The organism is Pseudomonas helvetica (assembly GCF_039908645.1).
In the GTDB taxonomy this organism is placed as follows: domain Bacteria; phylum Pseudomonadota; class Gammaproteobacteria; order Pseudomonadales; family Pseudomonadaceae; genus Aquipseudomonas; species Aquipseudomonas helvetica.
Window position 1 is genome coordinate 4,047,768 of record NZ_CP150917.1, and the last position, 229,651, is coordinate 4,277,418.

Annotated in this window: 206 protein-coding genes, 7 tRNA genes, 3 rRNA genes and 1 pseudogene (2 of these 217 only partly in view); 111 read left to right on the plus strand and 106 right to left on the minus strand. The window is 58.6% G+C overall.

The features are described 5' to 3' along the window. Positions 1-103, plus strand: partial view of a type II toxin-antitoxin system RelB/DinJ family antitoxin gene (locus tag AABM55_RS18795; RefSeq protein WP_054598088.1) — the final stretch only. 188 nt of this gene lie to the left of the window's left edge; 103 of the gene's 291 nt are visible here — the last part of the coding sequence; its start codon lies beyond the left edge, outside the window; the stop codon is at positions 101-103. Next, the gene (locus AABM55_RS18800; RefSeq protein ID WP_347927291.1) at positions 69-383 is read left to right on the plus strand and encodes a type II toxin-antitoxin system YafQ family toxin; all 315 of its coding nucleotides are present in this window, start codon (positions 69-71) and stop codon (positions 381-383) included. The genes AABM55_RS18795 and AABM55_RS18800 overlap by 35 nt, the downstream gene beginning before the upstream one ends. A gap of 92 nt (positions 384-475) precedes the next feature. Here the strand turns inward: AABM55_RS18800 and AABM55_RS18805 are convergent, their stop codons facing one another. Together AABM55_RS18805 and AABM55_RS18810 are read right to left on the minus strand one after the other, a co-directional pair. After that, positions 476-1,156, minus strand: coding sequence for a GNAT family N-acetyltransferase (locus tag AABM55_RS18805; RefSeq protein ID WP_347927292.1), 681 nt, complete (start codon positions 1,154-1,156; stop codon positions 476-478). A 5-nt stretch (positions 1,157-1,161) separates the two neighbouring features. Further along, positions 1,162-1,689, minus strand: coding sequence for a DUF3087 domain-containing protein (locus AABM55_RS18810; protein ID WP_347927293.1), 528 nt, complete (start codon positions 1,687-1,689; stop codon positions 1,162-1,164). A 517-nt stretch (positions 1,690-2,206) separates the two neighbouring features. Here AABM55_RS18810 and AABM55_RS18815 point away from each other — a divergent pair. The 4 genes from AABM55_RS18815 to argE all read left to right on the plus strand — a co-directional run bounded on the left by AABM55_RS18815 (position 2,207) and on the right by argE (position 5,977). Beyond that, positions 2,207-3,517 carry an NAD(P)/FAD-dependent oxidoreductase gene (locus AABM55_RS18815; RefSeq protein ID WP_347927294.1) on the plus strand — a complete coding sequence of 437 codons (1,311 nt, stop codon included), beginning with the start codon at positions 2,207-2,209 and terminating at the stop codon, positions 3,515-3,517. A 55-nt stretch (positions 3,518-3,572) separates the two neighbouring features. Continuing rightward, positions 3,573-3,989, plus strand: a complete 417-nt coding sequence (locus tag AABM55_RS18820) for a RidA family protein (RefSeq protein ID WP_046027689.1) — start codon at positions 3,573-3,575, stop codon at positions 3,987-3,989. Positions 3,990-4,154: 165 nt separating this feature from the next. Next, the gene (locus tag AABM55_RS18825; protein ID WP_347927295.1) at positions 4,155-4,832 is read left to right on the plus strand and encodes a DUF1028 domain-containing protein; all 678 of its coding nucleotides are present in this window, start codon (positions 4,155-4,157) and stop codon (positions 4,830-4,832) included. Then, on the plus strand, positions 4,829-5,977 hold the full coding sequence (gene argE / locus AABM55_RS18830) for an acetylornithine deacetylase (RefSeq protein ID WP_347927296.1): 1,149 nt from the start codon (positions 4,829-4,831) through the stop codon (positions 5,975-5,977). Before AABM55_RS18825 ends, argE begins: the two co-directional genes overlap by 4 nt. 22 nt (positions 5,978-5,999) lie before the next feature. Here the strand turns inward: argE and AABM55_RS18835 are convergent, their stop codons facing one another. The 3 genes from AABM55_RS18835 to AABM55_RS18845 all read right to left on the minus strand — a co-directional run bounded on the left by AABM55_RS18835 (position 6,000) and on the right by AABM55_RS18845 (position 9,621). Continuing rightward, entirely contained in the window at positions 6,000-6,911 is a 912-nt protein-coding gene (locus AABM55_RS18835; RefSeq protein ID WP_347927297.1) for a LysR family transcriptional regulator, read from the minus strand. A 533-nt stretch (positions 6,912-7,444) separates the two neighbouring features. Continuing rightward, positions 7,445-8,341: an EamA family transporter gene (locus AABM55_RS18840; RefSeq protein ID WP_347927298.1), complete on the minus strand. Its 897-nt coding sequence runs from the start codon at positions 8,339-8,341 to the stop codon at positions 7,445-7,447. Then, a complete protein-coding gene (locus AABM55_RS18845) occupies positions 8,338-9,621 on the minus strand; it encodes an MFS transporter (protein WP_347927299.1) in 1,284 nt (427 codons plus the stop codon). The genes AABM55_RS18840 and AABM55_RS18845 overlap by 4 nt, the downstream gene beginning before the upstream one ends. A 137-nt stretch (positions 9,622-9,758) precedes the next feature. Here AABM55_RS18845 and AABM55_RS18850 point away from each other — a divergent pair, with 137 nt between their 5' ends. The 3 genes from AABM55_RS18850 to AABM55_RS18860 all read left to right on the plus strand — a co-directional run bounded on the left by AABM55_RS18850 (position 9,759) and on the right by AABM55_RS18860 (position 12,592). Then, positions 9,759-10,217 carry a helix-turn-helix domain-containing protein gene (locus AABM55_RS18850; protein ID WP_054598387.1) on the plus strand — a complete coding sequence of 153 codons (459 nt, stop codon included), beginning with the start codon at positions 9,759-9,761 and terminating at the stop codon, positions 10,215-10,217. Between the two features lie 182 nt (positions 10,218-10,399). Then, the gene (locus AABM55_RS18855; RefSeq protein ID WP_347927300.1) at positions 10,400-12,106 is read left to right on the plus strand and encodes an amidase; all 1,707 of its coding nucleotides are present in this window, start codon (positions 10,400-10,402) and stop codon (positions 12,104-12,106) included. Positions 12,107-12,199: 93 nt separating this feature from the next. Then, positions 12,200-12,592, plus strand: coding sequence for a VOC family protein (locus AABM55_RS18860; protein ID WP_347927301.1), 393 nt, complete (start codon positions 12,200-12,202; stop codon positions 12,590-12,592). Between the two features lie 34 nt (positions 12,593-12,626). Here the strand turns inward: AABM55_RS18860 and AABM55_RS18865 are convergent, their stop codons facing one another. Next, positions 12,627-13,049 carry an HD domain-containing protein gene (locus tag AABM55_RS18865; protein ID WP_347927302.1) on the minus strand — a complete coding sequence of 141 codons (423 nt, stop codon included), beginning with the start codon at positions 13,047-13,049 and terminating at the stop codon, positions 12,627-12,629. Between the two features lie 497 nt (positions 13,050-13,546). On the opposite strand from AABM55_RS18865, the gene AABM55_RS18870 reads away from it, so the two are divergent. From AABM55_RS18870 to AABM55_RS18885, 4 genes are all read left to right on the plus strand, one after another. Continuing rightward, entirely contained in the window at positions 13,547-13,840 is a 294-nt protein-coding gene (locus tag AABM55_RS18870) for a fructose-bisphosphate aldolase (protein WP_347927303.1), read from the plus strand. Between the two features lie 216 nt (positions 13,841-14,056). Continuing rightward, positions 14,057-14,485 (plus strand): hypothetical protein, encoded by a 429-nt coding sequence (locus AABM55_RS18875; protein ID WP_347927304.1) that lies wholly within the window; start codon positions 14,057-14,059, stop codon positions 14,483-14,485. Positions 14,486-14,558: 73 nt separating this feature from the next. After that, the gene (locus tag AABM55_RS18880; RefSeq protein WP_347927305.1) at positions 14,559-16,355 is read left to right on the plus strand and encodes an AAA family ATPase; all 1,797 of its coding nucleotides are present in this window, start codon (positions 14,559-14,561) and stop codon (positions 16,353-16,355) included. A 111-nt stretch (positions 16,356-16,466) separates the two neighbouring features. Further along, a complete protein-coding gene (locus tag AABM55_RS18885) occupies positions 16,467-18,017 on the plus strand; it encodes a hypothetical protein (RefSeq protein WP_347927306.1) in 1,551 nt (516 codons plus the stop codon). Positions 18,018-18,105: 88 nt separating this feature from the next. Here AABM55_RS18885 and AABM55_RS18890 read toward each other — a convergent pair. Next, positions 18,106-18,604 (minus strand): annotated as a pseudogene (locus AABM55_RS18890) (cupin domain-containing protein). A gap of 199 nt (positions 18,605-18,803) precedes the next feature. On the opposite strand from AABM55_RS18890, the gene AABM55_RS18895 reads away from it, so the two are divergent. Then, on the plus strand, positions 18,804-19,712 hold the full coding sequence (locus AABM55_RS18895; RefSeq protein ID WP_347927307.1) for an alpha/beta hydrolase: 909 nt from the start codon (positions 18,804-18,806) through the stop codon (positions 19,710-19,712). 164 nt (positions 19,713-19,876) lie between these two features. On the opposite strand, the gene AABM55_RS18900 is transcribed toward AABM55_RS18895, so the two are convergent. Then, the gene (locus AABM55_RS18900) at positions 19,877-20,458 is read right to left on the minus strand and encodes a TetR/AcrR family transcriptional regulator (protein ID WP_103316056.1); all 582 of its coding nucleotides are present in this window, start codon (positions 20,456-20,458) and stop codon (positions 19,877-19,879) included. 134 nt (positions 20,459-20,592) lie between these two features. Between AABM55_RS18900 and AABM55_RS18905 the strand changes: the two genes are divergently transcribed. The 4 genes from AABM55_RS18905 (at position 20,593) to AABM55_RS18920 (ending at position 24,211) form a co-directional block, all read left to right on the plus strand. Further along, positions 20,593-21,801: an MFS transporter gene (locus AABM55_RS18905; protein WP_347927308.1), complete on the plus strand. Its 1,209-nt coding sequence runs from the start codon at positions 20,593-20,595 to the stop codon at positions 21,799-21,801. Positions 21,802-22,064: 263 nt separating this feature from the next. Next, on the plus strand, positions 22,065-22,883 hold the full coding sequence (dapF, locus tag AABM55_RS18910; RefSeq protein WP_347927309.1) for a diaminopimelate epimerase: 819 nt from the start codon (positions 22,065-22,067) through the stop codon (positions 22,881-22,883). 100 nt (positions 22,884-22,983) lie between these two features. After that, entirely contained in the window at positions 22,984-23,427 is a 444-nt protein-coding gene (locus AABM55_RS18915) for a hypothetical protein (protein WP_103316059.1), read from the plus strand. A gap of 217 nt (positions 23,428-23,644) precedes the next feature. Then, on the plus strand, positions 23,645-24,211 hold the full coding sequence (locus tag AABM55_RS18920; RefSeq protein WP_347927310.1) for a hypothetical protein: 567 nt from the start codon (positions 23,645-23,647) through the stop codon (positions 24,209-24,211). Positions 24,212-24,787: 576 nt separating this feature from the next. Here AABM55_RS18920 and AABM55_RS18925 read toward each other — a convergent pair. From AABM55_RS18925 to AABM55_RS18940, 4 genes are all read right to left on the minus strand, one after another. Next, positions 24,788-26,548 carry an L-tyrosine/L-tryptophan isonitrile synthase family protein gene (locus tag AABM55_RS18925; RefSeq protein WP_347927311.1) on the minus strand — a complete coding sequence of 587 codons (1,761 nt, stop codon included), beginning with the start codon at positions 26,546-26,548 and terminating at the stop codon, positions 24,788-24,790. 29 nt (positions 26,549-26,577) lie between these two features. Next, positions 26,578-27,297: an HAD-IA family hydrolase gene (locus AABM55_RS18930; protein WP_347927312.1), complete on the minus strand. Its 720-nt coding sequence runs from the start codon at positions 27,295-27,297 to the stop codon at positions 26,578-26,580. Next, positions 27,294-28,289 (minus strand): isocyanide synthase family protein, encoded by a 996-nt coding sequence (locus AABM55_RS18935; RefSeq protein WP_347927313.1) that lies wholly within the window; start codon positions 28,287-28,289, stop codon positions 27,294-27,296. Before AABM55_RS18935 ends, AABM55_RS18930 begins: the two co-directional genes overlap by 4 nt. Positions 28,290-28,571: 282 nt before the next feature. Further along, positions 28,572-29,414, minus strand: a complete 843-nt coding sequence (locus AABM55_RS18940) for a helix-turn-helix transcriptional regulator (RefSeq protein WP_347927314.1) — start codon at positions 29,412-29,414, stop codon at positions 28,572-28,574. A gap of 129 nt (positions 29,415-29,543) precedes the next feature. On the opposite strand from AABM55_RS18940, the gene AABM55_RS18945 reads away from it, so the two are divergent. From AABM55_RS18945 to AABM55_RS18955, 3 genes are all read left to right on the plus strand, one after another. Then, on the plus strand, positions 29,544-30,758 hold the full coding sequence (locus AABM55_RS18945) for an MFS transporter (RefSeq protein WP_054598113.1): 1,215 nt from the start codon (positions 29,544-29,546) through the stop codon (positions 30,756-30,758). 157 nt (positions 30,759-30,915) lie between these two features. Then, the gene (locus tag AABM55_RS18950; protein ID WP_347927315.1) at positions 30,916-31,446 is read left to right on the plus strand and encodes a nuclear transport factor 2 family protein; all 531 of its coding nucleotides are present in this window, start codon (positions 30,916-30,918) and stop codon (positions 31,444-31,446) included. Between the two features lie 305 nt (positions 31,447-31,751). Continuing rightward, complete coding sequence (locus AABM55_RS18955; RefSeq protein WP_347927316.1) at positions 31,752-32,084, plus strand: hypothetical protein; 333 nt, start codon at positions 31,752-31,754, stop codon at positions 32,082-32,084. A gap of 31 nt (positions 32,085-32,115) precedes the next feature. On the opposite strand, the gene AABM55_RS18960 is transcribed toward AABM55_RS18955, so the two are convergent. Next, the gene (locus AABM55_RS18960) at positions 32,116-32,583 is read right to left on the minus strand and encodes a GNAT family N-acetyltransferase (protein WP_347927317.1); all 468 of its coding nucleotides are present in this window, start codon (positions 32,581-32,583) and stop codon (positions 32,116-32,118) included. 492 nt (positions 32,584-33,075) lie between these two features. Between AABM55_RS18960 and AABM55_RS18965 the strand changes: the two genes are divergently transcribed. Together AABM55_RS18965 and AABM55_RS18970 are read left to right on the plus strand one after the other, a co-directional pair. Continuing rightward, on the plus strand, positions 33,076-33,576 hold the full coding sequence (locus AABM55_RS18965) for an Hcp family type VI secretion system effector (RefSeq protein ID WP_054598118.1): 501 nt from the start codon (positions 33,076-33,078) through the stop codon (positions 33,574-33,576). Then, a complete protein-coding gene (locus tag AABM55_RS18970) occupies positions 33,569-34,258 on the plus strand; it encodes a DUF4225 domain-containing protein (protein ID WP_347927318.1) in 690 nt (229 codons plus the stop codon). Before AABM55_RS18965 ends, AABM55_RS18970 begins: the two co-directional genes overlap by 8 nt. 31 nt (positions 34,259-34,289) lie before the next feature. Here AABM55_RS18970 and AABM55_RS18975 read toward each other — a convergent pair whose 3' ends face one another. From AABM55_RS18975 to AABM55_RS18995, 5 genes are all read right to left on the minus strand, one after another. Next, a complete protein-coding gene (locus AABM55_RS18975; RefSeq protein WP_347927319.1) occupies positions 34,290-34,769 on the minus strand; it encodes a hypothetical protein in 480 nt (159 codons plus the stop codon). A gap of 37 nt (positions 34,770-34,806) precedes the next feature. After that, the gene (locus AABM55_RS18980) at positions 34,807-35,355 is read right to left on the minus strand and encodes a cupin domain-containing protein (protein ID WP_054598121.1); all 549 of its coding nucleotides are present in this window, start codon (positions 35,353-35,355) and stop codon (positions 34,807-34,809) included. 205 nt (positions 35,356-35,560) lie between these two features. Beyond that, entirely contained in the window at positions 35,561-36,844 is a 1,284-nt protein-coding gene (locus tag AABM55_RS18985; protein ID WP_054598389.1) for an FAD-binding oxidoreductase, read from the minus strand. 52 nt (positions 36,845-36,896) lie between these two features. Beyond that, the gene (locus tag AABM55_RS18990; protein ID WP_347927320.1) at positions 36,897-38,387 is read right to left on the minus strand and encodes an aldehyde dehydrogenase; all 1,491 of its coding nucleotides are present in this window, start codon (positions 38,385-38,387) and stop codon (positions 36,897-36,899) included. A 206-nt stretch (positions 38,388-38,593) separates the two neighbouring features. Then, positions 38,594-39,970: a glutamine synthetase family protein gene (locus AABM55_RS18995; protein WP_054598123.1), complete on the minus strand. Its 1,377-nt coding sequence runs from the start codon at positions 39,968-39,970 to the stop codon at positions 38,594-38,596. Positions 39,971-40,251: 281 nt separating this feature from the next. On the opposite strand from AABM55_RS18995, the gene AABM55_RS19000 reads away from it, so the two are divergent. From AABM55_RS19000 to AABM55_RS19015, 4 genes are all read left to right on the plus strand, one after another. Beyond that, positions 40,252-41,013, plus strand: coding sequence for a gamma-glutamyl-gamma-aminobutyrate hydrolase family protein (locus AABM55_RS19000; RefSeq protein WP_347927321.1), 762 nt, complete (start codon positions 40,252-40,254; stop codon positions 41,011-41,013). Between the two features lie 334 nt (positions 41,014-41,347). Then, on the plus strand, positions 41,348-42,490 hold the full coding sequence (locus tag AABM55_RS19005; RefSeq protein WP_054598125.1) for an ABC transporter ATP-binding protein: 1,143 nt from the start codon (positions 41,348-41,350) through the stop codon (positions 42,488-42,490). 29 nt (positions 42,491-42,519) lie between these two features. Next, positions 42,520-43,401 (plus strand): ABC transporter permease subunit, encoded by an 882-nt coding sequence (locus AABM55_RS19010; RefSeq protein WP_162174759.1) that lies wholly within the window; start codon positions 42,520-42,522, stop codon positions 43,399-43,401. Then, on the plus strand, positions 43,398-44,297 hold the full coding sequence (locus AABM55_RS19015; RefSeq protein ID WP_103320239.1) for an ABC transporter permease subunit: 900 nt from the start codon (positions 43,398-43,400) through the stop codon (positions 44,295-44,297). The genes AABM55_RS19010 and AABM55_RS19015 overlap by 4 nt, the downstream gene beginning before the upstream one ends. Before the next feature lie 192 nt (positions 44,298-44,489). Here AABM55_RS19015 and AABM55_RS19020 read toward each other — a convergent pair whose 3' ends face one another. Further along, positions 44,490-45,878: a PLP-dependent aminotransferase family protein gene (locus AABM55_RS19020; RefSeq protein WP_054598127.1), complete on the minus strand. Its 1,389-nt coding sequence runs from the start codon at positions 45,876-45,878 to the stop codon at positions 44,490-44,492. Between the two features lie 352 nt (positions 45,879-46,230). Here AABM55_RS19020 and AABM55_RS19025 point away from each other — a divergent pair, with 352 nt between their 5' ends. Genes AABM55_RS19025 through glyA form a run of 3 tightly spaced genes read left to right on the plus strand, consistent with a single transcriptional unit; the run spans position 46,231 to position 48,853 of the window. Further along, complete coding sequence (locus AABM55_RS19025; RefSeq protein ID WP_054598128.1) at positions 46,231-47,436, plus strand: benzoate/H(+) symporter BenE family transporter; 1,206 nt, start codon at positions 46,231-46,233, stop codon at positions 47,434-47,436. Positions 47,437-47,456: 20 nt separating this feature from the next. Then, positions 47,457-47,603 (plus strand): hypothetical protein, encoded by a 147-nt coding sequence (locus AABM55_RS19030; protein ID WP_158246537.1) that lies wholly within the window; start codon positions 47,457-47,459, stop codon positions 47,601-47,603. 11 nt (positions 47,604-47,614) lie between these two features. Continuing rightward, positions 47,615-48,853 carry a serine hydroxymethyltransferase gene (gene glyA, locus AABM55_RS19035; protein ID WP_054598129.1) on the plus strand — a complete coding sequence of 413 codons (1,239 nt, stop codon included), beginning with the start codon at positions 47,615-47,617 and terminating at the stop codon, positions 48,851-48,853. A gap of 257 nt (positions 48,854-49,110) precedes the next feature. Here the strand turns inward: glyA and AABM55_RS19040 are convergent, their stop codons facing one another. Next, the gene (locus AABM55_RS19040; RefSeq protein WP_054598130.1) at positions 49,111-49,326 is read right to left on the minus strand and encodes a molybdopterin-binding protein; all 216 of its coding nucleotides are present in this window, start codon (positions 49,324-49,326) and stop codon (positions 49,111-49,113) included. A 205-nt stretch (positions 49,327-49,531) separates the two neighbouring features. On the opposite strand from AABM55_RS19040, the gene AABM55_RS19045 reads away from it, so the two are divergent. After that, positions 49,532-50,353 (plus strand): aldo/keto reductase, encoded by an 822-nt coding sequence (locus AABM55_RS19045; RefSeq protein ID WP_347927322.1) that lies wholly within the window; start codon positions 49,532-49,534, stop codon positions 50,351-50,353. A gap of 3 nt (positions 50,354-50,356) precedes the next feature. Here the strand turns inward: AABM55_RS19045 and AABM55_RS19050 are convergent, their stop codons facing one another. Continuing rightward, positions 50,357-52,720: a DNA polymerase II gene (locus AABM55_RS19050; RefSeq protein WP_347927323.1), complete on the minus strand. Its 2,364-nt coding sequence runs from the start codon at positions 52,718-52,720 to the stop codon at positions 50,357-50,359. Positions 52,721-53,323: 603 nt separating this feature from the next. Between AABM55_RS19050 and AABM55_RS19055 the strand changes: the two genes are divergently transcribed. From AABM55_RS19055 to AABM55_RS19080, 6 genes are all read left to right on the plus strand, one after another. Beyond that, entirely contained in the window at positions 53,324-53,653 is a 330-nt protein-coding gene (locus tag AABM55_RS19055) for a hypothetical protein (RefSeq protein ID WP_054598133.1), read from the plus strand. A gap of 213 nt (positions 53,654-53,866) precedes the next feature. Beyond that, positions 53,867-54,307, plus strand: coding sequence for a CBS domain-containing protein (locus tag AABM55_RS19060; RefSeq protein WP_054598134.1), 441 nt, complete (start codon positions 53,867-53,869; stop codon positions 54,305-54,307). Positions 54,308-54,509: 202 nt separating this feature from the next. Then, positions 54,510-55,106 (plus strand): paraquat-inducible protein A, encoded by a 597-nt coding sequence (locus AABM55_RS19065; RefSeq protein ID WP_103320248.1) that lies wholly within the window; start codon positions 54,510-54,512, stop codon positions 55,104-55,106. Then, positions 55,103-55,747 carry a paraquat-inducible protein A gene (locus tag AABM55_RS19070; RefSeq protein WP_347927324.1) on the plus strand — a complete coding sequence of 215 codons (645 nt, stop codon included), beginning with the start codon at positions 55,103-55,105 and terminating at the stop codon, positions 55,745-55,747. The genes AABM55_RS19065 and AABM55_RS19070 overlap by 4 nt, the downstream gene beginning before the upstream one ends. Next, the gene (locus AABM55_RS19075) at positions 55,728-57,383 is read left to right on the plus strand and encodes an intermembrane transport protein PqiB (protein WP_054598137.1); all 1,656 of its coding nucleotides are present in this window, start codon (positions 55,728-55,730) and stop codon (positions 57,381-57,383) included. The genes AABM55_RS19070 and AABM55_RS19075 overlap by 20 nt, the downstream gene beginning before the upstream one ends. Before the next feature lie 15 nt (positions 57,384-57,398). Next, on the plus strand, positions 57,399-57,959 hold the full coding sequence (locus AABM55_RS19080; protein WP_054598138.1) for a membrane integrity-associated transporter subunit PqiC: 561 nt from the start codon (positions 57,399-57,401) through the stop codon (positions 57,957-57,959). A gap of 18 nt (positions 57,960-57,977) precedes the next feature. On the opposite strand, the gene AABM55_RS19085 is transcribed toward AABM55_RS19080, so the two are convergent. Next, the gene (locus tag AABM55_RS19085; protein ID WP_054598139.1) at positions 57,978-59,027 is read right to left on the minus strand and encodes a hypothetical protein; all 1,050 of its coding nucleotides are present in this window, start codon (positions 59,025-59,027) and stop codon (positions 57,978-57,980) included. Positions 59,028-59,244: 217 nt separating this feature from the next. Between AABM55_RS19085 and AABM55_RS19090 the strand changes: the two genes are divergently transcribed. Next, the gene (locus tag AABM55_RS19090; protein ID WP_347927325.1) at positions 59,245-59,619 is read left to right on the plus strand and encodes a DUF2784 domain-containing protein; all 375 of its coding nucleotides are present in this window, start codon (positions 59,245-59,247) and stop codon (positions 59,617-59,619) included. A gap of 75 nt (positions 59,620-59,694) precedes the next feature. Here AABM55_RS19090 and rrf read toward each other — a convergent pair. From rrf to AABM55_RS19115, 5 genes are all read right to left on the minus strand, one after another. Next, positions 59,695-59,810: ribosomal RNA gene (rrf, locus tag AABM55_RS19095) — 5S ribosomal RNA — on the minus strand. 160 nt (positions 59,811-59,970) lie between these two features. Continuing rightward, positions 59,971-62,862: ribosomal RNA gene (locus tag AABM55_RS19100) — 23S ribosomal RNA — on the minus strand. A gap of 234 nt (positions 62,863-63,096) precedes the next feature. Beyond that, positions 63,097-63,172: transfer RNA gene (locus tag AABM55_RS19105), tRNA-Ala, on the minus strand. Between the two features lie 34 nt (positions 63,173-63,206). Further along, positions 63,207-63,283: transfer RNA gene (locus AABM55_RS19110), tRNA-Ile, on the minus strand. Positions 63,284-63,365: 82 nt separating this feature from the next. After that, positions 63,366-64,902 (minus strand): 16S ribosomal RNA (locus tag AABM55_RS19115). The 16S, 23S and 5S rRNA genes sit together here with 2 tRNA genes alongside, the layout of an rRNA operon. 645 nt (positions 64,903-65,547) lie before the next feature. Here AABM55_RS19115 and AABM55_RS19120 point away from each other — a divergent pair. Next, positions 65,548-66,207: an isoprenylcysteine carboxylmethyltransferase family protein gene (locus tag AABM55_RS19120; protein ID WP_347927326.1), complete on the plus strand. Its 660-nt coding sequence runs from the start codon at positions 65,548-65,550 to the stop codon at positions 66,205-66,207. A 37-nt stretch (positions 66,208-66,244) separates the two neighbouring features. Here AABM55_RS19120 and AABM55_RS19125 read toward each other — a convergent pair whose 3' ends face one another. Beyond that, a complete protein-coding gene (locus tag AABM55_RS19125) occupies positions 66,245-67,342 on the minus strand; it encodes a DUF1615 domain-containing protein (RefSeq protein ID WP_347927327.1) in 1,098 nt (365 codons plus the stop codon). 145 nt (positions 67,343-67,487) lie between these two features. Between AABM55_RS19125 and AABM55_RS19130 the strand changes: the two genes are divergently transcribed. Then, positions 67,488-69,017: an FAD-dependent oxidoreductase gene (locus tag AABM55_RS19130; protein WP_347927328.1), complete on the plus strand. Its 1,530-nt coding sequence runs from the start codon at positions 67,488-67,490 to the stop codon at positions 69,015-69,017. Positions 69,018-69,036: 19 nt separating this feature from the next. Here AABM55_RS19130 and hemB read toward each other — a convergent pair whose 3' ends face one another. The 3 genes from hemB to AABM55_RS19145 all read right to left on the minus strand — a co-directional run bounded on the left by hemB (position 69,037) and on the right by AABM55_RS19145 (position 71,763). Next, positions 69,037-70,011, minus strand: coding sequence for a porphobilinogen synthase (gene hemB, locus AABM55_RS19135; RefSeq protein WP_019689616.1), 975 nt, complete (start codon positions 70,009-70,011; stop codon positions 69,037-69,039). Between the two features lie 163 nt (positions 70,012-70,174). After that, positions 70,175-71,017 (minus strand): PhzF family phenazine biosynthesis protein, encoded by an 843-nt coding sequence (locus AABM55_RS19140; protein ID WP_347927329.1) that lies wholly within the window; start codon positions 71,015-71,017, stop codon positions 70,175-70,177. Positions 71,018-71,064: 47 nt separating this feature from the next. Beyond that, a complete protein-coding gene (locus AABM55_RS19145; protein ID WP_054593103.1) occupies positions 71,065-71,763 on the minus strand; it encodes a glutathione binding-like protein in 699 nt (232 codons plus the stop codon). A gap of 329 nt (positions 71,764-72,092) precedes the next feature. On the opposite strand from AABM55_RS19145, the gene AABM55_RS19150 reads away from it, so the two are divergent. Next, positions 72,093-72,767 carry a hypothetical protein gene (locus AABM55_RS19150; RefSeq protein WP_054593104.1) on the plus strand — a complete coding sequence of 225 codons (675 nt, stop codon included), beginning with the start codon at positions 72,093-72,095 and terminating at the stop codon, positions 72,765-72,767. Positions 72,768-72,858: 91 nt separating this feature from the next. Continuing rightward, a complete protein-coding gene (locus tag AABM55_RS19155) occupies positions 72,859-73,914 on the plus strand; it encodes a permease (RefSeq protein WP_347927330.1) in 1,056 nt (351 codons plus the stop codon). Positions 73,915-73,960: 46 nt separating this feature from the next. On the opposite strand, the gene mnmH is transcribed toward AABM55_RS19155, so the two are convergent. Both mnmH and selD read right to left on the minus strand, forming a co-directional pair. Further along, positions 73,961-75,058, minus strand: coding sequence for a tRNA 2-selenouridine(34) synthase MnmH (gene mnmH, locus AABM55_RS19160; RefSeq protein ID WP_347927331.1), 1,098 nt, complete (start codon positions 75,056-75,058; stop codon positions 73,961-73,963). Beyond that, positions 75,058-76,092, minus strand: a complete 1,035-nt coding sequence (gene selD / locus AABM55_RS19165; RefSeq protein WP_054593107.1) for a selenide, water dikinase SelD — start codon at positions 76,090-76,092, stop codon at positions 75,058-75,060. Before selD ends, mnmH begins: the two co-directional genes overlap by 1 nt. Positions 76,093-76,359: 267 nt before the next feature. Between selD and AABM55_RS19170 the strand changes: the two genes are divergently transcribed. Further along, positions 76,360-77,316, plus strand: coding sequence for a nucleoside-specific channel-forming protein Tsx (locus tag AABM55_RS19170; RefSeq protein ID WP_054593108.1), 957 nt, complete (start codon positions 76,360-76,362; stop codon positions 77,314-77,316). A gap of 42 nt (positions 77,317-77,358) precedes the next feature. Next, positions 77,359-78,393 (plus strand): purine nucleoside permease, encoded by a 1,035-nt coding sequence (locus AABM55_RS19175; RefSeq protein WP_347927332.1) that lies wholly within the window; start codon positions 77,359-77,361, stop codon positions 78,391-78,393. A 174-nt stretch (positions 78,394-78,567) separates the two neighbouring features. Here the strand turns inward: AABM55_RS19175 and AABM55_RS19180 are convergent, their stop codons facing one another. From AABM55_RS19180 to AABM55_RS19195, 4 genes are all read right to left on the minus strand, one after another. Next, positions 78,568-79,524 (minus strand): zinc-binding alcohol dehydrogenase family protein, encoded by a 957-nt coding sequence (locus AABM55_RS19180; protein ID WP_347927333.1) that lies wholly within the window; start codon positions 79,522-79,524, stop codon positions 78,568-78,570. Positions 79,525-79,554: 30 nt separating this feature from the next. After that, positions 79,555-79,728 carry a DUF1427 family protein gene (locus AABM55_RS19185; RefSeq protein WP_081013678.1) on the minus strand — a complete coding sequence of 58 codons (174 nt, stop codon included), beginning with the start codon at positions 79,726-79,728 and terminating at the stop codon, positions 79,555-79,557. A 93-nt stretch (positions 79,729-79,821) separates the two neighbouring features. Next, a complete protein-coding gene (locus AABM55_RS19190; RefSeq protein ID WP_103320336.1) occupies positions 79,822-80,610 on the minus strand; it encodes a helix-turn-helix domain-containing protein in 789 nt (262 codons plus the stop codon). 116 nt (positions 80,611-80,726) lie between these two features. Then, positions 80,727-80,894: a metallothionein gene (locus AABM55_RS19195; RefSeq protein WP_019689605.1), complete on the minus strand. Its 168-nt coding sequence runs from the start codon at positions 80,892-80,894 to the stop codon at positions 80,727-80,729. 237 nt (positions 80,895-81,131) lie between these two features. Here AABM55_RS19195 and AABM55_RS19200 point away from each other — a divergent pair, with 237 nt between their 5' ends. Further along, positions 81,132-81,944 (plus strand): hypothetical protein, encoded by an 813-nt coding sequence (locus AABM55_RS19200; RefSeq protein WP_347927334.1) that lies wholly within the window; start codon positions 81,132-81,134, stop codon positions 81,942-81,944. A gap of 166 nt (positions 81,945-82,110) precedes the next feature. Further along, positions 82,111-82,689 carry a hypothetical protein gene (locus AABM55_RS19205; protein WP_347927335.1) on the plus strand — a complete coding sequence of 193 codons (579 nt, stop codon included), beginning with the start codon at positions 82,111-82,113 and terminating at the stop codon, positions 82,687-82,689. 8 nt (positions 82,690-82,697) lie between these two features. Here the strand turns inward: AABM55_RS19205 and AABM55_RS19210 are convergent, their stop codons facing one another. Continuing rightward, a complete protein-coding gene (locus AABM55_RS19210; protein ID WP_347927336.1) occupies positions 82,698-83,408 on the minus strand; it encodes a dienelactone hydrolase family protein in 711 nt (236 codons plus the stop codon). A 695-nt stretch (positions 83,409-84,103) separates the two neighbouring features. Further along, the gene (locus AABM55_RS19215) at positions 84,104-85,216 is read right to left on the minus strand and encodes a succinylglutamate desuccinylase/aspartoacylase family protein (protein ID WP_347927337.1); all 1,113 of its coding nucleotides are present in this window, start codon (positions 85,214-85,216) and stop codon (positions 84,104-84,106) included. Positions 85,217-85,371: 155 nt separating this feature from the next. On the opposite strand from AABM55_RS19215, the gene AABM55_RS19220 reads away from it, so the two are divergent. After that, positions 85,372-86,025, plus strand: a complete 654-nt coding sequence (locus AABM55_RS19220; protein ID WP_347927338.1) for a type 1 glutamine amidotransferase — start codon at positions 85,372-85,374, stop codon at positions 86,023-86,025. Between the two features lie 168 nt (positions 86,026-86,193). Here the strand turns inward: AABM55_RS19220 and AABM55_RS19225 are convergent, their stop codons facing one another. Continuing rightward, positions 86,194-86,628, minus strand: a complete 435-nt coding sequence (locus AABM55_RS19225) for a rhodanese-like domain-containing protein (protein WP_347927339.1) — start codon at positions 86,626-86,628, stop codon at positions 86,194-86,196. A 100-nt stretch (positions 86,629-86,728) separates the two neighbouring features. Here AABM55_RS19225 and ftrA point away from each other — a divergent pair, with 100 nt between their 5' ends. After that, a complete protein-coding gene (gene ftrA / locus AABM55_RS19230) occupies positions 86,729-87,706 on the plus strand; it encodes a transcriptional regulator FtrA (protein ID WP_347927340.1) in 978 nt (325 codons plus the stop codon). Between the two features lie 72 nt (positions 87,707-87,778). Here the strand turns inward: ftrA and AABM55_RS19235 are convergent, their stop codons facing one another. After that, positions 87,779-89,008 carry an acyl-CoA dehydrogenase gene (locus tag AABM55_RS19235; protein ID WP_347927341.1) on the minus strand — a complete coding sequence of 410 codons (1,230 nt, stop codon included), beginning with the start codon at positions 89,006-89,008 and terminating at the stop codon, positions 87,779-87,781. 176 nt (positions 89,009-89,184) lie between these two features. On the opposite strand from AABM55_RS19235, the gene AABM55_RS19240 reads away from it, so the two are divergent. The 3 genes from AABM55_RS19240 (at position 89,185) to AABM55_RS19250 (ending at position 91,633) form a co-directional block, all read left to right on the plus strand. Next, complete coding sequence (locus AABM55_RS19240) at positions 89,185-90,114, plus strand: LysR family transcriptional regulator (protein ID WP_054596575.1); 930 nt, start codon at positions 89,185-89,187, stop codon at positions 90,112-90,114. A gap of 183 nt (positions 90,115-90,297) precedes the next feature. Further along, on the plus strand, positions 90,298-90,696 hold the full coding sequence (locus tag AABM55_RS19245; protein WP_054596574.1) for a MerR family DNA-binding transcriptional regulator: 399 nt from the start codon (positions 90,298-90,300) through the stop codon (positions 90,694-90,696). Between the two features lie 37 nt (positions 90,697-90,733). Next, positions 90,734-91,633 carry a hydroxymethylglutaryl-CoA lyase gene (locus AABM55_RS19250; protein WP_347927342.1) on the plus strand — a complete coding sequence of 300 codons (900 nt, stop codon included), beginning with the start codon at positions 90,734-90,736 and terminating at the stop codon, positions 91,631-91,633. A gap of 590 nt (positions 91,634-92,223) precedes the next feature. On the opposite strand, the gene AABM55_RS19255 is transcribed toward AABM55_RS19250, so the two are convergent. Beyond that, positions 92,224-93,921 (minus strand): AMP-binding protein, encoded by a 1,698-nt coding sequence (locus AABM55_RS19255; protein ID WP_347927343.1) that lies wholly within the window; start codon positions 93,919-93,921, stop codon positions 92,224-92,226. Positions 93,922-94,172: 251 nt separating this feature from the next. On the opposite strand from AABM55_RS19255, the gene AABM55_RS19260 reads away from it, so the two are divergent. The 4 genes from AABM55_RS19260 to AABM55_RS19275 are packed head-to-tail and all read left to right on the plus strand — an operon-like array spanning position 94,173 to position 99,733. Further along, positions 94,173-95,336, plus strand: coding sequence for an isovaleryl-CoA dehydrogenase (locus tag AABM55_RS19260; RefSeq protein ID WP_054596570.1), 1,164 nt, complete (start codon positions 94,173-94,175; stop codon positions 95,334-95,336). Between the two features lie 11 nt (positions 95,337-95,347). Further along, entirely contained in the window at positions 95,348-96,955 is a 1,608-nt protein-coding gene (locus AABM55_RS19265) for a carboxyl transferase domain-containing protein (protein ID WP_103316176.1), read from the plus strand. 13 nt (positions 96,956-96,968) lie between these two features. Further along, positions 96,969-97,784: a gamma-carboxygeranoyl-CoA hydratase gene (locus tag AABM55_RS19270; RefSeq protein ID WP_347927344.1), complete on the plus strand. Its 816-nt coding sequence runs from the start codon at positions 96,969-96,971 to the stop codon at positions 97,782-97,784. Next, positions 97,784-99,733, plus strand: coding sequence for an acetyl/propionyl/methylcrotonyl-CoA carboxylase subunit alpha (locus AABM55_RS19275; RefSeq protein ID WP_347927345.1), 1,950 nt, complete (start codon positions 97,784-97,786; stop codon positions 99,731-99,733). The genes AABM55_RS19270 and AABM55_RS19275 overlap by 1 nt, the downstream gene beginning before the upstream one ends. A gap of 42 nt (positions 99,734-99,775) precedes the next feature. Here the strand turns inward: AABM55_RS19275 and AABM55_RS19280 are convergent, their stop codons facing one another. Then, positions 99,776-100,441, minus strand: coding sequence for a LexA family transcriptional regulator (locus AABM55_RS19280; RefSeq protein ID WP_054596566.1), 666 nt, complete (start codon positions 100,439-100,441; stop codon positions 99,776-99,778). Between the two features lie 129 nt (positions 100,442-100,570). Here AABM55_RS19280 and AABM55_RS19285 point away from each other — a divergent pair, with 129 nt between their 5' ends. From AABM55_RS19285 to AABM55_RS19295, 3 genes are all read left to right on the plus strand, one after another. After that, a complete protein-coding gene (locus AABM55_RS19285; RefSeq protein ID WP_054596565.1) occupies positions 100,571-100,912 on the plus strand; it encodes a DUF3077 domain-containing protein in 342 nt (113 codons plus the stop codon). Between the two features lie 523 nt (positions 100,913-101,435). Next, positions 101,436-102,587 (plus strand): M14-type cytosolic carboxypeptidase, encoded by a 1,152-nt coding sequence (locus AABM55_RS19290; protein ID WP_347927346.1) that lies wholly within the window; start codon positions 101,436-101,438, stop codon positions 102,585-102,587. A gap of 9 nt (positions 102,588-102,596) precedes the next feature. After that, the gene (locus AABM55_RS19295; protein WP_347927347.1) at positions 102,597-102,746 is read left to right on the plus strand and encodes a hypothetical protein; all 150 of its coding nucleotides are present in this window, start codon (positions 102,597-102,599) and stop codon (positions 102,744-102,746) included. Here the strand turns inward: AABM55_RS19295 and AABM55_RS19300 are convergent. Together AABM55_RS19300 and AABM55_RS19305 are read right to left on the minus strand one after the other, a co-directional pair. Beyond that, entirely contained in the window at positions 102,740-103,282 is a 543-nt protein-coding gene (locus AABM55_RS19300) for a cytochrome b (protein WP_347927348.1), read from the minus strand. The two genes, AABM55_RS19295 and AABM55_RS19300, sit on opposite strands and share 7 nt — an antisense overlap. After that, complete coding sequence (locus AABM55_RS19305) at positions 103,279-104,370, minus strand: catalase family peroxidase (RefSeq protein WP_347927349.1); 1,092 nt, start codon at positions 104,368-104,370, stop codon at positions 103,279-103,281. Before AABM55_RS19305 ends, AABM55_RS19300 begins: the two co-directional genes overlap by 4 nt. A 160-nt stretch (positions 104,371-104,530) precedes the next feature. On the opposite strand from AABM55_RS19305, the gene AABM55_RS19310 reads away from it, so the two are divergent. From AABM55_RS19310 to AABM55_RS19325, 4 genes are all read left to right on the plus strand, one after another. Next, complete coding sequence (locus AABM55_RS19310) at positions 104,531-105,037, plus strand: sigma-70 family RNA polymerase sigma factor (RefSeq protein WP_347927350.1); 507 nt, start codon at positions 104,531-104,533, stop codon at positions 105,035-105,037. After that, positions 105,034-105,786, plus strand: coding sequence for an anti-sigma factor (locus AABM55_RS19315; RefSeq protein ID WP_347927351.1), 753 nt, complete (start codon positions 105,034-105,036; stop codon positions 105,784-105,786). The genes AABM55_RS19310 and AABM55_RS19315 overlap by 4 nt, the downstream gene beginning before the upstream one ends. Positions 105,787-105,970: 184 nt before the next feature. Further along, positions 105,971-107,104 (plus strand): cell division protein ZapE, encoded by a 1,134-nt coding sequence (gene zapE, locus AABM55_RS19320; protein ID WP_347927352.1) that lies wholly within the window; start codon positions 105,971-105,973, stop codon positions 107,102-107,104. A gap of 88 nt (positions 107,105-107,192) precedes the next feature. Further along, positions 107,193-108,518 (plus strand): leucine-rich repeat-containing protein kinase family protein, encoded by a 1,326-nt coding sequence (locus AABM55_RS19325; protein ID WP_347930060.1) that lies wholly within the window; start codon positions 107,193-107,195, stop codon positions 108,516-108,518. 135 nt (positions 108,519-108,653) lie between these two features. On the opposite strand, the gene AABM55_RS19330 is transcribed toward AABM55_RS19325, so the two are convergent. Next, positions 108,654-109,358 carry a YebC/PmpR family DNA-binding transcriptional regulator gene (locus AABM55_RS19330; protein WP_347927353.1) on the minus strand — a complete coding sequence of 235 codons (705 nt, stop codon included), beginning with the start codon at positions 109,356-109,358 and terminating at the stop codon, positions 108,654-108,656. A gap of 219 nt (positions 109,359-109,577) precedes the next feature. Between AABM55_RS19330 and AABM55_RS19335 the strand changes: the two genes are divergently transcribed. Then, a complete protein-coding gene (locus AABM55_RS19335) occupies positions 109,578-111,371 on the plus strand; it encodes a type VI secretion system tip protein TssI/VgrG (protein WP_347927354.1) in 1,794 nt (597 codons plus the stop codon). 156 nt (positions 111,372-111,527) lie between these two features. Here the strand turns inward: AABM55_RS19335 and AABM55_RS19340 are convergent, their stop codons facing one another. Beyond that, positions 111,528-112,394 (minus strand): LysR substrate-binding domain-containing protein, encoded by an 867-nt coding sequence (locus AABM55_RS19340; RefSeq protein ID WP_347927355.1) that lies wholly within the window; start codon positions 112,392-112,394, stop codon positions 111,528-111,530. A gap of 111 nt (positions 112,395-112,505) precedes the next feature. Here AABM55_RS19340 and AABM55_RS19345 point away from each other — a divergent pair, with 111 nt between their 5' ends. The 3 genes from AABM55_RS19345 (at position 112,506) to AABM55_RS19355 (ending at position 115,325) form a co-directional block, all read left to right on the plus strand. After that, positions 112,506-113,615: a 2-aminoethylphosphonate--pyruvate transaminase gene (locus AABM55_RS19345; protein WP_347927356.1), complete on the plus strand. Its 1,110-nt coding sequence runs from the start codon at positions 112,506-112,508 to the stop codon at positions 113,613-113,615. Positions 113,616-113,738: 123 nt separating this feature from the next. Further along, on the plus strand, positions 113,739-114,566 hold the full coding sequence (phnX, locus tag AABM55_RS19350) for a phosphonoacetaldehyde hydrolase (protein WP_347927357.1): 828 nt from the start codon (positions 113,739-113,741) through the stop codon (positions 114,564-114,566). A gap of 201 nt (positions 114,567-114,767) precedes the next feature. Beyond that, the gene (locus tag AABM55_RS19355) at positions 114,768-115,325 is read left to right on the plus strand and encodes a cytochrome b (protein ID WP_054596549.1); all 558 of its coding nucleotides are present in this window, start codon (positions 114,768-114,770) and stop codon (positions 115,323-115,325) included. Here AABM55_RS19355 and AABM55_RS19360 read toward each other — a convergent pair. Together AABM55_RS19360 and AABM55_RS19365 are read right to left on the minus strand one after the other, a co-directional pair. After that, positions 115,312-116,244, minus strand: coding sequence for a 1-aminocyclopropane-1-carboxylate deaminase/D-cysteine desulfhydrase (locus AABM55_RS19360; RefSeq protein ID WP_054596548.1), 933 nt, complete (start codon positions 116,242-116,244; stop codon positions 115,312-115,314). The two genes, AABM55_RS19355 and AABM55_RS19360, sit on opposite strands and share 14 nt — an antisense overlap. Before the next feature lie 155 nt (positions 116,245-116,399). Continuing rightward, complete coding sequence (locus AABM55_RS19365; protein WP_347927358.1) at positions 116,400-118,439, minus strand: NADPH-dependent 2,4-dienoyl-CoA reductase; 2,040 nt, start codon at positions 118,437-118,439, stop codon at positions 116,400-116,402. A 210-nt stretch (positions 118,440-118,649) separates the two neighbouring features. On the opposite strand from AABM55_RS19365, the gene AABM55_RS19370 reads away from it, so the two are divergent. Together AABM55_RS19370 and AABM55_RS19375 are read left to right on the plus strand one after the other, a co-directional pair. Beyond that, on the plus strand, positions 118,650-119,780 hold the full coding sequence (locus tag AABM55_RS19370) for a nitrilase-related carbon-nitrogen hydrolase (RefSeq protein WP_347927359.1): 1,131 nt from the start codon (positions 118,650-118,652) through the stop codon (positions 119,778-119,780). A gap of 3 nt (positions 119,781-119,783) precedes the next feature. Beyond that, positions 119,784-120,824: an AraC family transcriptional regulator gene (locus AABM55_RS19375; protein WP_123582910.1), complete on the plus strand. Its 1,041-nt coding sequence runs from the start codon at positions 119,784-119,786 to the stop codon at positions 120,822-120,824. 353 nt (positions 120,825-121,177) lie between these two features. Here the strand turns inward: AABM55_RS19375 and AABM55_RS19380 are convergent, their stop codons facing one another. Then, positions 121,178-122,029 carry a DUF2242 domain-containing protein gene (locus AABM55_RS19380; protein WP_347927360.1) on the minus strand — a complete coding sequence of 284 codons (852 nt, stop codon included), beginning with the start codon at positions 122,027-122,029 and terminating at the stop codon, positions 121,178-121,180. 91 nt (positions 122,030-122,120) lie between these two features. Continuing rightward, positions 122,121-123,020: a LysR family transcriptional regulator gene (locus AABM55_RS19385; protein ID WP_347927361.1), complete on the minus strand. Its 900-nt coding sequence runs from the start codon at positions 123,018-123,020 to the stop codon at positions 122,121-122,123. A gap of 124 nt (positions 123,021-123,144) precedes the next feature. On the opposite strand from AABM55_RS19385, the gene AABM55_RS19390 reads away from it, so the two are divergent. Continuing rightward, positions 123,145-124,350 (plus strand): MFS transporter, encoded by a 1,206-nt coding sequence (locus AABM55_RS19390; protein WP_347927362.1) that lies wholly within the window; start codon positions 123,145-123,147, stop codon positions 124,348-124,350. Positions 124,351-124,420: 70 nt separating this feature from the next. Here AABM55_RS19390 and AABM55_RS19395 read toward each other — a convergent pair whose 3' ends face one another. The 11 genes from AABM55_RS19395 to AABM55_RS19445 all read right to left on the minus strand — a co-directional run bounded on the left by AABM55_RS19395 (position 124,421) and on the right by AABM55_RS19445 (position 133,842). Continuing rightward, positions 124,421-126,280: a SurA N-terminal domain-containing protein gene (locus AABM55_RS19395; RefSeq protein WP_054596543.1), complete on the minus strand. Its 1,860-nt coding sequence runs from the start codon at positions 126,278-126,280 to the stop codon at positions 124,421-124,423. Positions 126,281-126,381: 101 nt separating this feature from the next. Beyond that, positions 126,382-126,458: transfer RNA gene (locus tag AABM55_RS19400), tRNA-Asp, on the minus strand. Between the two features lie 53 nt (positions 126,459-126,511). Next, positions 126,512-126,784 (minus strand): HU family DNA-binding protein, encoded by a 273-nt coding sequence (locus tag AABM55_RS19405; protein WP_002552737.1) that lies wholly within the window; start codon positions 126,782-126,784, stop codon positions 126,512-126,514. 147 nt (positions 126,785-126,931) lie between these two features. After that, positions 126,932-129,328, minus strand: a complete 2,397-nt coding sequence (gene lon / locus AABM55_RS19410) for an endopeptidase La (protein WP_054596542.1) — start codon at positions 129,326-129,328, stop codon at positions 126,932-126,934. Positions 129,329-129,526: 198 nt separating this feature from the next. Further along, a complete protein-coding gene (clpX, locus tag AABM55_RS19415; protein WP_347927363.1) occupies positions 129,527-130,810 on the minus strand; it encodes an ATP-dependent Clp protease ATP-binding subunit ClpX in 1,284 nt (427 codons plus the stop codon). A gap of 106 nt (positions 130,811-130,916) precedes the next feature. Beyond that, positions 130,917-131,558, minus strand: a complete 642-nt coding sequence (gene clpP / locus AABM55_RS19420; protein WP_054596540.1) for an ATP-dependent Clp endopeptidase proteolytic subunit ClpP — start codon at positions 131,556-131,558, stop codon at positions 130,917-130,919. A 92-nt stretch (positions 131,559-131,650) separates the two neighbouring features. After that, positions 131,651-132,961, minus strand: a complete 1,311-nt coding sequence (gene tig / locus AABM55_RS19425) for a trigger factor (RefSeq protein WP_347927364.1) — start codon at positions 132,959-132,961, stop codon at positions 131,651-131,653. 400 nt (positions 132,962-133,361) lie between these two features. Further along, a tRNA-His gene (locus tag AABM55_RS19430) sits at positions 133,362-133,437 on the minus strand. Between the two features lie 77 nt (positions 133,438-133,514). Next, positions 133,515-133,599: transfer RNA gene (locus AABM55_RS19435), tRNA-Leu, on the minus strand. Between the two features lie 58 nt (positions 133,600-133,657). Then, positions 133,658-133,733, minus strand: a tRNA-His gene (locus AABM55_RS19440). A 32-nt stretch (positions 133,734-133,765) separates the two neighbouring features. Further along, positions 133,766-133,842, minus strand: a tRNA-Arg gene (locus AABM55_RS19445). Between the two features lie 275 nt (positions 133,843-134,117). Here AABM55_RS19445 and folD point away from each other — a divergent pair. After that, on the plus strand, positions 134,118-134,972 hold the full coding sequence (gene folD / locus AABM55_RS19450; RefSeq protein ID WP_347927365.1) for a bifunctional methylenetetrahydrofolate dehydrogenase/methenyltetrahydrofolate cyclohydrolase FolD: 855 nt from the start codon (positions 134,118-134,120) through the stop codon (positions 134,970-134,972). A gap of 127 nt (positions 134,973-135,099) precedes the next feature. On the opposite strand, the gene AABM55_RS19455 is transcribed toward folD, so the two are convergent. Further along, the gene (locus tag AABM55_RS19455; RefSeq protein WP_054596537.1) at positions 135,100-135,492 is read right to left on the minus strand and encodes a hypothetical protein; all 393 of its coding nucleotides are present in this window, start codon (positions 135,490-135,492) and stop codon (positions 135,100-135,102) included. 747 nt (positions 135,493-136,239) lie between these two features. After that, positions 136,240-136,380, minus strand: coding sequence for a hypothetical protein (locus AABM55_RS19460; protein ID WP_347927366.1), 141 nt, complete (start codon positions 136,378-136,380; stop codon positions 136,240-136,242). A 20-nt stretch (positions 136,381-136,400) separates the two neighbouring features. Between AABM55_RS19460 and pbpG the strand changes: the two genes are divergently transcribed. Next, a complete protein-coding gene (gene pbpG, locus AABM55_RS19465; RefSeq protein WP_054596536.1) occupies positions 136,401-137,342 on the plus strand; it encodes a D-alanyl-D-alanine endopeptidase in 942 nt (313 codons plus the stop codon). An 81-nt stretch (positions 137,343-137,423) separates the two neighbouring features. Here the strand turns inward: pbpG and AABM55_RS19470 are convergent, their stop codons facing one another. Then, a complete protein-coding gene (locus AABM55_RS19470; protein ID WP_347930061.1) occupies positions 137,424-138,098 on the minus strand; it encodes a peptidase C39 family protein in 675 nt (224 codons plus the stop codon). Positions 138,099-138,311: 213 nt separating this feature from the next. Here AABM55_RS19470 and AABM55_RS19475 point away from each other — a divergent pair, with 213 nt between their 5' ends. Next, positions 138,312-138,482: a hypothetical protein gene (locus tag AABM55_RS19475; RefSeq protein WP_173860006.1), complete on the plus strand. Its 171-nt coding sequence runs from the start codon at positions 138,312-138,314 to the stop codon at positions 138,480-138,482. An 86-nt stretch (positions 138,483-138,568) separates the two neighbouring features. On the opposite strand, the gene AABM55_RS19480 is transcribed toward AABM55_RS19475, so the two are convergent. Then, positions 138,569-139,318: a TerC family protein gene (locus tag AABM55_RS19480; protein WP_054596534.1), complete on the minus strand. Its 750-nt coding sequence runs from the start codon at positions 139,316-139,318 to the stop codon at positions 138,569-138,571. 29 nt (positions 139,319-139,347) lie between these two features. Further along, positions 139,348-139,599, minus strand: coding sequence for a hypothetical protein (locus AABM55_RS19485; protein WP_054596533.1), 252 nt, complete (start codon positions 139,597-139,599; stop codon positions 139,348-139,350). A gap of 135 nt (positions 139,600-139,734) precedes the next feature. On the opposite strand from AABM55_RS19485, the gene nhaR reads away from it, so the two are divergent. Then, entirely contained in the window at positions 139,735-140,634 is a 900-nt protein-coding gene (nhaR, locus tag AABM55_RS19490; RefSeq protein ID WP_347927367.1) for a transcriptional activator NhaR, read from the plus strand. Between the two features lie 4 nt (positions 140,635-140,638). Here the strand turns inward: nhaR and AABM55_RS19495 are convergent, their stop codons facing one another. Further along, positions 140,639-141,793: an MFS transporter gene (locus tag AABM55_RS19495; RefSeq protein WP_054596531.1), complete on the minus strand. Its 1,155-nt coding sequence runs from the start codon at positions 141,791-141,793 to the stop codon at positions 140,639-140,641. Positions 141,794-142,118: 325 nt separating this feature from the next. Between AABM55_RS19495 and sstT the strand changes: the two genes are divergently transcribed. Further along, the gene (sstT, locus tag AABM55_RS19500) at positions 142,119-143,351 is read left to right on the plus strand and encodes a serine/threonine transporter SstT (RefSeq protein WP_347927368.1); all 1,233 of its coding nucleotides are present in this window, start codon (positions 142,119-142,121) and stop codon (positions 143,349-143,351) included. Between the two features lie 66 nt (positions 143,352-143,417). On the opposite strand, the gene AABM55_RS19505 is transcribed toward sstT, so the two are convergent. The 3 genes from AABM55_RS19505 to AABM55_RS19515 all read right to left on the minus strand — a co-directional run bounded on the left by AABM55_RS19505 (position 143,418) and on the right by AABM55_RS19515 (position 146,037). Next, entirely contained in the window at positions 143,418-143,927 is a 510-nt protein-coding gene (locus AABM55_RS19505) for a DUF1993 family protein (RefSeq protein ID WP_054596529.1), read from the minus strand. A gap of 122 nt (positions 143,928-144,049) precedes the next feature. After that, positions 144,050-145,381 carry a HAMP domain-containing sensor histidine kinase gene (locus AABM55_RS19510; RefSeq protein ID WP_054596528.1) on the minus strand — a complete coding sequence of 444 codons (1,332 nt, stop codon included), beginning with the start codon at positions 145,379-145,381 and terminating at the stop codon, positions 144,050-144,052. Then, positions 145,378-146,037, minus strand: coding sequence for a response regulator transcription factor (locus AABM55_RS19515; RefSeq protein WP_054596527.1), 660 nt, complete (start codon positions 146,035-146,037; stop codon positions 145,378-145,380). Before AABM55_RS19515 ends, AABM55_RS19510 begins: the two co-directional genes overlap by 4 nt. A 133-nt stretch (positions 146,038-146,170) precedes the next feature. Here AABM55_RS19515 and AABM55_RS19520 point away from each other — a divergent pair, with 133 nt between their 5' ends. The 10 genes from AABM55_RS19520 (at position 146,171) to AABM55_RS19565 (ending at position 156,784) form a co-directional block, all read left to right on the plus strand. Beyond that, positions 146,171-146,641, plus strand: a complete 471-nt coding sequence (locus AABM55_RS19520) for a DUF2271 domain-containing protein (RefSeq protein ID WP_347927369.1) — start codon at positions 146,171-146,173, stop codon at positions 146,639-146,641. Positions 146,642-146,666: 25 nt separating this feature from the next. Beyond that, positions 146,667-148,889: a PepSY domain-containing protein gene (locus tag AABM55_RS19525; RefSeq protein ID WP_347927370.1), complete on the plus strand. Its 2,223-nt coding sequence runs from the start codon at positions 146,667-146,669 to the stop codon at positions 148,887-148,889. Next, positions 148,879-149,844: an FAD:protein FMN transferase gene (locus AABM55_RS19530; RefSeq protein ID WP_347930062.1), complete on the plus strand. Its 966-nt coding sequence runs from the start codon at positions 148,879-148,881 to the stop codon at positions 149,842-149,844. The genes AABM55_RS19525 and AABM55_RS19530 overlap by 11 nt, the downstream gene beginning before the upstream one ends. 79 nt (positions 149,845-149,923) lie before the next feature. Next, complete coding sequence (locus AABM55_RS19535) at positions 149,924-150,625, plus strand: VIT family protein (protein ID WP_347927371.1); 702 nt, start codon at positions 149,924-149,926, stop codon at positions 150,623-150,625. Positions 150,626-150,873: 248 nt separating this feature from the next. After that, a complete protein-coding gene (locus tag AABM55_RS19540; protein ID WP_347930063.1) occupies positions 150,874-151,284 on the plus strand; it encodes a hypothetical protein in 411 nt (136 codons plus the stop codon). 104 nt (positions 151,285-151,388) lie between these two features. Beyond that, positions 151,389-151,643, plus strand: a complete 255-nt coding sequence (locus AABM55_RS19545; protein ID WP_347927372.1) for a DUF2933 domain-containing protein — start codon at positions 151,389-151,391, stop codon at positions 151,641-151,643. 57 nt (positions 151,644-151,700) lie between these two features. Further along, positions 151,701-153,827, plus strand: coding sequence for a copper-translocating P-type ATPase (locus AABM55_RS19550; protein ID WP_347930064.1), 2,127 nt, complete (start codon positions 151,701-151,703; stop codon positions 153,825-153,827). A gap of 243 nt (positions 153,828-154,070) precedes the next feature. Further along, positions 154,071-155,564 carry an arginine-ornithine antiporter gene (arcD, locus tag AABM55_RS19555; protein ID WP_347927373.1) on the plus strand — a complete coding sequence of 498 codons (1,494 nt, stop codon included), beginning with the start codon at positions 154,071-154,073 and terminating at the stop codon, positions 155,562-155,564. Between the two features lie 98 nt (positions 155,565-155,662). After that, the gene (locus AABM55_RS19560; protein WP_103316140.1) at positions 155,663-156,208 is read left to right on the plus strand and encodes an Hsp20/alpha crystallin family protein; all 546 of its coding nucleotides are present in this window, start codon (positions 155,663-155,665) and stop codon (positions 156,206-156,208) included. Positions 156,209-156,397: 189 nt separating this feature from the next. After that, complete coding sequence (locus tag AABM55_RS19565; protein ID WP_347927374.1) at positions 156,398-156,784, plus strand: hypothetical protein; 387 nt, start codon at positions 156,398-156,400, stop codon at positions 156,782-156,784. Positions 156,785-156,868: 84 nt separating this feature from the next. Here the strand turns inward: AABM55_RS19565 and polX are convergent, their stop codons facing one another. From polX to AABM55_RS19580, 3 genes are all read right to left on the minus strand, one after another. Beyond that, on the minus strand, positions 156,869-158,671 hold the full coding sequence (gene polX, locus AABM55_RS19570; RefSeq protein ID WP_347927375.1) for a DNA polymerase/3'-5' exonuclease PolX: 1,803 nt from the start codon (positions 158,669-158,671) through the stop codon (positions 156,869-156,871). A gap of 139 nt (positions 158,672-158,810) precedes the next feature. After that, complete coding sequence (locus AABM55_RS19575) at positions 158,811-159,455, minus strand: c-type cytochrome (RefSeq protein WP_347927376.1); 645 nt, start codon at positions 159,453-159,455, stop codon at positions 158,811-158,813. A 40-nt stretch (positions 159,456-159,495) separates the two neighbouring features. Then, positions 159,496-160,914, minus strand: coding sequence for a cytochrome C (locus AABM55_RS19580; RefSeq protein ID WP_347927377.1), 1,419 nt, complete (start codon positions 160,912-160,914; stop codon positions 159,496-159,498). A gap of 305 nt (positions 160,915-161,219) precedes the next feature. Between AABM55_RS19580 and AABM55_RS19585 the strand changes: the two genes are divergently transcribed. Beyond that, the gene (locus AABM55_RS19585; protein ID WP_054596514.1) at positions 161,220-162,587 is read left to right on the plus strand and encodes an erythromycin esterase family protein; all 1,368 of its coding nucleotides are present in this window, start codon (positions 161,220-161,222) and stop codon (positions 162,585-162,587) included. A 6-nt stretch (positions 162,588-162,593) separates the two neighbouring features. Here the strand turns inward: AABM55_RS19585 and AABM55_RS19590 are convergent, their stop codons facing one another. Continuing rightward, positions 162,594-163,271: a dienelactone hydrolase family protein gene (locus tag AABM55_RS19590; protein WP_103316135.1), complete on the minus strand. Its 678-nt coding sequence runs from the start codon at positions 163,269-163,271 to the stop codon at positions 162,594-162,596. After that, on the minus strand, positions 163,264-163,971 hold the full coding sequence (locus AABM55_RS19595) for a phosphoribosyltransferase (RefSeq protein ID WP_347927378.1): 708 nt from the start codon (positions 163,969-163,971) through the stop codon (positions 163,264-163,266). The genes AABM55_RS19590 and AABM55_RS19595 overlap by 8 nt, the downstream gene beginning before the upstream one ends. A 287-nt stretch (positions 163,972-164,258) precedes the next feature. On the opposite strand from AABM55_RS19595, the gene AABM55_RS19600 reads away from it, so the two are divergent. Both AABM55_RS19600 and AABM55_RS19605 read left to right on the plus strand, forming a co-directional pair. Further along, positions 164,259-164,825, plus strand: coding sequence for a phosphoribosyltransferase family protein (locus tag AABM55_RS19600; protein ID WP_347927379.1), 567 nt, complete (start codon positions 164,259-164,261; stop codon positions 164,823-164,825). A gap of 26 nt (positions 164,826-164,851) precedes the next feature. Next, on the plus strand, positions 164,852-165,817 hold the full coding sequence (locus tag AABM55_RS19605) for a ribose-phosphate diphosphokinase (RefSeq protein ID WP_347927380.1): 966 nt from the start codon (positions 164,852-164,854) through the stop codon (positions 165,815-165,817). 18 nt (positions 165,818-165,835) lie between these two features. Here the strand turns inward: AABM55_RS19605 and AABM55_RS19610 are convergent, their stop codons facing one another. After that, a complete protein-coding gene (locus AABM55_RS19610; protein WP_347927381.1) occupies positions 165,836-166,396 on the minus strand; it encodes a nitroreductase family protein in 561 nt (186 codons plus the stop codon). Between the two features lie 106 nt (positions 166,397-166,502). Between AABM55_RS19610 and AABM55_RS19615 the strand changes: the two genes are divergently transcribed. Genes AABM55_RS19615 through AABM55_RS19625 form a run of 3 tightly spaced genes read left to right on the plus strand, consistent with a single transcriptional unit; the run spans position 166,503 to position 170,931 of the window. Beyond that, positions 166,503-167,321 carry a polysaccharide deacetylase family protein gene (locus tag AABM55_RS19615; RefSeq protein WP_347927382.1) on the plus strand — a complete coding sequence of 273 codons (819 nt, stop codon included), beginning with the start codon at positions 166,503-166,505 and terminating at the stop codon, positions 167,319-167,321. Further along, complete coding sequence (locus AABM55_RS19620) at positions 167,318-168,592, plus strand: putative glycoside hydrolase (protein ID WP_347927384.1); 1,275 nt, start codon at positions 167,318-167,320, stop codon at positions 168,590-168,592. The genes AABM55_RS19615 and AABM55_RS19620 overlap by 4 nt, the downstream gene beginning before the upstream one ends. Then, on the plus strand, positions 168,544-170,931 hold the full coding sequence (locus AABM55_RS19625; RefSeq protein ID WP_347927385.1) for a serine hydrolase: 2,388 nt from the start codon (positions 168,544-168,546) through the stop codon (positions 170,929-170,931). The genes AABM55_RS19620 and AABM55_RS19625 overlap by 49 nt, the downstream gene beginning before the upstream one ends. Positions 170,932-170,955: 24 nt before the next feature. On the opposite strand, the gene AABM55_RS19630 is transcribed toward AABM55_RS19625, so the two are convergent. Next, entirely contained in the window at positions 170,956-171,846 is an 891-nt protein-coding gene (locus tag AABM55_RS19630) for a universal stress protein (RefSeq protein ID WP_347927387.1), read from the minus strand. Positions 171,847-172,019: 173 nt separating this feature from the next. Then, positions 172,020-173,636, minus strand: a complete 1,617-nt coding sequence (groL, locus tag AABM55_RS19635) for a chaperonin GroEL (RefSeq protein WP_347927389.1) — start codon at positions 173,634-173,636, stop codon at positions 172,020-172,022. A gap of 331 nt (positions 173,637-173,967) precedes the next feature. On the opposite strand from groL, the gene AABM55_RS19640 reads away from it, so the two are divergent. After that, positions 173,968-174,465: a BCAM0308 family protein gene (locus AABM55_RS19640; RefSeq protein ID WP_347930065.1), complete on the plus strand. Its 498-nt coding sequence runs from the start codon at positions 173,968-173,970 to the stop codon at positions 174,463-174,465. Positions 174,466-174,605: 140 nt separating this feature from the next. Here AABM55_RS19640 and AABM55_RS19645 read toward each other — a convergent pair whose 3' ends face one another. The 6 genes from AABM55_RS19645 to AABM55_RS19670 all read right to left on the minus strand — a co-directional run bounded on the left by AABM55_RS19645 (position 174,606) and on the right by AABM55_RS19670 (position 181,310). Beyond that, on the minus strand, positions 174,606-175,982 hold the full coding sequence (locus tag AABM55_RS19645; protein ID WP_347927391.1) for an MBL fold metallo-hydrolase: 1,377 nt from the start codon (positions 175,980-175,982) through the stop codon (positions 174,606-174,608). Between the two features lie 106 nt (positions 175,983-176,088). Next, positions 176,089-177,231: an ABC transporter permease gene (locus tag AABM55_RS19650; protein WP_347927393.1), complete on the minus strand. Its 1,143-nt coding sequence runs from the start codon at positions 177,229-177,231 to the stop codon at positions 176,089-176,091. Then, positions 177,228-178,667 (minus strand): efflux transporter outer membrane subunit, encoded by a 1,440-nt coding sequence (locus tag AABM55_RS19655; protein WP_347927395.1) that lies wholly within the window; start codon positions 178,665-178,667, stop codon positions 177,228-177,230. Before AABM55_RS19655 ends, AABM55_RS19650 begins: the two co-directional genes overlap by 4 nt. A gap of 53 nt (positions 178,668-178,720) precedes the next feature. Further along, positions 178,721-179,608 carry a biotin/lipoyl-binding protein gene (locus AABM55_RS19660; protein WP_347927397.1) on the minus strand — a complete coding sequence of 296 codons (888 nt, stop codon included), beginning with the start codon at positions 179,606-179,608 and terminating at the stop codon, positions 178,721-178,723. Beyond that, the gene (locus AABM55_RS19665; RefSeq protein ID WP_347927399.1) at positions 179,605-180,324 is read right to left on the minus strand and encodes an ABC transporter ATP-binding protein; all 720 of its coding nucleotides are present in this window, start codon (positions 180,322-180,324) and stop codon (positions 179,605-179,607) included. Before AABM55_RS19665 ends, AABM55_RS19660 begins: the two co-directional genes overlap by 4 nt. Positions 180,325-180,398: 74 nt before the next feature. Beyond that, positions 180,399-181,310, minus strand: a complete 912-nt coding sequence (locus tag AABM55_RS19670; protein WP_347927401.1) for a universal stress protein — start codon at positions 181,308-181,310, stop codon at positions 180,399-180,401. Positions 181,311-181,612: 302 nt separating this feature from the next. Here AABM55_RS19670 and AABM55_RS19675 point away from each other — a divergent pair, with 302 nt between their 5' ends. From AABM55_RS19675 to AABM55_RS19685, 3 genes are all read left to right on the plus strand, one after another. Next, complete coding sequence (locus tag AABM55_RS19675) at positions 181,613-182,260, plus strand: BON domain-containing protein (RefSeq protein WP_347927402.1); 648 nt, start codon at positions 181,613-181,615, stop codon at positions 182,258-182,260. A 163-nt stretch (positions 182,261-182,423) separates the two neighbouring features. Continuing rightward, on the plus strand, positions 182,424-184,247 hold the full coding sequence (gene ftsH / locus AABM55_RS19680) for an ATP-dependent zinc metalloprotease FtsH (RefSeq protein WP_347927404.1): 1,824 nt from the start codon (positions 182,424-182,426) through the stop codon (positions 184,245-184,247). Next, the gene (locus tag AABM55_RS19685; protein WP_019692802.1) at positions 184,244-184,669 is read left to right on the plus strand and encodes a potassium channel family protein; all 426 of its coding nucleotides are present in this window, start codon (positions 184,244-184,246) and stop codon (positions 184,667-184,669) included. Before ftsH ends, AABM55_RS19685 begins: the two co-directional genes overlap by 4 nt. A gap of 32 nt (positions 184,670-184,701) precedes the next feature. On the opposite strand, the gene AABM55_RS19690 is transcribed toward AABM55_RS19685, so the two are convergent. Together AABM55_RS19690 and AABM55_RS19695 are read right to left on the minus strand one after the other, a co-directional pair. Beyond that, entirely contained in the window at positions 184,702-185,583 is an 882-nt protein-coding gene (locus AABM55_RS19690) for a universal stress protein (protein ID WP_347927406.1), read from the minus strand. 89 nt (positions 185,584-185,672) lie between these two features. After that, entirely contained in the window at positions 185,673-188,048 is a 2,376-nt protein-coding gene (locus tag AABM55_RS19695) for a phosphoketolase family protein (protein ID WP_347927408.1), read from the minus strand. A gap of 286 nt (positions 188,049-188,334) precedes the next feature. On the opposite strand from AABM55_RS19695, the gene fnr reads away from it, so the two are divergent. Next, positions 188,335-189,087, plus strand: coding sequence for a fumarate/nitrate reduction transcriptional regulator Fnr (gene fnr, locus AABM55_RS19700; protein ID WP_347927409.1), 753 nt, complete (start codon positions 188,335-188,337; stop codon positions 189,085-189,087). A gap of 33 nt (positions 189,088-189,120) precedes the next feature. Continuing rightward, complete coding sequence (locus AABM55_RS19705) at positions 189,121-190,104, plus strand: zinc-dependent alcohol dehydrogenase family protein (RefSeq protein WP_347927411.1); 984 nt, start codon at positions 189,121-189,123, stop codon at positions 190,102-190,104. On the opposite strand, the gene AABM55_RS19710 is transcribed toward AABM55_RS19705, so the two are convergent. Next, entirely contained in the window at positions 190,094-191,014 is a 921-nt protein-coding gene (locus AABM55_RS19710) for a universal stress protein (protein WP_054596486.1), read from the minus strand. The genes AABM55_RS19705 and AABM55_RS19710 overlap by 11 nt on opposite strands. A 224-nt stretch (positions 191,015-191,238) precedes the next feature. On the opposite strand from AABM55_RS19710, the gene AABM55_RS19715 reads away from it, so the two are divergent. Further along, positions 191,239-191,802, plus strand: a complete 564-nt coding sequence (locus AABM55_RS19715) for a GNAT family N-acetyltransferase (RefSeq protein ID WP_347927413.1) — start codon at positions 191,239-191,241, stop codon at positions 191,800-191,802. Positions 191,803-191,855: 53 nt separating this feature from the next. Here AABM55_RS19715 and AABM55_RS19720 read toward each other — a convergent pair whose 3' ends face one another. The 3 genes from AABM55_RS19720 to AABM55_RS19730 all read right to left on the minus strand — a co-directional run bounded on the left by AABM55_RS19720 (position 191,856) and on the right by AABM55_RS19730 (position 194,434). After that, on the minus strand, positions 191,856-192,776 hold the full coding sequence (locus AABM55_RS19720; RefSeq protein ID WP_347927415.1) for a universal stress protein: 921 nt from the start codon (positions 192,774-192,776) through the stop codon (positions 191,856-191,858). A gap of 138 nt (positions 192,777-192,914) precedes the next feature. Beyond that, positions 192,915-194,153, minus strand: coding sequence for an MgtC/SapB family protein (locus tag AABM55_RS19725; RefSeq protein WP_347927416.1), 1,239 nt, complete (start codon positions 194,151-194,153; stop codon positions 192,915-192,917). Positions 194,154-194,191: 38 nt separating this feature from the next. Next, the gene (locus tag AABM55_RS19730) at positions 194,192-194,434 is read right to left on the minus strand and encodes a hypothetical protein (RefSeq protein WP_054596482.1); all 243 of its coding nucleotides are present in this window, start codon (positions 194,432-194,434) and stop codon (positions 194,192-194,194) included. Between the two features lie 391 nt (positions 194,435-194,825). On the opposite strand from AABM55_RS19730, the gene AABM55_RS19735 reads away from it, so the two are divergent. Together AABM55_RS19735 and AABM55_RS19740 are read left to right on the plus strand one after the other, a co-directional pair. Then, positions 194,826-195,752 (plus strand): universal stress protein, encoded by a 927-nt coding sequence (locus AABM55_RS19735; protein ID WP_347927418.1) that lies wholly within the window; start codon positions 194,826-194,828, stop codon positions 195,750-195,752. A 225-nt stretch (positions 195,753-195,977) separates the two neighbouring features. Continuing rightward, positions 195,978-196,625 carry a YceH family protein gene (locus AABM55_RS19740; protein ID WP_054598279.1) on the plus strand — a complete coding sequence of 216 codons (648 nt, stop codon included), beginning with the start codon at positions 195,978-195,980 and terminating at the stop codon, positions 196,623-196,625. A gap of 27 nt (positions 196,626-196,652) precedes the next feature. Here AABM55_RS19740 and AABM55_RS19745 read toward each other — a convergent pair whose 3' ends face one another. Then, entirely contained in the window at positions 196,653-197,471 is an 819-nt protein-coding gene (locus tag AABM55_RS19745) for a shikimate 5-dehydrogenase (RefSeq protein ID WP_347927420.1), read from the minus strand. Between the two features lie 247 nt (positions 197,472-197,718). Between AABM55_RS19745 and AABM55_RS19750 the strand changes: the two genes are divergently transcribed. The 3 genes from AABM55_RS19750 to AABM55_RS19760 all read left to right on the plus strand — a co-directional run bounded on the left by AABM55_RS19750 (position 197,719) and on the right by AABM55_RS19760 (position 198,780). Then, complete coding sequence (locus AABM55_RS19750) at positions 197,719-198,036, plus strand: hypothetical protein (RefSeq protein WP_019692815.1); 318 nt, start codon at positions 197,719-197,721, stop codon at positions 198,034-198,036. 260 nt (positions 198,037-198,296) lie between these two features. Then, on the plus strand, positions 198,297-198,491 hold the full coding sequence (locus tag AABM55_RS19755; protein WP_054596479.1) for a hypothetical protein: 195 nt from the start codon (positions 198,297-198,299) through the stop codon (positions 198,489-198,491). Between the two features lie 106 nt (positions 198,492-198,597). Further along, positions 198,598-198,780 (plus strand): hypothetical protein, encoded by a 183-nt coding sequence (locus tag AABM55_RS19760; RefSeq protein ID WP_019692817.1) that lies wholly within the window; start codon positions 198,598-198,600, stop codon positions 198,778-198,780. Here the strand turns inward: AABM55_RS19760 and AABM55_RS19765 are convergent. Further along, positions 198,777-199,838 (minus strand): AI-2E family transporter, encoded by a 1,062-nt coding sequence (locus AABM55_RS19765; protein WP_347927422.1) that lies wholly within the window; start codon positions 199,836-199,838, stop codon positions 198,777-198,779. The genes AABM55_RS19760 and AABM55_RS19765 overlap by 4 nt on opposite strands. 162 nt (positions 199,839-200,000) lie before the next feature. Between AABM55_RS19765 and yegQ the strand changes: the two genes are divergently transcribed. Next, the gene (gene yegQ / locus AABM55_RS19770) at positions 200,001-201,326 is read left to right on the plus strand and encodes a tRNA 5-hydroxyuridine modification protein YegQ (RefSeq protein WP_054596477.1); all 1,326 of its coding nucleotides are present in this window, start codon (positions 200,001-200,003) and stop codon (positions 201,324-201,326) included. A gap of 110 nt (positions 201,327-201,436) precedes the next feature. Here yegQ and AABM55_RS19775 read toward each other — a convergent pair whose 3' ends face one another. The 3 genes from AABM55_RS19775 to AABM55_RS19785 form a co-directional block, all read right to left on the minus strand. Further along, positions 201,437-203,119 (minus strand): methyl-accepting chemotaxis protein, encoded by a 1,683-nt coding sequence (locus AABM55_RS19775; protein ID WP_347927424.1) that lies wholly within the window; start codon positions 203,117-203,119, stop codon positions 201,437-201,439. Between the two features lie 154 nt (positions 203,120-203,273). Beyond that, the gene (locus AABM55_RS19780) at positions 203,274-204,590 is read right to left on the minus strand and encodes a Na+/H+ antiporter NhaC family protein (RefSeq protein WP_347930066.1); all 1,317 of its coding nucleotides are present in this window, start codon (positions 204,588-204,590) and stop codon (positions 203,274-203,276) included. Between the two features lie 10 nt (positions 204,591-204,600). Then, on the minus strand, positions 204,601-204,903 hold the full coding sequence (locus AABM55_RS19785) for a hypothetical protein (protein ID WP_347927425.1): 303 nt from the start codon (positions 204,901-204,903) through the stop codon (positions 204,601-204,603). On the opposite strand from AABM55_RS19785, the gene AABM55_RS19790 reads away from it, so the two are divergent. Beyond that, positions 204,902-207,049 (plus strand): methyl-accepting chemotaxis protein, encoded by a 2,148-nt coding sequence (locus AABM55_RS19790; RefSeq protein ID WP_347927427.1) that lies wholly within the window; start codon positions 204,902-204,904, stop codon positions 207,047-207,049. The genes AABM55_RS19785 and AABM55_RS19790 overlap by 2 nt on opposite strands. Positions 207,050-207,180: 131 nt before the next feature. On the opposite strand, the gene AABM55_RS19795 is transcribed toward AABM55_RS19790, so the two are convergent. The 4 genes from AABM55_RS19795 to AABM55_RS19810 all read right to left on the minus strand — a co-directional run bounded on the left by AABM55_RS19795 (position 207,181) and on the right by AABM55_RS19810 (position 210,862). Then, positions 207,181-208,431, minus strand: a complete 1,251-nt coding sequence (locus AABM55_RS19795; RefSeq protein WP_347927428.1) for an IS256 family transposase — start codon at positions 208,429-208,431, stop codon at positions 207,181-207,183. Between the two features lie 138 nt (positions 208,432-208,569). Then, complete coding sequence (locus tag AABM55_RS19800) at positions 208,570-209,883, minus strand: sensor histidine kinase (RefSeq protein ID WP_054596473.1); 1,314 nt, start codon at positions 209,881-209,883, stop codon at positions 208,570-208,572. Further along, positions 209,880-210,548 (minus strand): response regulator transcription factor, encoded by a 669-nt coding sequence (locus AABM55_RS19805; RefSeq protein ID WP_054596472.1) that lies wholly within the window; start codon positions 210,546-210,548, stop codon positions 209,880-209,882. The genes AABM55_RS19800 and AABM55_RS19805 overlap by 4 nt, the downstream gene beginning before the upstream one ends. Then, entirely contained in the window at positions 210,548-210,862 is a 315-nt protein-coding gene (locus AABM55_RS19810; protein WP_054596471.1) for a PepSY domain-containing protein, read from the minus strand. Before AABM55_RS19810 ends, AABM55_RS19805 begins: the two co-directional genes overlap by 1 nt. A gap of 153 nt (positions 210,863-211,015) precedes the next feature. Here AABM55_RS19810 and AABM55_RS19815 point away from each other — a divergent pair, with 153 nt between their 5' ends. From AABM55_RS19815 to codA, 3 genes are all read left to right on the plus strand, one after another. Then, entirely contained in the window at positions 211,016-212,095 is a 1,080-nt protein-coding gene (locus AABM55_RS19815; protein WP_347927430.1) for a patatin-like phospholipase family protein, read from the plus strand. Positions 212,096-212,189: 94 nt separating this feature from the next. Further along, on the plus strand, positions 212,190-212,546 hold the full coding sequence (queD, locus tag AABM55_RS19820; RefSeq protein WP_019692825.1) for a 6-carboxytetrahydropterin synthase QueD: 357 nt from the start codon (positions 212,190-212,192) through the stop codon (positions 212,544-212,546). Positions 212,547-212,643: 97 nt separating this feature from the next. Further along, positions 212,644-213,882: a cytosine deaminase gene (codA, locus tag AABM55_RS19825; protein ID WP_347927432.1), complete on the plus strand. Its 1,239-nt coding sequence runs from the start codon at positions 212,644-212,646 to the stop codon at positions 213,880-213,882. 102 nt (positions 213,883-213,984) lie between these two features. On the opposite strand, the gene AABM55_RS19830 is transcribed toward codA, so the two are convergent. Beyond that, positions 213,985-214,983: a diaminopimelate epimerase gene (locus tag AABM55_RS19830; RefSeq protein WP_347927434.1), complete on the minus strand. Its 999-nt coding sequence runs from the start codon at positions 214,981-214,983 to the stop codon at positions 213,985-213,987. A gap of 151 nt (positions 214,984-215,134) precedes the next feature. Between AABM55_RS19830 and AABM55_RS19835 the strand changes: the two genes are divergently transcribed. Beyond that, on the plus strand, positions 215,135-216,286 hold the full coding sequence (locus AABM55_RS19835) for an MFS transporter (protein ID WP_347927435.1): 1,152 nt from the start codon (positions 215,135-215,137) through the stop codon (positions 216,284-216,286). A gap of 92 nt (positions 216,287-216,378) precedes the next feature. On the opposite strand, the gene AABM55_RS19840 is transcribed toward AABM55_RS19835, so the two are convergent. The 4 genes from AABM55_RS19840 to AABM55_RS19855 form a co-directional block, all read right to left on the minus strand. Continuing rightward, positions 216,379-217,086 carry a transporter gene (locus tag AABM55_RS19840; protein ID WP_081013871.1) on the minus strand — a complete coding sequence of 236 codons (708 nt, stop codon included), beginning with the start codon at positions 217,084-217,086 and terminating at the stop codon, positions 216,379-216,381. Between the two features lie 773 nt (positions 217,087-217,859). Further along, positions 217,860-222,638, minus strand: a complete 4,779-nt coding sequence (locus AABM55_RS19845; protein ID WP_347927437.1) for a hemagglutinin repeat-containing protein — start codon at positions 222,636-222,638, stop codon at positions 217,860-217,862. A gap of 107 nt (positions 222,639-222,745) precedes the next feature. Next, positions 222,746-224,416 (minus strand): ShlB/FhaC/HecB family hemolysin secretion/activation protein, encoded by a 1,671-nt coding sequence (locus AABM55_RS19850; RefSeq protein ID WP_347930067.1) that lies wholly within the window; start codon positions 224,414-224,416, stop codon positions 222,746-222,748. A gap of 166 nt (positions 224,417-224,582) precedes the next feature. Then, entirely contained in the window at positions 224,583-225,740 is a 1,158-nt protein-coding gene (locus AABM55_RS19855; protein ID WP_347927439.1) for an MFS transporter, read from the minus strand. Positions 225,741-225,840: 100 nt separating this feature from the next. On the opposite strand from AABM55_RS19855, the gene AABM55_RS19860 reads away from it, so the two are divergent. From AABM55_RS19860 to AABM55_RS19870, 3 genes are all read left to right on the plus strand, one after another. Continuing rightward, positions 225,841-226,605, plus strand: a complete 765-nt coding sequence (locus AABM55_RS19860; protein ID WP_347927441.1) for a helix-turn-helix transcriptional regulator — start codon at positions 225,841-225,843, stop codon at positions 226,603-226,605. Between the two features lie 102 nt (positions 226,606-226,707). Then, positions 226,708-227,835 carry an HlyD family secretion protein gene (locus AABM55_RS19865; RefSeq protein ID WP_103316094.1) on the plus strand — a complete coding sequence of 376 codons (1,128 nt, stop codon included), beginning with the start codon at positions 226,708-226,710 and terminating at the stop codon, positions 227,833-227,835. Beyond that, positions 227,832-229,421 (plus strand): DHA2 family efflux MFS transporter permease subunit, encoded by a 1,590-nt coding sequence (locus AABM55_RS19870; protein ID WP_347927443.1) that lies wholly within the window; start codon positions 227,832-227,834, stop codon positions 229,419-229,421. Before AABM55_RS19865 ends, AABM55_RS19870 begins: the two co-directional genes overlap by 4 nt. Positions 229,422-229,427: 6 nt before the next feature. On the opposite strand, the gene AABM55_RS19875 is transcribed toward AABM55_RS19870, so the two are convergent. Further along, on the minus strand, positions 229,428-229,651 hold the end of the coding sequence (locus tag AABM55_RS19875; RefSeq protein WP_347927445.1) for a hypothetical protein. It continues 1,843 nt past the right edge of the window; only the last 224 of its 2,067 coding nucleotides appear in the window; its start codon lies off the right edge, out of view; its stop codon occupies positions 229,428-229,430.

The following is a 229,651-nucleotide window of genomic DNA, read 5'->3' on the forward strand; positions in this document are numbered from 1 at the left end:
CGCCATGATGGAAGCGCGAGGCATTCGCCAACAGTTCGACTCGATAGACGACATGCTGAGGGACACTGATGGCGAAACCGGAGAAAAAGCAAAAGCGCGCTGAACTGCCAAAGCAGTGTGCTCAAACATCGGAATTCAAGAAGTCCTGGGAGCGTTACAAGCGAGCCGGACGCCGTGATATGAATGAAGTCCGGCAGGTGATGGTCATGTTATTTCTGGGGGAGCAACTGCCGGTCGAGTACCTGGATCATGCTTTGACGGGTGATTGGAGTGGTTTTCGGGAGTGTCATATTGGGGGGGACTTCTTGATGATCTACGAGCACTCACATTCTGACTTGATTACATTTGTCGATCTCGGAAGTCATTGGGAACTCTTCAAGTAGGGTTCCGAACGCTAAATTCCAGCGTCCGAGCCTCTTACATCCGACTGTATACGACAGTACCCGTAAGAACTCGAAGTAGCGTGAACTGCCGCCTACCCAAGCCGCTCCTGCACAAAAGCCTTGGCTTTGGCCGTCATCTGGTCGAGATGCCGGTCGCGCTGTTTTTCGGCATCGAGCATCGCCCGCTTCCCGTGTCGTTGCAGCAGATACGTATGGATCTGCCGCACTTCTGTCGAGCGGTAGATCGGCGCTGTATCCAGCACCCCCATCAAACCGCCCGTGCTGTGATCACGGGTATTCATCAGCACCTGCGGCCCGCGCGCGCCCAGCACCTGAAAGCCCATCGCTTCGAAACAGGCAACCTTGCCGACCGCACACGCCAGCTCGGCATGCGGATAGCGGCTGAGCATTTCCTGGACCATCGCCCGTGCGACGCCCTGGTGTCGATGACTGGCTTGCACCGCCATATAGGCCACGCCGCACGCCTCGGGATCGTCCTTGACCGGCAGATACAGCAAAAAGCCGATGACCTTCGAAGGATCTTTATCATCCATCGCGACGATCAATTCGACAGCGATCCCTTTAGACCCGTCGAGCGCTTGCAGATAGAGATGAACCTCGTAGCCGATCGCATATTGATAGACGTTGAACAGGAGGTTGCTCGGCGCAATCGCCACCGTGCTGATATCGGTCAGATAGTCGACGACCATCTGCAGAATCTGGTCATTGATAGGCTCGGAGCACGGGGTTTCGAAGTGGGTGATCGTGAACATCGAACTCATGCCTCCTTCGCCTTTACTGCCGCCAGCCACTCAGGGTTCAACTGATTCTGCTCAGTGTCGATACCCAGCGCTTCCATGCTCGCCTTGTGCTGGTCGATCTCGCGAGTCATCTGGCTGAGGCTGCTGGTGTTGCCGTCCAGTTGGTGCATTTGCGTCAGCCCCAGGTGATAAAAGCGCAGCAGCTTGATTGCGCTCGGGTTACCGGCCTGCACCGCATCGGTGACCTTATGCATGACATTGGTGACGCTCATCAGGCTACGTTTGAGTTGCCACCCATACACCGCCGCCGCCATCCACGGCTGCGACCAGCCTTTGGTTTTCATCAGCGCCGCGCTAACGATGACAGCGGCAATGACGCCGCCCAGGTTGAAACGGAAGTTGTCGCCGCCGGGTTCGCCGAATAGCATGACGGCCAAGCCGGACAGCGTCATCGCCAGCAGAATGAAGGTCACGGCGATGATCACGGTACTGCGGCGCGTCTGCTGTCGATAGGTTTCGGGGTTCCACGGTTTGATCTCGAACATCACGGCAGGACTCTTTTGCTAAGTTGAAGACAGGATGCGCGGCATTATCGCCCGTAGAGCCCGATACAGACACGCTTAATCACCAGAAACACAACATCAGCCGTAACGCCCCCCCCCGTAGCAGCTGCCGAGCCTGCGAGGCTGCGTTCGGCTGCGAAGCAGTCGTAAAACCTGCGAGCACGGTCTTCCTGAAACACCGCGCCGCCTGACTCTACGACTGCTGCGCAGCCGAACGCCGGCTGCGCCAGCTGCTACGAAAAGCATGCGTCGCGGCAGAATTCTGTTAACGGGATAAAGGCGACAGATCTATTCAGGAAAGTACATGGGTTCGAAAAACCGACGATCTATAAAACAATGAGTGAGCCGCAACGTAGACGGGTTTAAAGGCTCTGCATCAGATATTTGTATTCAAATGCCAGCTTAATAATATTTTACCGATACCGGGGTGATCCCTAGTCTTGAGCCCAAGAAATGGCAGGTCGTAACCGACCCTAATCCAACTTCGAAGGGCATAGAGATGACCATTGAAATAATAAAAACAGACACGCTGATTGTCGGCGCGGGTCAGGCGGGTGTGGCCATGAGTGAGCACCTGAGCAAACTCGGCGTGCCGCACCTGGTGCTGGAGCGCAATCGTATCGCCGAGCGCTGGCGCACCGGGCGCTGGGATTCGCTGGTGGCCAATGGTCCGGTCTGGCACGACCGTTTTCCCGGACTTGAATTCGACGATCTCAGCCCGGATGGCTTTGCCCCGAAAGAGCGGGTAGCCGATTACTTCGAAGCCTATGCCAGGAAATTCAACGCGCCCATCCGCACCGGTGTCGAGGTGAAGAAGGTTGAACGCAATGTCGGTCGACCGGGTTTCACCATTGAAACCTCTGAAGGGGTGATCGAGGCCAACCGTGTGGTGGCCGCCACCGGGCCGTTCCAGCGTCCAGTCATCCCGCCGATCGCGCCGCAAGATCAGCCGTTCCTGCAGATCCACTCGGCCGACTACCGCAATCCAGCGCAACTGCCCGAGGGCGCTGTTCTGGTCGTCGGTGCCGGGTCGTCGGGGGTGCAGATCGCCGATGAATTGCAGCGCGCCGGCAAGCAGGTGTACCTCTCGGTCGGCGCGCACGACCGCCCTCCTCGCGCCTATCGCAACCGGGATTTCTGCTGGTGGCTGGGCGTGCTCGGCGAATGGGATCAAGCGGCCATGAAGCCCGGTCGCGAACACGTCACCATCGCCGTAAGCGGTGCGCATGGCGGCCGTACGGTGGACTTCCGCGGGCTGGCCCATCGCGGCATGACGCTCGTCGGCCTGACCCAATCGTTCAATGGCGCCGTGGCGACCTTCCAGCCCAATCTTGCCGACAACCTGGCCCGCGGCGACGAGAACTATCTGGCGCTGCTCAATGCCGCTGACGCGTACATCGAGCGCAATGGCCTGGACCTGCCGGAAGAACCTGAAGCCCGCACTACCTTCGCGGATCCTGCGTGCGTGACCCATCCGATTCTCGAGCTCGACCTGGCCAAGGCCGGCGTGACCTCGATCATCTGGGCCACCGGGTTTGCCACGGACTACAGCTGGTTGAAGGTCGACGCCTTCGACGACAACGGCAAACCGCAGCATCAGCGTGGCGTGTCGAGCGAGCCGGGTGTGTATTTCCTCGGTCTGCCGTGGCAGTCGCGTCGCGGCTCGTCGTTCATCTGGGGTGTTTGGCACGACGCCAAGTACGTGGCGGATCACATCGCCATTCAGCGTTCGTACCTCGACTACCGCGATGCCGGGCAGCGTCAGGCTGAAGCCGCCCCGGCCGTCCATAAAACACCTGTCAGTGCTTGATATCCGCGCCGGCGCTTGAACAGCGCCGGGCCGAATTTTTCTTGAGGAGCTTCCGATGTCCACGCCAACCCATACCCGCATTCGCATGTTCAACACCAAGGAAACCTACCCGAACCAGAGCCTGGACAATGACCTGTGCCAGGCGGTCCGGGCCGGCAACACCGTATATGTTCGCGGCCAGGTCGGTACCGATTTTGAAGGCAACCTCGTCGGTCTTGGTGACCCGCGTGCGCAAGCCGAACAAGCCATGCGCAACGTCAAGCAATTGCTGGAAGAAGCCGGCAGCGACCTCAGCCACATCGTCAAAACCACCACCTACCTGATCGATCCGCGTTACCGCGAGCCGGTCTATCAGGAAGTTGGCAAGTGGCTCAAAGGGGTGTTTCCGATTTCGACCGGGTTGGTGGTTTCGGCACTGGGGCAGCCGCAGTGGCTGATGGAGATTGATGTGATTGCGGTGATTCCTGAGTAAGCAGGTTTACCGAGGCGCGGCCTTCGCGAGCAAGCTTTGCTCCTACAGTGGATCTTCAGTTGCCACACATTTGTGCACGACGACCATCCCCTGTAGGAGCAAAGCTTGCTCGCGATGAGGCCCGCACAGACGACACTTTCGCCAAGGCTAACCAAGGAGCAAACCATGACCTTTTCCATCGCCGCACGTTGCCCCGAAACCGGTCAATTGGGCATCGCGATCAGTTCCTCGAGCATCGCTGTCGGCGCACGCTGCCCTTGGCTGCTGCCAGGTGTGGGCGCGGTCTCCACGCAAAACATCACTTTGCCGTCACTCGGCCCGGAAGTCCTCACCGTCATGGAACAAGGCCTTGCGCCCTCGGCTGCATTCGACAAGGTGTTGACCCGCAACGGCTACAGCCAATATCGGCAAATTACCGCGATTGACCACCTCGGCCAGACCGCACACTTCAGCGGCGCGCAAACCCTGGGCACCCACAACGCGGTGTCGGGCGAACAATGCGTGGCTGCCGGCAACATGCTGGCGGACCGTGGGGTGATCGAGGCCATGGTCAAGGCCTTCGAGCACGGCGAAGGTCAACTGGCCGACCGCTTGCTGGCGGCGCTGAAAGCCGCTGTGGCGGCGGGTGGCGAAGCCGGGCCCGTGCATTCGGCGGCGGTCGTCGTGGTCGGCGAGCTGACCTGGCCGATTATCAACCTGCGGGTCGATTGGGCTGATCACGACCCGATAGGCGAACTGGAGAAATTGTGGGACGCCTATCGGCCACAGGTTCAGGATTACATCGACCGCGCCCTGGCCCCCGACAAGTCGCCTGGTTACGGCGTGGCGGGAGACGACCGATGAGCAACAGTGTCGATTTGCTCAAGCAACTGGTGGCCTTCGACACCACGAGCCGCGAATCAAACCTGCACCTCATCGACTTTGTCCGCGACTACCTCGAACGCTTCGACGTGCCTTGCGAACGGGTCTACAACGAGCAGCGCAGCAAGGCCAATCTGTTCGCAACCATCGGCCCGGCAGATCGGCCGGGCATCGTGCTGTCGGGGCACACCGATGTGGTGCCCGTCGACGGCCAGCCGTGGACCGTTGCGCCGTTCCAGCTCAGCGAGCGCGACGGCAAGTTGTACGGTCGCGGCACCGCCGACATGAAAGGCTACATCGCCTGTATTCTCGCCCTGGTCCCGTCCTTGGTGAACGCCCCGCTACGGCGGCCGGTGCATATCGCGCTGTCGTACGATGAAGAAGTCGGCTGCCTTGGGGTCCGCTCGCTGCTCAAAGCCCTCGAACAGCGCCCGGTCAAACCGATGCTCTGCATCATTGGCGAGCCGACCGAACTCAAACCGGTGCTGGGTCACAAGGGCAAACTGGCGATGCGTTGCGACATTCATGGTGAGGCCTGCCATTCGGCGTACGCCCCGCTCGGGGTCAACGCGATTGAATACGCCGCCGAACTGATCGGTGAACTGGGGCGGATCGGCCACCGGCTCAAAGCGCCAGAGCATCACGATACCCGTTTCGACCCGCCGTTCAGCACGGTGCAAACCGGCGTGATTTCCGGCGGCAAAGCCTTGAACATCGTCCCGGCGGATTGCCGCTTCGATTTTGAAATCCGCGCCCTGCCCTCACAAGACCCCAGCGTGGTGGCGCAGGAACTGCAGACCTACGCTGAACAACAGGTATTACCGCGCATGCGCGCGGTGAGCGATCAGAGCGACATCCGCTTCAGTGAGTTGTCGGCGTACCCCGGTTTGGCGACTGATGCGCACAGCGAAGCGGCTGAGTTGATCGCTGCATTTTCCGGCTCGCGGGAGTTCGGGACGGTAGCGTTCGGCACCGAGGGCGGGCTGTTTGACGCAGCGGGGATTCCAACGGTGGTCTGCGGTCCTGGCAGCATGGATCAGGGCCACAAACCGGACGAGTTTGTCAGCCTCGATCAATTGAAGGGCTGCGACGCCATGCTGCAACGGATGCTGTCATCGATCTGCTGAGTCGCAATGATTGGCCCGACGCTCAGCTACAAAGTCGGGCCAGTTCTTCCTGGCAATAATCCACGAACAGCTGCACCGGTTTGGTCAGTTGCGTGCGACGCAACCACGCCGCCGATAAACCCGAGCCGGTGACCGTTTCAGCCAGCGGGACACACACGACTTTTTGCCCGTCATAGGTGTAGTCCGAAAACGGCTTGGTCACCAGAATCGAAAAGCCGAAACCGCGCCCCACCATTCCGCGCACCATCTCGATCGACGGCGAGCTGAAGACAATGTGCGGCCTCAACCCGAGCTCTTCAAAAACGCTCACGAAGTAGGTCCGGCTCGGCACCACGTCGAGCAAAATCATCGGCTCCAGTACCAGCTCATGCAGCGAGACTTTCGCCTGTTGCGCAAACCGGTGATCGGCCGGCAGCAAGGCATAGGGTTGCTGCGGCGGCATCAGCGGCACGGTCTCAATCGTGCTGTCCAGATCGTGTTCGAAGAGCATCGCCAGATCAATGCTGCCGGCGGTCAGTGCCTGCACCAACTCCTGCTGCTCGCCATCGCGAATACGGATCTCCACACCCGGCCAGCGCTCTTTGAAGCCGGCGATCAAGCGTGGCAGGTACAGCGGCGCCACCGTTTCAAAACAGCCAATATCGATCTGCCCCGCCACCATGTCATTGTCCGCCAGCGCGTTCTGTTCGAACTCGTGAGCCACCCGCAGCAGCTCAACCGCTTTGCGGTAAAAACGCGAGCCACTCGGCGTCAGCGAAACACCCTGCGCGTGATGCCGGATAAACAGCTGAACACCAAAGCTGTCTTCCAGGTGCTTGATGGCGGTCGACACCGACGGTTGGGCGATATAGAGCTTGCGAGAGGCTTCAGCCACGCTGCCGCAATCGGCGGTGGTGACGAAATACCTGAGCTGGCGCAGGTTGTAAGCAGCCATGCGGACCTCCAGAAAATAGCAATGCGTAGCGCTTTTGTGGCGAGGGAGCTTGCTCCCGCCCGACCGGGCTGGCGCACCAGGGCGCAGCACTCGCAAATCAGCAGTTTTTGACGAAGTTTTGGGGCCGCTACGCAGCCCAGCGGGAGCAAGCTCCCTCGCCACAGCAGCGTTCGATCTGGTGATTCTTTGGATGCACGATCACGCTTGAACATACCGGAGGCGGAAAAACCGCGGGCACTATTTTTTAAGGTTTGGAGCAACAAACTTAATCATTTATCTATCCCGATGCATTGCACATGATCACTCCAACAAGAAAAGCGTCGCTTGCGCGGCGCTCACTGAAGTACGTCCACGTACTCACTTTGCCTTGGAGTCCGTCATGGTCACCGGCACCCTGGGTGTGCAACTGTTTCACCTGAACCTCCCAGCACCGGACTCGCCGTTCCCTGCCCGGTGTGCACTTCAATTTCGTTTGACCAGGTCGAGTTCGTCGACGAAGACGTAGTCGTCGAGGCTTTCGCGAAGCAGTTACATCACGATGGGCATCGGTCAGAACGCTTGAGCACCGCACTGAGGACGCGCTGTCCGTATAAGCCGACGCCAAGACCCGACACGATGAGAACGACTGCAACGACTTTGTTGACTGACAGGCTCTCATTGAAAATTGTGACTGAGCCGAGCAGTCCGAATACCGGCACCAATAACGACAATGGAGCGACTGTAGACACGGGATATCGTTTCAGAAGTGAATTCCACACCCAGTAGCCGAATAGTGTATTGGGGTAGACCTGGAACAGGATCGACAGGACAGCGCGGTAGTCGAGTTGACTCACCAATGCGCTGTAACCCGTTGAGCCGTTGACAGCGTAATCCAGCGAGAAAAGAGGGATGGGCGAAAACGCGCTGGACCACACCAGGAAAGCGAAGACCTGGGTGGTCTTCGCTTTTTTGTTGATCACGTTGGCGACACTCCAGGCGACCGCTCCCAGCAGCACCAACAGCAGCCCGGCCGTCGTGACTGTCCCATCAACAATCGAGATGATGCTCAACAAGCCACAGGAGGCGATACCTATACCCGCCAGTTGGTAGCGGGAAATCGCTTCCTTGAATATCCATGAACCCAGCAGGAGGGTGAAAAATGCGCTGAACTGAAGCACCAGCGAAGCGATGCCTGCTGAAAGACCAGACTGGATGCCAAGGTTAACGACGCCCCAAAGTCCGATACCGAAGACCAGACCGTAACCCATGATGTAGCGCCACTGCACATCAGGTTTCGGAATGAAAAAGATCGCTGGAAGTGCGCAAAGCGTGAAGCGAATGCCAGCAAGGATCAGCGGGTCAACGCTGGTGAGGCCCAGTTTGATAACCGAGAAATTCACGCCCCATATGGCCGTAATCGAAATGGCGAGTAGCAGGTGCCTGGCTTTCATGCTGATCGTCCTTGATGGGTCGTTGAAGAATTAAACGTGAGAATCCACAGCAGCAAGGCAGCAGCGCTGATCAAGGCGCCCAGCAGGCTTACTGCCATCCAGCCCCAGAGCGCATAAACCTGGGTCGCGGCTACCGCTCCCAGCGCGCTACCGACCGAGTAGAAGCACATGTATGCGCCGACCATGCGACTGTGGGCGTCGGGTCGTGCAGCAAAAATGAGGCTCTGGTTGGTGACGTGTACCGCTTGCACCGCGAAGTCGAGCAGGACTACGCCGCAGACCAGCGCGATCAGGGACGTCTCGGCAAACGTGATGGGTAACCAGGACAGCGTCAGGAGCCCCAGCGAAATGCCGGTCACTCGTTGCCCCAGGCCTTGATCGGCCCAGCGACCAGCTCTACTGGCAGCAAGGGCACCGGCGACGCCGGCCAAGCCAAACAGGCCGATGGCAGTGTGTGAAAGCGACAGCGGCGGAGCGCTCAACGGCAGCACCATGGATGTCCACAGCACAGAAAAAGCGGCAAAGATCAGTAAGGCCAGAAGGCCCCTGGCGCGTAAAGTGCGTTCGGTAATGAACAGTTTGAAGAGTGAATTTATGAGCGCCAGGTAGGAGTCTTGATGCCTTGGCGGCGCCGTGGCAGGAACCACTTTCCACAGCACCGCCGCGATGGTCAGCATCAATCCTGAAGACACGAAGTAAACGGCGCGCCAGCCGGCGAAGTCCGCAATCAGGCCAGAGGTAAACCGTGCCAGAAGAATGCCCAGGACAATTCCACTGGTTACCGTCCCCACTGCCTGCCCGCGTTGTGATGGCGTTGCCAACACGGCGGCGTATGCCACCAGTACTTGAACAACCACTGCCAGTAAGCCCATCACGATCATGGCGCTCAACAGGGCCAGCCATTGCTGTGCTGCGCCGACCGCCGCGAGTGCAACCGCAGACAGCAGGACCTGAGTCAGAATCAGCCGCTTACGGTTGACCCTATCGCCCAGTGGGACGATGAACAGCAACCCCAACGCGTAACCCACCTGAGTGGCCGTCACCACGACCCCGATCAATCCTGAGGTGACGCCCAGGCTCTCAGCCATTGAGGCGAGCAAAGGTTGGGCGAAGTAAACATTGGCGACTGCAAGTGCGCAGGTGACGGAAAACAATAAGGTGAGCGACGGGGAAAGCCCTGGAGACCGGTCGGTCCTGCTGCGTTCTCCGGTATCCGAATGCAGTAATCCCGAAGGCTGTCTGGAGAACCGTTTGGTGGCTGAGTCGGCATCTGCTGTCATGTACACCTCCATGGCGTTAAACTGGTTTCAATTCAGAACTAGATTCCATTGTTGCTGTATCAGGTTTTAAATTGCAACCACATTGCGCCAGGCTGGTGGACAGACTTGGCCACTCCACATTCCGCAAGGTCAAAAAAATGCTCGAAGATGCCTCACCACACAGCAGCGAATGCCCGGTCGCAAGAACACTGGAGGCCATCGGGGATCGTTGGTCGCTCATGATCATCCGCGACGCGTTTGACGACATTCGCCGATTCAGCGAATTTCAAAAGAGCTTGGGCGTGGCCAAGAATATTCTCGCATCGCGACTGAAGACGCTGGTTGAGGTCGGGGTTTTCGACGTTCGACCGGCGTCAGATGGCAGCGCCTACAAGGAGTACGTCCTTACGGAAAAAGGACGGGAGATCTTTCCAGTTGTGGTCAGCATGAGGCAGTGGGGCGAACGTTTCCTGTTCAAGCCGCAGGAGACGCGTTCTGTGCTGATAGACAACGAGTCCGGCGAGCCTCTGATGCCGATTGAAGTTCGCTCATCACGCGGTCAAAAGCTTGGACCGTCTGACTGCCACAGAGTGAGATTTGTTGGCGGCGAGTCGTGAATCGACAACAGACTTGCCTCGCCCCGGAATCTCCTGACTGACTGGCCTTACACGGTGCTGCGGTTTTTTTTCTGCTCTTTTTTGCCGGGCGTTTAATAGAATGCTCAGATTGAACGCCAAGACACCGGCGCGTACTACAGTGCCACGCCCCCCCCTATGAACACCCATTTTGAGAGAGCAGCATGATCGAGGTCACCGAGGTTCCCATTGCCCAACTGCGGGCGGCGCTCGAATCGGGCCAGACCACCGCGGTTGAACTGGTGCAGGCCTATCTCGCCCGAATCGATGCCTACGACGGCCCCGACACGCCCACCGCCCTTAACGCGGTGGTGGTGCGCAACCCCGAGGCGCTGAACGAGGCGCAGGCCTCCGATGCCCGCCGCGCCAAAGGCCAGACGCTGGGCCCACTCGATGGCATTCCCTACACGGCCAAGGACAGTTATCTGGTCAAGGGGCTGACCGCCGCGTCCGGAAGCCCGGCCTTCGCCAACCTGATTGCCTATCGCGATGCGTTCACCATCGAACGGCTGCGCGCGGCCGGCGCCATCTGCCTGGGCAAGACCAACATGCCGCCCATGGCCAACGGCGGCATGCAGCGCGGGGTCTACGGCCGGGCAGAAAGCCCGTACAACGCTGACTACCTCACCGCCCCTTTCGCCTCTGGCTCATCGAACGGCGCCGGTACTGCCACCGCCGCCAGTTTCGCGGCCTTCGGCCTCGCGGAAGAAACCTGGTCGAGCGGACGCGGCCCCGCCTCGAACAATGGCCTGTGCGCCTACACGCCGTCACGCGGGGTGATCTCGGTGCGCGGCAACTGGCCGTTGACGCCGACGATGGACGTGGTCGTGCCATTTGCCAGAACCATGGCCGACCTCCTCGAAGTGCTCGACGTGGTCGTGGCAGAAGACCCCGACACACGCGGCGACCTGTGGCGGATGCAACCCTGGGTGCCGATCCCGAGCGTCGCCTCGGTGCGCCCCATCTCCTATGTGGCGCTTGCCGCCAATCCCGATGCCCTCGCCGGAAAACGCTTCGGCATTCCGCGGATGTACATCAACGCCGATCCCGAAGCCGGCACCTCTGAAACGCCGGGAATCGGTGGCCCGACCGGGCAACGAATCAACACCCGCGCCTCGGTGATCGGGCTCTGGGAACAGGCTCGCCAGGCACTCGAAGCGGCTGGCGCCGAAGTGATCGACGTCGACTTCCCGCTGGTCTCCAATTGCGAAGGCGACCGCCCCGGTGCGCCGACCGTGTTCAATCGCGGCATCGTCTCCAAGGAGTTCCTCCACCATGAACTGTGGGACCTGACCGCGTGGGCGTTCGATGACTTCCTGCAGGCCAACGGCGATCCGACATTGAATCGCCTGGTCGACGTCAACGGACCGCTGATCTTCCCCCACGACCCCGGCACCCTGCCCAACCGCGAAGGCGACCTCGCCGCCGGCATGGACGAATACGTGCGAATGGCCGAGCGCGGCCTGACGCCGTGGGACCAGATCACCACCGTACCCGACGGCCTGCGAGGCCTTGAACAGACCCGTAAAATCGACCTCGAAGACTGGATGGACAAACTCGGCCTCGATGCCGTGCTGTTCCCGACCGTCGCCGACGTCGGCCCGGCGAATGCCGATGTCGACCCGACGTCGGCGGACATCGCCTGGAGCAACGGCATCTGGGTCGCCAACGGCAACCTCGCCATCCGCCACCTCGGCGTGCCCACGGTCACCGTACCGATGGGCGTCATGCCGGACATCGGCATGCCGGTCGGGCTGACCTTTGCCGGTCGTGCGTATGACGATTCGACGTTGTTGCGCTTAGCTTCGGCGTTCGAGGCGACGGGGACGAAGCGGCTGATTCCGCCAAGGACTCCGGTGTTGCGCAAGTAAATGGCTCTGTAGCGGAATGACAGGCGGATGCGATGTTGCGTCCGCCTTCTGCTGGATTTACCACCCCAATGTCACAACAAGGAATGTTTGCACATGAAATTCGGCTACATGATCATCTACGTCCCGGACGTTGCAGCCTCACTCCAGTTCTTCTCATCCGCCTTCGGGATTGCCACCCGCTTCCTCCACGAATCCGCCACCTACGGCGAACTCGACACCGGCGAAACCACCCTGGCATTCGCCGCCGACGAACTCGCGGCGATGAACTTCAGCACCGGCCACCTCTCGGCCCACGCCTCCCCCAAACCACTGGGCATCGAAGTGGGCCTGGTGACCGACGACGTCCCCGCCGCCCATGCCAAAGCGCTACACGCCGGCGCCACTGAAATAGCCGCCCCCCTCATCAAACCCTGGGGGCAAACCGTCTCCTACGTTCGCTGCCCGGACGGGACATTGGTGGAGCTTTGCACGCCTGTGCAGGCGTGAGCGATAGCTGGGGTCTAAATGCCGAGTTGGCAGGCTACGAACGCAGCCTGCCAATCGCCCGCCGATACTTTTCAATTCGCTCCAGATCTTCCCAGGACGGCTGTGCGATTCGGGACACGTCGCTGTTCTCTTCAAGGTCAGCCAGCTTGACCACACGGCCTATCGGGTTCTGCGCCGCTCGTTCGACGAACAGCTCGTAGGACTCTCCCGGCAGCTTGGTGACAGACTCAATGGCCGCCAATACCGTTTCGCTGAAGCCTTCTTGACGCAGATCATCAAGGCTGATGCCAGAGTCCTCGACCACGTCATGCAGAACCGCCACGATCCGCTCTTCCAGGGTGTCGACCCTCAGCATCACTTTCAGCGGGTGCAGGATGTACGGCGCACCGCCCTTGTCGACCTGCCCTTCGTGAGCGGCAGCAGCAATGGCGATGGCACGTTCCAGTGTTTGAGTCATCTCGATTTTCCTTGGCTACAAAGCCGTAGCGGTTGCTCACGTTGATGCCGAGCTTGAGCCAACCCGCGACGGACTTCCACTCCCCCACACCCGGCGCTGCCGAAGGCTCGGGCCGCGTTCGGACAATCTTTTGATTTTCAGCTCCGAAACTCTTGTAGGAATCCACCCACCGTGGCGAGGGAGCTTGCTCCCGCTGGGTTGCGAAGCAGCCCCAAGCCCTACCTCCCAATTTCCTCAGACACCCCGCAACGCCCGGTTTACAGCAAATACACCGCCGAACATGGACAAAACACATCGCTACAATGGCCGCGCAGCGTCCTAAACCCCGGTTGCAACGCCAAAAACTGACGCCTATATTCGAACCGTCGCTGACAACTGTTAGCGACAGGGTTTCGCAGCCCTAAGAAGATGACACCAGTACCGTCAGACACGACACAGCGGGTTCCGCCTGTGAATTGGTTATGACGATTTTGATTTATCTTTTTAGGATTAAGGCAATGACAACTCAACACCCGCCCCACCGCTTCACCCCCATGTCCCAATTCGCCAGCGACTGCCCAGTCCTGCACATCGACAGCGACGTCCCGCTACGCGAACTCCACAACTGCGTCAGCGAACGCCTCAACGCCGTCCTCAAATACCTGAACCTCATGGCCTGCACCAGCCTCCCCGACTACGCCGAGAATGACATCAACACCGTCACCAACATCGCCCGGATCATGGTCCAGGATGTGGCTGATGTGTTTGGGGTGATTGAGCAGCGTGGGTTTGATATGTCTAAGGGGCAGTGACCCGCATTCAGCCGAAAAAAACCGCATTGCTGCGGTTTTTTAATGCCTGCCCTGAAACTGAAAAAAACAGCCCGCCGTTTCAATCCAACGACACAAGACCATGTAAACGCACGGCTACGATCAGGCGAATTGGCCATTGATCGACTTTGGTCTCAACCTCTTCCACTGACATTAACTTACTGGCACTCTGCTACCCAACGGTCAGGCTGTTGAGCCATGAGCACGCCGCTCATCCCACCTCAACGTCTGCAACAGCGGATCAAAGTAGGAAAGGATACCTCAATGAAAAAGTGGCTTCTGGCACTCATTTTCTTCAACTCGGTCGTGTGCTCAGCCGCGACGATCCTCAACCCAATGGATTTTGACGGTTCCGAGGCTCAGAAAAAGCAAGTGATTGAGTCCATCACCGCAACGGTGAAAAAGGACTACTGCGAAAAAATCGACATGTGCCAGGAAAGCACCTTGCGCATGATGGAAAAGCAAAATCTTGACGCCTTCAAAGAAGCGACCAAAGCCTCAAACCGTAAGATCATGAATGCTGTAATCCATGATTACTGCGAAAAAATTGATATGTGTAACTACGGCACGATATGGATGATGTACAAGCAAAATTTTGAGGCAAGCCATAAAACACTTGCCTGGTAGGGTACTTTAATCTCACAGATCCGCCCCCTTGCCCCACAAAATTTCAAAACAATTAAATCTCAAGGAAAAGCTGATGCGTTTGATTAGCAAAGTGGAAGTGGCCTACTTCCGATCAATATACAAGGATCAAATTGAAGACTGCTCGGATACGAATGTTATTTTTGGTCGAAACGATTCTGGAAAAAGCAACTTACTAAGAGCACTCAATCTTTTTTTCAACAATCAAACCAACCCCGACCAACCATTTATTTTTGAAAGAGATTTTAATCACTCGCGTCGCGCTGAAGCGGAAGACGCGGAGGGGATTCGTAAATTCGTATACATAAAGGTCTGGTTTACAACTCCAGCAAACTGGAGAGCCTCACTAGGCAATACTTTCTGGGTAAAAAAACAATGGAGCATTACAACTCAGCTAGACCCCCAACTTACATCATCCATACAAGAGCAGCGACTCCAACAATATCTAACAAGATTCCTTAACAAAGTTCGCTTTCACTATATCCCAGCAATCAAAGATAGAAAAATTTTTGAAAATCTGCAAACGCAAATCTATAAAGTGGTGTCTGCTCATGAAGAGTTCTCAGGTTCTTTAACAGAATTCGCAAATGCTCTGCGCCACAGAACAATAGAACTAAGCTCAGGCTTGCTTGATCGACTCGGAATAAGTAGTGTTATTTCCACCCCTCAGGATTTAACTGATCTTTTCCGCTCACTAGATTTTGAAACCCGCACTGAAATTGGAGATTCGTACAGCCTAACTCTTCAAAGAGGCGACGGAATTCAAGTGCGGCATATCCCTCCCATTTTGGCTTTTCTATCTGACAAAAGCTCGGAAGACTATCATATATGGGGCTTCGAAGAGCCAGAAAACTCTCTTGAACTCGCCAATGCGATTCAGGAGGCAGAGACATTTCGTTCGTTTGGATTGCAAAACAATAAACAGATATTTCTTACAAGCCACAGCCCGGCATTTTTCTCATTAAAGAATGATGATGTCAGCCGTTATTTTGTCTCTCGGAGGGATTTAAAACTTGACAGACTGAATTCAAAAATCTCCAAAATCGACAACTCTTCCGAAGTTTTTCCTGGCGAGTTAATGGGAGAGACACCACATTTGCCCGTGATTAGTGAGTACTTGCGAGAGTCGCACGAAAAAATAAAAAGGCATCAGCTTGAAAGTTCTCAATTAACCCAAGAAATAGCAGAGCACAATCAATCTATTGTATTTGTGGAAGGCGAATCAGATGTCATCATCTTTACAAAAGCATGGGAAATACTAATGGGAGTAGCCCCGCCATTCAGATTTGAATCAGCGGGGGGTACTACGAAAATGGAAAGTCTCGGGCGAGACGGCAAGGTGCTGAACCACCTCGCCCCAGGAAGAGCCGTTTTGGCACTGGTGGATAACGACTTAGAAGGCAGAGCGCTATTCAAAAGCAGTCGCCTAGACCCTGGGGGACGCTGGATTAAACACAATTCAAACGGCGTTCATTGGTGTCGACTACCATTCAATCGTGATTTCGCAATATTAATGAGGAAGTTGAATATTAATACTGCCTATTGGCCGGGCAGCCTAGAAAATCTTTTTTCACCCGAGCTAAGGAACAGAGCAGAACAAGCTGGGGTTCTTCGAATGACAACTACCCCACACTCTGAGTTACTAGACTCTCAATGGTATCCATCTATCACACAGCACCTACAACCACGCGCTGACTTAGAGCATTTTTTTATACTTTCGGTTGATGCTGATACCAAGCTCCAATTTGCAAATTGGATTGTAGATATTTCTGACGCGGAACCAGAAATTTTTGAGCCTTTAAGAGAGCTGTTTGAGCGATTAAATCAAATAATCGTTGCCACAGAAGAATAAAACTATTTAACAAAGGGTGACGGAATTATTTTTAGGCTAGGAGCCTGCTCCAGACACGTCAAAGCGGCAAATAAATCCGCCTTTTTTTATCTATAACATCAAGGATAAAAAGTGCAAAAAGAACACGACCTAATATCACTCTACCTTGAGGCAGAAACTTCAAAAATTCGCGCAGAACTACTGAAGGAAAACCACACCCTCCGCCTGGAACTTGAAGCACTAAAGACAACTAGCACCATACTACTGAACGACGTACAAGGCAAAATAGAAAACGCAGAAGACAAGATAACAGAAAAATCCATAAATAAAACACTAGCTATCATACAACAGATAAAGAATTGGATAGGTATAGCCGCTTTAGTATTTTCGGCCATCTTTGGTATTAGCGCCTGGCTTGGATATAAGAGCCTAACCGAAAGCTTGACGACCTCCTTCAAAGACAAAGTTACTCACTGGATGCGCTTTGATGATGAAGAGAGCGGAGGCAGAAAGGCCTTAGATGAACTGCGCACCGAAGCAATACTCAATGCTTATATGATTCGACTGACGAGAGACTACTCCAGAGCAAACGAATCGTTATTCCCAGTCAATGGCCCCGAAGAAAAGCGTTTACTGGAAGTTCTCCAAACTCCAGATACTACCTATGCTAACTTTTCAGACGCGCTAACTATTATCATAAAAAATCGCGGCCCTTTTCGCGGATCTACTCCTGATGACCTCATAGGAAAGCAGATAGCTTTACTGATGAAAACCAATGGAATTTCCCCACATAAAAGAGGACTTATATTGGAGCGCTTGAAAGGCGACGAGGCTCTACTTCCTTACTCGGCGGAAATTCTGAACAATGTTGATTACAATGTATATACACGCATAATCGCATTCGAAAATATCAAACGATTTGATCCGAAAGCCGCCTTGATATTTGCATCTCAGAAACTAGAAAACGTGGAACCACGAATGAGGGAGGAGCTAATATTTTTTCTTGCGGAACAATCACGCCAATATGATCCGATATTAAGTTACGCCGATGAATTAATAGAGAAAAAACCTGAATACTGGGAATCAAGAACAATAGAATTAGCCTCCCGACTCGGAGAGATAATAACTACGACCGTTAATGCTCAACCAGGAAAAATGGCCGAGCTCTACAGCAAAATAATAGATCAAGGCGCCCGCATCGTTATTAGCGACGACAGATTCGGCCCTAAACATATCGCCATTGAACTCGACGGAGCGATTACCCTATTGAGAAAACCAGCTACACTTCTAAAGAGTAACACTCTGATCAAGGCGACCATAGCCAGCAGACCCATGACTATCGAGTGGCTAGTAAAAGCAATCGACTTTTTCCAAGTTAGCGACGAAGGCAATCCTCTCTCTACGTTGATACTCACGCCCACACCTAATGCATTGATACAAACAAAAAGCCACAAAACTCTATCTCAAAAAAGCATCGTGGGTGATATCTGGTTACGTACCGAAGAGTTGCCAGACGGCAAAGATCTTACGGGAACTTGGCGAGATAGCGAAACTGGTGTTGTACACACTGAACAGATAGTTAGCATAAGCGGCTTAGCCGACTGCGACTACCGCCTATCGTTCGACGCGAATTTGCTAAAGTCCCTTTCATATGAGTATCGCTCTCCGATCGACTCGTTGTAACCCTCAATCCCGAACCACGGCTGGTCGTTTACGGCAATCTAGCTATATTTACATAGGTTGAAAAGCAGCCCCTAGGCTGCTTTAACCATCAGAAGATAGCCGGAGTATTCGCACTAATAATCTCAGCCTCATCCGCCCCAATATTCCGCAACCGATGCGACAACGTCGTCGGAAAGTAATACTCGTCGCCAGCATTCAGCACACCGATCTGCCCATCCACGGTCAGCTCAACCTTCCCACGCGTAACCAGTCCACACGCCTCCCCTTCCGCATGCACAATCGGCTCTTCGCCAGAGCTTGCCCCGGCGAGTATCGCTCGCGCAAAAGCCGCATCTTCCGACTCGGCACAGAATCCCCAATCAGCAACAACCGCAGCCCATGACGGCCGAGATCCAGCTGTTCATTGGCAGAAACACGTATTGGTGCTCGCAAGTCGGTTGATCAAAGGTAAAAAAGTCCACTAGAGACATAGGAATGCCTTTAAGCAATTTCTTGCGGGAACTAACGAAAGGACTGACGCGATTCTGTTCAATCAGGGAGAGCGTCAAATTGGTGCCCCCGCTACGCCGGGTCAGGACGACGACCATCAATCACAGCCAAACGGTCTAAGCTCATCCGATCGGGACCTTATCGTGCCCCAGAAGACTCGCCATTCTGATCGTATCGGCTTGCTACTGAATGGCACATGTCGATTCTGTGCATCACGTTATGCGGTCAACTCTTCCGCCCAAGCGACACGCACATTGACTCAGGGCCCCCTCCACGCCTACGTCTGGAGACACCACCATGATCCGCGCCCTGTTGACCACTTTCATGCTGCTTGCTCTAAGCCTCCCGGCACATGCTCAGGTGACGCCATTTCCTGCCTCCTTTCGTACTCAGAAAATCCCTGTAGAAGGCGTCACACTGCATGTGCGTGTCGGCGGCAAGGGGCCGGCCGTGGTGCTGCTGCATGGCTTTGGCGATACCGGCGATATGTGGGCGCCACTGGCTGCCGATCTGGCCCGGGATCACACGGTCGTGGTGCCGGACCTTCGCGGCATGGGCTTGTCGTCGATCCCGGACAGCGGCTACGACAAGAAGACCCAGGCGGGCGACATCCGTGCGGTGTTGGCCGCGCTGGGTATCGAACACTCGGTGGTCATCGGCCACGACATCGGCACCATGGTCGCCTACGCCTACGCCGCGCGTTATCCGCAGCGTACCGATCGCCTGGTGGTGATGGATGCGCCCGTGCCGGGCATTCCGCCCTGGAACGAGATTGTCCGCTCACCGATGCTTTGGCACTTCGACTTCGGCGGGCCGGATGCTGAACGCCTGGTGGCCGGCCGTGAGCGCATCTACCTGGACCGGTTCTGGAACGAGTTCGCGGGCAATCCCACCAAGGTGGATGAAGCAACCCGTCAGCATTACGCCAAGCTCTACGCCCGCCCCGGCGCCATGCACGCAGCCTTCGCCCAGTTCCGCAGCATTCGTCAGGATGAGGTGGACAACAAAGCGTCGATGGCGACGCGACTGACCATGCCGGTGCTGGCCATTGGGGGTGAAAAATCTTTTGGAAGTAATGAGGCGATCGTGATGCGCAACGCGGCGGACAAGGTCACGGAAGTGGTGGTGCCGGGGGCAGGACATTGGCTGATGGAAGAGGCGCCGACGCAGACTATTCAGGCGGTTCGCGACTTTATTGCGCAGTGACGGGTCGAGGTATCGGAGTTTTTTTGGAGGCCACTGCACTCAGGGCCTGCCCTGAAGTTATTTAAGGGGCTAGACACTGCACGACAACACACTAATAACGATGCTTGCCCTCCCCCGTAAGCAGATATTGCCGACACTGGACTCCGCCCCCTATGTTCCTGATTTCAGCTACGGACGCCCTTGAGCAGAAGCTCCAGTGCCCCGAGCGCTTGCGACAGCCTGTTCGAACCAGGCTCTGCTTCTGCGATCCAAAAGGCTGCTTCGCACAAGCTTCCATAGATCAGCATCGCCAGTGCTTCGGGATCGGACTGCACAACCCCCTCCTGGAGCATCAGTTGCTCAAGCATTTTCTGTAGAGAGGCAACACAATGACGGTGCGCCTCCGGCGGAGAGCTACCCAGTACAGCCCGGGCATCACGCAACACGATGCGTTGGATTTCAGGCTCCTGCGCCATTTCCAGGTAAGCACGGCAGCGGTTTCTGAAGGCCTCCCACGCGTTTTCGGTGCTGTCCGAAATCGCTTGTAACCGCGCATCCATCTCAGCATCAATCTGTGCGACCACAGCGGTGAGCAAGCCTTTCTTGTCTCCAAAATGATGATAAAGCGCGCCCCTGGTCAGGTTAGCCAGTGCTGTCAAATCATCCATGGACGTCTCTGCATAGCCGCGTTCGCTGAAAATCTGGCGTGCAGTCTTGAGCAGTGTGGCGCGGGTTTCTTCCATGTCAGCGCGAGTACGTCGAGCCATGATTTCTCCTGGGTTGATAAGCCGTTTACATTCACCTCGTATGATTATAGGATTTTAATCATACGCGATGAATGTATTTTTTCAGTTCAGCGACGCCCAAGCAAGCTGCGCTAATTCGATAAGGAGAATCGAGCATGGCCAATCCGTACCGAGTACTGTTCCAAGCCCCCGGCACCAAGGGTTTTTCCTTGGCCGGCCTCCTCGCCCGTTTACCGCTACCTATGACGGGTATCGGCATCATTACAATGCTGTCACAGCTGCGGGGCAGCTACGCGCTGGCCGGCGCGGTCTCAGCTACCTTTGTCCTGACGTACGCATTGATGTCGCCGCAAGTTTCGCGCTTGGTGGATCGATACGGTCAGCGCCGGGTACTGCCGGTGTCTACCGGCATCAGCGCTCTGGGCATTCTTCTGCTACTAGCTTGCACCTACTGGCATACACCCGACTGGACTCTGTTCGTGGCAGCCGCGCTGGCGGGTTTCATGCCGAGCATGTCAGCGATGGTCCGCGCCCGCTGGACGGCTATCTACAGGGGCGAGCCGCACCTGCAAACGGCTTATTCACTGGAAACAGTGCTAGACGAAGTTACCTTCATCGCAGGCCCTCCCATTTCCGTTGGCTTGAGCGTGGCCGTCTTCCCACAGGCTGGGCCGTTAGCGGCGGTAGCACTGCTGGTGATCGGCGCACTTGCTTTGGCTGCGCAAGTCGCTACCGCCCCCCCCGTGGAATCCGCTGAAGAAATAAGCACACGCACAGCCTCGGTCTTTCGCCTGTCGGATGTCCGGTTGTTAACATTGTTGATGGTCGCGATGGGCGTCATCGTCGGGACGGTCGATATCGTGAGCGTCGCGTTCGCCGAACAAATGGGCAGTCCTGCGGCGGCCAGTATCGTGCTGTCGTGTTACGCCATCGGTTCGTGCGCAGCCGGCCTGCTGTTTGGTGCGCTCAAACTGAAAACGCCGTTACACAAACTCTTGCTGATGGGTGGTCTGGCCACCGCAGCGACGACACTACCCTTGTTAATGGCTGGCAACATTGCCGGGCTCGCCGGCGCGGTCCTGGTAGCAGGCCTGTTCTTTGCGCCAACAATGATTGTGGCGATGTCACTGGTAGAGAGAATCGTGCCGGAAAGACAATTGACTGAAGGGATGACCTGGTTGCTGGCCGGCTTGAATGTTGGAGTAGCTCTGGGGGCTGCAGCGTCCGGCCAGTTGGTGGATATGGAAGGTGCACGCTATGGATTCAACGTAGCGTTAGCGGCAGGGGCAGCGGTGCTCCTCGTAGCCATTTGGGGATACCGACGTATGCGAGAACACGCGCTGGCGGCAGCGTACTCAGTGTAAGAGGAAGAGCTGGTGCTAAAGCTTTGCTAGACGGCTAAAAGCTGAAGGTCAATAGCGCCAGCTGCTACCGACCAAAAGAGACCACTCAAGCGCGTCTGCGTAACCGTCCGGGCAACTCACCCTTTGATGCCGTCGTCTAAGGTATGCATCTATGAAACACATCTGTCTCTAGAACTTTCACACCGCTTGAAAAAATCATACGAACAAGGCTAGATCGCCTTTAAACGTCAACTCACCATATGCCTCGTCGCCAGAGTCGATCAATGCCGCTGAGCTTTCATAAAATGCACGCCAACGGCGATGACTTCGTTATCGTGGACTCGCGAAACGCGTCCAATCCAATGACAAGTAACATGGCTCGGCGGATGGGGGATCGGAACCAAGGAGTCGGATTCAATCAACTCGCAGTGGTGCTCGATTGCGATGATGCAGATGCGCGCTTGATGTTTTGGAATGCAGATGGCTCCACGCTGGACGTTTGTGGCAGCGCAACGCGGGGTGCTGCGGATATGCTGATGCGCGAATCCAATATTACTTCTGTAGCGCTCCAAACCAACCGTGGTCTCCTGACTTGCGAACGAACCTCAACTGGCGCCATTTCGGTCGACATGGGAGAGCCGCTTTTCGGCTGGTCGGACATTCCTCTGGCTCTGGAAATGGACTCTGCTGTTTTGCCACTTGCTGGTGACCCAGCAGCTTGCAGCATGGGAAATCCGCACTGCACCTATTTTGTGGATGATCTAACGGCTGTTGATATCGCAACAATTGGACCGACAATTGAAACCAACCCCCTATTTCCCCTCAGAACGAACGTACATTTCGTCCAGATCATTAACCGAAAGCACATTCGATTGCGCATTTGGGAGCGCAGGGGAGGTATTCCGCTTGGTTCAGGTTCCTGCTCTTGTGGCGCCGCTGTTAACGGAATTCGTCGTGGTGTGTTAGACAATTCCGTTGAGGTTGAATGTGATGGCGGGACTGTAACGGTTCAATGGGATGGCGTGGGACCTGTCTTTCTGACCGGACCGGTCGAGACGATTTTTTCGGGAATAATCACGGACAGCCTGTTGCAAGTTTTGTAGTTTCTAGAAAACAAAAAGGTGACAGATCTATTTACTCAAATAGATCTGTCACCTTTTCCCTACTCCGCGCCCCTCCCCTAAACCAAACATTAGGCTTTGTATGCATCCAGTAGCGAAAAAATATTCTGAGTTAAATCCAGAGAAACAAAAAAAGGTCCAGATTGATCTTTGCAAAAAGGCTTATAAGCTTTGGCTTAACTACACCAGCAACAACGGAATCACTGAATACCGTGAAACCATTGCAGGAACAGTGCAAAAAATTGACTTTTCTTTACCCTACGATGCAATAGAAGCAGTCATCCACGGCAAAGACGAATTAAATATTAATGAGCGATACTTAGAACCTGCTGCGGCCCTACAAGACGAAGATCTAAAATTTAGCGCCGACATGGAAATGGCATATTATTCAATTTACAATCTTTACCAGTACCACATAACAGGGAAGCTAGGTGATAGCTGGGTTATAGTTAATCAGGCTCTATCGGCACTCGGAGAGTACGATACGATTAAACATTTAGAAGCTGCAATTAACAGTGCAGCCTAACCCTATACAAAGGTGACAGATCCATTTACTCAAATAGATCTGTCACCTTTTTCCCAAGCAGATTTCCGGCCCGCAGATTAACCAAACGCTGGCAGATTTTACGTAGCAACGCAGACTTCAAAACGGCGCATGCGTTTTCACCCAGCCTAGGGCGAAAGTGGACGCTCGCATCACCTGTGCTAACGTACAGCGAAATTTTCAGGCTCGTTCGACCGATATGAATACTTCATACCTCGATCCACTGCGTCAGACTATCGGCCAGCTTCCCATCTCCCCACCACCGTCCCCTTGGGAGATCGCCGCTCAGTTTGCCGTGGGAAGCCTTCTGGAAGTTGGTTTCGACCGCGACTCCGAACTGTTGCTGGTGACCTCCAGCTCAGGACGTAGCGTTATCGATTGCCTGACAGGTCAGAAGATCGCAAGAGACTATACGGAGGATGTCGAAAGTAATCAGTACCTGGAGGCTGAAGGTATCGGTCCACTGACAGGCAAGACTATCCCCATGGCCGGTATCAATGGAGGCAGCCTGCCTGTGGGTGCTTTCGACGGTTGGGTGATCGAGAACGTTCCCTTGAATTGGCCGTGCCATCATTTACTCCTGGTCGAGCCGGGTTCGTGGCTGTATGGCGCCCGGTATAAACAGGCCTGTGCCTTTCACAAACTGGCGATCGAGATCGGGCTGAGAGCTTTCGGGTTCTCCTATACTGGCCAAACCTTAATTATCGCTACATCGAACAGCCTGATCGTTTACAGGCGTGGCACAACACCAAACGCAGCTCTGTGAGTTCAATGTCTGTCTATAGAGAACAAAGGGGCCACAGATTTATTTTTGGGCCAAGATTTGTGCCTGGGAGCGGAACCCGCCAAGGCAGTAAATAAATCCACCCCTTCCTGTTTTTGTATAAAAGGTAGAAATCACTGTGGAGAGATTCTCAATTTATAGCGGAGATGTTTTGGTAGGGCACTCGACACTCGAACAAGGGGATCCACCCATGGGCGTAGTTTATGGTCAGTTCGAACCTGCCGATGGGTATGCTGTAATCCAGAATGAGTGTTGCACAAACCATCACGATCAGTCCGCACTAAATATTTCTGTTCAGACTGAAGCAGGCATGGTTATTCCATGCGCTGGCGTGAGCATCCTGGATTATTCGAAAGAGCTTTCGCCTCCTTGCATTGAGATAAATATACTCGGCGTTCCATATCACTTATATGAGAAATTATTTACTCAACACGTTGCTTCGTACGAATACCAGTTTAGCTAAACGAATGTGAAGGCAGCCCGAATGACGTCAAACGGACTACCTATAAGGGAATTTCTTGCAAGGCCCTGTCTCCAGGGCCTGCCAGACAATAGCGGTTAGTAAACCTGTACCCGCCACAGCTCCCGCGAGGAGGAAGCCGGCGACATCGGCAGTCGGCCGTGCAGTGTCCGATAGTTGTCGATCAGCACCAGATCACCTTCGCTCCATTGATGGGCGATCAGGCAATCCGGGTCATAAACCAGCGCGTTGACCTGTTCAAGCAGCGCCTGCTGGGCCTGCTCATCATGGTCCTGCACAGACTGGCTCAGGGTCTGCAATGTCGAGTCGGTGCCCTCTTGGTAACGCAGGATGAGTTCACCACTACGGGGGTGATGATCCACCAGGCTGTACATGCGCGGCGAACCGCCGAAGTAAGTCATCTTGGTGTAGTAGGTGATGTTCACTGCCTGCCATTGTCGGGCGACGTGCTGCCCGACTTTTCGCAGCACGTTTCGGCTGTCGACGATGGTGGTCTGACCCTCGCCCGGCTGCGGCGCGGTCTTGCAATACAGCATGAATTTGCTGGCGCAGAATTTCGGATTGCGCTGAACCTGTGGGTCGCTGTCGGGCAGCATGTTCAGGTCCCAGTGCAACGGCGTTTTCTCCAGCGAGTGCACAACGCCTTGGGGTTTGTCCGCGGGCTTGACCACATGCACGGCACCGAAGGCCCACTCGTACAGCGTGCCAAAGCGTTCGCAGCTGCGAGCAAAACTGTCCTGGTCGTCGAAGCGACAGCCCTTGAGGCAGACGAAACCAAAGGTTTCCACCAGTGCCTCCAGCAGGCTGGTGGACAGTCGCTCGAACCCCAGCCCCAGCGGGTCTCGCACCACCAGGCCAAACAGCGGCAGCTTTTGCAGTTCGTATTCGAAGCCTTGGGCCTGCGGGTTTTCTGTTTGGTGGTAGAGCCATGGCCGCCCCTGCCAGGTGACCAGCACATGGTGGTCGAGGTCGACCTGGGCCCGTGCGCGAAGACGCTGGCTTCCATCGATGTTGCACACCGGCACGGCATGCCAGGGGCTGTCGACACGGGTCAGCCCTTCAGCCAACCCAACGGTGAATTTGGGTCCGGCATTGTTGTACTGATGGACCGACAATCGAATGTCGTCGCCGAAGAAACGATCCACTGCCGCATTCAAGGCCTGCCCGCGAAACATCATCTGGTAGGCTTTGAAGTTGATTTGCTGCAGGTACTCGTCCTCGCTCTGCCCGTCCTCACGGCACAGGCGCAGGTCGTTGTACAAATGACTGCAGAGGTTGTCATGGGCCTGGCTGAGGGATTCATCGTGCCGGCTCTGCTCGATCAGTTCTCCAAGGTTTTTCCAGGGTAGACGGGCCTGCTTGACCAGGCTGGCGCGGACCGACTCGGCACTTTGGGCCTGCGGGAACAGGTCTTCCATGCTGACCCACTGAATCGTATGGGTGGTGCACAGTTCACGCAAAGCCCGGTTGTAGGCTGCGCGAACGTCATCGGCCACACCAACGATGTCATTGAACGTCGTCCCGTCGCTGAGGATCGACACCACACAGCCCGGTGTGTGCAATGCGGCGATGGCTTGGCCGAGCTGGTCGAGGCGCTCGATAGCCATCACCTCACCATAATCCGGCAGCACGCCGAAGGTCTGGTCACTGGCATTGGGCGACTTGCAGGGAAAACCTGGCAGTACCAGACGTACTGGCAGGTTTTGATCAAAGTACTGCCCCAGGCTGCGCGCCAGATGCGCCCGGCCTTGTGTTTCGAAACAATCATCCGTGCCTTTGAGCAGATAACCAGCCAGCAAATCGCTGACGGCAGCGATCCAGGCGTCTCTATGTTCCATAGAACAACTTCCTTGAGGGTTTGTGTGTATCAATAGGATTTGACGGTATCGCCATGCTCGGTGAGCGCATGCGCTGTCCCGCAGACTTGCTGCAGAATGCGCAACAACCCGGCCGGTTGCTCACAGCAGAAGTCCGGAGCTAGGGCCTGCAACGTCTGAGTCAGGCCGTACCCCCAGGTGACCGCTGCCGAGTACATACCTGCGGCACGGGCAGTTTTCAGGTCGATCTCTGTGTCACCGACGAACAAACAGCGTTGCGGATCAACCGACAACCGCCGGGCGGCTTCCCACGCCACATCCGGCTGAGGTTTGAGTGACCGGCCCGTGCGATGCCCCAGAATCGGCCCGAAAACATTCTGCGGCAGCAATGTTCTGGAAACCTGCAAGGCCATTTCCTCGGCCTTGTTGGTCACGATAGCCAGCGGCAGCTGTAACTGGCGGCAGCCTTCGAGCAATTCCAGTACACCGCTGAATGGCCGGGAAAATTGAACCAGGTTGTGCTGATACAGCGTCACGTAGCGCTGGTGCAGGGCGATCGCATCAGCGATACCAAACTGCGCGGCAACCCGCTCAATCATCGCCGTGGTCCCGCCGCCGATATAGCCCCGCACCGTTTGCGCGGTCAGCGCCGGGCAACCGTGTTCGAGTAACACCTGGTTCAGACACCAGGTGATGTCCGGCAAGGTGTCGACCAAGGTTCCATCCAAATCGAAGAGTACGGCTTCGACCCGCAACCGGGACGCCATCATTGAGCACTGGCGTAGTGACAAGGACGCCCCTTGCGGAACACCAGACGGTGGTAGCGCTCATCGACATTACTGCGTTTTTCGAGGGTGACCACACCCCGTCGCTTGATGGCTACCGAATGCCAGGGAGTGCGCCACAGGTCACTGGTGGGCACCAGCCGGATACCGATCTTCGTCGACACCGCCAATTGCGGGTGAATCGACAGGCGCAGGCAATGCGGGTAGCGCGCCAGTAACAGGGCGCTCCAGGCTTCACTGCGCTGAATCACCCGCTGGGAGGCCGGCTTGGCGACCTTCTTCACCGCATTCAGGCTCATGCCGGCGAATACCTTGAGCCCCGAATAATCCTCGGACAGAAAGCGATGGATACCGCAGTACATCAACATCATGTGCGGTTCATCCTTGAAGCGCTGTTGCAACAGGATCAATGACTGACCGTGCTCGATCATCATCTCCTCACGCATGGCGTCCAGACAATCAAGCTGAGGATAGGCATCCCTGAGGTCGAAATGGGCGAACGTACCGGGATAGTGCTGATCGGCGTAGTCCTGGATAGCGTCGGTGTAAGCCTTGACGTCAGAATCGGGAACATGCACCAGGTCAGAGAACACATAACCATCGGAGCAGATATGAATCAGCGCACCCGGCGCATAGATCTCCTGGATCTCCTCACACAGGCGGTGTAACTCGTCGATTGCATGGTGTTCAGCAAGATCAGGGAGATGGCTCAGGGTTTTCTTGCGGCTGGGCGACTTGCCGGGAAAAGCTGGCAAGACCATTTCGACTTTGCGACCGCTCTCGACCGCCTGCATTACCTTCGCCAGATGGGGTTCCAGCACCTGCAACGAAAGCTCATGATCCTGTTCCGGGGCAAGACTGCGACGCCGAAACAGACATTCGAGAATTTGCTGGGCAATGTTCATGTGGGGGGTGTTCTGATGCGCATGCACCAGCTGACCGTCCGCCGGTTGGGCAACGGTATTTGAACCTTGCATAGACAATCCTTTGTGTGGTGAAAAACGGCTATTTTTTGGCCGTCAGCAGATATGCCTTACCTGCGGGCGGCTAAATTCCTACAAGTCGTAAGAGTTTGTCAATCGTGGCCATCTGGAATATTACGTCTTGCACGAGCCCCCGCCCCTCGGGGGTCTGCCGCCAGTTAAGCAACTAACCCCTGCCTGACCTGCAAAGCCCCTTCACCATAGGAACACAAGCCAACTGAAGCCCGGAGGGCGAATAGTCAATAGTGGATAAGGAGCGCATGATCGGCTTGCAAACTAGCTATATCTGCCCTGAAGCCATCCCTCAAACTTACTCTGAGCAGCGCCTTCCAAACTGGGCGCGTAATAAACCAAGTGCAAGTGCCTGTCGGCGTCAATTATCAGGGTTGCATGCTCAAACGAGATATTTCCGAATGACGGAATTTCAAAATTTCTGAGGCCTTGGCAAGGGCCGTGAATATCCTGCCTGTTCCACCAATACTTGAACTCTGCACTGACTTTCTCGAGGCTGCGCACCAGCTCAGCAACATCGCTTTGCGCCGAAGCATGAACAAAATCCCTGCGAAAGCTAGAGAGCATTTGTATCGCCTGCTCCTCCCAGGGGCACAACAGCGAACGCATTTTCTCATCAGTAAACAGCATCCACAGGAGGTTGCGCTGCTCTGGAGGCTTGTCTGCAAAGTTGAATACTTTATCGCCGGCCGGATTCCATGCGAGAACGTCCCAACGCAAACTCAGGACATAGGCGGGGCGCAGCGGCATGTCTGCCATCAAACGATGGATGATCGTTGGAACGACGCACCAAGTCTGTGCCTGTTCTGCTGGAGCACGTTGGTAGGTCAGCAAGTAAAGGTGCCTGCGTTCCATGGCGTCAAGTTTCAATACTCGACATAGACTGTCGAGGAAAGCCGGTGAAACCCCAATATCGCGGCCTTGCTCAAGCCATGTATACCAAGTCAAGCCGACGCCTGCCAACGCGGCGACCTCCTCACGACGCAGCCCCGGCGTCCTTCTTCGCCCAGTCGTTGGTAATCCTGCTTGCTCGGGTGAAATGCGCTCTCGGCGACTGCGCAAAAATGCCGCCAACTCGTCTCGGGTGCGTTCGAGTGTTCTTCCCATTACACAGTTGCTCCCTGTAACAGCATAAAGTGTAGATATTGTAACAATGATTAGCTTGCTAAAGAATTTGCCGCGCCGGGGATGACGCGTAATTGTTGCGCCGCCCTAATTTCGCAAAGGGAGATTCTTATGTTCAGGACAACACCCTCTTCGGTCTATTGGATTGCTGTCGGCGCCTTCGCGCTGGGCATGGCGTCCTATGTAATGGCAGGCCTCGTGCCTATGATTGAACAGGCCTTTAATGTGCAGGTAGCGGTGGCTGCTCAATTGGTGGCTGTGTTCTCTTTGGCTTATGGCATCGGATCGCCTATTTTCGTGGCCCTCTTACCCCCACAACGACAGAGGCTCGGGTTGTTGTCCGCCTTGGCGATCTTCGTCTTGGCCAATATGGCCAGCGCTGTCGTTGATGATTTCGCTGCGCTGTTAGTGTGTCGTGCAATTGCCGGGCTCGGGGCCGGAGTTTATCTGGCAACCGGAATCACTGCTTGTGTTGCAGTATCTGAACCTAACGGGCGCGGTCGAGCGATCGCCATCATCATGGCTGGAATGGCCAGTGGAACCGTGCTGGGTGTCCCTTTCAGTCTGCTGCTTGCCGAGCTGTCAGGGTGGCAGGCCGCTCTGTGGCTGATTGCTCTGCTTGGTGCTGCCTCATGGCTGGGGTTGGTAGTCAACCTTCCAGCGCTCCCTGCCGGACCGCAGATGACAATCCGTAGCAAACTCTTATTGCTAGAGAACCGGAATGTAGTAAGCACCCTGCTGGTCTCGCTGCTAGCCGCAGTGTCCAGCTTGGGGATGTACACTTTCATCGCCCCGCTCATGACGGATCCCGCCTACGGAGGAATCGATAGCGTGACGCCATATCTCTGGGTTTGGGGCCTTGGTGGGGTAGCAGGAAGTTTCTTGATTACCCCGCTGGTTGAACGTATTGAAGGACCCGTGCTGATATTTATCATAATGCTGGTGTTGACTGCGTCACTATTGGCGCTGCCGCTGGCCGCGGCCATATCGCCTTGGTTAGCCATGATTCCTATCGCTATATGGGGATGCGTGGGGTGGGCCTTACAGGTTCCGCAAAATAACGAGTTGATCTCAGAGCGGGAGCGAAATGGCGATGGTAATTTAGCAGTCGCCTTGAACGAGTCAGCACTTTACCTGGGGAGCGCATTAGGTGCTGGCGCAGGAGGTTTCCTATTGCTGTTGGAAATGCCAAGTTGGACGCTAGCGATCGGTGCCGGTGCAGTGGCGTTTTTTGGCGCCGCATTGCAGCTTCTGAAGCTGCGCACACATCGATCTCGCCCATTCGGTAAAGTATTTCGAGCATCGGTCGCTGACCGCTTTAAATAAACAGCCGACCTCTGTTTCACCGCTCGAACTCGTTGTCGAACACGTTAAGTTTTCTTCAAGTTTCGCCTTTCACGTTCATCGACTTTAGAACGTGAAGGCGTGACCCCGGAAAGCAATTACCCACATTAACTTCATCGACTTTCAGGACGTCTCCAAGATGCCGACCACCGCTCGTTCGATTGAGAAATACATCCTTGCCAAGGACGGAAACCGACCAGACCTCCTGCGGCAATGCTTCACTCCCGACGCAACCCTTGAGATGGTTGTGCGTACAGGCGTCATTTCATTTCCCCCCCATGTCAACGGCCGGGCAGGCATCGCGGACATATTAGTGCGCCGCTTTGGCCAGTGTTATGAGAACGTTTATACTTTCTGCCTCGGCGAGCCACCAAAGACAGAGGCCACCGTACATACCTGCAAATGGTTGGTGGGGATGTCGGTTAAAGAAACTGGCGAACTGCGCATAGGCTGCGGAGAATATCACTGGCGGTTCCTGCAAACATCAGGGCTTGCATCGCATCTACGCATCACGATCGAACACATGCAAGCCTGCACAGCACAGGACTTGGAGTCAGTAATGAATTGGCTGCAGAGCCTCAATTATCCGTGGTGTCTCTCCAGCGATATGATTGATACAGCGCCGCATATCAGCAACATTGATCAAATCGTTGAATACCTTAAAACCTGAATATTGAGACATCCAGCCAGCACAACTAACGTGATTAGATGGAGGCCCGCCGATGCGGCAGCAGCTCAGTGCCTCTGGATGAACACCTCGGTTTTCCAGCGCAGCTTTCAGGCGGCCCGCACGATCCCTCGCCGCATCGTGCGTAGTTGCCTTATCGGCATACCCGACCTCACATCAGGTCGAACGTAACGACTCCGGCCTGTGACGACCGGCAACAGTCAACCCGATATGGCGGTCCACAATGCCTCACCAATTGGGCCGCTGAGAGGCCGCTCTTAATGTGGGTGTACAGTTAAAGACACCCGTTGGTGACGCCTGGTCGGAAACTGTTCTCGGTCAGTGGAGAGACATCGAAACCCGAAGGCTTCCGCACCATTGAGGCGGCCAAACCGATCCACTTAGTGCTGCAGGGCTGGGCCAGCGGCAACCGCACCTGCAAGATCGATTTCGTCAGTGAGTTCATCCCAGGTGCCCGCTATGTGATCAAGGTCGGCATCGCCGACGGCCCTAATGATTTCGGCACCTGCCAAGTCAGCATCTTTGATTTGGATTCCGGGGCCCGACGCCTTCAGGCCAGGCAGTCATCGCCAAAGGCCAACGGCTGTACTCTGGATCAATTGCAGTTGCCGACGCATTGAGTCACGACTAATGGGAACCCCCTTTTGTTCTCTACAAAAGCCCCTTCACCATAGGAACACAAGCTAACTGAAGCCCAGAGGGCGAATAGTAAATAGCAGGTTCGTCACCCACAAAACCGCAGCGCCGGTAAAAATCAGCCGCGTTCAACGTAGCGTCCAGATTGACTTCTTTCAGCCCCAGATCCCGTGCCAAGCATTCCAGGTGGTTCAGGACTTTCATGCCGATGCCTTGCTGCATAAAACCCGGAAGCACAAAGATCGCGCCAATTTCGCCGCTCTCCAGATCAAGCATTCCCGTCGCCACCGGTTCTCCTTGAACACAGCCCAGATAAAAGTGTTTTTCCATCAGGTCGCTGTACCCGTCCTCGGCTGATCCTGCCGTCCAGGCCAGCATTTGCTCCGCGGTATAGGCGCCGATGCACTGGTGCCGTATCGCTTGAAGGCGAATGTCGAAGGCTGTTTGGGAATCGCTTGGCGTAGCGCGTCTGATCTCGAACATTTCATTCTCCGTTAGCCATCGGTGGACGGAGAACTAAAAAGCCCCGTCCATTTCTGGCGGGGCCTTGGGTAATTACGTCAAATCCTACGAACGCATGACCTCACGGCCCGCCAAAGGCGGTCATGGAGGAGCACATCATGTTCATGCGGCGTGTGTAAGTCATGGGTTGATAGTGTTTGGGGTGATCCGGCTTGTCAATCTCGGAGCGGAGTTACGAAACTTCCGCGTCCGGCTCAGGTGGTTTGAAAACGTTCGGGTAAGAAAGCAGCCACTGTCACCTGTCCCTTTAACTTGCTGAAGAACACATGACTAAACAAGTACACCCCCTATGTGCATGTAGGCATCTTCATCTCCAGATTTCTCGTTTTGCTGTACGAAAATTCTGAATCTTCTCAGCCCACCTAGCCACAACAACAAGAACCAAAACTTCCCCGATAGAGCAACTGTTACGCTCGGAACAGAGTGTTCAGCTGACTAAAAGGAGTGACACCTATGGCCAATCACGGTTACATGAGCATTACCGGCAAACGCCAAGGTTTGATTTCCGCCGGGTGTTCCGGTCTAAGCTCCATCGGTAATAAATGTCAAACTGATCATGAAGACGAAATCATGATTTTGGCTTACTCGCACAACATGATTACGGGTAATGACGGTGGAGGTTCAGGCGGTCGCGGCAAGCACCTGCCTATCATGATTACCAAGAACATTGATAAATCATCGCCACTGTTGGCCAGTGCGCTTCATGAGCGAGAAGAGGTGGAGTGCACTATCCATTTTTATCGAACATCACCCGCGGGCGGCCAGGATAAATATTACTCAATACGACTCACGGGGGCGAAAATTGCCCACATCACCCTTCAAGTACCTCACTCCACATATAGGAGCGATGCCCAACCGCAAGAATTAGTATCCATTCGTTATCGCGATATCAGTTGGACGCACATTCAGGCGGGCACGTGTGCTTATAGTACTTGGGGAAACGAGGATGAGTGATGACATCTGTGACATTCACGACGTGACCAAAGCTGCGTCCGATCTTGTTGCGTTCGGGTGTTCTATCGGTGCTACGCAGCTGTACGATAGTTTTTTTCAGCTTCAATTTAGCTCGATTGTTTCTTCTTATGCTGATGAAATTATCCAAGCGGTTGATGAAGGTATCATCAGCGCACGGGAGGGATTACAAGAAATCAGAGAGGAGTATGCCGAGTTATCGTCCAAGGTGCTTTTTTATGCTCAAAACGGCGCGGGGATGGTGGCGGGAGCCATGCAGATGGAGGCTGGCGCCAGCATTTTAGGGAGCACAAGAGGTTTGGCCGTAGTACCCGGAATACCTTTAATCGCGCATGGATTCAATAACATCTATGAAGGCGCAGGCAATATCTACAATGGCCCTGGCGCACCCGGGGTGGTAGGGCCTGTTCGAGAGTTTTATCAGGACCGGCTTGGAAGCATTTACGAGGGTAATATGGCCTACTACTCCATGGACGTGTACTTATCTATAAACGGCTTATCAAAGCTTGTTCGAAAGCCCGGCTCGATGCAGTTATTCAACCACGACCCTATCAACTATGAAATGGCCTACAAACAAATGGGGAGGCTCGCTTTGGCTTTCGAAGCGTTAGTCGACGCCATGACAATCAAAAACAATGATAAACGAGAGCAACGTAACAACTGAAAATAAGCAACCATGAGTGCGAAAAACTCAATCATCGCCTACGCCGCGACCGCCCAGCATAAAAACTCAAGAAGACCAAGGTCAACATAAAAACAAGGAACACAACTGCTGCAACCAGCAAATAAGGCGAACCCTCTAAAAACTCAATTTTTTTCACCTGTGGCATAAAAATCATGGTCCCAGTTATGGCTCCAATGACCATGCCAATCCAAGAACCACGCAAACTAATATACTTCTCATCCATCATCCCGCCAAGCCACACATTACGCAGTCTAGGAATATAAAAACGCAAGCCAAAAAAGCTAATAACTACATATGTAGCAATGTAGGTTCCGCGCAAATAGACACCCTCCAAAGGCACCACTTGCTTTACCCCACCAACAATTATTAGCGTATACAGCCCTGCCGAGCCGAAGATAAGCGAGCCTATCCAAATATAATAGCGAGCTTTGCTAAAATTCATAAATACATGATCCATCACGGCTACAATATTTGAAAACATTATAGCCATGCATCAGATCATTGAAAGCGCTGAATCATCTGCTTAATTAAAAATTCGCCGGCGTATTCGCACTAATGATCTCCGCCTCATCCGCCCCAATATTCCGAAACCGGTGCGGTAGTGTGGTCGGAAAGTAGTACCCATCCCCGGCATTCAACACACTGATCTGCCCATCCACGGTCAGCTCAACCGTGCCACGGGTAACGAGCCCACACTCCTCCCCTTCCACATGCACAATCGGCTCTTCGCCAGAACTGGCACCCGGTGCGTATTGCTCGCGCAACAGACGCATCTGGCGACTCGGCACCGACGCGCCGATCAGCAAAAGACGCAGGCCATCACGGCCCAGGTCGGGCTGCTCGTTGGCGCGGAAGACGTATTTGTGCTCTTGGGGCGGTTGATCGAAGGTGAAGAAGTCCGCCAAAGACATGGGGATGCTTTCGAGGAGCTTTTTCAGGGAGCTGACAGAAGGACTGACTCGATTCTGTTCGATCAGGGAGATGGTGGCATTGGTGACGCCGCTACGCCGGGCCAGCTCGCGCTGGGACAGTTTGTAGCTTTCGCGTACTAATTTGAGTCGAGAACCCGTATCCATGACAGCCTTATGTGAGAACGACTTAAGGGTAATGGGGGTGGGTGACGGGTGGGCGCGGTGGCCGCGTATCACGCCGTTCCCCTGTCCCGGAACCGTGAAAGGCGGCTATTAAATCACGTTTGCTGATGTTGCTCAGCAGGTTCGATAAACGGCTGATAAAAAAGCCGGCGGCCCCATTTTGCGGTGGCCGCCGGCGAGGTGCAACCTAGATACCGAAACGGTCACGCAGTGCGTAGTACGCGGCGCCCATGGCGGTGAGCGGGGCCTGGAAGGTGCGGCCGCCGAACATGGGCATGTGCGGCAGGGAGGCGAACGCGTCGAAGCGTTCGGCGTCGCCGCGGATCATTTCCGAGATCAGTTTGCCAGCCAGGTGCGAGCAGGTGACGCCGTGGCCGCTGTAGCCCTGCATGTAGTAGGCGTTTTTCTCGATGCGACCGAATTGCGGCATGCGTGACATGGTCAGCAGGAAGTTGCCGGTCCAGCGGTAGTCGATCTTCACGTCCTTCAATTGCGGGAAGGTCTTGAGGATTTTCGGGCGGATCAGTTGCTCGATGTCGTCCGGTTCGCGGGCGCCGTAGACCACGCCGCCACCGTACAGCAGACGGTTGTCGGCGGTCAGGCGGTAGTAATCAAGCAGGTAGTTGCAGTCTTCGACGCAGTAGTTGTTGCTGATCAGGCTCTTGGCGACTTTGGCCGACAAGGGCTCGGTGACGACGATTTGCGAACCGCAAGGCATGCTCTTGCGGGTGACGCGGTTGTCGAGGTCCTGAGGCAAGTAGGCGTTACCGGCGATCAGCAGGTATTTGGCCCGCACCACGCCTTTGGCAGTGCGCACTGTGATCGGCTCGCCGTAGGTGATTTCCACCGCTGCTGATTGCTCGTAGATCTTGCCGCCCAGGCCGATGATGGCCGCGGCTTCACCGAGGGCCAGGTTCAGCGGGTGGATGTGGCCGCCCTGCATGTCCAGCAGGCCGCCGACGTAGTTGTCGCAACCGACTTCGCGCTTGATCTCGGCCGCGTCGAGCATCCTCAGGTTCTTGTTGCCGTAGCGCTCCCAGCTGCTTTTCTGCTCGGCCAGGCCTTTGAGCTGCTTCTTGTTCAGCGCTGCGAAAATGCCGCCGGGCTTGTAGTCGCACTTGATGTCGTACTGCTTGATGCGCGAACGGATGATGTCCGCGCCCTCAAAGATCATGCTGCCCAGTACTTCGGCAGTCTTGTCGCCGTAACGCTCTTCGATGACATCGACGTCGCGGCTGTAGGAGTTGACCAGTTGACCGCCGTTGCGACCGCTGGCGCCGTAGCCGACCTTGGCGGCTTCGAGCACGGTGACGCTGTAGCCCGCTTCACTGAGGAACAGGGCCGACGACAAACCAGTGTAGCCCGCGCCGATGACGCAGACATCGCACTCGACCAGCTCTTCGAGCACCGGAAAATCGATGGTCTCGTTGCGGGTTGCGGCGTAGTAGCTGTTTACATGTTTTTGCATGATTGAGTTCCCGAACGGCCGCAGGCACTTGCCTGCGACCGCCGCTGTAGAAGTGTTAGAGCTTGATCCAGGTCGCTTTGAGTTCGGTGTATTTATCGAACGCATGCAGCGATTTGTCCCGACCGTTACCCGACTGCTTGAACCCGCCGAACGGCGCGGTCATGTCGCCGCCGTCGTACTGGTTGACCCAGACGCTGCCGGCGCGCAAGCCGCGAGCGAAGGTGTGCGCCTTGCTCAGGTTGCTGGTCCAGACCCCGGCGGCCAGACCGAAGATGCTGTCGTTGGCAATCGCCAATGCTTCTTCAGCGGTGTCGAAGGTGATCAGCGACAGCACCGGGCCGAAGATCTCTTCCCGGGCGATGGTCATGGCGTTGGTCACGCCGTCGAAAATCGCCGGTTCCACGTACAGGCCGCCGGTGTCTTCAAGGGTGCGCTTGCCGCCCGCGATCAGTTGGGCGCCCTGCTCTTTGCCGATGCTGATGTAGCGCAGCACGTTGTCCAGTTGGCGTTGATCGACGACCGCACCGACGGTGGTTTCCGGATCGAGGGCATGCCCCGGTTTCCAGGCTTGCAGTGCTTCCACCAGCAGCGGGATGAACTGCTCGCGAATCGAACGTTCCACCAGCAAACGCGAACCGGCGGTGCAGACTTCACCCTGGTTGAAGGCAATCGCACTGGCCGCAGCTGTAGCTGCCGCGCGCAGATCCGGGGCGTCGGCAAACACCACGTTCGGGCTTTTGCCGCCGGCTTCCAGCCAGACGCGTTTCATGTTGCTTTGCCCGGCGTATATCAGCAGTTGCTTGGCAATCGCCGTCGAGCCGGTGAAGGCCAGCACGTCGACGTCCATGTGCAGCGCCAGCGCCTTGCCGACGGTGTGACCGAAGCCCGGCAGCACGTTGAACACGCCTTTCGGGATGCCCGCGTCGAGCGCCAGTTGAGCGATGCGGATTGCCGTCAGTGGCGACTTTTCCGAAGGCTTGAGGATGAACGAGTTACCCGCCGCGAGGGCCGGTGCGAACTTCCAGCTGGCCATGATCAACGGGAAGTTCCACGGCACGATGGCCGCGACTACGCCCGACGGTTCACGAGTGACCAAGCCCAACTGATCGTGCGGCGTCGCTGCAACTTCGTCGTAGATCTTGTCGATCGCCTCGGCGCTCCAGCGGATCGCGTTGGCGGTCGCTGGAATGTCGATGGCCATGGAGTCGCTGATCGGCTTGCCCATGTCGAGGGTTTCCAGCAGCGCCAGTTCTTCCTGGTTCGCCAGAATCAGATCGGCGAAACGAATCAGGATGCGCTTGCGTTCTGCCGGGGCCAGCTTGGCCCAGACACCGGAGTCGAACGCCCGGCGTGCGACCTGCACCGCCACATTCGCGTCGGCTTCGTCGGTACTGGCGACGTTCGCCAGGAAGCGGCCGTCCACCGGGCTCACGCATTCAAAGGTGTCGCGACTGAGTGCCGAGCAGTAGTGGCCGTCAATGAATGCCCGACCTTCGATTGTTAAGGACTGGAAGCGTTGCTCCCAGCCGCTGCGAGTAATTGCCATTGAAGTGACTCAACGCGGAGGAATAGGTGATCGTCGGACCGATTGCCTTGTAGGAGCAAAGCTTGCTCGCGATGAGGCCATCACATTCAATATTGATGGCGACTGATCCACCGCTATCGCGAGCAAGCTCAGCTCCTACAGGGGATTCGCGGTGCACACATGTTTTGTGTACACCCCCTCATCCTTAGCCGACGGGTGTTTGGCCGTCAGACCGTGTGCAGATACCAGTTGTACTCAAGGTCCGAGATGGAGTTCTCGAACTCGGCCAGCTCGCTTTCCTTGCACGCCACAAACACGTCGATGTACAGCGGGTCGATGTACCTGGCCATGACTTCGCTGTCGTCCAGTTCGCGAAGTGCATCGCGCAGGTTGTTCGGCAGGCTCTGTTCGTTCTGCTCGTAGCTGTTGCCTTCGACCGGTGGGCCCGGCTCGATTTCGTTGGTCAGGCCATGGTGAATACCGGCCAGCACCGAGGCCATCAGCAGGTACGGGTTGGCGTCAGCGCCGGCCACCCGGTGCTCGATCCGCACGGCGTCTGCAGAACCGGTGGGTACACGGACCGCAACGGTGCGGTTGTCGATGCCCCAGCTTGGCGAGTTCGGCACGTAGAACTGGGCGCCGAAACGACGGTACGAGTTGACGTTCGGGCAGAGAAAGGCCATCTGCGCCGGCAGGGTCTCGAGCACACCGCCGATTGCGTGACGTAGTGCGGCGTTCTGCTCGGGATCCTCGCTGGCAAAGATGTTGTTGCCTTCTTTGTCGAGAATCGAAATGTGCACGTGCAGACCGTTGCCCGCCTGGCCTGGATACGGCTTGGCCATGAAGGTGGTGTCCATTTCATGGTCGTAGGCGATGTTCTTCACCAGACGCTTGAGCAACACCGCGTAATCGCAAGCCTTGATCGGGTCGGAGACGTGGTGCAGGTTCACTTCGAACTGCGCCGGGGCGCTTTCCTTGACGATGGCGTCAGCCGGGATGCCCTGCTCTTTCGCGCCTTCAAGGATGTCTTGCAGGCAGTCGACGTATTCGTCGAGGTCGTCGATCAGGTACACCTGGGTCGACATCGGACGCTTGCCGGAAACCGGTGAGCGTGGCGACTGCGGACGTCCGTTCACGTTGTCCTGGTCGATCAGGTAGAACTCGAGTTCGAACGCGGCGCAGATGGTCAGGCCCATCTCGTCGAACTTGCGCACCACATTGGCCAGCACTTCACGCGGGTCGGCAAAGAACGGCTCGCCTTCGAGTTCGTGCATGGTCATCAACAGTTGCGCGGTGGGGCGCTTCTGCCAAGGCTCGATGCTCAGGGTGCCGGGAATCGGGTAGCAGATTCGGTCGGAGTCGCCGATGTCCAGGCCCAGGCCGGTGCTTTCCACCGTGGAACCATTGATGTCCAGAGCGAACAGTGACGCCGGCAGATTGATGCCTTTTTCGTAAACCTTATGAAGACTGGTGCGCTCGATGCGCTTGCCGCGCACCACACCGTTCATATCCGCAATCAGAAGGTCGACGTACAAAACCTCAGGATATTTCTTAAGGAATGCGTTTGCTTCGTTGAGTTGAACGGCACGCAGAGGGACCGACATGATGCACCTATTAGCTGTTAATTATTATGTTCACCGCACTTTCACGAGCCCAGTCAATCCGAAAGGCAAAGTGAAGTCAATAGCGAACGAAGCGCCTTTAACGTTGAATTTATTGGCCGACTCAGCCACTCATCGGCCTCTTTAGCGCCTAAAACCCGCGCCAGCCCGGATTCCCGACCGTTTTTGCGTTTAGAATTTTTTACATGAGAGTTGTTAATTAAAATCAACGAGGCTAAGCTCCGGAAAAGCTCGTTCAAGTGTGAAACTTCGAGGTGATAAAAATGGCACTCAAGCCATTGATCGGCGTTACTGCGTGCGTCAAACAGATTGGCCTGCACCCCTACCACGTCAGCGGTGACAAGTACTTGCGTGCTGTCAGCGTCGCGGCTCTGGGGCTGCCGGTGGTCATTCCTTCCTTAGGCGAACTAACCGAGATTGATGAGCTGCTCGCGCATCTCGACGGCTTGTTGCTGACCGGTTCGCCGTCGAATGTGGAGCCCTTCCACTATCAAGGCCCCGCCAGCGCACCCGGCACGGATCACGATCCTGCCCGGGACAGCACCACCCTTCCCTTATTGCGCGCAGCGATTGCCGCCGGTGTTCCGGTACTCGGTATTTGTCGCGGCTTTCAGGAAATGAACGTGGCGTTCGGTGGCAGCTTGCATCAGAAGGTCCACGAATTGCCCGGCATGCTTGATCACCGGGAAGCGGATCATCCGGACCTGGCGGTGCAGTACGCACCGGCTCATGCGGTCAGCGTGCAACCGGGCGGTGTGTTCCAAGCGCTGGAATTGCCGCCGGTGTTCCAGGTCAATTCGATTCACAGCCAAGGCATCGACCGACTTGCTCCCGGCCTGCGCGCCGAAGCCATCGCTCCCGATGGCCTGATCGAAGCGATCTCCGTAGAGCACAGCAAGGCCTTCGCCCTCGGCGTGCAATGGCACCCGGAATGGCAGGTCCTGGCCAACCCTCCCTACTTGAGTATTTTCCAGGCGTTTGGCGACGCATGTCGGCAACGGACGGCGCTGCGTAATACGCGCTGACTGAACACTCGATTAATCCATTTACTGCCCACGTGAGTCGGGCGGGCGCGCCCTTGCGCATCCGTGACTCACGAAAACGACACACCGCAATAACAACAAGTACGACCAGGCAGCCAGGACGGCGGCGCCGAATTAGCCCGACCGACACGGGTAACCCTTGTAGGAGCCGAGCTTGCTCGCGATGAGGCCCTGACAGTCGACATCAACGCTGACTGGCAGGCCGCCATCGCGAGCAAGCTCGGCTCCTACAAGGGCCGTACCCGGTGCGGGTTCGCAATCAACTATTAAGTCAGGCCGTATTGGCCCGACGACTGACACCTGTTGGGAGTTTCACATGGCAAACGCCTCCAGCATTTACAGGAAGGCTCTAGAAGGTAATCAGCAACCGAAAAAGGTTCTGGTGAGAGTCGACCGCGTAACCAAGAAATTTGACGAAACCATTGCCGTAGACGATGTGTCCCTGGACATCCACCAAGGCGAAATCTTCGCCATGCTGGGCGGTTCGGGTTCCGGCAAATCGACACTCCTGCGCATGCTGGCAGGCTTTGAGCGACCGACCGAAGGGCGGATCTACCTCGATGGCGTGGACATCACCGATATGCCGCCGTACGAGCGGCCAATCAACATGATGTTCCAGTCCTACGCGCTGTTCCCGCACATGACCGTGGCGCAGAACATTGCCTTCGGTCTGAAGCAGGACCGTCTGCCCGCCAGTGAAATCGAAGCCCGCGTCGAAGAAATGCTCAAGCTGGTGCACATGACCCAGTACGCCAAGCGCAAGCCGCATCAACTCTCCGGTGGTCAGCGTCAACGTGTGGCACTGGCTCGTTCGCTGGCCAAGCGCCCGAAACTGCTACTGCTCGATGAGCCGATGGGCGCGCTGGACAAAAAGCTGCGTTCGCAGATGCAACTCGAACTGGTGGAAATCATCGAACGCGTCGGCGTGACCTGCGTGATGGTGACTCACGACCAGGAAGAGGCCATGACCATGGCCCAACGCATCGCGATCATGCACCTGGGCTGGATCGCGCAGATCGGTAGTCCGGTCGATATCTATGAAGCGCCAGTCAGTCGCATGGTCTGCGAATTCATCGGCAACGTGAACGCCTTCGACGGCACCGTTGTAGAAGATCTGGAAGGTCACGCGATCATTCACAGCCCGGACCTGGAACAGAAGATCTACGTCGGCCACGGCGTGAGTACCTCGGTACAGGACAAGTCGATTACCTACGCCATCCGCCCGGAAAAAATGCTGGTCAGCACCCTCAAACCCGATACCCGTTACAACTGGTCCCAGGGCAAGGTGCATGACATTGCTTACCTCGGCGGACACTCGGTGTTTTACGTCGAGCTGCCTGGCGGCAAGATCGTGCAGTCGTTCATGGCCAACGCCGAACGCCGTGGCACACGCCCGACATGGGACGATCAGGTCTACGTCTGGTGGGAAGACGACAGCGGCGTGGTACTGCGCGCATGAACACTCTCACTCAGCAGTTTCAGCGGTTTTTGCCGAGCGGCCGTAAAGTCGTGATCGGTATTCCATTCCTGTGGCTGTGCCTGTTCTTCATGCTGCCGTTTTTCCTGGTGATGAAGATCAGTTTTTCCGAAGCAGCCCTGGCCATTCCACCCTACTCCGAGATCTACAGCTTCGCCGAACAGAAATTCCAGCTGCTGTTGAACCTCGGCAACTACGCCATGCTGGGCGACGATGAGCTGTACATCTCGGCTTATCTGGGCTCCTTGAAAATGGCCGCCCTCAGCACGGCGATGTGCCTGGTGATCGGTTTCCCGATGGCCTACGCCATTTCCAAGGCCAGCAAGGAAGCGCAGAACGTCTTGCTGCTGCTGATCATGATGCCGACCTGGACCGCCATCCTGATCCGCGTGTATGCGTGGATGGGCATCCTCAGCAACAACGGTTTGCTCAATGCCTTCTTGCTCTGGACCGGGCTGATTTCAGAGCCGATCGAAATCCTCAACACCAACACCGCGGTCTATATCGGCGTGGTGTATGCGTACCTGCCGTTCATGGTGCTGCCGCTGTACGCCAACCTCGTCAAGCATGACGGCAGTCTGCTGGAAGCCGCATCGGACCTGGGTTCAAGCAACTTCAACAACTTCTGGAAAATCACCGTCCCGCTGGCCAGGAACGGCATCATCGCAGGCTGCATGCTGGTGTTCATTCCGGTGGTCGGTGAGTTCGTGATTCCGGAACTGCTCGGCGGCCCGGAAACCCTGATGATTGGTCGCGTGCTGTGGCAGGAGTTCTTCAACAACCGTGACTGGCCGGTGGCGTCCGCGTTGGCGGTGGTGATGCTGGCGATCCTGATTGTGCCGATCATCCTGTTCAACCGTAGCCAAGCCAAAGAGATGGAGGGACGGGCATGAACCGTTTCGGATTTTCAAGAATGATGCTGGTGCTCGGCCTGCTGTTCATCTATATGCCGATGCTGATCCTGGTGATCTACTCGTTCAACGCCTCGAAACTGGTGACCGTCTGGGGCGGCTGGTCGGTGAAGTGGTACGTCGGCCTGCTGGACAACACTCAACTGATGGGCTCGGTGGTTCGTTCGCTGGAAATTGCCTGCTACACCTCGATTGCGGCGGTCGCGCTGGGGACGCTGGCGGCTTTCGTACTGACCCGAGTCACCCGCTTCAAGGGCCGCACGTTGTTCGGCGGCCTGGTCACCGCGCCGCTGGTGATGCCGGAAGTGATCACCGGTCTGTCGTTGTTGCTGCTGTTCGTGGCGATGGCACAGATGATCGGCTGGCCGCAGGAACGCGGCATCGTCACCATCTGGATCGCCCACACCACGTTCTGCGCCGCGTATGTGGCGGTGGTCGTATCGGCGCGCTTGCGTGAGCTGGACCTGTCCATCGAAGAGGCGGCCATGGACCTCGGTGCCCGGCCATTGAAGGTGTTCTTCCTGATCACCATTCCGATGATCGCGCCGTCGCTGGCCGCCGGCGGCATGATGTCGTTTGCCCTGTCGCTGGACGATCTGGTGCTGGCGAGCTTCGTCTCCGGGCCGGGTTCCACGACCTTGCCGATGGAAGTGTTCTCGGCTGTGCGTCTGGGCGTGAAACCCGAGATCAACGCCGTGGCCAGCCTGATTCTGCTGGCGGTATCGATCGTGACCTTCATGGTCTGGTACTTCAGCCGCAAGGCCGAAGCCACTCGCAAGCGTGCGATCCAGGAAGCCATGGATCAGACCGCCAGCGAATCCTGGAAGCAACCGGCTTCACAACGACCTGCTACCCAACAGATCGGTGCGACGGCTTAACGCCGTCGCGTTTCACCGCGACAGCACTGAATAGATAACGGTGCGCCTTCGGGCGTGTCACGCAATTCCGTTCACGCAGCGCCTTACCACCGCCGCAGTTACACGAACGGCCTCACCTGGCTCCTCGGTTAAGGTGATTTTGGGCGCCCTCGGGCGCCCTTTTTGCTTCCAGGCCAGGCCGCCCTCGTGATCTCAGTAGTAACGTCGCGGGTCGGAATCGATCAGGCTGGTCAGCTTGGTCAGGGCGAAGCGCAATTCGTCCTGGCTGGTGGGCGACATCAGCACCACCCGCACGCAGCGGGTAATCCCGGAACGTTCGGCCTGAAATTGCGTGCCACTGAGCACCAGCACTCCGTGAGTCCGAGCCAGCATGGCGAACTCGTCGCTGGTCCATGGCTCAGGCAGCGTCAACCAGACGTGGTAGGAATACGGCTGGGTCTTGAGCTCGAAATTGGCAAATATTTCCTGGGCAATCGCTTGCCGCCCGGCGGCTTCGTTGCGCTGGATGCGGATCAGGTTTTTGTCGAGGCCTTCGGTAATCACATTGCTGGCCAATTGCGCGGTCAGCGGCGACGGCATCCAGACGCTGCTGCGCACCATCGAGGTCAGGCGCGACAGCAATTTGGGCGGGCTATAGAGATAGCCGATGCGTAGCGCCGGCATCACCGATTTCGACAGGCTGGTCAGGTACACCGAACGATCCGGCGCAAACGCCGACAACGGCTTGATCGACGGATCGGTGGCGAGGAAGCCGTAGATGTCATCGTCCAGGATGATGAAGTCGAACTCTTCGGCCAGTGCCGCAATTTGTGCTCGGCGTTTTTGCGACATGATCGCCGCCGTCGGGTTCTGGCAGGTCGCGACGCAAACCAGCATCGCTGGCCTCTCGCGCAGGCACAGTTCGCGCAGCGCTTCGGGAATGATCCCTTCATCGTCCATCGGCACGCCACGCAGGCGGCGCTCAAGACCATGAGCCAGGGAAATGATGCCGGGGTAGCAAAGTTCTTCGCAGAGCACCAGGTCACCGGCGTTGGTCAGGGCGCTCATCGCGACCATCAAGCCATGCTGGGCACCGGCGGTGATCACCACTTGCTGCCATTGCGCATCGGGCAACGAATGGCGCAACCACTGCGCACCCGCTTCGCGATGAGCCGGGTGACCGCCGTCCGGCGCGTAATCCAGGGTACGGGCGAAGTCGGTGCTCTTGGCCATGCCCACCAACGCACCGCGCAACCAGTATTCCAGGGTTTCGCTGCTGGGCTTGATGATCGACAGATCGAGTAATTCGGATTGCCCCAGGTTCAGCGACGCGGCGCTGTTGCCGGCTGGCAGTTCCAGTTGCTTTTGATTGAGCACATACGTGCCCCGCCCCACTTCCCCCTGCACCAGACGACGTCGATGGGCTTCGCTGTAGGCCCGACTGATGGTGCCCGGCGTGACATTCAAGGTGGTGGCCAGCTCCCGCAGGGTCGGCAGACGATCACCTTCGCTCAGCACGCCGCTGCTGATATCGCGCGCCAACGCATCGGCAATCGACAAATACATCGGCTGGCTGAACTCGCTTAGCTGGGGAACCCACATGAATGTTCACTGCCCATCGTAGAAATGATGAATATCCGAGCATATCACATGGAGGTTAGGCAACTAATCAATCGACTCAATCAGTAAATTGAGTCGATTGACTCAACAATTGAATCGGTATGCATCGCAACCTGAAGATATTTTTTAGAGTATTAATATCCTTATAAATCAATCAATTAAATAACATTCGACCAAAAAACAGGCACTGATAGCAAGAAAACATCTCATAACAGTCTCACCACCCATTGAATCAACTCAATTTAATCAAATACACTCATCTATAATCGAATCAATCGACTCAATCCTCCCCACCTGATCACTGCGCGACTCTGCCGCGCCAAATCGAGACATCATGGACACACTCAAAAAGGATCTATCCCTGTCAGCGGTCATTGCGGGCTTCATCGCGGTGATCATTTCCTATGCCGGCCCTTTGATCATCGTGTTTCAGGCAGCCAAGGAAGCCCATCTGCCCAACGACGTGGTGTCTTCGTGGATCTGGGCCATTTCCATCGGCAGCGGCATTACCGGCCTGTTCCTGAGCTGGCGCCTGCGGATTCCGGTAATCACCGCGTGGTCGACGCCGGGTGCGGCATTGCTGGTATCGATGTTGCCCACCGTTACCCTGCCCCAGGCCATCGGTGCCTATGTCGTGGCGTCGGTAATCATCGCCGTGGTCGGTTTGTCCGGTGCGTTCGACAAACTGATGAGTCGCCTGCCCAAAGCCATCGCTGCCGCCATGCTCGCGGGTATTCTGTTTCGCTTCGGCGCAGAGCTGTTCACCTCGATCAAGCTGCAACCGGCGTTGGTGCTGTCGATGATCGCGACCTATCTGATCTTCAAACGCTTTTCGCCGCGCTACGCGATTCTCTCGGTGCTGATTATCGGTTGCGCCGTGGCCGCCTCGTTCGGTGAACTCAACAGCAGCTCGATCACCATCGCCGTGGCCCACCCGGTCTTCATCGCCCCCGAGTGGAGCTGGCACGCAATCATCAACATCGGTCTGCCACTGGCTCTGGTGACCCTGACCGGCCAGCATGTCCCCGGCATGGCGGTGTTGCGCACTTCGGGCTACAACACCCCGGCGCGCTCGATCATTTCGGTCACCGCGATTGGCTCGATTCTGATGGCCCCGTTCGGCTCCCATGGTTTTAACCTGGCAGCGATTACGGCGGCGATCTGCACCGGCCGCGAAGCCCACGAAGACCGTGACAAACGCTACGTCGCCGGGATTGCCTGCGGGGTGTTCTACATTCTGATGGGCACCTTTGGCGCGACCCTGGCCTCGGTGTTTTCCGCCCTGCCTAAAGAGTTGATTGCCTCCCTCGCCGGCCTGGCCTTGTTCGGTGCAATCAGCGCCGGGTTGACCGGCGCCATGGCGGACGAGAAGCAACGTGAAGCGGCGCTGATCACCTTCCTGGTCACCGCCTCGGGCATGAGTTTCCTCGGTTTGGCCGCCGCTTTCTGGGGTTTGATCTTCGGTCTCGCGGCGCACTTCGTACTGACTTACACCCGGGAAAGCAAAGCCGCCGTCATCGCCGAGGGCAGCCGACCATAACCGCTCGCTACGACTTCATTGTGGTCGGTGGTGGCATCGCCAGCGTGATCCTGATCACCGGCAGCGGCCTGAAAGACACCTCCATTTTTCTATCTGACTCGACCAAAGGCCAATCACGGATGCAGCCGCATCACGCGCTGGCACCGCTGGCCGAAGCGCTTACCTAAGGAATCACACCATGAGCCTGCAGAATTTCGACCCCACCATTGCCCGCTTGATCGACCGCGAACGCAACCGCCAGGAAACCCACCTGGAGCTGATCGCCTCAGAAAACTATGTCAGCGAAGAAGTGCTCCAGGCACAGGGTTCGGTGCTCACCAACAAATATGCCGAAGGCTATCCGGGTAAGCGCTACTACGGCGGCTGCAAGGTCGTCGACGAGATTGAAAACCTGGCCATCGAGCGCGCCCGCAAACTGTTCAATTGTGAATACGTCAACGTCCAACCGCATTCCGGGTCCCAAGCCAACCAAGCAGTGTTTCTGGCAGTGCTCGAACCCGGCGACACGATTTTGGGGATGTCCCTGGCTCATGGCGGGCACTTGACCCATGGCGCGTCAGTGAATTTTTCCGGCAAGTTCTACAAGGCATTTTCCTATGGACTGGAGAAGGAAACGGAGACCCTCGACTACGCCGCAATGGAAGCGCTGGCCCGGGAGCACCGGCCGAAGATGATCATTGCCGGGGCCTCGGCGTATTCCCGAACCATTGATTTCCAGCGCTTTCGCAATATCTGCGATGAAATCGGCGCTTACCTGATGGTCGACATGGCGCACTACGCGGGGCTGATTGCGGCGGACGTATACCCGTCACCGGTCGGCATCGCCGACTTCATCACATCCACCACGCACAAAACCTTGCGTGGCCCGCGCGGCGGTCTGATCCTGGCCAAAGCGCAATACGCTGCGCTGCTGGACAAGACGATTTTCCCGGTTTACCAAGGTGGGCCGCTGATGCACGTCATCGCGGCCAAGGCAGTGGCGTTCAACGAAGCCCTTGGCGATGGGTTCAAGCATTACCAGCAACGGGTGATCAACAACGCCCGGACCATGGCCGACATCCTGACCCGTCGTGGTTTGCGCGTGGTGTCCGGTGGCACCGACTGCCACATGTTCCTGCTCGATCTGCGCTCGATGAACATCACCGGCAAAGATGCCGAAGCGCTGCTGGAAAGCGCCCACATCACGCTAAACAAAAACGCGATTCCCGACGACCCGCAGAAACCGGCAATCACCAGCGGCATCCGCATTGGCACGCCAGCACTGACGACCCGGGGCTTTGGCGAGGCTGAGTGCGCTGAAGTGGCGAACCTGATCGCCGACCTGCTGGAACAACCGAACAACGCGGCGCTGCTGGATAACATCCGGCGCAGGGTGATGCACTTGTGTGAGTGTTTTCCGGTGTATCTGCTGAGTTGATTGCTGGAGGAGTAGACCGAATAGGGAGACTCTAAAAACCGAATGGCGAATTTGGCGCTCCAATGAGGGCAATGACGTCCGCTTAGAAATAAGTGGACGTCATTGCCTTTATCGCTATTGGCGTTTGGTGCAGGTAGATGACTTGGCCGGATGCTTACAATAGTTTCACGAGTATCTGAGTACAGAGAGCAAATGTGGGGGCTTTTGAGAGTTCTGTGGGGGAGCGTGACGCTGAACTCGAAGCTGCCGCCCCCGCGTCAGAGCTTGGCGATCGAGACCTCGGTGGATTTGACGAACGCGATGACCTCGCTGCCCACCACCAACTCGAGATCGCGAATCGAACGTGTGGTAATCACCGAAGTGACAATCCCGGAAGCGGTTTGTACATCGACTTCAGAGACCACCGGCCCTTCCAGGATTTCCTTGACGATGCCTTTGAACTGATTGCGGACGTTGATTGCTTTGATGGTCATGGCTAGGCTTCCTGTCGAAATGGCTACATGAGCACGGCTGTGCATGGCCTTAAAATGCACTTGATTGAACAAAGAACAAAGGAATAAATAACTAGATATTTATTCCTTTTAAATATATGCAATGGAAGGCGTCGAGTGTGCGATAGAACCTCTTGGCTTCGCTGCGGCCCAATTTCTATTCATCAAGTCTCGTCTGGAGGTTGTGATGCGTACACTTGAACTGGCTGGGGTGCCCGTCCCTGTCATTGGTCAGGGCACTTGGCGCATGGGTGAAGATCCGCAACAACGAACCCGTGAAATCGCTGCATTGCGCACCGGCATCGAGCTGGGAATGACCTTGATCGACACCGCAGAAATGTATGCCGAGGGCGGCGCAGAGGAAGTGGTTGGCAAAGCCATTACCGGTGTTCGCGATCAGGTGTTTCTGGTCAGCAAGGTCTACCCGCACAACGCCAGCCAACGCGGTATTCCTCTGGCCTGCGAACGCAGCTTGCGCCGTTTGGGAACCGACTACATCGATCTGTATTTGCTGCACTGGCGCGGCCAGTTCCCGCTCGCAGAGACCGTCGATGCGTTCGAACGCCTGCGCGACGACGGCAAGATTGGCCGTTGGGGCGTGTCCAATTTCGATCTGGCGGACTTGCATGAACTGGGCTCGGACGCCTGCGCGACCAATCAGGTGCTCTACAACCTTGAGGAGCGCGGCATCGAATTCGACCTGCTGCCCTGGTGCCAGCAACAGCGCATGCCGTTAATGGCTTATTGTCCGCTTGCCCAGGCCGGGGGGCTTCTGGTCGAGCCAACACTGAAGCAGATCGCTGCACGCCATAACGTCACTGCGGCCCAGGTGTCACTGGCCTGGATTCTGCGTCAGAACGGCATGATTGCCATCCCCAAAGCGGTACACCCAGAACACGTGCGGTTGAACGCTGCCGCCGGCGAACTGAAGCTCGATGATGAAGATCTTCAGGCATTGGATCGAGCGTTTGGCGCGCCCACTCGCAAACATCGGCTGGCGATGGTCTGAGGCTTAGAACAAGCCCAATTGCCCGCCAATCAGCGTGCTGAAATCATCATCGACAAACGGCAGTATCGCGTCGGCCACCGGCTGCAGCTGGCGGCTGACGTAATGGTCGTAGTCAATCGGCGCGCTGCGGGTTTCCAGCGGTTCGGGTCCCGCCACCGTGATCATGTAACTGATCCAGCCGCCGCGCTGATACTGCAGTGGCCGGCCCAGTCGATCGTTGTATTCGTCGGCCAGGCGTGCGGCCCGCACATGGGGCGGTACGTTGCGTTGATAGTCGTCCAATGGCCGGCGCAGACGCTTGCGGTAGATCAGCAAGTCATCATGCTCACCGGCCAGCGTCGCCCGGACAAACTCGCGAACGTAATCCTGATAAGGCCGACGGTGAAAGATCCGCAGGTAGAGTTCCTGCTGAAATTGCCGGGCCAGCGGCGACCAGTCGGTGCGCACGGTTTCCAGGCCTTTGTAGACCATTTCGTCAGTGCCGTCGGCGCGTGTCACCAGCCCGGCATAGCGCTTCTTGCTGCCCTCTTCTGCGCCGCGAATGGTCGGCATCAGAAACCGTCGAAAGTGCGTTTCGAATTGCAATTCGAGCACGCTATGCAAACCGAACTCCTGCAGCAAATGCTCGCGCCACCATTGGTTGACGTATTCGACCAGAGACCGGCCGATCTGCGCCGCCTCTTCCTGACCATGAGCACGCCGCAGCCAGACGAAAGTCGAGTCGGTGTCGCCATAAATCACCACGTGCCCTTGCGCCTCGATCAGCTGACGAGTCCTGAGCATGATCTCGTGCCCGCGCAAGGTGATCGATGACGCCAGGCGCGTATCGAAAAACCGGCAGCCACTGGAGCCGAGCACGCCATAGAAGGCGTTCATGATGATTTTCAGCGCCTGGGAAAGCGGTGCATTGTGCTCGCGCTTGGCAACTTCCCGGCCTTGCGATACACGGGCGACAATCGCTGGCAGGCAGTGCCGCGTCCGCGAGAAACGTGCACCACGGAAACCCGGCACCGACTCGCTGTCGTCGGGGTGGCGCAAGCCCTCCACCAGCCCCACCGGGTCGATCAAAAAGGTCCGGATGATCGACGGGTACAGGCTCTTGTAGTCGAGCACCAACACCGATTCGTACAACCCCGGTTGCGAGTCCATGACAAACCCGCCGGGACTGGCCTGCGGAGGACGCTCGCCGAGGTTCGGCGCGACAAAGCCCTGACGGTGCATCAACGGCATGTAGAGGTGAGTGAACGCGGCAACCGAACCGCCGCTGCGATCGGCCGGTAAACCGGTGACGCTGGCGCGCTCGAGCAAGAAGGTCAGCAGTTCGGTCTTGTGGAAGATCCGCGTGACCAGCTCGCAATCCTTGAGGTTGTAGCGCGCCAGCGCGGGCTTGTCCTCGGCGAACATGCGGTTGATTTCGTCCATGCGCTGGTACGGATTGTCGATCGACTTACCTTCGCCGAGCAGCGTCTGCGCGACGTTCTCCAGACTGAACGAGGGGAAACTCCAGGTCGCCGAGCGCAGTGACTCGATGCCATCGATGATCAGTCGGCCTGCCGCTGCGGCAAAGAAGTGATTGTTGCCCGAACCGTGTTCGCGCCACTGCATCTCCTCGCCACCGCGCCCCAGGCGCAACGGTACGGCCAGCCGCCGGGCATGCTCGTGCAGCACGCGCAGGTCGAATTGCACCAGGTTCCAGCCGATGATTGCATCGGGGTCGTGGAGCGCAAACCACTCGTTGAGTTTTTTCAGCAACAGGGTTCGTGAGTCGCAGTACTCAAGCGCAAAGTCCACCAACGAGTCATCGCCATTTGGCGCCCCGAGCATGTAGACCTGACGCTGACCACAGCCTTCCAGTGCAATCGAATACAGCTCGCCCTGCTCGGTGGTTTCGATGTCCAGCGAAACCAGCTTCAGCCGTGGGCGATAGCCAGGCGCAGGCTTGAGATGAGCGTCGAACAGTGTGCCGGAGTCGTCCGCCGTTCCCGTGAACGATACCGGCGCGGTGATGAAGCGCTCCATCAGGTAGCGTTCCGGCGGACGAATATCCGCCTCAAACACATCGACACCGGCCCTGCGCAACAGCGTATCGAGGTGCATCAACTGGCGGTGCTGCTGGCAATACAGCCCGAACACCGGCCGATGCTGAAAATCCTGCAACCCCAGCGGGCGAAGCTCGACACCCTGCTCGCCGCGCAACAGCAACTCGGCCTGCTCGCGCTGCTGCTCGGGAATGAACGCCACCGACGGCTGAACCGGCAGCCGGACAAGCCTTGGGCCTTGATCGGTCGCCAACCAGAACTCGACTTGCGTGCCGGCCGGGGTATCGCGCCAATGCCGGGTCAAGACGAAGCCCTGCTGTAAATCCACCACTGCAACCTCGAAGACTATTTCACAGGGTGATTCTACGCGTCATCGGTGCTCACGGCTGCCTTTGCGTTTGCCGCGCAAGTGATTGTAGGACAAGGCTCTAGGCCGACCCTGCGGGCGCCATAGCGTTTTATGTAGTGATTTAAAATATTCACTACAAAACCGTTGACGAGTTGTTTTTCCCCTTGCATGATGCGGACGTCTCCCCGATCGGGAGCATTGGCAAAAGTGTTGTGAAAAAGCTCGACTGACCGCCGAGCTGCTCCCGGATGTGTACTGCCCACAAGGCAGATTGATGAAACTGACCCAGCATGAGCGTCCAGTACAAGGACGAGAAACGCTGGCGATCAATCCTCAAGATGCTTGTGGCCGAGCTGAATAATGTCGGTAACAACGTCCAGGTAATCGCTGTTTCTCCCCGCTGTGCCGTACGTGCGTAGCAGTTTCTCGGCAAGACTACATGCATCCTGCTCAAGGCCCTGCCGATATTCGGCAGACACCCACTGTCGCCCTGGTTTCGGTACCAGATATCAACTTACCGATGCAGAGAAGTGAATTAGCGAACCAACTAGACAGATCAAACACTGGTCAAGGGGCTTACAAATGAATCTGAACAATCAACCGACTATTGATGAACTGGCTCGGATGTTCGCAGCACACAAAGACAGCCATGACAGCCATATCCTGTGGATTGCCGAGTCTGGCCAGGTGCATATCGACTGCCTGTCGCCTCACGCCCATGAAGATGAGTTCGAAAAGAACAAGCATGACTTGCGTGCCCGATTGAAGATGTACCGTCGCGGCCAGGGTTATGTTGGCAAGAAAGCTGCCGCCGACAAAGACTTTGTCGCGCGTGTTCTTGAGACGCTGAATCAGGCGTGGAAGAGTGCACAGGGTCAGTCCGGTGTGTGCGTGATCGATCGCTACTGCTAAGCGAGCGCGCCACGACGCTGATAGCCCGTCCGGGCTATCAGCGACTGCCAAGAGCGAAACCGCACTGCTGATAGCGCAAACTCCCTTCGATGACGCTTTTAGAACCCCTGAATGCCGCTTTGCCCTCTTGCTCTGTTGGCCTGCGTCTATGATTCTGTATAAGCGTCAACGCGCTTGGCGACGCCTGATAAATACAACACCGGAGAGGCCCTCATGAAGACCGTCGCGCAACTGCTCAAGTTAAAGGCCGAACAGAACCAGCAGGTTCATACCATCAACTCGCATCAGATGGTGCTCGAAGCCCTGATGGTCATGGCCGCAAAAAACGTCGGCGCATTGCCGGTACTCAAAGACGGTCGAATAGTTGGCGTGATCAGTGAGCGCGACTATGCGCGCAAACTGGTGCTCAAAGGTCGCTCTTCGGTCGGCACGCCCGTCAGCGACATTATGAACTCGCCAGTGATCACGGTGGACTCCCATCAATCCGTGCAAACCTGCATGAATATCATGACCGACAAGCACCTGCGTCATTTGCCGGTGGTGGAAAACGGTCAACTGCTGGGTTTGCTGTCCATCGGCGACCTCGTCAAGGAAGCCATTGCCGAGCAGGCCGAGCTGATCCAGCAACTGGAGCAGTACATCCGCGGCGAATAACTTCTCTCGCCCATCAACCCAAACCACTGACTGCGCGCTCTCGGTCTTCAAGAACTCGCAGTTGTTGGTTGTGACAGCCGCAAGCTACCAGCGCTTGCCACCCCGTCTTGCCTCAGTCTCGTACATTGGATTTGCTCTATCGCGAGGGGCTTCTATATTCATTTAACGGCCTGTAGCTTCCGACTTCCCCTGAGCGCGAACCATGACCAGGACTGATCATTTGATCATCTGTGAACATTGCGATTGCGTGTATGAAAAAGTGGCGCTCGCCAAACATCAAACTGCCCTGTGCACGCGTTGTGGCGGGGTACTTCAGCGCTACAACGGATTGTCAGTGGAGCAACGCCTGGCCTTGAGCCTGACGGCCGCCGTGCTGTGGATTTTTGCCAACTTCTATCCGGTGATGAGCATCAGCCTCAAAGGCCTGAAAAATAGCGCCACTTTATGGGACTCGGTGCTGGCGCTCAGCCAGGGGCCGATCACCTTCATGGCCATGGTCGCGGCCATCGCCATGATCATCGCACCCATCATTCAACTGCTGTTGCTGGTCTGGGTGTTGAGTTTTGCCCTGGCGGCCAGGCGCTCACCGGCATTCAGGCTGTGCATGCGCTGGCTGGAAACGCTAAGGCCCTGGAGCATGCTTGAGGTTTGCCTACTGGGGGCGCTGGTCTCGGTGTTCAAACTTGCAGGTCTGCTTGATGTGCTACCGGGCATCGGCCTGTTTGCCCTCTCGGTGCTGAGCTTACTGCTGATCCGGATTGCCGGCCGCGATGTTCGCGACCTGTGGGACACCCTATGAACACAGCACCTGAAGCCCGCGATCTCAACCTTTGCCTGTGCCACAGCTGCGGCAATGCCTGTGACATGACCGACCACCCACACGAGTGCGAGCGCTGTGGTGCCCCCTTGCATGCCCGCAAAGCCAACTCATTGACCCGAACCTGGGCCTACCTGCTGGCCTCAATGGTGTTTTACATCCCGGCCAATCTGTTGCCGGTGATGAGCACCAGCATGTTGGGCAGCGACTCTGAAAGCACCATCATCGGCGGCGTGCTGGAGTTCTGGGAGCATGGTGCCTGGGACATTGCGCTGATCATTTTCATCGCCAGTATTGCGGTGCCGGGCATCAAGTTCGTGGCCCTCTCGCTGCTGCTGATCACGGTACAACGCGGCAGCCTCTGGGCTCGCAAAGAGCGTTCAAAACTCTACCGTTTTGTCGAGCTGATCGGCTACTGGTCGATGCTCGATGTGATTGTCGTCGCACTGGTAGCGGCGCTGGTGAAGTTCCAGGCGCTGGGCGATATCGAACCCCGCCAGGGGATACTGTTCTTTGGTCTGGTGGTGGTGTTCACCATGCTCTCGGCAATGAGTTTTGACCCGCGCCTGATTTGGGAAAACCGAAAATCCAAGGAGGTCATGGATGGAGTCGCAAGCCGCTGAGGGACAGCCAGTCCCCGGCCATGCCAACATCAAGACCCGTCGCTGGAGTATTTCGCTGGTATGGATCGTGCCGATCGTCGCAGTGCTGGTCGGGGTGTCCCTGGTGGTGCACAACATACTGCAACAAGGTCCAACCATCATTCTCAACTTCAAGACTGGCGAAGGTCTCATCGCCAACAAGACCGAGGTCAAATACCGCAACGTGGTGATCGGCCATGTCTCCGAGGTCGAATTGAGCGATGACCAGAAGAGCGTCAACGCCACGGTGAAACTCGTCAAACAGGCGGAATCCTTCACCCGCGAAGACTCGAAGTTCTGGGTCGTGCGGCCACGCATTGGTGCCGGCGGCGTGTCTGGATTTGACACGTTGCTCTCGGGCGCCTTTGTCGGTGCCGACGCCGGTCGCGCCGATGCCCGCGCCAAAACCTTCATAGGTCTTGAAGCCCCGCTCCCCCTAACCTTTGGTGAACCGGGCAAGCATTTCATGTTGCACACCCAGGATCTCGGTTCACTGGAAATTGGCTCTCCTGTTTACTTCCGCAAGATCCCGGTGGGGCAAGTGGTCGCCTATACCCTGGATTCGGAGGGCAAGGGGGTGGATATCCAGGTCTTCGTCAAGGCGCCGAACGATGTCTACGTCACTGAAAACACTCGTTTCTGGAACGTCAGCGGTATCGCCATCGATGTGGGCGCCAATGGCTTTGCGTTCAAAACCGAGTCACTGTCAGCCTTGCTGGTGGGCGGAATTACCTTTCGTGCTCCAGACTACAGTCCCAACGACCAACCGGCGGCCGAAAACAGGAGCTTCGAGCTGTTCGACAATCAACAGACCGCCCTTGCCCCACCCAACGGCAAGGCGCAATTCCTGTCGCTGCGTTTCAATCAGGCGTTGCGCGGTTTGAAGGTGGATGCCCCCGTGGAATTCCAGGGACTGGATATCGGCAAGGTGGTCGCGATCAATCTGGACTACGATGAGAAGGCCCACAGTTTCCCCATCAACGTGGGCATCGTGATCTATCCGCAACGTCTGGGCCAGGCCCATATCAAGATGCTGAAGGCCCTGAACTACAACCCCGACGACGAACAGGCGGTTAATCGACTCATGGGCAGCTTTGTCGAAAACGGCCTGCGCGCCCAGGCCCGCAGTGGCAATTTGTTGACCGGACAGCTGTACATTGCACTGGATTTCTTCCCTAAAGCCGAAAAAGTTGCCTTCGACCCCAACGCCCGGCCAATGCGGATACCCACTGTTCCTGCGAGCCTCGAGCAGTTGCAAGAGCAGTTTCAGGCAGTGATCGAAAAGATCAACAAACTGCCGATCGAGCGCATCGCCAACAACCTTGATGACAACCTGACAGAACTGCGTAAAAGCCTCAAACAAGTCAACAGCACGACACTGCCAAGTGTACAGAACACCTTGCAGGACTTGAGTAAAACCCTGCAATCGGCCAGCTCGACCCTCGCCGAAGGCTCGCCACAACGTGAGCAATTGAGTGGAACCCTGGACGAACTCGGGCGCGCATCACGCTCGCTGCGTGAATTGTCAGACTACCTGACTCGTCATCCAGAATCCCTGTTGCGCGGGCGCCCCAAAGGTGCCCCTACACAAGACCTGCAGCCGTCTTCGAGCAACTGACCCAGGAGCAAGCCCATGGCTATTTCGCTGAAAGTTTCGTTGCTCAGCCTGGTGGTGTTGCTCGTCGCATGCCGCAGTGATCCGATTCATTACCATACCCTGATCCCGGCCCAGTTGGCCGCAGGCGCGCGTGGCAGCGCAGATATCCAGATTGAGCGGGTCACCGTGCCGCCTCAGGTCGACCGCCCGCAAATCGTCATTCGTCAGGGCAACAGCGGCCTGGCAATTCTGGAAACCGAATGGTGGGGGGCCAGCCTGTCCGACGAGTTGAAAAGTGCCTTGCTCAATCAACTGTCTGGCACGACATCTCAGCGCGATGTCTCGCTGCGGGTCGATGTGCAGCGTTTTGATTCTGTCCCCGGTCAGTACGCACTCGTCGATGTGAAATGGCGCCTGAGGACTTCGGGAGCCGATGCAAACAGCGCACCGCTGACCTGCCGCACAACGTTGCAAACACCGACGGGATCGACCGTTGATGATCTGGTGGTGGCTCATCAAAACAACGTAAAACGACTGGCCGGCCTGATCAGCAAAATGGCCAGCGCGCCCCTCAATGGATGTCCACCTGTTGAGTAGCAGAGGTAGGCTATTCTCCTACTGAAGAGCCTGACCGCCTTGCAGAGGAGACTCCAGCGGTGCAGGTTCGGGCACGAGCGGCAGGTTTTTGGCGAGACTGCCTTCTATCTGCCCCGAAATGTAGTAGACCCCCGCCATTACCCCATTGGCCTCGTTTTCTATCAACCCAAGCCACGCTTTGTCGAACGCGTCGCCCAGGCTTTTGCGTAGCTGCGCTTCCGTCTCCGGCCGATCATGCTCGTTCGAGACAGCACCAACACTCGCCGACACCACAGAAATTACTGCCCCCGCTACTCGGCCAACTGCCGCGGCAACAGCACCGGCGGCACTGCGCGTGGCAATCTCGGCTTCGAGTTTTTCGCCGGCTCGCTTGGCCACCGACGATATACCGGCGTCCGATAACCCGGCTCCCGCGCCGCTGTTAGCGCTGCGAACCCGTTCGATCAAGGCCTGATAGGCTGGCAGTTTGGTAACCGGTTCAGCATGAGCAATTTGATAGAGCGAAGCGTTGCGTGCGGGCGGAGGTGCCAGCGCAATTGCCGGAATGTCGTTGAGTCGACGGTCGAATTGATCTTGAGGTGCGCTGTAGTGCTGCTGGATCTCCACGAGATGCGCGTCGAGGGTCTGTAAATACAGAGCAATTGCGTCAACCATGATCGCGTTGGGATCGGTGACCTTGGCGACGGGGTCCAGCACGCGTTCATGGTATTGCTCCTGTAGATAGACCGTTAGCCGGTTTACCACTGGATCGACCTCTCCTCCGCTGCTCATCTTGTACCAGCCCACCTTCGCAGACAGCCATTGCTGGGTCCAATAGTTGGTAAACCATGGGATGAAGTCTGTTTCAGTACGCTGGTAGACCAGCTCTCTCCAGCGCTCCATGGCGCTGCGTGTGTAACGCTTGACTACGCCTTTGGAGGCCAACGATGCGGTGTCTATGTCTTGATCAATCTGCTGCCAGGTCGCTTCCGAGATTACAACCGGCGCAGTCGGCTCGGAGGCACGATGTACTGTGGCACATCCTGCCAACACCACTAACAAGACAACGTGCAGGAAACGCAGATTCAAGATCGCAGTCCCCTAGAAATGACACGGCAGCGCTAACCTTTACGCTGTCCGAACGGAACGAGCAGCATTTCCAGCCATGGTATTTTGAGTATAGGTGGCGAGAGACAGGACAAAAAATCACCGCGTGAACGTGTGGTTTTGCTGAAGGCGAGCAGCCTTACTTCAACAAAACCGCATATTCGGCGGCTATGGAAAATAATCAGAGGACGGAGTCGTCATGCTTTACCGAATAGCCGCCGACGGGCTGGTACTGTTTCATCTAGTGTTCATTCTGTTCGTGCTTTTCGGAGGCTTGTTGACGCTCAAATGGCGGCACTTGATCTGGTGGCACGTGCCGGCAGCCGTGTGGGGCGTGGTCGTCGAAGTCTTTCAATTGACCTGCCCACTGACCCGTTGGGAAAACCTCTGGCGCCAATCTGCCGGACAGGACGGTTACAGTGACAGTTTCATCGAGCACTATGTGTGGCCGTTGATATACCCGGCCGGACTGACACCGGCGATACAGCTAGGGCTGGGCTGCATGGTGCTTCTCATCAACGTGATTGTCTATGTGCATCTGGCCAGGCAGTGGAAGCTGGCGCGGGCAACCTAGTCAGGTTGTCCGGGCACTTTCTCGCAGGCAAAACAAAACCCCAACTGCTTTCGCAATTGGGGTTTCGGAATTTAATCTTGACGATGACCTACTCTCACATGGGGAAACCCCACACTACCATCGGCGATGCATCGTTTCACTGCTGAGTTCGGGATGGGATCAGGTGGTTCCAATGCTCTATGGTCGTCAAGAAATTCGGGTACTGACTCGTGACCTGTTGGTCTCGCTTCAGCAAATTGGGTATGTGATAGATCTCGGTGTTTGTGAGCAGCTCGAACTTTCGGTTCGTTTCGTCTTCACACACCGCAATCTGGTTCTTCTCTCGAAGCATGCAGATTGCTTGGGTGTTATATGGTCAAGCCTCACGGGCAATTAGTATTGGTTAGCTCAACGCCTCACAGCGCTTACACACCCAACCTATCAACGTCGTAGTCTTCGACGGCCCTTCAGGGGACTCAAGGTCCCAGTGAGATCTCATCTTGAGGCTAGTTTCCCGCTTAGATGCTTTCAGCGGTTATCTATTCCGAACATAGCTACCCGGCAATGCCACTGGCGTGACAACCGGAACACCAGAGGTTCGTCCACTCCGGTCCTCTCGTACTAGGAGCAGCCCCTCTCAAATCTCAAACGTCCACGGCAGATAGGGACCGAACTGTCTCACGACGTTCTAAACCCAGCTCGCGTACCACTTTAAATGGCGAACAGCCATACCCTTGGGACCGGCTTCAGCCCCAGGATGTGATGAGCCGACATCGAGGTGCCAAACACCGCCGTCGATATGAACTCTTGGGCGGTATCAGCCTGTTATCCCCGGAGTACCTTTTATCCGTTGAGCGATGGCCCTTCCATACAGAACCACCGGATCACTAAGACCTACTTTCGTACCTGCTCGACGTGTCTGTCTCGCAGTCAAGCGCGCTTTTGCCTTTATACTCTACGACCGATTTCCGACCGGTCTGAGCGCACCTTCGTACTCCTCCGTTACTCTTTAGGAGGAGACCGCCCCAGTCAAACTACCCACCATACACTGTCCTCGATCCGGATAACGGACCTGAGTTAGAACCTCAAAGTTGCCAGGGTGGTATTTCAAGGTTGGCTCCACGCGAACTGGCGTCCACGCTTCAAAGCCTCCCACCTATCCTACACAAGCAAATTCAAAGTCCAGTGCAAAGCTATAGTAAAGGTTCACGGGGTCTTTCCGTCTAGCCGCGGATACACTGCATCTTCACAGCGATTTCAATTTCACTGAGTCTCGGGTGGAGACAGCGCCGCCATCGTTACGCCATTCGTGCAGGTCGGAACTTACCCGACAAGGAATTTCGCTACCTTAGGACCGTTATAGTTACGGCCGCCGTTTACCGGGGCTTCGATCAAGAGCTTCGCGTTAGCTAACCCCATCAATTAACCTTCCGGCACCGGGCAGGCGTCACACCCTATACGTCCACTTTCGTGTTTGCAGAGTGCTGTGTTTTTAATAAACAGTCGCAGCGGCCTGGTATCTTCGACCGGCATGGGCTTACGGAGCAAGTCCTTCACCCTCACCGGCGCACCTTCTCCCGAAGTTACGGTGCCATTTTGCCTAGTTCCTTCACCCGAGTTCTCTCAAGCGCCTTGGTATTCTCTACCCAACCACCTGTGTCGGTTTGGGGTACGGTTCCTGGTTACCTGAAGCTTAGAAGCTTTTCTTGGAAGCATGGCATCAACCACTTCGTGTTCTAAAAGAACACTCGTCATCAGCTCTCGGCCTTAGAATCCCGGATTTACCTAAGATTCCAGCCTACCACCTTAAACTTGGACAACCAACGCCAAGCTGGCCTAGCCTTCTCCGTCCCTCCATCGCAATAACCAGAAGTACAGGAATATTAACCTGTTTTCCATCGACTACGCTTTTCAGCCTCGCCTTAGGGACCGACTAACCCTGCGTCGATTAACGTTGCGCAGGAAACCTTGGTCTTTCGGCGTGGGTGTTTTTCACACCCATTGTCGTTACTCATGTCAGCATTCGCACTTCTGATACCTCCAGCAAGCTTCTCAACTCACCTTCACAGGCTTACAGAACGCTCCTCTACCGCATCACCTAAGTGATACCCGTAGCTTCGGTGTATGGTTTGAGCCCCGTTACATCTTCCGCGCAGGCCGACTCGACTAGTGAGCTATTACGCTTTCTTTAAAGGGTGGCTGCTTCTAAGCCAACCTCCTAGCTGTCTAAGCCTTCCCACATCGTTTCCCACTTAACCATAACTTTGGGACCTTAGCTGACGGTCTGGGTTGTTTCCCTTTTCACGACGGACGTTAGCACCCGCCGTGTGTCTCCCATGCTCGGCACTTGTAGGTATTCGGAGTTTGCATCGGTTTGGTAAGTCGGGATGACCCCCTAGCCGAAACAGTGCTCTACCCCCTACAGTGATACATGAGGCGCTACCTAAATAGCTTTCGAGGAGAACCAGCTATCTCCGAGCTTGATTAGCCTTTCACTCCGATCCACAGGTCATCCGCTAACTTTTCAACGGTAGTCGGTTCGGTCCTCCAGTTAGTGTTACCCAACCTTCAACCTGCCCATGGATAGATCGCCCGGTTTCGGGTCTATTCCCAGCGACTAGACGCCCTATTAAGACTCGCTTTCGCTACGCCTCCCCTATTCGGTTAAGCTCGCCACTGAAAATAAGTCGCTGACCCATTATACAAAAGGTACGCAGTCACCCAACAAAGTGGGCTCCCACTGCTTGTACGCATACGGTTTCAGGATCTATTTCACTCCCCTCTCCGGGGTTCTTTTCGCCTTTCCCTCACGGTACTAGTTCACTATCGGTCAGTCAGTAGTATTTAGCCTTGGAGGATGGTCCCCCCATATTCAGACAAAGTTTCTCGTGCTCCGTCCTACTCGATTTCATGACTAAGAGATTTTCGCGTACAGGGCTATCACCCACTATGGCCGCACTTTCCAGAGCGTTCCGCTAATCTCAAAGCCACTTAAGGGCTAGTCCCCGTTCGCTCGCCACTACTAAGGGAATCTCGGTTGATTTCTTTTCCTCAGGGTACTTAGATGTTTCAGTTCCCCTGGTTCGCTTCTTAAGCCTATGTATTCAGCTTAAGATACCTAACTTATGTTAGGTGGGTTCCCCCATTCAGACATCTCCGGATCAAAGTCTGTTTGCCGACTCCCCGAAGCTTTTCGCAGGCTACCACGTCTTTCATCGCCTCTGACTGCCAAGGCATCCACCGTATGCGCTTCTTCACTTGACCATATAACCCCAAGCAATCTGGTTATACTGTGAAGACGACATTCGCCGAAAATTCGCAATTACTCACAAATTTTACCTTAGCCTGATCCGTTACCAGTGAAAGTAACGTTCAGTCTATCTTTCTATCACATACCCAAATTTTTAAAGAACGATCTAATCAAAGACTAGAAATCAACATTCACCATCGAACCGATGGAATGCTCATTTCTAAGCTTTCATGCAACAGAAGCAGTAGTGGTGGAGCCAAACGGGATCGAACCGTTGACCTCCTGCGTGCAAGGCAGGCGCTCTCCCAGCTGAGCTATGGCCCCGTATTTCTACAGGCGTTTCCCACACAAGCAAAATTGGTGGGTCTGGGCAGATTCGAACTGCCGACCTCACCCTTATCAGGGGTGCGCTCTAACCAACTGAGCTACAGACCCAATTTCGGGCTGCTTCTAATCGTCTTCTTCAATGAATCAAGCAATTCGTGTGGGAGCTTATGCAGCAGCTGATGTCGTCGATTAAGGAGGTGATCCAGCCGCAGGTTCCCCTACGGCTACCTTGTTACGACTTCACCCCAGTCATGAATCACACCGTGGTAACCGTCCTCCCGAAGGTTAGACTAGCTACTTCTGGTGCAACCCACTCCCATGGTGTGACGGGCGGTGTGTACAAGGCCCGGGAACGTATTCACCGCGACATTCTGATTCGCGATTACTAGCGATTCCGACTTCACGCAGTCGAGTTGCAGACTGCGATCCGGACTACGATCGGTTTTATGGGATTAGCTCCACCTCGCGGCTTGGCAACCCTCTGTACCGACCATTGTAGCACGTGTGTAGCCCAGGCCGTAAGGGCCATGATGACTTGACGTCATCCCCACCTTCCTCCGGTTTGTCACCGGCAGTCTCCTTAGAGTGCCCACCATAACGTGCTGGTAACTAAGGACAAGGGTTGCGCTCGTTACGGGACTTAACCCAACATCTCACGACACGAGCTGACGACAGCCATGCAGCACCTGTCTCAATGTTCCCGAAGGCACCAATCCATCTCTGGAAAGTTCATTGGATGTCAAGGCCTGGTAAGGTTCTTCGCGTTGCTTCGAATTAAACCACATGCTCCACCGCTTGTGCGGGCCCCCGTCAATTCATTTGAGTTTTAACCTTGCGGCCGTACTCCCCAGGCGGTCAACTTAATGCGTTAGCTGCGCCACTAAGAGCTCAAGGCTCCCAACGGCTAGTTGACATCGTTTACGGCGTGGACTACCAGGGTATCTAATCCTGTTTGCTCCCCACGCTTTCGCACCTCAGTGTCAGTATCAGTCCAGGTGGTCGCCTTCGCCACTGGTGTTCCTTCCTATATCTACGCATTTCACCGCTACACAGGAAATTCCACCACCCTCTACCATACTCTAGCTCGACAGTTTTGAATGCAGTTCCCAGGTTGAGCCCGGGGATTTCACATCCAACTTAACGAACCACCTACGCGCGCTTTACGCCCAGTAATTCCGATTAACGCTTGCACCCTCTGTATTACCGCGGCTGCTGGCACAGAGTTAGCCGGTGCTTATTCTGTCGGTAACGTCAAAACCATCACGTATTAGGTAATGGCCCTTCCTCCCAACTTAAAGTGCTTTACAATCCGAAGACCTTCTTCACACACGCGGCATGGCTGGATCAGGCTTTCGCCCATTGTCCAATATTCCCCACTGCTGCCTCCCGTAGGAGTCTGGACCGTGTCTCAGTTCCAGTGTGACTGATCATCCTCTCAGACCAGTTACGGATCGTCGCCTTGGTGAGCCATTACCCCACCAACTAGCTAATCCGACCTAGGCTCATCTGATAGCGCAAGGCCCGAAGGTCCCCTGCTTTCTCCCGTAGGACGTATGCGGTATTAGCGTTCGTTTCCGAACGTTATCCCCCACTACCAGGCAGATTCCTAGGCATTACTCACCCGTCCGCCGCTCTCAAGAGAAGCAAGCTTCTCTCTACCGCTCGACTTGCATGTGTTAGGCCTGCCGCCAGCGTTCAATCTGAGCCATGATCAAACTCTTCAGTTCAAACATCTTTGGGTTTTTAAGAAACCCTAAACTTGGCTCAGCAATCGTTGGTTACATCTTTGATTTCTCGCGGAGTAACTTGTGATGCTGATAATCTTGTTGACTATCAGTCTGACTGCACAAGCACCCACACGAATTGCTTGATTCAGTTATTAAAGAGCGGTTGGTTAAGATCTTTCGTCTCAACCGAGGCGCGCATTCTACAGCAGCCTCCGTTGCTGTCAAGCGGTTATTTTCAGAAGTTTTCAAAGTTTCCTTTGCAACTTCAACCACTTGCGCTTCCGATCTCTCGTTAGCGGGAGGCGAATTCTACAGCGTTACTCGCCGCTGTCAACACCTCTTTTTCTCCGCTTTCGACCGAGAGGATCGAACCGTTAAAAGAGCCAAACAACACCGCTCTTTCAACTCCTTCGAGCTTCGATGAACTGAAGCGTAACCGCTGTCGAAAACTGCGTAACTCTTTGTTTACCAAGGAGTTTTCCGTTTCGACTGCGCCGGAAGTGGGGCGAATTATAGACGTCCAGAATCTGCCGTCAACACTTAATTTAGTTTTTCTATCCTGGCTGGTGAAAGCGGCCGATCAGGCACCGTAATCAGCCTGCCCCACTACGCTTATATAGAGATGATCCAACGAGCACCCCCGCCATGAAGATCTCCCTGAAGCTGGCCGTGTTCAGCATTGCAGCAGTTCTGGTCTATCTCGGGCTCGCCATTCTGGGACTGGGTGGTTTTGCTGCGTTTTTCTCGCATCCAGCCCTGGTGGTCATTGCCCTTGCGACGCTGGTGATGGTGGGAGTTTCGTTGCTCACCGAAGCCAACTTGAACTCCGGGGTGCGTGAAGACCGGGGCAACCGTTGGGTGCTACCGGTATTTGGGGTGATCGGCGTGTTGTCCGCATTTATTCCGGCCTATACCGACCGAATGGACTTCTGGACCTTCGGTGGCGAAGGCATACGCTGGGTTGGCGCAATTCTATTCATTGCGGGCGGCGCGTTGCGGATCTGGCCCGTGTTCGTACTTGGCAAACGCTTCAGCGGCCTGGTCGCCATTCAACCTGGGCATACGCTGGTGACTGACGGTATCTACCGAAGGCTGCGTAATCCGAGTTATCTCGGTTTATTGATCAACGCGCTGGGTTGGGCGCTGGCCTTTCGCTCCAGTGTCGGGATCGTGCTCGTCCTCCTGCTGCTCCCTGCCCTCATTGCTCGCATAAACGCCGAAGAAGACCTGTTGCGCAGTGAGTTTGGTGCCGAGTATGACGCTTACTGTGCCAAGACCTGGCGGCTCATCCCCGGGCTCTACTGAGATCAGCGCCCGGTACTTGCACAGCCAACGCTTACCTCTACTCCGCCAAAGCACGCGCCATGCAGCGCTGATAACGCTCATCGACACGCTTGGCGAACCAGGCCGTGGTGAGATTTCGAGTGATTTTCGGGCTTTGCAACTGGATACCCGGCAGGATTGCCCTGGGCAGCGGCTTGCCTTCAGCCGTTTCCGCCAGTTCGAACACCTTCTTATATAGCTTGCTGTCTTCAAATTCCAGGCGGTTACCCAGCTCCAGCTGGTCCCTGATCGTCGTATTGCGCATGTCCAGCCGTTTACCCAACGCGCGAACCGCCAATTCCGTCGTGCCGGGCATGATCGAGTCGTAGCGGATCAGATCACCATCCAGTGCCAAACTGCTTCCCGAAGCGTGATTGAGCGCACTCTGAAACGCGGCGTTGCGGCTGGCGTACCAACCGGCATTGAAATCGGCGAAGCGGTACAACGCTTGGTGGTAACTCACTGGGTAGCCAAGCAAATGTGTAATGCCGAAGTACATGCCGCCACGGCGACTGAACACCTCATGACGAATCGAGCTGTCTACCGGATAGGGATAGTGCTGTGCGTGCTGCTCGGCAAACGCGACACTGACCTGCATCGGGCCTGCGGTATGCACCGGATTGAAACCACTAAACAGTGTTTTGCCCATCGGCACCCGGCCGATGAAATCGTCGAATATCGCGCTGAGTTCCTTCTCGCTGCGCGCCGCATTCAAGCGCTCGCTGTAACTTTTGCCGTTGGTTGAGCTGACCTGCAAGGCTCCGCGCACCAACAGATCGGGAATGTGTGCCCTGGCAGCACGTCGATCGATTTCATCTCGGGCGATCTTTCCCAGGCCCGGCACTGTCGGGTCTGTTTGAAAGGTCGACTCCTGCTCGGTTACCGCCAGCACCGAACACAGGTTCTGCGTGGTGGGCGGGATCGTTTGTGCCGCAAACGCTGCATAAATGTCGGCGGCCCAACCTTCACGGTCTGCGGTGCTGCTCGGCAACAAACGGGCAATCTGCGCTTTCACCTGTACGGGCGTCGGTTGAGCCGCTTGCCGAGCAGCCTGATTCGCGCAGCCGGCCAATAGCAGCAACGTAACTACACTCATGATCAATCGATGGGATCGCATTTTTTACATGGGTCCTTTTAAGCGCTCTGACCGCCGAGGATATCGCTTCTTGAACCATTGCATCGGAGGATGCAAGCACCTCGGTCAATCGGATCTAAACTGGATACACCCCTGTTCAGCGGGACTCTCGACCGAGGGCAACGACATGAACCGCAGCGATGTACTGATCGTTGGCGCCGGCCCCACAGGACTGGTCCTGGCGCTGTGGCTCAGCAAGCTTGGAGTCCGGGTGCGCATACTCGACAAGACCAGCGCACCCGGCACCACTTCTCGCGCCCTGGCGGTTCAGGCACGGACGCTGGAGTTGTACCGCCAGCTCGACCTCAGCCACGCCGTGGTGCAGAACGGCCACAAAGTACCGGCAGTCAATCTGTGGGTCAAAGGCGAACCGGTGGCGCGGTTACCGTTCGAGGACATCGGTAAGGACCTGACCCCTTACTCGTTTCTGGAAATGTTCCCGCAGGACCAGCACGAGCGACTGTTGATCGAACGCCTGGAGCAGTTCGGCGTGGTGGTCGAGCGCGACACCGAGCTGATCGGTTTCAGCGAACATGGCGGCAGCATTACCGCGCAGTTGCTCCTGCCCGACGGCCAGGAACATACCTGTCAGACCTGCTACCTGGCCGGTTGTGACGGTGCTCGTTCTACCGTGCGCAAGGCACTCGACATCGGCTTTCCCGGCGGCACCTACCAGCAAGTGTTTTATGTCGCCGACGTCGAAGCCTCAGGTCTGGCGCTCAATGGTGAACTGCATGTGGATCTGGATGAAGCCGACTTTCTGGCGGTTTTTCCGCTGGCCGGCGAAGGCCGTGCACGGTTGATCGGAACAGTGCGCGATGAACGCGCGGAACAGGCTGAAACCCTCAAGTTTGAAGACGTCAGTAGCCGGGCCATCGAACACCTGAAAGTTCAGGTCAACAAGGTCAACTGGTTTTCGACCTATCGGGTCCATCACCGGGTAGCGGACACCTTCCGCTTCGGGCGCGCCTTTTTGCTCGGTGACGCTGCCCATGTGCACAGCCCCGCCGGCGGCCAGGGCATGAACACCGGTATTGGCGACGCGATCAACCTCGCCTGGAAACTCGCTGCCGTTCTCAATGGAGCAGCCAACGACAAACTGCTCGACAGTTATGAAGTCGAACGCATGGCCTTTGCCCGGCGACTGGTGGCAACCACCGACAGAGTGTTCAATTTCGTCTCCGCCGAAGGCGCAATGGCCGACGTGATACGCACCCGCATTGCACCGTTCCTGCTACCCAAAATGGTCTCATTTGAATTGGCGCGCGAGTATCTGTTTCGTACGGTGTCGCAAATCACCCTGAATTATCGCGGGATGCCTCTGAGCGAAGGCCACGCCGGCCATGTTTTTGGCGGTGATCGCCTGCCTTGGGCGCATGACAGCGAGACCGATAATTTCGACAGCCTGACAAGCCTCAACTGGCAGGTTCACGTATACGGCGACACCAGCGAAGAAATGCTCGCCTGGTGCGCCGAGCATCACTTGGCACTGCACGTTTTCGACTGGCATCCGACCCACGAAGCCGCCGGGCTGGCGCGCAATGGCTTCTATCTATTAAGGCCCGACAGTTATGTGGCCGTCGCCGACCTGTCCGCCGACCCGAAAGTCATCGAGCGTTACTTCCGGGACCACGGGATCAAACCGTTCCTCTGGTAACAATGGAACGCCCGGCGGCTTAGATGCCGCTCAACGCCAGGTCCATCGCAAAGTAGGTGAAGATCAGGTCCGCGCCCGCCCGCTTGATCGCCCCCAGACTCTCGCGCACCACACGGTCCTCATCGATCGCACCGGCGGCGGCACCGAACTTGATCATCGCGTATTCGCCACTCACCTGATAGGCCGCCAACGGCAAACGCGACGCTTCGCGGATATCACGGATGATGTCCAGATACGCACCAGCTGGCTTGACCATCAGCGCATCGGCGCCTTCCTGCTCATCGAGCAACGATTCGCGCACTGCTTCACGGCGGTTCATCGGGTTCATCTGGTAACTTTTACGATCGCCTTTGAGCGCACTGCCACCGGCTTCGCGGAACGGACCATAGAGCGCCGAGGCAAATTTGGTCGAATAGGCCATGATCGAAGTCTGGCTGAAGCCGGCTTCGTCGAGCGCCCGGCGAATCGCCTGGACCTGCCCGTCCATTGCCGCTGAAGGCGCAATCACGTCGGCCCCAGCCCGTGCAGCGGCGACAGCTTGCTTGCCGAGATTGATCAGGGTCTTGTCGTTATCGACTTCCCCCGCATGCATGACCCCACAGTGACCATGATCGGTGTACTCGCAAAAACAGGTGTCGGACATCACGATCATCTCTGGCACCGCGTCCTTGCAGATCCGTGCCATACGCGACACCAGACCGTTTTCATTCCAGGTGTCGCTGCCGCTGCCATCCAGGTGATGGGAGACCCCGAAAGTCATTACCGACTTGATGCCCGCCCGCGCATAGCGTTCGATTTCGCCTGCCAGTTTCGACTCCGGAATCCGCCGCACGCCGGGCATGCTGGTAATCGGCACGAAATCGTCGATTTCTTCTTCGACAAAGATCGGCAGCACCAGGTCATTGAGGGTGAACTCGGTTTCCTGGAACAGACTGCGCAACTGCGGATTGCGACGCAAACGACGTGGACGAGCTTCGGGGAACTGGCTGGACATGGGTTTTCCTGGCAGGAGGCCAACGGCCTGGACAAGACGAAAGTCATAAAGGAAGGGAGCTTATGCCCCTCTCCCCCGCCGACACAAACGTAAGTTAAGGAACAGTTTATTTCCGATTCGGTAACAGTTTGGCGGCGAGCAACGGTTAAGAAGCTCGCCAGCGTTACAGGTTCAAGCTACCGTCGATACAGGTCACGACCGAGCCGCCGATCCAGATGTCAGCGCCAATCCGCTCGACCTGAATTCTCCCGGCGCGGCCCATGGTCAGGCCCTGGCTGACCACGTAAACCTCCGGCGCCAGCCCCTCGGCCAACAACCATTGGGCAACGCCGGCATTCAAGCTGCCGGTGGCCGGATCTTCGGGCATGCCGTCCCCGGAAATGAACGCGCGCACCTCAAACTGGGCCTCGTCGCCATCACGTTCGGGGTGCCACGGCGCAATGACACCGATCGCCAGCCCGAGCAGCTGTGAATGATCGGGTTGCAGCGCCAGCACTTGCTCACGCTCGGCGAGCATCACGGCCAACCAGCCAGCACCGTTATCAACCCATTGCGCCCGAATAATCGCACCGGCTTCCAGCCCGAGCCCAAGGCGCACCCGCTCCACCAGTGCCACATCCAGCGGGCCGGACTTGAGCAACGGTGGTGCGAGGAACGCCAGGTCGGCGCCACGGCGGCGGATTCGCACCAGGCCAACGCCACACTCCTGAATGATCTCCTCACCCTTGGGAATGCCACCGGCCTCCAGCCAGGCATGACAACTGCCCAGGGTCGGATGACCGGCAAACGGCAACTCCTGCAAGGTGGTGAAGATTCGGACTCGATAATCGGCCCGCGAATCGCCGGGCTCCAGCAAGAAGGTGGTTTCGCTGAGGTTGGTCCAGGTCGCAAACGCCGCCATGCGTTCGTCACTCAGTTCGTCAGCCCCCAAGACCACGGCCAACGGGTTGCCCTTCAGTGCAACACGGCTGAAGACGTCCACCTGTTTGAAGTCGTATCGAGGCATTGCTCTTCCTTAAGCCGGGCTAAATCATGGAGTCGTGACGCTTGCCGTCACTTGGGAATTTCCAGCCCGCGAATCACTGCCGGCCGTGCCAGGAAGCGCTCCAGCACGCGCAATACGTTCGGGAAGTTGTTGATCCCGACCAGATCCCCCGCCTCATAGAAACCGATCAGGTTTCGCACCCACGGGAACGTCGCGATATCGGCAATGGTGTAACGCTCACCCATGATCCAGTCGCGGCCTTCCAGGCGACCGTCGAGCACTTTAAGCAAACGCTTGCTCTCTTCGACGTAGCGGTCACGCGGGCGCTTGTCCTCGTAGTCCTTGCCGGCAAATCTATGGAAAAAGCCCAACTGACCAAACATCGGTCCGATGCCACCCATCTGGAACATCAACCACTGAATCGTCTCGTAACGTGCGGCCGATTCCTGCGCCAGCAGTTGCCCGCTTTTGTCGGCGAGGTAGATCAGAATCGCTCCGGACTCGAACAATGCCAGTGGCTGATCACCCGGCCCGTGGGGGTCCAGGATCGCCGGAATCTTGTTGTTGGGGTTCAGTGACAAGAATGCTGGAGAGAACTGATCATTGGTATCGAAACCCACCCGGTGCGGCTCGTAAGGCAAGCCGGTTTCTTCGAGCATGATCGAGACTTTGACGCCGTTGGGTGTCGGCAAGGAATAGAGCTGTATCCACTCGGGAAACTGCGCAGGCCATTTCTCAGTAATCGGGAATGCAGACAAATCGGTCATGGTGAACATCCAGTGACAGTTGAATGGCGATGATGGGGGCTGGTCGCGGCAGATGCCCGGCCTTCAAGGCGGTTAGATTATAAGCACGACGCTGATGGGGCCAGGTTAATTCAGAAACATTCTGTCGATAACCTTCCGGTCAGCCAACCCGCTCCGCAGATAAAGTAATGCGCGCCGATTCGAATCGAACCAAAGGGCGCACGTGGACTCCAAGGCTGCCCTTGCGTTAGACGAATCGACCCCACGACATGAAAAGCACTTTGAAGCCGCGAGCTCCCGGTGTGATGTTTTGTCAGCCTTAAACGAATGCGCTGAAGAATAATAACTCAATGAAAAAGCACCTGAACTTCGTTAAAACCCTGAAGCCGCGCCCCCTGGTGTTTTGTGCGGCCTTGCTCATGACCTGCGTCCTGTTCCTGGCGCTGGAAGCCAGTGAGACCCGCGCCCAACCGGCTGACGGCACCCAGACCCTGGTGTTCTTGCGCCATGCAGAAAAGCCCGCCGGAGGTCTCGGCCAGCTGAACTGCCAGGGCCTGAACCGCGCGATCAAACTGGCAGAGCTACTGCCAGAAAAGTTCGGCAAAGCCAATTACGTGTTTGCCGCCAATCCGACACGCAACGTCGAGGAAGGCGAGTTCAACAACTCCTACAGCTACCTCCGCCCCCTGCTGACCATCAGCCCCACCGCAATCAAACTCGGGCTGCCGGTGAACATCGAATTTTCGGCCAACGACATCAGCGAACTGGCCGACGAGCTACTTCACGCCAAGTACCGCAACTCGATCATCTACACGGCCTGGTCCCACGGCTATCTGCCGGAGTTGATCAACAAGGTGGCGGAAGAGGCCACCGGTGAAAAACGCGCCCTTCTCGACGACTGGCCATCCAACGATTTCGACTCGCTGTATGTGCTGACTCTGACCTGGCACAACGGCAAGGCCACCTTGCTCAGTCATCGTTACAAGCAAGAGCTGAACAACGGCCCGCAGACGTGTCCCACATAACGGGTCGGCGTGTGCCCACCGTTTCCAGGCCTCTGGACTAAACTGCACTGGAGTATGATGCCCCACTGTCCTAATTGTCCGGAGCCTCTGTATGTCCAACTCCTTAGCGGTCCCCAACCGGGGCCTGGCGCTCTGGTGGAAACCCGCCCTGTTCCTGCTGGTTGCCTGTATCGGCCTCTACTACGTCAAGTGGTCGCCCTACTACCTCAAGGCATTCGTGGCTGCCGACAGCCACAGCATCGGCGCCTCCATCCTCAACGATGAACAAACCTCACCGCTCGCCGCTGCACTGGTGTACGCCAAGGTGTACTTCCTGGCGATCTGGAAAGCGGCCGTACTGGCGGTGATCCTGGGTTCGCTGTTGCAGGTATTGATTCCGCGAGACTGGCTGCTGCGCTTGTTCGGCCGTGCCGGTTTTGCTTCGACCTTGCGCGGTGGCTTGTTCGCCTTGCCAGGCATGATGTGCACCTGCTGCGCCGCGCCCGTGGTGTCCGGCATGCGCCGTCAGAACGTCTCGGTGGGGGCGGCATTGGCATTCTGGATTGCCAACCCGGTACTCAACCCGGCAACGCTGGTGTTCATGGGCTTCGTACTCGGCTGGGGCTTTACCGCACTGCGGCTGGTGGCGGGAATTGTGCTGGTGCTGGGTGTTTCGTTGGTCGCCCAACGCATCTCGCGACCCGATTACATGCCGGAGGCGGCGCTGGAAGCAGTGGCCGAAGCGACCCGCACAACCGACGCACAACCCTTTCTGAGCCGCTGGGCGCGGACCTTGTGGCAATTGTTCTGGACCACTATTCCGATCTACGTGCTGGCAGTCCTGGTTCTGGGCGCTGCCCGGGTCTGGCTGTTCCCGCATGTGGACGGCGCAATGGCCAATAGCTTGCTATGGCTGATACCGCTGGCCATCGTCGGCACGCTGTTCATGATTCCCACCGCCGCGGAAATCCCCATTGTGCAAACCATGATGACCCTGGGTTTGGGCACCGCACCGGCCGTGGCGCTACTCATGACCTTGCCGAGCATCAGCCTGCCGTCGCTGTTGATGCTGCGCAAGGATTTCGATACCCGGGTGCTGGTGACCGTAGCTGTGCTGACCATGCTGGTTGGCGTGATCTGCGGCCTGATCGGCGCGATGGTGCTTTAAACGGGGATTGCAGGCGCTGGTGTTAACCAGCGCTTGCGTCTCGATCTTAACGATTACCGCGCTCACGCAAATACTCAAGCACCGCAGCCTCCTCCCCCACAAACTCGATTCGGTCGCCTTTCTTCTCGCGCTGGAAGGCGTACATCGGGTCGTAATACTCGTTCAGCAAACCTTCGATCCAGCCACGGTGCAAGTCCACTGCACCGCTGCGTGCCTGCTCGGCCAACGCGGCCTCCATCAAATCGAACATGCGCTGATGACGCTCGCCACCCAGGCGTTTGCTGATGTTGTTGAGGCTTGCCAGCATACGTTCGGAGAACTGTGCAAACCCCTCGTCGCCAAACACAGCGACGAATTCGGCGCAGAGATTCACCACGTAATCGCGCAGGATCCGCTCGACCCGGTCTTGCAGGCTGTCTTCGAGCCAGACCATCGGAAAACGTTGCATGCCCTGATACAGCGGCAGCGGTAAGGCACAACTGCCGACCATACGGCTTTCATCTTCGAGCACGAACTGTTCAATGCCACGGGCACGCTTTTTCAGCACGTCCACCGCCAGGCGGTTCTCGAAGTCGATGTTGCCGGGTTGACCGGTCGCGCGCTTGCCGAAGCTGGAACCGCGATGATTGGCGTAACCTTCAAGGTCCAGACCATTGCTCAATTGGGTGAGGACATCGGTTTTGCCGGTGCCGGTCATGCCGCCGAGCAACACGAAATCGCACTGTTCGACGGCCTGATCGACCGTTTCCAGCAGGAAAGTCCGCATCGCCTTGTAGCCGCCACCAACCCGAGGGTAGTCGATGCCCGCCTCGTCCTTGAGCCATTGCTGGACGATCTGCGAACGTAAACCGCCGCGAAAGCAATACAGGTAACCGTCGGGATTGGCCCGGGCAAAATCAGCCCAGGCCTGGATGCGCGCCGCCTTGATCTCACCCGAGACCAACTGATGCCCGAGCACAATGGCGGCCTGCTGACCGTGCTGTTTGTAGCAAGTGCCGACCCGCTGGCGCTCATTGTCCGTCATCAGCGGCAGGTTGATCACCCCAGGGAACGCCCCCTTGGTGAACTCGACTGGCGCGCGGACATCCATCATCGGCCGGTCGTTGAGGAAGATGTCGCGGTAATCAGTGAAATCGATAAGCATCAAATCACCTCTACCGCGTTGCTCTGTCGCTCAACCAGTTCACCGATCGGCGCCAGGTTCAGGCCCAATTCGGCAGCAACGGCAAGAAACTGCTCGTTGCCCTCGGGCGTCACGGCAACCAGCAAACCACCGCTGGTCTGCGGATCGCACAGTACGCGCTTGTGCAACTCCTGTATGCGTCCGACCTTGTTGGCGTAGCTGTCGAAATTACGCAGGGTACCGCCCGGCACGCAGCCTTGATCGAGGTAGTACTCGACACCCGGCAAACGTGGCACGCGGTCGTAATCAATACGCGCGGTCACGCCGCTGCCATCGGCCATCTCCACCAGATGCCCCAGCAACCCGAAACCGGTGACGTCGGTCATGGCGGTCACGCCGTCGAGTTTGCCGAAACGGCTACCGGGTTTGTTCAGTGTGCACATCCAGTCACGGGCCAGGCCGACGTCGCTGGCGCGCAGCTTGCCCTTCTTCTCGGCGGTGGTGAGGATGCCGATGCCCAGCGGTTTGGTGAGGTACAGCAAGCAACCGGCGGTGGCCGTGTCGTTGCGCTTCATGTGGCGCTTTTGCACCAGCCCGGTGACCGCCAGGCCGAAGATCGGCTCCGGCGCATCGATCGAGTGCCCGCCGGCCAATGGGATACCCGCCTCATCGCAGATCGAACGGCCGCCGCGAATCACTTCCCGGGCAATCTCCGGCGCCAGCACGTTGACCGGCCAGCCAAGGATCGCAATCGCCATCAACGGATCGCCGCCCATCGCGTAGATATCGCTGATGGCATTGGTGGCGGCAATGCGGCCGAAATCGAACGGATCATCGACAATCGGCATAAAGAAGTCGGTGGTCGACACCACGCCACGCTCGTCGTCGATGGCATACACCGCCGCATCGTCGCGCGATGCATTACCCACCCAGAGCTTAGGGTCGAGATTCTGCGCGCCGCTGCCGGCCAGAATCACCTCCAGCACCTGAGGTGAAATCTTGCAGCCACAACCTGCGCCGTGGCTGTATTGGGTCAGGCGAATCGGCTCGCTCATGGGGGCACCTCTGGAATTCAAGTTCAACAATTCTAACAGAGCACGGCGCAAGCGCTGGCAGAGCCTGCCCCGCTTTCGAGCAGACACGCTCGCCAAGGGAGCAAATTGCTAACCAAAACGTCAGCTAATTCACAAAATCTCCCTTTATTTCAATCGCCTGTTCCAAGTTGGTCCGCAACATGCAAACGTTTGCGTCAGTCACGTGAACGCCCGATCACTACATGAGCGCTCACGTTCGGCCAACCACTGCACGAACAGGGATTTTCAATGCACGCCACTTCCAGACGCACCGCGTCCTGCCCCACTGTTGCTGTTTCCTTGCTACTAAGCGCCGTTACGGGACTACTCAGCTGCGCTGCCCTGGCTCAAGAAAAAACCGTTGATGAATCCGCCCAAGGCGAGACGCTCAGCGCTGAAGCCAGCCCACCAAAGAAAGGCGCGTACCTGTCGGACTGGTTCAATCAGGATCTGACGCTGATCGGCAGCAAGGACATTAGCTTCGGCCCGCAACCGGCCGACGACGTTTACCTGGAATACGAGTACTTCGGGCGCAAGGGGCCATTCGAACTGTATGGCTATATTGACGCCCCGAAGATCCTCGGCATCGGCAACAGCCACGACAAAGGTGCCTGGGACCACGGTTCGCCGTTGTTCATGGAGCACGAGCCACGTATTTCCATCGACTACCTGGCCGGTCGCAGCCTGGCGGTCGGGCCGTTCAAGGAATGGTATGTCGCGTTCGACTGGATCTACGACCACGGCAGCAGCACCGCCAATCGCGCCAACACGCTTTACAGCGGCCTGGGCACCGACATCGACACCCATTCGCGGGTCAACCTGTCGGCCAACTTCTATGGGCGCTATCAGTGGGAAAACTACGGCGCCAGCAACGAGTACTCGTGGGACGGGTATCGTGCCCAGTTGAAGTACATCGTGCCCATCGACCGCTTCAGCAATGGCGCGTCACTGACTTACATTGGCTTCACCAACTTCGACTTTGGTTCGGACCTGCATAAAGACAATCCGGCACGCACGGCCAACGCCACCGTGGCCACCAACGTATTGCTCTATTCATTCACGCACCTGCGCTTCACCCTGGTCGGGCGTTATTTCCATAACGGCGGTAACTGGGAGGATGGCAGCGAGTTGAATTTCGGTGAAGGCAACTTCCGCGCTCGTTCCGATGGTTGGGGTTACTACGCAGGTGTCGGGTATCAGTTTTGAGTGACAAGCTGCTTCGCTATCAACATCTACCAAGGAGGTTCCATGCACACCGTCACACGCCTTTCTCTGTCCGCCGGCCTGGCCTTCAGCGCCCTGCTCTCTTCCAGTGTCTGGGCAGCCGAGGCCCCGATCACGCCGAAAGTCATGCTGATCAGCATGTTCGCCCCGGAAGCGCAAACCTGGATTGATCGCCTGGAGCTCAAGCAGGAGATCCGCGTACCGGGGCTTTCCGCCGAGTACCCGAACATTCGCTGCAATACACAGCAGGTGTGCCTGATGGTCACCGGCATGGGCCAGACCAACGCCGCGGCATCCACGCTGGCATTGGCCCTGTCGCCGAAATTCGACCTGCGCAAAAGCTATTTCCTGATCGCCGGAATTGCCGGCATCAACCCGCACCACGGCACTATCGGCACTGCAGCGTGGGCGCATTATCTGGTGGAGTTCGGCACGCAATGGGAACTGGATTCGCGGGACGCTCCCAAAGAGTGGCCGACCGGTTACATCGGCATCAACACCAAAGGTCCTAACGAAAAACCGCCGCTGGACTACAAGACCGAAGTCTTCGAACTCAACCCGAAGCTGCAAGCCAAAGCCTTCGCCCTGAGCGCAAACGTTGCACTGAGCGAAAGCAAAGAGTCCGCTGCATGGCGGATGAAATATCCCTACGCGCCGGCCAATCAACCGCCGGTGGTCACTCAATGCGACACCCTGGCCGGCAATACCTGGTTTTCCGGAACACGCTTGAGCGAACGTGCCGAAGTCTGGACCCGCTTGCTGACGGACAACCAAGGCGTTTACTGCACGACTCAGCAGGAAGACAACTCGACGTATGAAGCACTGCTGCGCGCCAGCCGTGAAGGCCTGGTGGATATCCAGCGCCTGGCAGTGGTGCGCGCCGGTTCCGACTTCGACCGTCCGTATCCGGGTTACAGCGAAGTCGACAACCTGCTCAAGTACGCCGATCAGGGTGGTTTTATGCCGGCCCTGGAAAACCTCTTCCGCACCGGCAACCCGCTGGTGCAGGAGATTCTGAAGAACTGGTCGGCGTGGGAGAACGGTGTGCCTGAGGCATAACCTGTGGCGAGGGAGCTTGCTCCCGCTCGACTGCGAAGCAGTCGTAATGCAGACGACGCGTTCCGACATTTGGAACGCGACTATCGTTACTGGGCCGGCTGCGCCGTCCAGCGGGAGCAAGCTCCCTCGCCACCGTCATCACCCGTCGATGGAACACCTCGAACCCGACAGCCATCACGGCAACAAAATCACCTTGTCGCCACCGCCCTGATTCACCTCGGCATAACGCTCAAGCCCCTCGGCAAGTGGCGACTCCAGCAGCCCATCCGGCAACGGCAACAACCCGTCATCGAAAAACCGGCCAAACTGCTCAAGCATCGCCGCGCAGGCTTCGACGCCGTACAGCAACGAGTTGATCCCGACCACCGAACCACCCCGGCGATACAGCGCCAACGCGGGCAGTTGCACCTGCCCGTCGACGGGTGCGGCGATGATTGCGATGCGGCCGAAGGTGGCCAACGCCGCTACCGACGCCGGCAGCCAAAAACCGGTGGTATCGAAAATCACGTCGGCACCACCGGTGAAAATCGCATTGACCTGAGCGCCCAGCGCTTCCGGTGTTTCCAGTTGAATCGTGTTAAAGCCCTGGGCCTGCAAGGCCTTGACCTGCTCGGGACGTCGCGCTGCCGCCAACACCTCGGCACCGCGAATTTTTCCCAGCGCCAGCGCCGCGCTACCCACTGCGCCACCACCGATCACCAGTAAACGGGTTTGCGCGCTCACCAGACTACGTTCCAGCGCATCCCACGCCGTGGTGTAGGGCACGCCAAGGCTGGCAGCCTGGGCAAAGCTCAAATGCGTTGGCTTGAGGGCGACGCCCTTGGCCGGCAGCTTCACGTATTGCGCATGCGAGCCATCGGCGAAAAAACCCAACTCGCGGCCCGTGCCCCAGACTTCCTGACCGATCAGCGCCTGCGGGCCTTCAATCACCACGCCGGCGAAGTCGCGACCGGGAATCCGTGGCAGCGTGGTGTAGGGAAAACGTCCAAGCACGTTCTTCACGTCGCTGGGATTCAGGCCCGCAGCCTTGATCTGCACCAACACCTCGTTGGCGCCCGGAACCGGGGTGGGTACCTCAACGTAACGCAGGGCCGCCAGATCACCGATTTTATCGAATTGCAGTGCTTTCATGGGAATGTCCATCTGACAAATGAAGGGATTTCAGGAGATCCAGCCAGCGACCAGTTGCCGCCCCATCGGCCACAGCTGCTCACCGGCCAACATGCCCAGCAACCCCACCAATGCAATGGCCGGTGGCGCGGGCGAACGAAAATCCAGCGCGCCGTAGAGCAGGCCGACGCCAAGACCAATAGCCACTGAAATGAGGTAGTTCATGCTGAGCTCCGTGTAATCGGGGATACACAGAGTCTAGAGAATGGTCGCCAAAGCGATCGGCCAAGTACTTCAGGATTTCGGCCAAATGCCCTGCTACGGCGCGGAGCTGAAATCGCCTTCGCGGGCGAACTGCGAGGGTGCAACACCCAGCTCGCGGCGAAACATGTCGCTGAAGCTGCTCGGCGAATAGCCCAGTTCACGGGCGATTGTGCTGACCGGCACGCCCTGGATCAGCTCGGCGACTGCAATCGCCAATTGCACCTGACGCCGCCATTCGGCAAAACCCATGCCCAACCCATCCTTGAACAACCGCGCCAGGGTGCGCACGCTGGCGCCGGCATTTTCGGCATGCTGTTCGAAGGGGATATCCAGAGACGGTGCAGCCATGACCGCCTGACAGAGATTGACCAGCCGCCGCTCGGCGTTGTCCGGCATGGGAATCTTCAACAGCGAACGTTTCGCCCGTTTCAGCTCCAGCAACGCCAGCCCCACCAGCGCCTCATAATAGTCCGTCGGCCCACTGTCGCCCTGCTCGACCAACCCGAGAATCAACTCGCGCAGCAAACCGCCGACCTCGATCACCTGAACGCTGCTGTCCAACGTCGCAGCCAACGCGGGGCGCAGGTAGATATTGCGCATCTGCAGGTCCGAGACCACCCGAATCCCGTGCACCACCCCCGGTGGCAACCAGACCGCCCGTTGCGGCGGCACGACCAATGCTTCGTCGGGTGTCTCGACCCACATCACCCCGCTCATCGCATACAACAACTGGCCCCAGACATGTTCGTGCGGCTCGATGTACAGGCCGCGCGGATAGGTGCGCGCCAATGGCTGCACCGGCACATCGGTGTCGCTGAGATCAGGCGGAGCGGCAAGGGCCATGGGCAAGAATCGTGATGTAAGGGAGAAGGCCCCATGGTAACGAGGCGCCACGACTGCCGCCAGTTGACACCCGCTCAACGTGGAGCACAAACGGCTCCACGTTCAGGCGGATGTTTTCAGCCGTGAGCCCCCTTGGCGCATTGGCAACCCGCCGAGGTGCAGGCTTCGCCATGCTCGTGATGCTTGGCGCAACCCTCGCAGCAATAGTGTTTACCGTGGCGGACGATAGAGTGCTCACCCAGTTTACAGTTGCAGTTGGGGCAGGCGCAGGTCGTTGCTTTCATCTAACTGACTCCATGTGTGTGGTGGTCCAGAGGCGGCACCAATGCCGCACCTGAAGCAATGACCGCACATTGAAAACCGGTTCCGATGACGTGACAGGCGGCCTTCGCTCATCTCTTAGGGTAGTCGATGCACTCGCAACCATGACCTGCGATTGCAATCTGCGTACCCAAGCCGGAAATGGCATGACGAAGCCGGGTATGCTGTGACAACAATGACAATTGACCAAGGACTTGGCCGTGCTGCTTTTGAAACTGTCGCTAATCCCCGGATTTCTCTTACTGATATCCCTCGCCGGCAAACGCTGGGGACCGAGCGTAGCCGGTTGGCTGTCCGGATTGCCGGTGGTGGTGGGGCCGATTCTGTTTTTTCTGGCCGTCGAACAAGGCCCGGTCTTTGCGACGCAAGCAGCCACCGCGGCGTTGTCAGCGATGTTTGCGATGATTGCCTTCTGCGTGGTTTACGCCCAGGCGGCGCAAAAATTCAACTGGCCTGCAGCGTTGTCGATCGCCCTGCTGAGCTGGGCCACGGCGGCCGTGGTGTTGTCGCTGATTCCAGCGTCACTGGTGTTTTCGACCCTCGCGGCGATCACTGCGTTGCTCGCGGCACCTTATCTGTTCCCGCATGTTCAGCCCTTGGTTTCAGGCCCTGCGCCGAAATCCGACAAACTCTTGCTGCGCATGCTGGCCGGGGCGCTGTTGACCCTGGCGGTGACCTTGCTCGCCAGCACCGTCGGCGAGCGTTGGAGCGGCTTGCTCGCGGTGTTCCCGGTGCTCGGCAGTGTCATGGCGGTGTTCTCTCAACAAACCCGGGGGCCCGCATTCACCGCCGCGTTACTGCGGGCCACGGCCACCGGCATGTATTCGTTCGCGGCGTTCTGCCTGACGCTGGCTTTGGCACTGCCTCGTTGGGGGTGGAGCGCATTCGTCCTCGGCGTGGCAGTGTCCCTTGGCATGTTGCTGATCACCAAGCGGCTGGCCGCACCATCGCGTGGTAATGCCCGGCGAATGCCTGAAGTGACGATCGAGCCAAGCGACCCGCAACCACGGTAGCCAGCGAACGCCCAGCCGATTGTGCCGAGTAAGGATCCGAACCCACGCCGTGCGCGTCAAATGACCTCACGTCGCCTCTGGCACCTTGATTCAAGATCGCGCTGGAGTGATCAAGGTTGGCCGTGGGATGATCGCCGCCACTGCGCGATTACCCCGGAGAGTTTGCATGTCGTTGAGTAAAAAAGCCGTTGTCCTGTTGCTGACAGCGGTCACCAGCTTCGCTGCCGTGAGCGTTTACGCCGCCAAGCAACCGGCCGCGAAAACCGCACCTGCGCAAAAAATCTCGGCGCTGGGCGGGAAATTCGCTTTCACCTTGCCTCAGGGCTTTATCGCCAACCCACTGCCTGGTGGTGATGCCGCCAAGGGCACCGCTGGTGCAACGGGCACCATGTACACCAATCAGGCGAGCAAAACCGTACTGATCATTGCTGAAAATACCTTGCCCAATAGTCTGAATGTCAAAGACAACGACACTGCTTTTCTGGACGAGTCAGTGTCCGGTTTCGCCACTCAGCAACGCGAAGCCTTGCCTGACTTCAACAAGCAAAGCGAGAAAAGCCTGACCATCAAAGGCCTGGGCCTGCGCCAGATCGACAGCACCGCCACCCAGGGCGGCGGTCTGACGCTCGACACCAGCCTGTTGGCCGGCTCCGGTACCCGCATGATGCTGATCCAGATCATCTCCCGCGCCGACGACAAGGCCGGGCATGCGGCATTGGTCAAACAGATCCTTGGCGATAAATAAGCCTTCGGCTACTGATTGATCCGCAGCAACCAGGCGTTCAAATCCTGCATTTCGGCCGCACTGATGGTGTGGCCGACGCCTGGATAGGCATGAAACTCAGGCGTGAGCGCAATGCCCTGCAACAGGCTGTTGGCCTCGCTGCCATCGCTGTAGGGCAGTTTCAGGTCGGCCGTCCCGTGACCGATGAAAATCGCCAACGGCTCAAGCGCCTTGTCGGCCTTGAGCTGCGACCTCAACACTGGCAAAACCTTGCCGCTCAACGCCGCAATACCGCGTACCGTCTCGGGATGACGCAAGGCAACTTCATACGACATGATCGCGCCCTGGCTGAACCCCACCAAAAACACCTTGTCGGCCTCCGTGTGATACTTCTTCGCCGCCTGCGCCACGAAATCGACAATCAGCGCGCTGCTGCTATTCAGGTCATCGGTATCGCCGTCATAGGCGCCTTCACCCTTCTTGCGAAACCACTGATAACTGTCCGCCTCCACCGCCTGCGGCGCCCGCACCGACAGATATGTGTACTGCGCCGGCAACTCGTCCTTGATGTCGAACAGGTCCTCTTCGTTACTGCCCGAACCGTGGAGAAAAATCACCAACGGCTGATTGCGTGAATCAGGATTGGACTGCTCAAGGTACGGCAACGGCAAATCATCGTTGAGCGCCGCATGGGCAACGGAAGACACCATCAACATCAACACAGCTAGAAAACGGAACATGGACCTTCCTTAAAAATACGGCGAGCTCGCCCCAGAGCCTAACACCACAAGAAGCGCTCCCGAAAACCGCCTCAACCACTCAACAGGCCGAGCGTTAGCTCGCCTGCCGCTGTTGATCTTGATCCACCCGCCCCTTCGGAAGGCCGAGCGCAGGTGTTCATCAGGGGGGTGGGCGCGCAGCGCCGTACGGCGCAGCCGGACACATCGAGAGGAGGTCGTCGCGAAGCAGACCGTAGGCGATGCCCCCTGATGGACACCGGAGTGAGGGTACGCCGAGCCTAGGCGAGGTGCCGTACGCTTGGGGCGAAGACCTTTGCTTCCTTTGGGGCGTCTGCCAAAGGGAGTCGCCGTCAGGGCGAAACCCCAAGTGGCCGTTACCGCAGCAATGGATATGTACACCTGCAAGAGGTTGATCGGCTGTCAGGCCGTCATCGCGAGCAAGCTCAGCTCCCACAGTAGATCTATGTACATCTGCAAGAGATGGGTCGGCTGTCCGGCCGCCATCGCGGGTAAGCCCAGCTCCCACAGTAGATCTATGTACATCTGCGGGAGATTGGCCGGCTGTCAGGCCGCTATCGCGAGCAAGCTCAGCTCCCACAGTAGATCTGTGTACATCTGCGGGAGATGGGCCGGCTGTCAGGCCGTCATCGCGAGCAAGCTCGGCTCCCACAGGAGATGGGGCAGCCAGACCAGACTCAATCGTTGACCAGTTTCCCAACCCGAATCGCTTCCCGCCCCGCCACCTTCGCCTGCCAGATCCCCGGCTGCGTATACCGCCCGCGATCCAGCGCAAACAACACCCCGCTGGTCCCGGCACACACCACCGTCACCCGATCACTCAACGGATCGACCACCTCAAACAACGCATCGCCCTTCTCGACCCACTCCCCCGCCTCACGCAGAAAACTCACCACCCCGTGATGCGGTGCAAACAGATACTCGGTCCCCTCGAACGGCATCCCCTCACAGCACTCATCCGGCGCTTGCGGCCACTGCCCGGCAATAAAACCCTGCTCTGCCAGAAACCCGAGGATCGCCTCGCAATTGGCCTGAGCCTGATCAACCCGCGTGTCACCCATGCTCCCCAATTCCAGCGTCGTCGCCAGGTTGGCCGGTGGAATCGACGCCTCTGGAAACGCCTTGGCCAGCCGCAACCACGGCGACGAACAGGACTCATCGAACGAACTGCCACCGGAGTCTTCGCACAACAACGCCACACCGGCCTTCAACCGCGCCGCCAGAGACTGCCACCGCGGCCAGTGTTGCGGCAGCGCATAAAGATGAATGACCGCCTCGAAATCGCAATGCAGATCCAGGGTGATCTCAGCCTCACAGGCATGCCGCAACAGCAAACGATGCAGGGCTTCCAGCTGTGAAGCCGGAGCCGGTAACCGGTCGAGAACCTGACCCATGGTCTGACGGATCAACGCGATGTTGGCCTCGGCGTCGTTGCCCAACTGCGAACCGATCAACTCCCCCACCGGCCCGCTGAGTTCGTAGAACGCCCGGTTGAAATTCTTCCCGCTGCCCAGCTCGAAACGGCCCATGTGGGCGCTTTGCAGATGCTGGTCCAGGCCAATCGGGTTGGCCACCGGCACCAGTTCGATAACGCCGTTGAGCTGGCCCTGGGCTTCAAGTTCGGTGAGACGCTTCTTCAGCTCCCAGGCCGTGCGCATGCCCGGCAGCTCATCGGCATGCAGGCTGGCCTGAATGTAGACCTTGCGCGGACCCGCGCCAAAACGAAACACACTGAGGCTGCGCTCGGTGCCGAGGTGGCTCCAGGGCAATTGATGGTCGATACGTTGCATGGCGGGCTCCTGTGTTGAACTCTGCCTGGTGACCTTTGCGTTTGCCTTCAGACGTCTGTAACCGGCCTTCAGAAACGCCTCGTTTTCAGTCAAGATGCCACAGGTTCCGACGGAAAAGCCGACCGTACAACCCTTCGCCACCAGAGAGCCGCGCCATGCCCGAGCAATCGACCTCGCTGAACCTGATCCAGCACCACCCCGCCGAAGGTCCGGGCGCTATCGACGACTGGGCCGAGTCCCGAGGGCTGACGCTGAAGGTGTTTCGCGCGGACCTTGGTCAGCTTCCACCCGCAGGCGCTGCGCCAGTGATCATTCTGGGCGGGCCTTATGAGGCCAACGCAGGTCCGCAGTGGCTGGCAGAAGAGCGCAAGTGGCTGGCCGCAAGAATCGCACAGGGCGCGCCAGTGTTCGCCATTTGCCTGGGTGCGCAATTGCTGGCCCTGAGTCTGGGCGGGAATGTGCGGCGAATGACCCGGACCGAAACCGGCTGGACCACGGTTACCTTCGCCGATGGGCGCGCATTGAACGTGCTTGAATGGCATGAGGACGCGATCGATCTGCCACCCGACGCCCGATTGCTGGCCAGCAGCGCCCAGTGTGAGCAGCAGATGTACGCCGTCGGCTCGACCCGCGTGGGATTGCAGTTTCATCCGGAATGGAACGCCGAGTCGGTAGCGCTACTCAATGCCCACTTCGGCAATGAGTCCCCCCTGCCCCGCGATCAGGACGACAGCACCGCTTACCGCCTAGTGTTCGACTGGTTGCAGGCGACGCTGGATGAGTGGCATGCAACCGCGTCCAGGACCTAGCAATGCCCCCTTGTGGCGAGGGAGCTTGCTCCCGCTCGAGCGCGAAGCGGTCGCAATAAAGCTGATGCGTTTATCCTGAGAGAACGCACTGGCAAGTTTACGACTGCTTCGCAGCCGAGCGGGAGCAAGCTCCCTCGCCACAAGAGCTGACTCGACGGCGTGTCGTGATCAGCACTCGCATCCGATTGCCGCACTGGTTGGGCGTTCAACCGGGTGGCTAAGTTCAAAGCCTTCATCCAGCCAGCCGGTCACTCCGCCGATCATTTCCTTGACCGGGTATTCCAGCGCCGCGAGCTTCACCGCAGCCTTGTTCGCGCCGTTGCAGTGCGGACCGGCGCAATACACCACGAACAGCGTGGTTTTCGGGTAAGCCGCCAGTACTTCAGCACTGATCAAGCGTCCAGGAATATTGATCGCACCCGGCACATGTCCGCGCTCGAACGCCAGTGGACCCCGCACATCCACCAGAACGAAGTCCACATCACCGGCCTGCTGGCTGCCAAAGACGTCGGAACAGTCGGTTTCAAAGGTCAGGCGGTTGCTGAAATGCATCAGGGCAACGGCGGATGGGGCGGCAGGAATTTCGCGAACCAGGCTGGTCATGGGTGCTCTCCAAAGCGTGTGTGGGCGTGAGAGGACTGTATCCAACTCGCCGATACCGCTAGAGTGGCGCACAAGACACTCACTGGGAATTTTCCGCCAAATGCACACTGAACCCGGATTAGTCGCGATTCTGGCCTACGACGGTCTCTGCACCTTCGAGTTCGGGATTGCCGTGGAGATCTTCGGGCTGGCACGGCCAGAGTTCGACTTTCCTTGGTACGAACACCGGATCGTCGCTGTCGATCAGGGGCCGATGCGCGCCATGGGCGGCATTCAGGTATTGGCGGACGGCGGCATGGAGCTGCTGGACATCGCGCGGACCATCATCATTCCCGGTTGGCGCAGCCGCACTGAACCAGTGCCTGAAGCCCTACTTTCGGCCCTGCGCCAAGCGCATGCCCGAGGCGCGCGGCTGCTGTCGATCTGCTCCGGGGTGTTTGTACTCGCAGCCACTGGGTTGCTCGACGGGCTGAGCGCAACAACTCACTGGCGTTATACCGAGGAACTGTCCGAACGCTTCCCGAACATTCTGGTCGACCCCGACGTGCTGTATGTCGATGCGGGGCAGTTGATCACGTCCGCCGGCAGCGCCGCCGGCATTGACGCGTGCCTGCACCTGGTGGCACGGGACTTTGGCACCCAGGTCGCCAACTCGGTGGCACGCCGGTTGGTGATGTCGCCGCAACGCACTGGCGGCCAGGCACAGTTCATTCCCGCCCCCGTCAGCCGCACTCCCCGCAGCGATCTGTCGCGCGTCATGCAATGGGCCCGCGAACGCCTGCATGAACCGTTGGGTGTGCGCGAACTGGCGAGTCAGGCAGCGATGAGCGAGCGAACTTTTTTACGACGGTTCAGCGAAGCCACCGGTGCCTCGCCCAAATCCTGGCTGCAACAACAACGGCTGGCACGCGCCCGGGAACTGCTGGAAAGCAGCGCGCACAACACCGAGTCCATCGCGCTGCAATGTGGTTACCGTTCGGTGGAGAGTTTTCGGGTGGCGTTTCGCAGCGTGGTCGGGCTGCCGCCGTCGGTGTATCGGGAGCGGTTTGGCCGCGAAGTGAAAGCGCTGTCGATGTGAGGGGTGATTGCCAATCCACTCACCCGCAAACACAGCAATACTGCGTTTGCGGGTGATGTACAGCGCCGCGGCTTAGTGCCCGCTGCGCAGCATTTCATTCGGCACATATTTGCCGATTTCAAACTTGCCGATCGCTGCGCGGTGCACTTCGTCCGGGCCATCGGCCAGACGCAGCGTACGTTGCATGGCGTACATGTAGGCCAGCGGAAAATCGTTGGAGACACCCGCACCACCGTGGATCTGAATCGCCCGGTCGATCACCTTCAAGGCCACATTCGGCGCCACCACCTTGATCTGGGCGATTTCGCTTTTCGCCACTTTGTTGCCCACGGTGTCCATCATGTAGGCGGCTTTGAGGGTCAGCAGCCGCGCCATGTCGATCTCCATCCGCGAGTCGGCGATCTTGTCGATATTGCCGCCCAAGCGTGCCAGCGGTTTACCGAAGGCGGTGCGGTTGATCGAGCGCTTACACATCAACTCCAGTGCGCGCTCCGCCATGCCGATCGAGCGCATGCAGTGGTGAATCCGGCCTGGGCCAAGGCGCCCCTGGGCGATTTCGAAGCCACGGCCCTCACCCAGCAACACGTTCTCATGAGGCACACGGACGTTCTCGAACAGCACTTCGGCGTGACCGTGAGGTGCGTCGTCGTAACCGAACACCGGCAGCGGACGAACGATCTTCACGCCAGGCGTATCCACCGGCACCAGGATCATCGAATGCTGCTGGTGACGCGGTGCGTCGGGGTTGCTCAGGCCCATGAAAATCAGGATTTTGCAGCGTGGATCGCATGCGCCGGAGGTCCACCACTTCTTGCCGTTGATCACCCATTCGTCACCATCGCGCACTGCACGAGCGGCCATGTTGGTGGCGTCGGAGGACGCCACGTCCGGTTCAGTCATGGCGAACGCCGAGCGGATCTCGCCGCGCAGCAGCGGCTCCAGCCAGCGCTGCTTCTGTTCTTCATTGGCGTAGCGCACCAACACTTCCATGTTGCCGGTATCCGGCGCCGAACAGTTGAACGGCTCAGGCCCGAGCAAGGAGCGGCCCATGATTTCCGCCAATGGCGCGTATTCCAGGTTGGTCAGGCCGGCGCCCAGTTCGGATTCCGGCAAAAACAGGTTCCACAAGCCTTCAGCCTTGGCCTTGTTTTTCAGCTCTTCCATGATCGCCGTCGGCTGCCAGCGATCGCCTTCAGCGACCTGACATTCGAACACCGCTTCGGCTGGATAAACGTAAGCATCCATGAACGCAGTCACGCGTTCACGCAGTTCCTGGACCTTGGGGGAATAGGCGAAATCCATGGGCAGCTACCTTTTTTGACGAGGTGTTGAAGACGTTGTTGAGGTCATGAATCGATGCTAGATCAGCGTTGATAATTTACCTAGCCTATTCTCGGCGTGTATTAACATTCATCACCGATATATGATCGACTGATCGAGCCCCCTGCTCCAATAACAAAAGCCAAGAGCGAAACGCCATGAACCTAAGCAAGGTTGACCTCAATCTTTTCATCGTCTTTGACGCGATCTACACCGAAGCCAACCTGACCCGCGCCGGGCAAATTGTCGGCATTACCCAGCCTGCGGTGTCGAACGCTCTGGCCCGCCTGCGCGAGACCTTCAACGACCCATTGTTCGTGCGTACCGCCCAGGGCATGGTGCCCACGCCCATGGCGCAAAACATCATCGGTCCGGTGCGCAACGCGCTGTCGCTGCTGCGGGTATCGGTGCAGGAAAGCCGGATTTTCAACCCGTTGCAGGCGGTCAAGACCTATCGCATCAGCATGACCGACCTCACCGAGGCGGTGATCCTGCCGCCGCTGTTCCAGCGCCTGCGACGCCTGGCGCCGACGGTGATCATCGAGAGTTTTCTGTCGAAACGCCGCGAGACCACCAAGGAACTCGCCGCTGGCCGCCTGGACTTTGCCGTCGATGCACCGCTCAACACCGATCCGCAAGTGCGTCACGTCAAGTTGATGGAAGATCGCTACGTGTGTGCCATGCGCAAGGGCCATCCGATGGCGAGCAAGGAAAAGTTCAGCCTCGACGACTACCTGTCACTGACCCATGTGCACATTTCCAGCCGCCGCAGTGGTCTCGGTTATGTCGACCTGGCCTTGGGCAAAATGGGCATCCAGCGCAAGATCGCCCTGCGCTCGCAGCACTACCTGATGGCCTCCCAGGTGTTGCAGCAAACCGACATGGTAATGACCGTGCCCGAGCGTTTTGCCCGGCGTCATGACCTGCATGCCTTCTATCTGCCGGTCAATGATGTGCCGCCGGTGGAGACCCACCTCTACTGGCACGAAAGCACCGACCAGGACCCGGCCAACCGCTGGATGCGTGAGCAGATGATCGAGTTGTGCCAGCAAGTGACGGCGCATGAGAAGAAGCTCGACAAAATGTAGGAGCGGGGGGACGCCTAGTTCTTGCCTGCGATGGGGTCGCTGCGGTGCACCTGATCGCCCGTGTAATCGTTCATCGCGGGCAAGAACTAGGCGTCCCCCCGCTCCTACAGGTGCTCGATCTGCTTGACGTTTACGTCAAGCTGGAATTAGCTTAGCGCCATGACCTCTTTTTCGAGCGCGCCCATGAGCAGCCAGACCTATAGTATTTCCGACCTCGCCCGCGAGCTCGACATCACCACTCGCGCCATTCGCTTTTACGAAGAGCAAGGCCTGCTGAGCCCCGAGCGTCGCGGCCAGGAACGTATCTACTCGCCACGTGACAAGGTCAGCCTGAAGCTGATCCTGCGTGGCAAGCGCATCGGTTTTTCCCTGGCCGAGTGCCGCGAACTGATCGAGCTTTACGATCCCTCCAGCGGCAATCAGAAACAGCTGCACAGCATGCTGGCGAAAATCACCGAACGCCGTGAACAGCTTGAACAGCAATTGCTGGACATCGAGCAGATGAAACTGGAACTCGACACCGCCGAAGAACGCTGTGTCCAGGCGCTGGAACAGACGATCAAGAGCCAGCAGGCTATCTGATCGTTCCCACGCTCTCAAAACAACAGGTGAATTCCTTATGCCCCTCCCCACCCATGTACGCCTGATCGAAGTCGGTCCACGCGATGGTCTGCAGAACGAAGCCCAGCCCATCAGCGTTGCAGACAAGGTGCAGTTGGTCGATGCACTCAGCGCCGCTGGCCTTGGCTATATAGAAGTCGGTAGTTTCGTTTCGCCGAAATGGGTACCGCAAATGGCCGGCTCGGCCGAGGTTTTCGCGCAGATCCAGCGCAAGCCCGGGGTGACCTACGGTGCACTGGCGCCGAACCTGCGCGGGTTCGAAGACGCGGTGGCTGCCGGGGTTAAGGAAGTCGCGGTATTCGCCGCCGCGTCCGAATCCTTCTCGCAACGCAACATCAATTGCTCGATCAGCGAAAGCCTGGCGCGCTTCGTGCCGATCATGGAGGCCGCCCGGCAACACGGGGTCAGTGTGCGCGGTTACGTGTCCTGTGTGCTCGGCTGCCCTTACGAGGGTGACGTGGCGCCCGAGCAAGTTGCCCTGGTTGCACGCGAGCTGTATGCGATGGGCTGCTACGAGGTCTCTCTTGGCGACACCATCGGTACCGGCACCGCCGGCGCAACGCGCAAGATGTTCGAGGTGGTTTCAGCCGACGTGCCACGGGACAAACTGGCCGGGCATTTCCACGACACCTACGGTCAGGCCATGGCCAACATCTATGCCAGCCTGCTGGAAGGGATTGCGGTATTCGACAGTTCTATCGCCGGCCTCGGCGGCTGCCCGTATGCCAAAGGCGCCAGCGGTAACGTTGCCACCGAAGACGTGCTGTACCTGCTCAACGGCCTGGGTATCGAGACCGGCGTCGACATGGACAAACTGATTCTGGCCGGCCAGCAGATCTGCAACGTCCTGGGCCGTCCTACCGGTTCACGCGTGGCCAAGGCCCGTAGCGCCCAGTGATGTGTCGGGGGTGTTACCGCACCCGCAACAAAACGAGTAACACGGAAACAACCTGACCGAATTTTTATGAACGATTTGTCCTACAAAATGTTAATTGCTTGATTTTAAAGGACTTTAAAAAGTTGGCATGGCTTCTGCTATCTCTATGGCATAACAAGAATAAAAAGCAGCAAACCTAATAAAAATAAGACGTAACGACTCTGACATAACAAAAACAACACGGCAGAGACGCAGCTAACAGATTTTTTTGGAGAAGGTGTGCTTTTCAGGGTGCTGCTTGCAGTAACCCGCAACCGGGCAGAGAACAATAAAACTACCTTCAGGTAGCTCCCGAACTGGTTGGATCGCTTGGCGAAAAAGCAGATCAGCGCTCAAAAAAATACGTTTGCTCTTGACCCCGGATGGGGGTCGCCCGAAACAGCGGTAAAGGGTCACGGTTGCCAAAAACAACAACAGACCGCCCCTTAATAATAAAAAAAGAGCAGGCAACGACAAATTAAAGGGGAGCTTCGGCTCCCCTTTGTGCTGTCTGGCGTTCAGGTTTTGGCCGCGTATCCTGTGGGAGCAAGCTCGCTCCCACAGGATTGTCGTTAGCCTTTATTGGCTTTCAGCTCTTCGATACTGATCTCGCGCATCCGGAACTTCTGGATCTTGCCGGTCACGGTCATCGGAAACTCCTCGACGAACTTGAAGTAGCGCGGCGTCTTGAAGTGCGCGATGCGCTCCTTGCACCAGGTTTGCAGCTCTTGCTCAGTGGCGCTGTGGCCCGGGTGAAACTTGATCCAGGCAACGATCTCCTCGCCGTACTTCTCGCATGGAATACCGACGATCTGCACATCCGCCACCGCTGGATGGGTGAAGAAGAACTCTTCCAGCTCCCGCGGGTAAATATTCTCGCCACCACGAATGATCATGTCCTTGTTACGTCCGGCGATGCAGACGTAACCCTCTTCGTTCATGGTCGCCAGATCGCCAGTGTGCATCCAGCCAGCCTGATCGATCGCCTCGGCCGTGCCTTGCGGGTTGTTCCAATAACCGAGCATCACACTGTAACCGCGAGTGCACAGTTCACCGATGGTTCCACGGGGCACCAGATTGCCCGCCTCATCAATGATTTTGCTTTCCAACTGCGGCTGGGTGCGGCCGACCGTGGTGACGCGCAGTTCCAAATCGTCTGACGGACCGGTCTGTAACGACACCGGACTGGTTTCCGTCATGCCGTAGGCAATCTGCACTTCGCTCATGTGCATCTCGCTGATAACCCGACGCATGACTTCAATCGGGCACGTTGCCCCGGCCATGATCCCGGTACGCAACGTCGACAGGTCAAACTCTGCACGGCGCGGTTGATCGAGCATGGCGATGAACATGGTCGGCACACCGTACAACGCGGTGGCTTTCTCTTGCGCAACAGTGGTCAACGTCAGCAACGGGTCGAAGGCGTCGTTGGGGTAAATCATGGTGCTGCCATGGGTGATGCAACCCAAGTTGCCCATGACCATGCCGAAGCAGTGATACAGCGGCACCGGGATCACCAGGCGATCATCGGCGGTCAGCCCGAGGCTTTCGCCAACCATGTAACCGTTGTTGAGGATGTTGTAGTGACTGAGGGTCGCGCCCTTGGGAAATCCGGTGGTGCCGGAGGTGTATTGAATGTTCACCGCCTGGTCGAAATGCAGGCTGTTTTGCCGTGCCTTGAGCTGTTCAACCGGCACCCCGGCACCGAGATCCGCCAATTGCGACCACGGCAAAAAGCCTGATGGCGGCTGCGCGTCGAGGCTGATCACGCCGCGTAAATCCGGCAAACGCTCAGAGTGCAGGTGGCCAATGGATTGCTCGGCCAGTTCCGGTGCCAGGCCTTGCAGCATGGCGTGGTAATCGGACGTCTTGAACGAGCCGGCACACACCAGCCATTGGCAACCGGACTGCTTCAGCACGTACTCGAGTTCGGAACTGCGATAAGCCGGATTGATGTTGACCAGAATCACCCCGATCTTCGCGCTGGCAAACTGGCTGATGCACCACTGCGCGCAGTTTGGCGCCCAGATGCCGAGACGGTCCCCCGCCTGCAAACCCAGCGCCAATAGCGCTCTGGCATGCAAATCGACCGCTTCGGCCAATTGCGCCCAGTTGTAGCGAAGTTGCTGATGACGCACCACCAATGCATCACCGTGAGGATACTTCGCGACGGTGTTATCGAACGCTTGGCCAATGGTCATCGCCAGCAAGGCTTTGTCCTGTGAACCACGGCTGTAGCTGTGCTGTGGGGGAGCACTGTGTTGATCCATGACGACCCCTATTGTCTTTATTTTAGGAGCGAGGCTTGCCTGTAACAGGGCTGCCCCGGCGTTACTGAAAGTCCGCGCTATCGTTCATCGCGAGCAAGCTCGGCGCCTACAGAGTCGCTCAAGTTGACGTTAACGTAAAGGGTGATTGACAGCCATTCGTCACAGGCTTACGTTAACGTAAAGGTGACAGTCGATTCGGCGCGCTATGCAGGCCGATTCTCCATTTATAAAAACAAGTTTGAAGGTGCCCCATGAGCTATCCGACCCTGAACTTTGCCCTCGGCGAAACCATCGACATGCTGCGTGACCAGGTCCGCGCCTTCGTCAGCAAAGAGATCGCCCCGCGCGCAGCACAGATCGATATCGATAACCTGTTCCCGGCTGACTTGTGGCGTAAATTCGGTGACATGGGGTTGCTGGGGATTACCGTTCCAGAAGAATACGGCGGCGCCGGCCTAGGCTATCTGGCGCACGTGGTGGCCATGGAAGAAATCAGCCGTGGCTCGGCCTCGGTCGCCCTGTCCTACGGCGCGCATTCCAACCTCTGCGTCAATCAGATCAACCGCAACGGCACCCACGAACAGAAAGCCAAATACCTGCCGAAGCTCATCAGCGGCGAGCACATCGGCGCCCTCGCCATGAGCGAGCCGAACGCCGGCTCCGACGTGGTTTCGATGAAACTGCGCGCCGACAAACGTGGCGACCACTATGTGCTCAACGGCAGCAAGACCTGGATCACCAACGGCCCGGACGCCAACACTTACGTGATCTACGCCAAGACCGACCTGGAAAAGGGCCCGCACGGGATCACAGCATTTATCGTCGAACGCGACTGGAAAGGTTTCAGCCGCAGCAACAAATTCGACAAGCTCGGCATGCGCGGCTCGAACACCTGCGAGCTGTTCTTCGATGATGTTGAAGTCCCGGAAGAAAACATCCTGGGCGTGCTCAACGGTGGCGTGAAAGTGCTGATGAGCGGCCTCGATTATGAGCGCGTGGTGCTCTCCGGCGGGCCAACCGGGATCATGCAGGCCTGCATGGACCTCATCGTTCCGTACATCCACGACCGCAAACAGTTCGGCCAAAGCATCGGCGAATTCCAGCTGATCCAGGGCAAGGTCGCCGACATGTACACCCAGCTCAACGCCAGCCGCGCCTACCTGTACGCAGTGGCTCAAGCCTGCGAGCGTGGCGAAACCACCCGCAAGGACGCTGCCGGCGTAATCCTTTACAGCGCTGAACGCGCCACGCAAATGGCCCTCGATGCGATCCAGATTCTGGGTGGCAACGGCTACATCAACGAATTCCCAGCCGGCCGTCTGCTGCGTGACGCCAAGCTGTATGAAATCGGTGCGGGCACCAGTGAGATCCGTCGCATGCTGATCGGTCGTGAACTCTTCAACGAAACCCGCTAACGGAGCTGTCCATGGCAATCCTGCACACCCAGCTCAACCCCCGTTCGGCGGAGTTCGCGGCCAACAGCGCGGCGATGCTTGCCCAGGTCGACGCCTTGCACACCCTGCTCGCTCAGGTCCGGCAAGGCGGCGGCGCCAAGGCCCAGGAACGGCATACCTCACGCGGCAAACTGCTGCCTCGTGAGCGGATCAATCGCCTGCTCGACCCCGGTTCGCCCTTTCTGGAAATCAGCCAACTGGCCGCTTACGAGGTCTACGGCGAAGATGTCCCCGCCGCCGGAGTGATCGCCGGCATCGGCCGGGTCGAAGGCGTCGAATGCATGATCGTCGCCAACGACGCGACCGTGAAAGGCGGTTCGTACTACCCGCTGACGGTAAAAAAACACCTGCGCGCCCAGACCATCGCCCAACAGAATCGCCTGCCGTGCATCTACCTGGTCGACTCCGGCGGCGCCAACCTGCCACGTCAGGATGAAGTGTTCCCGGACCGTGAGCACTTCGGGCGGATCTTCTTCAACCAGGCCAACATGAGCGCCATGGGCATCCCGCAGATCGCTGTGGTCATGGGCTCCTGCACTGCCGGTGGCGCCTATGTGCCGGCCATGGCCGATGAAGCGATCATGGTCCGTCAGCAGGCGACGATTTTCCTTGCCGGCCCGCCACTGGTGAAAGCCGCGACCGGTGAAGTGGTCAGCGCCGAAGACCTGGGCGGTGCCGATGTGCACTGCAAGATTTCCGGTGTAGCCGACCACTATGCCGACAGCGACGAACACGCGTTGGCCCTGGCTCGGCGCAGCGTTGCCAACCTCAACTGGCGCAAACTCGGTGAACTGCAACAACTTACGCCAATCGCACCGCTCTACAGCAGCGACGAGTTGTACGGCGTGGTGTCGGCCGATGCCAAGCAACCGTTCGACGTGCGTGAAGTGATTGCGCGACTGGTGGACGGCTCAGTGTTCGACGAATTCAAGGCGCTGTTCGGTACGACGCTGGTCTGTGGTTTCGCACACCTGCACGGCTACCCGATCGCGATTCTCGCCAACAACGGCATCCTCTTCGCCGAAGCTGCGCAGAAAGGTGCGCACTTCATCGAACTGGCCTGCCAGCGCGGGATTCCATTGCTGTTCCTGCAGAACATCACCGGCTTCATGGTCGGCCAGAAGTATGAAGCTGGCGGCATTGCCAAGCACGGCGCAAAACTGGTCACCGCCGTGGCCTGCGCCAAGGTGCCGAAATTCACTGTGATCATCGGCGGCAGCTTCGGCGCCGGTAACTACGGCATGTGTGGACGGGCCTACGATCCGCGGTTCCTGTGGATGTGGCCGAACGCGCGAATCGGCGTGATGGGCGCCGAGCAAGCCGCGGGCGTGCTGGTTCAGGTCAAGCGCGAACAGGCTGAACGCAGCGGTCATCCGTTCTCCGACGCCCAGGAAGCCGAGATCAAGCAACCGATCCTCGATCAGTACGAAGAACAGGGCCACCCCTACTATTCCAGCGCCCGGTTGTGGGACGACGGCGTCATTGACCCGGCGCAAACCCGCGACGTGCTGGCCCTGGCCTTGTCTGCATCGCTGAATGCACCTATCGAACCGAGCCGCTTCGGCGTGTTCCGGATGTGATCTGGAGAAAACCATGAGCGACTTCAATACCCTCGAACTGCTGACCGACCAGCGTGGTTTCGCCACGCTGTGGTTGAGTCGCGAGGCGAAAAACAACGCCTTCAACGCCGAAATGATCCGCGAACTGATCCTCGCGCTGGACAAGGTCCAGAGCAACCCGAGCCTGCGTTTTCTGCTGGTGCGCGGACGTGGCAAGCATTTCAGCGCTGGCGCTGACCTGGCCTGGATGCAGCAATCGGCCGAACTCGATTACCACACCAACCTTGACGACGCTCGCGAGCTGGCTGAGTTGATGTACAACCTGGCCAAGCTGAAAATCCCGACGCTGGCGGTTGTCCAGGGCGCGGCCTATGGCGGCGCTTTGGGCTTGATCAGTTGCTGCGACATGGCGATTGGTGCCGATGACGCGCAATTCTGCCTGTCGGAAGTGCGCATCGGCCTGGCGCCGGCGGTGATCAGCCCTTTCGTTGTGCAAGCCATCGGCGAACGGGCCGCGCGCCGTTATGCACTGACAGCTGAACGCTTCAGTGGCCAACGTGCTCAGGAAATCGGCCTGCTCAGCGAAAGCTATCCGGCCAGCGAACTGGAGTCGCAGGTCGAACAGTGGATCAACAATCTGTTGCTCAATAGCCCACACGCCATGCGCTCAAGCAAGGAGCTGCTGCGTGAAGTCGGCAACGGTTCCTTGAACCCGGCGTTGCGCCGCTACTGTGAAAACGCAATCGCCCGAATTCGTGTCAGCCCTGAAGGTCAGGAAGGCTTGCGGGCGTTCCTGCAAAAACGTCCGCCAAGCTGGCAGTCCGAATCCACCACCAAGGAGCTGCGTTGATGAGCGCGCCTGTTCTCACCACCTTGCTGGTGGCCAACCGTGGTGAAATTGCCTGCCGAGTGATGCGCACCGCCAAGGCGCTGGGCCTGACCACCGTGGCCGTGCACAGCGCTACCGATCGCGATGCGCGGCACAGTCGCGAGGCAGACATCCGCGTCGACCTGGGTGGCAGCAAAGCCGCTGACAGCTACCTGCAAATCGACAAACTGCTCGCTGCCGCCAAGGCCAGCGGCGCTCAGGCGATTCACCCGGGTTATGGTTTTCTCTCGGAGAACGCCGGATTTGCGCGCGCCATTGAAGCCGCCGGTTTGATTTTCCTCGGCCCACCCGCTTCGGCCATTGACGCCATGGGCAGCAAATCCGCCGCCAAAGCCTTGATGGAAACTGCGGGTGTGCCGCTGGTACCGGGTTATCACGGCGAAGCTCAGGACCTGGAAACCTTCCGCGATGCCGCCGAGCGCATCGGCTATCCGGTGCTGCTCAAGGCGACTGCCGGTGGCGGTGGAAAAGGCATGAAAGTGGTCGAGGATATCAGCCAATTGGCTGAAGCACTGGCCTCGGCGCAGCGTGAAGCGCAATCTTCGTTCGGCGATTCGCGGATGCTGGTGGAAAAGTACCTGCTCAAACCACGGCATGTGGAAATCCAGGTCTTCGCTGATCAGCACGGTAACTGCCTGTACCTCAACGAACGTGATTGCTCGATTCAACGTCGTCACCAGAAAGTCGTCGAAGAGGCGCCGGCCCCCGGCCTGAGCGCGCAACTGCGCAAAGCCATGGGTGAAGCGGCAGTCCGCGCGGCGCAAGCGATCGGTTATGTCGGCGCAGGCACCGTGGAATTTCTGCTGGATTCGCGCGGTGAGTTCTTCTTCATGGAGATGAACACGCGCCTGCAGGTCGAACACCCGGTCACCGAAGCCATCACCGGTCTCGACCTGGTGGCGTGGCAGATTCGCGTCGCCCAAGGCGAGCCGCTGCCCATGACTCAGGCGCAGGTGCCATTGCTCGGCCATGCGATTGAAGTGCGTTTGTACGCCGAAGACCCGAGCAATGACTTCTTGCCGGCCACCGGACACCTGGCGCTGTACCGCGAGTCGGCCGCGGGCCCGGGTCGGCGCGTCGATAGCGGTGTCGAGGAAGGCGACAGCATTTCGCCCTTCTACGATCCGATGCTTGGCAAGCTCATCGCCTGGGGCGAGGACCGCGAACAGGCACGTTTGCGGCTGCTGAGCATGCTGGATGAGTTCGCCATTGGCGGGCTGAAGACCAACATCAACTTCCTGCGCCGAATCATCGGACACCCGGCCTTCGCTGCGGCTGAGCTGGATACAGGATTCATCCCACGTTATCAGGACCAATTGCTGCCAGCGCCAAACGAACTCAGCGATGCGTTCTGGCAAGCCGCTGCCCAAGCCTTTGCGCAAAGCCAGGCACACCACGTACGCGCCGATGACCCGGGTTCACCATGGGCCGTTGGCAGCGGTTTCCGTGCCGGGTTGCCGGCAGAAACCACGCTGCACTTAAGCTGCGAAGACCAGGACCGGGCCATCACCCTGGCACCGGCCGACACTCGTAACGCCGAGCTCAACGGTGAGCAATTGCTGGTCGAGCATCACGGCTTGCGCCGTCAGCATCGCGCCATCCGTCAGGCTGAAACCCTGTACCTGCAATGGGAGGGTGAGCTGCGCTGCATCAAGCTTTACGACCCTATCGCCGCGGTCGAAGCCAGCCATAGTCATCAGGGCGGTCTGACCGCGCCAATGAATGGCAGCATCGTCCGTGTATTGGTAACGCCAGGGCAAACGGTCGAAACCGGTGCGCAACTGGTGGTACTGGAAGCCATGAAAATGGAGCACAGCATTCGTGCGCCCCATGCAGGCGTGGTCAAAGCCTTGTATTGCCAGGAGGGCGAGATGGTCAACGAAGGCACTGCGCTGGTGGAGCTGGAATAATCGCGGCCTGATGACAGGTCCTACGCCGTAGGACCTGCCTGACTAGAACTTGGCAGTTGCCTGCACCACGACTCCGATAATTCGGCACTCGTCGGTAAACAGGGCTTTCGGGTAAGTCGGATTCAGCGGCACGAGATACCGTTGACCGCCCTCTTCGATCAATTTGCGGAACGTCGCTTCGGCGCTGTCTGGCCACTGCGCGATCACCAGTTTACCGGGCACGGCTTCAACCGCCGGGTCGACCAGAATCAACATGTCTTGCGCAATACTGATACCGCTCGGTGCGGTCATTGCATCGCCGACCACGACCAGCCAGAACGCCGGGCCTTGGGCGTGATAATCCGATAACTCGTGACGCCCCTTGGCATAAGCAGCCGGCGCAGCCTCGCGCACCTCACTGATACCCTGCCAGTCACTGACCGGGTAACGGAAGTACGGGTTGTACTTTTGCGCCAGCGACACCTCGTAATCGCCCTCTTGCGGCTCGTCACTCGCAAGCTCGGGTTCCCTGATCACCAGGGCGACTTCGAGAAACCCCAGCCCCAACTCCCGAAGCACCCGGTTCATATCCTCGAGGCTGGGCTGGCGACGCTTGTTCAGCCAATGGCCGATGCCGCCCTGAGACATTGCGAGACGCTCTGCGAGCTTTTCCTGAGTGATTTTGAGCTCACTCATCTTGGCCTTGACCAACTCAATCCATTTATCCATGGGCGGAACAATACTTCGCGTAGTCGGACCCTCAACACACACATTGTAGTATTTAATTTTTCGTCATGAATACAGTTTGTACTAGGATTCGAATTACCCAATCGCCCCACCCACGGAGCATTACCCACCATGGACATCACCCGCAAAGACACGGCCGAACAAGAAATCGACGCGAACTTCACCTCGCTCAAGGGCTGTGCAGCAGCCCAACGCGCCCTGGACTATTACTTGAAACCAACTGTTTCAGAATTCGAAGTCGCGGAGCGATTCTTCGATGTAAACCGTAACATCAGCAGCGAAGAAGCTCTGGTCCATGCATCGGATTTGCTGCGCTGTGCGGCCGCGACTGCTTATGAGTCGGCAGACAACCTGCATGGCGCAAGCCGCGATCTGGCATTTTCAGTCGTACACATGATCGACATGGCCAAGGCCATGGTGGACAGGTCCCTGGACGGTGACCAGAAAGGATGAACAGGAAAACACGATTAGAAAACGCTGCGATCTGACTCACGCCACAGACGTTTTGGGCAGCCACAGGAAAAATTCTTCCTATAAGGCAGGTGAAAACATTTGACTTGCAAATGATAATGATTATTATTGCATGCAGCTGGTCGCGAGATCAGTCGATAGACCAAGAGACCTTAGGTCGGACTCCTGGAATATCTCCTCATCAGGCTAATCACGGTTTTTGACCCGGCTTTTTGCCGGGTCTTTTTTTTTGCCAGTTATTCTGGCTATGGCTTCAGGCTAATGAAGTCGGGTGCTGCTGAATTCGATGGCGCGGATGATATCAAAAGAGCATCTTTTTGCAACAGACCGCTCAAGCACGGGCTTTAGGGCGCCAAAAATAGCACTTGAGAATCAATCGCATAAACACTAAGCTGCGGCTGCGTCAAGGACGACGCCCCCATTTTATCCCCGCGCAAATTGCCCTCGGCTTTCCCACCCTTGCGTGTAAAGTAACAGCCATAAAAATCATACTCAGGAATAGATTATGACCGTGGCCCACCGCTCCTTTGAGATCACCGCCAACTTCGACAGCGGCAACATCGAGGTGCTGGACATCAGCAATCCGCTACAGGCCTTGCTGGCCATCAAACCCGATACCCGCAGTCAGCATTTCCAGTGGTTTCACTTCAAGGCCAGTGGTCTGCACGTCGGCCAGGAACATTGGTTTCGACTGAACAACGCCAGTAAATCCTCCTATCACAAGGCATGGGACGGTTACCAGGCGGTGGCCTCGTATGACCACGTCAACTGGTTCCGTGTGCCGACGATCTTTGAAGGCGACTGCCTGCGCTTCAGCCTCGAAGCCACCGAGACTCACGCCTGGTTCGCCTACTTTGAACCCTACAGCCGCGGACGCCACGATTGGCTGATCGACCAGGCGTTGAGCAAGGCTGGCACCGAACTGCTGGCCACCGGCAAAAGCGTCGAAGGTCGGGATATTCAATTGTTGCGCAAAGGCAGCGGCGCCGAGGGCCAGCGCAAGATCTGGATCATTGCCCAGCAGCATCCTGGCGAACACATGGCCGAGTGGTTCATGGAAGGTGTCATCGAACGTCTGCAACAGCACAATGATCCTGAGTTGAACAAACTGCTGGCCAGTGCCGATTTGTATCTGGTACCAAACATGAACCCGGACGGCGCTTTCCATGGTCACCTGCGGACCAACGCCATGGGCAAGGACCTCAACCGCGCATGGCAGAGCGCGAGCCAGGACGCCAGCCCGGAAGTACTCTTCGTTCAACAGCAGATGGAGAAGTACGGTGTCGACCTGTTCCTCGATATCCACGGTGATGAAGAAATCCCCTACGTGTTCACTGCTGGCTGCGAAGGCAACCCAGGCTACACGCCGCGCATTGCAAAACTCGAAGAGCACTTTCGCAGTCATTTGAAACACCTGACCCGCGACTTCCAGACCACTCATGGCTACACCCGCGACCTCCCGGGCAAAGCCAATATGACCCTGGCCTGCAACAGCGTCGGTGAGAAGTTCGATTGCCTGTCGTTGACGCTGGAGATGCCATTCAAGGACAACAACGACGCACCGAATGCCCGCACCGGCTGGTCGGGCAAGCGTTCGATGCAGTTGGGCAAGGATGTGTTGTCGACGATTGCGGAGATGGTCGGCACCCTGCGTTGATGCCTCTCAATGGCTGCCTGCCGGTACGGCGTGCAGCCATTTTTTCACTCGGCGGCGGCGCTGTTGGGCGCGGGGATCAACGCTGTGGCGCTGGTCTATTGGCTGCTGACGCTGAAAAGCGGCGCACCTGAGCGATGCGCCGTGCCAGCCAATCAGTGATCCTTGCTGTGCAACATGCTTTGCAACACCCCGTCACGACGCACCCAGCCATGGAACAACGCCGCTGCCAGGTGCGACAGAACGGTCAGAAACAGCAGGTACGCCAGATAACCGTGGGCCCTGCGTAGAAAGGCAAACAGCAACGCATTCGCCGGCACAATCGCGGGCAATTGCCACGAACTGCCGAGCATCACCGGGTCCCCTGCCGCCGAGATCATCGCCCAACCCAGCAACGGCAAAATCAGCATCAACGCGTAAAGCAGCCCATGCGATGCCTTGGCTGCCAGTACTTGCCAGCCCGGCAAGTCTGCCGGCAACGGCGGCTGGCGAGTCGAGAAGCGTACAAACAGACGCACGATCACCAGCAACAAAATGGCGATACCCAATGGTTTGTGCAGGTGGATCAGCCATTCATGGCGTTCGGAGACTGACGCGACCATGCCGGCACCGATAAACAGCATGGCGATGATCATCACCGCCATCAGCCAATGCAGCAGCCGCGCCAGCGGAGTGAAATGATGAGGGTGCGCGCTCATTGTGGCGACTCCTGTTTGGCGGTGGGTAACTGGTCGACTTGAGCGGTTCGACGCAGGTAAGAACGGGCATAAGCTGCCGAACGTGCGGCCAGCAACGGGTCATCGGAACCCTCGATACCGCTCGGCAAGACCAGCGGGTCGTAATTGATGTCGCGGCATTCGCCATCGTTTTGCGCCTGGGCGCTTTCCAGCACCAGCGTCCCGGCGTTCAGGATCTTGCGCTCACCCAGCCAGGCCTTGCTGGCGTCGTTGGTCGGGTCGGCAGCCGTGGCCAGCGTCATATTCAGCTGCCAACGCAACGGCCCGCTCTTCAAGCGCTGGAGCAAATCCTTTTCAAGAAAGTCCGCACCTTCAGGGGCACTGGCGCCGACCGCATCACGCGCCACGGGAACCACGCTCCAGCGCACTGCCTGACGCTGACCCGCGGCGTTGACCAGATAGAAAGCGTTGATGCCGTTGTAGGTCTCGGTCACGTAACTGGCCGACGGCTTGGCGCTCTTGACCCATTGCAGGAAAGGCGCGGTTTCCGGGTGTGTGGCAAAAAACGCCGGGACGCTCGCAGGATTGGGTTTGCCGGTGGCCGGATCGGGTGTCTGGGCCTGTTGTAGCTGATAGAAGGCTTCAGGCGTGCCCACCGGGAACACCGGCATGCTGTTCATTCCCGTGCGCCATTGTTGACCATTGGCCTGCTTGAAGCGCAACGCCAGGCTGCGGATCGGTACGCTGCTGTCCGGTGCATAAGGATTGCCGCTGGGCAACGCAAAACGCCCGACAACCGGCGTTCGCGCCGCGCTGAAGACCTGGGCGGTTGAATACGGGCGCGCCTCGCTGGTGCTTTCAAAATACCCGGCCACGCACACGCCCTTGGCGTGATTGCGCCGAAAGCCCGGGTGTACACCATTGTTTTTCTCCAGCACGTCGACCAGCGCTTTTGGTGTCAGACGCTGTGGGTCAAACGTGCCATTGACGTAGGCAAAAGCCCCGGCCAGGGCAGCGACTACTGCGCCGATACCGGCCAGGCGCAAAGCCAGGCTCATGCGGCTCAAGGGGATTTTGTCTGGCCGTGGCGGCGGTGAACGATCAACCATGTGAACATCTCCAGGGCCGTGGGCCACCGGTGGAAAGGATCAATCAGACGAAGCCCGCAGAGGTTTATTCCCTGACCCGGTGTTTATTTTTCCACTGCTGGAATAACCTCCACTGCCGGACGTCTTCCTGATCCAAAGCGTAATGACTAGCCAGCATTCCATGAACGATCTCGACGAACCGTTACGTGAACTCATCCCCAGGCTGCGGCGTTTTGCCGTGTCGCTGACGCGCAACCCCAGCAACGCTGACGATCTGGTGCAGTCGTGCCTGGAGCGGGCGCTGTCGGGATGGGGCGACAAACGCCCGGACGGCGATTTGCGCGCCTGGCTGTTTTCGATTCTGTATCGACAGTTTCTCGACGCCCATCGACGCTCAAGGCGCTACGCGCGAATGCTTGAGTTCTTCACCGGTCGCGACGATGCCCAGCCCTCGGTCGAGCGCACGGTGTTGGCGCAATCGACGCTGCAAGCCTTCGACAAACTGGCCACCGAGCAACGCGCGCTGTTGCTCTGGGTCTCGGTGGAAGGCTTGAGTTACAAGGAGGTCGCCGAGATTCTCGACGTTCCTACCGGCACGGTGATGTCTCGTCTGTCCCGCGCTCGCCAGGCCTTGCGCCAACTCAGCGATGGCGAAATCACCAGCCCCTCTTTGCGGATACTCAAATGATCAGCATGCCCCCAAGCGTCAATGACCTGCACGCCTACGTCGACCATCAACTCGACGACGCGGACCGGCGACTGGTGGAAACGTACCTGGCGGCCAATCCGCACGTTGCCGAGCAGGTTCAGGCTTGGCAACAGGACGCCCAGCAACTGCGCGCTGCCTTGAGTGGCGCCTTGCAGCAACCGCCCAACCCGAACCTCAACCCCAGCGTGATTCGCCAGCGTCTGAAACGACAGTCCCGCCGCCACTTGGCCAGCGCCGCCGTGTTGCTGATCGTGGTCAGCGTCGGTGGCCTGGGCGGCTGGCAAGCACGGGAAATGACCATGGTTGGCGCAGCACTGCCGATGACCGATGCGATGCAGGCGTACCGGATGTTCGCCCAGCAAGGCATCCTGCCGGCTGATTACACCGTCACCGATGACGGTGATATGCAGGGCTGGCTCGACCGTTATTTTTCCCGGGCCGATCGCCTGCCGAACCTCGCCAACTCGGGGTTCAAACCGGTCAGCGGACGGTTGCTGAGCACCGAGCAAGGTCCCGCAGCGATGGTGATGTACGAGGACCAGAGCGGCCGCAAGATCAGTTTCTACGTCCGTCCGCCAGGCCCGAAAAACTACCTGCTGCCACGCGGCAGTCGCAGCGACGGCGAGTTGCAGGCCGAGTACTGGTCTGGGCCCGGGTACAACTACGCGATGGTCAGCGAGGCCCGGGATCCGGCGACGCAGATGCTCAAGCAAGAGCTGAAGTTCTAATGCTCACATCGAATCAGGCCGACTGCACAGTGATTTCCAAAGGCAAAAAGCGGTACCAGCCGCCTGTTTTTGTCGAACCACTCTGACTTTCATCGACACAGCTGGAAGGAAAACTTACCGCCTGGTTAAAATCGCATCGCCGTCGCTCAAGGGAAGCAGGCATAAAGACCACGGGGGACAACACTTGGCTATCCCGCCAAACCGCTCACGACTCAAACCACATTGGCCGGCCCTGCGCAGGTTTCTTGGCAAGTCCCCCATCGCTCCTGAAAACAATGGCGAAAGCGCTCAAATCATCCACGACTACTTTCGCCACAAGGCTCATGCTCAGGGCTACACCCTCAGCCACAGCCAGCAACGGGTTATCGACTGCATGGCGCAACTGGCGAGCGCACTGCCCGGCAGTCGCGCGCCTGTGCAGGCACCTCGAAGCCTTTATCTGCATGGCGCGGTCGGCCGTGGCAAGAGCTGGCTGCTCGATGGTTTTTTCCAGGCCTTGCCGGTGGCCGAAAAACAACGCCTGCACTTCCATGACTTTTTTGTGCAATTGCATCAGGGCATGTTTCGCCATCGAGCACACACCGATGCGCTGGCAAGCACCATGGATGAACTGCTCAAGGACTGTCGGGTGCTGTGTTTCGACGAGTTTCATGTACATGACATCGGCGACGCGATGCTCATCGCACGCTTGTTCAAAGCGCTATTCCAGCGCGGTGTCCTGCTATTGGTCACGTCCAACTACCCGCCTCAGGGCTTGTTACCAAATCCGCTCTACCATGCACGCTTCAAACCGGTCATCGACTTGATCCATGCGCATATGCAGGTCATGGAAGTCGGCGGCCCTCATGATTATCGCAGTCAGGTACAACCTCATTCGCAGCAGGTATTCACCCAAGGTGAATACCTGTGGCCAACCACGACCTTGCAACGTCAGGCCTTGAAGCTGCCGCAACCGGACACTTCGGCCATCATCCTGCCGGTCGGTACTCGCCAGCTACAGGCTCTGCATTGCGAGGGTCGAACCATTGCCTTCACCTTCAACGACCTGTGCGAACAACCCACGGCCGTGATGGATTACCTGGAACTGTGCCGACGCTTCGACACCTGGATCATCGAGGCACTGCCCGATCTGGCGGACTGCTCGATTGCGACCCAACAGCGCTTCATCAACCTGATCGACGTGCTCTACGACCAGGACAAGCGCCTGATCCTGCTCGGCGAACGGCCGCTGCGTGAGCACTTGGGCGGTGACGCCATCGACCTGGCGCGCACCCGCAGTCGCCTGGGGCAGTTGGTGGACGTCGGGCCAGCGCTATAAAGCGTCCAGTGCAGCGGATTTTGCCGTTATCATGGCGGCGTTTTTTGTGGGCGACTTGCCGTTCTCTTCTCATTGGTTGGATGTGTTCATGCATACCCTTGCACAACTGCGGGCCGGCGCGCTTGCAGGGCTCAAACGTCTGGATCTGTCGTGCGGCCTGACCGACTTCCCCCGGGAAATCTTCGACCTGGCAGACACCCTGGAGGTGCTCAACCTCAGCGGTAATGCCTTGAGCAGCTTGCCGGATGACCTGCATCGCCTGACGCATCTGCGCGTGCTGTTCTGCTCGGACAATCAGTTCCGCGAGTTGCCGACCTGCCTCGGTCAATGCGCGCAACTGACGATGATCGGTTTCAAGACCAATCGCCTTGAGCGAGTCCCGGCCGCCGCGCTGCCACCGCTGCTGCGCTGGTTGATCCTGACCGACAACTGCATCAGCGAATTGCCAAGCGAATTGGGCGAACGGTCGCACCTGCAAAAATTGATGCTGGCCGGCAACCATCTGCAAAGCCTGCCTGCAAGCTTGAGCCAGTGCCATCAGCTGGAGCTGATCCGCATCGCCGCCAACCGCATGACCGAACTGCCGCAGTGGTTGCTGACATTGCCCGGGCTGGCTTGGTTGGCGTACGCCGGCAACCCGCTGGAAACCGAGGCCGATGCCGCCGCGCTCGAAGCCACGCCGAACATTCCCTGGTCGCAACTGAACCTGCAGCAACAATTGGGCGAAGGCGCTTCCGGGGTGATTCACCAGGCCGTGTGGGAGCAACCGTCGCAGCCAGCGCGCAAGGTCGCAGTGAAACTCTACAAGGGGCACATGACCAGCGACGGCTCACCGCTGCATGAAATGAATGCCTGCATCACCGCAGGTATTCATCCCAACCTGATCAAGGTCGAGGGGCGGATCGTCGGGCATCCGCAGGCTCAGGCCGGGTTGGTCATGCACTTGATCGAGCCGAGCTATCGTAACCTGGCGGCGTTACCGAGCCTGGCCTCCTGCAGCCGTGATGTGTACGCAGAGGACACCCGTTTCAGTGCAGCGGTGGCGCTGCGGATCGCCAGCGGCATTGCCTCGGCGGCTGCGCACCTGCACCAGCAGGGCATCACTCACGGCGACCTGTACGGCCACAATACGTTGTGGAATGAGCACGGCGATTGCCTGTTGGGCGACTTCGGCGCGGCGTCCTTCCATGCCACGTCTGACACCCTTGAAACGCGCGCGCTGCAACGCATCGAAGTGCGGGCCTTCGGGATTCTGTTGGGTGAGTTGCTGGAGCGGATCGACTCAGGCTTGAGCATTGAACGCCGTGAGCGCTTGATGGATTTGCAGAGCCGCTGCTGTCAGCCAGACGTGCTGGCGCGCCCGGGATTCAGCGAGATCGTGCAGGAGTTGGCTGCCTGTAACTCAAATCACTAACGGCACATACAAAACCCGTGGCGAGGGAGCTTGCTCCCGCTCGGCGGCGTAGCAGCCGTCGTTGTTGGGACGGCTTTGCCGTCCAGCGGGAGCAAGCTCCCTCGCCACAGGTCAGGTCAAAATCGACAGTGCGGTTTAACCCGCCAACCCGACAAACATGTCCTGCACGTCGTCATGGTTATCGAGGCCTTCGAGGAAAGCTTCGACTTCTTCCATTTGTGCGTCGGTCAGGCCGCTGACCGGGTTCTTCGGCTTGTAGCCGAGCTTCGCCGACAGCACCGTGAAACCCTGCTCAGGCAAGGCTTTCTGAACGGAGTCCAGGTCGGTGGCTTCGGTGATGAACAGGGTCGCGCCGTCTTCGCCCGGCTCGAAATCCTGTGCACCGGCCTCGATAGCGGCCATTTCCGGATCGGCATCCGGGGTGTCCGGGGACGCCTCGATCATGCCCACGTGGTCAAAGTCCCAGGCCACGGAACCGGAAGCACCCAGTTGGCCTTTACGGAACGCCACGCGGATTTCTGCCACGGTACGGTTGATGTTGTCAGTCACGCATTCAACGATCAGCGGCACCTGATGCGGGGCGAAGCCTTCGTAGGTCACGCGGTGGTACTGCACGGTTTCGCCGAGCTGGCCCGAGCCTTTCTTGATTGCACGCTCCAGGGTTTCACGCGGCATCGAGGCTTTTTTCGCCTGTTCGACCACCAGGCGCAGGTGCGCGTTGGTGCTGACATCAGCGCCGTTACGTGCAGCAATGGTGATTTCCTTCACCAGTTTGCCGAAGATCTTGCCCTTGGCGTTGGCTGCCGCTTCTTTGTGTTTAACCTTCCACTGTGCGCCCATTACTCACTCTCTTGATCTGTGGCGCCGAGACATCTATTGGCCGACGCTTTGTGCAAGTTTATACGGCAAAAAGTTGGCAATCGACCAAAAAGTGTTGTGAGTGATCGACATCTTCACAACCTGTTGTAGGGCTTTTCTGAAAAGCAGGTTTACGGTGACTATTGAGCGCCAGTGTTTCGTAACCTCTGTGCCCCGTACTTCATGGCAGAAGAGTGTTTGATGCACAACGACATGGAAAGTCCCTTCATCCTCACGCTCACCGAGCTCGCCTTGAGTTTTCAGGTCCGACAGTTCAGCGGCCGCGAAGCCCTCAACCAGGTCTATCGATTCGACATCGAAATGCGCGGCCCGCAGCCCGCAATGAATCTGGACCTACTGCTGCATCAACCGGCATTCCTCAGCCTGAGCCCCACCACCGGCATCCACGGCGTCATCCACAGTGCCGGTTTGCAGTACTGCGGCGCGCAGCAGATCGGCTACAGCCTGAACCTCGCACCCCGTCTGCTTACACTTGAGCAAAAGCACCGTCGAAGGGTATTCCAGCACCTGAGCGTGCCAGAAATCTTGCGCCAGTTGCTGGCCGAGCATCGACTGCCACCCGACAGCTACCGTTTCGAGTTACCAAACGGTGAATACCCGCCGCGCCCGTTTTGCATCCAGTACGACGAAACCGACCTGAACCTGCTGCAACGATTGTGTGAAGAGGAAGGCATCCACTATCACTTCGAACATCAACACGACCGGCACGTGTTGGTGTTCGCCGATGACAGCGACAGCTTTGCGCAGCGACCGGTCGAGAGTGCTTTTCACCCCACAGCACGGGATGCCGGACACCCGCGGATCAGCCGGCTCTTCCAATGCCATAGCCGGCCGACCACAGGGCCGCAAACCACCTTTGCGCAGCACGCCAACGCTGCCCCCGCATCCACCGCACCTGACGCCTGCGCCAACCAGACCTACCTCGCCAGCCTGCACCCAACGGGTCGAATCGACCCGGTGCAAACCCGTCGCAACCAGCTCGGTCGTCGCGAACTCGAACGTCTGCGCAGCCTGCATCGTCTGGTTCAGGGCCACAGTACACTGCCCGAACTGCTCAGCGGGCGGCTGCTGCAAGTCACCGGGCATCCGGTCCCGGCGTTCAACGATCAATGGTTATTAAGCGAAGTGCTGCACCAAGGCGAAACGCCTGGCGTGGACAAGGTGTTGTCCGAGGCAACGGGTTATCGCAATCAATTCAAGGCAATTCCCTGGTCAACCGCGTTCCGCCCGGCCCTCAAACATTCCCGCCCGAGTATCTGCGGTTACCAGACCGCTGAGGTCATCGGCCCGGCAGGAAAGCCGCCGCACCTCGACGAACACGGGCTTATCAACATCTGCCTGTGGCCTGACGCGCAATCCGACAGCCAAGGTTCCTCAGGCATCTGGTTGCCAATTGCCCATACGGGGACGGGACGTCCAACCTTGCCACTGGCCGGCAGCGAGGTACTCGTGAGTTTCCTCGACGGTGATCCTGATCGACCAGTGCTTTGCACGGGTTTCGCTGATGCACAAGCACGCGAACCGCAGCCGGTGGTGGCGGCTGAACCGAAGGCGCCGCCGACAGGCTGGAGCGGCGAGATCTACTTGTTCGAGCGCCCCCCCGCCACCACCGAACGACTGACCGACACCACGTGGTACATCGTGCGCATGCCGCGTCCCGGGCTCAAGGATCTGGGGAGCCTCAACCGTGACGATGTGCTGATGACCGGTAAAAGCCAGGCACTGGGCAACCTGTCGCTGACGGTAGAACAGAAACAGCGTCTGGCCAGCGAGTTCGCCCGTACTCCCGAACAACTCTGCCTGCTGTATCCGGGGCAATGCGTGGCGCTGGCCGATTATTTCCAGCAATACTGGAACAGCGAACAACGCCTGGGCTTCATCGAAAGCGCCAACCCCGCCAGCGCTCAGCGCCAACCGCGAGAAGCGCGTCTGCTGTTCAACTGGCTGGTGAACGGCCCGGACGCTACGCCCTAGATCGCCGCCCCTGAGATGTTCACCCCCGCGTAGCAGCTGCCGAAGGCTGCGTTCGGCTGCGCAGCAGTCGTAAATCCTGTAACCGCAGTTGGCCTGAAGCACCGCGCTGTCCGATTTTACGACTGCTGCGCAGCCGAACGCAGGCTACGCCAGCTGCTACGAGGTACCCCGTGCCAAGCCGAAAAACGCCTGTATCAAGCGCAAATCCCGCCGCCGCTCCATGCAACCGATCATGTGCCGGTTGACCAGTCCCTCGCCAATTATCGGCACCGCCCGCACGCGCGGGTCGGGGCTGACTTCCACCGAAGACACAACGCCCACTCCCAGCTCGGCCGCCACCGCCTCGGTGACAGCTTCACGGCTGTCCAGCTCCAGCAGCACCCGAGGATTGACCCTGGCCTGAGCGCAAGCTTCATCGAACGTACGACGGGTGATCGAGCTTGGCTCACGCAACACCATGATCACCTGATCCAGTTGCTTGAGCGCGACACCTTCGCGCAGCGTCGACCATGGGTGCCCCTCCGGCACCAGCGCGCAGATCCGCGACTCGCTCAAGGCTTGCAGGTGCAAACCTTTGCGCGGCTCGACCTCGGTCAGCACCGCCACGTCGGCGTGCTCGGACAACAACGCCGCGAGGGTTTCCTGGGCATTGCCCAGCCGCAAATTCACGGTGATCCCCGGATACCGCGCTCGCAGGCTGGCGAGCATCGGCATGACCAGGTGCGGACCGTCCGCCGCCACTTCCAAACGACCGGTCAACAGTTGCCGGTTGGCCTCAAGCATCACTTGCGCCTCTTCGGCCAGGCCGAACATCGCCCGGGTAATCGCCGCCAGCCGGGTGCCCTCCTCCGTCAATTCGACCCGCCGCGCGGTGCGCCGCAACAGGGTGACCTGATAGTGCTCCTCCAGCGCCTTGATATGCCCGGTGACCGCCGGCTGGCTGATGAACAAACGGGCAGCAGCCCGGGTAAAGCTGCCTTCGCGGGCCACGGCATCAAATGCGCGGAGTTGGAACAGGTTCATAGCTATCGGCCTGACTGATGACTGGCATAACAACAAACAATTTGATTGATGGAGCGGCAAATTGCAATTTATCTCCCGCAGCTTCATCCCACCGATTGCGAGAACACCCGAATGAGTACTGCCGAACCCATCCTGCTCACTCCCGGCCCATTGACCACCTCGCAGCGTACCCGTCAGGCGATGATGGTGGACTGGGGTTCATGGGATGACCGCTTCAACCAATTGACCGCCAGCCTCTGCGAACAACTGCTGGCGATCATCAACGGTGCCGACAGCCACCACTGCGTGCCGTTGCAGGGCAGCGGCACCTTCGCAGTCGAAGCGGCCATCGGCACTCTGGTACCCCGCGACGGCAAGGTGCTGGTGTTGATCAACGGCGCTTACGGCAAACGCCTGGCGAAAATCTGCGAAGTGCTCGGTCGTTCCTTCAGTACGTTCGAAACCGCTGAAGACGAACCGACCACCGCCGTCGATGTCGACCGCCTGCTGCTAGCCGACAGCAGCATCACCCACGTGGCGCTGATCCACTGTGAAACCAGCACCGGGATTCTTAACCCGTTGCCGGAAATTGCCCAGGTCATCGCCCGGCACGACAAACGCCTGATCATTGATGCCATGAGTTCTTTCGGCGCACTGCCGATTGACGCCCGGCAAGTACCGTTCGAAGCGCTGATCGCCGCCTCGGGTAAATGCCTGGAAGGCGTACCGGGGATGGGGTTTGTCTTTGCCAGCAAAGCCGCCCTGGCAAATGCTGTCGACAATTCCCACTCGCTGGCGATGGACCTGTTCGACCAATACACCTACATGGCCAAGACCGGCCAATGGCGCTTCACCCCGCCGACCCACGTGGTCGCGGCGCTGCACGAAGCGTTGCTGCAATACAACGAAGAAGGCGGCCTACCGGCGCGGCATCAGCGTTATGCGAACAACTGTCAGGTGCTGCTCGATGAAATGGCCAAACTCGGCTTGCGCAGCTTCCTGCCCGCCGCGATCCAGGCGCCGATCATCGTCACCTTCCATGCGCCGAAAGATCCGCATTACCAATTCAGAGCCTTCTACGAACGCGTGAAGGCCAAGGGTTTCATCCTCTACCCGGGCAAGTTGACCCAGGTCGAAACCTTCCGCGTCGGCTGCATTGGCCACGTTAATCAGGCCGAGATGCGTGCGGCAGTGGCGGCGATCGGCGAGGTGCTGCGCGAAATGGAAGTCCTCGATACCTGACTTTTCACCGCCCGTAGCTGCCGAGCCCGCGAGGCTGCGCTGCCGAACGCAGCCTCGCGGGCTCGGCAGCTACGGGCGAGTCATGGCTTTGCTTGCCACTCCCCCAATTACAGGATTTGAGACATGAACTACAACAACCCGACTCAGCTGCAAGCCGCCATCCTCGACTGGGCGGGCACCGTGGTCGACTTCGGCTCTTTCGCGCCGACCCGGATCTTCGTCGAAGCCTTTGCCGAATTCGACGTCCAGGTATCCATCGAAGAAGCCCGCGGGCCGATGGGCATGGGCAAGTGGGACCACATTCGCACGCTCTGCGATCAGCCCGAAGTGGCCGAGCGCTATCGCCAGGCCTTCGGTCGCACGCCGACCGACGATGACGTAACCGCCATCTACAAACGCTTCATGCCGCTGCAAATCGAAAAAATCGCCGAGCACTCGGCACTGATCCCGGGCGCCCTGGAGGCCATCGCCAACCTGCGCCAGCAAGGGATCAAAATCGGCTCGTGCTCCGGTTATCCGAAGCAAGTCATGGACAAAGTTGTCGAACTGGCCGCCTCCAACGGCTATGTCGCCGACCACGTGGTCGCCACCGACGAAGTGCCGAATGGCCGCCCATGGCCGGCTCAGGCCCTAGCCAACGTGATCGCCCTGGGTATTGACGACGTCGCCGCCTGCGTAAAGATCGACGACACCGTGCCGGGTATTCTCGAAGGTCGCCGTGCCGGCATGTGGACTGTCGCGCTGATTTGCTCGGGTAACGCGCTAGGCCTGACCTACGACGGCTATCGCGCGCTGAGCAGCGACAAACTGGCCAGCGAACGCAAGCGTATTCATGCCCTGTTCGAAAGTTCGCGTCCGCACTACATGATCGACACCATCACCGACCTGCCGGAAGTGATCGCCGACATCAATCAGCGCCTGGCCAACGGTGAGATGCCGCAAAGCAGCTGATTACCGCCTCAAGTGCCAAAAAAAGCGTCAGTCCCTGAACCGGGACTGGCGCTTTTTTCTAGCCAATAGGCTGTCGCAGAGCGCTCGATAAGGTACGAAGCCTGATCTGACTCAGGCAAATCCTCGCAAACAGGATTACAGTTAACCCACTCCGTCATACAAGAACGGGGGCTTCAGACCTGATAAGCGAGGAAAAACCGTATGCCCTGGAAGAATTCCGAATCACGCTACAGCACCGTATCAATCATGCTGCACTGGTTGATGCTGGTACTGTTGGCGCTGGTTTACGCCAGTATCGAACTGCGGGGGATGTTTCCCAGGGGCAGTGGCGGCCGAGCCCTGATCACGGAAACGCACTACATGCTCGGCCTGACCGTGTTCACACTGGTCTGGTTACGGCTGTTCGCCCGCAGCCTGGGACGCGCTCCGCAAATCTTCCCGGCATCGCCCCAGTGGCAAACCGTGCTTGCCCGGCTGATGCACTGGGCGTTGTATATATTCATGATCGCCACACCGATTCTCGGTTGGCTGGTCACCAGCGCCAACGGTCATCAGGTGATGTTCTACGGCATCGACCTGCCGTTGCTGATCAGCGAGGACAAACCGCTGGCCAAGCAGATCAAGGGCTGGCACGAACTGGCCGGCACCCTCGGCTATTGGCTGATCGGCCTGCATGCCGTGGCCGGGCTGTATCACCATTACGTGGTTCGCGATAACACCCTGCTGCGGATGATGCCCAAGCGCGTCAGCCCTGACTGAGTGACGCAAAACCCCGACGCCCCTGCAAGCCGCCGGTGTGCACGAAGATCAAGCGTGTGCCGGCGGCAAAAAATCCGGCATCAACCTGTTGCTTGAGTGCCCATAGCGCTTTACCGGTGTACAGCGGCTCCAACGGGATACCGCTGGCCCGCTCACAGTGTTCGATAAACGCCAGCAACGGCGGGGCGACTTTGGCAAAACCGCCGCAACTGCCGTCGAACAGCTCATATCCCCCGTCCGGCAAGCCGCATTCGCCGAGAATCGCCTCGACCTGCTGCGCCACGCCATGATCATCGGGCACCGCCAGCACGCCATACACCGGATGCCTCCCCGCCTCGGCCTGCACCAACCCGGCCAGCGTGGTGCCGGTTCCGCAGGCCAGCCACCAGCCGTCATGGTCATTCCAGCCCAACTGGTTCAACTGATTGCCGACCTGAGTCAGTAACTGCCCGCAACCACGCGCACCGAGCAGACCGCCCCCGCCTTCGGGGACCGGATGCAGGTGCGGGTATTGCGCTTGCCATGGCTGCCAGAAACCCGGCTCGTGGCGCGCACGATAACCACCGTAACCCAACCAGTGCAGTTGCATGCCAAAGGCCTGTAAATCCTCCACGGTCGGGGTGTCTTGCGGATGCCCGCGCAGCAGGCCGACGGTAGGAAAACCAAAGCGTTTACCGGCTGCCGCCAACGCATGCAGATGATTGGACCAGGCACCGCCCAGGCTGATCACACCTTCGGCACCGGCCTCGCGGGCCACCCTTAGATGCTCAATGAGCTTGAACCACTTGTTGCCGGAGATCAGCGGGTCGATCCGGTCCAGGCGCAGGATCGCCACCTCGATCCCGGCGCTGGTGAGCCAGTCGAGATGAAGACGTTCAAGCGGGGCATGGGGCAGCCAGTCGCTGGGAGGAGAAAGCATTGATGCCGGCTCTTTGGGAAAGAGCCGGCATCTTAGCAGCAGACAGAACGCCATCGCAGGCAAGCCTTGCTCCTACGGGTCATGTGTCGACACATAATCCGTAGGAGCAAGGCTTGCCCGCGATAGCCATTGGCACGCTTGACCTGCGTAGCTGATTACAACTCAGCCGCCAGTCGCGACCCCTGGTTGATCGCACGCTTGGCATCCAGCTCGGCCGCTACATCCGCGCCACCGATCAAATGCACGTTCTGCCCGGCAGCTACCAGGCCGTCGTGCAATTCGCGCAACGGGTCCTGCCCGGCGCAGATCACGATGTTGTCCACCGGCAGTACTTGCGGCTCACCGGTTTCACCGATGCGGATGTGCAGGCCTTCGTCATCGATCTTCAGGTATTCGACGCTGTTGAGCATCTGTACGTGCTTGTTCTTCAGCCCGGTGCGGTGAATCCAGCCGGTGGTCTTGCCCAAACCGTCGCCGACCTTGGATTTCTTGCGCTGCAACAGGAACACCTGGCGTGCTGGCGCGTGAGGCTCGGCCTTGATCCCGGCGACACCGCCACGGGCCTCAAGGTGAGTATCGATGCCCCACTCTTTCCAGAACGCTTCACGGTCCTGGCTGGTGGCGACGCCTTGATGCACGAGGAATTCCGAGACGTCAAAACCGATACCGCCGGCGCCAATCACCGCGACGTTCTTGCCGACCGGTTTGCGCTCGAGGATCACGTCCAGATAGCTCAAGACCTTGGCATGCTCGACGCCCGGAATCGCCGGCACACGCGGCGCAATACCGGTGGCCAGAATCACCTCGTCATAACCGCCCTCCACCAGTTGCGCGACATCGACCCGCGTGTTCAGGCAGACCTCGACATTCGTGGTCTGCAACTTGCGCTTGAAATAGCGCAGGGTTTCGAAGAACTCTTCCTTGCCCGGCACACGCTTGGCGACGTTGAACTGGCCGCCAATTTCGCTGGCGGAATCGAACAGCGTCACTTGATGACCACGCTCGGCGGCCACGGTGGCCGCGGACAATCCCGCAGGGCCAGCACCGACCACGGCAATTTTCTTGATCTGCTGCACCGGCAAGTAATTGAGCTCGGTTTCATGGCACGCCCGCGGGTTGACCAGGCACGAGGTCAATTTGCCGCCGAAGGTGTGGTCCAGGCAGGCCTGGTTGCAACCGATGCAGGTATTGATTTCATCACTGCGACCGGCGGCGGCCTTGTTGACGAACTCCGGGTCGGCGAGGAACGGCCGAGCCATCGACACCATGTCGGCATCGCCTTCGGCGAGTATCTGCTCGGCGACTTCCGGGGTGTTGATGCGGTTGGTGGTAATCAGCGGAATGCCTACCTCCCCACGCAACTTGGCCGTGACTTTGCTGAAGGCTGCACGTGGAACCTTGGTGGCGATGGTCGGAATCCGCGCTTCGTGCCAGCCGATCCCGGTGTTGATAATGGTCGCACCTGCTTGCTCGATGGCCTTGGCCAACTGAACGATTTCTTCCCAGGTGCTGCCGCCTTCCACCAGGTCGAGCATCGATAGTCGGAAGATGATGATGAAATTCGGGCCTACCGCCTCGCGAACGCGACGAACGATTTCCACCGGCAGGCGCATACGGTTTTCATAGCTGCCGCCCCAGCGATCGGTGCGGTGGTTGGTATGGGCTGCGAGGAACTGGTTAATGAAATAACCTTCCGAGCCCATGATCTCGACACCGTCGTACTCGGCTTTTTGCGCCAGGGTCGAACAGGTGACGAAGTCGCTGATCTGCTTCTCGATGCCTTCCTCGTCCAGCTCTTTGGGCTTGAACGGGTTGATCGGTGCCTGGATCGCACTCGGCGCGACCTGTTTCGGGCTGTAGGCATAACGCCCGGCGTGCAGAATCTGCATGCAAATCTTGCCACCCGCCTCGTGCACGGCACGGGTGACGACCTGGTGCTTGAGCGCCTCATCGAGAGTGGTCAGCTTGGCAGCGCCGGAGTACACCCCTCCCTCATCGTTCGGACCAATACCGCCGGTGACCATCAGGCCAACACCACCGCGAGCACGTTCGGCGAAGTACGCCGCCATGCGCTCGAACCCGCCAGGCTTCTCCTCAAGGCCGGTGTGCATCGAGCCCATCAGGGTGCGGTTGCGCAGCGTGGTAAAACCCAGGTCCAGCGGGGCCAGCAGGTGCGGGTAATGAGCGGCGGTCATCGGTAGCTCCACAACGAACAATCACGAAAATAGTGCGGGTGCTCTTTGGCACCCATCGGTTATGTGCCACAGACTAAGAGTAGGCCTGTCATCGCTCAATGACCGTAACTGACAACTTATTGATCCAAACGCGCAGCACCTCTTGGCATTCCTCGGCATGGGGCCTACCCTAGTCGGCGAATCCTGCACAAGGCCGCTGACTGTTTCCCCATGCGCAAACTTCTTTATCTGACCGTCACCATGGCATTTGTCGCCCTCATCGCCGCGTACGCAATGTGGACCGCCGATCGCCCGGTTGGCCATTACCTCTCGGACCTGCGCATCAACCTCGCCGTTAACCAGGGCGTTCCTGCCGATCGCGGCAACTTGCTGGGCATCCAGCCCGAATTGTTCCCCACCGATTATCAAAGCCCCGAACACCTGCACCGCAAGCTCGCGGCCTATCTGCAGCGGGCTCGCGAACAAGGCCTGCTGAACGAAAAGACCATCGTTGTGCTGCCGGAACACATCGGTACCTGGCTGATGGTCAGCGGCGAGAAAGACGAGCTGTATCAAGCCAGCACGCTGGACGAAGCCATGAATTGGCTGGCGGTGAGCAATCCCCTGAGCTTTTTGCGCGCGTTGATCAGCGCCAAGGGCGACAACCGCCTGGATGACGCGCACCTGCGCATGAAAGCCAAAAGCATGGCCAGGCAGTACCAGGCGCTGTTCGGTGGGCTGGCCAACGAGTTCGGCATCACCCTGGTGGCCGGCAGCATCGTGTTGCCCGAGCCCAGTGTCAGCGACGGCACACTGAAAATCGGCCGTGGTGCGTTGTACAACAGCAGCCTGGTGTTCGGTCGCGATGGCTTGCCGATCGGCCAACCGCAGCGCCAGCTGAACCCGACCTTCGATCAACGGGGCTATATCCAGCCGAGCACCGATCAAGTGATCAATGTCATCGACACCCCGGCCGGACGTCTTGGCGTATTGATCGGCAACGACAGCTGGTACCCGGACAACTATCGCAAACTCAACGATCAGGGCGCTCAGTTGATCGCCGTGCCGGCCTTTGTCATCGGCCGAAATGCCTGGGACAAACCCTGGCGCGGTGACAAAGGGCCATCGACCCCGAGCAAAATCGGCCTCGAACCCGGCGCGCTCAGCGAGGGCGAGGCCTGGCATCGCCTGACGTTGACCAGTCAGCACCCGGCCAGTCAGGCCAGCGCTGGTGTCAGCGCGTTCCTGCGTGGACAATTCTGGGATCAGGGCAGCGCCGGCCAGAGCTTTCTCAGCAGCAACGGCCAACACTTCGCCGACCGCGAGGCCCGCGGCGCACGTTTGCTCAATATCTGGTTGTAAGTGATGAAACCACAGCCGATGCGCCTCGGGGATCTGTCGGTCGGCTTCGTCCATAGCCTGGCTGACGCAGTGTCCAGCCACGGTCTGGACCCGCAGCCGCTGCTGGAACAATACGGGCTCGACTCGGCGCGGTTAGCCGAAGCCGGTGCGCGGCTGTCGATCCCGCGCTACATGCGCCTGGGCCACGCGGCCATTCAACTGACTGGCGACCCGGCGCTGGGTCTGCGTATGGGCCAACTGAGCCGCCTCAGCCAGGTCGGGCTGGCCGGCGTGACTGCCGCTCAGGCGCCAACCGTGCGCGAAGCGGCGCGTTGCCTGATTCGCTTCGAGGCCTTGTACGGCTCCAATTACCGCGGCCAGTCGAGTTTTCATGAAGATGCCCAGGGCGCATGGCTACGGTTCTATTCCATCAGCCCGTACAACGCCTATAACCGCTTTGTGGTGGATTCGATCATCGCCAGCTGGTTGCAGCAGTTATCCAGCGTGAGCCGCCAGCCGCTGCACGCCGAACGCATCGACATCGAGTTCGCCGAGCCGGATTACCGCGAGCGCTACGCACTGCTGGGTGATTGTCCGATCCAGTTTGGTGCCGAGCACAACCAACTAAGGCTGAGTCAGGCCAGCTTGGCACTGCGCAACCCCGAGCACTGCCCGAGTACCTGGCGTCTACTGCTCAAGCTGTGTGAACGGGAACTGGAGCAATTGACCCGCACCCGCAGCCTGCGTGAACGCATCACTCAGTTGCTGGGGCCGTTGCTCAATGGAGGTCGCGAACCCGACCTGGAAGAAGTGGCGGCACGCCTGAAGCTGCCGACCTGGACCTTGCGTCGCAAGCTCGCCGAAGAGGGTACGCAGTTTCGCGCGATTCTCAACGACACTCGCCGCGATCTGGCCATGACCTACATCCGCGACACGGAACTGGCCTTTGGCGAAATCGCCTACCTGCTGGGGTTTGCCTCGGCCGAAGCCTTTCAGCGCGCCTTCAAACGCTGGAACAACCAGACACCTGGCGAGTTCCGTCGCAGTCACAGGCAATCAGCCTGACGGCTAGCCTGCAGCTGCTTTTTTACAACTCGGTAGCGTCTTCGGCGGGCTCCAGAGGGTCCAGTTCAAACGCCTGGTATTCAAGCAGCTCTTCTTGATAATCGTCCATAGGGATGTCCTTTTGAGTCGAGTTAAACCGTTATACCAATGACCTTCGCCCTCAGCATAAAGTGCCCGTATGAAAGAAAAATGACGCGGGCACAGCGGTACGTTCCTGCTAGTAAAACGTAGCAGGCACTCAAGAATTTATCACGGTGGACTTTGAATAAAAGCTGAAGAAAATCAGCCTCTGGTGGTGCAGATGACTCTGAACAAACGCTACGGGGGTTGCCCCCGTAGCGCTCGCCTTCAGATTACTTGCCGGACGATGGCAGTGCCGGAATTGGCTCGGTCGGTGCCGGCAACGAACTCGGATTCGCCGGTGGCGTGATGACTTCAGACACCGGTGTCGGCTCGGTATTGCTCGCAGGTGCAACCGACGCCGCTGCAGGTGCCGATACGGCGGATATAGGCTCTATCGGCGCACTCACTGCTGGCGCTGGCGCAGTCGTCGCCGGCTCAGCAGGCGCTGGAGTTGGCGCTGGCGTCACTGCGGGCGTGGATGTTGGCGCTGCAGGGGCTGCCGTGGGTTCAGGCACACCCAGATCGGCCTTTGGCTTCTCGACGATATGCGCCTCTTTCTTCACCTCAGGCGGCAGGAACAGCTCGACCAGGGTGAAAAACCGCTCGTAGAACTTCCCGGAGGACACGGTTTCACTGGCGACCTTGACCATCGAATCATCGGAAGAACCAATCGGCATCGACACCGAGCCCAACACACCGACGCCGAGGCTGGCGGAGTTGTTGGTTTTCTTCAGCGCGTAACGGTCCTGCAAGGCATTGGCGAACATCGTCGCGTGATGCTTGCTGTCTTCGGCGCAGACCACGTTGAAGCTGATCTCCATATGCGTGTCGCCGGTCTGCTGAAAGCTCTTGTGACCGCTGACCAGTTTCGGATCAGTGCTGGTGATTATGTAGCCCTGGCTCAACAACGCCCGACGAGCGGCCTCGCAGGAAGCAACATCGGTAACCGGGTATTTGCGCGAAAACGTCCCGGAATCATCGAAATTTTCATGCTCATAGATGGCCTGGTCCTTGGTACAACCGGCTGCTGCAGCCAGTACCAACGCCAGCCCGGCGGCACGCACATGGAATGATTTGAACATTGAACATCCTGAAGAAAACGATCCGGGGCCTATTGTGCAACAGATCACCCCGTAACGGCGCATGGATTAGTGTCTTGTAAACGATACAAGTTTACTGACCTTCGTTTACCGGAAAAAGTCGCTGGCACAAATGATCGATGAACACCCGTAATTTGGCCGCGGCATGGCGACTGGATGGCCAAAGCATCCAGAACGTGCCGCTGAACTCAAGGTATTCATCCAGCACTCGCTGCAAACGCCCCTGCTCCACTGCCTCACGGACCATAAAATCCGGCAGGCAGGCAATTCCCAGTCCTTGTAGTAGTACATGGTGCACAGCTTCGATGGAGGTCGTGACAAACCGCGTCGGTAACAGCGGTTCGCTACCATCCGCCAGCCGCTGCAACGGCCAGGGCTCCAGCTTGCCGGTGGCGTGGAGGGTATGGCGCAGGCAGGCATGCCCTGCGAGATCCTCCAGGGTGCGCGGCACACCCTGCGCGGCGAAGTAGCCAGGTGTCGCCACCAACACCAACCGAAAGCGCCCCAATTGTCGTGCCATCAAGCGCGAGTCCTTCGGGTTTCCTGTGCGCACCACTGCATCAAACCCCTCTTCGACCACATCCACCATGCGATCCGACAAGTCGACGTCCAGTTCGATGTCTGGATAAAGTCGCATGAACTCGGTGAGTACCGGCATCACCAACCCGTGAACCTGCGGCACACTGATGCGCAGTTTCCCCCGAGGCGCGCTGGCCGCACTGCACAACTCGAACTCGGCGGCTTCGACTTCGGCGAGAATCCTGCGGCAGCGTTCAAGATACAGCGCACCTTCAGCGGTCAGGGTGATGCTACGCGTACTGCGATGGAACAGACGCACCGCCAACCGCTCTTCTAGTCGCGCAACACTTTTGCCGACCGCCGACGAAGAAACGCCCAGCAAACGCCCGGCCTCGGTAAAACTGCGGGTGTCCGCGACCTGCACAAACACCGAAATACTGCCCAGGCTATCCATCGCATACTCCCGAAATTGCGGACATTCTCGTCCTGTAAGTTCGGAACCTTAGCCTGTTTTTCCGCAAGGTGCAGCGCCCTACCCTTGGCTCCGTAGTCATAACCTCTGATACGGACCTGAGCAAATGAATGAATCTGAACTGACCGCATCGCTATCGGCGGCTGACCGGCATCGCGCCGAACGACTTCCAATCGGCGGACTCCTGGCACTGGCCTCTGCCGGTTTCATCACTATCATGACCGAAGCCTTACCCGCCGGCCTGCTGCCGCAAATGAGCGAAAGCCTGGGCGTCTCGCAAGCACTGATCGGTCAACTGGTCACGTTGTATGCAATCGGCTCGCTGCTGGCGGCAATTCCCCTGACCATCGCCACCCGGAGCTGGCGTCGACGCCCCTTGCTACTGATTGCAATGGGTGGCTTCGCCCTCGTCAACAGCGTCACCGCGCTGTCCGACAACTATTGGCTGACATTGCTGGCACGTTTGTTTGCCGGGATCTTCGCCGGATTGCTCTGGGCGCTGCTGGCCGGCTATGCCAGCCGAATGGTTGCGCCACACCTGCAGGGCCGAGCGATCGCCGTGGCGATGCTTGGAGCGCCGCTGGCGCTATCCCTGGGCGTTCCCGCCGGGACTTTTCTAGGATCGGTCGCGGGTTGGCGAGCAAGCTTTGCCGTCATGACCGGACTGACGGTGTTGCTGGTCGCCTGGGTTCGCTGGCAAATCCCGGACTTTGCCGGCCAAAGTGCCGAAAAACGCTTACCGGTGCGGCAGGTCATCACCTTGCCAGGTTTAAAAGCCGTATTGCTGGTGACGTTCGCCTATGTGTTGGCCCATAACATTCTCTACACCTACATTGCGCCTTTCCTGCAACCTGCTGGCCTCACCGGACAAACCGATCAGGTGCTGCTGGTGTTTGGTCTGGCTGCTCTGTTGAGTATCTGGATCGTCGGCTTGCTGATTGATCGCTGGTTACGCGAACTGGTGCTGATCAGTTGCGGGCTATTTACCTTGTCTGCGCTGATCCTGGCCTTTCGCAGCGGCTCACCTGCGGTGATCTACGTATCGATCGCGATCTGGGGGCTGGCCTTTGGCGGACTGGCGACATTGCTGCAAACCGCCCTGGCGAAAACCGCAGGCGACTCGTCGGACACCGCGCAGTCGATGCTGGTGACGATGTGGAATCTGGGAATTGCCGGCGGTGGCCTGGCGGGCGGCATGCTGCTGGAAAATCTCGGGGTGATGTCATTTCCATGGGTCATCGGCAGCTTACTGATACTAAGCCTGCTGGTAGCATTGAACGCCCGGCGCCATGGTTTCCCAGCCACGCTTTGAACCGCACAAAACAAAAGACCCCGGCCTTTCGGCCAGGGTCTTTGTTTACCACTAACGGGTCAGTCAGGCATCAGTAACGCTTGATGTCCGCCTGGCTCTCCAGTTGCTTGCGATAGGCCGCGAAGTCTTGCTGGCCAACGCGCGACGCGAGGAAGCGACGATACTGAGCCTTCTCTTCTTCAGAAGGCGCTGCGGCTTCGCTCACACCGTTCAGACGCACGATCACCAGACTACCGTCAGTCAGGGTCACGCTGCTGAAAGTCGGCTTGTCCTTGGCTGCAGGCTTCGGCATGCGGAACAACGCTTGCAGCACGGTTGGATCAACACCTTCCTGAGCACGAGTTGCCGCATTGGTGACTTTCCAGCCCTGGCTGGCGAGCGGCGTCTTGCCATCACGCAGACTGGCGATCAGCTCATCAGCCTTGGTCTTGGCAGCAGCACTGGCGTGCTCCTTGGTCAATTGCACGCGGATGCTCGCAGCGACGCTTTCCAGTGGCAGCTGTTCAGGCTTGCGATGCTCTTTGGCACGCAGCACCACTACCGTTTCCGGATCCAGCTCGATGCCGGTGCTGTTGGCACCTTCATCCAGTACTTCCGGGCTGAACGCAGCAGTGACCACGGCACGGTTGGCCGCGATACCTTCGCCACCTTCACGGCCAAACGGTGCGGACGTGTGGACGGTCAGTTTCAGGTCCGCAGCTGGTTGAGCCAGGTCGGAAGCTTCGAACGCGGCATCTTCCAACTGTTTGGTCGCATCCACAAAACGCTGCTCGACCTGTTGGGTTTTCAGTTCCTTGGTCAGCTTGTCTTTCAGGCTGGCGAAGCTTGGCACTTGCGGTGCTTCAACGCCCAACAGCTTGATCAAGTGGAAACCGAATTCAGTGCGCACCGGCGCCGACACCTGGTCTTTGCCCAGCGCATACAGCGCTTTCTCAAAGGTTGGGTCGTAAACGCCCGGGCCAGCGTAACCGAGGTCACCGCCGTTGGCAGCCGAACCTGGATCCTGCGAGAACTCCTTGGCCAGGGCCTCGAAGCTTTCACCTTTGGCCAGACGCGCCTGAATCTCTTCGATCTTCGCCTTGGCTTGCGCCTCGTTCACCTTGTCATTCACTTCGATCAGAATGTGCGCAGCCCGGCGCTGTTCGGCCAGGTTCGCGGTTTCTTTCTGATACAGCGCTTGCAGGTCTTCGTCCTTGACGGCGACCTGATCAAAGAAAGAAGCCTTCTTCAACTCGAGGTAATCGATGACCACCTGATCAGGCGTCATGAACTCTTTGGCGTGTTCGTCGTAGTAAGCCTTGACCTCTTCATCAGTCAGCTTCACCGCGGCTGGATCTGCCTTGACGTTCAGGGTCGCGAAATCGCGGGTCTGTTTTTCCAGACGAGCGAAAGCCTGCACCTGTGCATCGGTGACGAAACCACTACCTGCCAGACCGGCGCGCAACTGGCCGATCAGCATTTCCTGAGCCAGCATCTGGCGGAACTGCATACGGCTGTAGCCCAGCTGACGGATCACCTGGTCGAAACGCTCAGGACTGAACTTGCCGTCGACCTGGAATTCAGGTGTTTGCAGGATCACTTGGTCCAGTGCAGCTTCGGAGAAAGCGAATTTCGATTTTTCTGCGCCTTGCAGCAACAGTTTGCGGTCGATCAGCCCTTTCAAAGCAGCATCGCGCAGCATTTTTTCATCAAGCAAGGATGCATCGAAATCCTTGCCCAGCTGTTGCATGAGTTGACGGCGTTGCATATCAACCGCCTGACTCAGCTCGTTCTGGCTGATTTCTTCACCATTCACCTTGGCCGCATCATTACGGTGGGTAGTGGCCTTGAAGATGGCGTCGAAACCGGTCAAAGCCATCAGTGCAACGATGACCCCGATAATGGTCTTGGCAATCCAGCCTTGTGAATTGTCCCTGATATTCTGCAGCATGCGTCCCCCAGAAACGGTTGAACTTCAAATTAGGCAACCGTGGAGCGTGGGTAGAATCCGGATAGAAGAAAGGCGCATCCGAGGATGCGCCTTCTCGTAACTGGCGGAGCGGACGGGACTCGAACCCGCGACCCCCGGCGTGACAGGCCGGTATTCTAACCGACTGAACTACCGCTCCGCTGCCAAGTCAGGGATGACCCCGACCCGGATAGGCAAAAAACCGAGTGAGGCTTAGTTAACAGCTTCTTTCAGTGCTTTACCGGCTTTGAAACCTGGTTTTTTGGCTGCTGCGATTTCCAGCGTCTTACCGGTCTGTGGGTTACGACCAATGCGAGCTGGACGATCAGTCACGGAGAAAGTACCGAAACCAACCAGAACAACAGAGTCGCCAGCCTTGAGAGCGCCAGTGACGGATTCGATTACAGCGTCCAGCGCGCGGCCAGCAGCAGCTTTCGGGATATCAGCGGATGCAGCGATAGCATCAATCAGTTCCGACTTGTTCACTCTAAGTCCCCTTATATCTATTTGAGATGATTCTAAGTTTTTTGGTGAAAGCAAAAACGAGTGCTGAATGGCCTACAGACACTTAAGAGCCGCTTTATAACAAGGGCTCTAAAAAGCTGTCAAGAAAGCCCCCCAGGCTAATACGTACTAGTGCGTGCTAATTCTTTCCTTAGAGTCAGACTCGCGTTTCTCATCCTTTGCAACTATCTCGGGAGCCACATCCGGCAAGGGCTCCGGCGCGTATTGCAGCGCAATTTGCAGGACCTCGTCAATCCATTTAACCGGTTTGATCTGAAGATCTTGCTTGATATTGTCAGGAATTTCCTTCAAATCGCGAACATTCTCTTCAGGAATGATCACTGTCTTGATCCCGCCACGGTGTGCCGCCAGCAGTTTTTCCTTAAGTCCACCGATCGCCAGAACCTGGCCGCGCAAGGTAATTTCGCCGGTCATGGCAACATCAGCGCGTACAGGAATCCCGGTCAATGCCGACACCAGTGCCGTACACATGCCTACACCCGCACTAGGACCGTCTTTGGGCGTCGCCCCTTCCGGCATGTGGATATGGGTGTCGCGCTTCTCATGGAAGTCCAGCGGGATCCCCAGGCTTTTCGCGCGGCTGCGAACGACCGTCAACGCAGCAGTGATCGATTCGACCATCACATCGCCCAGCGAACCGGTCTTGATCAGTTGCCCTTTACCCGGCACCACTGCAGCTTCGATGGTCAGCAACTCGCCGCCCACCTGAGTCCAGGCCAGGCCAGTCACCTGCCCCACCTGATCCTGCTGCTCGGCCAGGCCGTAGCGGAATTTGCGCACGCCAAGGAAGTGCTCCAGCATCTCGGCCGTGACTTTCACCGAGAAGCGTTTTTCCATTGCATGCTCTTTGACCGTCTTGCGGCAAACCTTGGCAATCTGGCGCTCGAGCCCACGCACACCGGCTTCACGGGTGTAGTAACGAATGATGTCGCGGATCGCCTCGGTGTCGAATTCCAGCTCGCCTTTTTTCAGGCCATTAGCCTGAATTTGCTTGGGCGAAAGGTATTTGACAGCGATGTTGATCTTCTCGTCTTCGGTGTAGCCCGGCAGACGAATCACTTCCATCCGGTCGAGCAGCGCCGGCGGAATGTTCATCGAGTTCGAGGTGCAAAGGAACATCACATCGGACAGGTCGTAGTCGACTTCCAGATAGTGATCGTTGAAATTGTGGTTTTGCTCGGGATCGAGCACTTCCAGCAAAGCCGATGCCGGATCGCCACGCATGTCGCTGCCCATCTTGTCGATTTCATCGAGCAGGAATAGCGGGTTGCGCACGCCCACCTTTGTCATCTTTTGTATCAATCTTCCTGGCATCGAACCGATATAAGTCCGGCGATGACCACGAATTTCCGCCTCATCGCGCACGCCGCCGAGGGCCATGCGTACAAATTTGCGGTTTGTCGCGTGAGCAATCGACTCCGCCAGAGAGGTTTTACCCACCCCAGGAGGACCGACCAGGCACAACACCGGACCGCGGATTTTCTTCACGCGTTTTTGTACGGCGAGGTATTCGAGAATCCGCTCTTTGACTTCTTCCAGACCATAATGGTCGGCATCAAGAATGTCTTCTGCGCGCGCAAGATCCAGACGAACTTTGCTTTGTGCCTTCCACGGCACCTGAACCAGCCAGTCAAGGTAGGAGCGCACCACGGTCGCTTCAGCAGACATCGGTGACATTTGCTTGAGCTTGTTCAGCTCAGCCTGGGCCTTGATCAGCGCGTCTTTTGGCAAGCCTGCGGCATCGATGCGCTTTTTCAGCTCTTCGACTTCGTTATGACCTTCTTCGCTATCGCCGAGTTCTTTCTGAATGGCCTTCATCTGCTCATTCAGGTAGTACTCGCGCTGGCTGCGCTCCATTTGCTTTTTGACGCGGCCACGAATGCGTTTTTCGACTTGCAGCAAATCGATCTCGGCGTCCAGCAATGCCAGAACGTGCTCGACCCGGGCCGACAAATCGATAATCTCGAGGATTTCCTGCTTCTGCTCGATCTTCAGCGCCATGTGCGCGGCCATGGTATCGACCAGGCGGCTTGGCTCATCGATGCTATTGAGCGATGACAGGACTTCAGCCGGAACCTTCTTGCCCAGTTGAACGTACTGTTCAAATTGAGACAGCAAGCTGCGAACAAACACTTCCGATTCACGCTCGGGAGCGTCGACTTCGTCAATCAGCGAAACCTCGGCACGGCAATGGCCGTCGACTTCGCTGAAACGCTCGACCGCGCCACGCTGCTCGCCCTCAACCAGCACTTTGACCGTGCCGTCAGGCAGCTTGAGCAGCTGCAGAACCGTTGCGATCGTACCGACACGATAAAGTGCGTCTTCACCGGGATCGTCGTCGGCAGGGTTTCTCTGGGCCAGCAGAAGGATCTGCTTGTCGCCCGTCATCGCCGCCTCGAGGGCTTCGATAGATTTCTCGCGCCCCACAAACAGCGGGATAACCATGTGCGGATAAACCACAACATCACGCAATGGCAGGAGAGGCAATTCGATGGTTGTCTTCATGATTTCGCCTCTACGGCGGCCATAAGGCCGGAAACAGATGGAAGTAAGCTTGAAACCAAGATGGGGGCTGCTTTCGAAAAAAACAAGCTGATTAAAAGACCGCGGTAAAGATCGTCCAAACGCGGCCCAAACCTTCGGCAGCTCCTGCAAAAGCAAAGGGGCCCGAAGGCCCCTTCTTTTAATCCGGCAGTGCGACGCTTACGCGTCTGGCGCTGCCTTGGCAGCCGGCTCACTGTTTTCGTAGATATACAGTGGCTTGGACTTGCCTTCTATAACGCTTTCATCGATCACTACTTTACTCACCTCGGATTGCGAGGGGATTTCATACATAGTGTCGAGCAGCACACCTTCGAGAATCGAACGCAATCCACGAGCACCGGTTTTGCGTTCCAGTGCGCGCCTGGCGACCGATTTCAGTGCATCGGCCCGGAACTCCAGGTCTACGCCTTCCATCTCGAACAGCTTGGCATACTGTTTGGTCAGAGCATTTTTCGGCTCGGTGAGGATCTGCATCAGCGCAGCCTCGTCGAGCTCGTCCAGCGTTGCAAGAACCGGCAGACGACCGACGAATTCCGGGATCAGACCGAACTTGACCAGATCGTCAGGTTCGACTTCACGCAGGGACTCACCCACCTTCTTGCCTTCTTCCTTGCTGCGAACTTCTGCATTGAAACCAATGCCGCCACGGGTGGAACGGTTTTGAATAACCTTTTCCAGACCGGAGAACGCACCGCCGCAGATGAACAGGATGTTACGGGTGTCGACCTGAAGGAATTCCTGCTGCGGGTGCTTGCGACCACCTTGAGGCGGAACGGAAGCGACCGTACCTTCGATCAGCTTGAGCAGGGCCTGCTGCACGCCTTCACCGGAAACGTCCCGGGTGATGGACGGGTTGTCGGACTTGCGCGAAATCTTGTCGATTTCATCGATGTAGACAATGCCCATTTGAGCTTTTTCTACGTCGTAATCGCACTTCTGCAACAGTTTCTGAATGATGTTTTCAACGTCTTCACCCACGTAACCCGCCTCGGTGAGGGTGGTTGCGTCAGCGATAGTGAAAGGCACATTCAGCAAACGGGCCAGTGTTTCAGCAAGCAGGGTTTTACCCGAGCCTGTAGGGCCGATCAGCAAGATGTTGCTTTTGCCGAGTTCGACATCGTCATTCTTTTTGTCACGCTGGTTGAGGCGTTTGTAGTGGTTGTACACCGCTACAGCCAAAACCTTTTTCGCACGTTCCTGACCAATCACGTACTGATCAAGGATGCCGCTGATTTCTTTAGGCGAAGGCAATTTATGCGCGCTGCTTTCGGCCTGTGCTTCCTGCACCTCCTCGCGGATGATGTCGTTGCACAGGTCGACGCACTCGTCGCAGATAAAGACCGAGGGGCCGGCAATCAATTTGCGCACTTCATGCTGGCTTTTGCCACAGAAGGAGCAATAGAGCAGCTTGCCGTTGTCCTCGCCGTTGCGGGTGTCAGTCATTCGATCGATCCAAATCCGATAGGCTTGCAACACAAGATGAAGGCAATTGCGGGCTTTTTCAAGCCCGCTGGTGGCCAGTTAAACCAACCACCTGCATTTGAGCTGCTTAGGCGGGCATTTTACGCTTGTCGATCACCGAGTCGATCAGGCCGTATTCAGCCGCACGCTCTGCGCTCATGAAATTGTCACGCTCGGTGTCGCGCTCAATGGTTTCGAGGCTTTGACCGGTGTGATAAGCCAACAACGAGTTCAGACGCGAACGGATATGGAGGATTTCCTTGGCATGGATGTCGATGTCCGACGCCTGACCCTGGAAACCGCCCAATGGCTGGTGAATCATCATGCGCGAGTTCGGCAGGCAGTAACGCTTGCCCGCAGCACCACCGGCAAGCAGGAAAGCACCCATGCTGCAGGCCTGACCGATACAGGTAGTGGAAACGTCAGGCTTGATGAACTGCATGGTGTCGTAGATCGACATGCCCGCAGTCACCGAACCGCCTGGTGAGTTGATGTAAAGATGGATGTCCTTGTCCGGGTTTTCCGCTTCAAGGAACAGCAGTTGCGCGGCGACCAGGTTGGCCATGTAGTCTTCTACCGGGCCGACCAGGAAGATCACTCGTTCCTTGAGGAGGCGCGAGTAGATGTCATAGGCACGTTCGCCACGGGCGGACTGCTCGATAACCATCGGGACCAGACCACCTGCGGCCTGGATGTCAGAGCTCTGCTGATAATAAGAATTGCGGGACATGTCTCGCAGTCACTCCCAAATAGTTATGTCTTGAATACGCATAAGCCAGCTCGAAAGCTGGCTTATGGTGTGTGCTTCTAACGCAAAAACAATCAGTCGGCTTGTGGAGCTTCTACCGGCTTGACCGCTTCTTCGTAAGAGACCGATTTGTCGGTCACGCTAGCTTTCTGAAGAACAGTATCCACAACTTGCTCTTCCAGCACAACCGAACGGACTTCGTTCAGTTGCTGGTCGTTCTTGTAGTACCAGGACACGACTTGCTCAGGCTCCTGATAAGCCGAAGCCATTTCCTGAATCAGCTCGCGAACGCGGGTTTCGTCAGGCTTGAGGTCGTATTGCTTGACCACTTCAGCCACCACCAGACCCAGCACAACGCGACGCTTGGCTTGCTCTTCGAACAGCTCGGCTGGCAGTTGGTCAGGCTTGATGTTGCCACCGAACTGCTGAACCGCCTGAACGCGCAGACGATCAACTTCGTTGGACAGCAGGGCCTTTGGCACCTCGATCGGGTTGGCGGCCAGCAGACCGTCCATTACCTGATTCTTGACCTTGGATTTGATCGCCTGACGCAGCTCGCGCTCCATGTTCTTACGAACTTCAGTGCGGAAACCGTCGATACCAGACTCTTTGATACCGAACTGAGCGAAGAATTCTTCGGTCAATTCAGGCAGTTTCGGCTCGGAAACAGTGTTCACGGTGACGGTGAACTCGGCTGACTTGTTAGCCAGGTCGAGGTTCTGATAGTTCTCAGGGAAGGTCAGGTTCAGAACGCGCTCTTCGCCCGCTTTAGCGCCAACCAGGCCTTCTTCGAAGCCAGGGATCATGCGGCCGGAACCCAGAACCAGCTGAGTACCCTTGGCGGAACCACCGGCGAACACTTCACCATCAACCTTGCCAACGAAATCGATGTTCAGTTGGTCTTCGTTCTGAGCTGCACGATCGGCAATTTCAAAACGAACGTTCTGCTTGCGCAGGATTTCCAGCATTTTGTCCAGATCGGCGTCCGCCACGTCAGCGCTCAGGCGCTCGACAGCGATGGATTCGAAACCGGCAACGGTGAACTCGGGGAACACTTCGAACGTTGCAACGAATTCCAGATCCTTGCCCTTCTCCAGGACTTTAGGCTCTACCGAAGGAGCGCCGGCCGGGTTCAGCTTTTGCTCGACAATCGCTTCGTAGAAAGAAGCCTGGATCACGTCGCCTACAGCTTCCTGACGCGCATCAGCTTCATAACGCTGACGAATCACGCTCATTGGCACTTTGCCAGGACGGAAGCCTGCAATCTTGGCCTTTTGGGCAGTCTGTTGCAGACGCTTGTTGACTTGAGTCTCAATGCGCTCAGCTGGCACGGTGATGCTCATGCGGCGCTCTAGAGCAGAAGTATTTTCAACAGAAACTTGCATGGATATTCCTCGTTGCACAGACGTTAGCCGGCCGTTTCCGACCACAGAATCAAGGGCATGCATTCTAGTGGGTCAAACTCAAGAAGTCACCCTACTGAAAACGGGTAAAAACGCAGCAGGCAATTTATCGGTGTGGATGCACGAATACACCTCACCCCGGAGGCAAATACAGTCAATCACGCCAGGTCTCTGCGCCAACCCTCCTATATATAGAAGGAGAGCCAATCAGCTCCCTGGCAGCCGACCTTGCGAGCAAGCCCGGCGGGCAATGCGGCATCATCGAGCAACATGAATACGACGAAACGCCCTGCCCTTGCGACCCGGAACCTGCAGTCGCTGAACATACAAATACTGAAACAAAAAAGGCGCCAGACTGTTAAATCTGGCGCCTTTCAAAATATGGGGTGGACGATGGGGATCGAACCCACGACAACGGGAGTCACAATCCCGTGCTCTACCAACTGAGCTACGCCCACCATATTGCGTAACAAAGAAGCCAAAAAACTTCTTCGCTGAGCTCCAACCCGGCCAACGGCCTGACTGAAGCTTTAATTGGTGCGGATGAAGAGACTCGAACTCTTACGCCTCGCGGCGCTGGAACCTAAATCCAGTGTGTCTACCAATTCCACCACATCCGCGGTTCACAACTGTTAAAGCAAAGGCGCCAGACGGTTAAATCTGGCGCCTTTCGAAATATGGGGTGGACGATGGGGATCGAACCCACGACAACGGGAGTCACAATCCCGTGCTCTACCAACTGAGCTACGCCCACCATATCGCGCTACTTGTGCCAAAGCTGCCTAATGGCGCACCCGGCAGGACTCGAACCTGCGACCATCCGCTTAGAAGGCGGATGCTCTATCCAGCTGAGCTACGGGCGCCTTATTAGCTGTACCCTTGAAGGACTACAAACTAAGTGCTTTTCAGCCTTGCAGAACCGTAATTCCGCCTGACCTTCTTAACCAGTGCTAGGCTGTGCCCGACAAGTGCGACGAATAGTATAGGCACCCCTGGAGACCGTCAAATCCTTTTTGAAAAAAATTCATTTAATTAAAGGGCTTAGGGGAATTTGCAGACCAAGCGCCTTTGCCCTCACGTTCTGACATGCGAGAATGCGTTCTCTTTTCTTCCCCCTCTCGATGGTTAATCACGCGCAATGACTGCACAACTAATCGACGGCAAATCGATCGCCGCCAGCCTGCGCCAGCAGATCGCCAAACGTGTTGCCGAGCGTCGCCAGCAAGGTCTGCGCACGCCCGGCCTCGCGGTGATCCTGGTCGGCAGCGATCCCGCCTCTCAGGTTTATGTCTCGCACAAGCGTAAAGACTGTGAAGAGGTCGGCTTCCTCTCCCAAGCCTATGACCTGCCCTCCGACACCACCCAGCAGGCCCTGACCGAACTGATCGACCGTCTTAATGACGACCCGAACATTGACGGCGTGCTGCTGCAACTGCCTCTGCCAGAACACCTGGACGCCTCCAAACTGCTGGAACGCATTCGTCCGGACAAAGACGTGGATGGTTTCCATCCTTATAACGTCGGCCGCCTGGCACAACGCATCCCTCTGCTGCGCCCCTGCACCCCTAAAGGCATCATGACCTTGCTGGAAAGCACAGGTGCAAATCTTTACGGGATGGATGCAGTAATTGTCGGCGCTTCCAATATCGTCGGTCGCCCAATGGCGATGGAATTGCTGCTGGCCGGTTGCACCGTAACCGTGACCCACCGTTTCACCAAGGATCTGGCCGGCCACGTCGGTCGCGCCGACCTGGTTGTAGTCGCCGCCGGCAAACCTGGCCTGGTCAAAGGTGAGTGGATCAAGGAAGGCGCCATCGTCATCGACGTTGGCATCAACCGCCAGGAAGACGGCAAGCTGGTAGGCGATGTGGTTTATGAAACCGCCCTGCCCCGCGCTGGCTGGATCACACCAGTACCCGGCGGGGTCGGACCGATGACTCGCGCCTGCCTGCTGGAAAACACGCTGTACGCAGCGGAAACCCTGCACGGCTGATTCAAGGCTCGCCCTGACGCACAAACAAGGAACCCCGCCAATTGGCGGGGTTCCTTGTTTTATATCACCCTGAAATAAAGAAGTTGACACTAACAACTTCATCTAGATCAAAGCACCTCTTCACACACTACTGAATTTTCAGGAACGGATCAAAGGTCATCTGCTTCCCATCCATTGAAAGCACTACCGAATACTGCACGTTCCCTTTATAACCCTGCGCCTCGACCTGCCCCTTCCAGTAATTACCTGATGGATCGGGCACTGACTTAGGAAGGCAAATCCTATCATTAACCATCTGACCAGTAAAACCAACTATCTGCACATCATTGGAAGGAGAGAGAGGCGCTACAGCCCAATTAATGTATTGCCCTTCAACACATGCCGTATAGAGCTCTGCCTGACCCTCACTACTTGAACCGCAGTGTTTGTTACTGTCTATCAGGTACACATTACCCTGGAGATCACCTGATGCCAGCGCGTTCTCAACATCGACAACAATCAAAACATTTACTGATTTCATCACACTATTCCTTTTGTGTAAGTTGTCTTTAGCGTTGTCAAGTCACTTGAACCATCAGCACCTGGGCGTGCTCGCTTAGGGGAAGCATGAGGTGTCCGGACAGCGTACATTCACGCCCTTCCATAGGCTTTGGCACGAGGCATTCAATGCCCGATTACAACTGTCCCAGCCATACAACTGGATCAAAAAACCAACTCGCAACATTTCACCGAGTCGACAGCATTAGTGACAATCAGCCGCATATCGTCTTTCCGTGAGCGGGCCTGATGACGCTGTATAACTTGTCGCTCAATGCGAAGGTGAGATTAGCACCACTCATTTAAAAGTAAAGGCGCAAGCTTCTATCTCTACAAATAAAAAACCACATAACCGCCATATTTTTGGCGAGCGTTTTTTCCTAACAACAACAAACACCTTACATTCAGGACTCAACAGTCACCCTATTACGTGACAACATTTTGAACCGCCTCCCACCACTCACCACTCGCCGTGACCACTGACTACTAGTGTTAACCCCTAAACTTAAACCCACCCACAACCACTTTAAGGGTTACCACTGTTTAATAGAGCGTTTCTCTATATCAATTTTAACGTTAAATTCGCTATTAACAGATCTGAAACCACAACCGTTCGAAATAACCTGCCCGCATGACCAGTCCCACCCTACCTGACCACACGAAGCCTTTTATTGTCTTACACCAAAGCAATCACATCCTGTGCTTCCCGAGCATCGACGACGCCTGTGAATCAGACCGTTACAGAGCCGATACAGCCTAAAATATTTTTCATCTGAAGCACCTCTGCAGCAGGCGTATAGCGCTTTCCTAGCACATACTCATAAAATGTTACGTTTTTCCCAGAAAGCCCGTTGCAGAACGGCATATTCATTTCTTACCGAGTCCGCCCGCGTGAAAATCCGTCTATCCATCCTGAGCCTATTTTTTGTACTTACAGGCCCTCTTGTCACCTCAAACGTCTACGCACGTGACACCACCGCGGCACCTCGAGACACCTCACAACTGCGCATCGCCTCCGGCAGTGCGATGGTGATCGATCTGCAAACCGACAAAGTCATCTACGCCAGCAACCCGGACGTGATCGTGCCGATCGCCTCGGTGACCAAATTGATGACCGGGCTGATCGTGCTGGACGCCAAGCAGAACATGGACGAATACATTTCCGTTACGATCAGCGAAACCCCGGAAATGAAAGGTGTGTTCTCCAGGGTCAAACTCAATAGCGAGCTGTCGCGCAGGGAAATGCTGCAGATTGCACTCATGTCCTCGGAAAATCGCGCGGCCGCGAGCCTGGCCCATCACTACCCTGGCGGTTACGCTGCTTTTATCGCCGCAATGAACGCCAAAGCCAGGGCGCTGGGCATGACCAGCACCCATTACGTCGAACCGACCGGCCTGTCAGAGCACAACGTTTCCACGGCCCGCGACCTGAGCAAACTGCTCCAGGCTGCACGCAAATACCCGATGCTGAGTGAACTGAGCACGACCAAGGAAAAAACCGTGACGTTCCGCAGACCCAGCTACTCCTTGGGTTTTCACAACACCGACCACCTGATCAACAAGGCCGACTGGGACATCAAGCTGACCAAGACCGGCTTTACCAATCAGGCCGGCCACTGCCTGGTGTTGGTGACGAACATGGGTAATCGCCCTGTTTCGCTGGTGATTCTCGATGCCTTCGGCAAGTACACCCACTTTGCGGATGCCGGACGGATTCGTCAGTGGGTTGAAACCGGCAGGAGCACCTCTGTGCCGAGTGTTGCCCTGCAATACAAAGCCGAGAAAAATCTGCAACATCGTCAAGGTAGCGGCATGGCGCAGACCGGCAAATAAGCGCACGAAAAAAGGCCCGCGACGCGAGTCGGGGCCTTTATCGATAACGGCGCCTCAAGGCGCCGTTTTTATTCGGTTCGATTAATGGGCAGCCAGTGCTTTGGTCGCCTTGGTTGCTGCCTGCTCCTGTCCAGTCCGAGCCAGATCGTCAGCGGCCTTGAGCCAGCGCTGCGAGTCAACCTTGGCCGGAATCTGGGTCGGCCCCTGAATCAACACTGCCCAACCGCCAGCATTTTCGAACGCGGACTCGAACGACGTGAAGCTCATCAGCAACCGGCGGTCCATTCCTGAACGCAGCAGCACCGTCTGCTTGTGACGGTTGTAGCCGGCGAGAATCGCGTACCTCGGCTCTTTCCAGAATGCCGAACCTTCGCTGAAGCGCAGCAACACCGGGTAACCCGCCGCGACCTGGGCCAACAGCGCCGGCAGATTGCTGTCCAGCGGATACACGACCATCCCGTATTCACGCGCCAGGTTCTGCATGTTCTGCTGCAACTGCGCCTCGGCGCCCGGCAAATGCAGCGGCTTGTCGAGCAGCCCCGGGGTAATCACGATGCCTTGCTGGGAAAGCATGCTGGCCAGTGATTGCGGCCCGCTTTGATAGGCTTCGCCACGGTAAAACGGCATGCCACTGAGCTCGACGCGCTCAGGCAGACGCTGGATTTCAGGTTGCACACTCCCGGCACAACCGGCCAGGCTCAAGACGCAGGCCGCGGCCAGCAGGGCGCAGCGGAATCGGGAAAGTACCGGCAACATCATCACTCACTTGTTCAGGCGCCAGGCAAACGGTCTCCCGGCTTCGCTGATGATCATAGCAGTGGTATAGCCTTTAACGGCAGTCGCATGCAGTTGATAGAGCGAACGGGTTGGAGACTCATCACACTTGGTCAATTGCCTGCAACACATCAGCGACTAGACTGACGCTTGTACAGAGTGTGTGCCCGAAGCAGGGCAAAGAGGAGGCACTGAATGAGCCTGACGATGATAATCCTGATGCTGATCGGTGGCTGGCTGGCCGTTGCCGCCGCGATGCTGTGGGGCGTATTGCGCATTACCCGCAGACACCAGCACGCCTATATTCCACCTGCGGCACCCGGCAAAGTCGAGAAACCTGCCCGGCACCACGTCACAGCACACTGATCGATTCGGTTCAAATCCCCCACAAATCAAAACGGCCACCTGCACGTTGTCGAGTGCAGATGACCGTTGGTGATTTACCTTAACGCTTACGCCTCAGCAGCGACCCGCTTCTCCCGGGCCCGACGCGACAGCATGTTCAGACCTTCAATCGTTGCCGAGAATGCCATGGCCGCATAGATGTAGCCTTTCGGTACGTGGGCGCCGAAACCTTCGGCGATCAGGGTCATGCCGATCATGATCAGGAAGCCCAGGGCCAGCATCACCACTGTCGGGTTGTCATTGATGAATTTGGCCAGAGGCTCGGCCGCCAGCAACATCACCATCACCGACACCAGCACCGCAATGATCATGATCGGCAAATGCTCGGTCATGCCGACAGCGGTAATGATGCTGTCGATGGAGAACACCAGGTCGAGCATCAGAATCTGACCGATTGCCGCGGCAAAACCCAATGTCACGCCGGACGTTTTCGACGTCGGATCCTCGGCTGGCGGATCCATGCTGTGATGGATTTCAGTGGTCGCCTTCCACAACAGGAACAGGCCACCGGCGATCAGGATCATGTCTTTCCACGAGAACGCGTGGTTGAACAGTTCAATCACTGGCTCCGTCAGCTGCACGATGAACGCGATGGTGCTCAGCAAGCCCAGACGCAGGACCAAGGCCATGCTGATACCGATGCGGCGTGCCTTCGCACGGTGCTGCACGGGCAGCTTGTTGGTCAGGATCGAGATGAAGATCAGGTTGTCGATGCCGAGCACGATTTCCATCACGATCAACGTAGCCAGGGCGACCCAGGCTGTAGGGCTTGCTGCGAGTTGTAAAAGATAGTCCATGGATCAGTCCTGACTCGGTGTTGAACGGGTTAGATTTCCTGCGATGTGCCAGGTTTTTTCTCGCTATCGTCAGCAGGTTTTTCCTTGTTGCCGACGATGTTCGAAGTGGCGTCGCTCAGCGCTTGCTCCGCCGCCTTATGCGTATCGTCGATCGCCTGCTTGGCGGTTTCGGCCGCTTTACCCATCAATTGCTGGGCACTTTTCTCGGCCTGGTCACAGCCTGTCAGCAGCAGTGCAGAAAGGGCCAGCAACGAAGCGGCGGCCAGGGAGTTGAGTTTCATCATGCTTTCCTCGATAGAGCGAACTTGACCAAGGGAGTGGCCCGTCGATAGCGAGGCATTCTAAGGAGGCAAACACTTCAGGAAAATTCGTATTTTTAGCAGCTATACTTCGGTTTTTCCGAATCGGCAAAGCACATGCTCAATTATCGGCAATTGCATTACTTCTGGGTCGTGGCCAAAACCGGCAGCATCGTGCGTGCCTGCGAGCAATTGAACCTGACTCCGCAAACCATCAGCGGGCAGATCAGTCTGCTCGAACAAACCTATGGGATAGAGCTGTTTCAACGGGTTGGCCGGCAACTGGAACTGACCGAGGCCGGACGGCAGACACTGCCGTACGCCGAGCAGATGTTTAAACTGGGTGGCGAGCTGGAGGCCATGCTTCGGGCGCAGCCCAATGAACAGCAGATTCTGTTCCGGGTGGGCGTCGCCGACGTGGTGCCCAAATCCATCGTCTATCGCCTGATTGCACCGACCATGGAGCTGACTGAGCCGCTACGCATCACCTGTCGCGAGGACAAACTGGAGCGCTTGCTGGCTGATCTGGCCATTCAGCGGCTGGACCTGGTGATCTCCGACAGTCCAATGCCGTCGCACCTGGACATCAAGGGTTACAGCCAGAAACTCGGCGAATGCGGCATCAGTTTTTTCGCCACCACCGAATTGGCACAACGCTATGGCAAAGACTTCCCGCGCGGCCTGCACGGTGCGCCCCTGTTGATTCCAGGGCAGGAAACCGTGGTACGCAGCCGCTTGCAGCGCTGGTTCGCCGAACAGCAGATTCAGCCACGCATTGTCGGTGAGTTTGATGACAGTGCCTTGATGCAGGCGTTCGGCCAATCCGGCAGCGGGATTTTCATCGGTCCGAGCGTGATTGCCGACGAGGTGAGACGCCAATGCGGCGTCGAGTTGATCGGGCAGACCGATGCGGTGACCGAGTCGTTTTACGCGATCTCGGTCGAGCGCAAGGTCAAGCACCCCGGCATTGTCGCAATTACCGAAGGTGCCCGCCGCGAGCTGTTTACCGCGCTTTGAAGCCTCAGGCGCAGACGGCTGGGGCTTTGACCTTCATCAGCAACAAGGCCAATACAATCGACACCAGGATAAAACCGGCCGCCGCAAACCCCAGGCTGCCCAGGCCCAAGGTGTCGATCACGTGCCCACCGACCATCGCCCCCAAGCCGATCCCCAGATTGGCTCCGGCGATGTTCAGCGACGCAGCAAAGGCTGGTGCCTGCGGTGCGGCTTTCATCAAGCGCACGTGACTGACCAGGAACAGCGCAGCCTGGGTCACGCCCCAGACGCCCATCGCCGCCGCCAGTCCCAGCGTTGAATGAATACTCGGTACCAGCGCCACCATGCCGCCGATCATGAAGCCACAGAACACCATCGACGCGATCAATGGATGGCGATCGACCATGCGCCCGCCCAGCGAGTTGCCGATCAGCCCGACCGCACCAAAGCCCATCAGACACCAGCCGACCACAGTGCCGTTGAAACCGGCCAACCGCTCAAGGATGTCGGCCAGGTAGGTGTAAGCGGTAAACATCCCGCTGAAGACCAGAATCGACAACAGCACGTGCCCTTGCATCAGCGGGCTGCGCAGAATCTTGAACTGTGAACGCAAGCTCACCTGCTGGTTGTGCAGGTTGGTTTTCGGCAAATAGATAAACAGCAGCAGCGCCTTGGCCAAGGCAATGACCGCGAGAATGCCGAACGCCGTGCGCCAGCCGAACGCATCGGAAATCAACGTGCCGACGGGGATTCCGAACACGGTCGCGCAGACAATCCCGAAACCGATCTTGGCAATCGCCCGCCCCGCATAGTCCGGCCCGACGATGTCCACCGCCGTTTCACTGGCCAGCGCCCAGAACACCGGCAAACCCAGCGCCGGTATCAGCCGCGCGACGGCCATCACGCCAATGTTCGGCGCCATGGCCGCCAGGGTGTTCGCCAGCCCGAACATGATCAGCACGCTGATAAACAGACGCCGACGTTCAAAACGCGCGAAATACGCGGTCAGGAAGGGTCCGAAGGCGGCGACGGTAAACGCGAACAAGGTCACCAGCAGTCCAGCCTGGGAAACGCTGACATCGAGGTCGCGAGCGATCGACGGTAACAGACCGACAATGATGAATTCTGTGGTCAGCACGGTGAAACCGGCGGCTGACAACAACAGGATGGGCAACAGCATGGGTAACTCCAGAAAACGACAACGCCAGCGACAGCCCAAGGGCTCACTGAGGGGAGATGAAAAAGTGGATGGCGAAGCTTAACAGAGTGTGTCCGACAGCGCTGGCGCAAACCTGACACATCCTCTTAAACACTCGGGTGGCAGATCGTCACAGGTCTGAAGGATCGCGACTACGCTGTGATAAAGTCCGCGCCCGCAAAAAAATTCAACCTTGCTCACCCGCCAACGCAGATGACGCAATGTGCGCTTGCCCGGTCAGCCTGCCCGTTTGTTGCTGACCGGGTTTCTCGATTCACGGCACCTTAAAAAAATCAGAGATACCGCTATGACTGCTGCTCCGCCTACTCTTTTGCACAGACTCAAACACACCAGCCTGGTCACGCAAATCGTCATTGGCCTGATCCTCGGCATTGCCTTGGCGCTGTTTGCGCCTGAGGTGGCGAAATCCACCGCATTCATCGGCAAAGTGTTTGTCTCGGCACTGAAAGCCGTCGCACCGATTCTGGTGTTCGTGCTGGTGATGGCCTCGATCGCCAACCACAAACACGGTCAGGAAACCCATATCAAGCCGATTCTGTTCCTGTATCTGCTGGGCACCTTTGCCGCAGCCGTAGTGGCAGTGGTGGCCAGCAGCCTGTTCCCTTCGAGCCTGGTGCTGTCCACCCACGACGTGGCGATCAGCGCGCCCGGCGGAATCTCCGAAGTCTTGCAAAGCCTGCTGCTGAGCGTGGTCGACAACCCGATCAGTGCACTGATGAACGCCAATTTCATCGGCATTCTGGCCTGGGCAATCGGTATGGGCATCGCCATCCGCCATGCCGGCGAAACCACCCGTACCGTGCTCGGCGACCTGTCCAACGGCGTCACGGTGATCGTGCGCCTGGTGATTCGTTTTGCTCCGCTGGGGATCTTCGGCCTGGTCGCCTCCACGCTGGCCACCTCGGGCTTCGGCGCACTGATCGGTTACCTGCATCTGCTGGCCGTACTGCTGGGTTGCATGCTGTTCGTGGCGCTGGTGATGAACCCGGCCATCGTCTATTGGAAGCTGCGCCGCAACCCTTACCCGCTGGTGCTGACCTGCCTGCGGGAAAGCGGAATCACCGCGTTCTTCACCCGCAGTTCGGCGGCGAACATTCCGGTCAACCTGGAACTGAGCAAGCGCTTGGGCCTGCATGAAGACACTTACTCGGTATCGATCCCGCTGGGCGCGACCATCAACATGGCCGGTGCGGCGATCACCATCACGGTACTGACCCTGGCGGCGGTGCACACGCTGGGGATTGCCGTGGACATCCCGACAGCCGTGCTGCTAAGCGTCGTCGCGGCGATCTGTGCCTGCGGCGCTTCGGGTGTGGCTGGTGGTTCGCTGCTGTTGATTCCGCTGGCGTGCAGCCTGTTTGGTATTCCGAGCGAGATCGCCATGCAAGTGGTGGCGGTCGGCTTCATCATCGGCGTGTTGCAGGACTCGGCGGAAACCGCGCTGAACTCCTCCACCGACGTGCTGTTCACCGCAGCCGCTTGCCTGGCCCAGGAAGAGAAAACCGTACAAGCCGCGTAACAAACCGGCCCCACAAAAAAACCCGCCAAGGTTCACACCTTGGCGGGTTTTTTGTTGCTGGCGGGTTTAGAACGCGCCCATGTAATCGCGCTTGCCGACTTCAACACCGTTGTGACGCAGGATCGCGTAGGCGGTGGTGACGTGGAAGAAGAACTGCGGCAGGCCGTAGGTCAGCAGGTAAGCCTGGCCACTGAAGCGTTTTTCTTTCGGGGTGCCTGGGCGGGTAACGATCTCGATACCTTCCTTGCCATTGATTTGCTCAGGCTTGATACCGTCGATGAAGGCCAGCACCTTGGTGATCAGGGCTTGCAGCTCGGCGAAGGTCACTTCGGTGTCGTCGTACTTCGGCAGTTCGATTTCGGCCAGGCGGGCAGAAACGCCTTTGGCGAAATCGACGGCGATCTGCACCTGACGCACCAGCGGGAACATGTCCGGGTACAGACGCGCTTGCAGGAAGGCGTTCGGGTCGATGTTTTTGGCGGTGGCGTGAGCTTCGGCCTTGTTCAGAACATCGCTCAACGCGTTGAGCATTTGCTTGAAGACTGGAACGGAAGCAGCGTACAGAGAAATAGTCATGGCAGTCTCGTAGGGTGGAGGGTGTTGTGAAAGAGTAAAACGTGGGCGCGATTATAGCCCTGCTTGCAGCGACGTGCGGCGTGTCTTTGATCCCGCACGACCGGCCAGTGTATCCATTCCCCCTAGCGCCCCTGAACAAACTGCACGATGACTTCAAAGCCGTCTTGTTTACCCGTCGCGGGCGACACGAGCGTCATCGTCGCGTTGACGCCTTGGGCAATCGTCAGCGCGATGGCCAGGCCAAGCCCCGAACCCTCAGCGCCGCTTTCACCGCGCACGAAGCGCTCGGTCAGGCGTTTCAATATCGGCTCAGGCACCACCGGACCGGCATTGACTACCCTCAAAAGTGCCTGACTGGAAAGGCTCACCTCAATGGGTTGATCCGGCGCGCCGTGCTTCATCGCGTTCTCGATCAGGTTGCGCACAAGAATGGCGAAGGCGTCAGGATCAATTGCCGACAGCACGCTTTGCACAGCGGGCAGAACCAGATGAACCCGCTGGCCGGCTGCGTGGTTGCACTCATCGACCACATGCGCCAGTAACGGTATGAGGTCTTGCGGCACTTCGGACAGAAGCCCGCCACCTTCAGCCTTGGCCAGTTGCATCAGCTTTTCCGAGAGTCGCGTCAGCGCCTGGAGAGAGGCCTCGATCTTCGCGGCACGCACTTGAAGCGGGCCCTCAGGCGCCTCGCGGCGTAACCGCTGAATGTGTGCCAACGTCGCTGCCAGCGGGGTGCGCAGCTCATGGGCACTGTTGGCGGTAAAGCTGCGTTCCGTCTCCAGTGCCTTGCGCAGTCGCTCCATCAGATGGTTGACCGCCTCGGCCAATGGATCGATTTCCGCAGGCAACCGATCCACCTTGATCGGGGACAAGTCACCGACACCGCGCGTCTCGATGGCCCGGCGGTACGCCCGAACGCTGCGCAGGCTGACGTGCACGAACAACCAGGTGCCCAACAAGCTGATCGGAATCAGTGCCAGCAACGGCAGGAGCAACGCGAGCAAGGCCTCCTGAGCGGCTTCGCGTCGATGGGCCAAGGGCTCGGCCATCTCGATAAAAACGCCTTCGCGCGGAGCGCTGGTCCCGTACAAACGGTACCTGGAAGTGGTGGTGAAGCCCTCCACCGGCAGCGGATTGAAAATGTCAGGGTCGGCATCATGAGATTGCATCAGTATCTCGCCCCTGGCATCGCGGACCAGGTACGTCAGGTATTCCTTGCGCACTTTGAGCGGTGCAATATGCCGAGCCTGGCGAGGCTCATCAGGGCTGCCGATTTCGAGCACGGCCAAGGGCAGGATTCGCTGTGCCGTCTCCTCCAGTGCACTGTCGAAGGCCTCGTTCAATTCGTGTTGCACCACGACCCAGGCGCCGACGGTCGCCCCCAGCCAAAGCAGGGTCATGCCCAGCGTCAGCCCCAGCCCCAGACGCTTTTGCAGACTCGAGGCGGGCTTCATTCCGGCATCAACCGGTAGCCCATCCCGCGAACCGTCTCAATCATCTCGCGGCCGAGTTTCTTGCGCAGACGGCTGATATAGACCTCGATGGTGTTGCTTTCAATTTCGGCACCGAATGCATACAGGCGATCTTCCAGCTGGGATTTCGATAACAACGCGCCAGGGCGCTGGATGAAGGCTTCGAACAATGCCCACTCACGCGCGGTGAGGTCCACCGTCATGCCGGCGCGCAGCACCGTGCGAGCGGTCATGTCGACCTGCAACCCGCCCACTTTGATCTGCGGATTGGGATTACCACTGTAGCGCCGTGCCACCGCCGCGACTCGGGCGGACAACTCGAAAAGATCGAAGGGTTTGACCAGATAGTCGTCAGCCCCCGCATTCAGGCCTTCGATGCGATCGGATATCTGGTCTCGCGCCGTAAGAATAATCACCGGAGTGACATCCCCCGCCCCGCGTTGCTGGCGCAAAAAATCCAGCCCTCGCCCGTCCGGCAGCATCAGGTCAAGCAAGATCAGGTCGTAACGCGTCGTTCGCACGCTGGTCTGAGCGTGATCGAGGCGCTGCACCCAGTCCACCGCGTGGCCGTCATCCGCGAGTTGCTCACGTACTGCCTCGCCGAGCCCCACAGCGTCCTCAACCAATAAAACCCGCATTGCCACCCTCCTGTGATGGTTCGTCGTACAACACCTTGGCTGACCAACCTGACAAAGGCCTGAATTCCCCTTCAGGTTGCTGTCAGCTTACAGGCGCAGGATTCAGCCACAACGCTTGAACGGGAAATCCACCATGAAAAAGCTGACTGCTGCGATTTGTCTCGCCACCGCCATTGCACTGCCGGGTCTGGCCCAGGCGCGGGAAGTCACCCTGACCACCCGACTGAAAAATTACGACGGCAATGACGCGTACCTGGCGTTTTACGTGACCGATGCCAACGGTAAATACCAGAAAACCCTGTGGGTGGCTGGCAAAAAGGCCAAGTACTACAGGCATTTGTCCGACTGGGCCCGCGGCAGCGGCTTGAACCCCAACGAGTTTGACGGGGTCAGCGGCGCCAGCGTCGGTAGCGGGCGCACCCTGAAAGTGAGCGTTGAACTGGCAGACACACTGATTGATGCCGGCTATCAGATCCGCGTCGACAGTGCTGTCGAGAATCAACGTGAAGCCCGCTCCGATATTGCCGTGCCATTGACCACTCAAGGCGCGGGAAAACCTTCTACCGGCAGCGGTTACATCGAGTCCTTTACCTACGACATGTGACACCGGCACCCCTTGGAGGCTGACCATGCTACGCCAGTTTCACTCACTGCCCGGCCTCGTCGCGGCCCTGCTGGTCATGCTGCTGGCGATCAGCGGTGCGATCCTGTCGATCAATCCGGCCCTGGAAAGACTGAGCGCGACAGTACCGGCATCCGGTCAGGTGAACGTTGCCGAGTTGGCCGGTCGAGTGGCGAACCACTACCCCGGGGTCGAAAAAATCCGCCGTACCGCCTCGGGTTCAGTCATCGTGTATTTCACCCAGGACGGCCAGACCGGCGCCGAGCGCGTCGACCCGCTGACCGGAGCAGGTGTTGCGAGCTATACGCCCTCGGCGTTCACCCGCTGGGTCAAAGACCTGCACCGCTCATTGCTGTCAGGCACACCGGGGCATGCGGCAGCCGGCATCGGCGCGCTGTTCATCCTGATACTGTCGATTTCCGGGGCGGCGCTGCTGGCACAGCGCCTGGGCGGCTGGCGGCGCGTGATGCGGCCACTGCGCGGCAGTTTCAATCAGCGCTGGCATGCCGAAGTCGGGCGTTTGGCGATTCTGGGCTTACTGTTGTCCGCGTTGACCGGGCTGTACATGTCGGCCACCACCTTCGGCCTGATCCCGGACGGGACGCAACGCGAGCCGGTATTTCCGAGCACGCTCAGCAGCGGCCCGGCAGCACCGGTCGCGACCTTGCCAGCACTGCTGGCGACTGACCTGAACGACCTGCGCGAGCTGGCCTATCCCAGCGTCGGTCATCCCGAAGATTTCTTTTCGTTGCGTACTGCGCAGGGCGACGGCTACGTCGACCCCACCAATGGAGCGCTGTTGTCCTACGTGCCCCATGACCGCATGCGTAATGCCTACGAATTCATCTACCAACTGCATACCGGCGAAAGCCTCTGGTGGCTGGGCCTGTTCCTCGGCGTTTGCGCGCTCAGCGTGCCGTTGATGAGCGTCACCGGTGCGCTGCTGTGGTGGCGTCGTCGTCAGTCACAGCCGAGAATCCGTCACAACAGTGGCGCGCAAAACGCCGACACGGTGATTCTGGTCGGGAGCGAAAGCAACAGCACCTGGGGCTTTGCCAACACCTTGCATGAGGCGTTGCACCAGACCGGCCACCGCGTCCATACCGCGCCCATGAACCGGCTCGCGGTGGAGTATCGCAGCGCCCAGCGGCTGTTCATCCTGACCGCCACAACCGGCGACGGCGATGCACCCGCCTCGGCCTCGCAATTCTTCAAACGACTGGCGAATGCCCGCCTAAAGCCTGGCCTGGGTTTTGCCGTACTGGGATTTGGCGATCGGCAGTTCCCGAAATTTTGTCAGTTTGCCAAGGACGCTCAGGCGGCTCTGCTGGCTTCAGGCGGGACGCAGCTGCTGGAACTTGAAACCATCAATCGCCAATCCGCCCAGGCGTTCACCCGTTGGGGCAGCGCCGTTGGCCGGTTGCTGGGCCATGAACTGACGCTGGTACACGTCCCACGGCTGCCGGAAACCACGACCCTGGCGTTGATCGATCGCACACACTACGGCGAACACGTGAACGCTCCCACCCAGATCCTGCGTTTCAACGCAGTCGCAACGTCTCGCTCGCCGGGCGAGCTCAAACACAGACGCAACAGCGGCCTGCCCCGGTTCCAGGCCGGAGATCTGGTTGGCGTGCTGCCGCCCGGTTCCAGGGTGCCGCGCTACTACTCGCTGGCCAGCGGATCAGATGACGGCGTTCTGGAAATCTGTGTGCGTAAACACGTCGACGGCGTGTGTTCCGGGTTCCTTCATGATTTGCCGCTGGGAGGACAGATTGAAGCCTTCATACAGCCCAATCCCGAGTTTCGCCCCGGCCGTGGAAAACAGCCGGTGATTCTCATCGGCGCCGGTACGGGGATCGGCCCTTTAGCCGGTTTTATCCGTAACAACACAGCCAGGAAGCCCATGCACTTGTACTGGGGCGGACGTCACCCGGCGTCCGACTTTCTCTATGAGCCTGAGCTCAACCGCTATCTGGCCGATCAGCGCCTCACCCGGTTGCGCGCCGCCTTCTCCCAAACCCATGAACGCAGCTATGTGCAGGACCGCCTGATCGCCGACGCGCTGGCACTCCGTCACCTGATTGAAAAAGGTGCCCACGTATTGGTGTGCGGGAGTCGCGAGATGGCCAAAGGGGTGATGAACGCCCTGGATGAAGTGCTGGCCCCGCTCGACTTGAACGTGCTGACGCTCAAAGCACAAGGACGCTACCGTGAAGATGTCTACTGAACCCCGGCGCTATAGCCTGAGCGGGGAAACCATGGGCACCCGTTACACTGCGGTGTTTTACGCCGAGCCGCCGGTGGATGAGGCTGCCATCAATGAGAGTCTGTTTGCGGCTGTCGACACGGTGGATCAACAGATGTCGACGTGGAAGGCCGATTCCGCACTCAACCGTCTCAACGCAGCAGCCGAACAGCAATGGCTGCCCATTCCCGAGGAACTGGCCACCGTCCTGGCTACGGCGCTGCGGGTGGGTCGTCAATCCAACGGGGCGTTTGATATCGCCGTGGGCGATCTGGTCAATGCCTGGGGCTTCGGGCCTGGCGAACAACAACCCGGCGCAGCGCATATCAGTGCCTCGGATCGTCAGGCGCGCGTGCCAGCCACGCAAGCGCTGGAGATTGATCCGCTGCGCAACCTGGCCCGTAAACGCTCAGCGACTACCCTTGATCTATCAGGCATCGCCAAGGGCTTTGCGGTGGATGAAATGGCACGTTGTCTCGATGGTTGGGGGATAACCAACTATCTGGTAGGAATCGACGGTGAAATGCGCGCGCGCGGGGTCAAGCCGGGTGGAGAGTCCTGGGTTGTGGCGATTGAAAGACCCCGCCGCGGCATTCGTGAAGTCATGGGGGTGATGGAAATCAGCGATGCAGCGATTGCCACGTCCGGGGACTATCGTCAGTGGATCGAGGTCGCGGGGCGGTATTACTCGCACACGATGGATCCGGCTCGCGGGGCGCCCTTGTCCAACTCACTCGCGGCCGTGACGGTGGTCGCCGCCACTTGCATGCTCGCCGATGCATGGGCCACCGCGCTGATGGTCCTGGGGGAGAAAGCCGGTCCTGAGCTTGCGCAGGAACGCGGTATGGATGCGTTGTTCGTAATACATGATGGTGAGCATTTCAGGGAACTATCGGTTGTTGCCGGACAGCTCCAGGCGCAGATTGAAACTCGCTGAAACGACCAGGCCAGTGGTTGATTTATCCAGGCATTTTTTTGATTGGTATCAATTCAACGACAGTGAGCAGATTTCAACGATGAAGTTCTTTCGCAGACACGCTGAATCCCATAAGCATGAGCGAATCGGCTGGCTTCGGGCCGCGGTATTGGGTGCCAACGACGGCATTGTATCGACCGCCAGTCTGCTGATCGGCGTCGCCGCCGCCAATGCCACCCACAGCACGTTGCTCGTCACGGGTGTGGCCGGGCTGGTGGCAGGTGCGATGTCGATGGCGGCGGGAGAATACGTCTCCGTGCATTCCCAGGCCGATACCGAACGGGCCGATCTGTTGCGCGAACAAGCAGAGCTTGAGACAGCGCCGCTTGCCGAACACCGGGAGTTGGCGGCCATCTATGTGGATCGTGGTGTTGAACCCGAGCTGGCCAGTAAAGTCGCCACGCAGCTCATGGCACACGATGCACTGGGCTCACATGCACGCGACGAACTGGGCATTTCCGATGCGCTCAGTGCAAAACCGCTGCAGGCGGCAATGTCCTCGGCGGCCAGCTTTGTAGTGGGCGCCGCATTGCCGCTGGGCGTGACCATCCTCGCGCCGACCCACAGTGTGATTGCCTGGATATCCGGCATGTCACTGGTATTCCTGGGCACTTTAGGCGGCATTGCCGCCAAGGCAGGCGGTGCCAATCTGCTGATCGGCGCCTGGCGGGTGACGCTGTGGGGCGCACTGGCGATGGCTATTACTGCCGCAGTCGGTATTTCATTTGGTGCCGTTGCCTAGCGCTTTTATGAAACGGACCTGAGCGTTACCCGGTCACGGTCAGCGATGAGCGACTACATTCAGGGCTTGGGCCGGGGACCTGACTGACTACGTTTGATTTGATTTCGATCAATGATGGAACTTCGGTGTGCTGTAGGTTGAAAAAGAACAAATCCCGCTATTTCGTTACCGGGGAAGTTCCATGTTCTGGTTTCGCCATCATCGTGCTGTGGGTATTACGGTGTTGTCCTCATCCTTTGGAGATTGCCATGCATGCCTCATTGAAATTGATCCTCGCCGCCCTGCTTGTGAGCGGCCCGCTCGTGGCCTCGGCCGTCGATGAGCACCACCCGGAGCTGAACCCGACCGACCCCGCTCAAACCAGCACACCCGCCACACCCGCCACACCCGCCACACCTGAGCAGAACAAGGCCATGGCCGAGCAAATGAAAAAAATGCAGGCTGCACACGACAAAATCGCCGCCGCCAAAACCCCTGCCGAGCGGCGAGCCGCCATGCAGGAGAGCATGAAGACGATGAAGGACGGTATGGCCATGATGAATGCAAACTGTAATGACATGGGTATGCCGGGCAACAAGGACAGAATGGGCATGATGAACATGATGATGAATATGATGGATCAGCAATCGAACATGATGAAGATGCCGATGAACCAATGATCCGGACAAGCCCGTCGTAACGGCCACGGCGGTTTCACCCTGAAACCGCAGTGTTGATCCTGTTCAGCGTATTGGCAGCGCTCACTCCCCAGGAGCACCCAACCATGATCAACTCACAGCACTCGACCAACACGTCTCCAGCATTTTGGAGAAGCAAATCCGGCATCGCGCTAGGCATGTTGCTGGTCATTGCATTGTTCTATCTGGCCCGTGAGCACTACGGCCATATTCTCGGCCTGTTGCCCTACTCGATTTTGCTGTTGTGTCCGCTGATGCATTTGTTTGGGCACCACCATCACGGTGGTCACAACCATCGAAGTGAAACCGCAGACCCGGTCAAGGACGAGAACAGGAATTGACTCATGCACGGCGTTGAGCATCATCAAGAGCACAACCCGGCCCCCCCGGTCGATCGGATGCCCGCAGCCCGCTTGTCAGCTACTTCTGAATACACCTGCCCCATGCACCCGGAAGTCCGCCAGACGGGCCCCGGTACCTGCCCCAAGTGCGGGATGACCCTGGAGCCGGTGATCCCCGAACTGGAAGAGGACAAGAACCCCGAGCTCAAGAGCTTCACTCGGCGCTTCTGGTGGACCTTGCCGCTGACCGTGATCGTCACGGTGCTGGCCATGAGCAGTCATGTCCTGATGCTGTTCCACGGTTCCCTACAAAACTGGATCGAGCTGGCACTGACCACCCCCGTCGTGCTGTGGGCCGGATGGCCCTTTTATGTGCGCGGCGTGCATTCGGTGATTCGGCGCAGTCCAAACATGTGGACGTTGATAGGTCTTGGTACGGCAGCGGCCTTCCTTTACAGCGTCGTCGCCACCCTGGCCCCCAATACCTTCCCCGACACGTTCATGATGGACGGTCGCATCGGCGTGTACTTCGAAGCGGCGGCGGTGATCATTTCGCTGACCTTGCTCGGCCAGATGCTAGAACTCAAGGCGCGTTCGCAAGCCTCGGCAGCCATCAAGTCGCTGCTGGGGCTGGCACCGAAAACCGCCCGCCGGATCAATGCCGATGGCACGGAAGAAGACATCCCGTTGACCCACGTACACAGCGGCAACACCTTGCGCATACGCCCGGGTGAAAAAGTGCCGGTCGACGGTCAGGTGCTGCAAGGTGAAAGCGCGGTGGACGAGTCGATGCTCACCGGTGAGCCGATACCGGTCATGAAGAAGGCCGGCGACGTATTGATCGGCGCCACCCTCAACCTCCATGGCAGTCTGGTGATGCAGGCACAGAAGGTCGGGGCGGCTACCCTCCTCGCGCAGATCGTGCAGATGGTTGCGCAGGCACAGCGTTCGAAAGCGCCAATGCAACGTCTGGCCGACGTGATCGCCGGTTACTTTGTGATCGGGGTGATCAGCATCGCGCTGCTGACGCTGGTCGGCTGGGGCCTGTGGGGGCCAGAGCCAAGCTGGGTATTTGGCCTGATCAACGCCGTCGCGGTCATGATCATTGCCTGCCCCTGTGCCCTGGGTCTGGCGACACCAATGTCGGTCATGGTCACCACCGGCAAGGCTGCCAGTGTCGGCGTGTTGTTTCGCGATGCCGCCGCCATCGAGAACCTGCGCAAGATAGACACCTTGATCGTCGACAAGACCGGCACCCTCACCGAAGGCCGGCCAGCGTTCCACAGTGTCGAGGCTGCACGCGGATTTACCCAGGACGAAGTGCTGCGCCTGGCGGCGTCTCTCAATCAGGGCAGCGAGCACCCGTTGGCACATGCCATCGTCGAGCAAGCCCGCCGCATGGGTCTGACACTGAGCACGCCTGAAGCCTTTGAGTCCGCCTCCGGTATTGGCGTCAGCGGTCAGGTCGAGGGCCGTGGCCTGAGACTGGGCAATACGGTGTTGATGGATGAGGCGGGTGTTTCCATACAGAGCTTGCAAGCCCAGGCAGAAACACTACGCAGTGATGGCACGAGCATCATGTACCTGGCGGTCGATGGTGTCCTGGCGGGGTTGTTGGCGGTAGCCGACCCCATCAAGCCCACCTCGAAACTGGCAGTCGGCCGTCTGCAAGCGGACGGCGTCAAGGTCGTCATGGCGACTGGCGACGGCCTTACGACGGCCCGTTCGGTGGCGCGTCAATTGGGTATCGAGGAGGTGCATGGCGAGGTCAAGCCGCAAGACAAAGAGCGCCTGGTCGCGGCACTGCAACAGGCCGGACACCGGGTGGCGATGGCTGGCGACGGCATCAATGACGCCCCGGCACTGGCGCGCGCCGATGTGGGTATCGCCATGGGCACCGGCACTGACGTGGCAATGAACAGCGCTCAGGTGACCCTGGTCAAGGGCGACCTGCTCGGCATCCTGCGTGCGCGCAGCCTGTCAGTGGCCACCGTGAGAAACATGCATCAGAACCTGACCTTTGCCTTCCTTTACAACGCCATGGGCATTCCGCTGGCCGCCGGTGTGTTCTACCCGCTGACCGGTCATCTTCTATCACCACTGATTGCGGCGCTGGCCATGAGCGTGAGCTCGGCATCGGTAGTGTTCAATGCCTTGCGCCTGCGCCAGGCCACGATTGAATAAGCGAAATACGCTTACACCCAACCGCCGCCCAACCACTCGAATCCTGAGAGCATTCCACCCCTTTTCTACGAGACACAGCGGCGCACACGCCCATGGGGTTTATCCCTTGTACCCTTCGTGCGGTTTGCCATTCCTCTGATCTACATCAACTCCCGGCAGCCCATTCACGCAGACATTAATCATCAGCGTTCGCGCTCTCGCATTGGCGATAGCCGATGAAGAAATTGTCTCGTGGAGGTTTGCATGGCAACGCATGTGCACGGCACCCAACCGACTATTCCAGGCATTTCGCCTCGCCCTGCGGCGGGAAGCTTGCGCCAGCTGGAACCCAGGCGCCTGTCCTTGAGCCTGTTGATCGCTCTGGTGGTCGGCTCGATGATCGGCAGCGGTATTTTCAGCCTGCCCCAGAACATGGCTGCGGGCGCTGGTGCCGGCGCGATCCTGATTGGCTGGTTGATCACCGGCGTCGGCATGCTGTCACTGGCACTGGTCTACCAAACCTTGTCCAACCGCCAGCCCGAACTGGATAACGGCGTGTTTGCCTATGCCCGCGCATTGGGCGGCGAATTCCTCGGTTTCAACTCGGCCTGGGGTTACTGGATCAGTGCCTGGATCGGTAACGTCAGTTACCTGGTGATTCTGTTCGCGGCGCTGAGTTACTTCTTCCCGCTATTCGGTGAAGGCAATAACAAAGCAGCCATTGCGGCGGCGTCGCTGGTGCTGTGGTCGTTGCACTGGATGATCCTGCGGGGCATGCGCACCGCAGCGCGGGCCAATGCCCTCACGACCCTGGCCAAGATCGTTCCGTTGCTTGTGTTTATCGGCCTGGTGATTGCGGCGTTCCAGCGCGAAACGTTTATGGTCGACTTCTGGGGTGCGCCGGCACTGGGCAGCACCCTGGATCAGGTCAAAAGCACGATGCTGGTCACCGTCTGGGTGTTTATCGGCATCGAGGGCGCCAACGTATTTTCCGCCCGTGCGGCAGAACGGGTGAATGTGGGACGGGCCACCGTCATCGGCTTTGTTCTCACCTTGTTGTTGCTGATTGCGGTGTCCCTGCTGTCACTGGGCATTCTCAGGCAACCGGAACTGGCCGCGCTGAAAAATCCTTCGATGAGTGGTGTGCTTGAGGCGGTGGCCGGCCCTTGGGGAGCGATGCTGATCAGCGTCGGCCTGATCATCTCGGTCGGCGGCGCGCTGCTCGCCTGGACGCTGCTGGCGGCAGAGTCGGTGTTCACACCGGCCAGGGAAAAGGTCATGCCGGGACCGCTGGCCCTGGAAAACACCCATGGCGCGCCTGCCAATGCCTTGTGGATTACCAACGGCTGCATTCAGCTATTCCTGCTGCTGACGCTGTATTCGAGCGCCAGTTACCTGGCCCTGATCTCTCTGGCGACCTCGATGATTCTGTTGCCGTACCTGTTCAGCGGCCTGTACGCGTTGAAGCTGACGTGGCAGGGCGCGACGTATGCCGGACACAAAGCCCTGCAACTGCGCGACATGGCGATTGCCTCGGTCGCAACCCTGTATTGCTTCTGGCTGCTATTCGCCGCAGGGCCGAAATACATGCTGCTCAGCGCCCTGCTCTATGCCCCCGGCTCACTGATTTACCTGGCCACCAAACGGGCTCGCCAGGGTCAAGTGCTGAACGGCTTTGAGTGGGGATTGTTGATCGTCATCTGGGCGGCGGCCGCTTTCGCCGGCTGGATGCTGTGGTCAGGGAAACTGGCCTTGTAAGGCCAAATCAATGAATGGATGTGTTTTTTCTCGAGGCAGGCACAGGTGTCCAAAACGTTTACAGCCCACCTCGACATAGCCAAAGAGGAGAACTGAAAATGGCCAATTCCGTGAAAAAAGTACCGGTTCATACCGAAAAAAAAGCAAGTCCGCTCCCAGCGACGACTGACCTTTGGCGTCCTCTGCAAAAACTGCGGGAACAGGTTGATCACCTGTTCGAAGACTTCAATCGAGGTCCTTTGGGATTATCGCCATTCAGCCGTGGGTTGTTCGACGTCGAGCCGCTTTTATCTCGTGAACTGATGGGGTACGGCATCCCTGCCGTGGACATCACCGAGAAAGATAAAAGCTTCGATATCACTGTCGAACTGCCCGGTATGGACCAGAAGGACGTCGAGATCAAACTGTCCAACGGCAGCCTGATCATCAAAGGCGAAAAACAGGAAGACAAGGAAGAAAAAAGAAAGGGCTATTACCTGTCGGAGCGTCACTACGGCTCCTTCGAACGGATGTTCAACCTGCCTAAAGGGGTCGACGCCGACAAGATCGAAGCGAGCTTCAGCAAAGGTGTGCTGAGCATATCGCTACCGAAAAAGCCCGAAGCCATGAAACCGGAGAAAATTGTGCCGATCAAAGGCAATTAAGCCGATGACCGTCCTCCTCACCTTGCCGGGAAACCGGCAAGGTTTTTTTGCATCGAACATTATGACTCCCCCCCTATTGGCAGCCCGTCTATCCACTTGCCCGTTCGTATGCCTGTTTTCTGATGTGGATCAGATTTTTCCCCTGAGCGACTCCTATTCTCGAATTGCCCCCACGATTGGGTAGACATCATGAATATCGACTCGGTAAAACGTTGCACGCTGATAGGGGCAATCCTGATCGCCACGTGCCTTGCATTACCGGCCAACGCCGACCGACACGGAGGCGGTCATATCGGCGCTCCGTTCTGGTGGGGCATCGGTCTTGGCTTGGGACTGGGTTGGGAAGGCGCGTACCTTCGTGGTCCGTATTACTACCCCTCCTACCCGGTTTACTACTACCCGCCCCCTGTTTATTACTACCCGGCCAACCCGCCCGTGGTGGCAGCGCCCCCCAACACCCAGCCTGTGCCAAGCTGGTATTACTGCCCTTCAGCCAAAGGCTACTACCCTTATATACGCCAATGTCCTGAAGCGTGGCGCCTGGTTCCGGGGACTCCCTCGGGGCCCATACAGTGACAGGCGCAGCTGATTTCTCGGAGGTCATCCGGCACGTTGCTGACGAAAGGGAATGGAGCGTCTCAATCCCGCACCCACAGCCACTCATCCCCGGGCAGAACAGGCGCTCAGGAACGCCTTGAGTTCCTTCAGGGGACGGGTGTTGAGCACATCGGTTTTTTCCAGCCAGGCACGGCGTGCCTGAGCGATTCCATACTGCAAATAGGCGAAGTCAACGGTGCGATGCGCATCCGAGTTGATGGCAATGAGCACCCCTTCATCCTTGGCGTAGCGGCACTGCAGGTCGAACAGGTCCATGCGTTGCGGCTGCGCATTGAGTTCCAGGCAGCAACCACGCTGCCGGGCCGCCTTGATGATGACCGGCAGATCCAGGTTCAGCGGGTCGCGCTCATTGATCAACCGGCACAGCGGGTGCGCCAGAATCGTGAAATAGCGATGATCCATGGCCCTGAGCAAGCGTTGGGTCTGTTGACGCAACGTCAGGCCGAAATGGCTGTGTACGGCGCCGACCACCAGGTCCAGGCGCCCGAGGATATCGTCCGGCAGGTCCAGGCTACCGTCTTCGAGAATGTCCACCTCGATGCTCTTGAGCAAGGTCACGCCCCGCAAGCGGCTGTTGAGCGCATCGATCTGGTCGATGTGCTTGAGCAGCCGGTCGGCATCCAGGCCATGGGCCACTCTGAGGGACCGCGAATGCTCGGTAATCGCCAGATATTCCAGCCCGGCCTCCCGCGCTGCAAATGCCATCTCTTCAAGGCTGTTACCCCCATCCGAGGCGCGGGTGTGAGCATGCAAGTCGCCCTTGAGGTCGCTCAACTCAATCAGCCTGGGTAAATGACCTGCCTCTGCCGCGGCAATCTCACCGCGATTCTCGCGCAGTTCCGGTGTCATCCATTCCAACCCCAACGCCTGGTAAACGGAATCTTCGGTGGTGCCGGCCACACATTTTTTTGCCCTGAAGAGGCCATATTCACTGAGCTTGAGACCTTGCTTCTGAGCCCGTTGGCGAATCGCGATGTTATGCGCTTTGCTGCCAGTGAAATACACCAGGGCGGCGCCATAGACCGCCGGCTCGACCACCCGCAGATCCACTTGCATGCCGGTGCCCAGTATCACGCTGGTACGGGTGCGACCCTGCGCCAGCACAGTGGCAATGTCCGGATGCTGGATAAAGTGCGCCGTGACGTCCACCGACGGTGCCGCGGCCACCAGAATATCGATATCGCCGATGGTGTCGCGCATCCGTCGCAAGCTGCCGGCAACCGTGGCTGCCTCAACGCCTGGCAGCTGCTGCAGGTACTCGGTCAGTCGCAGGGCCACCGGCGCCACAAAGGCCAATGGCAACCGGCGGTCCCTGCCAATGCCCTTCTGCGCGGCGTTCAACAGTCGGGCCTCCATCTTTTCGCCGAAGCCAGGCAGATGGCGAATGCGTCCGTCTTTGGCCGCCTGACACAGTTGCTGCGCGGTTTCGATGCCCAGGTCGTGATAAAGGTGTTTAACGCGTTTGGGCCCCAGCCCGGCAATGGAAAGCAGCTCGACCAGCCCCAAGGGCAATGTCGTGCGCAGGCGTTGGCGCAGAGCGCAATCGCCGGTGGTGACGATTTCGTTGATCTTGCCGGCAAGGTCGACCCCAATGCCCGTGAGTTTGGGCAGCGGTTCACCCCGCACGATCAGCTTCGCGACCTCAAAGGTCAAAGCCCTCAGGGTTCGCGCTGCATTGCGGTAAGCGCGGATACGGAAGGGATTGGCGTCCTCGATTTCCAGCAGATCGGCGATATCGTCAAAAATCGCGGCGATTTGATCATTGCCGATCGCCTGCCCGACCTTGGCCGATGAAGGAGGCAAGGTTGGCAACGGATCTGGAAGCGGTGCCGCAGTGAGCTTCATGGCGCAATCCTGACTCAGTGGAGGTCACTGGGTCAGGATTGCCGATCCCGCCACACGGTCATTGATATAGATCAGACAGTGCCTGAAGGCCTGGAACCGCGACGTGCCCGCAGGCTCATCGCCGGTGCCGCAAAAGCCATCATTTTTTTGCCCCGAGTGTCGCAATGTAATGCGCGACAGAGGCGGCATCTTCATCAGACAGGGAATGAGTGACCTGCTTCATCAGCTCGCCACGCGGGCGCTGGTCGGTCTGCTGGAACACCTTGAGCTGGCGGATCATATACTCGGCATGTTGACCTGCCAGGCGCGGAAACTGGCCATTGCCCTGGCCCTCGGCACCATGACAGGAGCTGCACTGGGCGACACCCGAGCCAGGCAAGCCCTTGCGGAAGATCAATTCGCCGCGTGGATCAAACTTGTCGGCGTCAGCCTTCATGGGGCTCTGGCTGGAAAAATAGTCCGCCAGTTCGTTGATCTGGGTCTCTGTCAAATGGGTAAATCCCCACATGTACTGGGTCCCGGTTTTATCGCTGCGGACATGGCCCTTGAAGTCAGTCAGTTGCAGCTTCAGGTATTCCTTTTGCTGGCCGGCCAGCTTGGGAAACATCGGCGAGACGGACTCCCCCGTCAATCCGTGGCACATGGAGCAAACCTTGTCGACCATGGCGATGCCGGACATCGGCGAGGTTTTTTCCGATGCCTGCTCGGTCGTACCGGTGCAGCCCGTGAGCGCAACCACGCAGAGGGCAAGCAATAAATGCGATCGATTGAAAGTACTCTTCATGCCCATTGCATTCATGGTCTACGCCTCTGCGTTCAACTGATCAAAACGCGCACCACATATAAAGATAGGTGGTGTCGTTTTCGCTGGCATCACGGCCATTGCCGTCATAGTTGTTCGTTGCGCCCAAATAGCGGGTGAAATAGTTGTATTGGAGCCCGACCCTGAGGTTCTGCATCGGTAACCAGAACACCTCGGGCGTCCACATCTGTGTATCGGGTGAAAAACTGGCACTGTCCGGGTACGCCGTGGCATCCGAGCTGCCATTGACATTGGTATACGCCAGGCTCGCACCATACTTGGCACCGTACACATAACTGCCCTTCAGTTTGAAGGATCGCAGGGTTGCAGGTCCGTCGAAGAGGGTCTGGGTGCCATCCCTGATTTCTTCCCTGACATAACGTATCTGTGCCGTGAAAGTATGGGGCTCAAGGAGGTACTGATACTGGCCATCGAAGCCTACGTCCCGGTACTCGGTACTGCCCTGGCCATGGATCGGATTGTTGGAGTCGTCCAGGGGCAGAATTTTGGCATTCATCGCAAAGGCCCCCAGCATCACGTTCTGGGCCCCCCATTCGTAGGTATAGGCCAGCCGTGCATAAGGGCTTGAGCCATCCATGTACGTCAACGGATGGTAGGTGTCGCCCTTCTTGTTGCCCAGGCTCAGAAACTGCCAGGTGTCTTTGGCGGTCTGGTAGGAGGTCAGCTCCAGATACAACGACTTGTTCAAATAAACATAGGCACCGATACCCGCCACCTGTTGAGCCAATCCCCCCTCGATCAGTGTAGAGGTCGGGACCCCGCCAAAGGCGCCCAGGGTTGAACTGACATACGGATAGCCCCACGCAGGCGTGCTGTTCCAGACATCCTGAACCGTGGGGTTGTTATGCAATGTGACGCCCCAGATGACATCTCGTGAGGCATCCAGCCGGCTGTCTGCATAACGCAGGTCAAAGTTGTCCGAGCCCAGGTGACTGACCCAATTACCCGAGGCGTCCTGGTGGTCATAGGAGCTGTAGGTGAATTGGGCAAAGCCGCCGATAACGTCAGTGATTTTTCCACCGAGGAACACGCTGCCGAAATCAATGATGAATTGCTTGTCTTTGGGTGAAATCGAGCTGCCCGCACCGTCGCTGTTGTTACGCGTCGAGGTGAAATCACCGACGATCATCGCGGCCAGGGGGTTGGTTTGTACGCCGTTGGTGTACCCCGTCAGCTTGAACAGACGCCCATAAGGTGTCAGCTCGGGAAATTGCCCGCCGGCATGGCAGGCAATGCAACTTTGTCCGGTTTGGCGTGCAAAGGAAGGCAAGGCCTGCGCTGACTGACAAAACAGCAGCACTGATAACGCCACCAGCAGGGTGCCCGGTCGCCGGAGTAATGTGATTAAAAAAGCTGACCCGGAAAAAAACGACTGCGCCACCGACTTCATCCCGCCTGCTTCGCCGTCCTTCACATTCATCTCAGCTCCCTCTGAAAAGAGACTGTCGAACGATTTAAACCTGAATGGAGCCTAGTCAGACGCTAGCCATTTACAAGTGCTGGCGCGCGCTGCGCCACTCAAGTCCGCAACGCACATCACGCACATCGCGTCAGGTCATCTTCAGCAGCCTGCGGACGCGCGATCCAGACACGTTCTCCTGGGGCATTGCAGCCTTTGTTGACGAAACTCAATGAATCGTCTGGACCAAGGTGTAGGAATAATCAAAGAAGCAGCCCAGCGGGCTGCACGTCGGTTAACCCCTCCTCTTGATAGGGACGACGCTCATGACCTCTCCTTCGCAAAAACTGCTGGAAAAACTTTACGGTCCGCGCAGCACTGTTGCGAGAACCACTATTGCCCCTCTGTTACGTCAATATGCGGAACCGCTGCCGGAATTGAATTCAGACGCCTTCGGTGAAATGTTCGACCGTTACGCTGATGCGCGGGTAGTGATGATCGGTGAGGCCAGCCATGGCACCAGCGACTTCTACCGAACCCGTGCGGCGATTACCCAAAGGTTGATTGAGCAGCACGGGTTCACGATTGTGGCGGTTGAAGCGGACTGGCCAGATGCCGCGCATGTTGACCATTATGTCCGCGGGCTGGCCCATACAGCCTGGAAACGGCATATCTTCAGCCGATTCCCGACCTGGATGTGGCGCAATACCGATGTGAAAGCATTCGCCCACTGGCTGCATCAATACAACCACAAGCACGCCCCCGAGCGTCGAGTCGAGTTTCGCGGATTGGACGTCTACAGTTTGCGCAATTCCATCCACGAGGTCCTGAGTTATCTGGAGCGGGTCGACCCGCATCTGGCACACGAAGCACGACGGCGCTATGGCTGCCTGACTCCCTGGCAGGATGAACCTGCGTTGTACGGCCACTTTGTTGAACGTGGTGGGCTGATGCCCTGCGAGCAAGCAGTGGTCGAGCAGCTCCATGACATGCTGGCCGAGCAGCTGGCCGGGCTTATCCACGACGACGAGGCGTTCTTCGATGCCACGCAAAACGCCCGGGTCGTTCGGGCGGCGGAACAATATTACCGAGCGATTTATCGAGGTTCGACCGCCTCGTGGAACCTGCGTGACCGGCACATGTTCGACACACTGCGGGGGTTGCTTGAGCACCGAGGCGCTCACGCCAAGGCCGTGGTCTGGGCGCACAACTCCCATATCGGCAATGCCGCTGCCACGGAAATGGGCTGGAAGGGCCAGTTCAACATCGGTCAGCTGTGTCGCAGCGCCTATGGGCGCGATGTCGTTCTGATCGGCATGAGCACCGACCGTGGCCAGGTGGCGGCAGCCGATGACTGGGACGCCGACATGCTCATCAAGGACATCCGGCCATCTCGCCCGGACAGTTGGGAACATCAGTTCCTTAAAGCCGGCGTCCCCGCGTCTTTGACCGACTGGCGAGATCCCCTGCGCGAAGACCTGCGCAAGGCGCTGTCCGAGCCTCTGCTGGAGCGGGCCATCGGGGTGATTTACCGCCCCGAAAGCGAGCGCAGCAGCCACTACTTCGAGTCGGTGCTGGCCGAGCAATTTGACGCCATGGTGTGGATTGAACAGACGCAAGCGGTGACGGCGCTGCCTCTGCCGAAAAGCCAGGCGCTGGAACCGGAAGACGAAACCTTTCCGTTTGGCGTGTGATACCGGTCAGGGACTGATGGAGGTCTCTGAACGAGTACCACGCAGATGTCTCTCGAACCAGTCGCCAGCAAGTCTGGCGACTTCTTCGAGGGTGCCTGGTTCTTCAAACAGATGCGTAGCACCCTCCACGACTTCCAGACGCTGTTCACAGCGCAGAACGTGACTGCTTTGCACGTTCAGACGCACTACCACCGGGTCCTCTGCTCCGACGATTTGCAAGGTCGGCGCCCTTACCCGGGACAGCGCCGCACCTGCCAGGTCGGTCCGCCCTCCCCGGCTGACCACCGCATGGACCACGTCCGGGCGCTCGGCCGCCGCCAACAACGCCGCAGCGGCCCCGGTGCTTGCGCCAAACAGCCCGATCCGCAGCGATTGCAGTTCCGCGTCCCGGCCAATCCAGTCGATCACCTGCACCAGTCGCCGCGAAAGCATCGCGATATCGAAACGCAGCTCCCGCGTCACGTTATCCAGGCGCTGCTCCGGCTCCGTGAGTAAATCGAACAACAACGTGCCCAGTCGTCGGCGGCCCAGAGATTCTGCAACCTGCTGGTTACGAGGGCTTGAACGGCTGCTGCCGCTGCCATGGACAAAAACCACCAATCCGGCAGCATTCATCGGCAGACGCAGGTCGGCTGACAGCTCCACGTCCTCCAGGCTCAGTTTTCGATAGTGAGACTCAAGCATCGGAATTCTCCTGAGGGGCAATGCCCGTGCTGGACTCGCGTTGCCAGGCTCTTTGCAAAAGATCGATGACTTCCCCGTCTGTGGTCTGGGTGAAGTTCATGTACCAATAGCCGATCGACATCAGCCACTCGGGAATGAGCGGACACACCACCTCATCCACTTCGGTGCGCAGCGCCTCGACCGTCTCAAGCGGCGCCACGGGCACGGCAACGACAATGCGCGACGGTGCTTGCAGGCGCACAGCGTGGATCGCGGCCATCATCGAGGCCCCTGTCGCCAGGCCGTCATCGACCAGAATCACCACCTGGTCCTTGAGTACCACCGGCGCACGCGTTGACCGGTACAAATGCTCACGACGAGAGAGTTCCCGGGTTTCCCGGGCGACCACGGCATCGAACGTATCCTGATCAATCGGGTGAGCCCGTAGCGCCCCCTCATTGACGATTTGTACGCCGCCACTGGCAATGGCGCCCATGGCGTATTCTGGCTGGGAAGGAACTCCCAACTTGCGGACCAGCATCAGGTCCAGGCGAACCTCCAGGGCCGTGGCCACTTCATAGGCCACCGGGACACCGCCACGGGGCAAGGCCAGAACGATGACATCCGGTCGATGAGCATATTTGCGCAGCGGCTCAACCAAGGTTCGACCGGCAGCGGTCCGGTCGCGCAAGGTGGTTTGCAGTAAGGGACCGTGTGTCATTTGAAAACCTCCTGAAGCCATCGGGCCAAATCCATACCGCCAGAACGCCGCAAGGCAGCCATACAGGACAGGTTCAGTCGTACTGCCGAGAAGCCTTTACAACCCATGAGCGCGCGGCAAGTGCTCAGCTATGTGCCAATACCCTTTTTTAAATTCAGAATCCTCCCATGAAGTCTCCCCGGTCTTGATTTATATCAAGTCCCCGCGCAAGGCACAGATGCCCGGCGCCGTCAGCTACGGCCCCCTTGCGCTATGATCAATCTATCGGCCCTGAACGGGAGACTGCCATGCCGACCCTACCTGCGAGTCAGCGGTTGCGCGTGTACGACAGCGATGAACTCGACAGGGTACTGCAGGCGATGGCGCGCCAGGCTGCGGCACTGTTGCCGCCTACTCAAGCGGTACTGATCGGCATCCAGCGCCGCGGCGAGCCGCTGGCACAGCGTTTACAGCACCATCTGTCGCGTCAGACCGGCCAGCCGGAACTGCCTCTTTACCCCCTGAAGGTCAAGCGCTATGCCGATGATCTCAGCGTGCTGCATGCACACACGCAATTGACCGAAAACCCGCTTCTGGGCGCACTGGACCTTGCCAATACCACCCTGCTTGTTGTCGATGACGTGCTGTTTGAAGGCCATTCGCTGCTGCGCACCTGCGCGTATCTGGCGCAACTCGGTGCGCGTCGGGTCTACACCGCGGTATTGGTCGATCGGCACGTCTGCCAGCAGCCGATCCATGCCGATATTGTCGGCGTGCATCTGCAAGTTGCCGCCAATGACATCGTCGAATGCAACGTACCGCCCTACGAAGCGGAGTTTTGCATCGAAGTTCTGCGTCATGGTGCCGCCCACTGACGGCAGTGCCTCGAAGGAGCCATCACATGCTCACCGAACGCCCGCTTCTGTTTGCCCTGCAAGGCAGTGAGCACTACGCGAGCCGCGTCGCGCAGCGGCTTGGCTGTCAACTGGCGCTCCACGAGGAGCGCGACTATGAAGATGGCGAGCATAAATGCCACCCGTTGGAGCCAGTCAACGGTCGCGAGGTGGTGGTATTCCATTCCTTGTATGGGGATGACCGGCAGAGCGCAAACGACAAGCTGTGTCGGCTGCTGTTTTTTTGTGGCGCACTCAAGGATGCCGGCGCTCGCCAGGTGCAGGCCGTGACGCCCTACCTCTGCTACGGGCGCAAGGATCGTCGCACCCAACCTCAGGACCCGACGATCACCCGCTACGTGGCGGCCATGATTGAAGCCTGCGGCGTGGATCGCCTGATGGCCCTGGAGGTGCACAACCCGGCAGCGTTTGATAACGCCTTTCGCATTCCCACCTGGAATGTGCAGTGCGCAGATCTGTTCGCCGGGCATTTCGCCGGGTTCGTCGGCGACGCCGAGGTGGTGTCGGTTTCCCCGGACGCCGGCGGCACCAAGCGGGCCGAGCAGTTTCGCCAGGCCCTGGAGCGGCAACTGGGACGCCCGGTGGGCGGTGCGCTGATGGAAAAGCACCGTGCTCAAGCAACGTTCACCGGCACGCTGCTGGTGGGTGAAGTGCTGGGTAAAACCGCGATCATTTTCGACGACCTGATCAGCACCGGTGAAACGCTGATGCATGCGGGCCTCGCCTGCCAGCAGGCCGGTGCCACCCGGTTATTTGCAGCCGCCACCCATGGTTTGTTCACCGGTGGCAGCGACCTGCTCGACAAGCCACTGTTTGAACACCTGGCGATCTCTGACAGCGTGCCTCCGTTTCGCCTGCCAGCCGACTGTGTCACGCGCCACTTGCACGTGCTCGACAGCACCGCACTGATTGCCACCTTGCTGGCTGAAAACGGAGCGTTTGCTACCGTCTGAGCACGGGCGGCCTCCTGCTCAGCCAATCCAGCGGATCTCGGGGTCCTTGTGCTGGACGGGCGCAGGCGCAGACTTCGGATGGCCAACGATGATGGGCGCCACGGGCCTCGATCCGGCAGGGAGACCCAATACATGCTTGCCCTCCGGCGTATTGAGAAACCCCTGGGCAAAACCGATCCAGCAGGTGCCGAGTCCTTCAGCGTACGCGGCAAGCATCAGATTCTCGGCCGCCAGGGCGCAGTCTTCAACGATCCACGGACCGGGCGCGTTCCCCGAAATCAGGATGAGTACCGGCGCGTGATAGAAGATCTGGAAGCCTGGATCGTTGAGCATCGAATAAAAGTGCTCGGACTGGGTCCCTGCGGGCACTGTCGCGAGCAGGTGGGCCTTCGCTTCGCGCGAGACCCGATCCAGCAGTTCCTGATCGCGGATCACCGTGAACGTCCACGGTTGTTGGTTGACTGCGCTGGGCGCCTGGACGGCGGTGTTGATCAAGCGACGAATGATGAGTTCATCAACCGCTTCTTTCGTGTATTCACGCGTCGAGCGACGGCCCGAGATTGCCTCGTTGATATTCATGGCGGCAGCCTCAAATATTGTCGTTTCATACAGTGGCCCGCCAACGAACATCTACTATTGATTTAGATCAAATCAGGGCAAAACCTGCCAAACGGGGGGAGCTTATATGAGCAGCGCGATCCGGCTTCTGGTGTGCGCTGTGCTGGTGTGCATCGGCGGGCTGGCCTGGGGCGCAGACGCTGCCGCGCCAAGTGCTGAGCCGCGCGTCACGATCCTCGTTTACCACCGCTTTTCGCAGACGCTGGACGACTCGATGACCGTGCGCATGAGCACCTTCGAAACCCAGTTACGCGTCCTGCACGAGCATGGCTACCACATCGTGCCGCTACGCGAGGTGGTCAATTGGTTACAGGACCCCAATGCGACGCTACCGCAGAAAGCGGTGGCGATCACCGTCGACGACGGGCATCGTTCGGTATTCGAAAAACTGCTGCCCATCGTGCAGCGCGAGCGTTTTCCGGTCACGCTGTTCATCTACCCATCGGCGATCTCGAACGCCTCCTACGCAATGACCTGGGAGCAACTGCGCAGCCTGAAACAGACCGGACTCTTTGACATCCAGGGGCACACGTACTGGCATCCCAATTTCAAGGTCGAGCGCAGACACCGTACGCCGGCAGATTTCCAGCAATTCGTGCGCATGCAACTCGACAAATCCCGTCAACGCCTGGAGGCGCAAACCGGTACGCATATCGACATGCTCGCGTGGCCTTTCGGGATCTACGACGACGAGTTGATCGCACTCGCCGCCGACGACGGTTATGTGGTCGCCTTCACACTGGACGCGCGCAAGGCGGACCGGCATGCGCGGCTGCTCGCGCTGCCGCGTTTTCTGATGACCGATGCCTACGGCGCCAGCGCATTCGCGCACCTGCTTGGCGAACCGAACACCCCGACGATGCCCGCAACGGAGAGCGCACGATGACCTTTATCAGCGCAGTGAGGCGCTATGCAATCGCGACGCTGCTCGTCGTCTTTACTACCCTGTTGAGCCAGCGAGGCGCCCTGGCCGTCACGGGTGTCGTGCTCGACTCAAGCACGCAGAATCCGCTCGCCGACGCGATCATCACCACATCGGCGGGTGTGATGCGTACCGACGAACACGGGCAGTTCGAAATCGCTCAGGCGGTGGAGAACGTTGCGGCCCGCGCTCCAGGGTATTTGCGCACCGAAGCCAAGGTGTCCGGCGATACACCTTTGACGCTCGCGTTGACCCCGTTTCGCCCGAAAGCGCTGTATTTGTCGGTGTTCGGCGTGACCAACAAGACGTTGCGCAATAATGCCCTCAGCCTTGCCGAAAGCAGCGAGATCAATGCGCTGGTGATTGACGTCAAGGGCGACCGCGGCCTGACGCCGTATCGCAGCGCGGCGCGCGAGGCCATCGGCGCGGCTGCCCAGGTGACGGTGCGCGCACCACAGGACCACGACTTTGCGGCGCTGCTGGCCCGACTACATGAGCAACACCTGTATCTGATCGCGCGCATCGTGGTGTTCAAGGACGACCCGCTCGCCAGCGCGCATCCAGAGTGGAGCGTGCACACCACAGACGGCCAACCGTGGCGCGATCTCGAGAAGCTGCAATGGATGGATCCGTTTTCGCAGGATGTATGGCGGCACAATCTGGACGTCGCCGAGGAGGCGGCGCAGATGGGCTTCGACGAGGTCCAGTTCGACTATGTGCGCTTTCCCGACAAGAGCGGGCTGCACTTCGCCCTGTCCAATACCCGGCGCAACCGGACCGCGGCGATCGTCGGTTTCCTGCAGGCCGCACGCACACGGCTGGCGCCCTACAATGTATTCGTCTCTGCGGACATCTTCGGCTACGTCTGCTGGAATCTGGACGATACCGCGATCGGCCAGCAAATCGAATTGCTCGGCGAGCCGCTCGACTATATTTCACCGATGCTCTACCCGTCCGGTTTTACCTGGGGGCTGCCGGGCTTGACCAATCCGGTCAGCGATCCCGCTCAGATCGTCAGACGCTCCCTGGCGGAAGCAATCAAGCGCACCCATCTGCCGGGGGTGCGTTTTCGTCCGTGGCTGCAAGCCTTTCGCGACTATGCGTTCGATCGTCGCTTGTTTGACGCAGAGGCGATCAGTGCCCAGATCAACGCCGCCAACGCAGCCGGCACCGATGGATGGATGTTATGGAATCCACACAATCACTACAACGCCGCCGATATGCCGCACCCTTGATCGGTGCGCTGAAACGCTGGGTAATGCTGCTTGCAATGGCGGCGGCGCAGTTCGCCGGTGCCGCCGATTTCGATGCGGAGGCACGCCTGCAAGCCGCACAGATCGTCGAGGGGCAGATCACTGCCGGACGGATTCCGGGGGCCGTCGTGCTGATCGGGGACGCCACGCATGTGTTCTATCGCCAGGCCTTTGGGCAACGCGCGACAACGCCCGACCCCGAACCGATGACGCTGAGCACCGAGTTCGATCTTGCGTCGCTGACCAAGGTCATCGCGACCACCACGGCGATCATGCAACTGGCCGAAGCCGGCCGCATCGACCTGGACGCACGCGTTACACAGTATTGGCCGGCCTTTGCGGCCTTCGGCAAAGACCCGGTGACCGTTCGTCATCTGCTGGCGCACACCTCCGGCCTGCTGCCAGACCTGCCGGTGCGGCCACTGCATCCGGACCGCGAAGGCGTCTTGAGCGCGATTGCGGCGCAGCGTCTGCGGAGCGTGCCAGGTGAGCGCGTCATCTACAGTGACCTGAATTTCGTGGTGCTGGGCGAACTGGTCGAGCGCATCACCCACCGCACGCTCGACGCGTATTGCCAGGCCTACATCTTCGGCCCGCTCGGTATGCGCGACACGGTCTTTGTGCCGGACCCCGGGCGAGCGGCCCGCAGTGCACCGACACTGGCGAACAAGGCCGGTATCCGCCGCGGCCGGGTGCACGATCCGACTGCTGAATGGATGGGCGGCGTCTCCGGCAACGCCGGGCTGTTTTCCACCGCGGATGACCTCGCCCGCTTCGCGCAGATGATGCTCAACCAAGGGCGCGCGGGCGGCCTGCAGATTCTGCGGCCAGCAAGCATTGCCGCGCTCAGCAGTGCCGCCTCGCCGCTCGCGACTCCACCGTGGCGCGGACTCGGCTGGGACCTGGCCGCACCGTTCGCGTCGAACCACGACCGTCTGCCACCGATTGGCATGATCGGCCACACCGGATACACCGGCACGGGCCTGTGGATCGATCCGCTGACGCGCCAATTCATCGTTATCCTGACCAACCGCGTGTACCCGGACGACCGCGGTGACGCCCGCCCGCTACGTGCGCAGTTGCTCGCGCTGCTGGCAAGCCGGGCTCCACCTGCGAGCGTCGCGCAAATTGGCCAATGGCTGCCATCGACGTTACCGGCGCTGAGTGCCGCCGATCGCCTGCCGATCTCGACGGGCCCGGTGCAGACCGGCATCGACGTGCTCGAGGCGCAGCGGTTTGCGCCGCTCGCCGGCAAGCGCGTGGGCTTGATCACCAATCGCAGCGGCTTCGACGCCGAAGGCCGGCGCACCGTCGACGTACTCGCGCACGCGCCTGGCGTCAGGCTGGCCGCACTGTTCTCGCCGGAGCATGGGCTGAATATCGATGTGGACGAGCGGGTCGGCGACACCCTCGACACCGCGACGGGCCTCACCGTACACAGTCTCTACGGCGCGGCGCGGCGCTTTCCGCCCGGTTCGCTCGCCGGACTGGATGCGCTGGTCTTTGACATCCAGGATGCCGGCGTGCGCTTCTTCACCTACGAGACGACGCTCGGCTACGCACTGGAGGCCGCGGCGGCGCGGCGCATTCCACTGTTCGTGCTGGACCGGCCCGATCCCCTCGGGGCGCAGCAATTCGGCGGACCGGTGCTGGACAGCCGTCAAGAATCATTCACCGGCTATTTCCCGGCGCCGCTGCAACCGGGCATGACGGTCGGCGAACTGGCGAGTCTGTTCAACCGCAACAAGCACATTGGCGCGGATCTGCGCGTGGTGCCGATGCAGGGCTACCGGCGTGAGATGACCTTCGCCGACACCGGGCTCGGCTGGGTGCCGCTCTCGCCAAACCTGCGCACGTTGTCCCAGCTGGACCTCTACCCGGATGTCGGTTTGCTCGAGGGCGCGAGACTGAGCGTGGGACGCGGCACACCGCATCCGTTCGAGTGGATCGGCGCGCCGTGGATCAACGCGACCCAGCTCGCCCATGCGCTGAATGCCCTCAACGTTGGCGCGCATTTCGAGCCGATCGACTTCGTGCCCACTGAATCGAACTGGCACGGTCAGCTCTGTCATGGCGTGAGCATCACGCGCAACCCGGTGCCTGAGCAACGGCCCGTCGCACGCCTGGGATTGGCACTGCTTGCCACGCTGCATGCGCTCTATCCCGGTGCGTTCGATATTGCGGCGACCCGCGGCTCAATCGGCTCGCAAATCGTCTGGCAAGCCATTCGCGACGGCATAGCGCCTGACGCCGCGCTAGCGCTCGATGCCGCAGCGCTTGAGCGCTTCGCGCGACTGCGGCAGGAGAACTTGTTCTACTGACCTTGACGCAATACGCCACAGCCCCTAGACCGCGAGAACGCTGCAAGGCACCTGATACAGGATATGTTCGGTCGTACTGCCGAGGAGCTTGTCCAGCCCGTGGGACTGGACTCTGCCCATCACGATCACATCCACCTGTTGCTCATCGGCAAACTCGCTCAACGCCGAGACGGGGCTCCCCATGACGAAATGTCGACGGTCAGAGGGCACACCGAATCGACCGGCCAAGCGCAGGAATGACTTTTCCAGCTCTCTGCGCAGTTCCCGGGTAAGGTCCGCCAGCGTCAGCCCGCCGCCGCCCATATCGCCGAGATAGGCCGCCGAAATGTCACAGGCATACAGCAGATGCAATTCGGCATTGCACTGCAGCGCCAGGCTGTTGGCCTGCTGGATGATCCGGTCATTCAGCTCACTGTTCGAAGACGCGGTATCCGACGAGTCAACCGCTGCCACCACCTTGCGCGGCAAGGCATGACCACTCGCGCCCACCAGATACATCGGTATCGGGCAGTGGCGCAGCAAGTGCCAGTCCAGAGGGGTGAAGAATGCACGTTTGAGCGCAGGCTCATGCTGCACTTGCTTGATCAGCAGGTTGGGCTGCATTTCGCTGACGTGATCAAGGATCGCCTGCTGCATGTCGTCGGCCCATGCCACCTCGGTGGTCACCTCGATGCCCCTGCCGCGCATCTTTTCCGCCTGATCCTTGAGCCAATCGCTATGGTCCTGGAGGTAACTCTGCCGAGCCTTTTCCCGGACGCCTTCTTCAAGCAGTGACAGGATGTCCAGCGATGGTACTAACGCGGCAATATGCAGGCTCGCCCCGCTGGCCTTGGCCAGGGCAGCGGCATGGTGTATCGCAGGGGAATGGCGCTGGGCCGGGTTGATGATCAGTAATAACCGTTGATACTGGCTCATGGTCTGAACTCCAGACAGGTTGGACTTCGACGCCTGCCGCTGCCCCTTGCTGGTGGTCAGCCATTGCGTCCTCGCTGGATCAAATCACCAGCGTTGACTCAGCGTCCTCCCCACAAGCCTGCTTGATCTTGATTTATATCAAGTCACCGCGCACCGCCGCAGCGCGGTGCGGGTCATTCAGGAAACGGGGGCTGGGCAGGCGTTTCCTTTTCCGGGATATCGGTCATGGTCGCCTCGGTCAGCAGCAGGATACTGGCGACTGAAACGGCATTTTCCAGCGCGATACGCACCACCTTGGTCGGGTCGATGATGCCGGCTTCATACATGTCCACATAGACATTGGCTGACGCATCGAAGCCAATATTCCCCGGCTCCGCCAGCATACGGGCAACGACCACGCCAGCATCCACCGCCGAGTTTTCCGCGATCACCCGGGCCGGTGCTTCGAGCGCTCGGCGAAGTATCTGCAAACCGGTTTTGGCGTCGCCTTCGTAGCCCGCCTCTTCTGCGGCGAGAATCGGTACCGCCTTGAGCAATGCCAGCCCGCCCCCCGGAACGATGCCCTCGGCAATCGCCGCCCGAGTCGCCGAAATGGCATCATCCAGCGCGTCCTTGCGGGCCTTCATCTCGGCCTCCGACGGCGCCCCGACCCGGATCACCGCAACGCCGCCAGACAACCTGGCCAGTCGTTCCTGGAGTTTTTCACGGTCGTAATCGCTGGTAGTCGCGTCCATTTGCACGCGGATCTGTTGCAGGCGCGCCTCAATCGCCTCACGTTGACCGGCGCCACCGATCAACGCCGTGCTGTCTTTTTGCACCACGACGCGATGCGCTCGCCCCAACTGGCTCAAGTCCACCTGTTCAAGACTGATGCCCAGCTCATTGGAGACCACCGTTGCCCCGGTCAGAACGGCAATGTCCTGGAGCATTTCCTTGCGTCGATCACCAAAGCCGGGGGCCTTGATCGCCACCGCGCGCAATACGCCACGGATCTGGTTGACCACCAGCGTGGTCAGCGCCTCGCCCTCTATGTCGTCGGCGATCAGCACCAGTGGCTGGCCACTTTTGGCGATCAACTCAAGCAATGGGATCAAGTCTTTGAGCACGCCGATCTTATGGTCACAGAGCAGCAGGTAGGCATCATCGAGTTCGACCTGCATCTTCTCGGTATCGGTCACGAAATACGGCGAGACGTAACCACGGTCAAAACGCATCCCCTCCATCACCTCGACCACGGTCTCAGTGGTCTTGGACTCCTCGACACTGACCACGCCTTCAACGCCGACCTTTTCCAGAGCATCTGCAACCAGCTGGCCGATAACCGCATCGTTATGCGCCGAAAGCGTGGCCACCTGGGCCTTTTCCTTGGGGGTACTGACCGGACGCGATTGGGCTGCCAGCGATTGCACGACCAACAATAGCCCGCGATCCAGGCCACGCTTCAAATCAATCGCGCTGGCACCGGCGACGACGTTGCGTATGCCGTCAGCCAGGATGGCATGGGCCAGCACCGTTGCCGTGCTGGTGCCGTCCCCTACCGCATCGCCGGTACGTTCCGCCGCCTGGCGCAGCATCTGGGCACCCAGCCCCTCCTCGGGGTCTTGCAGGTCGATTCGCTTGGCAATCGTCACGCCGTCGTTGCAGACCGTCGGATTACCCCACTTGTTCTGAATCAACACCGATTTCGATTTGGGCCCAAGGGTCACCCGAACCGCATCCGCCAGCTGGGTGGCACCGCAGAGGATTTTCTCGCGAGCGGCGGCACGAAACAGAATTTTACTGTGAGCCATCAGGTTGTTCTCCCGAGTCATCCTGCAACAGGCTGGTACTTGCAGCTTCCCTGAAATGGCTCACGCGACGTTGATTTTTATCAACAAAGTCACGACGTCGCGGGGCCTTCACAGGTGCCTGTATGCGGGCGCATGCAGCGCAGCTGGTCCAGATGACTGACCATCAGCCATTGACCTCGAGTTGACAAAAATCAACCTGTACAACAACCAGCCGCGGCCAAATGAACCCGTGAATTCCACGGCTCTGTCAGCGGGCACTATCGGTAAAAATCGATCTGAAAACAGGGCTGGGGGCGCAGTTTTTATCCTTCTCATTTGCGAGGAACAGGTCATGGACAAACATCAGCTCAGTCAAAAAAACCAACTGTTCAAGACACCTGCCCATGACCCCTATTTATTGCAGCGAGTCGCAGGCTCGGCCATCTGTTCGAAGTGCGATGCGATTTATCAGGCCGGTAACTGGACCTGGAAGCAGCCTGAAAACACGGTGATCGCTGATGCCGAAACGGTGACCTGCCCGGCCTGTCGGCGCATCGATGACAACAGGCCGGCGGGCACGCTAACGCTGTCCGGGAGCTTCTTGCTCAAGCATCGAAAAGAAATCGTCAATCTGATCGAAAACACCGAGCGGCAGGAAAAAGCCGATCATGCCCTTGAGCGCCTCATCAAGCTGACCGACTCCGAGGGCGCTCTGGTCGTGACCACCACCGGCATCCATCTCGCCAACCGCTTGGGTCATGCACTGACAGGCGCTTTCAAAGGCCACGCGAATTACCATTACAACGATGACCAATATCAGTTGAGCGTCAGCTGGACACGTGATGAGTAAAGCGAGACCGGCTGATGACGACAGTCAGAAAGCCAGGCAACAAAAAAGTTTGTGTACCCAGAACCCCGTCACCCAGCAACAGCTGTTGGCCAAAGGCCCCTTGCCGCCACACCGGCAAGGGACTTTCGGTCATCAGGATTTCAGGCCGGGACCGGAACGCCGGTCAGCTCAACGCTGTCACGGTACTCCGGCACCGAGACCGACCACCCCAGCTCCAGGCTGATGCGCCGACGCAGCACATCCGATGCATTGGGTTCTCCGTGCACGACATAGGTGTGTTTCGGTGGCCGCTTGAAGCCCCTTAGCCACTGCATGATTTCATCCCCGTCGGCATGCGCGGACAAGGTCCCCATGGGCACCACTTCGGCCCGAATCGGCACGTCCTTGCCATGAATCCGCACCGACGGCGCGCCGGCGATGATCTGTGCACCGCGAGTTCCCCCGGCCTGGAAACCGGGAACCAGCAGCGTATTGAGCGGGTTGGGGGCCAGCGCCTTGAGGTGGTGAAGCACCCGCCCCCCGGTGGCCATGCCGCTGGCAGCGATGATCACCGCAGGGGTGCGCTGTTGGTCAAGGTCGATGGAGTCTCTGACCGAACGCACGAAACGCGCGGCATGGCACATGCCTTCGCATTCCTCCAGCGACAGCCGGTGCTCACTGCGAAAACGCTGGTACAAGCGAGTGACATCGGTGGCCATGGGGCTGTTGAGGTAGATCGGCAGGTCGGGGATCGCCTTCTTCTGTTTCAGCCGATAGAGGTGATACATCAGCAGTTGCGCACGCCCGACCGCAAACGAAGGCACCAAGGTAATGCCGTGGCGCAATGCCGTGCGGTTGATAACGTCGGCCAGTTGCTCCTCCGGGGGCTCGGCGGGGTGCTGACGGTCGCCGTAGGTCGACTCCACCAACAGATAGTCCGCCTGTTCGATGGTTTCCGGAGCGAACATCAACGGATCATTCGGCCGCCCCAAGTCCCCGGAAAACACCAGGCTAATGCCTTCTGCACGCACTTCCACGGTGGCCGCGCCAAGGATGTGCCCGGCACAGCGCAACTGGATACTGATCCCCGGAGCAATGTCGACCTGATGGTGCAACTCGACTGGCCGCAACAGCTTCAGGGCCCTTTGCGCATCCTGTTCGGTGTACAGCGGCAAAGCCGGATCGTGTTTGGAGAAGCCATGGCGGTTGGCGTATTCGGCCTCCTCTTCCTGCAAGCGGCCACTGTCGAGCAGCAGTATCTTGACCAGCTCGCAGGTCGCCGCCGTGGCATAGACCGGGCCGCGATAACCATTGCGCACCAACACCGGCAGGTAGCCGCTGTGATCGATATGAGCATGGGTCAGAACGATGGCTTCCAGATCGCGGACCGGCAGATGGAAAGGGTCCCAGTTGTGCAGGCGCAGCTGTTTGTAGCCCTGGAACAGGCCGCAATCGATCAACACATGTTTGTCGTGATGTTCCAGCAGGTACTTGCTGCCCGTCACCGTGCCAGCCGCACCGAGAAATGTCATTCGCATGCCCGTCTCCTTGAACACTGATGGGTACGCTATTGATCCTCCCTTTACGTCTTCCGGCACTTGATATTTATCAACAGCAGCCGGGCTGGCTCCGTCTTATCGAGGCTCAGCCCCTGAAAATGTCGAATGGCTCGATTTTCAGCACCTTGCGTATGCCCACGTAACTGGAAACCCCGGCGATCAACAGCACCAGGCCAAAGGCCAGCCCCAGGTTCCAGAACGTAATCATCGCTGCGTAATTGGGCAGATAGGTGCGCACCGTGAAGATCATCAACGTGACCAGCCCGACCCCCAGTCCGTACCCTGTCAAGCAGGTGAACGTCGCCATGAAGAGGATCATGTAGATCAGTTCGCGGCCCTTGGCGCCAATGGCCTTGAGGGCTGCGAACTTGTCGAGGTTTTCCAGGATGAAGGTGTAGAACGTCTGACCGGAGATGGATAACCCGACCAGGAAACTGATCACCGTCATCGTCAAAATGTTGGTGCCGACCCCGGTCTGAAAGATGTAGAAATCGGTAATCCGCTGGTTGAACTCTCCCCGGGTCAAGGCGACATAGCCCAACTGCGCAACCTGCTGTTTGATCCCGGCCTCTGCGGCCTTGTTCCTGGGTTCCAGCAGAATGTAAGACACCGTGAAGCGGGTGGTCGGGATGTATTCGATGGCTCGTCGGTAGGTGGTGTAGAGCGTCGGTATGCCGGTCAATCCACTGGTCAGTACCTTGGCGATGGCGACGATGGTGCCGCGGTGGTCATTGAGCTCGAAGGAGGTGCCAATCCGCGGATTCTCCAGTTTCGAAAACTCGGCGTCGTGGACCATGATGAATGCGTTTTCCGCGTAAATGTCCTCGATAGAACCCTCTTCAAGCTCAGGGCGACCGAACAGGCTGGTGTCGTCGAGACCTATCACACTGACCGCCTGATAGGTGCCACTGGCCAACCTGACCTGGGCGCCGCCAATGAATACAGGCACCGCGTAGCGCACCTGCTCCATGCTGCGTACGGCATCGAGCAAATAGTCGGGCAGAGGAATGACAATGGTCGGTGTGTTCACGGCCGGGTCCATGATCCACATCGCCGCGCCGATATTGGTCACCGTCGAGTGGGCGCGATTGAGGATGCCGGCAAACAGTGCGGTCATCTGCAACATCAGGAACACCGAGAAAGTAATCCCTACCAGCAGTGCCGAAAACTTGGCCTTGTCGTTGACCAGCAGCTTGAAGCCGATCCGCAGGATGCCTGAGTATTTCATGGCGTCTGCCTGCTGCCCGCAGGGGGCGGAGTGTTCCACCAGCCGCCGCCCAGCGCGACGAACAACCCGACGGTGTCCTGATGACGCTGGGCAAGTGCTTGCAGATAGGCGATGTTGACCTGATGCAACTGTACATCGGCCGACAGCAGATCCAGATAGGTCACCAGGCCTGATCGGTAGTTGGCTTGCAGCAAACGCAGCGCTTCTTCAGCGGTAGCCTGTGCCTCGGTCTGTTTTTGCAGGACCTGTGCATCGAACTCCAGGGCCTTGAGGGCATCGGCCACTTGCGCGAAAGACTCGAGCACGGTTTGCCGATAATTCGCTGCCGCCTGCTGATAGGCATCGATTGCCGCTTTACGGCCAAACCACAGGCTACCGCCCTGGAACAGCGGGACATCGATGGAGGGGCCAACACTCCAGAACCGCCCACCACTCGCAAATAATGACCCCGGGGTCGACCCGGCCGTCCCATAGGTCCCGGTCAGATTGAAACTGGGAAACATCGCCGCCGTGGCCACCCCGATGTTGGCACTGGCCCGGTGCAGCTGTGCCTCTGCGGACAAGATATCCGGCCGCTGCCGGACCAACCTCGAAGGCAGGCTGACCGGCAAATCGGTGGGCAGCGAAAGACCGGTCAGCTCGATATTGGGGAGACTGACATCGGTGGGTGCGACGCCTTCGAGGGTGGCCAGCAAATGCTCGGCCTGGCTGATTTTCTGCTCCAGCGCCGGCAACAAGGCCTCATTGCTGGCAATCAGGCTGCGCAAACTGAGCACCGCCGAATAAGGCGCCGTGCCGCTGCGCACCTGGACCTCGGTGGTCCGAAGCTGTTGTTTTTGCAGCGCAATCAACTGCTCGGTGGCGCGCCTTTGCGCGATATAGCCGGCACGGGCGATGGCGGCATTCACGACATTGGCGGTCAGGCTGAGGTAAGCCGCATGGGTCAGCCAGGTTTGATGCTCGACCTCGGCTTGCAGGCCTTCCACCGTTCGACGCTGTCCGCCAAACACATCGAGGGTGTAGCTGATCGTGCCACTCAGGGTCACGACGTTGAAGATCGTCCCTCCCGTCGTCAGCCCTTGCTGGAGCGGAGCATTGCGTTCGCGGGTCGCGCCGGCGTGAAGATCCAGGTGCGGATAGAAAACCCCATGACCGGCCATGAGCGTGTCCTGGCTTTGCCGCAGGCTGGCTTCGGCAGCCTGCAAGGTCTGGTTGTTGGCCGTCGCCTGGCGAACCACTGCATCCAGAGAGCCGGACTTGAACAACCGCCACCAGTCAGGCACCACTTCAGCCCCCGGCAAAAAATGCTGCGCCTGACCCTGCGCCGCCACGGTCGCCGTCGCCGGATTGCCGGTATAACCGCTCTGCGACGGCGTTGGCGGACGCGAAAAGTCCGGGCCTACGGTGCAAGCACTCATCGCCATCAGAATAATCACGGGGAGCACCCGGGCATGCAATCGCAGAGGTCGATGGACGCGGGACTGGCACATCATTTCTGTCCTATGAAGACATCCACCAACTGCCCCGGGTACACCCTCGGGAGGTCTTTTTTCTCGAACCGGAAAACCACCGGCAACACCCTGAGATCGACTTTCTCCTGACGCTGATTGGACAACTGGATTTTCGGCGACACGTACGGCTGCACGCGAACGAACTCCAGCGGCACCTTGATATCCGAGCCATGGATCAACATCTGTGCACGGATATGTTCGGGCGTCGGCAAGCGGGCAATCAGGATCTCGTCCACGTAGCAGCGTACCGCCAGATAGGTCTGCTCAGCGCTCATCACCGCCAACGGGCTGAATTGCTGGATATACGGGTCATAGGCGCCCTGTGGCGACACATAGCTGCCCACGGTGGTATTGATGGCCAGGACCACGCCATCCACCGGGGCCTTGATCGCATATTGCGCAAGCGTGGCATTCGCCGCCTTGAGCGCTGCCTGTGCCTGGGCCGCGGTATCTTTTGCGGTGTCCAGCGTGTCCTTGCTGATGGACTTGGGATCAATCCCGTAGGACGCCAGGCGCTTGGTGTATTGGTCCTGAGCGGTTTTCAGACTGGCTTGCGCCAATTCGAAGTTTGCCCTGGGCACGGCGTCATCGATGGTCACCAGGGGCGTACCGCGGGTGACAGCCTGCCCTTCTTGCACCAGCACTTGAGTGATTGGCCCGGAAACCTGCGGGTAAATCACGATATTGGAACCGCCGGGCTGCTCGCTTTCGATAATCCCGTTCGCATAAATCGCGGTGTCATAAGTGCTGCTCGCCGGGGCGAAGGCTGGCGGCAATGGACGGGGCGTGCGTCCGAGCAGGTAGGCGGCGGTCACCCCGGCCAATACACCGATGACTGCCAGCACAAACAGCACCCGGTTCTTCATGACGAGGTCCGGTCAGGTTCGCTGATGCGGCCATCTTCCATGTGAATGATGCGGTCGGCGTACTCATTGATCCGCGCGTCGTGAGTGACGATCAGAATGCAACGCTGCTGGTTGAGAATATTCGACTTCACGAAGGCAATGATCATCTTCCCGGTGTCACCGTCGAGGGACGCGGTGGGCTCGTCGAGAATCAATAGCTGCGGGCCGCCGATGATCGCCCGGGCGATCGCCACCCGCTGTTGTTCGCCGCCGGAGAGCTTGACCGGCAGAATGTCGCCGCGGTCCTTGAGGCCGACCACTTCCAGGCTCTGCTTCGCCTGCGTTATGGCGTCATCCCAGTCACGATGCTTGAGGATCAGGGGAATCGCGACGTTCTCGGCAGCGGTCAGCCGTGCAAAAAGGTGGTAGTCCTGAAACACGAAGCCGATGTTATTGAGGCGTAACTCCGCCAACTGATCGGTGCTCAGGCTCCAGATGTCATTGCCATTGATCTTCACCGTACCGGCATCCGGCCGCAGAATGCCGGAGATCATGCTCAGCAGGGTGGTCTTGCCGCTCCCTGACGGGCCGACGATGAACACCATTTCGCCAAACTGTGCGACCAGTGAGACCTGATCGACAGCCTTCATTCGTACGTCCCCTTCCCCGAACCATTTGGTCAGGCCGCTCGAATCAATCGCCGGATGATCGGCAGAACCCGTTTGATCCGAACTCATGAGCGCTTCTGCTCCCGATCGGCCGATGCCCCTGGGCACTGGCAGTTATCGAATACCGCCACCACGATACGCCATCAATACGGCGGCTTGACGATCATCAGACTGCAGGGAGCCCGGTTCAGGGTGTTCTCGGCGGTACTGCCGAGAAATACGTTCACGCCCCGATAGTGCACGGTGCCCATCACAATCATGTCGAACTCATTACTCGCCGCGAAACGCTCGATCATCTTGTGCGGGACACCGGTCAACAGATGCCGTTTCGCCTCTGGAATCTCATAGCGTTCGGCGAGCGTATCAAAGGCTTCAATCTGGGTATCGCTGACCGCGTCTCTCAAGCTTTCCCGCATGGTCAGGTATTGCAGGTTCACGCCGGAGTCGCCGTTCACAATCCAGCCGCTGACATTGAGCAGGTGCAACTTCGCGCCACAGGACAAGGCCAGCTTCGAAGCAATGTCGAGGATCTGGTCATTCAGCCCCTGCGTCAGCTCTTCAAGATGGGACAGGTCGATCGCCGCCAGTATTTTCAAGGGCAACGGGTTTCTGGCATCGGTGACCAGGTGCAAGGGGGCTGGACAGTCGCGCAGTAACAGCCAGTCCAGAGGCTTGTAGAAAACCCGTTGAAATGCCGATACGTGCTGTACATCCTTGATCACGATGTCTGCCCCGAAGTCGTTCACGTACTCAAGCACCTCCCCGATACCCGGTTTGGCCCAGACCACTTCAGTGGTCACGTGCAGGCCTTTGCATTGCCCAAACCGGGCCTGCTGCTCTAGCCAGTGACGGTGCACCTGCAAATATCCCTCGCGCGCCTGCGCCATGGCCTGATGGTCAAACAGACCAGCGACCGCCAGCGCTTCGACATAATCGAACGCCACGATGTGCAGCATCGCGCCCGTCGCTCTCGCCAAGGATTCCGCTCGGTCAAACGCGGGGGTACGGGACATTTCACTCGGAGCGATCAGCAGTAAACGGCGAATTTCAAACATCACACACCTCGTCGGCAGATGCTTGGTGAGTCGAAACCGATGAACAGCACTCCTGTGCCGGCTTTCCATCAGCACACGGATCGACGAACACCCTCTCTGATTAATGTCGATAGTGAGCGGGCAGGTGCTGGCCGGGGTTGATAAAAATCACAAAAAATTGTCGTTCGCCCCAGCGCCGCCGCTGAAAGAGGCATTGTTGATTCAGCTCAATAAATGTTCGGCCTCCAGGCGTAAAAACATACTCAGTGATCGGGCATATGCCGTCCGATGCTCGCGCCTTATCGACCACAGAGGACACCATCATGAACGACTTGAGTCTGCGCCAAACCATTCTCGATGAGCTTGAGTTCCAGCCTGATATCGATGCCGCCCATATCGGCGTCGCCGTGGACAAGGGCGTCGTCACGCTCTCCGGCCATGTCCGGACCTATGTTCAGAAAATCGCTGCTGAACAGGCGGTAAAGCGCATCAAGGGCGTACGCGCACTGGCCGAAGAAATACAGGTCAGGCTGGACCCCGGGGAAGGCACGGCAGATGACACCATCGCGACCCGCGCATTGAAGATCATTGCCTGGAGTTCTGACGTCCCCATAGAAACCATCAAGGTCATCGTACAAAAGGGCTGGGTAACGCTGGAAGGCAAGGTGGACTGGCAGTACCAGAAAGAAACCGTCGAACGGGCGGTGCGCAAGTTGTCCGGGGTGGTGGGCGTGGACAATCGGCTCACCCTTTATCCCCGGGTGGAAGTGGCCGATATCCAGCACCGCATCGAAGAAGCCCTCAAGCGCAATGCCGAAGTGGATGCCAAGGGTATTCACGTCAAGGTAGACGGTGATGTCGTGAAACTTGAAGGCCGGGTCCATCTGTGGCGTGAACGCCAGATCGCCACCCGCGCAGCCTGGTCCGTACCGGGTGTAAGAGCAGTGGAAGATCACCTGCTGATTGCCTGATGTCAAACAGGGAATATCAGCTCGACGTCCGGCGTAAACCCCGGCGTTCGGGCTGATGGCGTCTAGAATCGTATTCAGATGCCCAACGAGCTTGAGCCTCGGCGTTCGGCAATCGAACCGTCACGCATCGGGCCAGCCCGCCTTTTTTCCCTGAGCCAAGGCCATGAAAAAGAATCACCAATGGAACCTTTCCTACTTCGCGATCACCTTTCTGGTCCTTGCGCTCGCCCAGCTGTTTTTTGTTGACCGCCATTCGGTGCAGAGCATCCCCTACAGTCAGTTCCTGCAACTGTTGGGCGAGCACAAGGTCAGCGAGTTGCGGGTCGAGAAGGAGCAGATCAGCGGCAAGCTGCAAGAGCCCATCGACGGGCACGACCTGTTCACCACCGTGCGGGTCGATCCCACGCTGGCGACTGAGTTGGCACAATCGGGTGTCGGCTTTTCCGGCATCAGCGAAAACACCCTGCTGAACGCGCTGCTGGGCTGGTTGCTACCCTTTGCGATGATCATGGTGCTGTGGCATTTCCTGTTCCGCGGCATGGCCGAAAAACAGGGCCTTGGCGGACTGATGAATGTCGGCAAGTCGCGGGCCAAAGTGTTTGTCGAACGCGATACCGGAGTGACGTTCGCCGATGTCGCGGGCATCGATGAAGCCAAGGCCGAGCTGGTGGAAATCGTCTCGTTCCTGAAGGACAAGGCCAAGTACGCACGCCTGGGGGCGCATATTCCCAAGGGCACCCTGCTGGTCGGCCCACCGGGCACCGGCAAGACTCTGGTGGCCAAGGCGATTGCCGGTGAAGCCGGGGTGCCGTTTTTTTCGATTTCCGGGTCCGAATTCGTCGAAATGTTCGTCGGTGTCGGCGCCGCTCGAGTGCGCGATTTGTTCGAGCAGGCGCGGCAAGCGGCACCGTGCATTATCTTCATCGACGAACTCGACGCCCTGGGCAAAATGCGCGGTATCGGTGCGTTTGGCGGCAACGACGAAAAAGAACAGACCCTCAACCAGCTGCTGGCAGAGCTGGACGGTTTCGACCCGCGCGAAGGCGTGGTCCTGCTGGCAGCGACCAACCGGCCGGAGGTCCTCGATCCGGCGTTACTGCGGGCCGGCCGCTTCGACCGTCAACTGGTGATCGACCGCCCCGATCGAAAAGGCCGACAAGCCATCCTCAAGGTCCATCTGAAAAAAATCACCGTAGCGCCCGACATCGACTCCGAACGTATCGCTGAAATCACCACCGGCTTCACCGGCGCAGACCTGGCGAACCTGATCAACGAAGCCGCGATCGTGGCCACCCGCCGGGGAGGCGAAACCGTCAACCTCGACGACTTCACCGTCGCGGTGGAACGCATCGTCGCCGGGGTCGAACGCAAGAGCAGCCTGTTATTGCCTGACGAACGTCTGGTGGTGGCCTATCACGAAATGGGCCATGCCCTGGCCGCAGGCACGTTGCCAGGGATGGACCCGGTCCACAAAGTCTCGATCATCCCCCGCTCCATTGGCTCGCTGGGCTATACCTTGCAGCGCCCGACCGAGGATCACTTCCTGATCAGTTGTCAGATGCTCAAGGACCGCATCGCCGTGCTGATGGCCGGTCGGGCCGCCGAGTTCATCGTCTATGGCCAGATTTCCACGGGTGCCGCCGATGACCTGACCCGGGCGACCGACATCGCCCGGCAGTTGATCACCCGTTTCGGCATGAGTGCCGAACTCGGTCAATCGGTACTGGAACGGCAAACCCCGACTTATCTGGGTGAACACATGGCCGGACTGGGCCAGAAAGACTATTCGGAACAAACCGCGCGGGAAATCGACCTGGGCATCCGCGCCTTGCTCGAAGAAGCCTATAACCGGGCCAAGGCGCTGCTCGACAGTCGTCGAGCCGACCTGGATGCCGGTGCTCATTTACTGCTGGAAAGAGAAACGCTGACGCCAGAGGAGTTTCCGCCGCTGCTACCGCTCAAGGCCGCCCCCGATGGCTCGCCATGATTGAGGTCACGCTGATCAATACGCTGGTGGTAATCGTTGCCGTGGTGATCCACTACGAATGCCTGTCACGCCTGAACGACTGGCTACCCAGGCTCAGGGCCTGGAGTCGATTCAGAATTGTCGTCGGGGTATTTGGCGCGATGCTGGCCCATGCAACAGAAGTCTGGTGCTTTGCGCTGGCCTATTACCTGATGGCGCGCTCCGGCGACTGGGGCAGCCTGAATGGCAACTTTGATGGCTCGTTCATGGATTGCGTGTACTTCTCCTTCACCACCTTTACCACCATCGGTTTTGGCGATATTTCGCCCGTGGGCAAACTCAAGTACCTGACCGGGTTGCAGGCACTGACCGGCCTGGTGCTCATTACCTGGACGGCGTCCTTTCTGTTTCTCGAAATGCAGAAATACTGGAAGAGCAAATAGCGGCCGCCGGTGGACGACCGCTTCCACGGGAGCTAAACCGCCAGGATGCTACAAGGCACTTGATAAAGAACATGTTCGGTGGTGCTGCCAATCAACCATTGCAGGCCATGGTGCCGGCCCCGGCCCATGACGATCACGTCAGTCTGGTTGTCGTTGACGAATCCGGCCAGCGCCGACACCGGATCGCCGAAGATAAAGTGCCGACATTCAACAGGCACCCCGAAGTCGTGAGCCAGTGTGACAAAGGATTTTTCCAGTGCCTGGCGCAGATCTTTCCTGAGCTTCGACAGCACCGGCTCATCTCCATCGGCATCGTCCAGATAGTCGGAGGACATAGGGCAGACGTGCAGCAGAGACAATTGGGCATCACATTGCAACGCCAGGCTATTGGCCTGCTGCAGGATCCGCTCGTTCAGCTTGCTGCCCTGCGGCTCGGGATCCACCGCCGCGACCACCTTGCGCGGCAAGGTATGACTGCACGGACTCAGCAGATAAACCGGCACCGGGCATTCGCGCAGCAAGTACCAATCCATGGGCGTGACAAAAGCACGCTTGAGCAGCGGCTCATGCTGAATCTCCTTGAGCAACAGGTCGGGACGCAGTTGCATCACATAGTCCAGGATCTCCAGACGGGCATCATCGCTCCATCTCACTTCGCTGGTCACATCAAGCCCTTTGGCGCGTAGTGCGTGCACTTCATTCTTTAACCATCGGCTCTGCTCCTGCAGGTAACGCATGCGCGTCTCGTCCCGTGCCGGCGGTTCAAGCAGCGAAAAAAGCCTGACCGGTTTGGTCAGCCCGAGAATATGCAGAGTGGCACCACAGGCCTTGGCCAGAGCGCTGGCCTGGTGGATGGCCGGGGAGTGACGCAGGGTCGGATTGATGATCAGCAGCAACCGTTGATACTGGCTCATGGTCTGGCTCCAGAACGTTCAGGCCTGGACGCGAACGGCTTCTTGCCTCTGCGCTCATGCTGGATGGATGACGGCATCGATTGGGCTCCTCAACTGCCGGCCGCAGGCGTCCATTGCCAGTTCATCACTTCGGGCAAGTCCTGCCCGTGTTCGATAAGGTAAAGCTTGTGTTTCTCCATCGTTGCCCAGTAACGCGCCCGGGCCGTTTCGATCTGCTCGTGCAGGCGCGGAACCCGTTCAATCACATCCAGCGCCAACTGATAACGGTCCAGGTTATTGATCACCGCCATATCGAACGGTGTCGTGGTCGCCCCCTCCTCCTTGAAGCCGCGCACGTGGAAGTTTTCATGATTGCTGCGTTTGTAAATCAGCCGGTGAATCAGTGCCGGGTACCCGTGGAAAGCAAAGATCACGGGCCTGTCGATGGTGAACAGCTCGTCGAAAGCCGAATCCGACAAACCATGGGGATGCTGAAATGACGGTTGCAGCACCATCAGGTCGACGACGTTGATCACCCTGACGCGCAGATCCGGCACGTACTCGCGAAGCAAGGTCACGGCGGCCAGCGTTTCCAGGGTCGGGACGTCTCCGGCGCAGGCCATGACCACGTCCGGGTCTTGATCGTTCTGGCTGGCCCAGTCCCATCGACCGATGCCGCACAGGCAATGACGGATGGCCGAACCGATATCCAGCCACTGCCACTCCGGTTGCTTGCCGGCAACGATGACGTTGATGTAGTTGCGACTTCTCAGGCAGTGGTCGGCAACCGACAGCAGGCAGTTGGCGTCGGCCGGCAGGTAGATCCGGACCACATCGGACTTCTTGTTCGCGACCAGATCGATGAAGCCCGGGTCCTGATGGGAAAAACCGTTATGGTCCTGACGCCAGACATGCGAGGTGAGCAAGTAATTGAGCGAGGCTACCGGTTTGCGCCAAGGCACCTCGGCGGCGGTTTTCAGCCATTTGGCGTGCTGATTGAACATCGAATCGACGATGTGAATGAACGCCTCGTAACAGGAGAACAGCCCATGCCGGCCCGTCAATAAATAGCCTTCCAGCCACCCCTCGCACACTTGCTCACTCAGAATCTCCATCACCCGGCCTTCGGCCGTCAGGTCGATATCCTCGGGCTCCAGGTTACCCATCCAGGCCTTTGCGCTGACGTCGTAGACTGCATCCAGTCGGTTCGAGGCGGTTTCATCCGGGCCGAACAACCGAAAATTGCCTGAGGCCAGATTGTTTTTCATCACATCGCGCAGAAACGCCCCCAGCACCCGGGTCGCTTCTGCGCGCAGGCAGCCCGGCGCGGGAAGTTTCACGGCGTATTCGGTAAAGCGCGGCAGATCCAGCGGTCGCAGCAGCAGGCCACCATTGGCGTGAGGATTGGCGCTCATTCGCCGGTGCCCCGTCGGTGCCAGCGCAGCGATTTCGGGTAACAAGGCACCGTTGACGTCAAACAGCTCATCCGGACGATAGCTGCTGAGCCACTCCTCCAGTTGCCGCAGATGAGTCGGCTGGCCGAAATCCGCCAGCGGCACCTGATGCGCACGACACGTGCCTTCAATACGCCGGCCATCGACGAATTTGGGGCCTGTCCAGCCCTTGGGCGTACGCAGCACCAGCATCGGCCAAAGGGGGCGCTCCGGCACCGGGGGCTGCGGGTATTTGCGCGCAACACGCTGGATCTCGCGGATTTTCAACAGCATCGTGTCCAGGGTTCTGGCCAACGCCTGATGAACCTCTTCAGGCTCGTCACCCTCGACAAAATACGGATCGTAACCGTAGCCATACATCAGGGCCGACAGTTCGTCTTCGCTGATTCTGGAGAGTATCGAGGGGTTGGCGATCTTGTAGCCATTGAGGTGCAGAATCGGCAGGACAGCCCCGTCACGCACCGGATTAAGGAATTTGTTGGAATGCCAGCTGGCCGCCAGCGTTCCCGTTTCAGCCTCACCGTCGCCGATCACGCACGCCACGATCAGGTCCGGGTTATCGAACGCCGCGCCGTAAGCATGGGCCAGGGAATAGCCCAGTTCGCCGCCTTCATGGATCGACCCGGGAATCTGCGCCGATACATGGCTGGAAAGCCCATAAGGCCAGGAAAACTGCCGAAAGAGCCGGACCAGGCCGTTACGGTTCTGCTCCACTGAAGGATTGAACTCGGTGTAAGTCCCTTCCAGATAGGTCTGCGCCACGATCGCCGGCCCACCATGCCCGGGGCCGGTGACGAAGATCATGTTCAGGTCGTAGCAGGTGATCAGGCGGTTGAGGTGCACGTAGATCAGATTCAGCCCTGGCGTTGTTCCCCAATGCCCCAGTAATCGCGGTTTTACATGTTCCAGTGCCAGGGGTGCGCTGATCAGCGGGTTGTCCTTGAGGTAGATCTGCCCCACCGCCAGGTAATTGGACGCTCGCCAATAGGCGTCGAGACCTTCCAGCTGCTCGGCACTCAGAAAATCGCTCATGAAGCTCTCCGCTCTCGACAAGGAGCAGCACCGGCCGTCGATGACAGGACCGCGCTGCGAACAGGGCATTTGTCGATTCTGGGAGTCTGGGAGGTTCAAGACTTGATTTACATCAAACGCGCCCTCTCTGAAGAGGAGATCTCGAGAGCGTCAACGCGGCAGCTTCCGTCACTGAATCTGCTGGGACCCCGTCCCCGTTCGTCGTACAAACGCCCCCGGGTTACGCAATAAGGGTTTGACCGGGCTCTCAGCGCCTATGCTTCATACACCGATAGAGGGACGCAAAATGCCGCCGTATGACCTCCGCCCCCTTCACGCCCATTACCTCAAGGCTGCCTGCGCCAACTGCAGCGTGCTGGAACTGTGCCTGCCGATTGGCCTGACCGACCAGGAAGTTGAGCGATTGGACACCCTGATCATCCAGCGCGTAAAAGTTAAAAAAGGTGCAGCGTTGTATCGCACGGGCGATTCATTGCGCTCGCTTTACGCAGTACGCATCGGCTCTTTCAAGACCACAGTGTTGTCTCTCGACGGTCGCGAGCAAGTCACCGGTTTTCAAATACCCGGCGAGATGCTCGGCCTGGACGCCATCAGTGAAGAGCAGCACACCTGTAATGCTTTCGCTCTTGAGGACAGCGAAGTGTGTCCCATCCATTTCGCCCAGCTGGAGAAGCTTTCCCGGGAGCTGCCTACACTGCAGCACAATCTGAACAAACTTCTAAGCCGCGAAATAGTGCGCGATCACGACATGCTGATGTTGATGGGCAAAATGAACTCCGACGAACGTCTGGCGGCCTTTCTGCTGAACCTGTCACTGCGGCTTAGCCTGCGCGGTTATTCGTCCAGGGAGTTCGTACTGAAGATGCGTCGCGAAGAGATCGGCTCCTACCTGGGGCTGCGTCTGGAAACCATCTGTCGAGGCATTGCCCACCTGCGGGATCAGGCACTGGTCGAGATTTCCGGGCGTAACGTCACCATCCTCGACATGGACAGGCTCAAGCATCTGGTCACCGGCTGCCATCGGGACGCGCCAGTTTGACAGCCTGAATGCCGTTGATTCCGGAGAATCGTCATGCGCGCCATGGTGCTACAGACTCCTGGCCAGCCACTGCAACGGGAAGAGCGCGCGATCCCGATACCTGATGCTCAACAACTGTTAATCAAAGTCCTGGCCTGTGGCGTATGCCGCACCGACCTGCACCTGGTCGATGGCGAGCTGCCACAAGCGACACTGCCGCGAGTGCCGGGGCATGAAATTGTCGGGGAAGTGACCGCGGTGGGGACTGACGTTGCGCCCGACTGGATCGGCCAGCGGGTCGGCGTTCCCTGGCTCGGATCGACTTGCGGCCGGTGTGAATTCTGCCGCTCGGGCCGGGAGAACCTCTGCGATCAGGCGCAGTTCACCGGTTGTAATCTGGACGGCGGTTATGCCGACTACACCCTGGCCGACGCGCGCTTCTGCTTTCGCCTTCCGGACACGCTCTCGGCCACTGAAGCCGCACCGTTGCTATGCGCCGGGCTGATCGGCTTTCGGGCGCTGCAAATGGCCAAAACCGCACGTCATCTGGGCCTCTACGGGTTCGGTGCCGCCGCGCACCTGGCAATCCAGGTGGCGCTGGGCCGAGGTCAACAGGTATACGCCTTCACCCGACCGGGCGACAACGAGGGCCAGGCGTATGCCCGAACGTTGGGCGCCGCCTGGGCGGGCCCCTCGGACCAGAAACCGCCACACCTGCTCGACGCCAGCCTGATCTTCGCCCCCGTGGGTGCGCTGGTGCCGTTGGCGCTGGAGGCCACCGTCAAGGGTGGCTGTGTGATATGCGCCGGCATCCACATGAGCGACATCCCGGCGTTTCCCTATCGTCTGCTCTGGGGTGAGCGCAGCGTACGTTCGGTGGCCAACCTGACGCGCGAAGACGGCACGGCGTTTTTCCAGGAGATTCGCCATACGCCCGTGCACAGCGATGTCACCTGTTTTGCACTGGACGATGCCAATCAGGCGCTCGCCCAGCTCAGGAGCGGTCAGGTCAAAGGCGCCATCGTGCTTACCCCCTGACCGCAAAACCGGGTGAGCGGACCGCCAGAATGCTGCCAGGCACCGAGTAAAGCGCCCGTTCGGTGGTGCTGCCAATCAACCGATCCAGCCCGACCCGGTGCACCGTGCCCATCACCACCACGTCGGCCAGGTACTCTTCGACAAACTCGGTCAACGCCCGAACCGGTTGGCCCATGACAAAGTGCCGACGTTCGGGCGGTATACCGTAGCGGTCGGCCAGGGTCACAAATGCCAGGTGCAGGGATTCACGCAGCTCCTCCATGTAATCCATGCTCCAGCCGCCGTTGACCAACGGTGCATCGCCATTGAACGCTGGCGACAGGTCATAGGCGTAGAGCAAATGCAGCGGCGCATCGCACTGCAGGGCCAGGGCGTTCGCCGTTTGAATGATGGTGTCGTTGAGGCCACTGATCTGGGTTTGTGGGTCGAAGGGGTCGACCGCCGCCACGATCCGGTGAGGCAAGCTGTAACGGGCCTGGTTGACCAGGTGCACAGACACCGGGCATTCGCGCAGCAGGTGACAATCAAGTGGCGTGATGAATACCCGTTTAAGCACCGGCTCCAGCGTGGCGTCCTTGATTAGCAGGTCAGGCTTGAACTCCTCGACATGCTTCAGGATATCCAGCAGCGGATGGGTGGTGAAGACCACTTCCACCGAGACTTTCAGCCCCTCACCGCTCAGCCGCTGGATTTCCTCCGACATCCAGCGACGATAGCGACGCAGGTAGCTCTGAAACGCCGCTTCATCGACTTTTTCATCCCACAAATGAACGATCGGCACCGGTTCGACAAAGGCACACACGTGCAAGACCGCCCCACTCGCCTTGGCCAGGGCGACCGCGCGCAGCAAGGCTGGAGATTGATGCAAGGTTCGATCGGCGATCAGCAGTAACCGTTGATAATGACCCATCACACACCTCGGCTCGGCGCCGGTCGATCCCGCCGGCATGTTCCTAGACTGCGCTCATTGCCCCCAACGTGGTTGATTTACATCAAATCCGGGCCTTTGAGGACGCCTGTGCCGAGTGTCTGATCCAGATCAGATTCGAGTGCCGCCGTTGGCGTAAAAAGGTATGAACCGCGTGACCTTCTGCTACACGCGGACCTTTTTTCCATCAGAGGGAGGATTGCACCATGCTCACTGTCAAGGACCACAACGAACGGGCTGCCGCCGCCTATGCCGCGGTCTCCGGGCAATACTGGATCGAAGCACTCAGGGACGGTCGGCATGTACTGATCCGGCCATTGACGGATAAAGACCGCGAGCGCGAATACGCATTCATCAAACGCCTGTCCCCGGAATCCCGTCATATGCGCTTTCTGGCGCAAATCAACGAACCCGGTAAGGCCATGCTCGACCAGTTGATGGACATCGACGGCAAGAAGCGCATGGCTTACATCGCGCTGGTCCACGAAGACGGTAAATTGATCGAAATCGGCGTCAGTCGTTATGCCGCCACTGCCGAACATGAATGCGAATGCGCGATCACCGTCGCCGATGAATGGCAGCACCTGGGGCTGGGTACGCTGTTGATGGAGCATTTGATCAAAGCAGCCCGCAAGAACGGCTTTCATCAGATGTTTTCCGTTGATGCCTCAAGCAATGCCCCCATGCGCGATTTGGCAAAAGCCCTGGGATTTGAAGTCCATAACGATCCAGACGATGCCCGCCAGGTCATTCATCGCCTCATGCTGTAAGAAAAATACCCCTTGGAGCACCAGACACTGGCGCGCCAAGGGGTAATTCAACACTACTGCAGCCGCTCGCCCGGCTTGATCGCCAGCACACTGCACGGCGCCCGATGCAAGAGATGTTCGGCGGTGCTGCCCAAGAGTTTGTTCAAACCCTTATGGTGTACCGTTCCCATGACGATGACATCGATCTGATGATCAGTCGCAAACTCGCAGATACTCTGCAGGGGCGCGCCTTCAATGAAGTGGCGATGATCGGCCGGCACGCCGTGGCGCTCGGCCAGGGCCGCAAATGCCTCATGTTGCGCCTCGCCCAATGCTTCGTAGATGCCAGTGGCGAGGGGCAATGCACCAACGCCCATGTCCGTGGCGTACACCGCTGCCCAGTCATACACATGCACCAAATCAAGCTCGGCGTTGCACTGTTCGGCCAGCTTCACTGCCGCGTCGACAATCTGATCGTTTAACACCAGGTCCTGGTCTTCACTGCGCAACACATCGATAATTGCCAGAATCTTGTGCGGCCGTGCGTAGCTGGCGTTGGTGACCAGATGCACCGGCACCGGGCAGTCGCGCAGCAACTGCCAGTCCAGCGGAGTAAAGAAGATCCGCTTCAACGCGGACTCCTCCTGGGCGTCCTTGATGATCAGGGCCAGAGGCATCTCGTTGACGAAGTGAAGGATCTCTTCATAGGGGTGCTGGACCCAGACCACCTCACTGGTGACCTCGACCCCGTGCTTCTTCGCCAAACCGGCTTGCTGCTCAAGCCATTGTCGATGGTTTTCCAGGTAGCCATCACGGGCTTGCCGGATTTGCTCGGGGGCGAACAGACCGGCCACCGCCAAGGCTTCGCTGTAATCGAACGCCACGATATGCAACGGTAGTTGCGCCGCCAGAGCCAGCGCCGTAGCGCGCTCGAACGCCGGAGTACGGGTCATCGCGGGCGGGGCAATCAGCAATAAACGTTGAGTCTGAGACATAAGGCACCTCGGCGCTCGGCCATTTCAATGCTATCGGTAAGGCTACAGATTGAACGTTCCGGGTGCAGGCGAGTTGATCTTTATCAGCTCTATGCACTGTTTGCAGGAGCTCGATTGATACGAGCCGCATCGAACGCTTCAGTGCAGCAAGGTGCCCGCCCACATCGCCGCCGTCATCAATACCTGACCCGGGATGACATAAGTGGCGAACGGCCGACCGCCGCTAACCCACGCCACCACACATTTGCTCAGCGAGTTGCTGCTCACCGCCATCAGCACGGGGCCGGCAATGGCGTCGAAAGGCAACTGACCGGCCTTGGCCAGGGAAGCAATGGACGCCGTTGAAGAGTGGGCATCGGCAAAACCGCCGAGGGCCGTCGTCAGCATCACACCCACCTGGCCAAAGTGACTCAGCATTGCAGAAGACAGGAAGGTAATGCCGGTCATGGCCAGTACCACGATCAAGGCCAGTCTGAGATTGAACGCACCACCGACCTTGATCGGCTCGTTGCCGTCCCCCGTCGATCTTGGAAACATCAAGCAAAGGCCATACAACCCCGTGACGAAGAGTCCGGATAACAACGGCCCCCACATGCTGCGCAACAGGCCGGGATCAACTGTTCCCAGGATCAGGCCCACCTGTATCACGGTCGCCAGATTGGACAGCATCGCAGCGCTGCTCAGGACTTTTATGTGCGCCGGCTCCTTGGCACTGATATGCCCCATGGCCGCAATGGTCACCGTACCGGAAACGAACCCCGAAGCGATCGCACTGATCGGATAACCGTAGCGGGTGCCCAGGGTGCGAACCGCGATATGCCCCACCGCGCCTATCGTCATCAACAGTACGGTCAAGGTACAAATGGTGCGCAAATTGATTGCAGCATAGGGCCCGATGAAGCGATCTGGCGCCAGTGGCAGCACCACCAGTGCGGCGACCAACAGCACCAGACCGTCGCGAATTTCCGCGTCGGTCAACTGATTGTGCGCAAAGTGATGCAACCGCTGACGATAAGTCAGCAACCCCGCCATCACCACGCCAATCGCAATGGCCAACTCCGGCGCGGTGCCACACAACGCCCCCAGTACCAACACCGTGAGCAAGGCCACTTCACTGGTAATGCCAGGATCCTTTTCAAGGTTTCGCCAATAAGCCACGGTGAGCAGTAGCGCCACACAGATCGCGATGATCCCCACCAGCAGACCGCCGCCAACCTGGGGGGAGATATAGCCCAATAGCGCGGTGATCGCGAATGTCCGCAACCCGGCACAGGCGCGGCTGTCGCCCCCGCCCTTGTGGCGCTCGCGCTCAAGACCGACCAGCATGCCGATGCCCAGCGCAGCGGCTGCATTGGTCAGGCCGAAGGTTTCACTCATTGGGTACGCACCCGGTCATCCCCCCCTGACCTCGGCGCTTATCTCGCGAGATCAGCCAGCACCCGTTGCTCGACCGCCGGGTCGGATCGAGAACCGGCGGGCTGTCGGGGCAATGGCTTGGTGACGGTGTTTGCCGGCCAGGCATGCGGCGCATTGATGCGCGCCTTGAGCTGCCTGACGAACGCCTCTGCTTCATCCCGACTGTCGAAACCCACCTCCCACACATCCATCTGTACGAGCCAACGGTGTCTTGCCAGTTGTTCCGTTATTTCAATAATCATAGCCGGCCTCGGATCAAGCCTCGCAATCGGGTCTGTGGGCGATGCGTCCTGGCGTCCAGACACTCCATCACGGCGTAACACGACCTTGCTTTGGCCGCTGAGAATGACGGCAGATGGTCTCTCCTGCCCCGTACGCGAGCGTAAATTGCGTACGAATTTCAGACTGCGCCGGGTTCGCGGACGAGAGATTGATCATGGTCAATAATCAGCAGATTGGAGGCGCAGCAAACGACCGTATGTCGGACGACAAGACTGGCCTCTCGCCGGTTTGACACAGATCAAGCTCGGGCACTTGGCCAGCGACACGATCAGGCCATGGTTTCAGGAGCTGACAACTCACCGTGCCAACCGTACAGCCGCCGATTTTGTGTCTACCCAGGAGAGGTTTGTCATGTCTGATCAATCACGTTTCATGCTGATCGTCTCGCCGCTGATGGAGCACAGCCCGGCCTTCGACAGGGCCGCCGCACTGGCCAAGGCCGAGGGCGCGGCGTTGCACATCGTGGCTTTCGACTACCTGGAAGGCCTGGCGACTGCCAGCCTGGTCAACGACCAGGCCCGCGAAGAGATGCGCCTGGGTTATATCGAACGTCACCGCCTGTGGCTGGAGGAGCAGGCCAGGCCTCTGCGCAAGATTGGCCTGGAAGTCACCACCGAGGTGACCTGGGTCGAACGCCCGCTGCAGGAAATTCTGATCCACCTCAAAGAACAGCCGATCGAGTTGCTGATCAAAGCACTGCAACACGAATCGCTGCTCTCGCGGCTGATGTTCACACCGCTCGACGTGCATTTGCTGCGCGAATGTCCAGTACCGCTGCATTTCGTCAGTAACGCCATCCATGCCTTGCCTCGCAAGGTTGTTGCAGCGGTCGACCCCTTCCATCGCGATAAACAGTACCAAGGCTTGAACGACCGGATACTCCACGAAGCGGTCAAACTGGCGAGCGCCTGCAATGCCGAGGTCGACGTCGTCTATGCCTATGACCTTTCCTCCATCAGTGCCGACGAATTCGACTTCAACAACGTTTCGACCTTCTTCTCTTCAGGCAAAGCCAAGACCCTGTTCGACGCTCAGGGGAATGCATTCAACGAACTTGCCGAGCGCAACGGCATCCCGCCGCAACAGCGTCACATGATCATGGGCAACCCGGGCAAGGTCCTGGTCAACTATGCCGAGGTCAATCAGGTCGATGTGATTGTCATGGGCCGGATCAGCCATCGTGGGCTGGACCGGCTGGTCGGCAGCACGGCAGAAAGCCTGTTGTACAAAATGCCCTGCAGTGTCTGGATCGTATCGCCCGAAAAACTTGCTGAGTGAGGTATATGGCACGCTCTACGATAGCGATGCCGACGGCGAGAATAACCGTGCCGCCATCAGAAGATTGAGCAACAGTGCGCTAAGATTGCCGCACTCGCCTCCTCCGACGAGGTTCTGCGTCAAACAGAACGACGGAAAGGAGAGCGATCTGACCCACAAACAAGGGTCTGTTGCTAAATTAGGGAGTCAACAATGGAAGATACGGTTAGCAAGGGCCCGGAAAGCATGAGCGCAGAGCCAGAGACGTCCACCGATGCATTGCAACTGAGCAGCACGGAGCTGCGCATTCTCGGCTCGTTGATCGAAAAACAGGCGACCAGCCCGGAGACCTATCCGCTGACCCTTAATGCACTGGTCATCGCCTGTAACCAGAAAACCAGCCGGGAACCGGTGATGAACCTCAGCCAGGGCCAGGTCGGGCAAAGTTTGCGTGCCCTGGAAGGTCGAGGCTTTACCAAACTGGTCATGGGCAGCCGCGCCGATCGCTGGGAGCATCGGCTCGACAAGGCGCTGGAACTGGTCCCGGCCCAGGTTATTCTGAGCGGCTTGCTGTTTCTGCGCGGTCCGCAGACGGTCAACGAACTGCTGACACGCAGCGGCCGCATGCATGACTTCGAAGATGCCGAACAGGTTGTGCATCAACTGGAGCGCTTGATTGCCCGCGGGCTCGCGATGTTGTTGCCGCGCCAGTCGGGCCAGCGCGAAGACCGCTACATGCACGCACTGGGCGACCCGGCAGATATCGAAGCGATCCTCGCCGCCCGCCAGAACCCGGCGGAGCGTGGCGCCAGCGGCGGCGTGTCGGTGGAGCGCATCGAAGAACTCGAAGCGCGGATTGCGGCGCTCGAAGAGCGTCTGGCGCGCCTCGAGTAACCCTCCCCTCTGCCCCGCAGCGCCTGATCAGCTGCGGGCGAACGCCACGGCCTTGTGGAACTGCTCTTCGCTGGGACGCACGCCGGTGTACAGCACAAACTGCTCAAGCGCTTGAATGGCGATGACTTCAAGCCCGGTGATGACCCGTTTCCCTGCGGCTCGAGCATGCACGATCAGTGGTGTTTCCGAGGGGATCGCCACCACATCAAAGACAGTTTCTGCGTAATCGATGGCATCAGCGTCAAAAGCCAGCTGATCGGCCTCCGCGCCACCGCTCATGCCAATCGGCGTGACATTGACCAACATCCGCGGACGCTCACTGCCCAGTTCTGCTTGCCAGCGATATCCCAGCGAGTCGGCCAAGGCGCGACCCGCGCTTTCGTTACGCGCCACGATCAGGCCGTTTTGATAGCCACCGTCGCGCAAGGCACTGGCCACCGCCTTGGCCATCCCGCCGCTGCCGCGCAAGGCGAACGTCGAGTCTTGCGGCACGGCATGGGTTTTCAATAGTTGCTCGATGGCGATGTAATCGGTGTTGTACGCCTTGAGGTGACCGTTGGTGTTAACGATGGTATTGATCGAGGCAATGGCTTGCGCCGACGCGTCCAGCTCATCAACCAGTGCGATGCAGGCTTCCTTGAAGGGCATCGATACGCCGCAGCCGCGAATACCCAGGGCACGAATCCCGCCAATCGCCCCCGGCAGATCCTGACTGCTGAACGCCTTGTAATAGAAATTCAGGCCCAGTTGCTCATACAGATGGTTGTGGAAACGCAGGCCGAAATTCCCGGGGCGCCCAGACAGTGACATGCACAGTTGGGTGTCTTTATTCGGGTTCATCAGCATGTGGATCTCCTTCAAGTTGCACTTTCAGATGGACGGGATTGGCCATGGCATCGGGTTTATCCGATCATAGCGAGGCCTCTGGCCCGGCGGGTAGGTAAAGGTAAAGAAGCCGGTACAGACCTTACACAATATTTACTCTGACGCGTCGCAGATTCGCCAAAAAACGCTGTCTTAGAGTTATCCCCGCAACTATCCTTGGATCTATTGAAGGCTCAAGCGCGTTGGGGCGAAAACACGAGGAATTATCATGATCCGCAAACTCCCTGTAATAGCCTTGCTGATCGGTGCATTTGCTGTCGCAGGACAGGCACAAGCCCATGGCTACTATTATGGTCATGGCCGTGGCGGCGGCTGGGGCTGGGGTGCACCGCTCGCCGTCGGCGCGGTGGTAGGCGCGGTGGTCGCGGGATCAGTCATGTCCAACGAGCGTCCGGTTTACGTACAACAACAACCGGTCTACGTTCAACCGCAGCCAGTCTACGTTCAACCGCAGCCGGTGTATGTCCAGCCAGCACCGGTTTACGTCCCGCCACAACCGGGGTACTACATTCAGCCTCGCTACTAAGGCTCCGGCTGGTCATCACTGCAGACTACACAACACAGGCCCCGCCTCGAAACGGGGCCTGTTTTCGTTTCAGCCGTCGAACCATGTCTGAATAAATCTCGCCAAGGTCGCTACCGGGACAGTGACTGCGGTTAAATTTGGCATGATTGATCCGACGAATGCCCTGGCTTGTGTGCAATAACCGTCATATTTATGTCATGACAGTTCCGCAAGCTTTGAATTGTCCGTAATAAACGGTTCATAACAACAAGGACGCCCTTATGCCCACGCAAAACCCGCACCGCATTGTAGGACTCTGTACCTCAAGCAAGGTCTATAACGCACTGACCGAGCTCAAACACCTGGAAGGCCATCGCAGCGCCAAGTTTCTCTCGCTGCTCGCCGAAAACCTGGTGCGTAAAGGCCTGCTCAATGATCATGAAGTGATGAACATGCTCGACCAGGTCGTCGACTGACAGCGGCCATTCGCCACGTTGTTGTCAATGTCCACTATCGAGCGCGTTGATTTTCCGTTGAACTGCCGGGTCAGTAAGGTAGCTCCATAGATTGATGGAGGTACTTATGCCCAAGGTTCAGATCATGTCCGTTATCGGCAGCGCCGTTCCCGCACCGCTCAGAGAGCTGGGATTGCTCGCCTGTTGGTATCTGGTTCAGGACGGCGTCGCGATCAGCGGCCCGCTCACTTCACTGCCCGCCGCCCAGGCCCTGTCACAACGTATCGGCACCTACGCGCTGGGCGCTTAAGGCAACTGCACGCGTGGCCTGGTTTCGATGTACAAGTCCCAACTCGACATGAACAGCGCGGCAATCAACGGCCCAATGACAAAACCATTGAGACCGAAGATCGCCAGACCGCCCAAGGTCGAAACCAGGACCAGGTAATCCGGCATCCTGGTGTCCTTGCCCACCAGGGTCGGACGCAGAATGTTGTCTACCAGACCGATCACGAACACCCCGAACAGCCCCAGCACCACGCCCTGCCAGATCGCGCCGCTGAGCAGGAACCAGGCTGTCACCGGCGCCCAGACAATCCCCGCCCCCACTGCGGGTAGCAGCGACAGAAACGCCATCACCACCGCCCAGAGCAATGCACTGGGAATATCCAGAAACCAGAAAATCAACCCACCCAGCGCGCCTTGCGTAATCGCCATCAGCAGGTTGCCTTTGACCGTGGCTCGCACCACGCGGTTGAACTTGAGCTGCAAGCGGCGCTTTTGGTGTTCCGCCAATGGCACGGCCGCACGAACCTTGCGCGACAGTTCGGCACCGTCACGCAGAAAGAAGAACAACAGGTAGAGCATGATGAAAAAGCTCACCAAGAACTCGAACGTGCCCTGGCCGAAGCTGAACGCCTGACTGGCGAAAAACTCGCTGCCCTGCATCGCGCTCTTGACGATCTTCTCGCGCAAAGTGCTCAGATCACCCATGCCAAAGCGGTCCAGCAGGTGCTGAAAATACGGCGGCAGGCTGTGTTTGAACTGCGCCAGATAGCCGGCGATGTCCAACTGGCCACTCTCGATATTCTTGTAGAGGGTCGCCCCCTCTTGTACCAACAGGACGCTGGTAATGATCACCGGCAAAATGGCAATGACCAGGCAGATGCCCAGGGTGGAGAGCGCCGTCAGGTTGCGGTGCCAGCCAAACTTCACTTGCAGCCGGCGCTGCAAGGGCGCGAAGACAATCCCGAGAATCACCGCCCAGAACACCGCGCCGTAGAACGGCAGCAGAATCCAGATGAAAGCGGCGGTCACCAACACCAGCAGCACCAGCAGCGATCTGTCTCGCACAACGGTTTGGTTCATGTCCGCTCCCCGCCAGTAACCCGCAGACACTGACTGCCTGTTCTACGTTAGTCAGCCACCACGCGCCCGAGTGCCCTGCTTTTTTCACCCGACATAGATCCAGATCAATAAACGCTTCACACGACTGCTCTACCCTCGCGAGCTTTTGTGATCGAGCCCCTCATGCCCCTCGCCACGCCTGAACTGCTTGCCCCTGCCGGCACCCTGAAAAACATGCGTTACGCCTTCGCCTATGGCGCCGATGCGGTCTACGCCGGCCAGCCGCGCTACAGCTTGCGTGTGCGCAATAACGAGTTCGATCATGCCAACCTGGCCCTCGGTATCCGCGAGGCCCAGGCCCAGGGCAAGCGTTTCTATGTGGTGGTGAACATCGCCCCGCACAATGCCAAGCTGAAAACCTTCCTCAAGGATCTTGAGCCGGTCATCGCCATGGCTCCGGACGCGTTGATCATGTCCGACCCGGGGTTGATCATGCTGGTGCGCCGGCATTTCCCGCAGATGCCGATTCACCTCTCGGTGCAAGCCAACACAGTGAACTGGGCCAGCGTCGAGTTCTGGCAGCAGCAAGGTCTGAGCCGGATCATCCTGTCGCGGGAGCTGTCGCTGGAAGAAATCGCCGAGATTCGCCAGCAAGTCCCCGCCATGGAGCTGGAAGTGTTCGTTCATGGCGCGCTATGCATGGCCTATTCCGGGCGCTGCCTGCTGTCGGGCTACATGAACAAGCGTGATGCCAATCAGGGCACCTGCACCAACGCCTGTCGCTGGAAATACTCCGCACAGCCGGCCACGGAAAACGTCGTGGGCGAGATCGTTCAGGCGTTCATCCCGGAGCCAACGCTGGGCATCGGCACGCCCACTGATCAAGTGTTTTTGCTCCAGGAAGCCAACCGCCCCGATGAACTGATGCCGGCCTTCGAGGACGAGCACGGCACCTACATCATGAACGCCAAGGACCTGCGCGCGGTGCAACATGTCGCTCGCTTGACGCAGATGGGCGTCCACTCGTTGAAGATCGAGGGCCGGACCAAATCGCACTTCTACTGCGCCCGGACCACTCAGGTCTATCGCCGCGCCATCGACGATGCCGTGGCCGGCCGCGAGTTCGATCGCAGCCTGATGACCGACCTTGAATCCCTGGCCCAGCGTGGCTACACCGAAGGTTTCCTGCGCCGCCATGTGCATGACGAATATCAGAACTACCAGAACGGCAGCTCGGTGTCGGAGCGTCAGCAGTTCGTCGGTGAGCTGACCGGTGAGCGCCGTGATCGGCTGGCCGAGGTCAAGGTGAAGAACCGCTTTGGTTTGGGCGATCACATGGAATTGATGACGCCCAAAGGCAATTTCCACTTCGACTTGCATCAATTGCAAAGCGCCAAAGGCGAAGCAATTGAAGTGGCACCGGGGGACGGGCACACCGTGTATCTGCCGATTCCGGATGCGGTGGATCTGAAGTTCGGGTTGTTGATGCGCGATGTCCGTGGGGATTAACCCGCAATTGAGGGTGCCTGAGCGGGCCTCATCGCGGGCAAGCCTTGCTCCTACAGGTATCACACAACCGTAGGAGCAAAGCTTGCTCGCGATAGCGGTCTGTCAGGCGCTTAGATCCTGAACTGCCCGACCAATTTACCCAACCGCTGGCCCAAATCCGCCAGGCTGCGGGAGGTTTGTGCGCCGAGCTGGGTTTCGTCGGCGACGCTGTCCACGGCGACGGCGATCTGATGCACGCTGCGGTTGATCTCTTCGGCCACCGCGGTTTGCTCTTCGGCGGCGCTGGCGATCTGCGCGTTCATCGAATTGATGGTGCCGATCAACTGGGCCATGGTGTCCAGCGAAGCGCCCGCCTGATTGGCCTGCGCCGAGGTGCCGTCACCAGCTTCGCTGGAGCGGCGCATGGCATCGACCGCCGACTGGGTGCCGGCCTGCAAGCGGTCGATCATGCCCTGAATTTCCTGAGTGCTTTGCTGCGTGCGACTGGCCAGCGCGCGCACCTCATCGGCGACCACCGCAAAACCTCGCCCGGCCTCACCGGCGCGAGCGGCTTCGATGGCAGCGTTCAGCGCCAGCAGGTTGGTCTGGTCGGCAATCGAACGGATCACCCCCAGCACGCTGACAATCGACGACACGTCCTGCTGCAAACTGTCGAGAGAAACCCCGCTGCTGCGAATATCTTTCACCAGCGCATGGATCTGCGAAATACTCCCGGCGACCACGCGTTTGGCCGCCTGACCTTCTTCGTCGGTTTGCTGGGCCGCAACCGCAGCGCCCTGGGCGCTTTTCGCCACTTCCTGCGCTGCCGCCGACATTTCGTTGATCGCCGTGGCCACCTGATCCGTCTCGTGACGTTGGCGCTCCATGGCCTGATCCGAACGCTGGGCCTGATCGGAGACCTGATTGACCAGCCCGGTCAGCTGCGACGTCATCTCGGTAATCTGCCGCACCAGACCGTGAATCTTGTCGACAAAACGGTTGAACGAACCGGCCAGCTCGCCCAGTTCATCTTGAGAGGTAATCGCCAGCCGCCGCGTCAAATCGCCCTCGCCTGCCGCGATGTCGTCCAGATTGGCCTTCATCAGGTGCAACGGACGCAAAATGGTATTGGCCACAAACAGACCGACCGCCGCGATCACCAGCAGCACCACCGCCGCGACACCGACGATGCTCAGCAGCACGCCTTCCATGCGCTCGCGAACCTCGGTCTGGACCACGGCGACCTGGGCTTCGACACCATCGAGATTCACCGAGGTACCGATGGCCATGTCCCACTTGGACAGGTATTCGGTGTAACCCAGCTTGGGCACCAGGACTTTGCTGTCGCCAGGCAACGGCGAGCTGTATTGCAGGTAGTGCGTACCGTCCTTGGCGACTTTCACCAGGTCGCGGTTGACATACACGCCATTAGGATCGCGATTGTCCTTGAAACTCTGGCCAACGCCTTCCGGGCTGTTGGCCTTGAACAGGCGCACGGTATTGGAGTCGTAGCCGAAGAAGTAACCATCCTTGCCGTAGCTGATGCTCGAGAGCAATTTGACCACTTGCGCGCGAGCCGCCTCATCGCCAGGCGCTGCGGCGTCATACAGCGGCTTGATCGCCGTCATCGCCACCGCAACGTAACTTTGCAGGGTGGCCTTGGCATCGTTCATCAAACGCTGACGGGTTTCTTCAACTTCTTTACGGGCCTGCTCTTGCAAAATGAAGGCAGTGGTCAGACTGATCACCAACGCAAAGAGCAACACCGGAAGGACGGAGAGGGACAAGACTTTGGCTTTAAGGCTCAGGCGCATGTGTTGTTCACTCTGGATATTATTGGCGTGGTTAAAGCATTAACGGCACGTCAACGCAAAACTGTAGGAGCAAAGCTTGCTCGCGATGGCGTCCGTGAGATCGCTATCGCTAGCAAGCTATGCTCCTACAGGGGCGGAGGGCTTGACGGGGGGATCAGAGGATCATCGCCGCCACCCAGCCAAACGCCAGCAACGGCAAGTTGTAGTGCAAAAATGTCGGGACCACGGTGTCCCAGATATGGTGATGCTGGCCGTCGATATTCAGGCCGGAGGTCGGGCCGAGGGTCGAATCGGACGCTGGCGAACCGGCATCGCCCAAGGCGCCGGCAGTCCCGACGATGCAGACGATCGCCAATGGGCTGAACCCCAATTGGACGCACAACGGCACGAAGATCGCCGCAAGAATCGGCACTGTGGAAAACGATGAGCCGATGCCCATGGTCACCAGCAGCCCGACCAGCAACATCAGTAATGCACCGACACCTTTGCTGTGACCGATCCACGACGCCGAGGCCTCGACCAGGGTTTTCACGTCACCGGTGGCCTTCATGACCTCGGCGAAACCCGAGGCGGCGATCATGATGAAACCAATCATCGCCATCATCTTCATGCCTTCGGTGAACAGATCGTCAGTCTCGCGCCAGCGCACGACACCCGATACCGAGAAGATCAGAAACCCGGCCAGCGCGCCGATAATCATCGAGTCCAGCAGCAACTGAATGATGAACGCAGCGGCAATCGCCAGCCCCGCGACCATCAGGGTCAGCGGGTTGTATTGCACCGCGACCTGCTCGACCCGCTCGATTTTCTCCAGGTCATACACGCGCTTCTTGCGGTAGCTGACGAACGCCATCAACAACCCGAACACCATGCCCAACGCAGGAATCCCCATGGCATGAGTGACGTTGACACCACTGATGTCCACCCCGCTTCTACTGACGTTGGCCAGCAGAATCTCATTCAGGAAAATGTTGCCAAAGCCCACCGGCAAGAACATGTACGGCGTGATCAGGCCGAAGGTCATGACGCAGGCAATCAGTCGGCGATCCATTTGCAGCTTGGTCAATACATAAAGCAGTGGCGGCACCAGCAGCGGAATGAAAGCGATGTGGATCGGCAGGACGTTCTGCGAAGCGATTGCCACCACCCAGAGCAACGCGATCAGCAGCCATTTGACCTGACCACCACCCGCAGCGTCCTGCCGGTCGACCAGCAGCAAAGCTTTGTCCGCCAAGGCGTGGGCAAGGCCGGATTTGGCAATCGCCACCGCGAAAGCGCCGAGCAACGCGTAGGACAAGGCCACGGTCGCACCGCCACCCAGGCCACTGTTGAAGGCCTTGAGCGTGGCATCGATGCCCAGGCCGCCGGTCAAACCGCCCACCAACGCGCCGACGATCAGCGCGATCACCACATGCACGCGGGACAGGCTGAGCACCAGCATGACGCCGACCGCGGCAATTACTGCATTAATCATCGTTACCTCAAAACAGGGCGACGGGTAAATCCGGCGCAAACAGGATGAGTCCGTCCAGCCAGCTGCATGAGCCGACGGCGGATTGAAGAGAGGGTTTTATTAGAGGGCACGCACTGTGCAACAGCAGGCCTGGCTTGTCAAAACCAACACCGCATCGCCTGGATTCACGACTGCTGCGCACTCGAACGCAGCCTTCGGCAGCTGCTACGGATTTATGTCGTTTTTTATTGGCTTCCATGGATAAAGAAAGTCGAATCGACGCCGTTACAGTGCAAAGTCTCAAATAAATATCGAATAAGGACATCTCCATGCAGCTCCGACAACTTTCCATTCAATGGAAAATCACCCTGCTCGCCGGGCTGTGCCTGGCCGGCATTGTCACCTTGCTGGTCGGTCTTTCGCTGTATCGCATGGAGCACAGTTCGCAGCTGGTCAAAGCCTCGAGCATGGAGATGCTCACCGAAGCGGCTCAAGCACGCATTGAGGCGCAGGGTGAAGTTCAGGCGCTGGGGATTCGCCAGCAGTTCATGGACGCCTACCAATATGGCCACGGTTTCGCGCGCCAGGTGCTGTTTTTGCGTGAGCAGGCCGAGAAGCGCTTCCTCGACGCCTTCGACCTGCGCGAAGACCTGACCCGTCAGGTCAAGTCGGCGCTGCAAGCCAACCCGCAACTGCTCGGCCTGTCGCTGGTGTTTGAAGCCAACGCACTGGACGGCAAGGACGAACTGTTCAGCGGCCAGAAAGAAATCGGCAGCAACGACAAGGGCCGCTTCGCCCTGTATTGGTCGCAACCGACCGCCGGCAAGCTGAACTCGATGGCGCTGCCGGAAAGCGACATGGCCGATACCAGCACCGGCCCCAGCGGCGAACCCGCCAACGCCTGGTTCACCTGCCCGCGGACCACCCTCAAGCCATGCGTGATCGAACCCTATTTCTATGAGATCGACGGCCAGAATGTACTGATGACCAGCATCGTCTTCCCGCTGCTGGTCGACGGTAAGGTCATTGCATCGTTGTCGGTCGATATCAACCTCAACAGCCTGCAAGCGGTCAGCCAGCAAGCCAGTAAAAAGCTCTATGACGGCCAGACCAGCGTCAGCATCCTCAGCCCGGTGGGCCTGCTTGCCGGTTACAGCCCGGACGCCAGCAAACTCAGCCAGCGTCTGGACAGCGTGGACAAGGACAACGGTGCCGAGCTGATCCGCAGGCTCGCCGCCAGCACTCAGACCCAGAGTCTGCATAACAATCAGTTGCTCAAAGTACTGTCGCCGTTCCAGCCGATTCCCGGTGGAAAGTCGTGGGGCGTGTTGCTCGACGTGCCGGAGAAAGTCCTGGTCGGCCCTGCCGAAACCCTGAAGCAGCAACTCGACGAACGCAACACCGCCGGCACCCTGATCGAGCTGAGCCTTGGCGTACTGGCAGCCGTCATCGGTCTGTTGCTGGTGTGGCTGATGGCACGCAGTGTGACCCGGCCGATTCTTGGCGTGGCGCGCATGCTGGAAGACATCGCCAGCGGCGAAGGCGATTTGACCCGCCGTCTGGCCTATGACAAGCAAGACGAACTCGGGCAACTGGCCGGCTGGTTCAACCGTTTCCTCGACAAGCTGCAACCGATCATCGCGCAAGTGAAACGCTCGGTGCAGGACGCGCGCAGCACGGCGGATCAATCGTCGGCCATCGCCACCCAGACCAGCGCCGGCATGGAGCAGCAATACCGTCAGGTCGATCAGGTGGCCACCGCGTCCCATGAAATGAGCGCCACCGCCCAGGACGTCGCCCGCAGCGCCGCCCAAGCGGCGCAAGCGGCACGCGATGCCGATCAGGCAACTCGTCAGGGCCTGACCGTGATCGACCGCACCACCGCCAGCATCGACAGCCTGGCGGCAGACATGAGCACGGCAATGACCCAGGTCGAAGGCCTGGCCGCCAACAGCGAGAAAATCGGCTCGGTGCTGGAAGTGATCCGCGCCATCGCCGAACAGACCAACCTGCTGGCACTGAACGCCGCCATCGAAGCGGCCCGCGCCGGTGACGCCGGGCGTGGTTTTGCGGTGGTCGCCGATGAGGTACGCAACCTGGCACGGCGTACGCAAGAGTCGGTGGAGGAAACCCGTCAGGTGATCGAGCAGTTGCAAAGCGGCACGCAAGATGTGGTCGGCTCGATGAACAACAGCCATCGCCAGGCCCAGGGTAGCGTCGAGCACGTCAGCCAGGCGGTGACCGCCCTGCGGCAGATCGGCAATGCGGTGACGGTGATTACCGACATGAACCTGCAAATCGCCAGCGCTGCCGAAGAGCAGAGCGCGGTGGCCGAGGAGATCAATAGCAACGTAGCGACCATTCGTGACGTGACGGAATCGCTGTCGGGGCAAGCCAATGAATCGGCGCGGGTCAGCCAGTCACTCAATAGCCTGGCGAATCAGCAGCAGGGTTTGATGGATCAGTTCAGGGTTTGATCCACAACCTCGTGGCGAGGGAGCTTGCTCCCGCTGGGCTGCGAAGCGGCCCAAAAACCAGTCACTGCGGGGGACTGTCAGATATTTTGTGTGCGGGCCGGTAACGGCCTGCCGTCAGGCAGGCCGTGCTTTTACCAGGTCGGCCTGATAAATCGATCTCCGTACAGAATCGCAAATTGATTCATCGCGCTTTTCCAGTCATGTGCCGCTGAGCCCCAGTTTGCGGTGATATTGCGTAGCCCAAGCCAGATCAGTTTCGTTGCCGCATCGTCGGTCGGGAAGTGGCCGCGGGTCTTGATGATCTTGCGCAGCTGAGCGTTGATGCTCTCAATGGCGTTAGTCGTGTAGATCACTTTTCGGATCGCCGGCGGGAACACGAAAAATGGAATCACACGATCCCAAGCGCGGCGCCAAGCCGCCACTACCGTCGGATACTGCTTGCCCCATGGCCCGTTTTCAAACGCATCCAGCGCCTGCTCAGCCGCTTCGGCGGTGACTGCCTGATAGATCGGTTTGAGCGCCTTGGCCAGTTCGCGGCGTTTATCCCAGGCTGCGTAATCAAGACTGTTGCGGATCAGATGGACAACGCATGTTTGCAGTGTCGTGTCTGGAAATACGGCGTTGAGCGCTTCTGGCATGCCTTTAAGGCCATCGGTCACAGCAATCAACACGTCTTCGACGCCGCGTGTCTTGAGGTCGTTGAACACCTTCATCCAGAATTTGGCGCCCTCGGTATTTTCTATCCAAATGCCGAGAATATCGCGTGTTCCGTCAGGCAAAACACCTAGGGCCAAGTAGATCGCCTTGTTGCGAACCAGCCCCTCTTCGCGGATTTTGACCCGTAGAGCATCGAAAAAAATCACCGGGTACATCGGCTCCAAAGGCCGCTGTTGCCATGCACCGATCTCTGCCATGACCTCGTCGGTTACCGAGCTGATGAAGTCGGGAGAAACGTCAGTACCGTACTGCTCTGAAAGAAACGCACGGATCTCTCTGACAGTCATTCCACGGGCATACATGGCGATGATCTTGTCATCGAACCCGGTGTAGCGGCGCTCGTGTTTGGGAATCAGGATAGGGGAAAAACTGCCGTCCCGGTCGCGAGGAATATCCAGTCGGAGCGGGCCGTCGCCGGTTAGAACCGTCTTGCCGCTTTTGCCGTTGCGCTGATTGGTTTCATCCTCTGGACGCTGCGCGCCCGGCGGATAGCCCAAGTGATGCCCGAGCTCAGCACTCAGGGCTCGCTCGATCAAAGCCTTCTTGAACGCCGCAGACGCGTCCTCGATGGCTTCAGCGGTCATCGGTCCATCGGTGAATTGCTCGAGCAGCTCTTTCGGGATTTTCGGCAGCTCTCGCAACGCAGGTTTCTTTTTGGTTGGCATACATGCACCTCTTGCTCATGTTATGCCCGAACACAAAATTTCTGACACCCCCCACTGCGGTGCTTCAGCTAAACCGCATTGACCGGATTTACGACTGTTACACAGTCGAGCGGGAGCAAGCTCCCTCGCCACAAGGTTTCAGCGCCTGGGCAACTCGACCACAACCTTCAACCCGCCCCACTCGCTTTCCTGCAAGACTAACTCCCCACCCCACGCCTCGACGATATCGCGCGCGATCCCCAGCCCCAGACCATGCCCGTCAGTCTGCTCATCCAACCGCGTGCCACGACTGAACACCTGATCGCGCTGCGCTTCGGGAATACCCGGCCCATCGTCTTCTACTGCCAGCACAAACCCTTCAGCCGTCTCGACGATGCTCAAGCGCACCTCGGCATCCGCCCACTTGCAGGCGTTATCCAGCAGATTGCCGAGCAGTTCCAGCAGATCCTCACGATCCCAAGGCAAGTGCAAACCGGACGGTGCCGTGTAGTCGAGGTTCAAGTGGTCGCCGTGGATCATGTTCAGGGTCGCCAGCAATCCCGGCAGCTCGGCAGCGCAATCGAACTGCGCACCCGGCAAGGCATCGCCCGCCAGGCGCGCGCGGTTCAATTCACGATTGAGTCGCTGTTGAACCTGTGCAAGTTGCTCGCGAAGGATCTTGCGCAGTTCGGGATGGGCGTCGAGTTTTTCGCCCGACGCCAGGCTCAACAGCACCGCCAGTGGCGTCTTCAGTGCATGACCGAGGTTGCCCAGGGCATTGCGCGAGCGCTTGAGGCTGTCTTCGGTGTGCGCGAGCAAATGGTTGATCTGCGCCACCAAAGGCACCAATTCCAGCGGCACTTGATCGTCCAGTTGCGAACGTTGCCCTTGTTGCAGCTGAGCGATCTGCTCGCGGGCGTTTTCCAGCGGTCGCAAGGCGCGCCGCACGGTGACCCGCTGTAACACCAGAATCAGCAGCAACCCTGTAAGGCCCAACCCGAGCCCAACCTGGCGCATACGCTGGAAGCTCTCGCGCACCGGGGTGTAGTCCTGCGCCACGCTGATGGAGATTGACTGCCCCAACCGCCGATAGTCCGCGCGCAGGACCAGCAATTGCTGGCCTTCCGGACCCAGTTGCAGGTTGCTGTGCAGTCCGGGATGGTCGAGCAGCGGTAATTCCTGATCCCACAGCGAACGTGAACGCCAGTGATTGTCGGCAAAGTCGATATGGAAATAATGCCCGGAGAACGGTCGCTGGTAAGCCGGTGACAGGCGCCGTTCGTCCAGTTGCAAACCCAGCGGCCCCCGCACCAAGGCCATCAGCAGGCTTTCACTGTCATTGCGCAACCCGGCTTCCAGATAACGCTGCAAGCCCACTTCGAACAACCACAGACTGGTTTGCGCCAGCACCAGACCAACCACCACCATGACGCTGATCAGTCCCAGGCTCAAACGCCGTTGAATCGACCTCACCGGGTTTGCCCACCGAACAGGTAACCCTGACCGCGCCGGGTGTCGATCACGCTGCGGCCGAGTTTGCGGCGCAGGTGATTGACGTGAACTTCCAGCACGTTCGAGTCGCGTTCGGTTTCACCGTCGTAGAGGTGTTCAGCCAGGTGGCTTTTGGAAAGGATCTGCTCCGGGTGCAACATGAAATAGCGCAACAGGCGGAACTCGGCAGCGGTCAGCTGAATGTCGGCGCCGTCGCGAATCACGCACTGACGGCCCTCGTCCAACTGCAACCCGGCGGCCTTGAGCGTCGGCTGATTGGCCTGGCCGTGGGAGCGGCGCAGCAGCGCTTGAATCCGCAGGTGCAGTTCTTCCGGGTGAAACGGTTTGCTCAGGTAGTCGTCGGCGCCAGCCTTGAGCCCTTGAATGCGTTCGGCCCAGGAGTCGCGCGCGGTCAGCACCAGCACTGGCGCGGCCAGGCCCGCGGCCCGCCATTGGCCGAGCACCTCAAGCCCCGGCAACCCTGGCAGGCCCAGATCGAGAATGATCAGGTCGTAAGGTTCAGAGCGGCCCTGATACAGCGCATCGCGGCCATCGGCCAACCAGTCGACGGCGTAACCCTGGCGATCGAGCCCGGCCATCAATTCGTCGGCCAGCGGTACGTGGTCTTCCACCAGCAGCAGGCGCATCAGTCATCGTCCTTGTCTTTGATCAAGCGCCCAGTGGCGGCTTCCAGGTCCAGCTCGCGCACCACGCCGTCGGCGGTCAGCAACTCGACTTCGTAAATGTAGACGTCATGCTTTTGTTCAAGCCCGGCTTCGAGCAATTTAGCGCCGGGGTGGCGGTCCATGGCCTGCTGCAACAGCTGTTCAAGCGGTAGAATCACGCCTTTCTGACGCAGGCGAAGCGCTTCGTCCTGATCCAGGTCACGGGCCACCACCACCGAGCAAAATGCCAGGAGCGTCAGTGTCGCCAGGCCATAGGCGCGCAGATTAACCTTCATTACATATCCTGAGCATGGAGTGCCTGCGTATTCTTCATAAATTACCCGGGGCGTCACCCTAGCGGCATCAACTTAACTGAAACTGAATTGCCATCATTGATGCGTTTACACTTCATTTCTGTGCACACACCCTGCGAAAAAATCGAGACCGGTATGACCGCCATCCATATCAAGTTCCCTGCCCTGACCCTCAAGGCCGGCCCACGAGCCTTTACGCGGATTCGCGAAAACGGCTTGAGCGCCCTGGAGGTCGGCACGCTGCCGGGTGCTGCTGGTGGCCCGAAGGCCCTGGGGATTCAAGGTCTGGACCTGGCGCTGTTCGGCCAGTGGCTACCGGCCGCACCGCGTGAGCGCTCGCTGATCGGCGCTTCGGTCGGTTCCTGGCGCTTCGCCAGTGCCTGTTTGCCGGACGCCGCCGAAGGCATCAGACGCCTCGGTGAGTTGTACAACGCGCAGAGTTTTGCCAAGGGCGTGAGCATGGCGCAGATCAGTCAGAGCTCGCGGCGCATGTTGCATGACTTGCTCGACGGGCACGATGCGCGGCTGCTGGACAACCCGCTCTATCGGCTGAACATCATGGTTGTGAAAAGCCACGGCCTGCTCGCCGACGACCATCGCGGACGGCTCGGGCTGGGCTTGTCATCGGTGATCGCCGACAACCTGCGCGGGCGCTCACGGTTGTCGCGACACTTCGAACGGCTGATCGTGCATGACCCACGCCTGGCGCCGCCGCTCAACACGCTGAATGACTTCCCGTCGCGTTTCGTCCCGCTGAACGCCGGCAACTTGCGTCAGGCCTTGCTCGCGTCGGGCTCGATCCCGATGGTCATGGAAGGCGTACGTGACTTGCCCGGTGCAGGCGCCGGGACTTATCGCGATGGCGGCTTGCTGGATTACCACCTCGACTTGCCATACAGCGGCGACGACATCGTGCTCTACCCGCACTTCACCGATCGGGTGATTCCCGGCTGGTTCGACAAAACCCTGCCATGGCGGCGCGGCAATTCCGGGCGCTTGCAAGATGTGCTGCTGGTGGCGCCGTCGAAGGCCTACCTGTCGCGCCTGCCCTACGGCAAATTACCCGACCGGAACGACTTCAAGCGCTTCATGGGTGACCCGGCCAGCCGCCAGAAATACTGGAAAACCGCCATGGACGAGAGCCAGCGGCTCGGCGACGAGTTCCTCGAACTGACTGCCAGCGGGCGTTTGGGCGAGCAGCTGTTGACCCTTTAGTCAGTGTTTTCCCGCAACCCCGAACCCAAGCTGTTAAACTCGCGATCTGCCCCATCGCCGCGGGCGATAGCCACCTGACAGAGCTCAAACCACTGTGGAAATCTTCAAAGAGTTTACCTTCGAATCCGCCCACCGCCTGCCTCACGTCCCGGAAGGTCACAAGTGCGGCCGCCTGCACGGTCACTCGTTCAAAGTGGCGATTCACCTGAGCGGCGACCTCGATCCGCACACTGGCTGGATCCGCGATTTCTCGGAAATCAAGGCGATCTTCAAGCCGCTCTACGAGCGCCTGGACCACAACTACCTGAACGATATTCCCGGTCTGGAAAACCCGACCAGCGAAGTCCTCGCCAAGTGGATCTGGAACGAGCTGAAGCCGTTGCTGCCTGAACTCAGCGCCATTCGCATCCACGAAACCTGCACCAGCGGTTGCATCTACCACGGCGAATAAGCCTGGGGATAAAAAAAACCACCGAGACCGGTGGTTTTTTTATGCCTATGATTCAGGCATTCACTGACGCTATCGATCGAGAAAAGGACCCGCCCTCATGCACATCATCAACGCCCGCCTGCGCAACCATGAAGGCCTGCATGAACTGCACCTGGAAAACGGCCTGATCGCCAACATCGCCCGTCAGACCGAAGCGCCGACCCTCGGCCCCGAAGACCTCGATGCAGGTGGCAATCTGGTGGTGCCACCCTTCGTCGAGCCGCACATTCACCTCGACGCGACGCTGACCGCCGGAGAACCGCGCTGGAACATGAGCGGCACACTATTCGAAGGCATCGAATGCTGGGGTGAGCGCAAGGCGACCATCACCGCTGAAGACACCAAGACCCGCGCCAAAAAGACCATCAGCGCCCTCGCCGCCCACGGCATCCAGCATGTGCGTACCCACGTCGACGTTACTGACCCGCAGTTGACCGCACTCAAGGCGATGCTTGAAGTGCGTGAAGAGAGCCGACACCTGGTCGACCTGCAAATCGTCGCCTTCCCTCAGGAAGGCATCGAGTCCTATCGCAATGGCCGCGACTTGATGGAGGAAGCCATTCTCCTCGGTGCCGACGTGATCGGCGGCATTCCGCATTTCGAGTACACCCGCGATCAAGGTGTCAGTTCGGTGAAGTTCCTGATGGACCTCGCCGAGCGCACCGGCTGCCTGGTGGATGTGCATTGCGACGAAACCGACGACCCGCATTCGCGCTTTCTTGAAGTGCTGGCCGAAGAAGCCCGCAGCCGTGACATGGGTTCACGGGTGACCGCCAGCCATACCACGGCCATGGGCTCCTACGACAACGCTTACTGCGCCAAGCTCTTTCGCCTGCTCGGGCACTCGGGGATCAGTTTTGTTTCCTGCCCGACCGAAAGCATTCACCTGCAAGGGCGCTTCGACACGTTCCCGAAACGCCGGGGCGTCACTCGGGTCAACGAGTTGCTGGAAGCCGGGATGAACGTGTGTTTCGGTCAGGATTCGATCGTCGACCCGTGGTATCCGCTGGGCAATGGCAACATCCTGCGGGTGCTCGAAGCCGGCCTGCACATTTGCCACATGCTCGGTTACCGCAACCTGCAAACCGCGCTGGACCTGGTGACCGACAATAGCGCCAAGGCCATGGCCCTGGGCGATCGTTATGGGCTGGAGCCGGGACGTCCGGCGAACTTGCTGATTCTGTCGGCGGACAGCGATTACGAAGTGATCCGCAGCCAGGGCTTGCCGCTGTACTCGATTCGTGGCGGGAAAGTGTTGATGAAGCGGCAGATGCCGGTGGTCGAGCTTTTCGGCTGACCGGGCTGACGCCATCGCGGGCAAGCCTTGCGCCTACAAAGTTTGCGCGAACCTTCGCCATCCCCCGATCCGTAGGCGCAAGGCTTGCCCGCGATGGCGATTTCAAAATCGGGACATCAACCGCGCCGTCCCGAACAAACTGACCCGACTGAGTTCGCCACCCTGCTCTTCGAGCAACACCGGCGCCGTACCGCCGGGCATAACCACCGCCACAGTCCCTGCCGTCACCCAACCGACACTCCACGCCGCGCAAGCCACCGCGCTGGCGCTGGTGCCGGACGACGCGGTCGGGCCTTCCCCACGCTCGAAGACCCGAGCAGCAATTCGACGCTCGGATTCCAGCCTCGCCCATTGCAGATTGACGCCCGCCGCACAAGGCTCGCCAGTCCCGCACGGTGGCGCAAAAGCGATGCGCGTGAGATCAGTCAACAACCCGGGTTCGCGCATCTGCTCATTACTCGGCAACGCCTCGGCATCCGCCACCAGCGTCACACAATGGGGATTGCCGATCCGCACGAACTGACTGTGAGCCCAAAGCGGATTCAGTTGTGCGAGCATCGGCACATGGCTCAACTCACGTTGATTCAGTGTCCGCGTCTCGAGCGCCTGAGCCCCCAGCGCATTCGGCCCGAAGGCCGGTTTGCCGAGGTCCAGCCAGAAACCCTGCACGCCGTCGACCTGCGCAGGCTCGACCGAGGTTTCGACAGGCGACACGGCATCGCTTTTGTCATGGTGAACCTTGAGCAGGCAACGCCCGTGCGCCGGCATCAAGCCCTGCTCGGTCAGCGCCTGGGCAAAAATCGTCAGGCCGTTGCCACTGCGCTCGGCCAACGTGCCGTCGGTGTTAACGATCAACAAATCAAACGGTGGCGCAGCCTGAAACGGGCCGACCAGCAAGCCGTCCGAACGGTGCTCCTTGGCACCGGCCGGTTGGGTGCCCGGAGCCCAACTGCAAAACGCTTCCACCGCAGACAGCGCCCAGTCGGCTCGGCTTTGCGCCGACTGGCTGGCATCCTCCGGAAGACTGATCCCGCGCTGGCGCAGATCGTGTGGGCTGACAACAGCGTAGATATTCCCGCGGGCATCGAAAAGCGAGGTCATGGACAGGTCCTGAGTGAGGTCTGGAACACGACGCTACTGTAAGCGTTGGCGACTCGAATCACACCCGCAGAACCTCAAGGTCGTCTGACGGTCACTGATGTGCAAGGATGTGACCCTGATCACAGCCTCCCCCGAAGTACCAAGGATTTTCATGACCGCCATCATCCCTCCCGTCTCCGTCCGCCCCGGGCGCCTCGAACAGATGTCGACGCGCATCGCCTTCTTTATCGCAGGCTTCGGCGTCGCCGCGTGGGCGCCGCTGGTGCCTTACGCCAAAGCCCGGGCCGGGCTCGATGACGGCACGCTCGGCTTGTTGTTGCTGTGCCTGGGAGTCGGTTCGATTCTGGCGATGCCGATGGCCGGTATGCTGGCCTCGCGCTTCGGCTGTCGACGGGTGCTCAGTGGCGGCACGCTGTTGATCTGCCTGGCACTGCCGCTGCTGGCGACGGTGTCGTCGATCCCGCTGCTGATCGCTGCGCTGTTCCTGTTCGGTGCCGGGTTGGGCACGGTGGATTCGACGGTAAACCTGCAAGCGGTGATCGTCGAGCGCGCCAGCGGCAAGACCATGATGTCGGGCTTTCACGGCTTGTTCAGCCTCGGCGGGATCGTCGGCGCGGCCGGTGTCAGCGCCCTGCTCGGCCTGGGCATTTCGCCGTTGGGCGCGACCTTGGTGGTGATCGTGTTTCTGCTGGTGTCGTTGCTCAAGGCTGCGCCCCACCTGTTGCCCTACGGCAGCGAAAGCTCGGGGCCGGCGTTCGCCATTCCCCATGGCGTGGTGCTGTTTATCGGCAGCCTGTGCTTTATCGTGTTCCTGGCCGAAGGCGCGGTGCTGGACTGGAGCGCGGTGTTCCTGACCTCAGAGCGTGATCTCGACACCGCGTATGCCGGACTGGGCTATGCCGCGTTTGCCTTGACCATGACGGTCGGACGGCTGATGGGCGATGCCATCGTGCATAAGCTGGGGGCCACGCGCGTGATCGTGTTTGGCGGTTTGACCGCGGCTGCCGGTTTGCTGCTGGCAACCTTGGCACCGGCCTGGGAAGCCGCGCTGATCGGTTATGCGCTGGTCGGGGTCGGGTGCTCGAACATCGTGCCGGTGCTGTACACCGCTGTCGGCAAACAGAACGTCATGCCGGAAAACATCGCCGTGCCTGCCATCACGACATTGGGGTATGCGGGAATCCTGGCCGGGCCTGCGGTGATCGGCTTTATCGCCCATGGCAGCAGCTTGAGTTTTGCCTTCGGATTGATCGCGGTGTTGCTGCTGGCGGTGGCAGTCGGTGGCAAGGTGTTGAAGGTTTGAATCAATAAAGCAAAAGATCACAGCCTGCGATCTTTCACACCATCACCCGCCACAATGCACTGGCGGGTGAGGTGAACTGAACAGCCGGCTGTTTAAAAACGCAGCGTGGCACCGGTGGCCAGCCACCGTTCACGGTCGTTGTTCAGGTGGCGTCCGACCACCAGATCGATATCAACCTTTTTGCCCAGATGCAGACGAGGTCCGGCCTGCCAGCCCTGATCTGCACCCTGCTGGCCGAAGCGTTCGGCAATCAGCGTCAGGGATTCGGCCAGCGCGTACTCAACGCCTGTGCCCCAGGTCCAGCTGCGTTTCTGTCTGCCGTCGTCGTATTCATGGGTCCAGCCGGTGCTGACGTTCAGGCGCAACGACTCGACAGGTTGATACGTCATGGGCAGGGTCAGGTCGGCGCCATCGAAGGAGTGGCGGCGGTTGAGGGCGAAGTTCGCGCCTGCGGCAAGGGCCACTTCCAGCCCCAGTTCGTCATCGCTGAACACCTGTGCCTTGATCTTCGGGCTGACTTGGGTCTCCCGGTCGCCATCGTCGTGGCCGTGGGACACCGCGGCGCCGAACTGCACCGAGGGCAGCGCCTTGAACGTGCAGTCCTGGGACAGCTCCGTTTCATGGTTCGACTGTTGGTGGCGCTGGCTTTTGTACCAGACGTCGACGTTGCATTCGCCGGGGGCGTTGATCGAACCGTCGTCGACCACATAGGGGCCGCCGGCGGCGTGGGCTTTGGAAGCGAGAGTCAGCAGGAGGGAGACGCCAACGGCCACTCCGACAAACACCAGGTTTTGTCGCATGACCCCGCGTTTGTGGGGAGACAGATCTTGAAGAAAAGCAGTGAATGAACCGGCCTCAACGGCCTGCGCAGTGATTTTCGAGTGGGCGGTCCGGACGGTGCGGCAAGGTGTGTAGTTTGGCATGATCGACCTTGAATACGTGTTCACGCAAATGCTCCTCATGCCTATAACGAGGAGGGTTTGCGACGGCTAAAGTTAATGTCTTCAACAATAAGGCAGTGCTCGGGCATTGAGAGTTACAACTAGGTTCTTCGGTCATCTTCGACGCTCCTGATCTTTCATTAATGGCCATGACGAGGCATGACTACCCAACTTGGCCGGACAGAATTCATTTCAACTTATGACAACTTTATTTCATCCGAAAACGTCTGCCACCGGCAACCAAACCTGCCTTGAAACCCATGCAGGCCGTCACCAACAGCGTTCACCATCAAAAAACCGGTTACACACTGATACACATCACGAAACATCAGCACACTTATTTCTGATAGGCGCACGTACAAACAAACACTACAAAAGTGCTTTATCAGCGATATCTTCCCAACTAAGGAGTCGCTCTTCGGATGCGCCGAAGTATATCCACCGAGTTACAGACTTGTCCGCACTCAACAGAGAACACGCACTGTTTTCTGAATGATGTTCAGGTAGCCGACAGAAATAATAAGTGAACTTATTAGTTACCGCAGTCGAAAGCAAAGCCCCCCTCCTGTTGCCAGGAGAGGGGCTTTGTCGTTAGCGCAGGCCAGTGATACCGGTCACCGGCCTGATCCGGTTTAGAGGCTTTTCTCGTCGATACCGGCTTGCAGCACCTGAGTCTCGTAATGGCCACCGGCGCTCAGCGGGCCGAGGTTGAACTTGCGATCCTTGGCCGTGGCGGCGTCAGGCGTTTGGGTGAGTTCGTCCTTGGCGCCGGTCGCCAGGTTGACCGCAGACTTGGACAGATTGAGGCCAACATCGGCCCGGTAGTCGCTGCCGCTGAGGCTGCTACTGGTGACCCTGGAACCGCCCAGATCCACCGAACCTTCCTTGGCAGAAATCCGTGCACCGGTCAGTTGTGTTTCCCCACCGACCCGAAGGTCGACGCCTTGGCTGCCGCTGATGCCGGACGCTTGGGTAACGCTGTTTTTGCTGGTGTGGCTGACGTCCAGGTACAGCGTCGGGGTGTACGAGGTTGCACCGCTCTTGTCGCCGAACAGCGCGCTTTGGGTAGCGTCGGCGACCTTGCTGCCGGCGGAGTCTTTCGCGTTGAGCGAATAACTGCCACTGCGGGTCAGTGAGTCCTTGGCCGAGGCCAGCCCCTCGACACTTTTATCGACGGCAGTTTCCAGCTTGTCGCGATGGCTGTCGAAAGCCTCCTGGGCCTTGCCCTCAACCTTGTCCTTGAGCGGGCCGGTGGTCTTGGCCAGTTTGCCGACGGCGCCTGGCTGATTTTTCTCTGCATTCAAACGCAGATCGATACCAACCTTGACGCTGCTTTCATGGTCTTGACGACTTTCGAGCGTGAGATCACCACCAACCTGGCCGCTGACCTGTTTGGCGTCGATGCGGGCACCGGCCAACCGGGTGTCGCCAGCGCTGTTCAGCACCACGCTGTCAGCCTGGATGTGGCTGTTTTTCTGGGTGGTGCCGTTGCGGTTGTCGACGTCGATTTTCGCTCGCGCGTCGAAGCCATGGCCGCTCTTGGCAACGTCCTGATCGTTGGTCGCCGACGGTGTGGACTTGCTCGCATTACCGCCAGCGCCGAGGGTCAGTCCCCAATTGTTGATGGCCTGAGTCGATTGCGCCGACTCCAGATAGATCCCGCCTCGTTGTGCATCGAGGGTCACGCTTGGCGCACTGACCTGAGTGCCTTGCAGGTGGATCGCATCAGCAGCGCTGGAGCCGCTGCTCAGCAGCACCGGGCCCTGGCTGTTCAGACTGCCACCCTTCAGGCTCTGGCTGTTTTCACCCACCCGGCCGATGTTGAAATTGGCACTCAGGTTGCCATTCAAGCCGCTGCTTTTCTCGGTACTGCTTTTACCGCCACCGAGATTGAGGCCACCGCCCAGGTTGCTGCCATTGGCGCTGTGAGTGTCCGTCGCGGCTTGCAGATCGAGCTTGCCACCGGAATTCAGCGAGATGTCAGTCGCCTTGTTCACCACCGTGCCGATGGTGGCGCCTTGCAGCACTTGATCACCGCCACTGCTCAACTGCACCGGACCTTTGCCCTGAATACTCGCGACCCGGGCCTGGCTGTCGTCGGTCTGGTTGGCCTTGTGATCGAGTTGGAAACCGGCGCCCAGATTGACGTTGCTGCCTTCGGCGCCGGGATTGGTGCCGACCGTCAGCGAGCCATCGCCACGCAGGCTGGAGGTGTTGCCGCTCTGATGGTCATTGGCCTGATTCAGCGCCAGATTGCCGCCGGTCTTGATCGCCACACCGCCCTGCCCGCCGTTGAACTGACTGCCTTCGTACTGGCCATCACCGCGCAGATCGATCTTCACGCCCTGATTGCCGGCATAGCTGCCGACCACGGCTTTGGAGCTGGTCTCGGAAGTCTGGCGACTACCACCCGCCCCGCTGCCGCGCACGTTCACGTCTTCGCCGGTGGTGGTGTAGACGCGAACGCCGACCTTGGCATCCACCGATTGCTCGCTGCTGCTGTGAGTGTTGGCGGCCGCCGTCGCGACCTGACTGTCAGCCTTGATCGTCAACGCGCCGTCGGTTGCACGGTATTGGCTGCCCTGATCCTTCAATTCACCGGCCACCTGAACGCCAACCGCCCCGCCCTTGAACTGGCTGACCACAGCGTTGCTGTTTTGCTCGCTACGGCTGTTGTTCGAATGACCGACCTCGACATCGATGCCGACATTCGGCTGCGTGAGGTTATCCAGCAAACCCGGTTGCTGAACCTTGCTCTGGGCCACGCCTTCAATGGCTTTGGCAACAGGCCGGGCGATGCCTTTGTACTCGACGTTGGCACCGACATCGACCGACCAGTTGTTCTCTTTGTGGGAGCTGCTGTCGGTGTTATCGGCAGCCTGATTGTCGACCCGCCCCGCCGTAACCTGAAGCGTCGAACCGGCGGCAACCTGCACGCCCTGGGTGGTCAGCGTGCCGTTGCCGGCGTTGATCTGCAGCTTGCCGCTGCTCTCGACACCGGTGGTGCGAGCCGTGGTTTTGGCGGTGTTGTCCTGACTGCTGCCGTGGGCGAAATCGACGCCGCTGCCGGCGCGATCCAGACCACCGGTGTAGTAGAAACCGCCAGCGTTGCGAGTGGTGTCCGTGGTGCTGGAGGTGCTGTCGTGTTCAGCCAACAGCGCAACGTTCTGCCCACTGAGGCTGACATCCCCGGCACTGGCTTTGACCTTGGCGCCTTTGAGGATCAGGTCGCCGCCCGCCGCCAGTTGGACGTTGGCACCGGTCAGGCTTGAGCCCTGTTGACGGGTGTCGTTGGCAGTGGTGGTTTGTTGTTCGTCTTCATAGTGAATGCCGGCGCGGTACTGACCGGCGCCTGGCGCGTTCTCCCTGGCATAAGCGTCAAAACCACGATTCTGGCTCGAGGTGCTGCTGTCGGAAGTGTCCTGGGCCGAGCTGACTGTCAACGTGCCCGTCGCGTCCGCACTCAGCGAACCACCGGCCGAGACCGTGGCGCCGACCACGTCGATGTCCTTGGCGCTCTTGAGTGCAAGGTTACTGTCGGAACTCAGCTGGCTGTTGACCGTGGTGCTGCCCTTGAGGTTCTGGCGGCTTTCATCCTTGGCGATGCCAAAGAATTTGCTGTCCTTGTCATGGCTGTTGCTGTGCGAGGTGTTCTGCACGCCATCGATAGTCAGCGAGCCTTTGTCGCTGATGACACTGGCCTCGGTCCGGCCACGCACCTGGCTGCCGCTGATACGCACGTCGTCAGCCTTGACGATTAATTTGCCGTCGGCGTTGATCTTGCTGCCCTGATTCAGGGTCTTGCCCTGATCGGCATCGCCGGTCTTGCCGAAGAACCCGCCACCGACCAGATCGCCCGAGTACCCGTTCTTGCTGCTGCGTTGCGTACGGCTGGCGCTGCCGATCTCGACCTGTTTGCCAGCAAGGTGAATGTCGCCCTTGCTGCTCAGCTCCGCGCCTTGGGAAGACAGCAACTCGCCGCTGCTGATCGCAATGTTTTTGCCCGCCTTCAACTGGCTGGCGACGCTGCGTTGCTCTTCGCTGCTGTTGTTCCAATCGGCCTTCCACAAGTGCTTGCGGTGCTTACCCTGATCGGTCTGGGTACGGGTTTCGATGGCTGCTGTCAGGCGCAGATCAGCACCGCTGTCGACCTTCAGGGTTTCGCCAGCCTCGACCTTGGCGGCCTTGAGTTCCGCTTTGGCGCCAGCCTTGAGTTCGGCAGTGTGACTGGCCACGACCTGGCTGCCGTGCTGACGCGAGTCGCTGTCGGTCTGGGTCCGATCGTAGGTTTCCCAGGTGATGCCGATGGTGGTGTTGTTCCAGTTCTCGCGTTTCTCCTGAAGCTTGCGCGCTTCAACGCTGCTCAGCGTGAGGTTGCGCCCGGCGTCGAGCTTGACGTTGCGGCCACTGACATCCGCCGCCGCCAAGGTCAGGTCCTTGTCACCGCGCAACGCAACATCACCCTGGCTGCTGCGTACCGCGCTGCGGGTGACGTCGAGGCTGTTGGGCAGTGCCTGGCCGCTGATCTGCAAGTCACCCGCGGATTGAATCTTCACGCCGTCATGGCCTTCAACCTGGACCGGGCCGACCCGCACACCCGCGCCTTCGGCGGTGCTGACAATGTTGATGCGTCCGGCCTGCATGGCACCGAACAGGCTGGCATCGATGCGCGAATCCTGAGTGTTGCCGGCCGGGTCGACGTTGCGCACCTGACCGCTCGCGTAATCCAGCTGATTGCGGCCGGCAGTCAGGTTCAACTGGTCGCGCGCATCGATGCGGCCCTGGCTGTCGATGCGCGGGGCGATCAGGTTGATGCTGCCTTCGCGGTTCGTCAGGCCCTGGCCCTGGATCTGCAATTGGCCGGTGGCGTCACGGGTGTTGAGCCCCTGCAATTTACCGTCGTTCAGCTCGGGACGACCGACCACCAGGTTGGCATTCGGAGTGTTGATGAAGCTGCCGCCATTGACCGAGATACCGTTCGGGTTGGCCAGCACATAGTCGGCCGGGCGCCCGAAAATCTCCTGCGCGCCGTTGACGGCCGAGGCATTACGGCTGATCACTTCGTTGAGGATCACGCTCGCTGCCTGCCCCTGGAACTGCGGGTTGGCGGCCAATTGCCCGGCGAGTTGCGATTGCCCGGCTTGCAGGGCGTTGTTCAACACCAGCCCCTGCCGGTCGACGTTGTAATCGAGAAACTGGTTATGCGACAGACCGCCGCCATTGGGTGCAACGATATTGACGATTGGTACACCAGCCTGATTTTGCAGCTGCGGGGTGCCGCCTGGACCGGGTGCGACCGTCAAGCCACCGGCAAACGCCTGAGGCAATTGGGCAACGAGAAACAGGCTGGCAATCGCCCAACGCAACTTGCCCCGAGGGGAAAGGTGAAACGCGAACTTTTCTATCGGCATGAGAACCTCTCAATAAATTGACTGAATCAAGTTGCGCGTTGGGGAGTGCGCCGCTGCTGTCGCGCTCAGATACCGCGGCTGTTTCAGGCTGTCGGGGATGACGGTTTTCATATCTGCAGGCCCAGGCGCATCAGCCAGGTTTCGGGTTCATTCCCAAACCCCTTGGGCGTGTTGAGGCTGCGTTGGTAGTCGATGTCGACTTGCAGGTTTTTCCAGCTCAGGTTGAGCCCGGCACTGGCACCGCTCAGCCGTTGGCCTGGAGCACCGTGCTCGGCCTTGAGCCAACCGTTGTCCAGTCCCAGACGCGGGGTGATTTGCACTGGCAGGCCGCTGTTCAGTGGCAAGCGCAGGGTGTTGCGCCAGATCGCTCCGCTGGCGCCGGATGCGCTGTTCTCTCGGTAGCCACGAACAGCGGAGTCGTCGGTGCCCAGCAGTTGTTCGATGGCCGGCAGCGGATCGGGGCTGTATTGCAGCGAGAGCTGGCTCTGCCACTGCCAGGCTTGCCCGGCAAACTGGCCATTGCGCCACTGATTGAGGTTCGCGCGGTATTTACGAAACTGCGCCTTGGGCAGGTTGCTGTTCTGGCGCTGGGCATCGTCGTCCGCCCCCAACCAACGCAGCCCCTGGGCATAGTTGATGTCGAGGTTCCACACCGCACTGTTGAGCCAGAACAGGTTCAACCCGGCTTCGGCCACGGTCAGCGTCGGGCTTTGAATGCCGAGGCGAATGTTCTCCAGATAACTGTCGACGTCCTTGTGCGCCAGTTGCAGGCTGGCGCTGAGCTGATGCCCCTGATCACGCCACAACACACGGTCGGCGCGCAGGCTGAGCTGGTCGGTCAACCCGCGGCTATACAGCGTGGTGCTGCTGAGTTTGAACGGTGCACGGTATTCGGCATGGCTGGCGAACAGGCTGTACGTCCAGTAACCGTACGGAATGGCGTAATACAGGCTGGCGTTGCGGCTATATCGCGGGCCGTGGTTGAGGGTGTCGCTGAGATTGATGCTGAGCAAATCGTTGAGCTGCAACGGGCTGTCCAGACTCAGGCTCAAGGTGTCGCGATCGCGCCCGGTGCTGGCGCTGCCAAGGTTGTCCAGCCCCAGCCCCAAGGCCCAGCGTGAGGCGGCGCTGCTGCGCGAACGCAAAATGATCCGCGAGGCACCGGGCTGGCTGCCGGGGGCGATGTCGGCCGTCAGATCGAGTGAGCGCAAGCGGTTCAACTGATCCAGGCCCTGCTCCAGATCGCGCAGGTTCAGCGGCTTGCCGAGCATGCCGGGAAAGGCCCCGCCCAGTGCGACCGGCAAGCTCTGATCCTGCAGCTCGATGGACTCGACGTAACCTTCATCGACCCGGATATCCAGCGACTGGCCGGCTGCCGGGGCACTGACCAGGTACGGCCGACTGGCGATGTAACCGGCATCCACATACAAGCGGGTGATGGTCGCCAACAGATGATTGATCTGGCCGACACCCATGCACGAAGCGATCTGTGGCTTGAGTTGCTCATTCAGTTCATGGCGGTTCAACAAGGTGACGCCGCCAATGCGCGTCCCGCTCAAGGGCCAGCAACGTTCATCGGCAGTGACCTGCGCGGGCAACGCCGGAGTACTTGGCGCCGGCCCAAAGCTGCCGCGTTGCAATTGGCGGCGACGTTGTTCCAGTTGCAGTTGTTGCAGATCGCGTTGTTGCTGCTGTTGCTGGCGCAGCCCTTCCTGGCCGAGTGCCGAGGGTTCTGCAGCCTGGAGCGCAGCGATGCTCAGGCTCAGCAGCGCGGCCAACAAACGTGGAAAGAAGGGGGTGGAAAAACGCGGGACAACGGAAAGCGAAAACGGCACTCAACATCCTTGCATTCGATTAACCGGCCTAATGCCACGCTATCAATTGGCGTGATAGTCAAACCCTAACTACACAAATGCAAGACGTTGCCTACGTCGTATTTAATAATTAAACATCACTACAGTTTTTGCCGATCAGGCCGTACGCGCTCATCCACCCGCTCAAAAACACTGCCAGAACCCCACACATCAACAGCGTCCCACCCAAAGATTGGCTCCAGGCCGCAAGCATCAGACCGCTGCCGATCAACAGGTAATACATCAAGCCAAACAGCGCACCGGCAGTACCCAACCGATCGCCATAACCGGTCAACGCTGAGCCGAGGATATTCGCAATTGCCATCCCGAATGCCAGGGCCACCAACAGCATCGGCGCGATAAACCAGACGCTGGCGCGCAATCCCAGTACACCTAGCGCGCCGAGCAATGCCACCACGGCCGCAATGCCGATCAGCTGCTCCACCTTCATGCCGCGCTTGAGCAAATGTTTGTTCAACGCCGCCCCCAACCCCGATCCCAGCGCCAGGACCACACCGCTATAACCGAACAATTCAGGACCCAATCCCAAACGCTGAAACTCAAAGGGACCCAGGCTGTAATAGCTGAACAGAGCGATGTTGAACACTGCCACCAATGACGCCGCACGCCAGATCGCCACGTCTTGCAGCATCCGCCGCAAGGTAGCGAACAACGGTGGTATCGAGACGTTGTCCGGTCGGGTTTCCGGCAAGGTCCAGGCGCTCCAGCCGAACAGAATCAATGCCAGTATCAGCAGGCAAACCAATACGCCTCGATAGCCAAACCCGCTGACCAGGCTGGTGCCGATAAACAGACCCAACGCCGGACTGATCGCCAGCGCCATGCCCACCATCGAAAACACTCGGGCCAGCGCCTGGCCACTGAAGCAGTCGCGCAACAAGGTTTGCGTCACTACCGAACCGACCGCTGCACCAAAGGCCGCCAGCGCTTGCGCCGCCAGCAGACCACTGAAAGTACTGACACCCAGCGCCATGACCGAGGCCAAGGCATACAACGCCAGACCGGCGAGCATCGCCGGTCGCCGACCGATGCGATCACAAAGCCGCCCCCACACCACGACACCAGCAGCGAACGCCAGGAAATACACCGACAGGACCTGCGCAGCGGCTGCGGACGTCACTTCAAATGCCCGGCCAATATCGGCCAGCGCAGGGCTGTAGAGGGTTTGCGCGATCTGTCCGAACATCAACAAGGCAACGGCCAGGCGCAACAGGTTGTTTGAATTCATGACGGCTTACTCACCAAGAAGGACTGGCGGTGATTTTAAGGAGCCGTCACTGACGTATTATCCAGACCCGGACAACAAACCACTGAAATCGGACAACCTCATGGCCTGGCTTGAAGCACAAACCCCCTTCGACCCGGACACTCATGAGGCCGATGTCATCGGCATTGCCGCAAGCCTGGGCGACCACGACTCGGGCCTGCACCAGCATCAGCGCGGGCAATTGCTGTTCACCCGCCGGGGCTGCACCCGGATTACCCTGGCCGATCAACTCTGCCTGTTACCGCCATCGCGCGCGGCATGGATTCCACCACGAGTGCGCCATCGAGCGGTGATGCAACAGAGCGTCGACTACCGGTCCATTTACCTGACGCCGCCACTCTCGACTCAATTACCCCATCAAGTCTGCGTGATCGAGGTCAGCCCATTGCTGCGTGCGGTCTTGGAGCCGATCGCCATGGCCCCGTTCGACACAGATTGGCGTCAGGGCAAATTCGTGCATTTGCTCGGGCTGTGCCTGAGTGAAATCCGCGAAGCCATCCACCAGCCGATGCTGCTGCCCTTGCCTCGGGATAAACGCCTGGCGCCGTTGCTGAGCCTCCCCGAACAACTGCCGCCGCAATTGCAGGTATTGGCGACAAGGGTCGGCGCCAGCAGCAAAACCATCGGGCGGATTTTCCAGCGGGAAACCGGCATGGGTTATCAACAGTGGCGACAGCAGTGGCGACTGATGCGCGCCATCGAACTGCTCGCTACCGGTCGCAACATCAGTTACAGCGCTTTTGAACTGGGCTTTGCCAGCGACAGCGTGTTCATCGCCTTTTTCAAGGCCATGACCGGCAAGACGCCAGGCACTTATTTCAAATGATCATCGGCAACCGACGAGCGGCCGGAAAAATCATTTGTCAGAAAATATTACTTGCATCATATTATGATCGTAATAACGACTGCTACCCCATAGGGGATTGCCATGACCAACCTGAACGCCGTTGATCCTTCCCTTGCCGTGCAACCTGCGCGCCCGCCTCTGCTCAAGCGCCTACTGCTCGCCGTTGCGGGCCTCTTTGCCCTGGCGTTGATCGCCCTCTACGGTTCGCACTGGTGGACCAGCGGCCGCTTCATCGAAGAAACCGACGACGCCTACATCGGTGGCGACGTGACGGTGATCGGGCCGAAAGTCGCCGGTTATGTCGAAGAAGTGCTGGTGACCGACAACCAACGCGTCAAGGCTGGCGACCTGCTGATCCGCCTTGATTCACGCGACTATCGCGCCAGCCTGGCCAAGGCCGAAGGCGCCGTTGCGGCGCAAGAAGCGCTGCTCGCCAATCTCGATGCCACGGAGCAATTGCAGCATGCAGTGATCGGTCAGGCGCGTGCCGGGATCGATGCCGCCGGTGCGGAAACCGCCCGCTCGCGGGATGACAATGCCCGCTACAAAAAGCTGGTCGGCAGTAATGCAGTGTCGGTGGAAAGCGCGCAACGCGCCGATGCCACCTTCAAGACGGCTCAAGCGCTGAGTGCCAGGGCACAAGCCGAGTTACTCGCAACGCAGCGGCAGCTCGACGTGATCGCCACCCGCAAGCAACAAGCCAAGGCGGCGTTGATGCAGGCGCGTGCCGAACGTGATTTGGCCCAGCTGAACCTCGGCTACACCGAACTGCGCGCGCCGGTCGACGGGGTGATCGGCAACCGTCGGGCGCGGGTTGGCGCCTATGCCCAGGCCGGCTCGCAACTGCTCTCGGTGGTACCGGCCAGCGGACTCTGGGTCGATGCCAACTTCAAGGAGGATCAGCTCGCGCACATGGTGCCGGGACAGCGCGTGAGCATTCATGCCGACGTGCTCTCGGGGCGTGAGTTCCATGGTCACCTCGACAGCCTGGCACCAGCCACTGGCGCGCAGTTCAGTGTGTTGCCACCGGAAAACGCCACCGGCAACTTCACCAAAATCGTCCAGCGAGTGCCGGTGCGGATCCTCCTCGATCCGGCCGACGGCGTGCTCGGCCAATTACGTCCGGGGCTGTCGGTGACCGCCTCGGTTGATACCAAAACCGCGCCCAAGGAAACCACCGTTGCCATAGCCCGGGCCAGCGCACCATGAGCCGCGCCCTCATCGCCCAGGCAATACCGTTCAATGCCGCGAACATGGCAACGGCGACCAAAGTGTTTGCCTTCGCCACGATGTGCATCGGCATGTTCATCGCGCTGCTGGATATCCAGATTGTTTCAGCCTCGCTGCGTGACATCGGCGGCGGGCTCTCGGCCGGTACCGACGAAACCGCCTGGGTGCAGACCAGCTACCTGATCGCCGAAATCATCGTGATTCCGCTGTCAGGGTGGTTATCGCGGGTGTTTTCCACCCGTTGGCTATTCTGCGTCTCAGCGGTTGGTTTCACCCTGGCCAGCTTGCTCTGCGGCGCGGCCTGGAACATCCAGAGCATGATCGCCTTCCGCGCCCTGCAAGGTTTTCTTGGCGGCTCGATGATCCCGCTGGTGTTCACCACGGCATTCTTTTTCTTCACCGGCAAACAACGGGTGATCGCTGCCGCGACCATCGGTGCAGTGGCCTCATTGGCGCCGACCCTGGGGCCGGTGATTGGCGGCTGGATCACCGACGTGTCGTCCTGGCACTGGCTGTTCTACATCAACCTGGTGCCGGGGATTTTCGTCGCCGTCGCGGTGCCGATGCTGGTGAAAATCGACCAGCCGGAATTGTCCCTGCTCAAGGGCGCGGATTACCTGAGCATGGTGTTCATGGCGCTGTTTCTCGGGTGCCTGGAATACACCCTGGAGGAAGGTCCGCGCTGGAACTGGTTCAGCGACCAGACGATTCTGACCACCGCGTGGATTTCCGGGCTGGCGGGCCTGGCGTTTATCGGCCGGAGCTTGCACGTCAACAATCCAATCGTTGATCTGCGGGCGCTGAAAGACCGCAACTTTGCCCTCGGCTGCTTCTTTTCATTTGTCACCGGGATCGGTCTGTTCGCGACCATTTACCTGACACCGCTGTTCCTCGGCCGGGTGCGCGGTTATGGGGCACTGGACATTGGTCTGGCAGTGTTTTCCACCGGGGTGTTCCAGATCATGGCGATTCCGCTGTATGCCTTTCTGGCCAACCGCGTCGACCTGCGCTGGATCATGATGGCCGGCCTTGGGCTGTTCGCATTGTCGATGTGGGACTTCAGCCCGATCACCCATGACTGGGGCGCGCGGGAGTTGATACTGCCGCAAGCGTTGCGCGGAATTGCCCAGCAATTGGCGGTGCCACCGGCGGTGACGCTGACCCTGGGCGGGCTGGCCCCGGCGCGGTTGAAGCACGCATCGGGGTTGTTCAACCTGATGCGCAACCTGGGAGGTGCGATTGGTATTGCCGCCTGCGCGACGATCCTCAATGACCGCACCAACCTGCACTTCACGCGACTGGCCGAGCACCTCAACAGCAGCAATGAAGCCATGAACCAGTGGCTGTCACAGGTCGGCAGCAACTTCGCCGCCCTGGGTCAGAGCGGCGACGCGGGCGTGACAGCCAGCCTGCACCAACTGTGGCTGCTGACCTACCGCGAAGCCCAGACGCAAACCTATGGCGATGCGTTTTTGATGATCATGCTGTGCTTTATCGTCGCCACCGCCATGGTGCCACTGATGCGCAAGGTGGCACCGCCCGCGGCGCCCGTGGCCGATCACTGAGACGCTTCAACTGGCTGGAATGTCGCCACCGGCGGCCTGCAAGTGCTGGTATTGCAGGCACAGGTAGTGGGCAATGATCAGCCGCGCCGGCACCCCGGCCTCCGGCGCCATGCGTTCAAAGGCGCTGTAGCCCGCCGCGCGCAGGGTCAGGCCGCGCTGCTGCAAGGCCTGGTCGACACCCGACGCCACTTGCGGGTCCACCCCGCGCTCGGCCTGCTGGCACAACCAGC

Excerpts from the sequence above, each read along its gene's own strand:
- AABM55_RS18800 (WP_347927291.1), top strand. The coding sequence starts at position 69 with ATGGCGAAACCGGAGAAAAAGCAAAAGCGCGCTGAACTGCCAAAGCAG.
- AABM55_RS18805 (WP_347927292.1), bottom strand. The coding sequence starts at position 1,156 with ATGTTCACGATCACCCACTTCGAAACCCCGTGCTCCGAGCCTATCAAT.
- AABM55_RS18810 (WP_347927293.1), bottom strand. The coding sequence starts at position 1,689 with ATGTTCGAGATCAAACCGTGGAACCCCGAAACCTATCGACAGCAGACG.
- AABM55_RS18815 (WP_347927294.1), top strand. The coding sequence starts at position 2,207 with ATGACCATTGAAATAATAAAAACAGACACGCTGATTGTCGGCGCGGGT.
- AABM55_RS18820 (WP_046027689.1), top strand. The coding sequence starts at position 3,573 with ATGTCCACGCCAACCCATACCCGCATTCGCATGTTCAACACCAAGGAA.
- AABM55_RS18825 (WP_347927295.1), top strand. The coding sequence starts at position 4,155 with ATGACCTTTTCCATCGCCGCACGTTGCCCCGAAACCGGTCAATTGGGC.
- argE (WP_347927296.1), top strand. The coding sequence starts at position 4,829 with ATGAGCAACAGTGTCGATTTGCTCAAGCAACTGGTGGCCTTCGACACC.
- AABM55_RS18835 (WP_347927297.1), bottom strand. The coding sequence starts at position 6,911 with ATGGCTGCTTACAACCTGCGCCAGCTCAGGTATTTCGTCACCACCGCC.
- AABM55_RS18840 (WP_347927298.1), bottom strand. The coding sequence starts at position 8,341 with ATGAAAGCCAGGCACCTGCTACTCGCCATTTCGATTACGGCCATATGG.
- AABM55_RS18845 (WP_347927299.1), bottom strand. The coding sequence starts at position 9,621 with ATGACAGCAGATGCCGACTCAGCCACCAAACGGTTCTCCAGACAGCCT.
- AABM55_RS18850 (WP_054598387.1), top strand. The coding sequence starts at position 9,759 with ATGCTCGAAGATGCCTCACCACACAGCAGCGAATGCCCGGTCGCAAGA.
- AABM55_RS18855 (WP_347927300.1), top strand. The coding sequence starts at position 10,400 with ATGATCGAGGTCACCGAGGTTCCCATTGCCCAACTGCGGGCGGCGCTC.
- AABM55_RS18860 (WP_347927301.1), top strand. The coding sequence starts at position 12,200 with ATGAAATTCGGCTACATGATCATCTACGTCCCGGACGTTGCAGCCTCA.
- AABM55_RS18865 (WP_347927302.1), bottom strand. The coding sequence starts at position 13,049 with ATGACTCAAACACTGGAACGTGCCATCGCCATTGCTGCTGCCGCTCAC.
- AABM55_RS18870 (WP_347927303.1), top strand. The coding sequence starts at position 13,547 with ATGACAACTCAACACCCGCCCCACCGCTTCACCCCCATGTCCCAATTC.
- AABM55_RS18875 (WP_347927304.1), top strand. The coding sequence starts at position 14,057 with ATGAGCACGCCGCTCATCCCACCTCAACGTCTGCAACAGCGGATCAAA.
- AABM55_RS18880 (WP_347927305.1), top strand. The coding sequence starts at position 14,559 with ATGCGTTTGATTAGCAAAGTGGAAGTGGCCTACTTCCGATCAATATAC.
- AABM55_RS18895 (WP_347927307.1), top strand. The coding sequence starts at position 18,804 with ATGATCCGCGCCCTGTTGACCACTTTCATGCTGCTTGCTCTAAGCCTC.
- AABM55_RS18900 (WP_103316056.1), bottom strand. The coding sequence starts at position 20,458 with ATGGCTCGACGTACTCGCGCTGACATGGAAGAAACCCGCGCCACACTG.
- AABM55_RS18905 (WP_347927308.1), top strand. The coding sequence starts at position 20,593 with ATGGCCAATCCGTACCGAGTACTGTTCCAAGCCCCCGGCACCAAGGGT.
- dapF (WP_347927309.1), top strand. The coding sequence starts at position 22,065 with ATGCCGCTGAGCTTTCATAAAATGCACGCCAACGGCGATGACTTCGTT.
- AABM55_RS18915 (WP_103316059.1), top strand. The coding sequence starts at position 22,984 with ATGCATCCAGTAGCGAAAAAATATTCTGAGTTAAATCCAGAGAAACAA.
- AABM55_RS18920 (WP_347927310.1), top strand. The coding sequence starts at position 23,645 with ATGAATACTTCATACCTCGATCCACTGCGTCAGACTATCGGCCAGCTT.
- AABM55_RS18925 (WP_347927311.1), bottom strand. The coding sequence starts at position 26,548 with ATGGAACATAGAGACGCCTGGATCGCTGCCGTCAGCGATTTGCTGGCT.
- AABM55_RS18930 (WP_347927312.1), bottom strand. The coding sequence starts at position 27,297 with ATGATGGCGTCCCGGTTGCGGGTCGAAGCCGTACTCTTCGATTTGGAT.
- AABM55_RS18935 (WP_347927313.1), bottom strand. The coding sequence starts at position 28,289 with ATGCAAGGTTCAAATACCGTTGCCCAACCGGCGGACGGTCAGCTGGTG.
- AABM55_RS18940 (WP_347927314.1), bottom strand. The coding sequence starts at position 29,414 with ATGGGAAGAACACTCGAACGCACCCGAGACGAGTTGGCGGCATTTTTG.
- AABM55_RS18945 (WP_054598113.1), top strand. The coding sequence starts at position 29,544 with ATGTTCAGGACAACACCCTCTTCGGTCTATTGGATTGCTGTCGGCGCC.
- AABM55_RS18950 (WP_347927315.1), top strand. The coding sequence starts at position 30,916 with ATGCCGACCACCGCTCGTTCGATTGAGAAATACATCCTTGCCAAGGAC.
- AABM55_RS18960 (WP_347927317.1), bottom strand. The coding sequence starts at position 32,583 with ATGTTCGAGATCAGACGCGCTACGCCAAGCGATTCCCAAACAGCCTTC.
- AABM55_RS18965 (WP_054598118.1), top strand. The coding sequence starts at position 33,076 with ATGGCCAATCACGGTTACATGAGCATTACCGGCAAACGCCAAGGTTTG.
- AABM55_RS18970 (WP_347927318.1), top strand. The coding sequence starts at position 33,569 with ATGAGTGATGACATCTGTGACATTCACGACGTGACCAAAGCTGCGTCC.
- AABM55_RS18975 (WP_347927319.1), bottom strand. The coding sequence starts at position 34,769 with ATGGCTATAATGTTTTCAAATATTGTAGCCGTGATGGATCATGTATTT.
- AABM55_RS18980 (WP_054598121.1), bottom strand. The coding sequence starts at position 35,355 with ATGGATACGGGTTCTCGACTCAAATTAGTACGCGAAAGCTACAAACTG.
- AABM55_RS18990 (WP_347927320.1), bottom strand. The coding sequence starts at position 38,387 with ATGGCAATTACTCGCAGCGGCTGGGAGCAACGCTTCCAGTCCTTAACA.
- AABM55_RS18995 (WP_054598123.1), bottom strand. The coding sequence starts at position 39,970 with ATGTCGGTCCCTCTGCGTGCCGTTCAACTCAACGAAGCAAACGCATTC.
- AABM55_RS19000 (WP_347927321.1), top strand. The coding sequence starts at position 40,252 with ATGGCACTCAAGCCATTGATCGGCGTTACTGCGTGCGTCAAACAGATT.
- AABM55_RS19005 (WP_054598125.1), top strand. The coding sequence starts at position 41,348 with ATGGCAAACGCCTCCAGCATTTACAGGAAGGCTCTAGAAGGTAATCAG.
- AABM55_RS19015 (WP_103320239.1), top strand. The coding sequence starts at position 43,398 with ATGAACCGTTTCGGATTTTCAAGAATGATGCTGGTGCTCGGCCTGCTG.
- AABM55_RS19020 (WP_054598127.1), bottom strand. The coding sequence starts at position 45,878 with ATGTGGGTTCCCCAGCTAAGCGAGTTCAGCCAGCCGATGTATTTGTCG.
- AABM55_RS19025 (WP_054598128.1), top strand. The coding sequence starts at position 46,231 with ATGGACACACTCAAAAAGGATCTATCCCTGTCAGCGGTCATTGCGGGC.
- glyA (WP_054598129.1), top strand. The coding sequence starts at position 47,615 with ATGAGCCTGCAGAATTTCGACCCCACCATTGCCCGCTTGATCGACCGC.
- AABM55_RS19040 (WP_054598130.1), bottom strand. The coding sequence starts at position 49,326 with ATGACCATCAAAGCAATCAACGTCCGCAATCAGTTCAAAGGCATCGTC.
- AABM55_RS19045 (WP_347927322.1), top strand. The coding sequence starts at position 49,532 with ATGCGTACACTTGAACTGGCTGGGGTGCCCGTCCCTGTCATTGGTCAG.
- AABM55_RS19055 (WP_054598133.1), top strand. The coding sequence starts at position 53,324 with ATGAATCTGAACAATCAACCGACTATTGATGAACTGGCTCGGATGTTC.
- AABM55_RS19060 (WP_054598134.1), top strand. The coding sequence starts at position 53,867 with ATGAAGACCGTCGCGCAACTGCTCAAGTTAAAGGCCGAACAGAACCAG.
- AABM55_RS19065 (WP_103320248.1), top strand. The coding sequence starts at position 54,510 with ATGACCAGGACTGATCATTTGATCATCTGTGAACATTGCGATTGCGTG.
- AABM55_RS19070 (WP_347927324.1), top strand. The coding sequence starts at position 55,103 with ATGAACACAGCACCTGAAGCCCGCGATCTCAACCTTTGCCTGTGCCAC.
- AABM55_RS19075 (WP_054598137.1), top strand. The coding sequence starts at position 55,728 with ATGGAGTCGCAAGCCGCTGAGGGACAGCCAGTCCCCGGCCATGCCAAC.
- AABM55_RS19080 (WP_054598138.1), top strand. The coding sequence starts at position 57,399 with ATGGCTATTTCGCTGAAAGTTTCGTTGCTCAGCCTGGTGGTGTTGCTC.
- AABM55_RS19090 (WP_347927325.1), top strand. The coding sequence starts at position 59,245 with ATGCTTTACCGAATAGCCGCCGACGGGCTGGTACTGTTTCATCTAGTG.
- AABM55_RS19120 (WP_347927326.1), top strand. The coding sequence starts at position 65,548 with ATGAAGATCTCCCTGAAGCTGGCCGTGTTCAGCATTGCAGCAGTTCTG.
- AABM55_RS19125 (WP_347927327.1), bottom strand. The coding sequence starts at position 67,342 with ATGCGATCCCATCGATTGATCATGAGTGTAGTTACGTTGCTGCTATTG.
- AABM55_RS19130 (WP_347927328.1), top strand. The coding sequence starts at position 67,488 with ATGAACCGCAGCGATGTACTGATCGTTGGCGCCGGCCCCACAGGACTG.
- hemB (WP_019689616.1), bottom strand. The coding sequence starts at position 70,011 with ATGTCCAGCCAGTTCCCCGAAGCTCGTCCACGTCGTTTGCGTCGCAAT.
- AABM55_RS19140 (WP_347927329.1), bottom strand. The coding sequence starts at position 71,017 with ATGCCTCGATACGACTTCAAACAGGTGGACGTCTTCAGCCGTGTTGCA.
- AABM55_RS19145 (WP_054593103.1), bottom strand. The coding sequence starts at position 71,763 with ATGACCGATTTGTCTGCATTCCCGATTACTGAGAAATGGCCTGCGCAG.
- AABM55_RS19150 (WP_054593104.1), top strand. The coding sequence starts at position 72,093 with ATGAAAAAGCACCTGAACTTCGTTAAAACCCTGAAGCCGCGCCCCCTG.
- AABM55_RS19155 (WP_347927330.1), top strand. The coding sequence starts at position 72,859 with ATGTCCAACTCCTTAGCGGTCCCCAACCGGGGCCTGGCGCTCTGGTGG.
- mnmH (WP_347927331.1), bottom strand. The coding sequence starts at position 75,058 with ATGCTTATCGATTTCACTGATTACCGCGACATCTTCCTCAACGACCGG.
- selD (WP_054593107.1), bottom strand. The coding sequence starts at position 76,092 with ATGAGCGAGCCGATTCGCCTGACCCAATACAGCCACGGCGCAGGTTGT.
- AABM55_RS19170 (WP_054593108.1), top strand. The coding sequence starts at position 76,360 with ATGCACGCCACTTCCAGACGCACCGCGTCCTGCCCCACTGTTGCTGTT.
- AABM55_RS19175 (WP_347927332.1), top strand. The coding sequence starts at position 77,359 with ATGCACACCGTCACACGCCTTTCTCTGTCCGCCGGCCTGGCCTTCAGC.
- AABM55_RS19180 (WP_347927333.1), bottom strand. The coding sequence starts at position 79,524 with ATGAAAGCACTGCAATTCGATAAAATCGGTGATCTGGCGGCCCTGCGT.
- AABM55_RS19185 (WP_081013678.1), bottom strand. The coding sequence starts at position 79,728 with ATGAACTACCTCATTTCAGTGGCTATTGGTCTTGGCGTCGGCCTGCTC.
- AABM55_RS19190 (WP_103320336.1), bottom strand. The coding sequence starts at position 80,610 with ATGGCCCTTGCCGCTCCGCCTGATCTCAGCGACACCGATGTGCCGGTG.
- AABM55_RS19195 (WP_019689605.1), bottom strand. The coding sequence starts at position 80,894 with ATGAAAGCAACGACCTGCGCCTGCCCCAACTGCAACTGTAAACTGGGT.
- AABM55_RS19205 (WP_347927335.1), top strand. The coding sequence starts at position 82,111 with ATGTCGTTGAGTAAAAAAGCCGTTGTCCTGTTGCTGACAGCGGTCACC.
- AABM55_RS19210 (WP_347927336.1), bottom strand. The coding sequence starts at position 83,408 with ATGTTCCGTTTTCTAGCTGTGTTGATGTTGATGGTGTCTTCCGTTGCC.
- AABM55_RS19215 (WP_347927337.1), bottom strand. The coding sequence starts at position 85,216 with ATGCAACGTATCGACCATCAATTGCCCTGGAGCCACCTCGGCACCGAG.
- AABM55_RS19220 (WP_347927338.1), top strand. The coding sequence starts at position 85,372 with ATGCCCGAGCAATCGACCTCGCTGAACCTGATCCAGCACCACCCCGCC.
- AABM55_RS19225 (WP_347927339.1), bottom strand. The coding sequence starts at position 86,628 with ATGACCAGCCTGGTTCGCGAAATTCCTGCCGCCCCATCCGCCGTTGCC.
- ftrA (WP_347927340.1), top strand. The coding sequence starts at position 86,729 with ATGCACACTGAACCCGGATTAGTCGCGATTCTGGCCTACGACGGTCTC.
- AABM55_RS19235 (WP_347927341.1), bottom strand. The coding sequence starts at position 89,008 with ATGGATTTCGCCTATTCCCCCAAGGTCCAGGAACTGCGTGAACGCGTG.
- AABM55_RS19240 (WP_054596575.1), top strand. The coding sequence starts at position 89,185 with ATGAACCTAAGCAAGGTTGACCTCAATCTTTTCATCGTCTTTGACGCG.
- AABM55_RS19245 (WP_054596574.1), top strand. The coding sequence starts at position 90,298 with ATGAGCAGCCAGACCTATAGTATTTCCGACCTCGCCCGCGAGCTCGAC.
- AABM55_RS19250 (WP_347927342.1), top strand. The coding sequence starts at position 90,734 with ATGCCCCTCCCCACCCATGTACGCCTGATCGAAGTCGGTCCACGCGAT.
- AABM55_RS19255 (WP_347927343.1), bottom strand. The coding sequence starts at position 93,921 with ATGGATCAACACAGTGCTCCCCCACAGCACAGCTACAGCCGTGGTTCA.
- AABM55_RS19260 (WP_054596570.1), top strand. The coding sequence starts at position 94,173 with ATGAGCTATCCGACCCTGAACTTTGCCCTCGGCGAAACCATCGACATG.
- AABM55_RS19265 (WP_103316176.1), top strand. The coding sequence starts at position 95,348 with ATGGCAATCCTGCACACCCAGCTCAACCCCCGTTCGGCGGAGTTCGCG.
- AABM55_RS19270 (WP_347927344.1), top strand. The coding sequence starts at position 96,969 with ATGAGCGACTTCAATACCCTCGAACTGCTGACCGACCAGCGTGGTTTC.
- AABM55_RS19275 (WP_347927345.1), top strand. The coding sequence starts at position 97,784 with ATGAGCGCGCCTGTTCTCACCACCTTGCTGGTGGCCAACCGTGGTGAA.
- AABM55_RS19280 (WP_054596566.1), bottom strand. The coding sequence starts at position 100,441 with ATGGATAAATGGATTGAGTTGGTCAAGGCCAAGATGAGTGAGCTCAAA.
- AABM55_RS19285 (WP_054596565.1), top strand. The coding sequence starts at position 100,571 with ATGGACATCACCCGCAAAGACACGGCCGAACAAGAAATCGACGCGAAC.
- AABM55_RS19290 (WP_347927346.1), top strand. The coding sequence starts at position 101,436 with ATGACCGTGGCCCACCGCTCCTTTGAGATCACCGCCAACTTCGACAGC.
- AABM55_RS19295 (WP_347927347.1), top strand. The coding sequence starts at position 102,597 with ATGGCTGCCTGCCGGTACGGCGTGCAGCCATTTTTTCACTCGGCGGCG.
- AABM55_RS19300 (WP_347927348.1), bottom strand. The coding sequence starts at position 103,282 with ATGAGCGCGCACCCTCATCATTTCACTCCGCTGGCGCGGCTGCTGCAT.
- AABM55_RS19305 (WP_347927349.1), bottom strand. The coding sequence starts at position 104,370 with ATGGTTGATCGTTCACCGCCGCCACGGCCAGACAAAATCCCCTTGAGC.
- AABM55_RS19310 (WP_347927350.1), top strand. The coding sequence starts at position 104,531 with ATGAACGATCTCGACGAACCGTTACGTGAACTCATCCCCAGGCTGCGG.
- AABM55_RS19315 (WP_347927351.1), top strand. The coding sequence starts at position 105,034 with ATGATCAGCATGCCCCCAAGCGTCAATGACCTGCACGCCTACGTCGAC.
- AABM55_RS19325 (WP_347930060.1), top strand. The coding sequence starts at position 107,193 with ATGCATACCCTTGCACAACTGCGGGCCGGCGCGCTTGCAGGGCTCAAA.
- AABM55_RS19330 (WP_347927353.1), bottom strand. The coding sequence starts at position 109,358 with ATGGGCGCACAGTGGAAGGTTAAACACAAAGAAGCGGCAGCCAACGCC.
- AABM55_RS19335 (WP_347927354.1), top strand. The coding sequence starts at position 109,578 with ATGCACAACGACATGGAAAGTCCCTTCATCCTCACGCTCACCGAGCTC.
- AABM55_RS19340 (WP_347927355.1), bottom strand. The coding sequence starts at position 112,394 with ATGAACCTGTTCCAACTCCGCGCATTTGATGCCGTGGCCCGCGAAGGC.
- AABM55_RS19345 (WP_347927356.1), top strand. The coding sequence starts at position 112,506 with ATGAGTACTGCCGAACCCATCCTGCTCACTCCCGGCCCATTGACCACC.
- phnX (WP_347927357.1), top strand. The coding sequence starts at position 113,739 with ATGAACTACAACAACCCGACTCAGCTGCAAGCCGCCATCCTCGACTGG.
- AABM55_RS19355 (WP_054596549.1), top strand. The coding sequence starts at position 114,768 with ATGCCCTGGAAGAATTCCGAATCACGCTACAGCACCGTATCAATCATG.
- AABM55_RS19360 (WP_054596548.1), bottom strand. The coding sequence starts at position 116,244 with ATGCTTTCTCCTCCCAGCGACTGGCTGCCCCATGCCCCGCTTGAACGT.
- AABM55_RS19365 (WP_347927358.1), bottom strand. The coding sequence starts at position 118,439 with ATGACCGCCGCTCATTACCCGCACCTGCTGGCCCCGCTGGACCTGGGT.
- AABM55_RS19370 (WP_347927359.1), top strand. The coding sequence starts at position 118,650 with ATGCGCAAACTTCTTTATCTGACCGTCACCATGGCATTTGTCGCCCTC.
- AABM55_RS19375 (WP_123582910.1), top strand. The coding sequence starts at position 119,784 with ATGAAACCACAGCCGATGCGCCTCGGGGATCTGTCGGTCGGCTTCGTC.
- AABM55_RS19380 (WP_347927360.1), bottom strand. The coding sequence starts at position 122,029 with ATGTTCAAATCATTCCATGTGCGTGCCGCCGGGCTGGCGTTGGTACTG.
- AABM55_RS19385 (WP_347927361.1), bottom strand. The coding sequence starts at position 123,020 with ATGGATAGCCTGGGCAGTATTTCGGTGTTTGTGCAGGTCGCGGACACC.
- AABM55_RS19390 (WP_347927362.1), top strand. The coding sequence starts at position 123,145 with ATGAATGAATCTGAACTGACCGCATCGCTATCGGCGGCTGACCGGCAT.
- AABM55_RS19395 (WP_054596543.1), bottom strand. The coding sequence starts at position 126,280 with ATGCTGCAGAATATCAGGGACAATTCACAAGGCTGGATTGCCAAGACC.
- lon (WP_054596542.1), bottom strand. The coding sequence starts at position 129,328 with ATGAAGACAACCATCGAATTGCCTCTCCTGCCATTGCGTGATGTTGTG.
- clpX (WP_347927363.1), bottom strand. The coding sequence starts at position 130,810 with ATGACTGACACCCGCAACGGCGAGGACAACGGCAAGCTGCTCTATTGC.
- clpP (WP_054596540.1), bottom strand. The coding sequence starts at position 131,558 with ATGTCCCGCAATTCTTATTATCAGCAGAGCTCTGACATCCAGGCCGCA.
- tig (WP_347927364.1), bottom strand. The coding sequence starts at position 132,961 with ATGCAAGTTTCTGTTGAAAATACTTCTGCTCTAGAGCGCCGCATGAGC.
- folD (WP_347927365.1), top strand. The coding sequence starts at position 134,118 with ATGACTGCACAACTAATCGACGGCAAATCGATCGCCGCCAGCCTGCGC.
- AABM55_RS19455 (WP_054596537.1), bottom strand. The coding sequence starts at position 135,492 with ATGAAATCAGTAAATGTTTTGATTGTTGTCGATGTTGAGAACGCGCTG.
- AABM55_RS19460 (WP_347927366.1), bottom strand. The coding sequence starts at position 136,380 with ATGAATATGCCGTTCTGCAACGGGCTTTCTGGGAAAAACGTAACATTT.
- AABM55_RS19470 (WP_347930061.1), bottom strand. The coding sequence starts at position 138,098 with ATGTTGCCGGTACTTTCCCGATTCCGCTGCGCCCTGCTGGCCGCGGCC.
- AABM55_RS19475 (WP_173860006.1), top strand. The coding sequence starts at position 138,312 with ATGAGCCTGACGATGATAATCCTGATGCTGATCGGTGGCTGGCTGGCC.
- AABM55_RS19480 (WP_054596534.1), bottom strand. The coding sequence starts at position 139,318 with ATGGACTATCTTTTACAACTCGCAGCAAGCCCTACAGCCTGGGTCGCC.
- AABM55_RS19485 (WP_054596533.1), bottom strand. The coding sequence starts at position 139,599 with ATGAAACTCAACTCCCTGGCCGCCGCTTCGTTGCTGGCCCTTTCTGCA.
- nhaR (WP_347927367.1), top strand. The coding sequence starts at position 139,735 with ATGCTCAATTATCGGCAATTGCATTACTTCTGGGTCGTGGCCAAAACC.
- AABM55_RS19495 (WP_054596531.1), bottom strand. The coding sequence starts at position 141,793 with ATGCTGTTGCCCATCCTGTTGTTGTCAGCCGCCGGTTTCACCGTGCTG.
- sstT (WP_347927368.1), top strand. The coding sequence starts at position 142,119 with ATGACTGCTGCTCCGCCTACTCTTTTGCACAGACTCAAACACACCAGC.
- AABM55_RS19505 (WP_054596529.1), bottom strand. The coding sequence starts at position 143,927 with ATGACTATTTCTCTGTACGCTGCTTCCGTTCCAGTCTTCAAGCAAATG.
- AABM55_RS19510 (WP_054596528.1), bottom strand. The coding sequence starts at position 145,381 with ATGAAGCCCGCCTCGAGTCTGCAAAAGCGTCTGGGGCTGGGGCTGACG.
- AABM55_RS19515 (WP_054596527.1), bottom strand. The coding sequence starts at position 146,037 with ATGCGGGTTTTATTGGTTGAGGACGCTGTGGGGCTCGGCGAGGCAGTA.
- AABM55_RS19520 (WP_347927369.1), top strand. The coding sequence starts at position 146,171 with ATGAAAAAGCTGACTGCTGCGATTTGTCTCGCCACCGCCATTGCACTG.
- AABM55_RS19525 (WP_347927370.1), top strand. The coding sequence starts at position 146,667 with ATGCTACGCCAGTTTCACTCACTGCCCGGCCTCGTCGCGGCCCTGCTG.
- AABM55_RS19530 (WP_347930062.1), top strand. The coding sequence starts at position 148,879 with ATGTCTACTGAACCCCGGCGCTATAGCCTGAGCGGGGAAACCATGGGC.
- AABM55_RS19535 (WP_347927371.1), top strand. The coding sequence starts at position 149,924 with ATGAAGTTCTTTCGCAGACACGCTGAATCCCATAAGCATGAGCGAATC.
- AABM55_RS19540 (WP_347930063.1), top strand. The coding sequence starts at position 150,874 with ATGCATGCCTCATTGAAATTGATCCTCGCCGCCCTGCTTGTGAGCGGC.
- AABM55_RS19545 (WP_347927372.1), top strand. The coding sequence starts at position 151,389 with ATGATCAACTCACAGCACTCGACCAACACGTCTCCAGCATTTTGGAGA.
- AABM55_RS19550 (WP_347930064.1), top strand. The coding sequence starts at position 151,701 with ATGCCCGCAGCCCGCTTGTCAGCTACTTCTGAATACACCTGCCCCATG.
- arcD (WP_347927373.1), top strand. The coding sequence starts at position 154,071 with ATGGCAACGCATGTGCACGGCACCCAACCGACTATTCCAGGCATTTCG.
- AABM55_RS19560 (WP_103316140.1), top strand. The coding sequence starts at position 155,663 with ATGGCCAATTCCGTGAAAAAAGTACCGGTTCATACCGAAAAAAAAGCA.
- AABM55_RS19565 (WP_347927374.1), top strand. The coding sequence starts at position 156,398 with ATGAATATCGACTCGGTAAAACGTTGCACGCTGATAGGGGCAATCCTG.
- polX (WP_347927375.1), bottom strand. The coding sequence starts at position 158,671 with ATGAAGCTCACTGCGGCACCGCTTCCAGATCCGTTGCCAACCTTGCCT.
- AABM55_RS19575 (WP_347927376.1), bottom strand. The coding sequence starts at position 159,455 with ATGAAGAGTACTTTCAATCGATCGCATTTATTGCTTGCCCTCTGCGTG.
- AABM55_RS19580 (WP_347927377.1), bottom strand. The coding sequence starts at position 160,914 with ATGAATGTGAAGGACGGCGAAGCAGGCGGGATGAAGTCGGTGGCGCAG.
- AABM55_RS19585 (WP_054596514.1), top strand. The coding sequence starts at position 161,220 with ATGACCTCTCCTTCGCAAAAACTGCTGGAAAAACTTTACGGTCCGCGC.
- AABM55_RS19590 (WP_103316135.1), bottom strand. The coding sequence starts at position 163,271 with ATGCTTGAGTCTCACTATCGAAAACTGAGCCTGGAGGACGTGGAGCTG.
- AABM55_RS19595 (WP_347927378.1), bottom strand. The coding sequence starts at position 163,971 with ATGACACACGGTCCCTTACTGCAAACCACCTTGCGCGACCGGACCGCT.
- AABM55_RS19600 (WP_347927379.1), top strand. The coding sequence starts at position 164,259 with ATGCCGACCCTACCTGCGAGTCAGCGGTTGCGCGTGTACGACAGCGAT.
- AABM55_RS19605 (WP_347927380.1), top strand. The coding sequence starts at position 164,852 with ATGCTCACCGAACGCCCGCTTCTGTTTGCCCTGCAAGGCAGTGAGCAC.
- AABM55_RS19610 (WP_347927381.1), bottom strand. The coding sequence starts at position 166,396 with ATGAATATCAACGAGGCAATCTCGGGCCGTCGCTCGACGCGTGAATAC.
- AABM55_RS19615 (WP_347927382.1), top strand. The coding sequence starts at position 166,503 with ATGAGCAGCGCGATCCGGCTTCTGGTGTGCGCTGTGCTGGTGTGCATC.
- AABM55_RS19620 (WP_347927384.1), top strand. The coding sequence starts at position 167,318 with ATGACCTTTATCAGCGCAGTGAGGCGCTATGCAATCGCGACGCTGCTC.
- AABM55_RS19625 (WP_347927385.1), top strand. The coding sequence starts at position 168,544 with ATGGAATCCACACAATCACTACAACGCCGCCGATATGCCGCACCCTTG.
- AABM55_RS19630 (WP_347927387.1), bottom strand. The coding sequence starts at position 171,846 with ATGAGCCAGTATCAACGGTTATTACTGATCATCAACCCGGCCCAGCGC.
- groL (WP_347927389.1), bottom strand. The coding sequence starts at position 173,636 with ATGGCTCACAGTAAAATTCTGTTTCGTGCCGCCGCTCGCGAGAAAATC.
- AABM55_RS19640 (WP_347930065.1), top strand. The coding sequence starts at position 173,968 with ATGGACAAACATCAGCTCAGTCAAAAAAACCAACTGTTCAAGACACCT.
- AABM55_RS19645 (WP_347927391.1), bottom strand. The coding sequence starts at position 175,982 with ATGCGAATGACATTTCTCGGTGCGGCTGGCACGGTGACGGGCAGCAAG.
- AABM55_RS19650 (WP_347927393.1), bottom strand. The coding sequence starts at position 177,231 with ATGAAATACTCAGGCATCCTGCGGATCGGCTTCAAGCTGCTGGTCAAC.
- AABM55_RS19660 (WP_347927397.1), bottom strand. The coding sequence starts at position 179,608 with ATGAAGAACCGGGTGCTGTTTGTGCTGGCAGTCATCGGTGTATTGGCC.
- AABM55_RS19665 (WP_347927399.1), bottom strand. The coding sequence starts at position 180,324 with ATGAGTTCGGATCAAACGGGTTCTGCCGATCATCCGGCGATTGATTCG.
- AABM55_RS19670 (WP_347927401.1), bottom strand. The coding sequence starts at position 181,310 with ATGTTTGAAATTCGCCGTTTACTGCTGATCGCTCCGAGTGAAATGTCC.
- AABM55_RS19675 (WP_347927402.1), top strand. The coding sequence starts at position 181,613 with ATGAACGACTTGAGTCTGCGCCAAACCATTCTCGATGAGCTTGAGTTC.
- ftsH (WP_347927404.1), top strand. The coding sequence starts at position 182,424 with ATGAAAAAGAATCACCAATGGAACCTTTCCTACTTCGCGATCACCTTT.
- AABM55_RS19685 (WP_019692802.1), top strand. The coding sequence starts at position 184,244 with ATGATTGAGGTCACGCTGATCAATACGCTGGTGGTAATCGTTGCCGTG.
- AABM55_RS19690 (WP_347927406.1), bottom strand. The coding sequence starts at position 185,583 with ATGAGCCAGTATCAACGGTTGCTGCTGATCATCAATCCGACCCTGCGT.
- AABM55_RS19695 (WP_347927408.1), bottom strand. The coding sequence starts at position 188,048 with ATGAGCGATTTTCTGAGTGCCGAGCAGCTGGAAGGTCTCGACGCCTAT.
- fnr (WP_347927409.1), top strand. The coding sequence starts at position 188,335 with ATGCCGCCGTATGACCTCCGCCCCCTTCACGCCCATTACCTCAAGGCT.
- AABM55_RS19705 (WP_347927411.1), top strand. The coding sequence starts at position 189,121 with ATGCGCGCCATGGTGCTACAGACTCCTGGCCAGCCACTGCAACGGGAA.
- AABM55_RS19710 (WP_054596486.1), bottom strand. The coding sequence starts at position 191,014 with ATGGGTCATTATCAACGGTTACTGCTGATCGCCGATCGAACCTTGCAT.
- AABM55_RS19715 (WP_347927413.1), top strand. The coding sequence starts at position 191,239 with ATGCTCACTGTCAAGGACCACAACGAACGGGCTGCCGCCGCCTATGCC.
- AABM55_RS19720 (WP_347927415.1), bottom strand. The coding sequence starts at position 192,776 with ATGTCTCAGACTCAACGTTTATTGCTGATTGCCCCGCCCGCGATGACC.
- AABM55_RS19725 (WP_347927416.1), bottom strand. The coding sequence starts at position 194,153 with ATGAGTGAAACCTTCGGCCTGACCAATGCAGCCGCTGCGCTGGGCATC.
- AABM55_RS19730 (WP_054596482.1), bottom strand. The coding sequence starts at position 194,434 with ATGATTATTGAAATAACGGAACAACTGGCAAGACACCGTTGGCTCGTA.
- AABM55_RS19735 (WP_347927418.1), top strand. The coding sequence starts at position 194,826 with ATGTCTGATCAATCACGTTTCATGCTGATCGTCTCGCCGCTGATGGAG.
- AABM55_RS19740 (WP_054598279.1), top strand. The coding sequence starts at position 195,978 with ATGAGCGCAGAGCCAGAGACGTCCACCGATGCATTGCAACTGAGCAGC.
- AABM55_RS19745 (WP_347927420.1), bottom strand. The coding sequence starts at position 197,471 with ATGCTGATGAACCCGAATAAAGACACCCAACTGTGCATGTCACTGTCT.
- AABM55_RS19750 (WP_019692815.1), top strand. The coding sequence starts at position 197,719 with ATGATCCGCAAACTCCCTGTAATAGCCTTGCTGATCGGTGCATTTGCT.
- AABM55_RS19755 (WP_054596479.1), top strand. The coding sequence starts at position 198,297 with ATGCCCACGCAAAACCCGCACCGCATTGTAGGACTCTGTACCTCAAGC.
- AABM55_RS19760 (WP_019692817.1), top strand. The coding sequence starts at position 198,598 with ATGCCCAAGGTTCAGATCATGTCCGTTATCGGCAGCGCCGTTCCCGCA.
- AABM55_RS19765 (WP_347927422.1), bottom strand. The coding sequence starts at position 199,838 with ATGAACCAAACCGTTGTGCGAGACAGATCGCTGCTGGTGCTGCTGGTG.
- yegQ (WP_054596477.1), top strand. The coding sequence starts at position 200,001 with ATGCCCCTCGCCACGCCTGAACTGCTTGCCCCTGCCGGCACCCTGAAA.
- AABM55_RS19775 (WP_347927424.1), bottom strand. The coding sequence starts at position 203,119 with ATGCGCCTGAGCCTTAAAGCCAAAGTCTTGTCCCTCTCCGTCCTTCCG.
- AABM55_RS19790 (WP_347927427.1), top strand. The coding sequence starts at position 204,902 with ATGCAGCTCCGACAACTTTCCATTCAATGGAAAATCACCCTGCTCGCC.
- AABM55_RS19785 (WP_347927425.1), bottom strand. The coding sequence starts at position 204,903 with ATGGAGATGTCCTTATTCGATATTTATTTGAGACTTTGCACTGTAACG.
- AABM55_RS19795 (WP_347927428.1), bottom strand. The coding sequence starts at position 208,431 with ATGCCAACCAAAAAGAAACCTGCGTTGCGAGAGCTGCCGAAAATCCCG.
- AABM55_RS19805 (WP_054596472.1), bottom strand. The coding sequence starts at position 210,548 with ATGCGCCTGCTGCTGGTGGAAGACCACGTACCGCTGGCCGACGAATTG.
- AABM55_RS19810 (WP_054596471.1), bottom strand. The coding sequence starts at position 210,862 with ATGAAGGTTAATCTGCGCGCCTATGGCCTGGCGACACTGACGCTCCTG.
- AABM55_RS19815 (WP_347927430.1), top strand. The coding sequence starts at position 211,016 with ATGACCGCCATCCATATCAAGTTCCCTGCCCTGACCCTCAAGGCCGGC.
- codA (WP_347927432.1), top strand. The coding sequence starts at position 212,644 with ATGCACATCATCAACGCCCGCCTGCGCAACCATGAAGGCCTGCATGAA.
- AABM55_RS19830 (WP_347927434.1), bottom strand. The coding sequence starts at position 214,983 with ATGACCTCGCTTTTCGATGCCCGCGGGAATATCTACGCTGTTGTCAGC.
- AABM55_RS19835 (WP_347927435.1), top strand. The coding sequence starts at position 215,135 with ATGACCGCCATCATCCCTCCCGTCTCCGTCCGCCCCGGGCGCCTCGAA.
- AABM55_RS19840 (WP_081013871.1), bottom strand. The coding sequence starts at position 217,086 with ATGCGACAAAACCTGGTGTTTGTCGGAGTGGCCGTTGGCGTCTCCCTC.
- AABM55_RS19845 (WP_347927437.1), bottom strand. The coding sequence starts at position 222,638 with ATGCCGATAGAAAAGTTCGCGTTTCACCTTTCCCCTCGGGGCAAGTTG.
- AABM55_RS19855 (WP_347927439.1), bottom strand. The coding sequence starts at position 225,740 with ATGAATTCAAACAACCTGTTGCGCCTGGCCGTTGCCTTGTTGATGTTC.
- AABM55_RS19860 (WP_347927441.1), top strand. The coding sequence starts at position 225,841 with ATGGCCTGGCTTGAAGCACAAACCCCCTTCGACCCGGACACTCATGAG.
- AABM55_RS19865 (WP_103316094.1), top strand. The coding sequence starts at position 226,708 with ATGACCAACCTGAACGCCGTTGATCCTTCCCTTGCCGTGCAACCTGCG.
- AABM55_RS19870 (WP_347927443.1), top strand. The coding sequence starts at position 227,832 with ATGAGCCGCGCCCTCATCGCCCAGGCAATACCGTTCAATGCCGCGAAC.